The sequence below is a fragment of the Winogradskyella sp. 266wxhm genome (assembly GCF_058964685.1).
The window spans coordinates 2,878,530-3,109,215 of record NZ_CM179559.1; the positions used below are offsets into that span (position 1 = coordinate 2,878,530).

Genomic DNA, 230,686 nt, shown 5'->3' on the forward strand with positions numbered 1-230,686 from the left:
TTTGTAGATGGCAACGGTAACCCATTAACGTTTGTAAGCGGCCCATCGTTCGACAGTGCTGACCAAGGCAGTTTAGAAGGTACGTTATTAGTAGGAGAGACGGCCACATATACAGCAACCTATGTCATCGAGCAAGGATCAGTAGATAGTGGATCAATCAGCAACAGCGTATTGGCCAGTGGAGAAAGTCCAGAAGGCACAAATGTTGATGATGTCAGTGACGATGATGATGACACAGACGGTAATACAGAAGACGATGCCACAGAGCTATTCATTTCAGAAGATCCAGTATAGAAGCCGTAAAAGTAGCCGCTATCACTAACGATGTAGCACCAACAGGAGCAAGTTTAGGAGATACGGTAACGTACACGATAACAGTAACGAACAACGGTAACGTCAGTTTAAGTAACGTAGCCATAGTAGATACGTTTGTAGATGGCAACGGTAACCCATTAACGTTTGTAAGCGGCCCATCGTTCGACAGTGCTGACCAAGGCAGTTTAGAAGGTACGTTATTAGTAGGAGAGACGGCCACATATACAGCAACCTATGTCATCGAGCAAGGATCAGTAGATAGTGGATCAATCAGCAACAGCGTATTGGCTAGTGGAGAAAGTCCAGAAGGCACAAATGTTGATGATGTCAGTGACGATGATGATGACACGGACGGTAATACAGAAGACGATGCCACAGAGCTATTCATTTCAGAAGATCCAAGTATAGAAGCCGTAAAAGTAGCCGCTATCACTAACGATGTAGCACCAACAGGAGCAAGTTTAGGAGATACGGTAACGTACACGATAACAGTAACGAACAACGGTAACGTCAGCTTAAGTAACGTAGCCATAGTAGATACGTTTGTAGATGGCAACGGTAACCCATTAACGTTTGTAAGCGGCCCATCGTTCGACAGTGCTGACCAAGGCAGTTTAGAAGGTACGTTATTAGTAGGAGAGACGGCCACATATACAGCAACCTATGTCATCGAGCAAGGATCAGTAGATAGTGGATCAATCAGCAACAGCGTATTGGCCAGTGGAGAAAGTCCAGAAGGCACAAATGTTGATGATGTCAGTGACGATGATGATGACACAGACGGTAATACAGAAGACGATGCCACAGAGCTATTCATTTCAGAAGATCCAAGTATAGAAGCCGTAAAAGTAGCCGCTATCACTAACGATGTAGCACCAACAGGAGCAAGTTTAGGAGATACGGTAACGTACACGATAACAGTAACGAACAACGGTAACGTCAGCTTAAGTAACGTAGCCATAGTAGATACGTTTGTAGATGGCAACGGTAACCCATTAACGTTTGTAAGCGGCCCATCGTTCGACAGTGCTGACCAAGGCAGTTTAGAAGGTACGTTATTAGTAGGAGAGACGGCCACATATACAGCAACCTATGTCATCGAGCAAGGATCAGTAGATAGTGGATCAATCAGCAACAGCGTATTGGCTAGTGGAGAAAGTCCAGAAGGCACAAATGTTGATGATGTCAGTGACGATGATGATGACACAGACGGTAATACAGAAGACGATGCCACAGAGCTATTCATTTCAGAAGATCCAAGTATAGAAGCCGTAAAAGTAGCCGCTATCACTAACGATGTAGCACCAACAGGAGCAAGTTTAGGAGATACGGTAACGTACACGATAACAGTAACGAACAACGGTAACGTCAGCTTAAGTAACGTAGCCATAGTAGATACGTTTGTAGATGGCAACGGTAACCCATTAACGTTTGTAAGCGGCCCATCGTTCGACAGTGCTGACCAAGGCAGTTTAGAAGGTACGTTATTAGTAGGAGAGACGGCCACATATACAGCAACCTATGTCATCGAGCAAGGATCAGTAGATAGTGGATCAATCAGCAACAGCGTATTGGCTAGTGGAGAAAGTCCAGAAGGCACAAATGTTGATGATGTCAGTGACGATGATGATGACACGGACGGTAATACAGAAGACGATGCCACAGAGCTATTCATTTCAGAAGATCCAAGTATAGAAGCCGTAAAAGTAGCCGCTATCACTAACGATGTAGCACCAACAGGAGCAAGTTTAGGAGATACGGTAACGTACACGATAACAGTAACGAACAACGGTAACGTCAGCTTAAGTAACGTAGCCATAGTAGATACGTTTGTAGATGGCAACGGTAACCCATTAACGTTTGTAAGCGGCCCATCGTTCGACAGTGCTGACCAAGGCAGTTTAGAAGGTACGTTATTAGTAGGAGAGACGGCCACATATACAGCAACCTATGTCATCGAGCAAGGATCAGTAGATAGTGGATCAATCAGCAACAGCGTATTGGCCAGTGGAGAAAGTCCAGAAGGCACAAATGTTGATGATGTCAGTGACGATGATGATGACACAGACGGTAATACAGAAGACGATGCCACAGAGCTATTCATTTCAGAAGATCCAAGTATAGAAGCCGTAAAAGTAGCCGCTATCACTAACGATGTAGCACCAACAGGAGCAAGTTTAGGAGATACGGTAACGTACACGATAACAGTAACGAACAACGGTAACGTCAGCTTAAGTAACGTAGCCATAGTAGATACGTTTGTAGATGGCAACGGTAACCCATTAACGTTTGTAAGCGGCCCATCGTTCGACAGTGCCGACCAAGGCAGTTTAGAAGGTACGTTATTAGTAGGAGAGACGGCCACATATACAGCAACCTATGTCATCGAGCAAGGATCAGTAGATAGTGGATCAATCAGCAACAGCGTATTGGCCAGTGGAGAAAGTCCAGAAGGCACAAATGTTGATGATGTCAGTGACGATGATGATGACACAGACGGTAATACAGAAGACGATGCCACAGAGCTATTCATTTCAGAAGATCCAAGTATAGAAGCCGTAAAAGTAGCCGCTATCACTAACGATGTAGCACCAACAGGAGCAAGTTTAGGAGATACGGTAACGTACACGATAACAGTAACGAACAACGGTAACGTCAGCTTAAGTAACGTAGCCATAGTAGATACGTTTGTAGATGGCAACGGTAACCCATTAACGTTTGTAAGCGGCCCATCGTTCGACAGTGCTGACCAAGGCAGTTTAGAAGGTACGTTATTAGTAGGAGAGACGGCCACATATACAGCAACCTATGTCATCGAGCAAGGATCAGTAGATAGTGGATCAATCAGCAACAGCGTATTGGCTAGTGGAGAAAGTCCAGAAGGCACAAATGTTGATGATGTCAGTGACGATGATGATGACACAGACGGTAATACAGAAGACGATGCCACAGAGCTATTCATTTCAGAAGATCCAAGTATAGAAGCCGTAAAAGTAGCCGCTATCACTAACGATGTAGCACCAACAGGAGCAAGTTTAGGAGATACGGTAACGTACACGATAACAGTAACGAACAACGGTAACGTCAGCTTAAGTAACGTAGCCATAGTAGATACGTTTGTAGATGGCAACGGTAACCCATTAACGTTTGTAAGTGGCCCATCGTTCGACAGTGCCGACCAAGGCAGTTTAGAAGGTACGTTATTAGTAGGAGAGACGGCCACATATACAGCAACCTATGTCATCGAGCAAGGATCAGTAGATAGTGGATCAATCAGCAACAGCGTATTGGCCAGTGGAGAAAGTCCAGAAGGCACAAATGTTGATGATGTCAGTGACGATGATGATGACACAGACGGTAATACAGAAGACGATGCCACAGAGCTATTCATTTCAGAAGATCCAAGTATAGAAGCCGTAAAAGTAGCCGCTATCACTAACGATGTAGCACCAACAGGAGCAAGTTTAGGAGATACGGTAACGTACACGATAACAGTAACGAACAACGGTAACGTCAGCTTAAGTAACGTAGCCATAGTAGATACGTTTGTAGATGGCAACGGTAACCCATTAACGTTTGTAAGTGGCCCATCGTTCGACAGTGCCGACCAAGGCAGTTTAGAAGGTACGTTATTAGTAGGAGAGACGGCCACATATACAGCAACCTATGTCATCGAGCAAGGATCAGTAGATAGTGGATCAATCAGCAACAGCGTATTGGCCAGTGGAGAAAGTCCAGAAGGCACAAATGTTGATGATGTCAGTGACGATGATGATGATACGGACGGTAATACTGAAGACGATGCTACAGAAGTAATAATTCTAGAAGATCCTAACATAGAGGTGGTTAAAATAGCTTCTATAACAGATGATATTGCTCCAGCTGGTGCAAGTCTAGGAGACACAGTAACATATACAATTACAGTTATGAATACTGGAAATGTTACTCTAGATAATGTTAGTATTGTTGATACTTTCCAAGATGTATTAGGTAATGCTTTAACATTGTCATCTGGTCCAGTATTTGATAGTGCAGATGCAGGAAGTATTGAAGGCATATTACAAGTAGATGAAACCGCAACTTATATTGCAACATACATTATTGAGCAAGATGCAATTGATGCAGGTGGATTCAGTAATAGTGTATACACTGAAGGAAACAGTCCATCAGATACTACTGTTAGTGATATTAGTGATGATGGTGATGATACAGACGGTAATACTGAAGACGACCCAACTGAGATTATCATCATATCAGATCCAAGTATTAGTTTACTAAAAACTACATTGGAACTTGAAGACACTAATGGAGATGGTATAGCAGGAAGTTTAGGTGATGAAATATCGTATGTCTTTATTGTTGAAAACACAGGAAATGTAACCTTGACTAATATTCAAGTTCAAGATGTATTGCCAGGTTTAATGTTAACGGGTGGTCCAATAGCTCAGTTATTACCGGGCGAAATAGACAGCACAACATTTACAGCAACATACATAATTACTCAAGAAGATTTAGATATAGGTAGTGTTACTAATTCGGCTACAGTGAGTAGTGAAGCACCTCGAGGAGATTTAAATAATCCTTCTGATGATATAGTTGATATCAGTGATGACCCAAATAATCCTAGTGATATAGATAGTAATGGTGATGGTATTCCAGATGATCCAACAGTAACATTGGTTAACTCAATTTATGATTTAGAAGTTAGCAAAGAGGTAAATGAACTTGAACCAGTTGTTGGTGATGAAGTAACGTTTACTGTTGAGATAGCAAATATTGGAAATGTAACAGCAACAGATATTGTAATTAGTGAACAAATACCAAGCGGATATGTTTATGTAAATCATATAGCAACTAATGGTAATATTTCATACTCTGATATCACTGGTGAATGGACTATTGCTCAATTAGATCCAGATCAAGTGGAAATACTACAAGTTACTGTAGAAGTATTAGGGTTTGGTGACTATTTAAATATTGCTTATGTACAAAGTTCTGTAGGTGGTAACGATGTTAACATTGGAAATGATGAAGATAGTGCTGAAGTAGATCCTATCTGTTTAACTATCTACAACGAATTTTCACCAGACGGCGACGGTGTTAATGAAACATTTGTTATAGATTGTTTAGAGCGTTTCCCAGACAATAAACTAGAAGTTTACAACAGATGGGGTAATATGGTTTACAGTACTAGAGGTTATCTAAACGATTGGAGCGGAACTACAAATGGTAGAGCTGTTGTAAAGGATTCTGATAATTTACCTGCTGGTACATACTACTATGTATTAGATCTAGGTGATGGTTCAGATCCTAGAGTAGGATGGTTGTATATAAACAGAAAAAACTAATTAATACTGAAGATAAAATATATTAAAATGATACATAAGTCATCAATAATAAAAGGATTAGTTGTTTTAGTATTCATACTAATTAGCGTTGAAAGTTTTGCACAGCAAGATCCTCAGTATACGCATTATATGTATAACACATTAAGTGTTAACCCAGCTTATGCAGGACAAAGAGAAACATTGAGTGTGGTGGGCCTTCATAGATCGCAATGGGTTGGTATTGATGGAGCACCACAGACACAATCTTTGGGTATCCATTCTCCTTTGCGCAATGAGCGTGTAGGTTTAGGATTAAATATTGTGAGTGATGCTTTAGGGCCAGCCACAGAAACTTTTGTAGACGCTAATTTTTCTTATACTATTCCATTAAATGCTAATGATCTCAAATTATCTTTTGGTGTTAAAGGAGGTGTTCATTTTCTGAATACAGATTGGAGTAAAGGTATATACAGAGATCCAGATGTTGCATTTAATCAAAATTTGAATTTAACCTCTCCGATGATAGGTGCTGGTTTGTACATGCACACACGTAAATGGTATTTTGGTTTGGCAGTTCCTAATTTTATTGAGACAGATCATTACGATGATTTTCAAGAATCAGTAGCCACAGAACGTATGCATTTTTACGCTATAGGTGGTTATGTATTTAATCTTAGTGAAACTACAGAACTTAAACCTGCTTTTCTTGTTAAGGGAGTTTCAGGTGCGCCTTTAATTGCAGATGTTTCTGCTAACCTTTGGATTCAAAAGAAAATAACGCTTGGTTTAGCTTGGAGATGGGATGACTCTGTAAGTGCACTAGCTGGTTTTCAGGTAACACCTGGCATGTTTGTTGGTTATGGTTACGATATGACTACAACAGGATTAAATAATTACAATAGTGGTACTCACGAAATAACTTTAAGATTTGAAGTTAAAAGAATGGGTAGAATTTTATCACCTCGTTTCTTCTAAAAATATGACTATGAAAGCAAATTTAAGATATACATTATTTACTTTTTTCATCGCAATTTCTTCTACTGTTTTCGCTCAGAATGGAAAAATTCAAAGTGTAAAGGACGACTATAGAGATTTTGCATATGTTAAAACTAGCGAAGTCTTGTTAGAAGTAGCAAATAAAGGCTACAAGTCTGTAGACTTATTTCAGAAGTTAGGTAATTCTTATTATTTCAGAAATGAAATGAAAGATGCTGCAAAATGGTATGGTGAGTTAATGGCTATGGGAGAAGTTATTGATCCAGAATATTATTTCAGATATGCTTTAGCTCTAAAAGGTATCCAAAAATATGAGGAGTCAGACGTTTGGATGAAAAAATTCAATGAGCTTAAACCAGAGGATTTAAGAGGAAGAGCCTTTATGTCTAAAGTAGATTATAAAGCCACAATAGAAGATTTAAGTAGAGATGATATTGAAGTTGTAAACCTAGATATCAATACAGAATTTTCAGATTTCGGTACTATAGAATACGAAAATGGAGTTGTTTTCGCATCTGCAAGAGGAGGTGGACGTAAATATAGATGGAACGAAGAACCGTATTTAGATTTGTATTCGGTTGAAAAAACTGAAGATGGTAGTTTTGGTGAAGTCAACGAAATAGAAGGTGATGTTAATACTAAATTTCATGAGTCTAGCGCTGTAATTTCACCGAATGGACAGTATATGTTTTTCACAAGAAATAATTTCTACAGACTAAAATATAAGGAAGACGATACAGGAATTAACAGACTTCAATTATACAGAGCAAAACTTCAAGACGATGGTACTTGGGGAGAAATACATAAAGTACACTTTAATAGCGAAGATTACAGTGTTGCTCATCCAACGTTAAACCTAACAGGAAGCAGATTATATTTTGCTTCAGATATGCCAGGAACTTACGGTCAGTCCGATATTTTTGTAGTCGATGTTAATGATGATGGTACATTAGGCGAACCAGAAAACTTAGGGTCTTCTATAAACACAGAAGGGCAAGAAACGTTTCCTTTTATAAATACAAATGGTGATTTATATTATTCATCTACAGGTTTCCCTGGTTTAGGTGGATTGGATGTTTTCAAATCTGAAGGTTTAGATAAAATAGTAGAAACTAGTAATAGTCGTAATTTCCCAATTGAGAATGTAGGCAAGCCAGTAAATAGTTCAGGAGATGATTTTGGCTATTATGAAAACCTGGTGACTAAACGTGTGTATTTCAGCTCTAACAGAGAAGGAGGTAAAGGAAGTGATGATATTTACACTTTTGAAATTACAGAATGTACACAGCTTATTGCAGGAACTGTTTTAGATAAAAAAACAATGGAACCAATAGCCGATGCTTCAGTTGTTCTATTTGATGCAGAAGGAACAGAAATAGAACGTAAAACTGTTGGTACTGATGGTTCTTTTGAATTAGAAGCGGGTTGTAGAATGGAATATTTAATCAGAGGAGAAAAGGAAACTTATACTGGTGATGAAAAACGTTTTACAACACCAACAAAGAAACAAGATTTAACTATTCAGTTATTGTTAGAAAAGGATGTTCAGGAAATTTCACCTTGTGATGATTTAGCTAAGATATTAGACATTCCAATTATATATTTCGACTTTGATAAGTCAAATATTAGATATGATGCTGAGATAGAACTTCAAAAAGTGTTAGCTGTATTGAACAAATACCCAACTATGAATATCGATATTCGTAGTCATACAGATTGTAGAGGACCAGCTTCTTACAATGAAAAACTTTCAGAAAGAAGAGCGCAGTCTACACGTCAATATTTAATTGATAAAGGTATCGATGCAGAGCGTCTTACAGCAAAAGGTTATGGAGAGTCTAGATTGGTAAACGATTGTGGATGCGAGCCTAGCAGTGAGTCTAGTTGTTCAGAAGAAGAACATCAGTTAAATAGACGTAGTGAATTTATAATTACAGGTATTAATGGAAAAACATGCGACGATAAGCAATAATCCATAAATATAAATAAGAGATTAAATAGCCGTTTAAATTTTAAACGGCTATTTTTATGAAATCCTTTAGCATTTTTAAAGCTATAGATGTTAATTTTGCTGCATGACAGAAGAACAAGTTATTCTAGTAGATGAAAATGATAATCCGATAGGATTAATGCCCAAAATGGAAGCGCACGAAAAAGCCCTTTTGCATCGTGCTTTTTCAGTATTTGTATTCAATGATAATAACGAATTAATGATTCAGCAACGTGCTATGCACAAGTATCATTCACCAGGTTTATGGACTAACACTTGTTGTAGCCATCAACGTGAAGGAGAATCTAATATTGAAGCAGGTATGCGCAGATTACAGGAGGAAATGGGATTTGTAACGGATTTAGAAGAAACCACATCTTTCATTTACAAAGCACCATTTGATAATGGATTAACAGAGCATGAATACGATCATATTTTAATAGGCTATTTTAATGACAAGCCAAATATTAATGAAGATGAAGTAGCAGCTTGGAAGTGGATGTCTTTAGACGATGTGAAAGAAGATATAAAAAATCAACCTGAATTATACACAGCTTGGTTCAAGATTATTTTCGAAAAATTTTATGAATTTATAAACGTGAATAACTCATGAAAGTAACGGTACATAGAAAAGCACATTTTAATGCAGCTCACAGGCTTTATAGAAAAGATTGGAGCTTTGAGAAAAATGATGAAGTGTTTGGTCTGTGTAATAACCCTAACTTTCATGGACATAATTACGAACTTATTGCTAGCGTTACGGGAGACATTGATCCAGAAACCGGATATGTCATAGATGTAAAGATTTTAAAAGACATTATAAAATCTGAAATAGAAGATGCCTTCGATCACAAAAATTTAAATGTTGAAGTTCCTGAATTCAAGGATTTGAATCCAACCGCAGAAAATATAGCCGTTGTTATTTACAATAAAATAAAAGCAAAGTTGGATGAAAAGTTTCATTTAGAAATTACGTTATATGAAACTCCTCGTAATTTTGTAACGTATTCTGGAGAGTAGTTAATATGAAAAGCCAATTATATCCCTTAAAGTTTCAGCCCATATTAAAAGATAAAATTTGGGGAGGAGAGAAGCTTCATCAACATTTCAATAAAAATTCTAAATCGAAAAGTTTAGGAGAAAGTTGGGAGATAAGTGCTGTTCCTGGAGATGTTTCTTTAGTTGCAAATGGGAAGTTACAAGGTAAATCTCTTCAAGAACTTTTAGATACTAATGGTGCTCAAATATTAGGAAGTAAAAACCTTAAACGCTTTGGTAAAAACTTTCCACTCTTAATAAAATTTATCGATGCTAAGCAAGATTTAAGTATTCAATTGCATCCAGATGATGAGCTTGCAAAAGCACGTCATAATTCCTTCGGAAAAACTGAAATGTGGTATGTGATGCAGGCTGATAACGATGCTAATCTTATTGTTGGTTTTAACCAAAAAGTAGATAAAGATATCTACCTCAAACATCTTGAAGAAAAAACACTAACTCAAATATTGAATTTTGATAAAGTAAAAGAAGGAGATACTTATTTTATAGAAGCAGGCAGAGTACATGCAATAGGAGCAGGAGTTTTACTAGCAGAAATTCAACAAACAAGTGACGTTACATACCGCGTTTACGATTGGGATAGAGTAGATGCAGATGGTAATGAAAGAGAACTGCATAACGATATAGCCATTGATGCTTTTAATTTTGATATGAAAGATGACTTTAGAGTATCTTACAAAACCTCTAAAAATAAAGTGAATGAGATGGTAGATTGTCCTTTTTTTACTACTAACTTTTTAGAGTTAGATGCTTCAATGGAAATTAAAAACAAGCAGGATTCTTTCATGATTTATATGTGTGTAGATGGTGAAGTAGAAATATCAAATGATAATTTCAAAGAAACAATATCAAAAGGAGAAACTATTCTTGTTCCTGCTGCCATAGAGACATACAAATTAAGGTCAGGCTATGCTAAATTGTTACAAGTTTATATTTAGAAAACTTCAAAATAAATTAGATTAAATAACTAAAAGGATTTAGTACTTTTGCACAAATAAATTTTACGAATTATGGCGAATAAAAGAGATTTAAAAAAGGATATAAACTACGTTTTAGGTGATATTATAGAAGCAGTTTATGTTTGGGAGTTAGCTAATGCGCAGAAACCTACAAAAGAAAGTGAAGCTATTATTGACGAAGCTATAGCTACTTTTGATGAGCTTATAGCACGTGTAAACGATAGAAGTGTTGAAAATAAACAGGCACACTTTAAGGCTATAAATAATGATCTTGAGTCTAAAGGAAAAGATCTTATTGAAAAAATCAACAAATTAAAATAAATTGATTTGCAAATTTAAATTTCTAGTTTAAATTTGCGCTCTCAATTCGCCGATGTAGCTCAGCTGGCTAGAGCAGCTGATTTGTAATCAGCAGGTCGTGGGTTCGAGTCCCTCCATCGGCTCTAAAAAATAAAAAATCCAATCTGAATAAGATTGGATTTTTTTTATATAGGATTGTTTAGATTCTGAAATAAATTCAGAATGACAAAAGTTATTCTACAGAATTTCGTTTCGAAATCATATCTCCTAACTGCTTTCCATAAAGAGAACTCTTAACAGGCTCAGTTAAACTATTGTAAATGGAATCAATAAACTTAGGATTGGCTGCAGGAATTTCATAAACAGCTAAATATGGTGCTACTTCGCTATCTCTATTATTTAAAGCATATTGAATTGTAAATGAGTATTTGCGTTTTACCAGTTGATCGGCTTTTCGGTTTAATGAATCTATAACCAAACTATCATTATCTCTTTGAGCTAAAAAACTAGCTTCTATCAGGTCTAAATTTTGATTTTTAAAACCATCCATAATATCAAGGTATTCTTCTAAAACCTCTTGTTGTTTTGAACCTGAAATTTCAGCATCAAAATTGAAATTTTTCAAAGATGTATTGATTTCTGTAAGTCCTTTATCTGCAAAAAATGGGATGTAATGTTCTTCACCATCATTTTTAAAAAGCTTTAAATAAAGTAGACGAGGTTCTTCTAAATTAGTATGCAAAGTGAATTCTGATTCGCCAGAAATTTTCATGGAATCTAAATCTATTACAGAAGAATCACCATCTTTTTGAAGGTAAACAACTCCCTTTTTTAAACCTTTCACAGTCCCTTTTAAAGTAAAGTTTTTGTCCGAGTCTTTAGAGCAAGCCATCATTAATAGGGCTAAAATTACAAGGCTTAAATGTTTAGTGTATTTATTCATTTTAAAATTTAAAAATTGGTGCGCAAATATCATATTTTAGATTAAAAATTACTAACCTCCAGCAGCAATTTTCATCAACTCTGCACAAAGAATAGCTCCATAGGTTCCAACAACATAGCCAAAGACAGCTAATAAAGCACCAACAGTTGCTAATGATGGATGGAATGCTGCTGCTACTACAGGAGCTGAGGCTGCACCACCTACGTTAGCCTGACTTCCAACGGCCAAAAAGAAATAAGGAGCTTTTATTAATTTAGCTATTAAGATTAATAATCCGGCGTGGATTGCCATCCAAACTAGACCAATAAGTATTAAACCAGGATTATCAAGAATTTTCCCCAAGTCCATTTTCATACCAATAGTAGCTACAAGAATATAGATAAAAACACTACCAACTTTACTCGCTCCAGCACCTTCATAATTTTTAGCTTTAGTAAAGGATAATAAAACACCTATTAGTGTAGCAATAGAAATTAACCAAAAGAAACTACTTCCGAATGATGATAAAGCGCTTTTAGGATTTCCGACAGCATTAAATGTATCTTTTAAATAAGTGGAAATATGTTCTGAACCAAAATGGGCAATACCAACAGCACCAAAAGCGAATGCTAGAATAATCATTAAGTCTGGTACGCTAGGATTTCTGGTTACTTTTTCACTGAAAGCTTGTACTTTATTTTGAAGGTCATCTATAGCTGAGTTATCAGCTTTTAGCCAATTATCAATTTTTTTGCGTTTACCGATACCTATTAAAATAATAGCCATCCAGATGTTAGCAACGACAATATCTACAAGTACCATTCCACCATAAAGTTCTTGATTGAACTCATAAATTTCTAACATTGCAGCTTGGTTAGCTCCACCACCAATCCAACTACCAGCTAAAGTGGCTAAACCTCTCCAAGTAGCATCAAAACCAACTCCGCCTACTGTTTCTGGTGAAAAAGTAGAAATTAGTAATATGGCTAACGGTCCACCAATAATAATTCCAATAGTTCCTGTAAAAAACATAACTAAAGCTTTCCAACCTAAATTAAAAATGGCTTTTAAGTCGATACTTAAGGTTAATAAAACTAATGAAGCAGGTAATAAATAACGGCTTGCTATAAAATATGTTTGAGATATTTCATCTGATATTAAACCAAAAGAGTTGAATATAGCAGGAATAAGATAGCACATTAGTAATCCTGGTACTATACGGTAGAATTTATACCAAAATCCAGATTTTTTAGATTCTGTAAAAAAGACAAAACCTAAGGCTACCATCAGTAAACCAAATACAATAGCGTCGTTAGAAAATACAGGTTGATTCATATAAGTGTTAGTTTAGACTCTGCAAAATACCAAATTAATAGCGCATAAAAAAAGTGACCATTTCTGATCACTTTTCATCCTTTGGATTATCTTTCTTTTTTGGTTGCCTATTGTGTTCTTTAAGGTATTGCATTAGCATCCATTCTATTTGGCCGTTAGTACTGCGAAATTCGTCAGCAGCCCATTTTTCAACAGCTTTTAGCATATCTTCATTGATTCGTAATGCAAATGCTTTTTTCTTAGACATCGTTAGTTTGTATTATATGTGTTTTATAATATGAAAGAACAGCTTCAGCTTCACTTTGTTTTTGAGTACCTATGAGTAATTTTTTGCCATCTTTTAATTCGAGCTGTATACCAATATCACCTGAAACATTAATGGCTTTGCCTTTCTCTTTTTTCCAGAAAAACCCACCTCTTAAACCCCAACCACCATATTCACCAATTGGATCGTAAGTTCTGATATAGATTTTATGAATGTCTTTCCAAGGTATCGTTTTAAATTTAAGATAAAAAGGGAAAAACTTATAGTGAATCCCAAGGTCATCAATCCTAGTGGTAAGTTTGAAAATAAAGATAAAACAAGGAGCAGCTATCATTAAACTCATAAAAATCATTAACTCACCAACAGAATGTTTTGAAGGATCTTTTAAATATTCATTTAGATATATGCCAATTGGGACTATAGTACTTGAAACGATAAGTACTATAATCCATAATTGGGTAAAGCGTTGCTCTTCTTTAAAAATTCTCATTATCTATTTTTATCACGTTCAAAAACAATGAAGGAAATCATATGCTGATTCGGTGTAATTTCTAACAATCGCCATCCTTCTTTGGCATATTTATTTAACAGTTCCTCCAACTTTTCGGTTTGGCTTCTCCAACCTAATTTTGGTTTTATAACTTTATATTCTTTCATTTTAATGGCTTAAGGTTCCTGTGTTAACAACTGGAGAAGCGTCTTTATCACCACAAAGTACAACCATAAGATTACTTACCATAGCGGCTTTGCGTTCTTCATCTAAAACAACAACGTCTTTTTTATTGAGTTCTTCAATCGCCATCTCTACCATACTTACAGCACCTTCAACAATTTTATGTCTAGCAGCAACAATGGCAGTAGCTTGTTGGCGTTTTAGCATGGCATTTGCAATTTCGTTAGCATAAGCTAAATAACCTATTCTAGCTTCTAGAACTTCAATACCAGCAATGGTAAGCCGTTCATCAATTTCTCTTTCTAAAGCTTCGCTAACCTCATTTACACTAGAGCGTAATGTAATGTCTTCATCTACTCCTTCATCTGCAAAATTATCATAAGGATACATACTTGCCAATTTACGAACCGCAGCATCAGTTTGTACTCTAACAAAGTTTTCGTAGTTATCAACGTCAAAAGCTGCTTTGTAGGTGTTTTGAACACGCCAAACCAAAATGGTGCTTATCATAACTGGGTTGCCAAGTTTGTCGTTTACTTTGAGACGTTCACTATCAAAATTACTGGCTCTAAGCGAAATTTTCTTTTTAGTGTAAAATGGGTTTACCCAATAAAACCCATTCTTTTTTACAGTACCAACGTATTTGCCAAATAGCAATAAAACGCGTGATCCGTTAGGTTGCACCATTAAAAAACCAAAGGCAAGTATTATTGCGCCAACAATACCAAATACAGACCAGCCAGTCATTGTAATTGGAATAAGCGCAATGCTTCCAAAGAATAATATTAAAAATAAAAATAGCATTAAGTAGCCATTAGCCGGAACAATAATTTTCTCTTCTTTCATGAGTTCTAAATTTAATTGGTTAATCATTTAATAATTTATATTGATATTAAAATGATATCATAAAGATATAATTTATATAATTAGTATCCAAATCAAAAATTTTGTTACAGATTTAGAAAAAATAAAGTTTGGCATGGGTATTGTATGTGTAAAAGTGTAATGGTTACAGCGAGAGTTACGATAGTAACAACACTACAAATCGCGACATTACATTTTGGTTGGTTAGTTAATAAAAAAGCATCTCAATTTTGAGATGCTTTTTTTATTTAGTAATGTGTTCTGTAGATTATTCTTTGATAAAATCCGTGATACTTACAATAAGCTCTTCAGAAATTGGTCTAAAAGATTCGTTATAGGATTTAGAGTTTTCTAAATCATCACCTTCTATAATAAATAATACGTGATTCATGTTTTCTACAATTTTTAACTCGGCATTTTCATTCGCTTCTTTTAATAGTTTAGCTTCTTCTTCAGAAACTTGCAGGTCTTTTGTACCATTAATAATAAGTACAGGCATTTTTAAGCTTTCAATAACTTCAGTAGGGTTATATGTCATCCAATTAATCATGAATGGTTGTAAGTCTGGTCCAAATAATGATCCAAGAGCAGGAGGGTAGTCGGTTGTTGTTTTCCCATTTTTTAATGTGTCAACTACGCGTTGTGCTTCCTCTCCAAGTTTAGGTGCCATTTTTGTGACTTGCTCAACTAAAACATCACCAATATTATTTCCAGCACCAGCTAAGGATATAAATCCATCAGTTTTTTCTTTTGCGGCTATCATACCTACTAAACTTCCTTGGCTATGGCCTATAACATAGATTTTTGCAAAATCATTTGATGTTTTAAAATAGTCTATAACATCTGAAGCGTCATTAACAAAATCATTAAACATTATATCTTTATCAACATTGCCTTGTCGAATTTGTTTTACGATTCGCTTATCATATCTAAATGATGCAATACCATTATTAGTAAGACTTTCGGCTAGCTTTTTTAACGAGTTATTTTTAACAAAGTTCTGATTGCCATCTCTGTTTGTAGGACCTGAGCCAGCAATAATAATGGCTAAACTAGGCTTTTCAACTTCTGATGGTACTAGCAAAGTTCCATCTATCCATTTAGAAATTGATATATCTTTTTCAGAATAACTTTTTTCCTGTCCTATAATAATGGATGACCAAATAATACATAAGAAGATTAAGTACTGTTTCATTTTTTATTTTTTAAATCCGAATTAAAATTAAATGATAATGTTTAAACGTAAAACTTTATAGGAAATTTTAAAGAGAATTGAGGTGTACTTATTTAAATTTTAACTTGCATTTTATCGTTGAAATGCATGATTTCATCTAAAAATGTTAAAATTAAATGTATTTCATCGATTAAATGTGTTTTTTAGCGTTGAATTTAAAACCTAATTTTATATTTGACTCGTACTAAAATTTAGTTTTTAGTTCAATGGATTAATTAATTAATATTTGCATTATGTTGTGTTGACTTAGAGACCCTAAATCTACTTACATAATAAAAAGCAAATTAAGAAAAACCGAGATTGAGGGATCTCGGTTTTTTGTTTTTAGACCTTAACCAAACTTCTAAATGTAAGGTTAATTCTAGGTTGTATTTGTCGTTTTGTTTTAGCGATTTGGTGTAGCCAATAATGTTGCATTTTGCCTTTCATAAGCAATAAACTACCGTGTTGTAATAGTAACTTGTGACGCTCAGTTTTAATGGTTCTGTGTTTAAAATGAAAAGGACGTTCTTCACCAAAACTAACCGAAGCAATTACAGGATTTTTACCTAATTCTTTTTCATTATCTGCATGCCAACCATTGCTGTCGTTTCCATTACGATAAAGGTTAATCAGTAATGTGTTGAAATGATAATTTGAAAAACCTTCAACCTTTTGCTTTATATCGTTCAATGTTGCAGTAAAAGGATTGGGATACATTGTGATATTTGAGTAGCTATAAGTTTGATTAGATTCTCCAAAAAGGGCAGTTAACCTTGGTTGTTTATAGGTTTTGCCAAAAACGGTAATATCATCATGTTGCCAATTGGTTTCGGAATTTATGATTTTAAAATAGTTGTCGGCTTTTTCTTTGGTAAAGAAGTTAGGCACATAAATCAATTCAGCATTTGGAAGATTAAAAAATTGTTTCTCATCAGAAAACAGGTCCATAGGATAATTTTTCTCTAAATTAGTACTTCATTATGAAAAATAAAATTCTCTTTTTCCTGATTGCTTCAGCGGTCTTAACTTTAGGTTTTGAGCAGAAGCAAGATTTGCCCGAAGGTTTTGTGTATGCCAAGAACATTATTCCTGATTTAGATGTAGAGCTTCGCTATTTTGGAAGCTATAATTTTGTTGGAGATACAATAGATGGTTATAATGCCAATACGCTTATAATTACTAAAGTAACAGCAGAAAAACTAAAGTTAGTTCAAGATGAATTGCAGACACAAAACTTATGTTTAAAAGTTTATGATGGTTATAGGCCACAACGTGCTGTGAACCATTTTGTACGTTGGGCAAAAGTGCTAGACGATACATTAATGAAGTCGGATTTTTACCCAAAGGTTAAAAAGCAAAATCTATTCAATTCTGGTTATATTGCTTCAAAATCTGGACATAGTAGAGGGAGTACTTTAGATTTAACCATTGCTGATGGCGAAACAGGTGAACCTTTGGATATGGGTAGTCCGTTTGATTTTTTTGGAGAACAATCTTGGGTAGACTATTCAAATATTACTGAAGAGCAAAAGCAAAACCGACAATTATTACAAACCGTAATGCTAAAACATAATTTTAGAAACTATCCTAAAGAATGGTGGCATTTTACGTTACGTTGGGAGCCTTTTCCTAAAACATTTTTTGATTTTGAGGTGGAATAGAATATATGATTAAACATTCATTAAATTTTAGAGAAGCTATTAAGCATATAGAAAGGGAATTAGAACTTGTTGTTCGTATAGATAAATTAAACTCTAAATTATGTAAGTATAATTGGGTTTTCGTACATCCATATAGTCAAGGTTTTGAAATTACTTTTTTTGAAAAATTATTAGAAAATGAAGATGATAATTTTATTGAAGAGAAAATATTTGAAAGATTTGCTAAAAAGTTTCTTGACCTAAAATTGACTATTACTTTTATCGAAGGATTTTATAGGAAAAGACCTTATTTGAATACATTTAAGACTCAGATAGAAGAATCTGTAATACTCTGTATACAAAAAGATTTTTCAGGAGCAATTAGCTTATTACTTCCTGTAATTGAAGGTGTCCTTAGGAGTTATTTGATTTCTAAAAGGGGCGAAAATGCAAAGCGCATAATTAAAATGTCAGAACTTAGCTCAAAAGCATTCATGGAAATGTCAAACGAATATGAAGATAAAATAAAGACTTCATTTTCAGAAACAGACAATGTTTACTTTTACGATAAAAACCAACAGAAACAAGTATTAATAAAGCACAGAGAATATTTTAAACTTTGGATAAAACAATTAAATGATTATTTGAACAATAATTTATATTTTGATACTAGAAATTCCGAAATTTTAGACGATCCATTTAATAGACATAATATGGTGCATGCTTTTGAAAAAATAGATTATAGCTTCAAAAACTACTTGAGGCTTTTTAATTGTGTGAATTATCTTTCATGGGCTTTTGGAGTTATATCAGAAAAGTGTTCAGTATTTCCTGAAATTGATGAAAAAAATATAAATGAAAAATGGGTTGAATATTTTAAAATTCTAATAGTTTCGGAATCTATTACTGAAACTAAGTCTAAAATCCATCAATATGAAATTGAAACTTTCAAAAAGTATATTGATGAACCATATCTTAATCTATTGTTGATTTCAGAAACTTTGCATAAAAAACTTTTGAAAATAAAATGATATGTTTAAAATACGCCTAACCCAAATAAACCCAAGCCCAATACATCAATAAAAACTGAAGTGGAATTCGTAAAATTAAAATCCATTTAGGTATTCCTGCAGCAGCCTTTTTACTGCTAAGCATATAAAAGTGGACCAAAAGAAATACTAAAAGCATAGCGATAATGCCATAAATAGCTATTACCTTAAGTGTAGGAATACACAACGCAACGCCAAGTAATATTTCTGCAATCCCACTCCAAAAAACCAAAGCTTTATGGTTTGGTAAATATCTAGGCATAATACGCATATACATTTTTGGTTTTACAAAATGCATTACACCAGCTAAAACATACATAGCTGCCATGATATATAATCCTATAGGTTCATTCATCCTTGTAGGTTTTGTAAGTGATGCCAATACCATAGTTGAACAAATTCTTGTCTAATAAACTAGATTTAAATCCGTTGCCATTATCAAATCGTAACCAATTATTTCCATTGATAAAAACACGTTTTATGTACGTGTTTTTATTATCCATTTCGTCCGTAAAAGGTAATAATGGCCTAAAGTTGGTCGGTATTTTTACAACGCTTCCATCTCTAGATTTTATCTCTTTATATTTTTTGTTTGGTAATAATTTTCCAGAAGTATCTGTATAGCCTAATACTTGTATCGATACAAAAAAGCCGTTTTCAGGAACGTAGATATTATAATCATCAACATTAAGTTCATAGAAGTCTCCATTTTTTTCGGTAGCTCTAAAAACAATGGTTTCATAGGTAAGGACTTTTCCAGGAACGCCATCAGTGCTGTTGTAAAACTTCACTTTAAATAAGGTTGAAAACTTTTTCTTTTCACTATTAGAACGTTTGCGTTTGTTCCAATCTTTAGATTCTAAAGCAATAGGAAAGGTTACTGTTTTAATTTCTTGGTCTTGTTCTGTAGTTTTTGGAAAATACACTGCAATTTCAGACTCAATTGTAGGTAACCAGCAATTATAATAATCGTCGTCTAAGTACGGTTTTAGCGTTTCTTCTTTAAATTTTCGATCTAGTGTGACTCCCAGTAAAACTTCATCCAATTCATGAGCTTCTGGTTGAAGTAGAAGCGTTTGAGATAGGTTTTCAGTAGCAATATTCAAATCCTTAAAGCCTATGGCTGAAATGAAGAGCGAATCAATATCTGGATATAATTTTTTTGTGAAGTAAAATTTGCCTTCATCATCGGCAAAAATTCCATTACCGTTACCAAAGGAAACTGTAGCATAACTTACAGGAAATTTGCTTATGCTGTCTAAAACTGTGATTTGGGAAAAGCTCAGTTGGGAAAATAAAAGTATGAGTAGGTATTTGTACATTTTATTGTAATTATTCAATTTCTTGTGTCGCTTTTATGGCTTAAAACTATCGAGTTAAAATTTTATCGACTTTAAAATTGAAATTTAATTGAACTAAAGATGCTGAAATTAATTCAGCATGGCAAATTATTCTATAATTACATGAGTTGTAAGCACAAAAAAACGCCTCTTTTTTACAGAGACGTTTTAATGATTTTGATTGATTGAAAGTTCTTTTTTCTTAGTCGTCTAAAGCTTTTTTTGTCTGTGTATAGCCAACATAAAGTCCTAGTCCTGCCATTAAGAAAATCATTGCAGGATAAACCGTACCATCGTTTAAGCTTGTGTAAGTTTCTAAGATATGTGCAATAAATACGCCTAAACCTATACCCATTAATAGAAATGCTAGGTTTAGTACTACAACTTTCCAGGCAGATCCAGATCTTTTGCCAATATTAAAAATACTAGCGTCAGCACCTTTTTCTATTAAGGCTAAACGTTCTTTATTTCTGGTGGAAAAATAAAGATAAACGATTCCGAAAATCGCTAGAAATAAACTGATTGGTATTAGAATCTCTTCCATAATGTTTGTTTTTTAATTGATTAATTTTATTTGTTTTTAATCTATGACGACAGCTTTTTGATTTAGGTTACACTTTTTTGAAAAAAAATTTTTGTGCAAGTGTAACCTTATTAAGATTATAGTCGTCTTAAATACAAAATGACCACCAACAACGAACAAATATTAATCGACGCTATTAAAAATGGCGATACTAAAGCGTATGCAACATTAGTTGATCGCTATAAGGATTTAGTATTTACTTTGGCGTTGCGAATGCTTAAGCATAGAGAAGAGGCAGAGGAAGTAGCTCAAGATACCTTTGTAAAGGTTTTTAGATCTTTAAATAGGTTTAAAGGGGATTCAAAATTTTCAACATGGATTTACAAAGTCACCTACAATACGTGTTTAGATCGTATAAAAAAGAATAAAAAACATCAGAGTGATGTTGCTATAGACGATTACACATTCAATAAATTAGATACTATAGACAACGCCTTAGAGAATTTAATTACAAAAGAAAAGAATACTTTAATAAGACAATGTATAGACAAGCTACCCGAAGATAGTAGTGCGTTATTAACTTTGTTTTATTTTGAAGAGTTATCTTTAGAAGAAATTTCTAAAATTATAAATGTTGAAGCCAACACTGTTAAAGTAAAGCTCTATAGAGCACGAAAAAAGTTGGCGGTTATTTTAGAACAGTATTTTCAACCTAAAACAGTTTGAACGATGGAAAAGGATGATAAAAAAATAGAAGAATTAGTAGATAAGTTAATGTCTGTAGATCGTTTAGAACAACCTTCTATAGATTTTACAACAAATGTAATGTCTAAGGTTGAAGCCATCTCTAACTCTAAAGTTACGGTTTACAAACCATTGATTCCTAAATATGTTTGGTATATGGTGTTTTGTAGCTTAGGTGCTTTGGTTGCTTATGTTTATTTAAAAGATCCTGTGGTAAATAGCGAGTGGTTGAAAAAAATTGAATTCTCAAAATTAGCGTTCAATCCTTTTGAAAATTTATCTGTTAACTCCTCTAAAACGATGATGTATTCTTTGGTTTTATTAGCGATTATGGTTGGAGTGCAAGTTCCTTTGCTAAAGAATTATTTCAATAAAAAAGTACTTTTTTAATCAGGATAATACCAAAAAGGAATATTGGCATCTAGCACAGAAGTTGTGTCCGATTTTTTGATTCGTTTTCTAATAACTTTCATTTGATGTTTACCTTCATTAAGGTTTTTTATTCCAATGTAGGTTTCAAACCCTTTTTGATTTTTAGTGGTTTTTCCAAGAACAAACTCAGAATCAAAATGAGTGGAATCAATTTTTACGGAATAAATTGAGTTAAAAGTCTTTAAATAGTCCTTTTGTAAAGTTTTGTTATCAGAGAGTTTATTGCCATTTATAATGATAAATTTCGACTTTATGCCTCTATCATCAGACTCTGGTTTTAGTTTTGGGTTAAACTTGTAAAGTTCATCTTCTATATAATCATCAAAAACAATAAAGACTTTTACGTAGGGCTCAGAAATAACTTTACTATTTATAGCGATATCTTCAATAAAGTCAGATTCGTCAATAAGTTCACTTTCATAATTGTAAGAATTAGCGACAAAGCTGTTGGAGTTCTCATCAAATTCAAAATAGTTCGAATGATTATAATTCAAAGTTGTAATCATTAACAACGCAAAATAGACAGGAACCAAAAGAAAACTCAATCTTTTGCCAAATTTGTTATCTAGGAAGTTGTAAACTAAAGGTCTGTATAAAAAGGCAAGTGTTATAAAGCTAAACACCCAATAAAATGGGAAATATAGTTTACTAATCCAATTTTTCTTTTTTAATAAACCGAGAGATAAAAAGTCAAAAAAGGTGAGGAACATCCCAATAATCATGAATATTAATAGCGGAATTCCAATCCATAGAAGTACAGAACTTGAGTCATTTCCGTCAATCATTAAACTTATTATTAAGCCAATGATTGTAAAGATTAAAGCAAATGCAAGAACGTAAAAGATTAATAGAAATGAGATCGCAAAAATAACACTACAATAGTTTTCTAATCTGGCAATGTAACGATCAAACGATCCGACTTTCTTTTTTAAGTATCCTGAAAACTTTTTACCGTAATTTAATTTTTCATAATCAATATCACCAGAAACGTAGCGCAAGCCCAATGCACCAATCCATAAACCACGTAAAAGGACATGGAGCAAGAGATTGAAAATTAATATAGAACAGGCAGCTAATGCTATAAATAAGAAAATAGTGAACTGAGTATTATTGTCATTTTGAGCAGCTTTTGAAGCCACTTGTAGCGTTGGATATGCCGAAAACAAACCAAAAATGGCAAAACCAGAAATCAATAATTCTAGTTGCCAGCTTTCTTCCTGTAGTTTTACTAATAATTTTTTAAACGCAGGATTATTGTAATCTTGGCTCATGTGGGTTGGTTATTTTTACCCTAATTTAGGCATAATCAATTAATTTTAATCTTTTTTCAAAAAAAATGAAACCCTTCTAAGTTTTTATCGTTTTTTAAAATAGAAACCACTAACTAATCAAATGCATCACCAACATCAAAGTTTAATAGAACGTTGCAAAACAGGAAATCAAGTTGCCCAAATGCAGATTTATGACCTTTATGCTAAAGCTATGTTTACAGTTGCATGTCGTTATTTGGGTAATGAAGAAGATGCGAAAGACGCGATGCAAGATGGATTTTTAAAGGCGTTTTTAAATATAGAAAGCTATAGGCCAGAAGCGGCTTTTGGCGCTTGGTTAAAGCGGATTATTATCAATCAATGTTTAGATGTTTTAAGAAAAAATCAACTGCAATTTAATGATATAGAAGTTTCAGAATTGAAAATTGTAGATGAAGATGATTGGAATTTTGATAGCAATTTAACCAAAAATGACATCTTAAAGGCTGTTGAACAGCTTAGTGAAAATCACAAAGTAGTAGTAAAATTATATCTCATAGAAGGTTACGATCACTCTGAAATTTCAGAAATATTAGACATACCAGTCAAAACGTCTAGAACACATTTAAGGAGAGGAAAATTGAAGTTACAAGAACTTTTAAAACCGAAGTACAATGCAGCAAGATATTAGAGAATTTTTTAAAGCGGAAGAAGAATTGAAAACACTTCCAAAAAATCATAGAAAAGATTTTTTGGATAAGTTAAATGCGCAAAAAGACACTAAAAAGGTAAGCTATTTATGGTTGAAAATTGCCGCTGTAGCCATCGTTGCATTAACTGTTGGATTCAGTTTGTTTTATAACCAACCAACCGAAGAGATTTCTCCGATGATAGCTCAAGTTGAAGCCGTAGAGGATAAGTATTTAAAGGAAATTAATACAGAATGGGAAAACTTTATAGCCATTGCAGATGATGAGGTTCTTATTACAAGATTTGAAAAACGGCTAAAGGCTTTGGATGACGATTATCAAATAATTTCAGAGCAGTTTAAAAACGATTCCAATAATATTTTAGTCGTAGAGGATTTGGTGGAAAACTTGCAAACACGACTTCAAATTTTAAAAGACATACAAGAACACATCAAAATTTTAAATCAAAAAAACGAGCAGAATGAAAAATCAATTTAAGCTTCTATTGCTGACGCTCATCACATCAGCAATGGGTTTCGGGCAAGTCAAGGAAATTTTTAAGAAAAGTTATGATGCTAAGAATTTAAAGTCTATAAATCTTCAACTCAATGGCACTTACGTAGAATTTTCTGAGTCTGAAGATGATAAAGTGCATTTCGATTACACTTTAGAATTTGAAAACTATTCAAAAAAAGAGTTGGAAAGTAAGTTGAATGAGATTGAAACAGAAGTCCAAATTGTAAATGGAATTTTAGAGTTTAAAACTAGTGGTAGTGAAGCTAAAAGTGATATCTCGTATAGTCTAGAAACACTTTATGGAATAACGTTTGAAGGCGATTTTATAAATTTTAAAGAAGAAACAAATCGAAAATTTAGAAAGTCTAAACAGTATTTTTTAGCTATAAACAGTAGCTCTAGAGGTAAAAGTATTAAGGAGTATTTAAAAAATCTAAGAGAATTAGATGATAAAGGAAATAAGAGAAAAATCAACACCAACAATGTGAAGATTTTAAAGACCAAATTTTCTATAAAATTACCTCCTGAAATTATGCTAAAAATAATGGCAGAAAACTCTAGTTTAACTTTTCAAAATGATTTAAAAAATCAATTGGTTATGAATACCAGACATTCAAGTCTAAAGTTTCAAAACATAGAGAACCCTCTAAATGTACTTGATGTGGTAAACGGAAGTTTTAGAGCAAACGTTTTAGAAGGTGGTAGTTATAAATTTACACATGCAGATGAAGTACAAGTAGCACAATTAAAAAGTGTAAATATTGATACTGAGTTTAGTGATGTAAAAATAGGTGAAATAGCAGGAAATGTAAGAATCGTGGACTTTAATAGTAAGTTCTGGTTTCATAATTTCTCTCAAGATTTTAAGGAATTTAAAATGGAATCAGACTATTCAGAGATTAATTTGTTTTTCCCAGAAAAGTCCAGTTTTTTTATAGAAACTTACGGATATAATACTGTACATTATTGGGGAGATATTATAACAGAAATTCCACCAAGCAGAAAAAAGGAACGTTCTAAAATGATGTTAATAGGAGAGGAGGTAAATCCTAATAAAATAAAGATTAACATCACTAACGGTATTATTAGGTTTGGTGAGGATTTTATTGATGTTAAAAAATGAGCAGGCCATTTATATTACAACATTGATTAATTTTAGGATTAAAAAAAAATCACTAAAAAAACACTCAAATACTATTATTGTAATCAAGTTAAAAAATGATAAAATCACTGACAATATTTACAGTTTTAATTTCTATAGCCAGTTTTGGACAAAGTGAATTAATAATGCCTAATAAAGGAAAAACTCTTGAAAAAATAATTCCTCATAATTGGAAACTACTAGACTCTACTACAGGAGATCTAAACAAAGATGGAATTTCTGACTTGGTTTTTGCTATTCAAAAAACTACTAAAGAAAATATTAAATTAAATGAAGGGCTTGGGACAGATACTATTGACCTTAACCCAAGAATACTAGCTATTTATTTCGGAACAGAATCTGGTGCTTTCAGGAAGAAATTAGTCTCCGAAGATTTTATAATCCTTAGAGACTCACCAACAATGGATGAACCACTTGAAGGCTTCAGTATTAATAAAAAGGGAATCTTGGACATTAATTTTAGATTTTGGTATAGTGCAGGAAGTTGGAGTATGTCAAATCACAAATATAGATTTCGCTTTCAAAATAATGATTTTGCATTAATCGGATATGAATCAAACGAAGCACACAGAGCAAGCGGTGAAACAACAGACTACAGTATTGATTTTCTAACAAAAAAAATGAAAATAACTAAAGGAAATTTTTCTAATAATAATACTGAATCTGTAGAATGGAAAGAATTTGACCTAGAAAAACTTCTGACCGTAAAGTCAATTAAAAAACCTTTTGAATTAGAATTTCATGGAATATATCTGTAAGGGAAAGCTTATAGATAGTGCTATAATTTTATTATTTTAAAATTATAAAGAAAACAATCCTTAAATTTTCAGTAATATATCCTAGCTAAATAGTTTAGTACTTTACTCTTATTACTTAGACTATACATGCTAATTAGTACCAACGTCTTTTCTTCTTTTTAGATGCTTCACTTTTACGACCCTTTTTGTACTTACTGCCTTTCTTTTTGTGAATAATAGGTTTGGCATTTGGGTCTAAAGGGTAAGGATGCTCTTTCTCTACAGGAATTTGAACATTGATATAGTTTTCAATCGTTTTTATATAACTTTTTTCGTCTGCAGAACATAATGAATATGCGGAACCTATATTACCAGCACGACCAGTTCTACCTATTCTATGAACGTAAGTTTCGGCAACGTTTGGCATATCAAAATTAAGTACGTTATCTAGCTCATTAATGTCTATACCTCGTGCAGCCACATCTGTAGCGATTAAAATTTTAGCATAACCATTTTTGAATTTGTTTAAGGCTGTTTGTCGGTCATTCTGATTTTTGTCACCATGAATACTATCGACTCGATAGCCTTTTTCTGCCAAGCGTTCCTCAAGCTTCTTTACACCAAATTTGGTGCGTCTAAAGATGATAACATTTCCTTTTACCGTATTTCGAAGCAAATGCAAACACAATTCTATTTTTCTGCGTTTTGGCACGTAGTACAATACCTGACTTACATCTTGGGCTACAGATTGCGTTGGAGTAACATCAATTCTTTCAGGATCTTTTAAAATTGAATTAGCAAGCTCTTCTATTTTGTATGGAATTGTTGCAGAAAATAATAAGGTTTGTTTTTCCACTGGGCAAAGGCGTTCTATTTTTTTTACATCATCAATAAAACCCATGGCTAACATTAAATCAGCCTCGTCTAATACAAAAGTTTCAACCTTATCTAAGTTGATATAATCTTGTTTGTGTAAGTCTAAAAGACGACCAGGAGTGGCAATAAGAATATCAACACCTTTTTTTAGAACATCAACCTGAGGTTCAATAGCAACACCACCAAAAATAACTAGTGATCTAAGGTTGGAAAACTGCGCATAGTTTTTAAAATTCTGCTGAATCTGTAGCGCCAGTTCTCGTGTAGGACTAATTATTAAAGCCTTTATTTTTTTACCACGTTTTGGTGCGTCTTGTTTATCAAACAACTGCTGTAAAATTGGTAACGCAAAAGCTGCTGTTTTCCCTGTTCCGGTTTGGGCAGAAACAATAACGTCTTTACCTTCTAATATTACAGGAATAGTACGTTCCTGCACCAATGTAGGTTCTGTGTAACCTGAAGCGTCAATGGCTTTTAGAAGAGGTTTAATGAGTTTTAGATCCTTAAATGACATTTGTTTGAATTATGTTTAAAGTGGTTTTGTTATTCTACACTTGATGCAGCATGACAATGGTAAAACAAAGGTAGAATAAAATTTTACCAACGGTTTTTTGCCCACTGTTTTTGTTCGTGTTCCGTCAAAAATGTCCAAGCTATAAAACGACTTCTTTTTTGACCTTGTCCCATTTCTATAGTTTTTACGGCCGTAGCCTCAACATTTTCAAGGATTTTATATGTAGGCTTTAAAGTAGCCTCTTTAGACACTAATGTTGTAAACCATAGACATTGTTTACTAAAGTTTCTACTTTCAAAAATCATATCTTTTATAAAACGAGCTTCACCACCTTTGGTCCACAATTCATTATGTTGCCCGCCAAAATTCAATTTGGTTTTTCCTTTAGTTTTACCTTTCAGGTTTTTAAGCTTTCTTAAGTTAGCTTTTTCAGCCTCTTCTTTTGAGGCATGAAAAGGAGGATTACAAATACTAAAGTCTATTTTTTCATCTTCAGAAAGTATACCATTAAAAAACGCTTTACGTTGTTTCTGAAGTCTAAGGTCTATGTAAGAAGAAAGATTTGAATTTTGATCAACAATTTGTTTAGCAGACTTTATAGCATTTTCACTAACGTCAGAAGCAATAAAGGACCAACCATATTCTTGATGTCCTATAATTGGGTAAATGCAATTAGCACCAACACCAATATCTAAAACTTTTATTTTAGAGCCTTCAGGGATTTTTGTGTACGTCTCTCCAAGTAAATCGGAAATGTAATGTAAATAATCTGCTCTTCCTGGAATTGGTGGACATAGATAATGTTTCGGAATTTCCCAGAAATCAATATCATAATGGTGTTTTAACAAAGCTTTGTTTAGTGTTAAAACCGCATCAGGATTAAAAAAATCAACTGAGTCATCACCATATTTATTTTTAGAAACGTATTGAGATAGCTCAGGTAAACTCTTAATGAGTTTAGAAAAATCATAACGTGTGTTATGCTTATTTCTGGGATGCAGTTGCGTTTCTATATTTGAAAGTTTGTTCTCTGGTTTCAATTTTATATCTATTGTAAGGCAAAGATAAATGAAACAAAATGTAATCTGTAATTTGATTTTTCAACAAAGAAAAAGCGCAAGTTTCATCAACCTGCGCTTTTCAAGCTATTAATCCATTAGTTAGGATAAGAGATCAGTTCTCTTTGTTAGGGGTTACAAATTTAAATTCAAAATATTTTAAAAAAATTGATGTATGATAAGAAATGCAAATTTTACATTTCTTTTCGTATTCTGCTGAGGCTCTCGGTAGTTATGCCCAGATAAGATGCGATATGATAGTTTTTTACAATCTTCTCAATATCAGGATATGTTTTTATAAACAACAAATAACGTTCTTTGGCAGGTTGCGATAAACCGGATAATATTCGTCTTTGAAAAGCGGAAAAAGCACTTTCTAATTTTCGTCTAAAGAAGGTTTCTACTTTAGGTATTTTAGAATAAAGGTCATCTTTCTGCTGCTGAGTGATTTTGTATAAAGTTGAATTTTGAAGCGCTTCAACCGTCATTACTGCTGGTGAAGCTGTAAAAAAAGCAGTGTAATCACTGATCCACCAGTCTTTTGTTCCGAATTGTAATGTGTGTTCTTTTCCTTGATAATCTACATAGAAAGATCTAAGACATCCTTCCAGGATGTAGTATTGAGAGTCGGCAGTATCTCCAGGAACAATTAAGGTGTCTCCCTTTTTTACTGTAACTTTTTGAAAAACAGCACTTATAGTCTCAATTTCTTTTTCGGAAAAAATAAGATTTTTGAAAATATGACTAATATATAGACTACTCTTTTGCAACTTAAATTGATATTAAACTACGATAATTTACAAAAATAATTTTGAAGCCGTAATTTAAAATCGATGTGACAAACGTTTATGTGGTTGATTGATAGGTTTCTATAGTTGAATGGTAATAAAACAAAAACCACCTCGATTTGAAGTGGTTTTAGCTTTTTGAGTTTTAATATTTACTGTTTGTATAACTTGAAAAATAAGGTTGGAAGGAACCCTAGGTTCAAGATTATAAATCCTGTAAACATTAAGATGTTAGCAAATGGCCAATGCATCATTTTGAATAAAAATGAGGTGCTGAGAATAAACGCGGCTATAAAGCCTAAGACATAAACTGATTTTTTCATAATTAATTGGGTTTATGGTTAAAATTTAAGATTGATATTTTACGATACGGTCTTTGTATCTTGAATAGAAATAAATAGGAAGCGTAAGAAATATTAAAAAAGCAAAACCAACGACTAAGAGTATACTGGCAAAAGGCCAGTGCATAAACTTAAAAACAATACCTACAAGAATACAACCTGCGGAAATATAACTCAGTATAAACAAGAGTTTATTTCTGTTTTTAGAAGCATTAAAATACAATTGAAGATTGGTTTGGTGTTCAATATGATTTAGATTGAGATGTCCACCAAATTCATGGATTGCTTTTTTATAAGCCATTTCAAAATCTTGCTCATTAGAATTTTCGATGTGAGTACAAATATGATCTAAGAGATCTTCCTTTAACTCATTGTTTTTTAGGCCATATAAATCCAGATTTTTGGAAATAAAAGCTATGTGTTGGTCTGTAAGAGTCATTTAGCTTGTTTTAGGATTAAAAATTAGTGATAAGGTATCTATAAAATCATTGATTTGTTTGGTCTGCTCTTCTATAACATGTTTGCCGGATTTGGTAACGGAATAGTATTTTCTAACACGTTTACCGATGTACACTTTTTCAGTTTCTAATACCTTTTTGTGTTCTAGTTTGTGTAGAATAGGGTAGAGTGCGCCTTCTGAAATATCAATTTTACCTTTGGTGAGTTCTTTTACCTTTTGGGTAATCTCATAACCATACATTTTATCATGCTCGCTTAAGAGCTTTAAGATGATAGGTTGTAATGTGCCTTTAGTGAGTTCTTTACTATACATGAGGCTAATATACATATTTTTTAAATACATTTTAATAAAATGTATTTATTTTTTTGTTTTGAGCATAAAAAAACCACTTAGAATTTTCTAAGTGGTTTAATGTAATGTTTTATTTTTTAGAACTTTTATGGAATATGAAGCGACTATGTCTGACTTTATTTTAAGGTGTACATCATAAGTTCCTCTATGCTTAAATATGTATTTAAAGGAAACCTTTCCGTTTTCATTCTTTAAATTATAAATTTTAAAGGCTTTTTGTTCTTTTTCTAAAACCTGAACTAAAGAAATATCTTTGTCTTCAATTTTCTCTAAACTTTGAAATGTAAAAACGACTTCCTCATTTTTAGGTATACTAGTGTATAATTTTTTTGGTGTTTTTGGAATAATTTGGTGCTTAAATGTTTCTCCGTAAACTATCGGTTCAGCTTCGAATTTGTTTTTAATAAGGCTATCATTTAAAAACCATTTTTCATGTACTGGAAAATGATTTTTGGCAAATAATATCGGTTCGGTTAAAAAATACCCATCATTATAATCCTTAATGAAAAAATACCCATTTAGCATATAACCACTGGACCAAGTGGCATCGGATAAATACCATTTATTGTTTAACTTAACAACATTCCAAGAATGGTTTACATATTCTAACTTTTCAACGTTTGTCTCAAATGATCTTGCATAACCCTCAATAATTTTACATTCAATATTAGCTATAAAACATAGTTCTTTGATTAAATATGCATAACCAGTACACATTGTTTTTTTATCTTTTAATAATGTTTTAAAAGCCTCTTTTTTAAATTCATCGTTCCATTTGATATAACCTAGGCTATCATTCTTAAGATCAACTAATTTTTTACTAACCTTATTATGTTGCTTATAATCACCACTAATATTTTCGCAGACCCATCTGTATATGGCTCTGAACTTTTCTACATCTGTTTCTAATTTTGAAGTAAGTTCATGAGCTAAGAGCGGTAAGTTATCTAGACTTTTCCCTTTATTTAATTTTACTATATTTTCAGCTTTTGTGAAATCTATATGTTCAAAATCTGAAGCTTGACCACTAGATGTCCAAGAATAAATAAATACAAAAATTATGATGAACACTTTCATAATTGCGTTGTATTAATTCTTTTTTGACTTAAAGATTTCTTTTACTGCTACTTCACCTACAATAACGCAGGAATCATAATCCATGTTGATTTTCAATTCTATTAGTGATGCGGACTTTTTATTCTCAATTACAATTTTTTGTGATTCCATACCTATATAACTAACAATTAAAACATCGCCTTTTTTTAGTTTATTTGGAAATTCAAAATTCCCATCAAAATCGGTTTGTATTCCTTGGGATGTACCTTGTAAAACAACACTAGCTCCAGGTAAAGGTAAACCATCACTTTCTGTTGTTATTGTACCTTTAACAACTATGTTGTTTTTGTTTTTTAATGTATCAACTATGGTTCCTTGCTTTATTTTGTCTTTAGATTTTTTTAATTCTTGAGCTTTTGCGGTTGAAACGGAAAAAAAAGCTAAAATGGAAAGACAAATGCCAGTAAATAGACCTAGTCTTTTTCTTTTGGGTTTAACTTTTAAAGGTGTTTCTAAATGTTCGATTTTTAATCTGCCGCAAGTATTTTGTGTTTGGTTATTTTTAAAAAAAGTAATGATATCATCCGTATTCATTTTTGTAAAGTCAATCACTTCTTTTTGACAAGCGTCGCAAAATCCTCCTTTTTGAGTTGGGCTAAAGGAACTAAAATCTTCATTGCAAGGTCTATTGATACTTAAACTAATTTGATTTTCCATGGTTTAAAGGTTTTATGTTAGTACAGATCAAATCTATCAAAATCACTATTTTTAAAGAATAAGCACTTAGTCTACACGCTATATGGATGAGCGAAATCTGTTTTTCAATGAGTTTGGTGAATAATAAAAAAACCACTTAGGATTTTCTAAGTGGTTTTTATTTACAATTGGTTAATGCTATTCTATTTTTTTAGCAATCGTTTCTTGTCCGCCTTGGTACAAAGTAAAACTTTCTACTTTTCCTGAAGCATTTTTATTAAATACCATTTTAAGAGCTGTAATTTTTGCAAAGAAAGTAGTTTCATTTTCAGCAAAAAGCGGAAACTGTCCTTGTCCTGTAGCTTGAGCATAGATTTCATTACCTTTTACAGTAATAACCACATTAAAGTTTGGTGCTAATTGGTACTTACCAGCATATTGACTCAAAATGGCGTTAGATAGTTTAATTTCTTTTCTTGCTTCTGGCATAGCTTTGTCGATTTGTTTACCGATATTTTCAGAATCAGTAATAAATATGGCTTGTTTTTTACCATCAGCAGACTTAGAAAATTTGTATTCTATATTATTGTCTTTAAAAATAAATCGATTTTCAGAAAGTGGAAAAATATCAAAAACAGTATTTGTGTCAGATTCTCTCATACTCTTTAGAGCACCATCTTTAAAGAAAATATGTCTTACAGATCCATCTTCAAATTGATAAGCTCCTTCCCATCTTTTTAGCTGATCTTCATTTAATTTTATCACATCTTTCATTGAAGGGAAAGGCTTACCAATGGCAGTAGCAGCTAATTGTTTTGTTACAGTACCAATATTATTACAGCTACAATTGCTTAATCCTATAACATAAACATCTTCATCTATTAAGTAAATACCGTCTGTTGAGGTGCCAAAAATACCACCACTATGTGTATAACCTTTAGAACCCTTAAGCATTAGTTCACCTAATCCATAGCCATAATCAATGTGTTCACCATTGTTTAACTTAGAACCATTAATCGCTTTTTGAAATGTAGATGCTTTTATCAATGTATTATTGGTCAAGGCATTTTGCCATTTTAGCATATCATCGATAGTTGAAGTAAGCGCACCAGCAGCATGTGGTAAAGACATACTTAGGTAACTTGCATTAACATAACCATTGTCTGTTTCTTCATAAGGCATAGCTCTATTTTTAATGATTTTACGATGACTACCGTATTGGGAAGCATTCATATCTAAAGGTTGAAAAATATGATTACTAATAAAGTCTGCATAAGTTTCACCAGATACTACTTCTATAATTTTACCAAGTAAAACATAGCCAGAGTTATTATAACGATAATCTTCACCTGGATCAAAATCCATTGGTTCATTTTTAAAGAAATCTATTAGCTCATCTAAGGTTTTGTCTTGTCTGGCGACTTGTCTTAAATCACCTATACTTGTATAGCTTTTGATACCAGAGGTGTGATTAAGAAGGTGGTGAACGGTTATATTTTTTCCATGAGTAGGATAATCTGGAATAAACTTAGTAATAGGATCATCTAAGCGTAGCTTGCCTTGTTCTTCTAGCATTAAAATAGAAACTGCTGTAAACTGTTTTGTGATTGAAGCCAGCATAAATACGTTTTCTGGAATCATATCTACACCTAATTCTAAATTAGATTTACCAACAGCTTTTCTATATATGGTTTTTCCGTTTTTTGCGACTAAAATTGTAGCACCAGGTGCATTAGAATCATTATAGAATTGTGCTACAATATCATCGAATTGTTGAGTTAAATTTTGGTCTTGAGCAGTTGTAAAAAGGAAGCTAAATACAACAACAATTAGTGAAATCTTTGTTTTCATTGTATAATTTGATTGATTGTTACTTTAGTAAGACGACGTCTCAGATTTAAAGTTACAAAAAAACCACTTAGGATTATCTAAGTGGTTTTGTATCAGTGGTTATACTAAAAAAAGTTCAGTATGACATATCATTCAAGGTTACTTTATCATCTCGTAACTACGCTTAATAAAGTTTGTTAACTCTTCACCTTTAAGTAAGCCTTGCGATAAACGTGCTAAATCTAAACTTTGATTAATTAAACGTTCTTTGTCTTCTTTAGCTTCGGTATTTAAAATATCATTGATTAAATCATGGTTTGTGTTCACTATCAAATTATACATTTCTGGCATATGACCCATACCAAACATACCACCGCCAGTTTGTTGCATTTCTTTCATTCTGCGCATAAACTCAGGTTGTGTAATCATAAAAGGTGATGCGCTACTATCCATAGCTTCTAACTGTACCATGAATTTTTCAGAAGGCACAACTTCTTTCAGTAATTCGTCTAATTTTGTTTTTTCGTCTTCAGACAATTTAGAAATTACCGTATCGTCTTTCTTAATTAAGTTATCAATATGATCTGCGTCAACTCTAGCAAACGAAATGTTTTCTTTTGTTGTTTCTAACTTCTGCATTAAATGACTTACAATTGGAGAGTCTAATAATAAAACTTCATATCCCTTAGCTTTTGCAGATTCTATGTAAGCATGTTGCTCATCTTTGTTAGACGCATAAAGAATAACCATTTTACCATCCTTGTCGGTTTGTTTCGCTTTAACTGCGTTAGTTAACTCTTCAAACGTGTAGTATTTACCATCAACCGTTGGGTAAAGTGCAAAACTATCTGCTTTTTCAAAGAATTTTTCTTCTGAAAGCATTCCGTATTCAATAACAATTTTGATGTCATCCCATTTCTTTTCAAAATCTTCACGATTACTATTGAAAAGTGATTTTAATTTATCGGCAACCTTACGTGTAATGTAAGATGAAATCTTTTTAACTGCACCATCAGCTTGTAAGTAACTACGCGAAACGTTTAGCGGAATGTCTGGAGAATCAATAACACCTCTTAACATGGTTAAGAATTCAGGAACGATACCTTCTACATTATCCGTTACAAAAACTTGGTTTTGGTACAGTTGAATCTTATCCTTTTGCATGTTAAGATCATTCGTCATCTTAGGGAAATACAAGATTCCTGTTAAGTTAAAAGGATAATCTACATTAAGATGAATGTGGAAAAGCGGTTCTTCAAACTGCATAGGATACAGTTCTCTGTAGAAACTTTTGTAATCTTCATCCTCTAAATCTGTTGGTTGTTTTGTCCAAGCCGGATTCGGATTATTGATGATGTCATCAACAGTTATTTGTTTGTGAGGCTCAGTAGTTTCTTTACCGTCTTTATCTGTTGTTGTTTTTGGTGTAAAATCTGGATCGTTTACTTCTTTAGTTCCAAACTTAATTGGAATAGGCATAAACTTGTTGTACTTGGTCAAAAGCTCACGGATTCTTCCTTCTTCCAAGAATTCTTCTTCACCTTCAGAAATGTGTAAAATAATTTCTGTTCCTCTTTCTGTTTTGTCAGACGCTTCTAAAGTGAATTCAGGTGAGCCATCGCATGTCCAATGTGCTGCTGGAGCGTCAGTATGAGATTTGGTAATGATTTCTACTTTTTCAGCAACCATAAATGCTGAGTAGAACCCTAAACCAAAATGACCGATAATACCAGAATCTTTAGCAGTATCCTTATACTTATCTAAAAATTCTTCAGCACCAGAAAAAGCAACTTGGTTAATGTACTTTTCAACCTCTTCAGCTGTCATACCTAAACCTTGATCTATAATATGAAGCTTTTTTCCTTCCTTATCAATTTTTATTTCAATCTTAGGATTGCCATATTCAACTTTAGATTCACCAATGCTAGTAAGGTGTTTTAGCTTTAAAGTTGCATCTGTAGCATTACTGATAAGTTCACGTAAAAAGATTTCGTGATCTGAGTACAAGAATTTTTTAATTAATGGAAAGATATTCTCTACCGATACATTAATACTTCCTTTTGCCATTTTTATGTTGTTTTTATTAGTCCTGAATTAACAGGAGTCTGAATTAATATATTATTTATAATCTGCGTAGCTTTAAACAAATAGAATACCAAGGCAGAAAATGTGACAAACTGACACAGGTATTATGCATGCATAACGAATATGAATTTTAAAGAAGTGTAATTCCTTTCGTATAGATTAAATTGCATTACTTAAATAAATACTATGTATAATTCAAAGATAATAGGCTTAGGCAAGTACGTGCCAGATAATGTTGTGACTAATGATGATTTGTCAAAAATCATGGATACAAATGACGAATGGATACAAGAACGTACAGGAATTAAAGAACGTCGTTGGGTAAAGGAAGGTGATGGTGATACTACGGCAACAATGGGTGTAAAAGCAGCTAAAGTGGCTATAGAACGTGCTGGAATCGATAAGAATGATATCGATTTTATCATTTTTGCCACCTTAAGTCCAGATATGTATTTCCCTGGTCCAGGTGTGCAAGTACAACATGCTTTAGATATAAAAACGGTTGGTGCGTTAGATGTACGTAACCAATGTTCTGGTTTTGTATATGCTATTTCTGTAGCCGATAATTTTATAAAAACAGGTATGTATAAAAATGTACTTGTTATTGGTAGTGAGCTACATTCTCATGGATTAGACAAAACCACTCGTGGTAGAGGTGTGTCAGTGATTTTTGGTGATGGAGCAGGAGCGGCAGTTTTAACTAGAGAAGAAGATACAAGCAAAGGCATTTTATCAACACATTTGCATAGCCAAGGTGAACATGCCGAGGAATTAGTGGTAAAAGCACCAGGAATGGGAACACGTTGGGTGACTGATATTATTGCAGATGATAACAAAGATGACGAAAGTTATTTCCCATATATGAACGGCCAATTTGTGTTTAAAAATGCAGTAGTGCGTTTTAGCGAAGTGATTATGGAAGGCTTAATGAAAAACAAATTAAAGCCAGAAGATATTGATATGCTTATTCCTCACCAAGCGAATTTAAGAATAGCTCAATTTATTCAGAAGAAATTTCAGCTAGGAGACGATCAGGTGTTTAATAACATTCAAAAGTATGGTAATACAACAGCGGCTTCAATTCCAATAGCTTTAACCGAAGCTTGGGAAGAAGGCAAAATAAGAGAAGGAGATACCGTTGTTTTAGCTGCGTTTGGTAGTGGTTTCACTTGGGGAAGTGTCATTATGAACTGGTAAAAACCTAAATTATGAAAACTATTATTGCAATACTTTTCAGTCTTTGTTTTCTGATTACTTCAGCTCAAACAAAGTCGATAAAAAATTCTCCACCACTAACAACTGCCAGTCCTGAAAGTGTCGGAATGTCGACAGAGCGTTTGGCACGTATAGATTCAGTTTGTCTTGAGGCTATTGAAAAATCTCAAATTCCAGGAGCAGTGGCTTTGGTGGCAAGAAATGGCAAAATAGTTTACCATAAAGCTTTTGGTTATGCTGATAATGATTCAGGTAGAAAGCTTAAAAAAGATGATATTTTCAGAATAGCGTCACAAACTAAAGCGATTACTTCTACTGCAGTAATGATGTTGTGGGAAGAAGGAAAATTTGGTTTAGATGAGCCAGTTTCAAAATACATTCCTGAGTTTGAAAACGCCCAAGTTTTAGATACACTTTATGAAGATGGCACGTATAAAACTATACCAGCTAAAAGTCCTATAACTATAAAGCATTTATTAACACATACTTCGGGACTTGGTTATGGTGTTATTGATGGTGATAAAAGATTTCAACGCCTATATAAAGATGCAGGTGTTACGGACTTATTTACTACCAAAAAGATAACTATTGAAGAGAGTGTAAAGAAACTCGCAAAGTTGCCTTTACATCATCATCCAGGTGAAAAATTTACCTACAGCGAAGGTTTAGATGTGCTAGGTTATTTTATAGAAGTAGTATCTGGTATGCCTTTAGATCAGTTTTTTAGAGAACGTATTTTTGATCCACTAGGCATGGACGACACGTGGTTTTATTTACCAAAAGAGAAGCATGAACGATTGGTAAGCCTTCAAACTAGAAAGGATGGCAAATGGACTAACTATGCTGAAGATTTTTATGATCCTAATTATCCAATAAAAGGTGCTAAGACATTTTTTTCGGGTGGTGCAGGTTTGTCGAGTACGGCAAAAGATTATGCTACGTTTTTACAGATGTATCTTAATAACGGTGAGTTGAATGGAGTACGTATTTTAAGCAGAACAACAATTCAGAGTATGATGGCTAATCAAATTGGTGATTTATGGGAAGGCGCTGGTGCTTATTACGGATTGGCTTTTGGTGTACTTAATGAAAAAGGACAAGCTAGTGGTGGAAGAGGTAGCGCAGGTACATTTGATTGGGGAGGTTACTTCAACACCCAATATTTTGCAGATCCAAAAGAAAACATCATTGGAATTATAATGAAACAAACCGGAAACACCAACGATGATGAAACCGGTTGGAAATTTAGGCAAGTTGTTGGCCAAGCGGTTGATGATTAAGGTAAGCTACTCAAAAATCATCTTTGAGAAGTAATTAGCTTTGATTTCTTAAAAATGTAAAATAAAATTACAGTTTAGTGTTTGTTAAAAGCAAATATTAAAAAAATGAATATTTTTTATGACAATAAAAGAAGCGATCTTAAAAAGTCTTGATGACATTAATGGATTGACAAACTACATGGAAGTTCATAATCATATTATAGAAAATGGTTATTATGATTTTGGTAAGGCTAAAACACCTCCTGCTACTATTTCTTCATTGTTAGGTGATTTTATTAGAAATGGAGATACTCGTGTTAAAAGAATTAAAGAAGAAAATGGCTCCTATTCTTACTATTTAACCAAAAACGAACAAGATATTGGGATTGAAATTTTATCTGGAACAACTACGACAACTACGACTAAGTTACCTAGAAGTAAAGTAAAATCATATAGTGAAAGAGATTTACATAAACTTTTGAGTAGTTATTTGAAAAACACTAAGATTTATTCTAAGACCATATTTCATGAGCAATCGAAATATGGTAAAGATAGTAATCAGATATGGACACATCCAGATATGGTTGGTGTTAAATTTTTAAATTTACAGACCAAAGTCAGCCAAAACTTTTTGAAATCGATTAATCGAGTTGATACCTTTAAACTAAACTCTTATGAGATAAAGAAAGAAATTAATTCTGATTCGGAATTAAAAAAAGCATACTTTCAAGCAGTTTCAAATTCTAGTTGGGCAAATTTTGGTTATTTAGTCGCGTTTGAATTTAGTGATAGCCTTTTGGATGAAATGGAAAGATTAAATCAGTCTTTTGGGATTGGAGTAATAGAATTAAATTCAAATCCTTATCAAAGCAAAGTTTTATTCCCAGCAATATATAGAGACCTTGATTTTAAGACAATTGATAAACTATGTAAAATTAATAAGGAGTTCGAGCAGTTTATTGAACAAACTGATAGATTATTGACAGCTCAAGAAAGATATTTTAAGTCCACTGAAAAAGAGCTGGACGAGTTTTGTGATGATTATTTCGAAAGTGATACAGAGATTGAAAAATATTGTAAGGAAAAAAATATTCCAAATGAGGATTGAAAAACGGAATAAAATTTAATAAACTAAAAAAAAGCCCTGACAAAATTTGTCAGGGCTTTTTCAGCTATTAACCAACTTTAACTAACACTATGTTATAGAATATGAAAAATTCTAATAACTATTATTACTTAAAACTTATCATCTATATAGACGTAAGAGTTGGGTTTTTATTTCAAACTTTAACACATTTAACGGCTATTTAACAAAAACCCGAAACTTTACGTTTCGGGTTTTCTTTATTTAATAGTCCAAGCATTAACACTAACCATCAACTATTTATGTTGGCTATCAAATATGTTTTATTAGAATAAACCTCCTCCATCTTTTTCATTATCATCTCTTTGTTTACGAGATTTTGCTCTGTATTTTCCTCCGCCAAAACGGTAAGATAATCGTCCTGAAATTTGTTGACTTTCCCAGTTAAATTGTCCTCTTTGCACAAACGGTCTTTGGCCATCAAACTGCGCATACATGGTATCAAAAATATCATTGTAGCTTAGGCTGAAGTTAGCTCTGCCTTCCATAAAAGTATAGCGCATACCTAGGTTAACCATAAGCATGTCATTCATTTCAAACTGAATATTTCTGTTTTTAGCTCTATACATTCCAAATGCTGAAAAACTTAAACTTTTGCTTACTTTAAAATTGTTGAAAGCTCTTAGGTTCCATGCTACGTTATCAACTTCAACAGTGTTTAAAACTATGTTTTGGTCGTCATCAAAAGACTCAGCTACACTTTTTTGAGTTTGAGAAAACAAATCGAAACTAGCATTAAAACTCCATCATTTTGTTGGTCTATAATTAGACGAAACTTCAATACCGTAAGATGAAGAATTGTCAAAGTTAAGATTGGTTAAGATCAATCGGTTGGTATCCGCTCTATCGATTAAAATAGCTTGTTGAATTTCATCTTCAATCATTCTATAAAACACGCCAGCTGTAATACTTCCTTTTTCAAATTGTCTTGTGTAATTTGTTTCAATAGAATTGGTAAATTGCGGACGTAATTCCTGATTTCCAAATTGAGAAATTAAAGGTGTATTAAATTCTGGTAAAGGGTTTACTTGTCCTATTCCTGGTCTATCAACTCTTCGGCTATAACTTAATTGGTATGAGTTTTTATCCGAAGGAGAATAGGTGAAAAATGCTGAAGGATAAAGTTCAATATAATCGTTTTCAAATGGAATAGTTAATTCCTCATTACTAGATAAATCGATTTTATAAGCTTCAGAATCTACATTTACAGACTCCGCTCTTAGACCAACTTGGTAACTCCATTTTTCCATCTTCTTACCATAAGTCGCATAAGCTGAGTAAATATCTCTTGTATAGTCAAAATTAGTTGTAGTAGGTATGTAATCTCCAAACTCGTTTTGCTCGCGAGCATTAGATTCGTAGAAAATATTAGTATCGAACAAACGTGCTTGTAACCCTAATTCTAATTTTGTGGTTTCTGATAATGGATTCACATAATCTAAATTAATCGTGGTATTGTCACGCTCAGTATCTGTGGCTTCAAAGAAATTTGGGCGTTGTGAACTGAAGAATATGTTGTTAGTATCACCAAAGCCTTCAAAAGTATTGTAGTCGACTTCAAGTTCTATATTATGGCCTTCTTCATTGAAATCGTGCTTATAATTGAAGTTGTATTGGTTATTATCATTTTCATTATCTGTCCTTGTATTTTGTGATTCATTCAGGGATGTATCATATAGATATGCAATTCTAGAATTTACATCTCCCCAACCATCAAAAGTGTTTTGATTTGTAAAGACTGAAAAAGTGTTTTTATCATCGAGATAAAAATCCAATCCAACTTTAAAAAGATTCGACTTATTATTATTAAGAATGTTGAAATTTTGCTGAATGTCTTGTTCAAGTCTATCGATTTGACCATAGTTTACATTTTTAGCAACACTATTACTATATGAACCGAATAAATTAAATTTTCCGTTACGGTAGTTCGCATCAATTGAACTGTTAAATTTTGGTTCTATATCATAAGCAAGACCTACATTGATATTACCATTAAATCCAATTTGCGTGTTTTTGTGCAAAACAATATTAATGATACCACTCATACCTTCAGGGTTATACTTTGCTGAAGGGTTAGTAATCAACTCTATACTTTTAATAGAAGTTGAAGGAATTTGCTTCAATAATTGATCGGCAGGAATGTTAGACAGTTTTCCATCGACCATAACGCGAACATTTTGATTACCGCGAAGGCTAATAGATCCTGTTTGTTGGTCAACGCTTACTGAAGGCAAATTGTTCATAATTTCACTAGCCGTTGCACCTGCAGTCTGTAAATCTTTACCAATGGTAATCACTTTTCTATCCACTTTTTGTTGAATAGTTGAGGTTTCAGCAACAATAGTTACTTCATCCAAACCAGTAGCTTCTTCCTCTAATTTTATATCACCAAGGGTCACTTTGTAGTTGCCTTTTGCTATGGTTACAGATTGATTTATGGTTTTGTAACCGATAAACTGAATAGAAACAATAACATTACCTTCAGGAATATTTTCAATAGCAAATGTACCATCGTCATTAGTGATTCCACCTGTTAAAACTTTTTCATTATTGTCTTTAATAACAATATTAACATAAGGTAGAGGCTGGTTAAGAGCAGCGTCAATAACGCGACCTGAAATAGATCCGTTTTTAAGTTCTGAATTCGAATTGGGTTGTGAAAATGCTATTCCAGAACATAGAATAGCCAACATTACAAATAAATGTTTCATTTGATTGATCGTTTTTTGATTGATTGAAAGTTCGTTTAAGGATAGACGACTATATTTACGGAATGTTACTCTATAAATTTAACTTAACATCTTTTTAACATATGAATAAAAAAACATTGGTCATTGGAGCTTCTCTGAAACCAGAGCGTTATTCAAATATTGCCATCAACAGATTGAAAGGGAATAATCACGACGTCAAAGCTTTTGGATTAAAATCGGGAACTGTAGCAGGAATTGAGATAGATACGGAATTAATGCCTTATAAGGGTATAGATACCGTAACTCTTTACTTAAATCCTCAGCGTCAAAAACCATACTATGATTACATAATGGAATTAAAACCCAACCGTGTGATATTTAATCCAGGAACCGAAAATCCAGAATTTTACAATCTTTTGAATCAGAATAATATCAATTATGAAGTGGCTTGCACATTGGTGTTGTTGGGAACGGGTCAGTATTAAGATTTCTTTTTAAGAAGTAATAATCCTATGAACATTAAAAGCCCATTAATTATCAAAATTTCAAAACCAATTTCGTAACCATTGAATAATTCTTTAGAATAAAGGTTTAAAATGTAAGATACTATTGGTGAAACAATGGCTATAACCCAAACAAGTTTATCTTTAATTTGATATTTGGTAAATAACCCGAAAGCAAAAAGTCCTAGTAAAGGCCCATAAGTGTAGCCAGCAGCTTTAAATAATTCCCATATTACGGAAACATCTTTAAAAATTAAATCAAATAAGATTATTACAAAAACTAACACTACACTAAATCCGACATGTGTTTTTTTTCTGATCCCTTTTTTTGACGCTTCAGGTTTGTTTTCAATATCAAGAATGTCATAACAAAACGAAGTGGTAAGGGATGTTAGTGCAGAGTCTGCACTTGAGTAGGCAGCAGCGATAAGCCCAAGCAAGAAGAAAGCTGAGGTTATAATGCCAATTTCAGGTAACATGGCTATGGTAGGGAATAAATCATCCTTAGTCGCTGTGATGCCATTTTGAGCAGCGTATTCTGTAAGCATTAAGCCCAAAACTAGAAATAAGATATTTACAAAAATCAATACGATACTAAAGGAAATCATATTTTTCTGAGCATCTTTCAAGCTTTTACAGGTCAGATTTTTTTGCATCATATCTTGGTCTAAGCCAGTCATAGTAATAGTAATGAAGATTCCAGAAAGAAAACTTTTCCAAAAGTATTGTGGATCTTTGCTGTTTTCAAAGAAGAAAACTTTACTTAAATGACTCTCTTTAGTATAAGAAATAACATCTCCTATACTATTAAAATCTAGTGCAGATGCCAGAAAAATAATGGTGACAACAACCGATATTAACATGAAAAGTGTTTGTAGCGTATCTGTAAAAATGATAGTTTTTATACCTCCTTTAAAGGTGTATAACCAAATTAGGGCTATTGTTATAACCACAGTAATGGCAAAAGGAATATCAAAAAGGTCAAAAACCAATAGTTGTAAAACTTTAGCTACTAGGAACAAACGAAATGCAGCACCGACAGTTCTTGAAATAAGAAAAGCAATAGAACCTGTTTTATAACTTGTACTACCAAAACGGTCTCTCAAGTAGGTGTAAATAGAGGTGAGGTTCAATTTGTAATATAAAGGTAGCAATACATAGGCTATGATTAAATAACCAAAGAAGTAGCCAAAGACTACCTGTAAATAACCAAACTGTTTCGTCTCTATAGCGCCAGGGACAGAAATAAATGTTACACCAGATAACGAAGCTCCAATCATTCCAAAAGCCACTAAATACCATGGTGCAGACTTGTTAGCTTTAAAAAAGGCAGCATTAGAATCTTCTTTTCCGGTGAAGTAAGAAATTAAGATAAGTACGACAAAGTAAGCAGCAATTAAAATAAGTATTGACGTTGGAGTCATAAAGGTGTGTATAATAAATTACTTAAAAATACTATTTTTGGTGAAAATAGCTAAACAATAAATAACAACTATGAAAAAGATTTCTACTCTAGTTTTGAGTTTGCTTTGCATTTCAATTTTGAGTGCTCAAGATTTTAAAGAATTAATAGCAGAAGGTACACATACTGTTCAAAGTGTGGTTCAAGTAGCGGAGACGCATTTTGACTCTGTTGGTCGAGGGAGAGGTACAGGTTATAAACCTTTTAGACGTTGGCAATATTTTGCCGAAAGAGCTATGGATGAAACAGGAAAGTTAAAATCCCCACAGTTTTACTATGACGAATTATTGAACTATAATTTATCTAATAATGATGAAGGTCTTGCAGCAAGAACCGTTGTAGGTACATGGGAAGAAATGGGGCCAACCTATTGGAATGCTACATCAGGCTACAATCCAGGTGTTGGTAGAATAACATCAATGTCGGTAGATCCGAACAACATGGATCATATTATTGCTGGTGGAGAAACTGGTGGTGTTTGGAAGAGTCTAGATGGTGGTGTAACTTGGATTGTTCTTACAGATAACCTTTCCAACATGGATGTATATTCTCTAGCGATAGACCCTCTAAACAGTTCAAGATACTTTTGGGGATCAACGAGTGGAGCAATATTCAGGTCAGAAGATGGTGGATCTACTTGGACGCTTCATGGGAATCTTCCAGGAGGAACGGTGAATAAGATTTTAGTTCATCCAACAGATTCTAATATTTTATATGCCAGTTCACAGGGAAGCGGCTTGTATAAATCAACAAATGGAGGAAGTACATGGACTTCAATTTACTTCGTTTCAACAGGAAATGGTTTTGATTTTGAATTCAAGCCAGGAGATCCCAATACAATATATGCATCAGGAAATAAATTTTATTTATCAACTAATGGAGGAATGAACTTTACAGAGGTTTCTGGAACGGCTTCAAACCAATTTTCTAACGGGCCAAAGATGATAGGAGTTTCTGAAGATAATCCATCAGTTGTTTATGTAGTAGAGGCTTTTAATGGTGCTTTTGGAGGTTTATATAAATCCACAGATAGTGGTTCAACTTTTGTCAAATTAAACCATGTAGGAAAGAATTATTTTGGATATAGTACTGATCCTCAAGATCCGAGTGATGCAGGTGTGGGGCAAGCACCTAGAGATATGGATATTGCTGTTAATCCCAATGATATTAATGATGTCCACATAGCCGGAATAAATACTTGGAGGTCTACAGATGGTGGTTTAAATTTTACAAACTCGTCACAATGGACACCTTACGGTGCTTCAATAAATAATATAGGCTATTGTCATGCGGATGTAGATTTATTACAGTTTGCTGGCTCAGGTGCTAATGCAAAATTGTTCGTTTGTACAGATGGTGGTATTTATAAAGCGGAAAATCCAACTTTAGTTAATAGTAATTATTATACAGATCTAACCCCAGGTATGGGTATTCGACAATTTTATAAAATTGGTGTAAGCCAAACTAATCCAGTGGTTGTTACAGGTGGTTCTCAAGATAACGGTTCTTCTGTCCTTGGATCAGATGGGAATTGGACAGATTGGTGGGGAGCTGATGGTATGGAAGGGTTTGTGGATAAAAATAACACGCAAATTATGTATGGTACTTCCCAGTTTGGATCCTTTATAAAAACATTTAATGGAGGTCTTAGCATAAGTGGTGTTTCTCAACCAGACGGTAAAGGCGGTGATTATAATTGGAATTGGATAGTACCGTTTGAACAAGATCCAATTGTTCAAAATACCATTTATTGTGCTTTTGATGAAGTTTATAAATCTGAAAATGGTGGTAGTACATGGACGTCGATTTCTCAAAATTTTGGTGATGATATTGATCATTTAAAAATAGCTCCATCTAACAATAATTTTATGTATTTAGCTATAAATGGCAGTTTTTGGTATACTGTTAATGGAGGAGGATTTTGGTCTCAATCAAGTTTTAATGGCGGCTGGATAAATTCTATTGCTGTTCATCCAACTGATCCTACAAAAATTGCTATAGCAACTACAAACAACCAAAAAGTTTATGTAAGTACAGATAATGGTGTCTCTTGGACATCAATAAAATGGGATTTGCCATCATTTGCTTCTCAGGCTGTAGTTTGGCAAGACAACGGAAATGATGGCTTGTATGTCGGTATGAATTACGGGATTTATTATACAGATAATGATTTAGGAAATACATGGACAGCTTTCAATAATGGTCTTCCAAATGTTAGAATAAATGAGCTTGAAATCAATACAGCTGATGACAAAATCTATGCAGCGACATACGGTAGAGGTTTGTGGAGATCAAATGTGTATGACGAATCCTTAAGTGTTACGAATTTTGAATTTGAGGATTTTGCGATGTTTCCAAATCCTACTTCAGGTGAAGTAAATTTAAAATGGGATAGTTCGGAAGATGTGAGTGTTAGAATCTTCAACTCTTTAGGAAAGATAGTGTTTTATGCTAAAGGCTTAAATTTACAAAATGGCCAAGAAATAGATGTTTCATCATTTAATTCAGGAGTGTATTTTGTGAAATTGAATAGCTCAAAAGGAGAAATAACCAAGAAGCTTATTTTAAAATAGACTTAAAATTATAATAAAAGCCTAATCATAAATCTTAATTTGGTTGGGCTTTTGTGTATACAAAATTCAGTACCTTCGCAACTATGGAATTTTCATCAAAACTTCTTGAAAATGCGGTTAACGAAATGTCACAATTACCAGGTATAGGTAAGCGTACCGCTTTGCGTTTGGTTCTGCATTTATTAAGGCAGCCACAGCAACAAACGTTACAATTATCAGAGGCATTATCTAAGGTGAGATCTGAGATTAATTTCTGCAAATCCTGTCATAATATTAGTGATAAACCACTTTGTGAAATTTGTGAAAACCCATTGCGAAACGATGAAATAATCTGTGTGGTAGAAGACATAAGAGATGTTATGGCAATTGAAAATACAAGCTCTTTCAAAGGGTTGTATCATGTTTTAGGCGGAAAAATATCACCTATGGATGGTATTGGTCCTCAGGATTTAAACATAGCAACGTTGGTAGAAAAAGTAAAATCGGGTAAGGTTAAAGAGTTGATTTTTGCCATGAGTCCAACGATGGAAGGCGACACAACTAACTTCTATATTTTTAGACAAATTCAAGATTTTAATGTTTCAACATCTACTATTGCTCGTGGTGTTGCTGCTGGAAATGAATTAGAGTATACCGATGAAATTACTTTGGGACGAAGTATTATTGATAGAGTTCCTTTTGAAGCATCCTTAAAATCATAGGGCAAACATGAAGCTCTCAGTTGTTATCCTTAATTATAATGTGCGTTATTTTTTAGAATTGTGTCTAAAAAGTGTTGAAGCTGCCATTGAAGATATTGAAGCGGAAATTATTGTAGTAGATAATGATTCGTCTGATGATAGCTGTACAATGGTGAAGGAACTATTTCCTAATGTAATTCTAATCGAAAATAAGAATAACTATGGGTTTTCGAAAGGAAATAACATTGGTGTCGCAAAAGCAAAAGGTGAGTATATATGCATTTTAAATCCTGATACGGTAGTTGCAGAAGATACCTTTTCTCGAATTTTAAACTTTACCAAAACAGAAGATAATCTAGGAATTGTTGGTTGCCAACTTATAGATGGATCTGGGCATTTTTTACCAGAAAGTAAGCGTAATGTTCCTAAGCCTAAAGTCGCTTTAAAAAAACTCTTAGGTAATTCCAATGGCTACTACGCCAATCATTTCGAAACGAATTCAATAGGTGAAGTTGATATTCTCGTTGGTGCTTTTATGTTGGTGAAAAAGAAAGTATATGATATTGTAGGAGGTTTTGATGAGGATTATTTTATGTATGGTGAGGATATTGATTTATCATATAAAATTTTAAAAGTAGGTTACCAGAATTTTTATTTTGGACAAACAACTGTAATTCATTTTAAAGGTGAAAGCACATTAAAAGATGCAAATTATGCCAAACGTTTTTATGGTGCTATGCAGATATTTTATAAGAAGCATTTTAAACAAAATATTGTTTTTAACGCTATAGTTTGGTTGAGTATTAAGTTGGCACGTGGCTTAAGTAGTGTGCCTAAAACAGCTAAGAAAAATTACCTAAAAACAATTGTTTTTTCAGATAGGTCAGATGAAACTTTAAAACACATATTGCCTCAACCTGTTGAGCTGTTAAAGGAAATTGAGGCTGATTTAGATCCTAATACACTTGTTTTGTATGATTTTAACTTGTTGAAAGCTAAGGTTGTTATTACTGATATGAAGAAAAAATCGCAACAAGAAACTATAGGCTTTAGATTATTACCGAAAAACAGTAACTTTATCCTCGGAAGTGATAGTGCGGTGGATAGAGGTGAAGTTATCCACTTCTAAAAAATGGTTTGTTGAATAAAAATCAATAAAATATCTGTTTTTTTATTAATTTTGCACTCGATTAGCGAATAAAGACCTTCAAATTATATATATGGCAAAGTTTGAACTTAAGTTACCTAAAATGGGAGAAAGTGTTGCGGAAGCAACCATAACATCATGGCTTAAAGAAGTTGGAGATACCATAGAAGCTGATGAAGCCGTTTTAGAGATTGCAACAGATAAAGTAGATAGCGAAGTACCAAGTGAGGTAGATGGTGTTTTGGTAGAAAAACTATTCAATGTAGATGATGTCGTTCAAGTTGGGCAAACTATTGCTATAATAGAAACAGAAGGAGCAGATACGCAACAAGAGTCAGCGCCAGCAGTTGTAGAGCCTGTTTCTGAGCCAGAACAATCTAAAGAAGTAGCAGAGGTTGCTCAAACAGTCGTGGCTGCAAAAGAATCAGTAGAGCCTGTGATATCTTCGGGTGATCGTTTTTACTCACCGTTGGTTAAAAATATTGCGAAACAAGAAGGAATTTCACAAAATGAGCTCGACGCTATTCCTGGTACAGGAAAAGATAATCGTGTTACTAAAAACGATATTAAAGCTTATTTAGAATCTAGAAGTAATGGTGCTGTAGTACAACAGCCAGAAGCACCAAAAGTTGAAACCCCTAAGCAACAACCTGTAGTTGAGAAAAAAGTTGAAACTCCAGTTGCGGCTCCTAAGACAGAAAAGCCTAAGGAAGAAAAACCAAAAGAGCAAGAAATAAAAGTATCTGGAGGTGACGAAATCATTGAGATGACACGTATGGGCAAGCTTATTGCTAAGCATATGGTAGATTCTGTTCAGACTTCGGCTCACGTACAATCATTTATAGAGGCTGATGTTACTCATATATGGAATTGGAGAAAACGTGTAAAAGATGAGTTTAAAAAACGTGAAGGTGAAAACTTAACCTTCACTCCGATTTTTATGGAAGCTGTAGCCAAAGCTTTAAAGGATTTCCCTTTAATGAATATCTCGGTACAAGGCGATAAAATTATAAAGAGAAAATCTATAAATCTTGGTATGGCGGCTGCATTGCCAGATGGAAATTTAATTGTGCCTGTAATTAAAAATGCAGACGAATTGAATTTGTTTGGTATGGCTAAGCGTGTTAATGACTTGGCAAACCGAGCTAGGGAGAACAAACTTACTCCAGATGATATACAAGGTGGTACATACACAGTAACCAATGTAGGAACTTTTGGTAGTATTATGGGAACACCAATAATAAACCAACCGCAAGTGGGAATTTTAGCATTAGGAGCTATAAGAAAAGTGCCTGCGGTAATAGAAGGTCCTGAAGGGGATTATGTAGGTATACGTTACAAAATGTTCTTATCGCATTCATACGATCATAGGGTGGTAAATGGTGCCTTAGGCGGACAGTTTGTAAAAGCTGTTAAAGATTACTTAGAAGCTTGGGACGAAAAACGTGAGATATAAATTAATATGTCATTCTGAGCGATAGCGAAGAATCTTATTATAAAATAGAAAGCACAGTTTTTAAAACTGTGCTTTTTTGTTGAGGTAAACTTAGGTTAAGCAGGTATATAACCTAACTCACTCAATTCGTTTTTATCAATTGTTTTTAGGTAACCTCTATCTAAGTAAACTAAATTATCAGCAAGTTTTATGATATTAGTGTAGTCATGATCTGTAATTATAAATCCTTTAGAAGTTTTATTTTTATTAATGTAATCAATAATATAGTCTCTCATAATAGGACTCAAGCCATTAAAAGGTTCATCTAATAAAATATATTTTGCTTGTGAATGTATTATTAAAAGAATTTCAATTATTCTTTTTTCTCCACCAGAAAGGTGTTGGTTTTTCTTCCTTAATAGTGGTCTTACATATTCATTTTCTAATACAATTTTTCTACTCTTTTTATCAAGAAATAAACTTATAAGTGTTTTAATAGACGTATTATTTGGTAGAAAGTTTTCTTGTGGCAAGTAATTGATTAAATACCTTCTATCTGTCACATTTTTTATAATTTTATTATTTGCTCTTATGAACTTAAAATCGGATTTCTCGGTGCCAAAGATAATCTTTAAAAGTGTAGATTTACCTGAACCATTTCTTCCTATTAAACCTTTAACTTCTCCAGGTTTACAATTTAAATAAACGTCACTTAATACAACTTTTCCGCTGTACGACTTTGTGACGCTGTCTATGTGTAGCTCACTCATACTAATACTAAGATCAAAAAGTTAATTGTTCCCGTAAAAAGAGTTGAGAGCCAGAGCCTATTTCTGCTTATACCTAAATTGTAATAATAATAGTATTCAGATTTATCTTTTATGTCATAGAAAAAATAATGTAATAAAGGTAGGATTGTAAAAAAGCTAATCCCAATAACATTTAATTTAAGTCCGAATATTATACCAATGATAATTGAAATAAAATATGCGAGAAATATTATTTTTTTCTGAAATAAAAATATGGTTTTCAATAGCTTCATACGAGATTATCTAAAATTACAGAAATTAGTTTTGTATCATGCTTATTTTTCTGTAAAACCTTAACTTATATAAATGAATATTACTTATAGTTATCCTTTTGCTTTACATACAACGTCATTTTAGGATTTCTAAGTATCTTTGATTTTCAAAATCAAAATAATGCAACTCAATCTCACTAAGCCCATTTGTTTTTTCGATTTAGAAACTACAGGTGTGAATATATCCAATGATAGAATAGTAGAAATTTCTGTTCTAAAAGTACATCCAGACGGAAAGGAAGAAAGTAAAACCTGGTTAGTAAATCCAGAAATGCCAATACCAGCAGAAGTTACAGCTATACACGGCATTTCTGATGCTGATGTGGCTGATAAACCAACGTTCAAAGAGCTTTCTAAAGAAATCTATAATATGATTAAGGACTCCGATTTAGGTGGCTTTAATTCTAACCGGTTTGATATTCCACTTCTAGCAGAAGAGATGCTACGTGCAGATGTAGATTTTGATATGAAAAACCGTGTAGCAGTAGATGTTCAGACTATTTTTCATAAAATGGAACAACGCACACTAAGTGCTGCATATAAATTTTACTGTGATAAAAATTTAGATGATGCCCATAGTGCAGAAGCAGATACCAGGGCAACTTATGAGGTGTTAAAAGCTCAGTTATCTAGATACGATGAGTTAGAAAATGATACTAAATTTTTGGCAGAATTTAGTTCTAGAAAAAAGTTCGCTGATTTTGCTGGATTTATCATTTTTAATAAAAAAGGTGAAGAATGTTTCTCTTTTGGAAAACATAAAAACAAAAGAGTAGTAGATGTTTTAGAGCAAGAGCCAGGTTATTTTGGTTGGTTGCTTAATGCAGACTTTCCGTTATACACCAAGAAAATATTAACAGCTATAAAATTAAGACAGTTTAATAATAAATTGAGTTAATAATAAAGTGTCACATAGAACTTGTCGAAGTGTAGATTTTTTCTAATTATATCTTGATAATTAACTAAAAAAAGATTCCGTATCAAGTACGGAATGACAAACAAACCATGAATGAAACTCATCTGCATAGGTCGTAATTACACCGACCATATCAAAGAACTAGAAAACGAAAAACCAACAGATCCAGTTGTGTTTTTAAAACCAGATACAGCTATTTTATTAAGTAAGCAACCTTTTTTTATTCCAGACTTTTCAGATGAAGTACATCATGAAGTTGAAGTTTTGGTAAAAATCAAAAAAGTAGGAAAATACATTGACCGAAAGTTTGCTCACAAGTATTATGATGAAATAGGGCTTGGTATAGACTTTACAGCCAGAGATCTTCAAGCACAATTAAAATCTAAAGGATTGCCATGGGAAAAGGCTAAATCTTTTGATGGAGCTGCCGTGATAGGAAAGTGGTTGCCAAAAACTAAATTTAAGGATGTTAATACTATGAACTTCAGTTTAGAACGCAATGGAGAAGCGGTTCAAAAAGGAAATACGGAGTTAATGTTGTGGAAAATAGATGAATTAATAGAATATGTGTCAAAATATTTTACTTTAAAAATTGGAGATGTTATCTTTACGGGCACACCAGCAGGAGTTGGTAAAGTTTTTGCAAACGATGAACTAAAAGGATATCTTGAAGACCAAGAAATGTTTTCAATAAAAATAAAATAAATGCCACAACATTATAAATTAGATAGAGTAAGAGAAATGGCTGATAACGATGAAGATTTCGTTGCAGCTTTAGCAGCAGCTTTTTTAGAAGAAGTACCAGAGGATGCTCAAAGATTAAAAGTTGCAGTGCCTAATAAAGATTATCGTGAGACTTATCAAGCAGCTCATAAGATGAAGCCAACAATTGAGCTTTTTGACCTTGGAGTGTATGACCAACTTATAGAAGTACAAGATTGGGGTAAGTTTGAGCAACAAGATAAAAACGTAGAAAAGCAGTTGCAAGATGTTTTAAACGCTGTTGAAAACGCAACTAACGAAATAAAGTCTGATTTCGGTTTATAATGCAAGCAGAGATAATCACCATTGGAGATGAAATTCTAATTGGTCAGATTGTAGATACAAATTCCGCTTTCCTAGGTAAGGAGTTCAATAAAATTGGAGTTTCAGTTTATCAGATTACTTCTGTACAAGATGACAAAGCTCATATTCTAAAGGCTTTAAAAGAAGCAGAAGATAATGCAGATATCATTATAGTTACAGGAGGTCTGGGTCCTACTAAAGATGATATTACCAAGCATACTATTTGCGAATACTTTAATGATACTCTAGTTGAAGACAAAGCTGTTCTGGCAAATGTTGAACAGATATTCAGCAAATATAAAGCGCCACTTTTAACGGTGAATAAATATCAGGCTTTAGTGCCTTCTAAAGCTAAAGTTCTTATGAATCACTACGGAACGGCTCCAGGAATGTGGTTAGAAAAGAATGGTAAAGTGTTTGTATCATTACCAGGTGTACCATTCGAAATGAAGGCATTGATAAAAGACCAAGTCATTCCGCAACTTAGGGAAAAGTTTCACTTTCCATACATTAAGCACAAAACAATATTAACCTACGGATTAGGTGAAAGTGCTCTCGCAGACCGTATTGAAGCTTGGGAAGATGCTTTGCCAGCTTATATTAAATTGGCCTATTTACCAAATTTAGGACGAGTGAGACTGCGTTTGTCTGCCAAAGGAATGGATAAAAATATTATTGAGTCTGAAGTAGAACATCAGGTTCAGTTGTTATTGCCTCAAATAGAAGATGTCTTTGTTGGATTTGAAGAAGATAAATCCATAGAAGCTGTAATAGGTATGCAATTAACAGCTATGGAAAAAACGTTGGCTGTAGCAGAAAGTTGTACTGGTGGAACCATAGCACAGGCCATTACAGCAAATGCTGGAGCTTCAAAATATTTTAAAGGAAGTGTAGTAAGCTATGCTACAGAATCTAAGGTTGATATTTTAAATGTTCCAGAAGTAGCCATTGAAGACCATTCGGTTGTGAGTAAGGAAGTTGCTGAAGCTATGGCTAAGCAGGTTAGAGTATTGTTTAAAAGTGATTATGGAATTAGTACTACAGGAAATGCTGGTCCTTCAAAAGGAGATTCTGATGCTGAAGTAGGAACTGTTTGGATTGCAATAGCCACTAAAGACCATATTTATTCAGAGGTTTTTAACTTTGGAAACCATAGAGAAAAGGTAATTATGAGGGCTACAAACAAAGCCTTTGAAATGCTTCAAAAAGAAATTTTAAAAAAGTAGAGTTTTATGTTTGTTGAAATGTAAAGTTTTATTAAATTTGCACCCTGTTTTAAAATAACATACCTAAAGAAAGAAAACAATGTCAAGAGTTTGTGAACTTACTGGGAAAAAAGCGATGGTTGGAAACAACGTTTCTCACTCGATGAATAAAACGAAACGCAAGTTTAATGCAAATTTGATTAAAAAGCGTTTCTACATTCCTGAAGAAGATAAGTGGGTAACATTAAAAGTTTCTACATCTGCATTAAAGACTATCAATAAAATTGGTATTTCTGCTGCATTAAAAGAAGCTAGAGAAAAAGGATTTTATAAATAAAAGCATACGCTTAAAGTCAAGATAAAATGGCAAAGAAAGGAAATAGAATACAAGTTATCTTAGAGTGCACAGAGCACAAAGCTTCTGGTATGCCAGGAACTTCTAGATATATTACAACAAAAAACAAAAAGAATACGCCAGACCGTATGGAGATTAAGAAATTTAATCCTATCCTTAAGCGTATGACAGTTCATAAAGAAATTAAATAAGAGGAATCATGGCAAAGAAATCAGTAGCATCTTTACAGACAGGATCAAAGCGTTTGACAAAAGCTATTAAAATGGTGAAATCACCAAAAACTGGAGCTTACATGTTCGTAGAATCAGTAATGGCACCAGAATTTGTCAATGACTTTTTAGACAAAAAATAATACTTCGTATTTATTATAGATTTATAAAACTGCTTTCATTTGAAAGCAGTTTTTTTATATCTATATTTGATGACGTATGACAACTTTACAGCTAGTTAGAATAGGCAAGGTTGTTGCTATTAGCTAACCAAATACAATAGGATGAGTTTTTTTAAAAAAATATTTTCTTCTGAAAAAAAAGAAACATTAGATAAAGGACTTGAGAAGTCCAAAACATCTTTTTTTACCAAATTAAATAAAGCAGTTGCAGGAAAATCTAAAGTAGATGATGATGTTTTAGATAATCTTGAAGAAGTACTAGTAACTAGTGATGTAGGTGTTAATACAACCCTTAAAGTTATTGAGCGTATTGAAGAACGTGTGGCTAAGGATAAATACTTAGGAACGTCTGAATTAAACCAAATTTTAAGAGAGGAAATAGCAGGATTATTATCGGAAACAAATTCTGGTGAAGAAACTGAATACACCATTCCAGAATTACCTAAGCAGGATGATGGTAAAAAGACGCCTTATGTACTTATGGTTGTTGGTGTCAATGGTGTTGGTAAGACAACAACAATTGGTAAACTAGCCTATCAATTCAAGAAAAAAGGATTAAAAGTTGTTCTTGGTGCAGCCGATACTTTTAGAGCTGCGGCGATAGATCAATTACAAGTTTGGGCAGATAGAGTTGAGGTGCCTATGATACGACAAGAAATGGGAAGTGATCCGGCTTCTGTGGCTTTTGATGCCTTACAATCTGGTGTTAACCAAGATGCTGATGTTATTATTATTGATACAGCTGGTCGTTTACATAACAAAGTAAACTTAATGAATGAGCTTTCAAAAGTAAAGCGTGTGATGCAAAAAGTAGTTGGTGAAGCACCACATGATGTACTTTTAGTTTTAGATGGTTCTACAGGGCAAAACGCTTTTGAGCAAGCTAAACAATTTACAGCCGCAACTGAAGTAACCTCTTTGGCAGTAACCAAATTAGATGGTACAGCAAAAGGAGGAGTGGTTATAGGAATCAGTGATCAATTCCAAATTCCTGTAAAATATATAGGAGTTGGTGAAGGTATAGAAGACCTACAGGTATTCAATAAATATGAATTTGTGGATTCCTTTTTTAAATAACAAATTCCTGTGTATACAGGAATCTTATAATGAATTTTTATTCACTTTTTAATATAGAGCATTTATCTAATCTTAATGTTCCTAGTGCTGAAAAAATAGAAAGCATCCTCAATGAATTACTCACGCCAAAACTAAATCAATTAGGTTTAAGTAATTCTGCTAAAAAATACATTTGGCAGAGTGATTATAATTCAAATGGTATAAAAAGTATCGTTCGGTTTTCATATAGAGGAACGCGAGGAAATCTATTTGTAGGTACTAATTGTAAGTTTGTCCCATCCATTACAAAAAACAATGATTTGGTTTATTACAACGATAAGCTACATGTTTTTGAAAATAGTACTTTTTTTGATGAAAGGAGTTCGATTTCTCTCTGGAATGATAGTTTTTTTAGAAAATCATTGAAGAAATATTTAGATAATAATTTAAATAAAATTACTCACTTTATTGAAACCCTTAATTCTTTTGAAGAGAACATAAGTTTGCTTCAAAGGCAATTGAAAAGTGATAAGTTTCAATATAAAATGCAAAACCCTAGTCCAGCATTTGTTTTAATATACTTATATCAAAAAGTTGGTGATAATTGCAGCGCAAAAAAGATAAAAGATGAACTCATTTTGAGTAATCCTGATTATAAAAGTTTTTTTAGTAAAACCGAATAGTAGCTTTTCGTATTTTTATAAAAAATACTAAACATGCGCCATACCTTCTTTCTTTTAATTTTTTTAGTAGTTCTTTCATGTAAGGATTCAAAATCAAGAGAAGCACGCGAACCGATTTCAAAATCAGAAACGGTTGAAAGTATGAAAACTGTAGATTCTGGATTAGATGCAATTTCTACTAAAGATTTTACAGATTTTAAGATTTTAGATTCTAAAAACTTAACTAAAGCAGAAATTTGGGAAACTATTAACCCTCAAATGGAAGACTTTACTGAGAACGACTACAATAGATTAAAGCCTTTTATTTTAGAAAAATCAATCACAGAACTTCAAGAGAATAAATCTGCAGGAAAGTTTAGTTATGAAGAATTAGTTAAGTTTTATCTCTATCGTATTAGAAAATTTGATAGAGAAAACAAACTGTCTTTAAATGCTGTGATTTCTATTAATTCAAAAGTTATTGAACAAGCTAAGATAGCAGACAAAACTAATTTTATTCAAGCTCCGCATCCTATTTTTGGGATGCCAATCCTCTTAAAAGATAATATCAATGCTTCGGATATGGTAACAACAGCAGGAGCTGTCGCATTAAAAAATAATATTACAAACGATGCTTTTATTGTCAATCAATTAAAATCAAAAGGGGCTTTAATTTTAGGTAAAGCTAACCTGAGTGAGTGGGCTTACTTTTTTTGTAATGATTGTCCTAGTGGATATTCTGCAATTGGTGGACAAACTTTAAATCCTTACGGAAGAGGAACTTTTGATACAGGTGGCTCTAGTTCTGGAAGTGGAGTCGCAACTTCAGCTAATTTTGCTGCAGCTACCATTGGTAGTGAAACTGCTGGTTCAATTTTATCTCCAGCAAGTCAGAATTCTGTTGTGGGTTTAAAACCAACAATTGGTTTGGTTAGTCGAAGTGGTATAGTGCCAATTTCTTCAACCTTAGATACAGCAGGTCCAATCACAAGAACAGTTTTGGATAATGCTATCGTTTTAGACGCTATACACGGTTATGATTCCTCAGATTCAAAGTCTTTAAATACAAGTAAAGCATCTTATTTTAACTTTTCAAAGGAGAAGGGACTTCAAGGAAAACGTTTTGGTGCACCTAAGCGTTTATTGGAGGATACATTATATACCAAGGCTCTGAATGTTTTAAAAAATCAAGGGGCAACTATAGTTGAAATAGAGGAGGAAAAACTCGGTTTACCTAATTTTTTAAGATTACTTAATATCGATATGAAGAAAGATTTACCAGAGTATTTTTCTAGAGCAGCGAATAGTAATCTAAAAATGAAATCCGTAGATGATGTTATTGCATTCAATAAACAGGATTCTGTAAATAGAATGCCTTATGGACAAAGTTTGTTTCATGGAATAGCCAATGATAAAGGTGATAGTAATTATTTAGAAGCCATAAAAGACACCTTAAAAACTAACGGTATGGCTTATTTTAATAAACCAATGAACGCTTATAATTTAGATGGTTTCCTCTCTATTAATAACTACCATGCTGCGTTTGCTGCTGTTGCCGAGTTTCCAGCACTAACCGTGCCTATGGGTTATACAAAAGGGGGTGAACCGAAAGGGCTTACATTTATAGCGAGACCTTTACAAGAAAAACAATTGTTAGAATGGGCTTATAATTACGAACAAGCTTCTAAAGCTAGATTAGCACCAAAGAATTATAACTAATTAATTAAAGCATCAATTTTCTCCCATAAATCATTGTCAAAACTAGAAAGTGCAAAATTTTCACCTTCAGCAGATTCTCCCATACGTATCACAACTAGTTTTTTACTTGGTACTACATAAACTTTCTGGTCGTTTTTACCCAATCCAGAAAACATATCGTCTGGTGCATTCGGAATCAATTCGCCAGGAAAAGAAAATTGACTTTGTGGCAAGTGATAAGACGATTTTCCATTAAGCCACCAAAGATAACCGTAAGCTAAATTGATATCTTGAGAAGTATTTGTACCTTCATTAAGGTAAGCTTCATTTATGATTTCTTGATTTTCCCACATCCCATTGGCATAGATCATTAAACCAAATCTTGCCATACTCCTAGTGTTACTCCAATAAACATTCAAATTATCTAGGTTTATCCAATTGCCATTCATCCCTAAAGGTTCTTTTAATTTGGTGTTGAAATAACTGTTCCAAGTTTCATTTGTAGCTTCAGAGACGACATCTTGTATTTTTACATAAACATTATGATAAGCCCAACGTGTTCCTGCATCTGCCACATAATTTAGATTTGAAGGAGAAACATCATCACCTGCTTCATCATCAAGGCCACTGGTCATAGATAATAAGTGTTTACAGGTAATTAAATTTTCTTTTTCTAATGGTGCGCTTGTCCAGCCAGTTCCTAAGTAATCAGAAACTTTATTGTTTATGTTAAGGTAACCTTCCTGTTCGGCAATACCTGTAACAGTTGCAGAAAGCGTTTTACCTGCACTAGCCCAATACCAAATAGAACTGCTACTGTGGCCATTCATATATTCTTCAACAACAATTTTACCATCATGGAGTATTATAAAACCCTTGGTGTTCTTTTCTTCTAAAAAATTCAGTAAAGGTTGCAATTGATCGCTGTTCCAGTTTAATTCAGAAATAGACTTAGTTTCCCATGTGTCAGAATCATTGGGAGGAAAGTAAATGTCTTCATTTTGAGGATCCGGATTACTAGGAGCATCACTATCGTCTGAACATGAGAATAGAATCCAAAAACTAAGTAGTGTTAGGGCTAGTGGTAAAGATTTCATGGTTAAGTTTTTATATAAGACACATAAATATACTAAAAGGTTTAATTTACGTTGTATCTTTGCAAACTGATTTTTACAAAAAAGCATGAGAACTAAAACGCTAAAGAAGAATAGAATTAATGTTGTAACTCTTGGTTGTAGCAAAAATGTGTACGATAGTGAAGTGTTGATGGGGCAACTTAAAGCTAGTGGTAAGGACGTTGTACATGAGCAAGAAGGCAATGTTGTAGTTATAAACACCTGTGGTTTTATTAATAATGCAAAGGAAGAAAGCGTGAATACAATTCTGGAATTCATGCAGAAAAAAGAGGCTGGTGAAGTAGATAAAGTGTTCGTAACAGGATGTTTGAGTGAGCGTTATAAGCCAGATTTAGAAAAGGAAATTCCAAACGTAGATCAGTATTTTGGTACTACGGAATTACCAGGATTGCTTAAGGCATTAGGAGCAGATTATAAACATGAATTGATAGGCGAGCGTCTAACGACGACACCAAAAAACTATGCCTATTTAAAAATTGCGGAAGGTTGTGACAGACCTTGTAGTTTTTGTGCCATTCCGTTAATGCGAGGTAAGCATAAAAGTACACCTATTGAAGATTTGGTTGTTGAAGCTGAAAAATTAGCGGCATCTGGTGTTAAGGAGTTGATTCTTATTGCTCAAGATTTAACCTATTATGGTCTCGATTTATATAAAAAGCGAAACCTTGCAGAATTACTTGAAAACCTAGTAAAAGTTGAAGGTATAGAATGGATTCGTTTGCATTATGCATTTCCAACAGGTTTCCCAATGGATGTGTTAGATATTATGAAACGAGAGCCTAAGATTTGTAATTATTTAGACATTCCTTTGCAACATATATCCGATGCTATTTTAAAAAGTATGCGTCGTGGTACCACACAGGCAAAAACAACAAAACTTTTGGAAGACTTTAGAGTTAAAGTTCCAGAAATGACTATTAGAACTACCTTGATTGTTGGTTATCCTGGGGAAACAGAAGAAGATTTTCAAACCTTGAAACAATGGGTAAAACACATGCGTTTTGAACGTTTAGGTTGTTTTACTTATTCACACGAAGAAAACACACATGCCTACAACCTTGAAGATGATGTGCCAGAAGAGGTAAAACTTGAGCGTGCTAACGAGATTATGGAAATTCAATCTCAGATTTCTTGGGAACTTAATCAAGCTAAAATAGGGCAGGAGTTTAAAGTCGTAATTGACAGAAAAGAAGGTAATTACTTTGTGGGTCGTACAGAATTTGATTCGCCAGACGTTGATAATGAAGTGTTGATTGATGCTTCAAAATATTATTTAAAAACAGGAGAATTCACCACAATAAAAGTCATAGAAGCTGAAGACTTTGACCTTTACGGTGAGGTTGTTAAATAAATTAGCTTTCCTTTTCAATTTTATAAAAGAATCCATCATATTCGGAATTTAAAATACAAATATGGATTGATGCTACACGAATATAGCTTAAAACAAAACGAATATTTATTCTTGCAGTAAAGTTTTATGTAATAACATTAATTTGATTATTTATGCGTATTATTAATCAATCAATTAGCATAAACATCAAGTTGCTACCTTCATGAAAAGGAAATTAGTTGTTATTCTTCTCTGTTTTTCATTGTTACCATTTATTGGTTTATCTCAAAATGCAAAAATCGATAGCCTAGAAAATATCTTAATAACTCACAAGCAAAAAGATACCATAAGAGTAAATGCATTTGATGAGTTATCCTTTTTATATTATCGAAAGGATATAAAAAAGGCCAAGGAATATACTGATAAAGCAGAAGCTCTTTCCGAAGAATTAGGTTTTATAAAAGGCAAAGGTAATGCCTTATATATGCGTGGTGTTTTAGAGTTGACGCAATCTAATTTTGATTTATCAATAGAGTATTTTAAAAATGCAGCACAATTATTTACAGATAATGGATTTAAAAAGAATATAGCAGCTTGTTACAATGGGATAGGTGTGATTTATTTTCGACAAAGTGATTATTCTGATGCCTTGATATATTTTGAAAAAGCACTCAAGGCAGACGAAGATGTTGGTATAAAAAGAAATATACCTAACTATTTGACCAATATTGGAAATATAAATATGAAAATAGGCAAATATCCAGAAGCTATAGCTTATTACAAAAAGGCATTAAAACAATATAAAGAGGCAGATTATACACTAGGTATTTCTGCATGTCTAAAAAATATTGCATCTATTTACAATAAACAGGGCAATTATCCACTAGCATTAGAATATAACAGTGAAGCGCTATCATTAGCAGAGAAGATACAAGATTCATTAGGTATTTCCAATTCTTTAAACAATATGAGTCTCATATATAAAAACCAAAAAAAATATGATAAAGCTCTAGAATTACTAAATAAATCATTGGCAATTCACCAAAGCAGAAAAAATAATTCAGGAATTGCAGGAGTGAAAAATAATATTGCAGCTATTTATATGATAAAAGAAGAGTTTAATATAGCTGTAAAATTTTTAAATGAATCTTTAGAATTAAACAGAAAAACTGAAAGTAAATCCCAAATATCAGAATGTTTAAATAATCTAGGTGATTGTCATACATCTCTTAAAAACTACACAGGAGCTTTAAGATATTTTGAGGAAGCAAAAAAAATTAACATAACCATAGATAACCAAGAAGGATTAAGCTTTTCATATTTAGGATTGGCAGATTGCTATGTGGATCAAAAGAAGTACGACGAAGCCTTTCCGAATATTTTAAAAAGCTTGGAAATTTCAAATAGACTTGAACTTTTAGACTATCAAAGTAATGCCTATCAATTACTTACGGAAGTATATGAAAATAGAGGGGATTATGAAAAAGCACTAGAAAATCACCAAAAATTTAAAGTCCTTAATGATAGTCTTTTTAATAAAGAAAGTACAGAAAAAATTGCCCAATTAGAGTACGAATACAAATACAAACAAGCATTAGATTCTGCAAGTATTAGAGAATTAAAACTTACCAAAACTGTTATAAGTACATCTCAAGATTTACAAAAATCTAAGCGTAATCTGTTTTTAGGTGTTATTGGCTTTTTAATTACAATAATAATCTTGGGAGGAATCATTTTCTCTTTAAAGTTAAGGCACCAAAAAGCCAAAACTCAAAATATTGCCATCGAACAGAAGTTGTTGCGTTCGCAGATGACACCACATTTTATCTTTAATTCGCTTTCTGTTTTGCAAGGGATGATTCTAAATAAAGAAGATAAAAAATCAGTGTTTTATTTGTCCAAATTTTCAAAATTATTGCGATTAACTTTGGAAAACTCAAGGGACAAATTAGTCCCTCTCAACCAAGAATTGGAAGCCGTGAATAGTTATTTAGAACTTCAAAACCTAGAAGAGAGTGAATCTTATGATTATACAATTTTAGTAGATAAAACTATTGATGAAACATTGTATAAAATACCACCAATGCTTATTCAGCCCTTTATAGAAAATGCCATTGAGCATGCTTTTGAGGATAAAAAGGAGAATAGAAAAATTGATATTCAACTTAAATGTATAAATAACGAATTGATTTGTACTATTAAGGATAACGGTATTGGCATTGATGCACAAAACGGACATAAACGAAAAGATAAAAAGTCCTTAGCAACCACTATAACTTCTGAACGATTAAAGATGCTATCAAAAGATTTCAATATTGTGGGATCGGTAAAGATTGAAGATAGAAAGCTATATAACGAAGAAGGTACTTTAGTTACTTTAGTAATTCCTTATAAAAAAGAAGTAGCCTAATGCAATCAATTATAGTAGAAGATAAAGCCTATATAAGAAAAGGTTTGCTCAACCTTTTAAAACTTATAGATACAGATGTAAAAGTAGTTGGTGAATGCGAATCTGTCAGAGATGCGGTTGTCGTTGCAAATGCTTGTAAACCAGAGCTTATTTTTTTGGACATTAATTTAACCGATGGTAACGCCTTTGAGTTTTTAGAACAAACAAAGCACCTTAATTTCAAAGTAATTTTTATTACGGCTTACGAAGAATTTGCTTTAAAAGCTCTGAAAATGGGAGCTGTGGATTATCTACTTAAACCCGTTGATGTTGAAGAATTAAAGATAGCCTTAGATAAGGTTAAACAACTATCGGTAACAGAACAAAAAGAGCAAATCAACGTTGCTAAACAAGTATGGAATAATCAGGAAGATAAATTAATACTTTCGCTACAAGATAGTTTTCAGGTTGTTGACTTAAGTGAACTTATGTATTGTGAATCAGATAAAGGTTATACCACGTTTTATTGCAATGATGGTAAAAAGCACTTGGTTTCAAAAACGTTGAAAGAATTTGAAGAACGGCTTACTAAGGCCAATTTTATAAGACCGCATCAATCCTTTATGGTCAGTTTAAAGTTCATAGATAAATATGATAAGTCGGGTGTTATCCATTTAAAAAATGGAAAAAAGATTCCTGTCTCTTCCCGTAAAAAAGAACAGTTTGTCACAGCTTTTCTAAATCGAGATTCTAATTGAAATAATCGATCTTATTGAATATTTAGTTGAGTTTATAACGTCAGTTCGAGTGATTTTGAGACACGAAAAAATTGTACCGAGAACTTTTAGGTAAGTTAAATTCTCAGTTTTACGAATATTCTTTAAAGCATGACGCTTATTGATTAATAAGTGTTAGAAATAGTTTCGGTATTTCTTTCTTCATAATAGGGACATACATTTATTCTATTAAATCTAAAAATAGAATGAAACACAAAGCCCCAAAATTAAAGACTCTAAGTATAGTGGTCGTCGTGTTATTGCTCGTTTTGCAAATAACATCTTGCAGTAGCTCAACCAATAATCAACCTGCAACAGCAGAAGGTTTCCAGAATATTGAAAAAGCGCTAAAAGATCAATTTGGTAAGGATGCTTATTACACAGACCTTACTGTTACCTATAACAAATCTATTGGTAATATCGTGGGTGTTACTGTTACAGAAAATCCAGAATCTTTAAAAATGGGGCAATGGAATCTTACCCAAGATACTTGGCAACAAAATTCAGATATCACAATAGAAGTTCCTGCAGGAACTAAAGCATCAGATTATATGTTTCAGCTAGGTGAAGCTATAAGTCTTTCAAAATTAGGTGGATTGGTTGAACAATGCCTACAAAAATTAAAAGAGGAAAATAACCTTGAAAATCCAACTTTAAGTATCGCTGGTTTAAACTTCCCTGATAATGGAGATATCTCAAAAGCACAATATGTGATTAATCTTCAGCCAGAAAACGGAGGAACTACCTTTAGCTTTTATTACTCACTTTCTGGTGATTTAATTAAATCAGATTACTAAAACTATAAATCAAATTTACCATAACCTTAAATCTTTAATATTATGAAAAACTTTACACATTTTCACGAACACTTAAGTAATAGATGTTACATGAGTAAAAAACAAGTACTTATTTTTATGACTCTGTGTATATCTACAATAGGGCTTTCTCAAACTGTTGGTGATACGTTTGTCGACAATTTTATAACCTATGAAGTGACTTCTATTTCACCAAATACAGTAAGCGTTACTAATTATGACAATAACAATGCTGGTACTGATGCAGATATACCTGCTACAGTTACAAATAGCAGTTTAACTTATAGTGTTACTAGTATTAGTGATTTAGCTTTTGAATTTAATGGGCCAACAGCCTTACGATTAACAAGTGTTATTATTCCTAATAGCATTACATCCATTGGAAATAATGCTTTTAGTGCTCAAAATTTATCAAATGTTACGATACCAAGTAGTGTGGTAAGTATTGGAAATTCAGCTTTTGTGAACAATGATTTAACCAGCATTACTCTTGAAATGGGTTTGGTAAGTATTGGTGATAATGCTTTTCAAGGTAATCAAATAGTAGATGTTGTTATTCCAAATAGTGTTACTAGTATTGGTCAGTTTGCTTTTTCAGGTAACCAATTAACTAGTGTGACACTTTCAAATAGCTTAACTACTATAGAATGGGGTACCTTTTCAAGTAATCAATTACAAAGTGTCGTAATTCCTAATAGTGTAACAAGTATTGGTAATAGTGTGTTTAATAACAATCAAATTACAAGTCTTACATTATCTAATAGTTTATTAACTATCGGCAATGGTACTTTTAGAGGTAATAATCTAACTCATGTTACGATTCCAAGTAGTGTTACTGATATTGATTTTGCTGCTTTTAGAGACAATCCTTTAGCAACAGTGACATCGCAAGCGATAAATCCACCAACTATATATGTGCCTGGTATTAATGATTCATTTTGGAATCGTAGCGTTATTGACTTAACGATTCCAGCGGGAACTTCAGCTGCTTATGCAGCAGGCGGTTGGACTGGTTTTAACTCTGTGACTGAGGCTACAACACCTTCGGTAGGTGATACCTTTATTGTTGATTTTATAACTTATGAAGTTATGTCTTTAGCTCCTAATAATGTTAGAACTATAGATTATGACATTACTGGTGGTAGTACAGTTGATATACCAGATACTGTTACTCATACCGTAACCACATATAGTGTTACTAGTATTGGTCTTCAGGCATTTACTAATAAGGGTTTAACAAGCGTAACTATTGGTAATAATGTTACGGGAATCGGATTCAATGCATTCTTTCAAAATCAAATTTCTAATACTATTATTATACCAAATAGTGTTACAACTATTGAAGGTCGTGCTTTTGATGATAATTTAATTACGGATGTAATGATTGGTACTAGTGTAACAACAATAGAATTTGGTGCTTTTAGAAATAACCCATTATCTACTGTTACCTCATTAGCAGTTACACCTCCAACAATAATTACTGACCCAGGTGCTGTTGATTCTTTTAGTCATGATCGAAGTAATATTAATTTGGTTGTAACCAATAATACTACAGACGAATATGTTACAGATTCTGGAGCATTATGGACAGGATTTAAAATGGTTTTTGAGGCCACTTCACCAACCACAGTTGAAGTTTCAAATTACGACCCAGCTAATGGTACTAATGTGGTTATACCACCATCTGTTACAGCAGGTTCAAACGTATTTGATGTCGTTAAAATTGATGATTCATCATTTCAAAATATTGGATTAACGAGTGTTACTATTCCTAATAGTGTTACTGAAATTGGAATTTCAGCATTCGAATTAAATAACTTAACAAGTGTAACTATTCCAGATAGTGTTACACTTATTGGGACTACTGCATTTGCAACTAATTCTATATCAAATCTAACATTAGGAGCTAACCTAACTGATATTGGTATTGGAGCTTTTGTAGATAATAATTTATCTGATATTACCATTCCTAGTAATGTTACTTTTATAGGTCTGTTAGCCTTTGGTAATAATCCATTAGCTAGTGTAACCTCTCTTGCTACAACACCACCAACAATTACTACAGGGACTAATGATACATTTGCCTTTAATAGAAATAATATTCACTTACACATTCCAACAGGTACAATGGGAGCTTATGTTACCGATCCTGGTGCTTTATGGACAGGCTTTAATCCAGTAACCGAAGACGCTCTGAGTGTAGATGAATTTGACTTAGCAACTACTGTTAAAGTTATTACCGCTACAAATGCTGTGAGAATTATTTCAAACCAAAGTCTACAACTTCAAGATTATACAATGTATTCAATTTCAGGAATGGAAATAGTTAGAGGAAAAGAAAGTACTATACCTACAAGCAATTTTGCAAGTGGTATTTATATCCTAAGAATCAAATTTGATAGAGGAACTGTGGTTAAAAAATTTATTCTCAAATAATTGAAATTTATATTAAAACATAAGCTAGAATTGTTTCTAATAGTATTTTATTCAATTCTAGCTTTTTTGATTTTTGTTATTACTTAAAAATAAAAGGATTTAGAATAAAAATCTATCTTAAATTAGTAAAATGCTGAAATTCAATTCTAAATTTAGAAAATGTCTTGTAACATTTAATAGATAGACTGCACTTATATTTTATGGTAAAGGATATTTTATATCAAATTAAATTTTCGTTTTCAAAACTAAAATTTAATAGTAAAAAAGAAACAACTAATAAGTTGAAAGCATCATTCGGAAAGCTAAAGGATGATGCTTTTGACTTTGATTACATTCAAAAATATTTCAGGAATAAGGACCATTCAGAGGCTTTTCAAGTTTTATCTGATAAAACCTGTAATGATTTAGACTTTGAGGACTTATTCATTTTACTAGATCGCACGCATTCCAAAGTTGGTCAGCAATATCTTTATAATCAACTTCGTACAATAGTAGTAAATGAAAATAAAACTAGTTTAAACGAAGCGCTGATTAAAAAAATTACTGAGGATTCTGATTTTAGATTATCAGTTCAAAAAAGGCTTGATAAATTAAACCGGAAAGAAGCTTATTACATAAGTACACTTTTTCAAGAGGAACATCTACATCCTCCAAAATGGTTTTTCGTTATAAAATTATTGTCATTTACAAGTTTGATATCTTTGATATTAGCCTTTTTTAATCCCATATTTTTCATGGTATTATTGGCTGTGTTTTGCGTTAATTTTATACTTCATTATTGGAATAAAAAGAATATTGTGGAGTATGTTGGTTCTATTCCAGAACTTTTAAAACTCAATAGTGTAGCCTCTCATTTGTATGTTTATGACCAGTTTAAAAAGCTAAGTACAGATTTACCAAAGTCTATGGCAATTATCAATGAGGTTAAAAGTAGGATGCGATTTTTTCAATTAGAAGCCAAACTTCAAGGTGAATTGGAAATCATTCTATGGTTTGTGTTTGAGATTATTAAAACCATGTTTTTGTTAGAACCACTTTTGTTATTTGGTGTTCTCAAAAGATTAAACACTAAAAGAAATCACATAGATAATGTCTTTCAATTTGTAGGTCATATAGATATGTTGATTTCTATAGCTTCGTTAAGAGAAGGATTGAATGTTTATTGTTTACCAAATATTAATACAGAAAACCAAATAATAGCAAAAGAAATGAGTCATCCTTTGGTTTTTAATTGTGTAACTAATGATGTTCACCTATCTGAAAAATCTGTATTGTTAACAGGCTCTAATATGTCTGGTAAAACAACGTTTATAAGAGCATTAGGACTTAATATTATTACAGGATTAACGATTAATACCTGTTTTGCAAAAGCAATGACATTTCCATTGCTTAAAATATTTTCGGCAATTAGAATTAGTGATGATTTGCTTAATGATAAGAGCTATTATTTTGAGGAAGTTTTGACCATTAAAGAGCTATTGAGCATAAGTCAAGATGGAAACAACTTATTTTTATTAGACGAAATTTTTAAGGGAACGAATACTGTAGAGCGTATTGCAGCAGGTAAGTCTGTACTGTCAGCTTTGGCAAGAAACGGTAATAAGGTATTGGTGTCAACGCACGATATTGAATTGACAGATATGCTTTTAAATCAATATGATTTATATCATTTTAGCGAAACTGTTAATGAAAATACGGTTGGATTTGATTACAAGTTAAAAGAAGGTAAACTAAAAAATAGAAATGCTATTAAAATTCTTGAGATAAATGATTACCCGAAAGAAGTTATAGAGGAAGCTATGGAAATTTCTAAGGAAATGGATAAGATTTACATTATAAATTAACGATCCCTAAATAAGGCCTAATAACTATTTTGAATAAAGTTTAATGATTTAAAGATAATTTATGAGACAATTAATTATTCTTCTAGCAGTAAGTTTAATGATGTTATCAGCTTGCAAAAATTCTGAAAAGACAAATCAGAAAAACGGTAATGTTATCACAACAGACATTACTAACTTTTGGAATGCTTATGACAAAATCATCACAACCCAAGATTCTGTGTTGCAGTACAAATACCTAGATAGTTTGTATTTAGATAAAGGAACAGCTGGTTTAGAAGGGATGATTAATGCTAGAAGTTATACAGCAGCAGAATATATCAATGCGATTAATAATTATCCTGAATTTTGGAATTCAATAAGAGAAAATACATTACAAGCAAATAATGTCAGCTCGCAATTACAAGATGGCATTAGGAAACTCAAATTAATCTATCCAGAACTAAAACCAGCAAAAATCTATTTCTCTATTGGAGCTTTTCGTACACCTGGTACAACTATGGATAGTTTGGTACTTATTGGTTCTGAATTAGCCATGGCAGATGCTAATACTGTAACAAGTGAATTTCCTGAAAATCTAGCACATTTAAAAACTTATTTTTCTACAAATCCCAATGAAAACCTAGTGTTTTTAAATATCCACGAGTTTGTGCATACACAACAAAAGCCTAGGGTTTATAATTTATTATCTTCAGTTATTTACGAAGGCGTTGCCGAATTTGTGTCTGCAAAAACATTACATCAGTTGTCACCTAATCCACAAATTGAATTCGGAAAAAATAATGCAAAACGAATTAGAGAAGTCTTTGAAAACGAAATGTTTTACGTCGCAAATTTTGGCAAATGGTTAAATAGTAATGATACTAATGAGTTTGATATGCGAGATCTAGGTTACTATGTTGGCTATCAAATTTGTGAAAATTATTATAACCAGGCAGAAGATAAAAAAGTAGCTATCAAAACTATGATTGAATTGGATTACGAAAACGAATCAGAAATTGAGGAGTTTATCAAAAAATCTAATTATTTCTCAACGTCTTTAGAAGAGCTAGAACAAAATTTTGAAAGCAACCGTCCAACAGTTACAGGTGTTGAACAATTTGAGAATAAGAGTGACAATGTATCACCTAACCTCAAGGAGATTACCATATTTTTTTCTGAAGCCTTGGACGGTTATCGTACAAGTGTAGATTTGGGTGAATTAGGACGCGATGCATTTCCAAAAGGAACTTTAAATGGTAGAAAATGGGGTGAAGACAACAAATCTTGGACAATTCCCGTTGAATTAGAGCCTAACAAAACGTATCAAATATTTATTACTAATAATTTTAGAACAAGAGACAATAGACCTTTAAAGCCTTATTTAATAGAATTTAAGACAAAAAAACTATGAAACAATATTTGCTTTTAATGCTATTCGTATTGGTAACAAAGTTAAGTGTTGCGCAATGCCATACAGAATTAGAAAATTATACTACAGCATTTGATACCATTCAAGCCAAATCATTTTCCTTTTTAGATGATGCACTCAATGATATAAGAATTGTTGGCTATGGTGAAGATACTCATGGTACAGCTGAATTTACCTTACTTGCCAAAGAGTTAATGCAATACCTTAACGAAAAGCACGACTTTAAGACTCTAATTATAGAAACAGGTTTTGGTGAAGGGCTTTATCTCAACGATTATATACAAGGAAAAAGAGATGATTTAAAGTTTGTTTTGAAAAACATCAATTCAACTTGGCGCTATAAAACAAAAGAGTTTGAAATCTTAATGAATTGGTTAAGAGATTTTAACCATAAAAATGAAGATAAAATTTATATATATGGTTGTGAAATGCAATATGTGCGTTCTGAAATCGACCGAATCAAGGACTATTTAAAATCAGTCGAGTCCAGTTATAAAATCGAAGGGTTTGAAAAGTATGAGTTATGGAATAATTTTGATGAAAATGAAAAAACGGATCACTTCATTGCTTATGCGAAATTGAAAAAATATTTCATTGAGAATTCTGAAGTGTTTAAAAGTAAAACTTCCGAAGAAGAATTTAATATAGCTTATCATTTAGTTGAAATTTTAGGGCAGTTTGTAACTACCATAAATCAAAATAATGGGCAGCGAAAAGCAGATTTTCGGGATATTTATATGGGAGAAAATATCCTTTGGATTATGAATTTTTATGAACACAACAAAAAAGCAATGTATTGGGCTCATAATGCGCACGTAGGCGATTGGGTAGATAATGGTATAGTGGATGTAACAGGTCATCAATTAAGAAAGCTTTATGGTGAGTACTACTTTAATATTGCTACAGATTTTGGAACAGGAAATTTTATAGCATACCCTAATGATGCTAATAAAACAGGTAATTGGCGTTTTAAAACCTTTACAGTTGATAAAGTAGTTGAGAATACATTTACAGAATGTTTAAAAAACTACGGTAAACCAAATACATTTCTAAATTTTAGAGCAACAAGGACCAATGAAAAACTGGCTTACTATATCAATTCAGAACTAACGTCAATGAGTGGAGCAGGAGCACGAACAAGAAGCAGCGAGACAGAAACTAAAGTATTAGGAAGAGCTTTTGATGCGATAATTTATATTGATAAAACAAGCGAAATTACTTGGGCTGATTAATAATTAAATTTAAAGTCATGAAAAATATAGTTGTAATTCTATCTCTTATAATACTTGGTTGTAGCAATGTAGATAAAACTTCTAATGTAGAAAGTAATATAGTTAAAACAGGTTGGAATCAGCAAAAGAGAGAACAGTATCTAAATAATCGAAATGATTCTACAACTTGGGACAACGAAATGCTTAATAACGATAAACAATTAATTGGCATTAGTGAACTCGGTCCTTTTGAGCTTGGTGTTTTTCCGGTCCCTAAATATGAACTTTTAGGAGAAGGAAGTTTTAAAGGTTTAGGTAATACAAATGAAGACTTTAAAGCAGGAAATAAAACTGTTGTAATGAATAGCTTTTTTGTTGCGAAAAACGAAATAAACAAAGAAAGATTAGATGATAAAGGTAATGAAGTGTTTTTTCAACTTTTGGTGTTAACCGATACTTTAGATACTGAAAATTATAATTTAAATAAAAGTATAGCCATATCCAGGAATCATCCAGATTATGTTGGGCAAGGTTTTGTAAAGACGAAAAGTAATACTATAGATTACGTTGCTTTTGATACTGCTGAAGGTGAATCTTATGCTATTATAAATACCAGATTATTCAATCTTAATTTTGGAAAAACGATACTTATCGCACCTCAAAAAGATGGAACATTTCGATCGTTACAAGTTAAAAGTCCAGTTTTAACTTCCGAAACCATCATAGAATACACAGAATCTATTTTAGAAGAAGATACGATGCTTAAGTTCTTTAATGGCAAAGACGTTATTTAATTTATGAAAATCTGCTTAGCTCAAACTCAATCCAAAGCAGGTAATATTCAAGAGAATATTGCTAATCACTTAAAATTTGTTGAGCGAGCGATAGTATACAAAGCAGACCTTATCATATTTCCTGAGTTATCGATCACTAATTACGAACCTCAATTGGCCAAAACATTGGCCACCAAAGTAGAGGATAACATATTCGAACCGTTTCAGATGTTGTCTAACGAACATGGAGTGGTTGTAGGTGTAGGTATGCCAACAACTACAACAAATGGAATTAACATAAGCTTGCTTATTTTTCAACCTAATAAAGAAAGAGACATTTACTCTAAACAATTACTTCATCAAGATGAAGAACCCTATTTTTTAGCAGGTTATAAACAAACCATGCTCACCATAAAAGGAAAGAAAATAGCTTTAGGTATTTGTTATGAAACTCTTCAAGAAGACCATTTTGTAAATACGATTCAGCAGGGAGTAGATGTTTACTTGGCTAGTGTAGCCAAGTCAAATAAAGGCATTGAAGAAGCAAGTGAATTTTTTTTCAAAATGGCAAAGGCTCAAGGTTTGCCAATTATGATGGTTAATTGTATAGGAACTTGTGATGATTTTGTAAGTGCAGGTCAGAGTGCTGCTTGGAATGCAAAAGGCGAATTGGTTTCTCAATTAGATGCAACAAATCAAGGTATTCTTATTTATGATTTTGAAACAGAGCGGTCAGAAAAAGAACAGCTCACTATTGAAAAAGGAAATGCATCAGATTTAGATAGTCTATTCAAAATCTATAAGGCTGCAAAAGAAACCTTAGAAGATAATAATATTTATCAATGGACCGACAATTACCCGACACGCCAAATTATTGGGAATGATATTGAAAGCGATGTTTTATATGTCTTGAAAAGCAATAATGAAATCATTGGAGCTATAAATATTAGTGAAGATCAAGAGGCAGAATATGAGGCTATTGATTGGCAGTTTAATCAAGCCAAAGTTTTAGTAATACATAGATTGGTCATTCATCCAAAGAGTCAAAAAAGAGGCTACGCTAAACTTTTGATGGATTTTGCGGAAAAATATGCAAAGCAAGATAACTTTACATCTATTAGGTTAGATGCTTACAGTAAAAATAAACGTGTTGTAGAGTTTTACAAAAGGCGACACTATTTTATCCGAGGTGAGATTTACTTTCCAGAACGCGAATATCCGTTTTATGGTATGGAAAAGGAAATCACTTAAATATGCTGATCTATCAAAATAGTATTACCATCAGGATCTAAAACCACTAAACTCGCTGGTCCAGTTGTGGATTCATCGGCTTCAGAAGTCAGAGTGATATTATTAGATTTTAGATGTTTTTGAATTGCTCTAACATCATCATAATTTTCTAATGTATTAGCATCTTGATCCCATCCAGGATTAAAGGTTAAAATATTGTTTTCAAACATGCCTTGAAACAAACCAATTAAAGTGGATTCGTTTTTCATGATAAGGTAGTTTTTCTCTAAATCGCCAGCAAAAACTTTAAACCCTAAAGTCTCATAAAATGCTTTTGAGGCTTTAATATCTTTTACGGCTAGGCTAACTGAAAATGCTCCGAGTTTCATAATATTATTGATTTAATTAGTTTTTTCAAATTTTGAGATGAATTTATCTTTTGTGTTTTACTCGATAGGCTTCTAATGACTTTTCGAGAATTTTCATAGCTTCAGTTCTTGATTTAAATCCTTTTGTTGTTACAATGTTTTTGCCTTTGTAATTAGTGAACCAAGTTTCAATAATCTCTGTAACACCATTATAATTTTCCTTCAAATCTTCAATATCATTAACTCTAAATAAGTCAGAATTTACCGAAATACCGATAATTTTATCATCATTTTCGCCACCATCTTCAAGGTTCAGAACACCAATAATTTTACATTTTAAAACATCACCACGATTTACAGGAGGACCAATAACAAGTATGTCCAACGGATCTCCATCACCGCCATCTTCTTTTGATAGTAGTGTTTTGGGTATCATACCATAATTTCCAGGATAACCAATGTATTTTATAGTTCTAGGCTTTCCGTTAATAGAATCTCTTTCTATTTTACCAGTTGTTTTGTTAGTTTCCCATTTTTCTAGAGTACCAGCAGGAATTTCTATTATTGCATTTACAATACTATCGTTTACGATTGGGTCAATAGCATTAAGTAAATTAATGTTTTTATCGATCACTATTTCTTTTGTAGCAATAGCTTTTTTATCCTCTCGTTTGGAATTACAGCCTGTAAGTCCAAACGAAAGGATTAAAACAATGTATAAATGAATTTTGTATGTCATTTACTCAACATCTTCAGTGTTTAATAACACAGGTTTTCCAAAACCTAAAGCTTCCAACTTATCTAATTGTGTTGCAGCATCACCAACTATTAAATAAATCATCTGGTTAGGTTTAATGTATTTTTCAACTAAAGCTTTTATATCTGCTACAGTCATAGCTTTAACCAATTCTTCTTGCTGTTTAGCGTAGTTATCATTGTAATCGTAATTACTAATATTCGTAAGCATATTCAGCTTTGCACCTAAAGTTTCAAAAGCTCTGGCACTACTTTTTATGGTAAAACCTTTGGTAACTTCTAAGTCCTCATCATTATAGTTTTTACCATAATTCTCTAGAATTTCTTTCACTAAAGCTGCCGATTCGTAGGTCACATTACTACGCACACCACTGCTTATTACAAATTCCCCTTTGTTGGCAGTGCCATCAAAACGCGAGCGAATACCATAAGTATAACCTTTACTTTCTCTTAATTCTTGTGTGAGTTGAGAAGCAAAACTTCCTCCACCCAAACGGTAATTCATCACTGAAGCAGGATAATAATCTTTGTGTGTAGCTTTTAGTGCAGGATATCCAAAACGGATGACAGATTGTTTTGCACCAGGTACATCATAAAAGTATACCATTGATTCTTCAGGATATAAAGGCAATGCTAATTCAGGAATAGCGACATCTTTTGGTTCCCATGTGGTGTTAATTTTGTTTAAAGCTTTTACAACTGCGGTTTCTGAAATAGCGCCTACAACATGAATGTTAGTAAGCTTTGGTGTAAGATTAGTATTGTAATAATTTTCTAAATCTACAATAGAAATGCTTTCTACTGAATCTTCTGACCCACTGCTGTTATAAGCTAAAATGTTATCCTCTCCATATAGTAATTTTGCAAATTGACTATATGCAATACTATTTGGAATAGCCTGTTGTCTTTGGATATTACTTATAGTACTTTGTTTTATTAATTCAAATTCGGTTTCATCCCAACGTGGTTCTAAAAGAATTTCGGTTACTAAATCCATCGTTGCATCAAAATGCTTTGATAAAGTAGATCCAGCAATAACAATATTTTCTTCTGTAGCATAGGCATAGATGTTGGCTCCAAGACTTTCAATAGCATTTTCTAAATCTTCAGGTGTTTTGTTTTTGGTACCTTTAGTCATAAGACTAGCCATAAGATTAGATACTCCTATTTTGTTAATGTTTTCTAGCATTAATCCACCATCAATTTGAATTTCGAATTCCACTAAAGGGACTTCATTGTTTTCTATACCGAAAACTTTAATACCAGAATCTAATTCCTTTTTCCAAACCGTTGGAATGTTTAACTCTGGACTTTTACCGTAAGGAGGCTCAACACTTCTGTCAAAACTACTAGGTGTTTTTTCATAAGTAGCAGCAATACTTGGGTCGAAAGATTCTTCGGCACCTTCAATAATTTTTTCTTCTACAATATTTGCAAGTTGCGAATTATCAAGCACCAAGTCTATTTGCCCCTTCGGAACAAAGCTTGTAGCGATATAGTTTTTGTCTTTAATATAAGTATTGTAAACACGCATAATATCCTCAGTAGTTACTGCAAGGATATTCTTAACATCTTGATTAATGAATCCAGGATCACCAGCAAAAATTTCATATTGTGCTAACTGGAAACCTTTTCCAAGAACACTAGATAAGCCTTGGTAGAATTCAGTTTCTTGTCCTGCTTTTATACGTTTTAAATCAGCTTCAGAAATGCCGTTCATTTCAAAATCTCTAAAACCATCTTCTATGGCATTCGCAACAGCGTCAAGGTCAACTTGGTTAAAGGCTGTAACGTTTAGCATAATCTGACCAGCAATTTCGGAATTGTATTGATAGAACGATACATTGTCAGTTAATTTTTGATTGTCAACTAGCACTTTGTTTAGCGGTGCTTTTTTTCCGTTAGATAGATAATCCGTTAAAATACTCAAAGCATAAGAATCTTTATCGTATTCTGGTACTCCAGGCCAAGTCAATGTTAGGCTAGGTAAGCGTGCAAAATTATCTTCATAATATAAACGCTTAGAGTTTTTGAGGCTAACAGGTTGCTTTTCCATTTTAGGAATATCTTCACCTCGTGGAATTTCATCAAAATATTTTTTAACCCAAGCTTTAGTCTGTTCAACATCAATATCACCAGCAATCGTTAAAGTGGTATTGTTTGGAGTGTACCAACGTCTGTAAAATTCTTTGACATCAGCTAATGTGGCATTCTGTAAATCTTCAAGAGAACCAATGACTTCCCAACTATATGGATGACCTTCAGGATATAGATTACTGTTAATAACAGCCGAAGTATGTCCGTACGGTCTGTTGTCTACACTTTGGCGTTTTTCATTTTTAACGACTTGTTTTTCCTTTGCTAAAACAGGTTCGGTAACGGTATTAATAAAGAAACCTAATTTATCTGCTTCAGCCCAAATCATTTTTTCTAAAGCGTCCTTTGGAACCGTTTGAAAATAATTGGTACGATCTCTATTGGTAGAACCATTAGCGCCAGAACCGCCAATTCGTGCACTCATTTGGTCTAAACCTCCTTTACCTAAATTTTCGGATTCTAAAAATAAAAGGTGCTCAAATAAGTGTGCAAAACCAGTTCTGTTTTCTTTTTCTCTTGCAGAGCCAACATGAGCTGTTAAAGCAACAGCTGCAACAGGATCTGAGCGGTCTACATGTAGTATAACTTGTAAACCATTATCTAAAGTGAATTTTTCAAAATCGACTTTAAATTCAGGTGTAGTTTCTTTAGTTTCGTTTTGTTTACATGCTGAAAAAGCTACTAAAACAAAAAAACTTAGAAGTAAGGATTTAATTGGTTTCATAATGTATTTTGATTGATTAAGTATAATTAAAATGTTATATCACATTGAGCCTGTCGAAATGTATTTTTCATACAAACTATCATGGTTTCGACTGCACTCAACCAGACAGAAACAATTTACAGTTCAAAAGTATTGTTGTTCACAAAGAAAACGGAGTTCACAAAAAATAATTTTCCGTTTTCCCAAAAACTTCTAAATAAGGTGTTATCTACAAAATAGATAAAACTACCGCTTCCCATGCGCTCTTCACCAAATACTAGCGTATCTCCTAAATCTGCAAGTGCTTTTTTTCCTGCAAAACCAGAATATACTTTAGCGTCATTGAGGTAAGCTACATTGTAACCACTATCTAAAAGACTGTAAGCTGAACTTCCTAATTTAAGCGTGAAGTATTCACTGTCATAACCAAAAGCCATTGGGTGTGTGTTGTCTACTTTGGTTTTAAAAATTGCACCAGTAATTAGGTTGTTGGTATATTCACGTTCACGATCAGCATAAGAAATTAAGTTATCATCTGTGTCTTCGCTTTCCGAAGGTTTGTAATTAAGACTAAAACCGTCTTTACCAGCAAAATTTCTCAAAGCACCATCAATGGCAATAACTTTTCCGCCGTCGCTAACCCAGTCTTTAATTTGAGACATAGTATCATCATTCAGAACTTTTCCGTAATACCCATTTGGAATGATTAGAACATTGTATTTGCTTAAATTAGTTTCGCTAAGATCATCAGTATGAATCGATGTTAACGGATATTGTAATTGTTGCTCAAAGAAATGCCAAATTTCACCATAACTTAGCGATGATGTGCCTTCATTAGAAAGTACAGCCACTTTTTGTTTGTTCACCAATTTAATGTCAGGCGAACCAATATCTGGTGTCATTTGCGAAAATCCAGAGGTGATTTCAGTTAAAGGCTGTGTAAACTCTTGTGCTACGGTATTTAATTTCGAGACAAAATCTTTAATGTGCTTGTTGTCTCCTTTAGTGATGATTAGAGATCCACGATCAAATTTAGAACCGTTAGAACTGAATGGTTTTTCGGTAAAGCGAACTTTGAAATCTTGTTTTAGTAATTCAGCTAAAAATTTAGCATCGTTCATAGAATTCCATTTGCTAACATAGCCATAAGCATCATTTAGGGTTTGAACTGTTTGGCGTTCCATCAATTTAGAACTTAAAACTTTTGATGTGCTTGCATAAGCGTCCAATCCGTAAGCATAAGGAATAGACCAAGCTGTAATATCATACGTAAGGGAATCTGTAAGTTTAGCGTTCGGTTCAAAAAGTACCTTAACCATTTTTCCTTTAGGTTGATTGGTATGCACAACTAATGAATTCGCATCAGCTGTGAAACTCCCTTGTTGACCAGTTTTGTAATTATAACCAGATACTTTGGTGCTGTTGGCATTTTCAAACTGAATATCATGCTTGTTGAGCAATGTTTTTAAGCTATTGATTTTATCTTCATTTCCTGTTAAAACATAGCTCTTGTATTTTAAATCTGAATTATTAAAGAACTTAGCAAATTCTGTATTTAGTTTTGAAGCATTTTTCGAAGCGATTTCAACAGTTGAAAGTCCTGTTGTAGTATGATGGGTTAAACGCTCAACAAGAGTTAGTTCGTGACTCTCATCATTTAGGATGCCCAAACCTGAGATACCATGACCGCCTTGTTCGTAGGTCATACCAATAGATCCCATATAAGTTGGATAAGTATCTCCATAACTTGGATAAAATAAATCAAAACGCTCTCTAGTAAAGAATAACCAACCCTCAGCGTCAAAATATTTGGCGTGGTTTTGTCCTATTTGTGTCTGAAAATCACTTTGCCAATCACTAATAATTTCATGAAAAGGCTCTGCTGCAGGTGCAAAATAATAGGGTTCATTTGGCCCTTGTTCATGAAAATCGACATGAATATGTGGCATCCATTTATTGTATTTTTCTAAGCGTTGTTGAGTTTCAACCTGTGTAGCCCAAGCCCAGTCTCTATTCAAGTCAAAAAGATAGTGGTTTGGTCGTCCGCCAGGCCAAGGTTCATTATGTTCACTGGCTTGTACGTCTGTATCGTAAGGTTGACTTGCTGTTTTGTTATACCAATTAACGTAACGATCTCTTCCATCAGGATTAAGACAAGGATCAATAATCACTATGGTATTTTCAAGTAGATCTTTTCTCTCGGTAAGTAATTTGTATAGTGTAAGCATCGCAGCTTCACTGCTAGATGCTTCGTTACCATGAACGTTGTAGCTTAACCAAACAATAGCAACATCAATATTTGTAGGCTCTCCATCTAAAAGTCCTGTGTTTTTTAAATTATTCTCACGGATGGTTTCTAAGTTTTTGATATTTTCTTCAGAAGACACATAAGCTAACATGAGCTTCCTGCGCTCATTGGTAGTGCCATATTGTTCTAGTTTTACTTGATTAGGAACAGCGTCGGCAACAGATTTAAAATAATCTACAACTTGGTGGTGTCTGCTAAATTGTGTGCCAATATCATAGCCTAAAAAATCACTTGGTGATTGTAAGTTTTGAGCTGTTAATAAGCTTGGATTACAGATTAGAACAAAAAAGATAAGGAGAAACTTTTGCATGTAATACACTTGTTTTTTGGTTGAAAAGCTAGTAAAGATAGTTAGGGATTCTGAATTAACTAAAAATTAGCAGTTAAAAAATAGAAGTACCTTATCTTTATGCCATAATTATTATTTGTATGCCAACCGACTGTATTCCGTTTAGAGCAACCGGATATTTTTCTGATTTTATTTGTGATTATTTAGATCAAAAAGCTGAGCTTAAACCATTATATAATCGTTTTCCAACTTTGGAAAATTTTAAAGCTCAGATAGAGGAAAAGTATCATTCTGAACATGTTTCAGAATCTAGTCGAAAGGTACTTTCTGAAACTTTGGTAAATCAATATGCTAATATTGAGGCTTCTCAATTAACTTTAAATAATATTGAAAGCTTAAAATCAAAAAATACATTTACCATAACCACAGGTCATCAACTTAACCTGTTTACAGGGCCTTTGTATTTTCTTTATAAGATTATTTCAACTATAAATCTCACTGAAGAATTAAAATCAACGTATCCTGATTACAATTTTGTACCAGTATATTGGATGGCTTCGGAAGATCATGATTTTGAGGAAATCAATTATTTCAATTTTAAAGGCAAAAAAATACAGTGGAATTCTAAGCAAACAGGCGCTGTTGGTCATTTTAATACAAAAGGACTAGAGGATGTTTTTGAAGTTATTTCGGCTGAATTTGGTTCTGGTAAATTTGCTGAACAACTAAAAACTTGGTTTAAAAATGCTTATCTCAATCACGAAAACTTAGCAGATGCTACACGATATTTAGCAAACGAACTTTTTGCAGATCATGGATTGGTTATAATTGATGCTGATGATAGAGAATTAAAGCGTTTGTTTATTCCGCAAATGCAAAAGGAACTGTTTGAGCAACCAGCTTTTAAAGCAGTTTCAGAAACCAATAAAATTTTGGAAGATTTAGGGTTGAAAATTCAAGTAAATCCTAGAGAGATTAATTTATTTTATATTCATGAAGGTTTGCGTGAGCGTATTGTTGAGATAGATGGTGTGTTTTCGGTTTTGGATTCACAATTTCAGTGGACTAAAGAAGAATTGATAGCGCATCTCAATGAATATCCTGAACGTTTTTCGCCAAATGTCATTATGCGTCCGTTATATCAAGAAGTGATTTTGCCAAATTTATGCTACATAGGTGGTGGTGGAGAAATGATTTATTGGTTACAGTTAAAATCTAATTTTGAAGCTCAAAATGTTACTTTTCCAATGCTATTATTACGTAATTCAGCTTTGGTGAAAACAGAAAAACAAGCACAAAAATTAGAAAAACTAAATATTTCTGATGCGGACTTATTTTTAAACAGAAGTTCATTTATCAATAAAAAGGTTAGAAAAATTTCAAACATCGATATTGATTTTTCAGAACAAATACAGCATTTAGAACAGCAGTTTAAGGATTTACATCAATTAGCAGAACAAACCGATAAATCTTTTTTAGGTGCCGTAAAAGCACAAGAGGTAAAACAAATAAAAGGCTTAAAACATCTTGAAAAACGTTTGCTTAAAGCTCAAAAGAAAAAATTAGCTGATGAAATAGAGCGTTGTACAGAATTGCAAGAAGAGTTATTTCCTGGGCAAAGCCTACAAGAACGTAACACTAATTTCTCGGAATTATACTTAGAATTTGGCGATGAATTAATTCCTGAGTTGATGAAAGCCTTGCAACCACTTCAAAATGAATTTACAATAATTACCTTGTAAATAAGTCGTTAAAAAAAATATTCAAAAAATAGCAATTGGTAAATCTTCAATCTGAAAGCAATTGTTATTTTTGCACATGCAACACAACAAAGTCCTTATTTTAGATTTCGGATCGCAGTACACACAGCTTATTGCACGCCGAGTTAGAGAGTTGAATATCTATTGTGAAATTCATCCATTCAATAAAATTCCAACCGATTTAGAGAGCTACAAATCAGTAATTCTTTCAGGAAGTCCTAATTCTGTAAGAGGTGAAGATGTTTTACATCCAGATCTTTCAGAAATAAGAGGGAAAAAGCCTATGCTTGCAGTTTGTTACGGAGCACAATATTTGGCACATTTTTCAGGAGGTGAAGTCGCAGAATCTAATACACGAGAGTATGGTAGAGCTAATTTAGCTTATGTAAAACCTGAAGAAGATTTCTTTGAAAATATTCATGAAGGTAGCCAAGTTTGGATGAGCCATAGCGATACAATAAAGAAACTACCAGAAGGTGGCGTTTTATTGGCAAGTACATCAGATGTGGAGAATGCCGCTTATAAAATTGAAGGTGAAGATACCTATGCGATTCAATTTCATCCAGAAGTGTACCATTCAACAGATGGTCATCAATTATTACAAAACTTCTTAATTAAAATAGCCAAAGTAGAGCAAGATTGGACTCCACAGTCTTTCGTGGAGGAAACTGTTGATGAATTAAAAGAAAAACTTGGAAATGATAAAGTGGTTCTTGGTTTGTCTGGTGGAGTAGACTCGTCTGTAGCTGCAATGTTATTGCATAAAGCTATTGGAGAAAACCTTTACTGTATCTTCGTTAACAACGGTTTACTTAGAAAAAATGAGTTCGAAGATGTATTGCATCAATACGAAGGCATGGGATTAAACGTTAAAGGTGTAGATGCTTCGGCACGCTTTTTGGATGCTTTAGCAGGAAAGAGCGACCCAGAGGAGAAAAGAAAAACTATAGGTCGTGTGTTTATTGAGGTTTTTGATGATGAAGCGCATCTTATTAAGGATGTAAAATGGTTGGCACAAGGTACAATCTATCCAGATGTTATTGAAAGTGTTTCAGCAACAGGAGGTCCAAGTGCAACGATAAAAAGTCACCATAACGTAGGAGGTTTACCAGACTTTATGAAACTAAAAGTGGTAGAACCATTAAAAACGTTATTTAAAGATGAGGTAAGACGTGTAGGTGCTTCCATGAATATGGATAAACTATTATTAGGTCGTCATCCATTTCCTGGTCCAGGTTTGGCCATTAGGATTCTTGGAGATCTAACACCAGAGAAAGTACGTATATTACAAGAAGTAGATGCTATTTTTATCAATAACCTACGTTCTTGGAATTTGTACGACAAAGTATGGCAAGCAGGAGCAATGCTACTACCAGTTAATAGTGTTGGTGTAATGGGTGATGAACGTACTTACGAAAAATGTGTAGCTTTAAGAGCGGTAGAAAGTACGGATGGAATGACAGCAGACTGGGTAAATTTACCATATGAGTTTTTACAAAAAACCTCAAATGAAATTATAAATAAGGTGAAAGGTGTTAATAGAGTAGTGTACGACATTAGTTCTAAACCACCAGCAACTATAGAATGGGAATAGTAAGTGACTGATACAGATTTTCGGTTTCTTAAATTTATATAAGCAACATAGATATATGAAGAATATTATAACTGTTATTTTAATTGCATTTTCAATTTATGCAAGTGCACAAAATTACAAAGAGCATAAGGTTAAAGAAGGTGAAACTATAGAAAGTATTGCTAAACAATACTTGGTAACTCCTTTTGATATTTACGCATTAAACCCTGATGCTAAAACAAATTTTAAGCCTAATACAGTTTTAATAATTCCTACGTCAAAGGTAAAGAATGATCCTATTGAAGCAGAAACTAAAGAGCTTATCGGTTACAAAACTCATAAAGTAAAGCGTAAAGAAACGCTTTATGGTTTGTCTAAAGAATATAATGTTAGTGAAGACGACATAAAGAAAGCAAACAGATTTTTGTATTCTGAAAATTTAAAGAAAGGAGATAAAATCAAAATTCCTAGATATAGAACGATTGTATCTAAACAGACTTTAAACAATACAGTTAAGAAATACAAAGTTCAGCCTTCTGAAGGTAAATGGAGAATAGCATACAAATTTGGTATTACGGTAGAAGAGTTAGAAGCTTTAAACCCAAATATGAATGAAGTCATTCAACCTGGTGATGAGCTTAATGTTCCAAATATTAAGAATGAAGAGGAAAAAGCTATAGAGCCAACTTTTGGTTATTATGAAGTTTTACCAAAAGAAGGATTTTACAGATTAAAAATTAAGTTAGGTCTTACACAAGAAGAATTAGAAAAACTCAATCCTGAATTAAAGGAATCTGGTTTAAAGGCTGGAATGATTTTGAAAGTACCTGCAGATGCTGATGTTTCTGTTGATGTTAAAGATGTAAATATTACTAACCTTAAGTCTAATTTAACGAATTTTAAAACTAAAAAATTAGCGTTAATGATGCCCTATCGTTTAGATAGAATAGATACAGATTCTATCGAAGAGGCAAAGGAAATGATTAGGACAAGTAAGTTGCTTTCAATTGTTTTAGATTTTCATGAAGGAGTTACAATGGCATTAGATTCTGCGAAACAATTAGGTATTTCTACGGAGTTAAAAGTATTTGATACACAATACCAACCTTCAAAAACTAGAGAACTTTTACAAGACAATGACTTTTCGGATTACGATGCTATCATTGGACCTATGGAAGAAAATAGTTTCGATAGAGTAGCTTCAACTTTAAAAACTGATAGAGTTCCTGTTGTTGCTGCTATGAATAAACCAAAGAATCTGTATAATAATGTTTTTCAATCTGTTCCGGAAGACAAATTGTTACGTCAAGCAATGATAGATTTTGTTAAGGCAGATAGTTCTAAAACAAAGGTGGTTATTATTTCAGATCAGGCACATAGAAGTTCTAGTGAAGCACTGAAAAATGATTTTCCGACAGCAAAAATTATTTATTCGAGAATGGATAAAAAGGATGCAACGAAAGATGCTTATTTCATTTATCCAACAGAGTTACAAAATGTTTTCCCTGTAGGTAAAACAGTAGTATTTCTACAAACTACAAGTAACTCTTTTGCATCAAGTGTTATTAGTATGCTAAATGGGCAAACTAATAATAAGTCAGAAATAGTTTTAGTAACTTTAGATAGAAACAAGGCTTTTGAAGGAAAGAATATTGATAACTATCATTTGTCAAACCTAAAATTCCATTATCCATCTGTTAAGAAAGATTTTGATGAGTCTAAATCAAATGGTTTTGTTTCTAAATATCGTGAGGCCTATGGTGTATCGCCAAGCAAATATGTAGCGAGAGGATTTGATATTACTCTAGATTTATTATTGCGTTTGGCATCAGCAGAAAATTTGTATGAAGCTTCTAATGATACGATAGAAACAGAGTATGTAGAAAACAAGTTTAGATATAATAGATCTATGTTTGGCGGTTATGTTAATGAAGCAGTTTATATCGTAAAATATGATGATCTTAGAATAGTAAAGGCTAATTAGGATAAAATATTAGCTATTCATTTTACGTTAAACCCATATGCAGATTAAATACCTTTTCATCATAATGTTGTTGTTTATTGGGAACAATCCTGATGAAGAGGTAATCTCTTGGAGTGAAACTAAAAAATTAACATGGAAAGATTTTAAAGCAGAACCAAATCAAAAGTCTGATGCTGTAGCTTTAACAGCTTCAGGAATAACTTTTGGATTTTCAATTAAAACTTCAGATAAAAGAGTTGTAGATTTTTCAACTACGGTTGAGTCACATTTCTATCCGAATAAATCTTGGTATTTTAAAGAAAAGTGTAGTGATCTTATTTTAAGACACGAGCAATTACATTTTGATATTACTGAGTTGTACGCTCGAAAGTTTCGAGAGAAAATAAGCAATCTACAAGCAAACCGAAATATCAAAAAACAACTTAACGGACTTCACACCTCAATAAACAATGAGTTGAACAAAACTCAAAAACGCTATGATGAGGAGACGGACCATTCTATAAATGAAGCAGTTCAGAACCATTGGGAGAATTTTATAGCCGAAGAGTTAATGAAGTTAGAACAATTTAAGTCTAAATAACATTGGAAGGAAGTAAAGAAGCGTTAATTGAACTCGCCCATTACAAAATGCCTTTCGGTAAATACAAGGGTGAATACTTAGTGGCAATACCAGAATATTATTACACTTGGTTTAAACAAAAGGGATTCCCAGAAGGAAAACTTGGACGAATGATGCTACAAATGCATGATATTAAAATCAATGGTTTAGAAGAATTGATTTATAATATTCAAAGAGAATTTAAACGCTAAGACTTTAAGCGCTACGCATTATTTTATCGAGTTTTCTTCCTTTAGCCAACTCATCTACTATTTTATCTAAATATCTAGTTTTTCTGGTAAGTGGATTTTCAATATCCTCAATTCGGTAACCACAAATTACACCTTTTATTAGTTCTGCTTTTGGGTTTAGTTCAGCTCTTTCAAAAAAAGTTTCAAAAGTTACCTTCTCTTCAATGAGTGCTGCTATCGCTTTAGCATCAAAACCCGTTAACCATTCAATTACAGTGTGGAGTTCTTCAACAGTTCTATTTTTCTTCTCTATTTTATTGACATAATGTGGGTATACAGAAGAAAAAGTCATTTTTGCAATACGTGCATTATGTTCAGGTGTTGTTTTCATGGTGTAAAAGATATAAAAGTTTTGAAAAATTTTTAGAAGTTTTTACGAATGAAATTTCATGTTTTTAAAAAGGATAAGTTTGTTGTAATGATTTTATTATCAATAAAATAAAAAAATGCAACACCTTTCTTTAAGATTGCTATTGTTATACTTGTACTTAAGCGATTTTTTATTGTAAATTTGCCTGCGTTTAACAGCGCAACAATGACCACAGACCCTAAGTATATTTTTGTAACTGGCGGAGTTTCTTCTTCTCTAGGAAAAGGAATCATAGCAGCCTCTTTAGCTAAACTCTTGCAGGCTCAAGGTTACAGAACTACTATTCAGAAATTAGACCCATATATTAATATCGATCCAGGAACTCTAAATCCTTACGAACATGGCGAATGTTATGTTACGGATGATGGAGCAGAAACCGATTTAGATTTAGGGCATTATGAACGTTTTTTAAATGTACCGACTTCTCAGGCTAATAACGTAACAACTGGTAGAATTTATCAAAGTGTTATCGATAAAGAACGAAGAGGTGAGTTTCTGGGTAAAACGGTTCAGGTTATTCCTCACATTACAGACGAAATAAAACATAGAATCCAAATTTTAGGTAATTCGGGAGATTATGATATCGTCATTACAGAAATAGGAGGTACTGTTGGTGATATTGAATCCTTACCATATATTGAAGCTGTACGTCAACTACAGTGGGATTTGGGTGAAAATAATGCTTTGGTAATTCACTTAACGTTGATTCCATTTTTATCAGCAGCAGGTGAATTAAAAACCAAACCAACACAGCACAGTGTAAAAACGTTGATGGAAAGTGGTGTACATGCAGATATCTTGGTATGTAGAACAGAGCACGAATTGCATGATGGATTAAAAATAAAGCTAGCGCGTTTTTGTAACGTAAAAAAGGAAGCTGTAATTCAGTCTATTGATGCTTCAACGATATATGATGTGCCTAACTTAATGCTTGAAGAAGGCTTAGATAAGGTCGTTTTAGAAAAATTAGCTTTAAAAAGTGATGTGCCAGATTTAAAACGCTGGAACGAATTTTTAGACAGACATAAAAACCCTAAGAGTGAAGTTACTATTGGTTTAATTGGTAAATATGTAGAGCTTCAAGATTCTTACAAATCTATACTAGAAGCTTTTATTCACGCAGGTGCCGAAAATGAAGTAAAGGTTAATGTAGAGCCAATTCATTCAGAATATCTTAATGAAGACAATATAGAATTCAAACTTGGTCATCTTGATGGTGTTTTAGTCGCACCAGGATTTGGTGAACGTGGTATTGAGGGTAAAATCGATGCTGTAAGATACGTACGTGAAAACAATATTCCATTTTTAGGCATTTGTTTGGGTATGCAAATGGCAGTGATTGAATATTCTAGAAACGTATTAGGTCTTAAGGATGCCAACTCTATTGAGATGGATGAAGCGACATCAAACCCAGTGATAAACTTAATGGAGTCTCAAAAAGATGTTGTAGATAAAGGAGGTACAATGCGTTTGGGAGCATGGGATTGTAACATTGTAAAGGACAGTATTGCCTATAAGGTTTATGGTACTGAGTCCATAAAAGAAAGACATAGACATCGTTTTGAGTTTAATGAAGCTTATAAATCTCAAATCGAAGCTGCAGGAATGAAAGCTACAGGTTTTAATCCTGAAACTGGATTGGTGGAAATTATCGAAATTCCAAGCCATAATTGGTTTGTTGGTGTGCAATACCATCCAGAATATAAAAGTACGGTAGCAAATCCGCATCCATTGTTTGTTGCTTTTGTAAAAGCTGCATTAAAGTTTAAGAATAAAAAATAATATGCCACTTTGGCGTAAAATATAGTTTTGGATACACATTTGAATATCCAACAAAAATACTACAAAGACCTGTTAGATTTAAAAATCTGGCAGGTCTAAAACTGAGAAATAGATGGAAGAAAAGAAATTAGACATCAACTCCATAATAGGTTTTATCCTCATTTTTGGAATAATGATTTGGTATTTATACCAAAACCAACCAACCGAAGAAGAGATTGCAGAGCAGAAAAAAGCAGAGCAAGTTGAAGCTGAGAAAAAACAAAGCAAGCAAAATGAAACGCTCGTAACCACAGCTGCAGATTATTCTAACGCGAAACAATTAGACTCAACACAACTTGTAGATCTTAAAAATAAAGTTGGAGATTTTGCTTATGCATTAACTTTGCCTTCTGCTTCCGAAGATCAAACTACGGTAGAAACTGAAGTTTTTGAATTAAAGTTCAATAATAAAGGTGGACAATTATCTCAGGTGAAACTTAAGAAGTTTGTAGATTATGATTCGGTGCCCATCTATTTGGTAAAAGACGACAACAGTCTTTTCAATATTACTTTTGGTACTTCAGATAATAGAACATTAAATACACAAGACTTTCCTTTTCAACCTTCGGTAACAAAAAGTGGCGAAAACACGGTTGTTTCTATGAAGTTGAAAGTTTCGGAAACAGCTTTCTTAGAATATCGTTATGAGTTAAAACCTAACGATTATATGATAGATTTCTCTATTAAATCTCAAGGCTTAAATGGTGTTTTCAATACATCACAACCAATAGATTTAGATTGGAAACAGAAAGGAATTCGTCATGCAAAAAGCATCACTTACGAAAATCGTTATACGCGTCTAACGTACATGTATGATGGTGATAGAGTAGATAAACTGTCTCAAGCTAGTGATGATGAAGAAACTATTGAAGATGTAGAATGGTTATCTTACAGACAGCATTTCTTTAGCTCTATTATGGTTACAGATAATGGACCATTCAAAAAAGTATCGATCACCTCTAAAGATTTAGTTGAGGATGAAGAAGTTGATACAATGTATACGAAGCTTTACACCTCTAAAATTCCATTAGCGTACAATGGAGGTGAAATCAATAGAAATTTAGGCTTGTATTACGGACCAACAGAAAGTAAAACGCTTAAGGCTTATGATAAGGACTTAGAAAAAAGTATTCCTTTTGGTTGGGGGATTTTTGGATGGATAAACAAGGCTTTGTTTATTCCTTTATTTAATTTCTTGAGTGGTTTCTTACCTTACGGTATTGCAATTATTGTAATGACTGTATTGGTGAAAATTATGCTATCATTTGTGCAATATAAGCAGTTCTTATCTCAAGCGAAGATGAAAATTCTTAAGCCAGAGTTAGAGGCGATCAGAGAAAAGTATAAAGACAACAAATTAAAAGCACAACAAGAAACTATGGCATTGCAAAGTAAAGCTGGTGCAAGTCCTCTTAGTGGATGTTTGCCTGGTTTAATGCAAATTCCTGTATTCTATGCTTTGTTTATGTTCTTCCCTACGGCTTTCGCATTACGTCAAAAAAGCTTCTTGTGGGCAGATGATTTAAGTTCATATGATTCGGTAATAGATTTACCTTTCAACATTCCATTTTATGGTGATCACGTAAGTTTGTTCCCAATTTTAGCAGCTATAGCTATTTTCTTCTACATGAAGATGACAACAGGACAACAAACTGCTATGCAAGCTGCGCCACAAGAAGGTATGCCAGATATGAGCAAGATGATGAAGTACATGATTTACTTCTCACCATTATTAATGCTCATTTTCTTTAACAACTATGCTTCTGGTTTAAGTTTGTATTATTTTATTTCTAACTTAATTAGTATTGGAATTATGTTAGTCATCAAAAACTACATCATTGACGAAGAGAAAGTTCTAGCTAAAATAGAGGTGAAAAAGAGTAAGCCTAAGAAAGAGAATCGTTTCCAAAGAAAGATGAAGGAAATGATGGAGCAAGCTGAGCAACAACAACGTCAAAATCAAAGTCGTAAAAAGAAATAAATTGATATTTTAACTGAACTAGATTCAGAATATAAATAGATTACAAATCAAAAACCCAAGCATATCGCTTGGGTTTTTTACTAACTTAATCAATCAATATAAAAATGAGGTTTGACCTCTTACTTTTAGTTTGAAGTTGGTAATATTACAGTATCAATTACATGTACAACACCATTAATACCTTGGATATCTACAAGAGTTGTTACAATATTACTTTCTCTTCCATTACCATCAGTTAATGTAAAATCACTTGTGTCTGCACTAATGTCTCCACCAAGAGTACTTACTGTTCCTGTACTTAATTCATTAGATTGAACATTAGCACTTACTATATGGTGTAATAGTACGGAGTCTACAGTATCAGTATCTAAATCAGTAAGTGCAGAAATTTCCAATTCCGTTAACAAATTAGCAAATGCGGTGTTAGTTGGTGCAAAAACAGTAAATGGTCCTGCTTCAGAATCTGTAACAGTTGCCAGATATGGAACTGTTGGAGTTCCAGAATCAGCATACATAATTGCATCAACTAGTATTGATAATGCGTCATTAGAAGTTGCAAAAGTACCAATAGTTGGTAAATCAATAACAGTATCTACGATATGAACAGTTCCATTTGTTGCGGTATTATCAGCATCTGATACTGTAGATATACCATTAACCATCACACCATTTGTCGTATTGAAATAAAGACTTAGATTTTCTAAATTTGGACCTACTGCAGCTGTATTAGTGTATCCTGAGCCAGCATTGACTAAATCTGTTGAGCTTAAGCTTTCACCAATAATGACATGATTTAATAATACATTTCTAACTAAGGCTTCTTCATCGGTAGTAAGATTATTTAAATCGATATTGGCAGAAGTTAAAAATGTAGAAAAAGCGTCATTAGTTGGAGCAAATACTGTAAATGGTCCTGAACCCTGTAAGGTTGTTACTAAATCCGTAGCTTCTAAAGCTGCAGCTAAGGATGTGAGATTATTAGCCAATGCGACGTCAACAACAGTAGTGGATTGTACAGGATTACCATTATTATCATCATCATCGCTACAAGAAGTTAAACCTAAAACCAGCAGAAATACTGGTAATAATTTGAGAGTTTTTGAAATAATTTTCATTTTTTTGAGTTTTTAAAATTAATTGTTCATCATTGCAAACTTTAAGTTTGTTTAACTAAATTACAAAATGATTAAACAAAAAGGGTTTTGTACCCTCCTTTTTACAATAATTTTAACAACTGTTTTTGCTCAAAAACCAGTAAATCAATTCGATAAAAACGGAAAACGTCACGGTATATGGACAAAGAACTACTATCAGACAGATCAAAAACGTTACGAAGGCCAGTTTGTTCATGGAAAAGAAGTAGACACCTTTAAATACTACACCTTATCAGAAGGTAAAAGTGTGTTGAGCGCTATTAGAGTATTCAACAAAAAAGATAGTCTAGCTGATGTTACCTTTTATGCATCTACAAAGAAAATCATTAGTAAAGGGAAGATGAATGGCAAAAGGTTTATTGGGCAATGGGTGTATTACCATAAAGATGCTGATGCCAAAATGATTGTTGAAAATTTCAATGATGAAGGAAAATTGGAAGGTGAGAGAAACGTGTTTTATAAAAATGGACAAATGGCAGAGAAAGCTTTTTATAAAAACGGACTGCTTCATGGTGAAGCTAAATGGTTTTCTGAAGATAGTACCTTAATAAAAGTATCTCATTATAAAGATGACAAACTAGAAGGGAAAACTATTAATTATGATGGTTCTGGAAAAGTTGCTTCAGAAGGAGAATACGTCAAGAATAAAAAACATGGTATTTGGAAGTATTATGAAGACGGAGAACTCATCAAGGAAATAGACCATACAAATGAAACGGTTCGGCGTATTAAACAATAGTTTTAGGCTATGAATTAAATAGCATTTAGGTATAGCAATCTTTCTGAGATTGCTTTTTTTATTTTGTAATTTTGCCGAAGTTTTTCAGACAAAGGTATTGCTCATCTTTTAACTAGTTCAATTTAGATGAGTATATAAGCGTAAAAATAATCAGGTCAATTAATATGAAACGAGTTATAGTAGGACTTTCAGGTGGTGTAGATTCTAGCGTTGCAGCTTACTTATTAAAAGAGCAAGGCTATGAAGTTATTGGCTTGTTTATGAAAAACTGGCATGATGATTCTGTGACTATTTCAGATGAATGTCCTTGGTTAGAAGATAGTAATGATGCCATGTTGGTAGCCGACAAATTAGGTATTCCATTTCAAACCGTAGATTTAAGTGTTCAATATAAAGAACGTATTGTAGATTATATGTTCAATGAATACGAAAAAGGACGCACACCAAATCCTGATGTATTGTGTAATCGTGAAATAAAATTCGATGTCTTTATGGACATTGCCATGGAACTTGGGGCCGATTATGTCGCTACAGGTCACTATTGTCGTAAAGCTACTATTGAAAAAGACGGAAAAGAAATCCATCAGCTTTTGTCAGGTGTAGATAACAATAAAGATCAGTCCTATTTTTTATGTCAATTATCTCAAGAACAATTAGCAAAAGCTTTGTTCCCTATAGGAGAATTAACGAAACCTGAAGTTAGAGAAATTGCAAAAGCACAAGATTTAATTACAGCTGAAAAGAAAGATTCTCAAGGCTTATGTTTTATAGGTAAGGTGCGTCTTCCAGAATTCTTACAACAACAATTAAAGCCTAAAGAAGGTGTTATTGTTGAGGTTGAAGAATCTTTAGATGTCTACAATAAAAGCGTTCCTAATTTTGAGACTAAAGAAAACGAATTGCAATTCTTGGCTCAAAAACCGGTCTATAGCTTAACTGACGGAAAAGTTGTAGGTAAACATCAAGGAGCACATTATTTTACTAAAGGTCAGCGTAAAGGTTTGGCAGTTGGTGGTACAAAAGAACCTCTGTTTGTCATAGAAACAGATGTAGAAGATAATATAATCTACACAGGTCAAGGGAAAAATCATCCAGGTTTACTACGAAATGTACTTTTTGTCAGTAATGATGAATTGCATTGGATTCGTGAAGATCTAGCTCTCAATGAAGGAGAAATAATGAATGTTATGGCAAGAATTCGTTACCGTCAACCTTTAGAAAAGGCTATACTTCATAAAGTGCCATCAGGCTTGTATGTGGAATTTGAAAACAAACAGTCTGCTATTACCGAAGGTCAGTTTGTTGCTTGGTATAATAATGATGAATTATTGGGTTCAGGGGTAATATCTTAATGTCCTTTGTGATAAGGAAGGAATCATTATTTTATGATTTTTAAGTATATTATCACAAATCCGTAAATTGCAATAAAAGAAAAGCTATGGTTAAAAATTTACTTCTATTTTGTGTGTTTCTTTTTACCATAAATATGCAAGCACAAGAAGATGCTTGGGTATATTTTACGGATAAACCAAATGAGTCTGCAGCTTTAGCAAATCCATTATCAATATTAACTCAAAAGGCAATAGACCGAAAACAAAATCATGGTGTGGTCATTGACTCACGAGATGTACCAGTTCACGAACCCTACATAACCGATTTAAAAACACAGCCAGGTATTTTGGTTTTAGCGAAGTCAAAATGGTTTAATGCGGTTTATGTAAGAGGAAACGATGTGCAAAGCATTAGCGACTTACTTAATCTCCCTTATGTAGATAGTATAGATTTTGCAGATAATAGTTTAGACACAGCGTCCCGTCCCTTTACGGTCCAAGATAAAACTAATATTGAAGACGAAACCGTAGTTTTTAATTATGGTGATACTCAAAATCAGGTAGAGATGATCAATGCTGACGATTTGCACTTGGATAATTATACAGGTGAAGGTATTACTATTGCTGTAATGGACGCAGGTTTTCCGAATGTGAATACTATGTCAGGTTTTCAACGTTTAAGAGATAACAACGATTTATTGGATGGATACGACTTCATAAATCGTAATCCTGATGTGTATGCTAATACATCGAGTTCCCATGGAACAAAAGTTTTGAGTACCATGGCAGGATTCGTTCAAGATCAATATGTTGGGACGGCACCAGATGCTTCTTATTATTTATTCATCACAGAAGATGTTACAAGTGAAATGCCAGTTGAAGAAATGTATTGGGTAGAAGCTGCCGAACGCGCTGATAGTTTGGGAGTAGATATGATAAATACTTCTTTAGGATATACGGTTTTTGATAATTCAAATTACGATTATACACCTTCTGAAATGGACGGAAATACAGCTTTTATCACACGTGGAGCATCAATCGCTGTGGAAAAAGGTATTTTAGTCGTAGTGAGTGCTGGTAATTCAGGTGCGACATCTTGGCAAACGGTAGGAGCTCCAGCAGATTCACCAGATGTTTTATCAATAGGTGCTGTAGATGCTGCTGAAAATTATGTAGCCTTCAGTTCACAAGGTAGCAGTGCACAAGTTGGCTATCAAAAACCAGATGTAGTAGCTCGTGGAGGAGCTGCATACGTCATTAGTGAGAATGATAATATTGTTCAAAATAATGGTACATCCTTTAGTGGGCCAATTGCTTGTGGTGGTATTGCCTCGTTATGGCAAGCTATACCTGAGGCATCACCAACTGAAGTAATGGAATATGTAAGGCAATCGGCATCGCAATATACCTCTCCAGATAACTTTTTAGGTTATGGTATTCCTGATTTAGCATTAGCAAGAACGTTGAGTTTGGAAGAATCTGTATTGGAAGATTTTCGCTTTTATCCTAATCCAGTGCAAACAAACTTACATGTTGAAATATCAACACAATTTACAGAAGTAGAGCTCAAAATCTATAATCAATTAGGTCAAAAAGTATTGCAAACAGACTTAACTTCAGAATCCAACACCATTGATGTTTCTAGTTTGTCATCAGGAATTTATCTTTTGAAAATTTCTACAGGAAATCACTCAAAAACTTATAAGTTTATTCATTCTTAAATAAAACTTTTAGCGTCGAATTGAGCTTATCGAAGAACTTGTCCTTAGATAGTGGAGTTTGATATATTATACCTTAAATAAGGTGCACTTATTTAAGAATATTAATATCTTCATACTCTAAATAAAACTAAAGATGACAAACAGAATCACAGAACTCTTCAATATAAAATATCCAATTGTACAAGCAGGAATGATATGGAACAGCGGTTGGAGACTCGCCTCAGCTGCAAGTAACTCAGGTATATTAGGGCTTATCGGAGCAGGTTCCATGTATCCAGATGTGCTACGCGAACATATTCAAAAATGTAAAGCCGCAACAGATCACCCTTTTGGTGTAAATGTGCCAATGTTATATCCAAACATTGAAGAAATCATGAACATTATTGTTGAAGAAGATGTGAAAATAGTTTTTACTTCTGCCGGAAACCCAAAAACTTGGACCAAATGGTTACAAGACAAAGGAATTACAGTAGTGCATGTAGTAAGTAGTTTGAAATTCGCTCTTAAAGCACAAGAGGCAGGCGTTGATGCAGTAGTTGCTGAAGGTTTTGAAGCAGGTGGCCACAATGGACGAGATGAAACCACAACACTAACGCTTATTCCTATGGTAAAGGAGTACTTGCAAATTCCATTGATTGCGGCTGGTGGAATTGCTACAGGTAAGGCCATGTTAGCATGTATGGTTTTGGGTGCAGATGGAGTACAAGTTGGTAGCCGATTTGTAGCGAGTGAAGAATCTTCAGCACATCAAGCTTTTAAACAAGTCGTGGTTGATGCTAAAGAAGGAGATACACAACTTACACTAAAAGAACTAGCACCTGTAAGACTTATAAAAAATAAGTTTTTTAATGAGGTACAAGAGCTATATAAAACCGCTCCCACACCTGAGCAACTCAAGGAACTTTTAGGCAGAGCGAGAGCCAAGCGTGGTATGTTTGAAGGAGATTTAGAAGATGGTGAACTCGAAATCGGACAAATAGCTGGCTTAATTCATGATATAAAACCTGTTGCTGAAATTGTAGAGAATATGATGACAGAATTTGAAGAGGCAAAAAGTCAAGTGTTACAGTTTTAGTAGGCTAATTAATGAAAAGAGCATCAATAATATTTGTCCTAATTCTTTGCACGTTTATTTCCTGTAGACAAAGTGAAGAAAAAAAAGAACCAGTAATTTCTGATAATTCAGAGTTTACCAAAATCATAAAGGAAGATTACGAACTTTATATACCACAGGAGGAAATTAAAGCTGTTTTAATTTTATTTGGTGGTTACCCTGAAGTCGCAGAAGATATTAAGAGAGAATTTAAAATATTAGATACTACAAGACAAAACGGTATTGCTGTAATACTATCTAATTTTAATCAAAAGTTGTGGCTTGAGGAAAGTGAAAAGTACCAACTAGCAAAAAGTTTACAAAACATAATTGTACAAAATCAATTACCAACCGATAATATCTATATTGGTGGCTTCTCAAGCGGAGGAGTTGTAAGCCTTTTAATAAGTGACTTTATAGTCAGTAGGAAACAGTTCTACATCGACCCCAAAGGAGTCTTTATAGTAGATTCACCAATAGATTTAGTTGCCTTATATCAGTCTTCAGAAAAAAATATAAAACGAAATTTTTCACAAACATCAGTTGAAGAAAGCAAATGGTTAATAGCAACTTTGGGAGATAGTTTAGGAAACCCTAAGGGTGATATTAAAAATTATGAAGACAAATCTGTATTTACATTAAAAACTGATAACACCTCCAATTTAAGAAAATTAAAATCAACAAAAATCAGACTTTATACAGAACCAGATACGCTTTGGTGGAAAGAAAACCGCATGGCAGATTATGATCAAACAAATGCATTTTACATCAAAGAATTATCCAAAAGTTTGAATGATAAAGGCTACAAGAATGTTGAGTATATTGCTACAAAAAACAAAGGATATAGGGCAAGTGGAGAACGACATCCTCATAGTTGGTCTATTGTAGATAAAAAAGACTTGATAAATTGGATGATGAGTAAATGAACACTCTATAAGTAAATTAAAAGTTTTATGGAAAACACATTTAGTGGCTTAACTAGTTTAGTAATTGTTATACTAATAATAACCTTCCTTTGGATTATCCCAATTTGGTTTGGCTTAAAATGGGCAAGGATTAAAAAAGTTTCTAAACTTTGGATGCTTTTTGGCATACACCCAATGACAGGTTGGATTGCATACTTAATTTTGAGATACGGAATTGACCCAAGAAAACAATGTAACAAATGTAAAGAATCAATTAAACTTGAAGCTGAAATTTGTCGTTATTGCGGTAATCAGATGAGTCCAGAGGAAATAAGAATGACAGTAAGAGATTATGAAGAAAGAAAATAAAAAGGTTATAAGCTAATCTTATTAAGAATCAAGTGTTTTTATAAAAATTAATAGCTAAACATCAGCTATTAAAATATTATTAAAATGAAAAAGAAAATAAAAACACTATTGATAATTTTAATTTCAATAGTTATATCAAGTTGTAGTTCTCATAAAAATAATGAGCTCACATCTAAAACAATTTATGAATCCGAAAATTTGATTATTGTTCAAGTTTCTGAAAATGTTTTTCTTCACACATCTTTTTTGAGATCTAAAAATTATGGTAAAGTTCCATGTAATGGCTTAGTAATAGGTAATAAAAAAGAAACAATAATCTTTGATACTCCAATAGATAATGATAGTTCAGAAGAACTAATAAAATGGATTGACCAAACACTTCACTCAAAAATTACAGCGATCATTCCTACACATTTTCATGACGATTGTTTGGGAGGATTGAAGATTTTTCATAAGTATCAAATTCCTTCATATTCATATTATAAGACTATAAAATTTGCTAAAGAAAAAAATTATGAGGTTCCTCAAAATGGGTTTAAAGATACTCTTGTTTTCAAAATTGGTGATAAAGAAGTTATTGTAAAATATTTTGGAGAAGGGCATACAAAGGATAATATAGTTGGCTATTATCCATATAAGAGTATTCTGTTTGGTGGATGTTTGATGAAAGGAATTAATGCCAAAAAAGGATATTTAGGTGATGCAAATCTCAGCGAATGGTCTAATACTGTAGAAAAAGTTAGCTTAGAATATCCTAACGTAAAAATTATTGTTCCGGGACATGGAAAGTATGGTGGTAAAGAACTCTTAGATTATACAATTAACTTATTTCAAAATGAATAAATTAGTACGTGATATAGAAATCTATAATTTCTCTTTTGTAACAGATAATCAAAACCATCAATCATAAAATGCCTAACATCCAAAACAGTCAAGCAAACTACATAGACGGCTTTGTTTTTCCAATACCAAAACAGTATATAGAAGACTATAAAGTCATTGCACAGCAAGTCGCAGAGATTTGGAAAGCGCATGGTGCCTTAGCTTATTTTGAATATATTGGAGATGAATTAACTTTAGAAGGTGTAAAATCTTTTACCGAAACTCTACAAACAAAAGACGATGAGGTTGTAATATTTGGTTGGGTAGTGTTTCCATCAAAAGATGTACGAGATTTGGCAAATAAAAATGTACCAGAAGACCCTAGGATGGCAGATTTAGTAGCACCATTAATTAATCCAAAACGATTAATTTTTGATGCTAGTAGAATGGTTTATGGAGGTTTTAAGCCATTGATATAGTAAAAAGGAAAAAAAATCAATAAATGGGAATAGTTGATGAAATAATACCTTTAAAGGATATAGATAATGACAAAGAGTTTTACAAAGGAACAAGGTTTCGTCAATACGAAATAGGACTAAATTTTACTAAGAAAGAGGATAATTTCTATGAGTATATGTTAGCTGAGGTGCCTGGTAATAATGATTATATGTTATTAACGTGTGTGGTAGGGCATAAGTCTGGAAGTGCCTTAGCTTGGGTTAAAACTATAAGTGACAAATCAAGGTTTGTGGTTAATGCAAAAGCGTTAAAATATTCAATGGGAACTGAAAATACATATTTATCAAAACCCAATAATATTTAGGTTACTAAACTTTTGAATAAATTGAAGAATATACTCGTAATATTATTTATTGCAATTTTTGTAGTCTCGTGTAAAAAGCAGAATATAAAACCGTTAAATCAAAGAATTGAAAACTTCAAAGTTTCTGAATGTAGAACGAATTGCGGAATAGACTCAATTGGTGTTTCAACAACTAAAAGTAAAAGTGACTTATTTGTTAAATTCGGTTATATAGTAAATTGTTGTTGGGATCAAGCTGTTTTTAAAGATATAGAAGAAGTTAATGACACTTTAATAGTTGAGTTTGATAGACCAAATCAAAACGGAGAGTACCCAATATGTGAATGCGATTGCTTTTTTTATTTTACATTCACCATTAATAATTATACTAAAAAGCCTAAAGCAATTAGGGTGAAAGATATTTTTACGGAACATAAGTTCTGGGATGAAAGGAGTTTTGAACATATGGTTATAGAAGAAACCATTATTGATACGACTAATATTTATTTTAATTAATGAAAAATATAACCTTATTAGCTTTAGCTATTTTAATTCCTTTTTTAAGTTTTAGTCAAAATTTTGAAGGAACACTTACTTACCTAAACGATGTTGAGATAGCAGAGAAGTTTTCTGAACAATTTGGTATGACAAAAGAGAAATTAATAGAAACCGGACAGTTTTTTGAAGAAATGGAGATAACTTATAAGGATAATAACTATTTAGTGAGTCAGTCTAATAGTAAAACTAAAGTTGTATATAACCCAGAAAGAAATGAAATTTTAACAATAGATAGAAAATCTGATTTGGTTACAGCTATAAAAGCAGGTATAGATTTGCAAACTGAGACGAGAGGAATAAGTCCAAAAATAACGGTTGAGGATACTGAAGACATGGTTATGAATATAAAATGTTCTAAAGTAGTTGTGGAATGGGAAATGGGTACATATGAATATTATTTTAATTCAGAATATTTGAAAATGGATCCAGAATTATATAGTAATCATAAATACGACATGTGGTCTGAATTTTTGAAATTATCTAATGCATTACCTTTAAAAATTGTAAAAATCATACCTAATATGATGACAATTACAATGACGCTAAATAAAATAGATGAACACTCAGTAAATGATAAAGTTTTTAAATTGCCTAAACTAAAACTTAGTGAAGAGTTTACAATTGATAAAGGAAACCAAGTCTATTATGAAAAACAATAGCTTTTAATATTAGTAATCCATGAAAAAAAACTTACCAGTAATTCTAATTATAGTCAGTGTTATTCTAATTCTTATCAATATTATTACTTTAGAAAAGTTAGACAAAACCTTTTGGACATCCATAACATCTAGTGTGCTTATTATCATCGCTATGATTTTAACTATAAAAGATAGAAAAGGGTAAAATAACAGCTAAGAACTTTACTTTAAATACAGTATTATATTTTATAATTCTTTTAAGGTATCAACACATTGCAACAATTGTAAATGCACTACATTTGTCTTGTCTTAAACGAGATAAAGACTTATGAACTTAACCACCGAAAATATACTTTTAGTAGGCTCAATATTACTTTTTATAAGTATTGTGGTGGGTAAGACATCCTATAGGTTTGGAGTGCCAACCTTACTCTTATTCCTAACAATTGGTATGTTGGCTGGGTCAGATGGTATTGGTGGTATTCAGTTCGATGATCCTAAATTGGCACAGCTCATAGGTATTGTATCACTCAATTTTATATTGTTTTCGGGTGGATTAGATACCAATTGGGATGCGGTAAAACCAGTGCTTAAACAAGGTTTTGCATTATCCACGCTTGGTGTGTTTTTAACAGCAATTACCTTAGGTACTTTTGTATTTTACATCACAGATTTCACCATTTACGAGAGTATGCTCTTAGGATCTATTGTCTCTTCAACTGATGCGGCTGCGGTATTTTCAATCTTACGATCAAAAAATATTGCACTAAAGAACAATCTAAGACCAACTCTAGAGCTCGAAAGTGGTAGTAACGATCCCATGGCTTATGTACTAACTTTAGCATTTTTAACCTTGGTAATCAATCAAGATCAAAGCTTGGTGTCTATAGTACCAATGTTTTTTCAGCAAATGATTTTAGGTGCTATTGCAGGTTTTGGTTTTGGTAAACTAAGTAAGATTGTCATTAACAATATACAATTAGGTTTTGAAGGACTCTATCCTGTTTTGGTAATAGCCTTAATGTTTATCACATTTTCAGCAACGGATTTTGTAGGTGGTAACGGATTTTTGGCTATCTATATTTGTGCAGTGTATTTAGGAAATCAGGATTTAATCCATAAAGGAACCATTCTAAAAATGTTTGATGGTATTGCATGGCTCATGCAAATAGTATTGTTCCTTACGTTAGGTTTATTGGTATTTCCATCTCAAATGATTCCATATATGGGCATCGGATTGCTCATTTCAATATTTTTAATTCTAGTTGCTAGACCTGTAAGTGTATTTGTAAGTCTATTGTTTTTTAAGATGAAACTTAGAAGACGTTTTTATATTTCTTGGGTAGGCTTGCGTGGTGCAGTACCAATTGTATTTGCTACTTATCCTTTGTTGGCAGGAATTGATAAAGCCAATGTAATTTTCAACATTGTATTCTTTATTTCGGTAACCTCTGTTTTAATTCAAGGAACAACATTGTCATTATTTTCAAAATGGTTACATGTAGCTTTACCAGAAGAGATAAAGAAAGTTACAGAGAGCGACCGCTATATATTAAACCTTCCAAAATCCGCAATGGAAGAAATGACGATTTCAGAACATAGCGATGCTGTAAATAAACGAATTGTAGACTTACATTTCCCGAGTACAGCGTTCATCGTTATGATAAAACGAAACAATAAGTATGTGAGACCAGGCGGCGCAACAATCATTGAAGCCAATGATACTTTAGTTATTCTTCTGGATGATAAAGAGAGCTTACTTGAAGTAAGAAGAATACTTTACGGTTAAGCAAGTTTAGTGCTTTAACGGATTTGATCCGTGATACTTTAAGTGACATACAAGGCTTTCGTTGTAAGATAAATAAGAACAACCACAAATTTCATTATTTTGAAATTATTTCTAAAAACTAAATCCAATCCGCTATTTTTGTAATAATGGACTTTAAACCCGTTAGACTATGAAAAAGATTTTCGTTTTGGTATGGTTAGTTTTGGTATGTGTGTCTTGTGAAAATGAAAACAAGCAAGACGAACTCAAAAAAGTCAACTGGAAAAACCGAGTCGCTAAAGTATCTCCAACAGATTCATTAGAAACAGGTGAGTCTTATTTATCCATCTACTCGCAGATCTATAGTTTGTCCCAGCACAAACGTTATAATCTAACAGCTATGGTAAGCCTTAGAAATACGAGTAAAAAAGATACCATTTATTTACTAAAAGCCGATTACTACGATACACATGGCGAACTTATAAAAACCTATTTCGATCAGCCAGTGTACGTATCGCCAATGGAAACCTTGGAAATTGTAATTGATGAAGGTGATATTTCAGGAGGAACAGGTTCTAACTTCCTTTTCGATTGGCAAATACCACAAAACTGTCCAGAACCGCTTTTTGAAGCTGTAATGTCCTCAACAGTAGGCTCACAAGGTTTATCATTTACCACACAAGCCAAACGTATCCAATAAATCTAAGGACGAATTAATATAATTTGATGGTCGCACTGAGCTTAGTGAGAGGAGAAAGCTACTCATAACTTTCATTGAGCATAACTACATTAATCCCGAAAACATATCAAAACATATTAAAAATTAACCATATTTAAATAGTAAGCTCCTTCGGGTCTTATCCGTATCTAAGTCGGGTCTAAAGCGGGTCATATTCGGGTAAGCTATGGATTTTTCTTACACCTTTATTTTTTGAACCAAATTATTGATAAGTTTTATTGAAAATGACATTCAGTTCTAAAGCCTAAAGAACTACTTTTGCAAAATGGTATTGAGCAACTACACAAAAGAATTCAGATACAACCTTAGACTAGCGTCACCAGTGATTTTAGGTATGCTTGGGCATACTTTTGTCAGTTTTATAGACAATGTTATGGTTGGGCAATTAGGTGCAGCAGAGTTGGCTGCAGTGTCTCTAGGTAATAGCTTTATCTTTATAGCTATGTCGCTAGGTATTGGGTTTTCAACGGCCATAACTCCATTAGTTGCAGAAGCCGACACAGAAAAGAACTTTAAAAAAGGAAAACTAGTCTTTAAACACGGTTTATTTCTGTGCACGGTTTTAGGTTTGTTGTTGTTCATAATGTTATTATTTGCTAAGCCTTTAATGCACATCATGGACCAACCTGAAGAAGTAGTAGAGTTAGCTTTACCATATTTAGACTTGGTGGCTTTTTCGTTGGTGCCACTTATCATATTTCAAGCGTTTAAACAGTTTAGTGATGGACTGTCGTTAACCAAATACCCAATGTATGCTACTATTTTAGCCAACGTTATCAATGTCGCCATAAACTATGTACTCATCTTCGGGAAGTTTGGTTTTCCTCAAATGGGTATTGTTGGTGCAGCAGTTGGGACTTTAGTCTCACGTATTGCTATGGTCGCTTTCTTATGGTGGTTACTGGCAAAACGCGACAAGTCGAGTGCCTATGTAACCAATATAAAAATCTTTCAACTTAGTAAGCAACCTATTAGAAAGCTAATCAATTTAGGTTTGCCAAGTGCCATGCAGATGTTTTTTGAGGTTGCAGTGTTTACTGCTGCCATATGGCTAAGCGGTACACTTGGAAAGAATGCTCAAGCGGCTAATCAAATTGCGTTAAACTTAGCATCCATGACTTTTATGGTGGCTATGGGACTTAGTGTAGCGGCAATGATTAGAGTTGGTAACCAAAAAGGCTTAAAAGATTACGTGAATTTAAAACGCATTGCCGAATCTATATTTTTGGTAGGTACCATTTTTGCCATTGTTTTTGCCTTGTTTTTTGTGGTATTTCACGAGTTTTTACCAAAACTGTATGTCGATTTAGATGATCCTACAAACGCAGTAGATACCGCTGAAGTAGTGAAAATTGCAGCCACTTTATTATTGGCTGCGGCAGTATTTCAAATTACGGATAGCTTACAGGTTATAGTTTTAGGTGCACTTCGTGGACTTCAAGACGTTAAAGTGCCAACTATAATCACTTTTATAGCCTATTGGGTGATTGGTTTTCCTATTAGTTATTTCTTAGGAAAAGAAGAAGCGTATGGCAGTTTAGGTATATGGATTGGTTTGTTAGCAGGATTGAGTTCCGCAGCAGTACTATTATTCATAAGATTTCATGTTTTGACCAAAAAGTTAATTGTAAAATCTTAGGTTTTACGATTGTGTTCGTCAGGTCTAAGCAAATTTGTATTTTTGTAATCTTAATAAAAACTTCAAGCGTCTTGCTTCGAACTTCAAATTAAACGAATGGAACTACCAAAATTCATACTTGGCGATAACACCGATTATCCTGATGCTATTTTCATCATTCATACTGAATTCCCTCGATTTATCATTAATTTAGAAAATGATGAGGTAGAGTGGTTTGAAGAATTTGATCAGCATGATCAAAAAGAGCTTGAAACCGAAATGGAAAATTATATTCAACAGGCAACGGATTTCTACGATAGAGAAATTGCCAGATATGATGAATAGTTAAACAAACTTACATGATTGAAAGATTGATAGAGCTCGATCAAGAGCTATTTTTATACCTAAATGGACTTGGAAATGTGTATTGGGATGCTTTTTGGATGGCTTATACAGCCAAGCTACATTGGATTCCACTTTATGCTATCCTTCTGTATTTATTGTACAGACGTTTAGGAACTAAAATGGTGCTTTTAACTATTTTAACAACGGTTTTGATGGTGTCTTTTACAGATCAAATTACCAATCTTTTCAAACATGGTTTTGAACGTTTTAGACCATGTCATCAAGAAGGCATCAAAGAAGTGATGCGTGTTGTTAAAGATGGTTGTGGTGGACGTTTTGGTTTCTTTTCAGGACATTCAAGTAATTCAATGGCACTTGCTATATTAATAGGAATGACACTGCGTGATAAGTACAAATGGATGGTTTATGCGTTAGTCATTTGGGCACTTCTTATGGGCTACAGCCGAATCTACATTGGAGTGCATTATCCTTTAGATGTACTTTGTGGCTGGACTTTCGGAGCGATTTCTGGTTACGGATTCTACAGATTAGATAAATACTTACAATCTAGATTTACGCTTAAAGAAAAAGATAAAGGCATTTAAACCTACTTTCTACTTAATTTATAAAGTTGATTGACTAAACGTTTTTTATAACCTTTTCCTCCTTCTTCAGGAGTGTTGAGGTCGTAAGTTTCAACAAATTCAATAGTATAATAATCTGAAAGTTCTTCAAAAGCTTCAGGTTTTGGCTCGTCAGTTAGTAGAAAAAAGGTGTTTTCAAAAGGTAAGGTGAATCCTTCTTCTGTTCTAATATCAGGAATTTTATCTCCATAATCGTAAATGACCTCAGGAGCAACATAACCTAATCCGTATAAAGGTGTATCATTTGATTTCAAATCTGAAACGGATTTGTAATTAGCTTGTGTGTGGACTTTAGCAATAGGAAGCGCAACAAAACCGACTGTTAGCATGAAAGCTATGGAAAGGTAGAACAGAGACTTTACATTTTTAGACCTTAGATTTTTAAATAGCAATAAGCCAATGCCAAATAGCAATATACCTGTAATAATGAATCTCACTAAGGCTATACCATGAAGTACATCAGAAGAAAAGAAACCTATAATCCAAAATACGCTCGCTACTGTAGCAATAAGTCCAAATTGAAAATACACAGGAAAGGTTTCCTTTTTGTCTTTTAAATTTTTAAACTCACGAATTAAATAGTCAATATAAAAACCAATATTAATCGCCAGAGGAATTAAAACTGGCATTAAATACCTTGATTTTTTTTCTGGGATGATAGACAATAAAATAACAGCCAAAATCGTCCAGAAGAAACTAAATTTATAAGCCTTTAAATCAGAAACTCTAGATTTCAAATACGGATACAATAAACTTATAAAAGCAGGAATGGTCCACAAACCACTTTGTACAAAAAAGCTCCAGTAATAATAAAACGGTCTTACATTATAGCTTCCCCAATTTGAAGTTTCTCTAGTTGCAATTCTAGCAAAAGTTTCAGGATCGGCAACCCGTACATGAAAATACCACCAACCACCTAAAACAATTCCAAAAACAAGAAGGCTAAACAGCTTTAAAAAGTGAAGCACATTGCCTTTAAATCTAAATGCAATACCATAGGAAATAACAAATGGTAAAAACAAAACATAAAGTGATACAGGTCCTTTCGACAATACAGAACCAGCCAAAAATAGAACAAAAAGTAAGCTTCTAACGATGGAAGTTTTTTGTTCTTTGAATAGTATGAATAATTGGTACAAGGCCATAATCATAAAGCCATGGGTGTAAATATCCCAAGGAGCTTCAATGGTAATACCAATAGCATAAAATGAAGTTAAAGCAATAAAACCATTAATTAGGCTGTGTGTTTTAGAAAGTTCAAGTTTTTTAGACAATAGATACACAGAAACACCAATACTCGCAAGAAAGAGTAGAGCAGGCCAACGTAAAGCGAGAACTGAGGTTATGCCAAAAATATATCCAAAAAAAGCTGTGATCCAAGTTGGTAAAGGTGGTTTTTCATATCTAGCTTCGCCATTCATAGTAGTTAAAATCCAGTTATCGTCAGTAAGCATTTCTCTTGCTGAAATAAAATTTCGAGCTTCCATAATACTCACAGGAATGGCATCAATTGTAAAACCAAGCATGATAATTACAAAGAAGATCAAACTAGGTATTGGATATTTTTCTATGTATTTAATCATTGGTTTTTCGAATTAAATAAGCATTTCTAGCATAAATAATCATTCCGAAGAAATGACCAAAAAACAGAACGGGATCTCTTCTAATAATAGCATAGGTTAAAATTAAAGACGCACCAACCAAACTCAAAACCCAAAAACCCAAGGGGAGCGATGATTCTTTTTGTCGTTCGGAGTGAACCCATTGATAAATAAAACGTAAAGTAAAAATCACTTGTGCAAAAACACCAAGAACTAATAACCATGTCGGAATCTCTTCATTTTTGAAGAGCAATTCCATATCTATCTGATTGTTGTTGTAATAAAAAATAACAATAAGAATTGGGACGAAGAATAATAAATATTGAATCAACTTCGGAAATTTCTGCCATTGACCTTGCAACTGTAGATTCCTTATGTAAATAAAATATGTTAAACTCTGACCGAGCATAATGGAAAAATCTAAGCGTAGATAGCCATAAATAAATAATAAAAATGAGGCTATTAGGCTAAGAATCCAAAAGGTAGTTGGTGTAATAACTTTGCGTTGGCGCTCTGAAGTAATCCATTGAATAATCAGCCGAGACGAAAATAAAATCTGAGCTAAAAATCCGATGCTGTAAATAATCCAATCTTTCAAATTACAATAGTTATTTACTAGATTTCTCTACTTCGTAATTGATATACTTTTTCTTCATCCATAGGTAAGCAAAACAATCCATAAGAGGTCCTAAAAGTCTATTCCAAACTCCAAAATTCGCAGTACCAGCAATTCTTGGAAAGTGTCTTACAGGAATTTGGGTAATACGTCCATTTTGTAATAAAATCATTGCAGGAAGAAAACGATGCAAACCTCTAAACATAGGAATACGTTTCGCATAATCCGCTTTGATAACTTTTAAAGGACAACCTGTGTCGTCCATACCATCATGCGTAAAAGCACGTCGTATGCCATTGGCAATTTTAGACGACATATTTTTTACAAAAGAATCTTTTCTGTCAGCTCTAACTCCCGTAACTAATTCATGGGAGTCAATATGCTTTAAGAGCAGATTAAAATCTTCTGGTGAGGTTTGTAAATCAGAATCAATGTAACCGACTAGTTCGCTATCAACATGATCAAAACCAGCTTTTATAGCTGCGCTTAAACCTCTATTTTCTTTAAATGAAATATATTCAAAAGCATCATTACGATTACAAATAGCTTCAATCAATGTCTGACTTTTGTCTTTAGAGCCATCATTTACAAATAAAATTGAAGTAGGAACAATAGCAATATTTAGATAGTTAGAAAGTTCCTTTTCTACACGTTCTAGATTGTCTTCTTCATTGTAAACAGGAACAACTATTGTAAACTTATAGGTCATGCGATAATTAGCTTAGTCAGCACAAAAGTATTGTTTTTTTATTTCACAGCGAAAGACTTCATATCTAAAGCGAATCAGTCTCAATTTGAAAGTCCAAGCAAATAATCCGCTGCTGCAAAAGGAGTAGTTTTTCCTGCTTCAATCAATTCTATTTGAGCCTTTAATTCAGACTTGATTTTAGGAGAATTATAAAAATCAGATTTTAAACGTTCTTCAATGGTTTGTAGTAACCAAAACTTATTCTGGTCATTACGTCTGTGTTCAAAATAACTATTAGAGGTTGTAGTTTCGATATAGCTTTCAACAATATCCCAAACATCAGAAATACCTTCTTTTTTTAAAGCACTACAAAGTGATACTTTAGGCGACCAACCCGATTCTTTTTCAGGATACAAATGCAAAGCTCTATTAAATTCTACTTTTGCAGATTTAGCTGCTTTAAGGTTATCTCCATCTGCTTTATTGATAACAATAGCATCAGCCATTTCTATAATACCGCGTTTTATACCTTGTAATTCATCGCCAGCACCAGCTAACTTCAACAGTAAGAAGAAATCAACCATACTGTGTACGGCAGTTTCACTTTGGCCAACACCAACGGTTTCAATAATTATAGTGTCAAAACCAGCAGCTTCACAAAGAATTATGGTTTCTCTAGTTTTTCTAGCAACACCTCCAAGTGAGTTTCCAGAAGGAGAAGGACGAATAAAAGCATTTTTGTCTTTTACCAAATCTTCCATTCGGGTTTTATCTCCAAGAATACTTCCTCTGCTTAAAGTACTACTTGGGTCAACTGCTAAAACAGCGACTTTTTTTCCTTTACCTGTAAGGTAACTTCCTAAAGCTTCAATAAAAGTACTTTTACCCACGCCAGGCACACCTGTAATGCCAATCCTTATAGAGTTATTGGCAAAAGGCAGGCAAGCCGTTATAATATTGTGTGCTTTTTTAGTGTGTTCTAGATTGGTACTTTCTACAAGTGTAATGGCTCTGCTAAGATCCGTAATATTTCCTTTGGTAATACCTTTAACTAACTCATCAGCCGAAGGCTGTTTTCGTCTTTTAGCCTTGATGTTTTTTGCTGAGTTACTGTTGAGGATATCGGGAGATTCCACACCATCCTGTTCGTGCAAAGCAGATTTATATGTGTCTTCTTTTTTAGCCACCTTGCAAAGGTTTTCTTAGGATTTAGTTGCTTCGTAAATAGAAATTGGAATTTCAATTAATGTATCGTCCCAAGCCATGGTGAGTTTTAAATTGCCTGTAGTATTATCGAAAGCAATAGTGAATTTTTCAACTACGGTATCTAAGTCTTCAGAAGGAACTTCAATTTCCATAGCATCATAATTAGGATCCCACATTGGCTCCATTTTCTCGTTAACTCCCCATTCGTATTGTTTAGAGTTAAACATTACCTTCCAAGCGTCTTCCATAGGAACCGTCCAAAGTGTATACTTCCCTTTTCTAAGAACCATGCCTTCAATCATCAGATCTTTATTGGTTTCAAACGTGGTGGCCTCATTAGCACCTGTTCGCCAAACCTCATTATATGGTACTAAAGCACCAAATATGTCACGCTCACGTTTAGACGGTCGGTTGTATTCTACTTTAATATCCAAATCGTTCAAGGATATTTTAGCCGAATCTTTAGGACTCAGACGCTGAGAAAAAATATTCTCTACAAATACAGAATAAACTAATAATCCTAAGGCTACTATAGCCAAGATAATTAAAAGACGTTTTAAGAAGGTGTTCATGTAATGTTATAACAGTTTAGTTCGTTAATTTGATGAAAGTTTAAATATAAATCAAATAGCTAAATTTATAGAATGTAACGCTGATTTTTAAGTAAATCTTATAAAATTGAAAAATTTTGAAATTTTTTGCAACACTCAAAATTTTGTGTCGTCTTTAAGGTGAAATGATTTTAAAATAAGATATGGGAATTCCAAAAAAGCAATATCTTAAATCAATGATCAGGTTCAATAATTTAAATCTCGATTTATCGAGTACAACCAATCAAAAATCGAAACCAAAATTAGTTCATTTCAAATTCATATTGTAGAGAAGTGCAAGCAAAATGATAGGCAAGCACAAATGCAATTGTACAATCAGTATTGTAACGGTATGCTTGTCGTTGCTTTTAGGTTTGTAAAAGATACCATGGAAGCTGAAGATATTGTACAAGAAGCATTTATAAGGGCATTTTCAAAATTAGATCAGTATGAGGCTCAAGTTAGTTTTGGTGCTTGGTTAAAACGTATTGTTGTTAACCGATGTATTGATGTTTTAAAATCGAAACGTAAGAGATTGATAGAGCTCGAAGAGCATCATCTCAGTGTCATAGATACAGATTATGAAAGTGATTGGACAATTGATGATGGTATAAGTATAGAAAATGTAAAACAAGAAATAGAGCAATTACCAGAAAAATACAGATATGTTGTGATGTTGTATTTAATAGAAGGCTATGATCACAAAGAAATCTCTGAAATATTAAACATTTCGGAAGTAGCCTCTAGAACACAACTATCTCGAGGAAAACAAAAATTGCTAAACAAATTAAAATTGCAGAAAAATGGCACAAGATCTTAGGAAATTATTTAATGAAGAGGCAAAGGATCAGAACGTGAAAATGTCTGAAGGACATGAAGCACGCTTTTTACAAAAGCTAGATAAAGCTTTGCCAGAGGATAAAAAATCATCCAACCGTTTTGGGTTTTTCAATATTGCGGCAAGTGTTGTGGTGCTGTTAGGGCTGAGTTTTGGAGCTTACAAATATTTTCAAAAGCCAACTACAGTAATTCCTAAAACACCAGAAAAAGTTGTGACTAATGAGATAAAGAGTCTAGGAGATGTCTCTCCAGATCTTAAGAAAGTAGAAGATTACTACCTCGCAAGTATCAATTTAGAGTTGTCTAAAGTAAAATTAACTCCAGCAAATAAAGAATTGTTTGATGGTTATGTACTTCGTCTCAAAGAATTGAATGACGAGTATGACAGGCTAACCGTAGAGTTAACAGAAAATGGACCAAATGAAGAAACTTTAGATGCTTTAATAGATAATCTTAAATTCCGATTAAACCTTGTGATGCGATTAAAAGAAAAACTTCAAGAGTTTAATGATGAAAGTTATAATCAAGTAAACGCATAAATTCAATCATAAATCAAAAAACGAACAGTTAAATCAAAAATCATGAACAAAATTAGAATTTTAGTATTGTGTCTTATAACCACATTTGGTTATGCACAGAAAAAGTTGAACAAAACATCACAATCCGTTAAGGTTAATAAAGATGTTGTTGTAGACTTAAATACAAGTTATGTAGAAATAGAAATCGACACTTGGAATAAAGATGTTGTTGAGGTAGAAGCGTATTTGGAGAGTTCAAAATTATCTGAGGAAGAGTTAAAAAAAGCATTAGCAGCTTGGAATTTAACCATAGATGGCTCTAGTGATAAAGTGGTAATTTCCTCATCAGGAGGTCGAAGTTTTGGCCTGCATAATGAAGGAGATTACTCTGTGCTTTTGAAGGATTTAGAATTTGAATTGGCAAATATTCCTGATATTCCAGAAATACCTGAGTTGCCAGATTTACCAGAAATGGCCGAATTTCCAGCAATGCCAAAAATGCCAAAGTTACCAGAATTGCCAAGTGGTATAAAAGCTGTTCATTTTGATTACGAAAGATATCAAGAAGAAGGCGAAAAGTACTTAGCAGAGTGGAGCAAAAAGTATGAAGAAAAAGGAGGTAAAGAACTTCAAAAACGTATGGAAGCGTGGGCTAAAAAATTTAGTGAATCGGGTTACCAAGAAAAAATGGAAAAATGGGGAGAAGAATTCGCAAAAAGTTTTGAAGGGGAATGGGCTAAGGATATGGAAAAATGGGGAGAAAAGTTTGGTGAAAAGTATGGTAAAGACATGGAGAAATGGGGAGAGGAATTCGGTGAGAAATTTGGTGAAGAATGGGCTGAAAAGATGGAAGCTTGGGGAGAGCGTTTTGGAAAACAAATGGAAGAGCATGCTAAAGCTATGGAAAAGAGAACTGAAGCTATGGCAAAACGCCAAGAAGAGCAAGCAAAGCGACATGAAGAACGTGCAAAGCGCCAAGAAGAAATGGCTCACAGAAGAGCAACTACGTTAAGAAGTAGAGCAGATTTTGGTAGCAATAGTAATGTTAAAAAAGTCATCAAGATTAAGATTCCAAAAAAGGCTAAACTTAAGACCAACATAAGACATGGTGAGTTAAAACTGTCTTCTGTAATATATAATATGAAAGGGGAATTATCTCATTCGTATTTGGTAGCAGAACACATTGATGGAGGAGATACCTCCATCAATGTATCTTATTCTCCTGTGGTTATAAATAATTGGAATTTAGGAACACTAAATCTCAATTTTGTAGACAAGGCACAGATAACAAAAGCAACACATTTGGTATTGAATTCAAAATCGTCTAATGTTAATATAGTTCAGTTATCAGATACGGGAATTATTGATGGGAGTTTTGGTGATTTGACGATTTCTGATCTTACATCTACATTCAAAAATTTAAATTTAGTTCTGGAGAATAGTGATGCTTTGGTAAACTTGCCAAAAAACATCAATTATAGTCTGTACTTTAAAGGTAACAGATCTAAGTATAATAATCAGTCGACAACACAGAAGACAGTTCGTAATTATCCTGATGGACAATCTTCAGGTGGAAATATCATTGTAAATGCTAAGTTTAGTAATGTAATTATGAATTAAACTTGGATTCAGTTCCATAAATGGTACTGATCAAAATTTTATTTCCTTTGTTGTTTCCATAAAGTAGATTTGTAATTTTATGGAAATTTTATTTTTATGTCCTTTTCTTCTTTTGAAACCTTTTTAAAGTCTTTAAATCCCTTTCCTGTTCTAGGAAAACATATTTCAAAAGAATCCTACATTCCTTTAGACTTATCCATTCATAATACCGAATTACAAACGGTTGATTTATCGTCTTCTTCAGATTTAGAAACCTATATCTGGCATTTTATGAAAGCTCAAAATGCTAAAGTGGCTTATGGAGGCTATTTAGAGCAAAGGGGAATTTATCAGCGTAGTGATTATTTTAATGCAAGTCAGACTGAGCAAAGTCAACAAGAAGAACGAAATATCCATTTGGGAATCGATCTTTGGATTGAAGCTGGTTCACCAATTTATGCACCTCTCAGAGGAGAAATACATAGTTTTAAAAATAATACCAACTATGGCGATTATGGCCCAACTATAATTTTAAAACACCATATAGAAGGCAAAACGTTCTACACACTTTATGGACATTTAAGCTTGGATTCTATTGAACATTTAAAGGTAGGAGTAGAAGTGAAGCAAGGCGAACAAATTGCGACTTTAGGTAAGGCTGAAGTTAATGGAGATTATCCACCACATTTACATTTTCAGATCATTAAAGATATTCAGGATTATATAGGTGATTATCCAGGTGTCAGTAGTGCAAAGGATTTAGAGTTCTACAAAACGAATTGCCCAGATGCTAATTGGCTTCTGCGACTTTGATTCTTAATTGTTTTTCTTCTTTTCTGAAGTTTTGAAAATCCATTCTACAACAAAGCAAAGTTCTATAATTCCTATAGAAACTAAAACTCCTGTTAGATTAGATTGGTATTGTTGGTGAATAAGAATAACTAATGCTGCAAGACACAGAATAAAGCCTAAAAACGGAATCATTTTATGACTTTTCGTGTCCTTGGCGCATTTATAGCCGACTAAATTCACGATACCAAAAATCAAAATAAACCCGACACTTCCAGCGGTAGAAATACTTTCTAGGTCTAAAATATTCACCAATACTAAAGTCGCAATGGCAGTGATGAGTAAACCAATGGGTTGATTCCAAAATTTAGATAAGAAGTGGTTTGGTAATTCATCATCTTCAGCAATTTCGAAGTTGACACGACTTCCTCCATATAAAGAAGCATTAATAGCGGAAAATGTAGATATCAAAGCAGCAATGGTAATAATGGTAAATCCAATTTGCCCTAACATAGGTTTAGCAGCTTCAGCTAAAACATAGTCTTCAGCTTTTGCAATTTTATCAAAAGGAAGTGAGCCAACCGTTACAATGGCAATTATGATATAAAGTACAATGACAAATAATACCGAGTAATAATAAGCTCTAGGAATATTCTTCTCAGGATTAACAATATCTGGAGCAGCATTAGCAATAAGTTCAAAACCCTCATAGGCTACAAAAATTACCATGCCAGCGGCAAACAATTGTACTGGATTTTCCCAATTGGATATGGCTAACTGGGAAAGACTTTCATTGCCTATAAGACCATAAGCACCAATACCTATAAAGCCAAGAAGTATGACTAATTTTATGATTACGGCATAAGATTCAATTTTACCAACTATAGCAATACTGTAGTAATTAATGATGGTTGCAAATACAATAATTGCACTAGCATAAATATGAAAATCAATAGTCTTGTTACTAGTAATTTCTAATAAATTTGGTGCATAAGATCCAAATGCTGAAGCGTATAAAGACAGCATAATAATGTAGCTTATCCAAAGCAGATTATTAATGGCTCCACTAAAAATAGAAATGCCAAACCCTTGATTAATAAACTTAACGGTTCCTCCTCTGTCAGGATATTTTTGAGAGAGTTTTACATAACTGTAGGATGTAATTAAAGCCAAAGCTCCTGCAAAAAGAAAGGCAACAGGTGTACCACCTTGAGCTATAGAAACAGCCAGACCCAAAACGGCAAAAATTCCACCACCAACCATACCACCAATACCAATGGAAATAGCTTCTTTTAAATTTATTTTGTCAGACATTGAGCTGCTCGTTTAGTTCTTTAGAAATTCATCAAAATCGTCAATTGCAAAAGCTTTATTATAATCTGCTTCTCCGATAGTTCCATTTTCAGAAGAATCGTAGTCTAAAGTGATTTTCCAATGATCATCTCTTTTCTTCATGATAACATGAAATTGTCCATAGTAGGACTCTTCATTCTTAGTTCCTTTATTGCGTGTTAGCTTATATATGCCGCGTTCACTAGCAGTAGTATTAGTATTGAGACGTTCAAAAAAGCGCAATGAAATCTCACTAATTTGATGACTTTCTTTATCACGTTGAAAACCAATTTTATAATTATTGATGTAGGTGTCATAATCTAAAATTCGTTGACCACCCGAAATACGCACTAAGTCTTTGGCATGAATATCTGCCATCAGAGTATAATCTAACGTTTCAAAAGCCTTATAGAATTTTTGCCAAGTCTCATTGATAGCCTTAAGATTTTCTAGGCTTTGAGCTTCAATAGATGTATTGCTAAAGAACAATAATATCAATATGAAAATGGGTTTTTTATACATTTTTAGTAGTGATTCGTTTTTGAGCTAAGGTTTTTCCAATAAAGAATCCGGCTATAGTAAGAATACCATCATTTAATGTAAACCACAGTTCCTTAGGAAGCAAAATGATATTAAAAACTGTTGCGGCAAGCATAAATACTCCAACAATATAACTTGGTATCATGCTCTTTTTTGAAATTAAAGCAGCAACCAACATTCCCACAACTATTCCTGCAAAATGGGCAATAACAACAAAGACTTTAGAACCTACAGGAATTTTATCCATATTGTTTTTTATCCATTCCATATCCATAGCTTGAGCACCTTCCGGAAGCGGAAATAGGTTATGACCTATAAGCGTTTCGAAAATATAAACCGTTACTGAAGCAGCTATTAAGCCAACGATTGTTGCTAATACATTTTTCATAATTTTAGTTGTTTAGTTAGTGTTATCAAGGTAATAAAAAAATCCTGATGGTTTAGCATCAGGATTTTTTAGATTCTGAAACAAATCCAGTGTGATAGTTAAGAATGACAAGCCTTTTATTTCGCCAGTTTGAGTGAATTTTATGATAGGAATGAATAAAATAAGTATTTCGATAAGCTCGGCAGAACTATCGAGAATTTTTAAAAAGCACATCATTCACACTCAGCCTGCGTAACTTTATTTTTCCATTGTATCCAATATTCTTGTAAGCCTTCTTTTGTAGTTTTTAAGTCGCTGATGTCTAATTCTTGGCCATTCATTAAAGCTCCTTTTAGTTGTTCTTTTCTTTGGGAAAGAGCAGGAGTGTGGTTCCAACCACCAACATGATCAAAAGAGGTAAACGCATCACAATTTTTATCTACTTTTTTAAAAGGAATAGACAGATAGTAAGTTACCATACCAGAACCCATACCTTCTGTAGTCATTACAATTTTAGAGAAATCTACTTTACTATAGTTACCAGCTTTGTATAAGGCTTTTAGTTGATCCCCAACTTTAGCGGACATGCTATTTGAGAATTGATGCGCTACATCATTACCATTTATAAATTCTTTGCCTATATATGTGCCTTGGCAGTTATTGTCTGTACAGGTGATTGTGTTTTTTTGAGTTTGATTAGTTGTTTGGTTTTTCTTTGGGTTGTGTAAAGAAACAGTGATAGTAATTAGTGCGATAAGATGGATCGATAAAAATTTTAAGTATTTCATAACTCTAAAATAAAAAATCCTGATGGTTTGCATCAGGAATTTAGATCCTGAAATAAATTCAGGATGACAATATTTGTTTAAGGTTTAGTCGTTAACCAAAACCCATTCGCCTTTGTCGATTAAAGGAATAGCTTGTTTGTATTTTACTTCTTTACTTTCGCCACTCATTACATGCTTAATGGTAACTTTATCATTACGACCAATTTTTGGTTGCTCTCTAACAATAGTTTCAACGACTTGTTGCTGTTGACGTGAAGCTCCTTGTCCTGCAGCTCTGCTTTGAGCAGCGCGTTCGTCCATATTAGGGATTTCCTCTTTCTGAGTTTCAAGCTTCTCTTGCTTACGTTTTTTAGCTTCTTGAATCGTATCAGCCGTTTCTTGAGGAATTTCACCTTTAAATAAGAATGAAATTACATCTTTATTCACTTGGTCAATCATACTTTTGAAAAGCTCAAAAGCTTCAAACTTATAGATTAACAACGGATCTTTTTGCTCATGTACCGCTAACTGAACAGATTGTTTTAACTCATCCATTTTACGTAAATGTGTTTTCCAAGCGTCATCTACAATGGCTAACGTAATGTTCTTTTCAAAATCATTGATAAGCTGCGTTCCTTTGGTTTCGTAGGCTTTTTCTAAATCAGTAACCACCTGAAGGTTTTTAACCCCATCCGTAAAAGGTACAACGATACGCTTAAATCTATCACGTTGTGTATTGTAAACATTCTCAATAACTGGGAATGCTAAATCAGCAGCACGCTGCATCTTTTCACGATAGTGTTTAAAGGCTTCTTTATAAATCTTACCAGCAATTTCTTGAGCTCCCATTTTTGCAAATTCGGCTTCAGAAATTGGTGATGGCATTGAGAAATAACGAATCAATTCAAATTCAAAGTTCTTGAAATCGTTAGCATCTTTATTACTGATAGCAATACCTTCAGACGTATCAAAAATCATGTTTGCTAAATCCACACGAAGACGTTCTCCATGTAAGGCATGACGACGACGTTTATAAACCACCTCACGTTGTGCATTCATAACATCATCATATTCTAACAAACGCTTACGAACTCCAAAGTTGTTTTCTTCTACTTTTTTCTGAGCACGCTCAATAGACTTAGAAATCATGGAATGTTGAATTACTTCACCTTCCTTAAGTCCCATTCTATCCATCATTTTAGCAATACGCTCAGAACCGAATAAACGCATTAAGTTATCTTCTAGAGATACGTAGAATTGCGAACTTCCTGGATCTCCTTGACGACCAGAACGACCACGTAGCTGTCTATCTACACGACGAGAGTCATGACGCTCCGTACCAATGATGGCTAATCCTCCAGCTTCTTTTACTTCTTTACTCAATTTAATGTCGGTACCACGACCAGCCATGTTGGTAGCAATGGTAACTTGACCAGCATTACCTGCTAAAGCTACAATTTCAGCTTCTCGTTTGTGCTGTTTCGCGTTAAGTACGTTGTGAGGGATCTTACGAATACTCAACATTTTACCTAATAGCTCAGAAATTTCAACATTTGTTGTACCAATAAGTACTGGTCTTCCTGCATTAGAAAGGCTTACTACCTCGTCAATTACAGCATTATATTTTTCACGTTTTGTTTTATAAACTAAATCGTCTTTATCGTCTCTGGCAATTGGTCTGTTAGTTGGAATTTCAACCACATCCAATTTGTAGATTTCCCAAAACTCACCAGCTTCAGTAACCGCAGTACCTGTCATACCAGACAGTTTACGGTACATTCTAAAGTAATTTTGAAGGGTAACAGTTGCAAAAGTTTGCGTAGCTGCTTCAATCTTTACGTTTTCTTTAGCTTCAATAGCTTGGTGAAGACCGTCAGAATAACGACGACCGTCCATAATACGACCAGTTTGCTCATCTACAATCATTACTTTGTTGTCCATAACAACATATTGTACGTCTTTTTCAAAAAGAGCATACGCTTTAAGTAATTGATTTAAAGTATGAATACGTTCCGATTTTACACCGAAATCTCTAAATAAGTCTTCCTTAAGATTTGCTTCATCTTCAGAAGATAAACCTTGACTTTCAATTTTAGCAATTTCAGTTCCCATTTCTGGCATCACGAAGAAATTAGGATCATCTTCACCTGAAAGGAAATCAACACCTTTATCAGTTAATTCAACTTGATTGTTTTTTTCATCGATAACATAATAAAGCTCTGCATCAATTTTGTGCATTTCTCTGTTGTTATCTTGCATGTAGAAGTTTTCAGTTTTTTGAAGTAATTGTTTGATACCTTCTTCACTCAAAAACTTAATTAAAGCTTTATTTTTAGGAATACCTCTGTAAACACGCAACAGTTGGAAACCACCTTCTTTAGTATCTCCTTCTGCGATTAATTTTTTAGCTTCTGCTAATACACCAACTAAATACTTGCGTTGTACTTCTTCAATTTGCTGAACTTTTGGCTTCAGTGCATCAAATTCATGTTCATCACCTTTTGGAACAGGACCAGAAATAATTAATGGTGTACGTGCATCATCAACCAAAACAGAATCCACCTCATCCACAATAGCATAATGGTGTGGGCGTTGTACTAAATCTTCTGGTGAATGTGCCATGTTATCACGTAAGTAATCGAAACCAAATTCGTTGTTAGTTCCGTAAGTGATATCTGCATTGTAAGCTTTGCGACGTGCATCAGAGTTTGGTCTGTGGTAATCGATACAATCTACACTCAATCCATGGAATTGGAAGATTGGTGCCATCCAAGCGCTATCACGTTTTGCTAAGTAATCGTTTACTGTTACAAGGTGAACACCTTTACCAGCAAGAGCATTAAGATATACAGGAAGTGTAGCCACTAATGTTTTACCTTCACCAGTTTGCATCTCGGCAATTTTACCTTGGTGCATTGCAATACCACCAATAAGCTGAACATCATAGTGAATCATGTCCCAAGTGATTGGCTTACCTGCAGCATCCCAAGAATTGGCCCAAACAGCTTTGTCGCCATCTAGCGTTACATAATCGTTTTCACCAGAAACCTCACGGTCAAAAGCGTTTGCAGTAACTTCGATTTCTGTATTATGTACAAAACGTTTAGCTGTTTCTTTAACCACAGCAAAAGCCTCAGGAAGTATGTCGTTTAAGACGTCTTCTGTAACTTCATAAATCTCATCTTCGATTTTATCTGCTTCAAGGTAGATGTCCTCGCGTTCATCAATATCTTCGGTGTTTTCAGCTTTAGCTAAAAGTTCGTTTTGCTTTTCTAAAAGTGGTTTGCGAGCTTCGGCAATCTTTTCTTTAAACTCAATAGTTTTTGCTCTTAGTTCGTCGTGAGATAAGGCTTCCAGTGCACTTTCAAACGTTTTTATTTTATCTACGATTGGTGTTATAGCACTAACGTCTTGTTTGGATTTGTCCCCAACAAAAACCTTTAGCACTTTGTCTAATATACCCATGTTATATGTGTTGTAACGGTTTGATTGATGTCAAAACCGTGTATTAATTTCATTAAAATTTGGCTAGCAATAATGTGCTAGAAGTTGTATCGAATTACAAGAATTCGAAAATAAAAAAAAGTCTCTTAGTTAAGATAACGCAAGAGACTTTTTTATACTATTTTTATATGTTAATATTCGTCCTCGTTCCAGAGGTAATCTTCGTCAGTTGGATAGTCTGGCCAAATCTCTTCAATAGAGTCATACGAATCTCCTTCATCTTCTATTGATTGTAAATTTTCTACAACTTCTAAAGGTGCTCCAGTTCTAATTGCATAGTCTATAAGCTCATCTTTTGTTGCTGGCCAAGGTGCATCACTTAAATAAGATGCTAATTCTAATGTCCAATACATTTGCGTTGTGGTTTTAAATTTTTGCAAAAATAATTTTTTAGTTGAATTATTCAAGAAAAAATTAAATTAATTATTCATTAATAAAAAGAACGTACAATGTTTTCAGTTTTTAGGTCTAAAAATTGAAATATTCTTAATCTGTTAGCTAAAAGTTTTAAGAATCCTTTTTTGGAATCCATTTTATTTCTTCAGCTTGCAAGTCATGTGACAACTTCCGTGCCAATACAAAAAGATAGTCAGATAGTCTATTAATATACATTAATGTTTCGGGTTGGAAAGGCTCTAGGTCATTGAGATGCGAAGCTAAACGCTCAGCTCTACGGCAAACTGTACGTGCTATGTGACAGAATGACACAGTTTGATGACCACCAGGTAAAACGAAATGTGTCATAGGAGGTAATTCAGCCTCCATAGCGTCCATTCCTTTTTCTAGACGCTCAATATCTTCTGATGATATTTTTGGAATCTTTAGGCGTTGTTCACCATTTTTTAAGGTTGCTTTTTCTGGATCGGTTGCTAAAATAGCTCCGATAGTAAACAAGCGATCTTGAATTTCCATTAACGTGTTTTTGTATAATGGATTAATCTCTTGATCTCTAATTAAACCAATGTGAGAGTTAAGTTCGTCAATAGTACCGTAACTTTCTATTCTGATATGATGCTTAGGTACTCTTGTCCCACCAAATAGGGCAGTAGTACCTTTGTCACCTGTTTTAGTGTATACTTTCATAGAAACAAAGTTACAAGTTAAAAGTTGTAAAGTGAAAAGTTGGTTGAATTGTTTATTTGTTTAAATGTTTAAATGTTTAAATGTTTAAATGTTGAAATGTGTATGCGGTTAATTGTTTATTCGTTGAGTTGTTAAAAAAAATTATAGGTTACTGTTTTTATGAATTTATAGGATAGCTTGTTTTACTAACAACTAACAACTAACAACTAACAACTAACAACTAACAACTAACAACTAACAACTAACAACTAACAACTAACAACTAACAACTAACAACTAACAACTAACAACTAACAACTAACAACTAACAACTAATTATAAGTATCGCTCTCAATAAGCCCATCACGTAAACGGATGACACGTTTGGCATGTTCTGCGATATCTTCTTCGTGTGTTACTAGGATTACTGTGTTTCCACTGGCATGGATTTCATCAAATAAAGCCATAATCTCAGTTCCAGTTTTAGAATCTAAATTTCCAGTTGGCTCATCTGCTAAAATTATAGAAGGTTTGTTAACAAGAGCTCTACCAACAGCAACACGCTGACGTTGTCCACCAGAAAGTTGGTTAGGTTTATGATCCATACGATCTGCTAAACCAACATCAGTCAAAACTTCTGCTGCACGTTCTTCACGTTCTTTTTTAGATTTCCCAGCATATACCATTGGTAATGCCACATTATCTAAAGCCGTGGTTCTTGGTAACAAATTGAACGTTTGAAAAACGAAACCTATTTCCGTATTTCGGATATCAGCTAATTCGTCATCGGTCATTTGGCTTACATCTTTGCCGTTTAGAATATAACTCCCGGCAGTTGGTGTATCTAAACAACCCAATAAATTCATAAGTGTAGATTTTCCTGAACCAGAAGGTCCCATTATGGCAACATATTCGCCACGTTTAATGTCTAAATCTATACCTTTTAAAACATGAACGGTTTCTTGTCCTAATTTAAAATCTCTTATGATATTTCTAATTTCGATGACATTGTCACTCATACTAATTTGTAATTTAAAAGAGGTTTCGACTGCGCTCAACCTGACATGAAAAAGATGATTTAAATCCTTTGCAAGATAAAGAATTTAAAAATCTGTTTGTGAGTTAGACGTTAAAGTTATGGAGTTGTTACAGTCTAATTTTAAAATGTTCTTCAGCTTGTTCTCTTCTAAAAAACACAAAACCTAAGTGAAAGCAATCTACAGTTACACTAACAGAATCGTGATTTTTTATATATTCCCATACCTCGCTCATCCCTTTAGACCAATAGATATCATCAAAAATAAAAACCGAATCATTATGCGCTTTGGGTAAAAGGGATTCAAAATATGTGATGGTGGCTTCTTTATTATGGTGACCATCAAAATAAATGCAGTCAAAATCATCTTGGTCTAAGTTTTTAATTTCAGATGAAAAAGATTCTGACTTAAAATTTATGTTCTTAACCTGTGATTTATTCAGTTTTGATTCGGTATAAGATAAAGTGTTTTTGCAACCCTCAACTGTTATGATTTTAGAGTTTTCATTGCCAAGTGCAAATGCATAAGTTCCCACGCCTAAAGATGTGCCTAGTTCTAAAACATTTTTGAAATTGAAGTATTTTGAAATTCTAAAAAGTAACTCGGCTTCCTTTTTTGAGCTACTTGAGGTTTTTACCATAGCACTGACTTTTCGCTTTTTGGAATCTAAAACTTTTGAGCCTTCCCCTAAATCTGTGATGTCTAATTCAACTTTTGAGGTTTTTAGAATGTTTCTGTAGTACTTTAATTTTGAATAGGCTTCATATTTCTTTTTATCGTATAGACATTTGGTAACAAATTCATATACAAAAGGTGAATGTACACCATGTTGGTTGGTAGCGGTAAATAGAAACTTTATGTAGGAAATGAGTTGGTACATTTACCCTTCTAACTTTTCAGAAAGTTCAAACCAACGCAATTCTTTTTCTTCAATAGTATCTAATATCGCTTGAAGTTCTTGTGAGAGTTTATTGATATCATCTTGAGATAAATCAGGATTGTTGAATTTAGCTTCTAAAGCCACTTTATCTAATTCTAACGAACGAATTTTAGATTCTAGATTTTTGTATTCCTTTTGTTCGTTATATGAAAGTTTGTTGGCTTCATTTTGTTTAATAGCTTCGGTATTTACTGTCTTCTCTACGGTTTCAACTTGTTTTGGTTGACTGCTGTCGTAAGCTCTAAAATCTGAGTAATTCCCAGGGAAATCTTCAATAACACCTTCACCTCTGAATACAAATAGATGATCTACAATCTTATCCATAAAATAGCGGTCGTGGGATACCACTAAAAGCACTCCAGGGAAATCCATTAGAAAATCTTCGAGGACATTTAAAGTCACAATATCCAAATCATTTGTTGGCTCATCGAGAATTAAGACGTTCGGATTCTGAATTAAAACCGTACATAAATATAGGCGCTTTTGTTCGCCGCCGCTTAGTTTTTCAACGAAGTCGTATTGCTTTTTACGATCGAACAAAAATCGTTCTAGTAACTGCTGAGCACTTATTTGGCGACCTTTTGCCAGAGGAATGTAGTCTCCAAACTGACGGATAACATCGATAACCTTTTGTTCTGGTTTTACGGTAATACCACCTTGAGTATAATACCCGATTTTTACGGTTTCACCAATAACTATTTTACCACCATCAGCGTTTAAACTGCCGGTAAGAAGATTTAAAAATGTAGATTTTCCTGTACCGTTTTTGCCAATAATACCAATACGTTCTCCTTTTTTAAAAGTATAATCAAAGCCGTCTAAAATGGTTTTTTCTTTGAAGGATTTAAAAACATTATGAAACTCTATAATTTTGCTGCCAAGACGTTCCATATTGATTTCTAATTGAACTTGGTGATCTTTTCTGCGTTGATGGGCTTTTTTCTTTATTTCAAAAAAATCATCAATTCTACTTTTAGATTTAGTGGTACGCGCTTTTGGTTGGCGACGCATCCAGTCGAGTTCTTTTTTATAAAGTTGTTTGGCTTTACCGACTTCAGAAGTTTCGCTCTCTATTCTAGCTTCTTTCTTTTCTAAATAATAGGAATAATTGCCTTTATAGGTGTATAATTCACCATGATCTAATTCAATGATTTCATTACAAACACGCTCAAGAAAATAACGGTCGTGAGTGACCATAAAAAGGGTTTGCTGATTTTTTGCAAAATAGTCCTCTAGCCATTCAATCATTTCAAGATCGAGATGGTTGGTAGGCTCATCTAATATTAATATGTCAGGTTTGCTTAGTAACGCTTGAGCAAGCGCTAAACGTTTTTTTTGTCCACCAGAGAGTGTAGAGACTTTCTTAGATAAATCATCTAGCTTTAATTGTGATAATGCTTGTTGGTATTGTGTTTCAAACTCCCAAGCATTGTTGCGGTCCATAGCTTCAAAAGCTTTTTGATAAGCTTCTGTGTCTTCAGGATTTTTTAGAGCTTTTTCGTAAGCTTCAATCGTTTTTAGAATGGGTATATCTGAAGCAAAAATGGTTTCTTCAATAGTGAGTTTAGGATCTAAATCTGGTTCTTGATCTAAAAAAGCAAGTCGAAGCCCTTTTCTAATCACAATTTGACCATCATCAGGAGTATCCTTTCCAGATAAAATATTGAGAATAGAAGTCTTACCACTTCCGTTTTTGGCAACGAACGCAATCTTTTGGTCTTTATGAATGCTGAATGACAAATCTTTAAAGAGTACAAGCTCTCCGTAAGATTTTGATATGTTTTCTACGTTAAGATAATTCAAACTGTATTTTTTGCAAAGAACGTAAATAAACCAAAAAGAATATCAATAGTTTTGTTATTGATGTTGATACATTATATTTGTCTGTAAACATCTATTATAAGCATGAAGCGTCTAAAGCTTTTAATTATTCTTTTGAGTTGTATTGTTATTAGTTCTTGTATTCCTCACAAAGATACAATCTACCTTCAAAATAAGGAAAATGCAACAAATGATACTATCCAAAATAATCTTAGTGAAGTTCAGAAACCGTATAGGGTTCAGGTGAATGACATACTCAATGTAAGGGTAAAAGCGTTAGATCAGGAAACGGTTGAGATTTTAAATCCAATAGGGGAAGGTAATTTAAATGCAAGTGGTGAAGAGCGTGCTTATTTTGATGGTTTTACTGTAGATAATCATGGTAATATTAGAGTGCCTACTTTGGGATATATTAATGTTTTGGGCTTTACTACTGAAGAGATTGAAAAAATGATTGAGAAAAAACTTTTAGATGAGCAATTTAAAAGTACAGCTAGCATTTTTGTCACTGTGAAGTTGGCAGGCTTAAGATTCACAGCCAATGGAGAAATAGGAAGACCTGGAACAGTTGTTATTTTTAAGGATCGTGTAAATATTTTTGAGGCTATTGCGAATGCAGGTGAGATTCCTATAACTGGAAATAAAAAGGATGTTTTGATTATAAGACAATATCCACAAGGACAAAAAATTCATCATTTAGATCTTACTAATATAGATGTGATGAAGTCACCTTATTATTATATTCAACCTAATGATATTATCTATGTTAAACCCTTGAAGCAGAAATCTCTGGGAACAGGGGAAACTGCAGTTTCAAGTTTAGCTACACTTGCTACTATAGCTTCTTTGATGACATCTGCGATTCTAATTTTTACAAGACTTTAATATGGGGAATAGGGATTTTGAAGATTTAGATATACAAGATTCTCAACGTATAAATTTCGACTTTAAGGGTTATTTGTTTAAAGCGTTGAGTCTTTGGAAATTAGTCCTCTTTTCTGTTGGTTTAGCTTTACTTATAGCATACTTTATAAATGTAAGACAAGAAAATATCTATAGACTAGATTCTTTAATAACTGTAGATAATGATCAAAATCCATTCTTTACAGCAAATACTAGTATATCCTTCAATTGGGGTGGAGTTTCTGGAAAAGTAGGGAGTATATTAACAGAAATAAAAACAAGAACTCATAATGAGTTTGTGATAGACTCCCTTGAATACTATAAGCAATATCTCAAGCAAGGTAAGTACCATTTGATAGATGTTTATAAAAATACACCTTTCAATGTTCAGTTAGATAAGACTAAACCTCAAATATTAGGCAAGGCTTTAGGCATAAGAATTTTAGATAGTAATAAGTACGAACTTTATTATGAATTTGAAAATGTAAGGGCATTAGGTCAAATTTATGAGTCAAAAGAAACCGTAAATATTGTATTAACACCAGGTGTGTTCTCTAAGATATATGCTTCAGGGGAAACTGTAAATACTCCTTTTTTTAATGGTAAAATTAATATTGAGGCCAATGCTTCAATAAATAAAGAAGAGGCTTTCTTTGTTAAATTTTTAGATTTCGACAGGGTAGTAGAGCAATATAGAAATGCTATCCAAATAGGGCCATATTCTAGAGAATCTTCTTCAGTTTTAAAACTATCACTTATTGGAAAAAATAAGTTAAAAATCGTTGATTTTCTAAATACAACTTCAGCAATTCTCAGTAGAACAGAATTAGAAAGAAAAAACCTTTACGCTACAAATACCATTAAGTTTATTGATAGTAGCTTAGGAACCGTAAATGATAATTTGAAAAGTGTTACGGACGAAATGAATGACTTTAGAAAACTAAATAAAGTCTTTAATGTAGAGGAGGAAATAACGCAAATATCTGAGCAATTAAAAGGATATGACCAAGAAAAACTAGTTGAGGAATCAAAACTGAATTATTTAAATAGTTTAGAAAGCTATTTAAAAAATAAAACGGATTATACTAAAATAGCTGCTCCAACTTCTGTTGGGATTGAAGAAGCAAATATATTGTCTGGGGTAAGTAGGATAATTGCATTATCTGCTCAAAGACGTAATTTAGAATATTCAACTAAGGAAGGTTCTATTTTATTTGAAGATTTGGATCGTCAAATAGATACAGAAAAGGATGTCTTGTTGGAAGCAATAGATGTTACCAAAAATACTATAGGCATTCAGCTAAATACGATTAATAGAAAAATAGCTAATCTTGAAGCTAAACTTATAGATCTTCCTGAAGATCAGCAAGAATACCTTAAAATTCAGCGCAAACTTGATTTAAGTCGTGAGGCATACGATATTTATCAAGCCAAAAGAGGAGAAGCTGCAATTGTTAAGGCTGCTAATGTATCTGATATCACTGTTATTGATGAGGCAAAAGATATAGGTAACGCTCCAATCGGACCTAATAAGTCATTGAATTATATGATGGCTTTGATGATTGGCTTTTTCTCTCCAATGTTTCTGATTTTTGTGGTTTATCTTCTAGATAATACTATTCACGGTTCTGATGAAGTAGAAAAAATGTCTAGTATTCCAATTTTAGGATTGATAGGTAAATACAGGTATAAAAACAACTTAGTGGCTTATGAAAAGCCAAAATCTGCAGTTGCAGAGTCATTCAGAGCTATACGTTCTAGCTTACAATTTATCTTTAAAAATAAAAATCAAGATGAAGATAAAGCTAAGACTTTGATGATTACATCTTCAGTAAGTGGTGAGGGAAAAACGTTTACTTCAATTAATGTCGCAACTGTTTATGCTTTATCTGGAAAGAAGACAATTCTTTTAGGGCTAGATTTGAGAAAACCTAAGATTTTTGATGATTTTAATATCACTAACGAAAAAGGTGTTGTCAATTACCTAATTGAAGAAAGTAGTATTGAAGAGATTACGGTAAATACTCATGTGGAAAATTTAGATTTAATCACTTCGGGACCAATACCACCCAACCCATCCGAACTATTGATGGGAGATAAACTAAAAGAGTTAATAAATGAGCTTAAGTCTAATTATGACATTATCATATTAGATACACCTCCATTAGGCTTAGTAACAGATGCTTTGGAGTTGGTTCAGTATGCAGATGCAACATTGTTTATGGTGAGATTAGATTACACTAAAAAAGGTATGCTGCAATTGGTTAATACAAAGTACAAAACAGGAGAACTCAAAAACGTGAGTTTTGTATTGAATTTTTATAAACATAAAAATAATCACAACTATGGTTACGGCTATGGTTACGGCTATGGTTACGGTTATGGTGTGTATGGAAATGCTTATCATGAAAAGGATAACGTTTCTATATTAGAGAAAATCAAAATCTTCTTTAGAAGGTTTTAATACTTCCTTATTTTGATTACAAAAACACAGTTAAGACAAAAGCGGATATTTGACTTAGTTTTGGTCTTATTGCTTTTGCCATTTCTGCTTGTGCCTATTATTATTTTAGTTCTCATTTCTACTATAGATACAGGAATGTATGGTATCTTTTCTCAATTACGTGTTGGACAACATGGCAAACTTTTCAAAATTTATAAAATTAGAACACTTAAGGAAGGGATTCATCAATTGGGGCATCTAGAAAAAAGCGCCACAACTTTTGGAAAATATCTAAGAAAAACCAAATTAGATGAATTACCTCAATTGTTTAATGTTTTAATTGGAGATATGAGCTTTGTTGGGCCACGCCCAGATTTACAGGGTTTTGCAGATAAGTTAGAAGGTGAAGATAGAACTGTCTTGATAGTAAAACCAGGTATTACAGGTGAAGCAACTTTAAAATATAAAGATGAAGAACGTGTATTAGAACGACAAAAAGATCCAGAACATTACAACAGAACGATTATTTGGGTAGATAAAGTGAAAATCAATAAAAACTACGTAATGAATTATAGTTTTTATTTAGATTTGAAACTCATTCTAAAATCTATTTTTAACAGATGACACATTCTGAAGATAAAATTGCAATCATAGGCTTAGGTTATGTTGGTTTACCATTGGCTGTAGAATTTGCAAAACAATTTTTTGTTGTTGGTTTTGATATTAATAAACAAAGAATCAGTGAGTTAAATTCTGGTGTAGATAAAACATTAGAAGTTGATAACGATAATCTCAAATCTGTTTTAACTTCAGATCTAAGTGCCAATCAAGGTTTATTTATAACAGATGATTTAGAAGCCTTAGCAGTAGCTAATTATTATATCATTACTGTACCAACACCTACAGACGAGTTAAAGCGTCCTGTATTTACACCACTTATAAAAGCAAGTGAAACCGTAGGTAAGGTTTTAAAGAATGATGATATTGTTGTTTACGAATCTACAGTATATCCTGGAGCAACAGAAGATATATGTATTCCGGTTTTAGAAAAAGTATCAGGTCTTAAGTTTAATAAAGATTTTTATGCAGGATATTCTCCAGAACGAATTAATCCTGGAGACAAAAAGCATACGGTAACTAAGATATTAAAAGTAACCTCTGGTTCAACCCCTGAGATTGCTGAAAGAGTAGATCAACTTTATAAAAAGGTAATCACTGCAGGAACGCATCTAGCTCCTTCAATAAAAGTTGCTGAAGCGGCCAAGGTTATTGAAAACTCTCAGCGTGATATTAATATTGCTTTTGTTAATGAGTTGTCAAAAATCTTCAGGCTTTTAGATATAGATACCAAAGCAGTTTTAGAAGCCGCTGGTACAAAATGGAACTTCTTGAAGTTTTCGCCTGGATTAGTAGGTGGACACTGCATAGGTGTTGATCCTTATTATTTAGCACAGAAAGCTATCGAAACAGGATATAATCCTGAAATTATTTTAGCGGGTAGGAAAATGAATGACAGTATGGGAAGCTATGTTGCCACCGAAACTGTTAAGATGATGATTAATAAAGGAGCAACTATTAAAGGCTCTAACGCATTGGTCTTAGGTATTACTTTTAAAGAAAATTGTCCAGATATTAGAAACTCTAGAGTTATTGATATTATTGAAGAATTGCAATCCTATCATGTTAATGTTGATGTTTACGATCCTTGGGCTTCAACAGAAGAAGTAAAGCACGAATACAATCTAGATTTAAAATCCTCTATGGATAATTTACAATCTAATTATGATGCTATTATTTTGGCAGTATCTCATAATGAATTTTTAGAATTATCTATTGATAATCTTAAATCTGATAACTGTGTAGTATTTGATGTTAAATCGTTATTGCCAATCAATTCAGTAGATGCTCGTCTATAAATCTTAAACACCAACCTTATCATGTACTCAAATCAATATCATAACCAAGATTTATCACAATTAAGTTTTTTAGTTACAGGTGGAGCAGGCTTTATAGGCTCTAATATTGTAGAGTATTTGTTAAAGTACGGTGCTAAAAAAGTTAGAGTACTAGATGATTTTTCTAACGGTTATCGCGAAAATTTAACTGAGTTTATGGATAATCCTTCTTTTGAATTATTGGAAGGAGATATTAGAGATTTGGAAACCTGCAAAGAAGCAATGGAAAGTATAGATTATGTGACGCATCAGGCAGCTTTGGGTTCTGTGCCTCGTTCTATTAACGATCCTGCAACTTCAAATGAGGTAAATATTTCAGGATTTTTAAATATGCTAATTGCTTTAAAGGAAAGTAAGACTGTAAAGCGTATGATGTATGCTGCATCAAGTTCGACGTATGGCGATAGTAAATCCTTACCAAAAGTTGAAGATACTATCGGAAGGCCTTTATCTCCATATGCAGTGACAAAATATGTCAATGAGCTTTATGCTGATGTTTTTGGAAAAACTTATGGTACAGATGTTATAGGATTACGCTATTTTAATGTTTTTGGACCAAAGCAGAGCCCAAATGGCGCTTATGCTGCGGTAATTCCACTATTTATGCAAGCGTTGAAAGACAATAAGCCATCTAAAATAAATGGTGATGGAGAGCAAACTAGAGATTTTACATTTGTGGATAATGCTGTACAGGCTAATATTAGAGGATTCTTTGCACCAAAAGAAGCTGCAAATGAAGTATTTAATGTTGCGTGTGGGGAACGTATTACAGTAAATTACCTTTGGGACTCACTTAAAGTTGCGGCAGGTTCTGAGTTAGATGCAGTCTATGGGCCGCCAAGGCAAGGGGATGTAAGAGACTCATTGGCAGATATTTCTAAAGGAGAAAAGCTATTAGGTTACAAACCTCAATATACGGTTAGGGAAGGTTTAAAAATTACTTGGGATTACTTTAATTAGTACAGCAAATACTCCTGTCTTTATTATAAAAATTCTGAATAAATAGTATATTAGCAAGACTAATTAAAACGCGCTAAATTGTTGAGCAATAAGGAAGATGAATGGCTATATACCATCTCTGCAAAGAGAAAACTCATCGACTTCAATTTTAAAGAAATTTGGCGTTATAGAGACTTATTGTTTCTGTTTGTAAAACGCGATATTGTTACGCTTTACAAACAAACTATTTTAGGACCGCTTTGGTATCTCATTCAGCCTTTATTTACTTCTGTAATTTTTACATTAATATTTAATAATTTAGGACAAATACAAACAGGTAATGTGCCTCCTTTTTTATTCAATTTGGCAGGTATTACGGCTTGGAATTATTTTAGGGACTGTCTTAACAATACGTCGAGCACCTTTACAAAAAACCAGAACATCTTTGGTAAGGTTTATTTTCCAAGAGTAATATTACCAATGTCTATTACGATTTCCAATCTTTTAAAGTTTGGTATTCAGTTGCTGATTTTTATTGGATTTTTTATATACTATTATGCAACAGGTTATAAATTAAGTATAAATTCTAATATTATTCTGTTTCCAGTTTATGTGGTTATTATGGCAATGTTAGGTCTTGGTTTAGGTATGATTTTTTCATCCCTTACCACTAAATATCGAGACTTAACGGTGTTATTAACTTTTGCAGTACAGCTACTCATGTATGTGTCTGCCGTGCCATACCCAATGTCTGAAGCTAAATCAAAATTTCCGCCATTGGTAGCAAGTATTGTGGAATATAATCCTTTAACGCAAATTATGGAAGGATTTAGATATATGCTACTTGATATTGGTGAATTTAACTTCGTTAGATTTTTATATACATTAGGTATAAGCCTGTTTATATTTTTAATGGGATTAGTTATTTTTAATCGTACCGAAAAATCCTTTATTGATACCGTGTAGAAGATGTCTGAAGTAATCCTAAAAGTAGAACATATAAGTAAGCAATACCGGTTAGGTCTCGTAGGTACAGGCACACTTAGTCATGATCTAAAACGTTGGTTTTATAAACTTAGAGGAAAAGAAGATCCTTATCTAAAAATTGGTGACACCAACGACAGAAGTAAAACCGCAGAGAGTGATTACGTTTGGGCAATTAAGGATATTAATTTTGAAGTTAAGCGAGGAGAAGTTTTAGGTATAATAGGAAAAAATGGGGCAGGAAAATCCACACTACTAAAGATACTCTCAAGAGTTACTAGTCCAACGACTGGTGTGATAAAAACCAAAGGTCGTATCGCGTCGCTGTTAGAAGTAGGTACAGGCTTCCATCCAGAGCTTACAGGAAAAGAAAACATTTATCTCAATGGCGCTATATTGGGAATGACCAAAACTGAAATTAAGGCCAAAGAACAAGAGATTGTGGAATTTTCAGGATGTCAACGTTACATAGACACACCAGTAAAGCGTTATAGCTCTGGTATGCGTGTGCGTTTAGCCTTTGCAGTAGCAGCATTTTTAGAACCTGATATTTTAGTGGTAGATGAGGTCTTGGCAGTTGGTGATGCTGAGTTTCAGAAAAAGGCCATCGGTAAAATGCAAGATATCTCTAAAGGAGATGGTAGAACGGTGTTATTTGTGAGTCATAATATGGCTGCTGTACAAGATTTATGTTCTCGAGTAATAGTGTTAGAGCATGGAAGGACAGTTTATGATGGTGAGACACAAGGTGGTATAGACTATTATTTGAATAATGATGAGGTTTCTAGAGGTTTTATCGAATTTGCTAAAAACCAAAATGTATTTAAAGCAAATTTTAGTCGTTTTGAAATTCTAAATATTTCCCGAGTAATATCATCAAAATTTAATTCAGGCGAACGAATGATATTTAGGAGTATTATTCTAGTAAAAGAAGAATTAAGAAATCCGATTTTTAGTCTTCGAATAAGTGATGCTAATAATATAAATGTTCTAGTATGGAGAAGTAATGATTATATTAATGGGCCTATAAGAAAAAATCTTAATGATAATTTTATAGTTGAGATTGAAACCAAGGATTTATTTCTTCTTGATAACATTTATAAAATATCTATAAGTTTGTTAGATGGTAAAGAATTACTAGACTACGCTGATAAATTTATATCTTTTGAAGTATTACCAGATAAACCAAATGAAGACTTTATTTCTATTACAAGAAAAACAGGGTATAATGGTTTGATATTCTCAGAAGGAAAGTGGAATATAATTACTCAAAATACATAGGTTAAATAATAAAAATGAATGTTTGTATATTATCTGGAAGGTATCCAGAGACTAAATTTAAATCTTATATAAATCATAGAATATATGCAGATTACTATGGTTATTCTTATGTTCATTGTAATTGGCCAACAAAAAACACAAATAATTACTACAACAAGATAGTCTATGTTTTAAGTTATCTAAATAACTTTGAGTATATAATATGGATAGATGATGATGCTTTCTTTTTTGATTTTAATAAGGATATAATGGATTATGCGCCAAAGGGGGATAGTTTTATATCTTTCTGTAAAAGCCCTACTTTCAAAAACATTAAGACTATTTTGAGTTCGGGTCAATTTATTGTTAAAAGTAATTCTGATTCTAAAGAATTCTTCGAAGAGATTTTAAAAACAGATCTTAAAATCGTAAAAGAATGGTGGCGTCCTGAATTAGGTTACTTTTCAAATGGAGACCAAGATGCAATGATATATCATCTTAAAGAGAATATTAAATATAAAAATAAAATGGATTTATATGACTATCAATGTTTTAATAGTAGATATGAAAATTTATTCGGTATTGATAAACACAATCCATTAATATTACATTTTACAGGAACAAAAAAAATAAAGGAAGAGAATTATTTAAAAACACAGAATGAATTAAACTTGCATCCTTCTTTAGTAGCTAATTCTTGGTTAAAAGAATATAATGTAACTATAAAAGAGAATTATAAGATAAACATAAATAAAATAAAGTTAAAATCTAAAATTTTGAAATTAGGGAAAAATCTATTTAATGATTAAAACTTTAAAGAAATATCAAGCAAATTTTTTTCCAGCAAAACTAAAAAAAATACTTGCATCCTATACTTACACTTTCAATCCTAGTTATTGTTTTTGTAATAATACTCACTATTTAGCAATAAGAACATATCGTGCTAATGAAAAGGAAATAAAAGGAGTAGTTTTTATTTGGAATAACAATGTTGATATATGTACCCTTGATTTATCAAATTTTTTTAAAGATAAATTAGGAATAAATAAAGTTGCTGACCCTAAACTCTTTTTGATGAATAATAAAGTTTTCGGAACTTTTAATACAGGAAGAGAACTTTATAAGTTCAATAGTTTATTTTTATTTTCTTTTGAAAAAAGGAGTATAGATGAATATTTTACTTGCGAGTTTGATGAACGAACTGATATTGAAAAAAATTGGGCATTTTATTATTATAAGAATGACCTTTATGCTCTTTATAGCCTAGATCCTTTGACAATTATAAAAGCTTGTAAAATAGGGGATGATTTCATTAGATTTGAAAAGTATTATCAAGATAAGAATCAACGCTTAGCAAAACATTCAATTGGAACTCAACTCTTGAACTTTAATAATGAAATTTTGGGCATATCTCATAAAAAAATAACATTTAACGGAAGGAGAATGTATTTTGGAAGACCAATAAGATTATTATTATCTAGTGAACCAAAAATTGAATTAGCGAAAAGGGGTTTTCTTACCCATTCGATTAAATCTTTACTAGGAAATACTCATAAATTTAATAAGCAATTGATTTCATGTACTTATTTTTCAGGTTTATCAAAATTAAAAGATAAAATTGTAGTTAGTTACGGTATAAATGATGTGGAATATAATATAGCTAAAGTAGATAAGCACTCGTTATGGCAATAAGAACTTATTATTGGGATCAGCGTAATGTTTCTAATTATACTTATTTTAAAAATAAGTTGTTAAATAAGAAAAAGCATATTTTTAAGTATGGGAATGCTGGTGATATGTTTAATGTGGATTTAATAAAGAAATTTTATAAAGAAGATATCGAGAATGTCAAAGGTGAAGGCAATAGGGTACTTTTTGTTGGTTCTGTAATGAATAGGGTTAAAGAAGGTGATATTATAAATGGAATAGGTTGGAAAGGAAATGATCTAAGTTCTAAAAAGGAATTACTATGTAATCTTGAAGTAAATGGCGTCAGAGGACCTTTAACAAGAGAGTTATTTGAAAAATTTAATGCAAATTTATCTAATTTAAAGTTTGAATATGATCCTGGTTTGTTAATAAAGGAAGTTTATGACATAGATACATCTAGGAGTTCTAATAAACAAATTATATTCATTCCTCATTTTAGAGATGAAGCAGTTTACAAGAAAAAATTTCCTAAAAGTATTAAGCATGTGACTGTTGATTCTAGTCCTTTAAAATTAGCAGATGAAATCTTAAAATCTGAGGTTGTATATGCATCTTCTCTACATGGTATAATTTTTAGTCATGCCTTAGGAAAACCATCTGTATTTGTCAGACCTCAATCTAATGAACCTATTTTTAAATTTAGAGATTATTATCTTTCGGTAGGCTTAAATATGCCAGACCCCTTGAGTGATATTAGCAAAATTAATTTTTTAAGAGATAAACCATCAATTCTGAGTCGTTCAATAGGTTTGAAAGATTTTTATTTTCCTGATATAAAAGAACTAAAATCAAAGAAAGTTGCTTATTAAATATTGATAACTAAAAAGATTAAATTTTTTCATGGAAATAGAAAGTCAGAAATCATTTTATGATGAATATTGGAAAGAATACAAATTACTTAATAGTTTACAATTAAGGAGGTGCATTAAAATTCTTGAATATTTCACTGTAGTGAAGCGTAAGAAAAAACAACCTTTGATTATAGATTTAGGTTCTGGAGATGGAAGGTTAAGTGCATTTTTAGGACAATTTGGACCAACTGATGCTATTGAATTATCACAATATGCGGTTGATAAGGCAAACAGGTTATATTCAAACGTTAATTACCAACAAGGAGATGTGTTGACGTTTGATTTTAAGAATAAAAAGTATGATGTAATTGTATCTCAGGAAGTAATTGAACATATAGAAAATAAACAGAAGTATATTGATGTTTGTAATAAAATATTAAAGCCTGATGGATATTTAATACTTACCACACCAAATAAGACTACTTTAGATCATATGACAGATGGTAAAACATGGTCTAATCAACCAATAGAGCTTCCTTTGTCTAAAATGGAATTAATTAATTTATTAAGAAGGAATAGGTTCAAAATTATTAAGTACGAAAGTATAGTGTATAATTTTGGTGATAAGAGCTACTATAAGATAATCAATAATCGATGGTTGGTTGGTGCTTTTAATAAAATAGGTTTGAAAAATTTTAGAGAGACTTTTTTATCTAAATTCGGATTTGGGTTGCATCATTGTATTTTTGCTCAAAAAATATAAAAAGTCAGTCACTCTCATGAGAATAGGTCTTGTAATTACCGTTAAGAATGAAGAGCGTATTCTTCGGGAAAATTTGCTGTATCATAAAGAAATTGGCATTAACAAAGCATTTGTATATTTTGATGGAACAACGGATGCGAGTTGCGAATCAATTCAAGACCTCGAATTTGTTAAAATGTCAAATTCTATTGAAAAAAGTAAATACGAATCATTAAGTTACTTAAAGAATTTTATAACAAATTATGATGAACATCATACAGCTAGACAATGTTTAAACACCTACGATGCTCTTCAAAAATGTAAAAAAGAAAATATTGATTGGTTAATATCTTTAGACGCTGATGAATTAATAATAACTCACAAGATTGAGTGCAGTAATCTGAAAATCTTTTTTAGTAAAATACCGAAACCTTATGATGTGGTAAACTTTAAACCTTTTGAGATTTTACAGACCCAACTACATTTCAACAATGTATTTAAAGAAGCCATCCTGTTTAAGTCTTCACCTCAATTAAAAAATAAAATCGATAGGATTTACAAAAAATTACTTAATCCTTTTGAGAATAAGTTTCATAAATTTCCATATTGGTATGGACAGCATTTGGGAAAAACCGCAATTAGGGTTAGCTCCTCCAAAGAAATTGTTCCAAAAAATGTTCATAGAGTCGTTTATAACGATGGTGGTTTTACAAATCAAATTGAAAAAGTAGGAATGCTTCATTACCACATGTACGATTCAGATGATTTTATAAAGAAGTTTAAAAACTTCGAAAAGCACCCAAATACTTTTCTTTCTGGTAACAACATCGAAGGTATAAAAATGTTGTGCCGTGATATTGTCAACTCAGGTTTGTATAGTTCAAAACAATTAGAAGATTATTTTAAAAAATATATTCTATTTGATGAAAAGGAAGTGGATAAGCTTAAAAAGAATAGAAATATGCTTCTTCAAAAAAGAGAGCATGATACAATTACCGTAATAACCAGTGTAAATAAAGTGTTTTCTAAAATTAATAGCTAAATAAAAATTGAAACCTAAGCTTAAAATAGTAATATTTGATGGTAGTTTTAAAACCAGACCATTCATTAATACTGTCATAAAAAGTCTAGGTAAAAAACATCAGATATATGTACTAGGATTTGATAGTAATGTAGAAAAAAAAATACAAGGAGTTAGGTATATGGATTTAGGTACTCAAAGAAATAAATTGAATTTATTGAGGCGAAGTCTAGGGTTTGTTTTTAAAAATCTATTTAAAAAGGATGGAATCACAGATTTTCAAAAATTCATAAAATTAATAGTACGTTTTGATTCCTCAGGTTTAAAACACTTTAATTTTAATAAGGCTTTAGCACAAATTAAACCAGATATAGTGCACATTCAATGGATATCGTTACTACCTTACTGTCAAACTATTCTAAATAGTAATAGTTATAAAGTAGTTTTAAGTCAGCTTGGATACCAATTAAATGTAAGGCCATTTGTAGATGAAGAAAATGAAGTATATCTAAAGTACTTGTATCCAAAAATCAGAGGTTTTCATTCAGTTAGCAAAGCCATAAAAGAAAAAAGTAATCTTATATATGCGTCACCTTCAAAAATAGATAAGGTTATTTATTCAGGTTTTAATTTTAGTAGTTTTCCAGATATTTGCTTTTACGAGAAACAAGAAACATTACAACTATTATCTGTAGGGCGACCACATTGGATTAAAGGCTACGACTACATGATAAAAGCTTGTGTGGATTTAAAAAATCACAATATTGATTTTCATTATACCATTGTAGGCGCTAAAGGTAACGAAGAGTTGATATATATGATTAATGATTTAAACCTTCATGAATATATTACTATTACAGATTCACTACCTCAAAAAAAAATTTATCAATTAATGGCTAATTCAAGTTTGCTGGTGTTACCGAGTTTGGCAGAAGGAATAGCAAACGTGGTCATAGAAGCTATGGCAATTGGGCTTCCTGTTTTAAGTACGCGTTGTGGAGGGGTAATAGAATTGATTACAGATAACCAAACAGGACTTTTAGTTCCTATAAGAGATGCAAATGCGTTAAGCAAAAAGATTCAAGATTTTAACATACTACCTTTAGATAAAATTAATACGCTTAGAGTTAGTGCTAGAGAAAAAGTTGCGAAAAATCACAATATAGAGAAAATGACAACTGACTTTGAAGATTTATATTATCAATGTCTGCAAAACGATTAGTTAGATTTTATTAATGAAAACTATAAAGACAAATATAATTCCGAGCCGTCAGACTTTCGTAAAAGTCAAAGGAGAACATGTTTTAAATTACGAAGCTATATGCGTGTTTACGGCAATTGGTTTTTTTCTAGATAAGGATACATATTATAAAGATGAAGTTTGTCTAAAGCCAGGTACAATTAATACTATTGATGAATTTGGTTATTTGGTAAAAAGTGAATCTTGGTTTAACTGGGATTACTCACCAAGAGATATTAGTTTCGAAGATGCTATTAATGAGTTTTCTGAACTTTTTGAATCTATTATAGACCAACAAGTAGGAGACAAGAAAGTTGTATTGCCATTATCTGGAGGGTTAGACTCTAGAACACAAGCGGTAGCTTTAAACTATCTCAACAAAGATGTTGAATCTTATAGTTATTCATTTGAGAATGGATATAACGAAGCTAAGCTGTCAATGCAAATTGCTAAGGTTTGTAAATTTCCATTTGAATCTTTTAAAATCTCAAGAGGATATCTTTGGAATTGCATTGAAGAATTATCTAAAATAAATCAATGCTACGCAGAGTTTACACATGCTAGGCAAATGGCAGTAGTGGATGCTTTAAAGTTGAAAGGCGAAGTATTTTCCCTTGGACATTGGGGAGATGTCCTTTTTGATTCTACAACAGATAAACAACTTTCTGGTAAAGAAGAGGTAAACTTAATCCTTAAAAAAATAATTAAACCAGGTGGATTACAATTAGCTAAAGCACTTTGGGAGTCTTGGCGTCTAGAAGGTGATTTTGAGTTGTATTTAAGAGCTCGAGTTAAAAGTTTGCTTTCACAAATAAATATCGAAAATTCAAGCGCAAAGATTAGAGCATTCAAATCTATGTATTGGGCTCCAAGATGGACAACAGCTAATTTATCTATTTTTGAAAGTATACATCCCATCACATTGCCATTTTATGATAATGAGATGTGTAAGTTTATATGTACTATTCCAGAAGATTATTTGGCAGATAGAAAACTCCAGATAGCTTATATAAAAAAGAGAAATAAAAAACTTTCAAAAATTGTTTGGCAAGAGCAAAAACCTTTTAACCTAAACAACTTCCACTTCAACAAGTCACCTTATAATTTACCATATAGAATTAGTAATAAATTATATAGAACACTTAAAAGTATTGTGGGTAAAACTTATGTTCAACGTAATTGGGAATTGCAGTTTTTGGGTAAAGAAAATGCTAAAAATCTAGAGGAGTATATCTTTAGTGAAGATTTCTATGAACTAGTTTCAAAACAAATTGTTGAAAATATTTATGATAGTTTTAAAGAGGTTGACAATGTTAAGTTTTCACATCCCTTAAGTATGTTATTAACCTTATCTTTATGGCAAAAGAATAATAGTTGAGTTTGAAACCAATTAGAATATTATATACTATTCCTAATTTTAAAACAGCCGGAAGTCAAAATGTTTTGCTTTCAATACTAAGAGGGCTAGATTCTGAAAAATTTAAGGTGTTTATTGCTGTAGAAAATTTTCCTGAACTTATTCCAAATGATATCTCAGTTTCTAACCAAATACATATTCAATACATAGGTAGGCTTTTAAAGGATGTTAAAATGTTTTCAAAAGTATTAAAAGAACATCGGATAGATGTGTGTCATTCTTGGGATTATAAATCTAATTTTATTGAGGTGATAGCATGTCGATTAACCGGAGTTAAATACTTATATACAAAAAAAAATAATGCATGGTCAAGGCGATGGTTGCTAAAAAGTATATTAGCCAATTACATCGCTTATGATAATCCTGAGATGAAATCTCGTTTTTTCCACGCTTTTTATTTAAGATCAAAAATTACGTTCATTCCTCATGGTGTTGATTTGAATAAGTTTAGTGTCAAAGAAAACCAGACAAGTGATGTTTTTAACCTCTGCTGTATTGGAAATATTGTCGCAAACAAAAACCAAAAGCAAATCATTGAAGCTTTGCTAAACTTGCCTAATGATGTTCATTTAAATTTATACGGAAAAGAAGACGAAGCCTATAAAGATCAACTTGTTCATTTTATAGAGGAAAATCATCTCCAAAAACGTGTATCATTCAAAGGTTTTGTAAAAAATGATGATATACCACAGGTGCTTTCTCAACAACATATTTTTGTCTTATCCTCAATTCAAGAAGGATTGCCAGTGAGTATTCTTGAAGCTCTGGCTTGTGGAGTTCCTGTTTTGAGTTCAAATTCAGGTGGAGGCGCTAAATATATTTTAAAAGACGAAAAAGGAGGCTTTATATTTAATTCAACAAATGAGCTAGTAGAAAAAATTGAAATACTATCAAACAATAAAGAATTGTACAGTAAATTAAAACAAGAAGCTGTAGAAAATGTGAAGTCTCGTTTTTCATTAATAAAAGAGATAAATGCATACAAAAATTTATATTTGAAACTTATCGGAAAATAGAATTTTGAAATCATATAATAAACATATTATCATAGCAGGTTCTGCTCGAAGTGGTACTAGTTGGTTGGCCGAAATTATAGCTTTACAATTTCGCTACAGACTTTTGTTTGAGCCAGAGCATGAGTATCAAACCCAAGAAGGTCATCTCATTTGTGACAAATTTATTACTGAAGGAATTTTACAAAAAGAACAAGAAGAATATTTCAAAAAGATTTTTAAAAACAAAATAGATAGCGATTGGATTGCACAGATAAGCAACAGAAAATTGAAGATGCATTTATGGCCTGTTGTTCCTAAAAAGTATGTGATAAAATTTGTACGTTGTAATTTAAGTGCTCATTTTATGAGTTCGTATTTTGAAATCCCATTGTTGTTTATAACTAGAAATCCTTATGATGTCATACTATCTCAAAATAGAGTAAAATTTAATTGGCTATATAACCTCAATCATTTCAAGCGTCAAAAACCAATTACAGAGGTTTTAGAATCTAAATATAACTTTAGCTGGGATGAAGCTGATGATTATTCTGAAATCGAAACCTTATCGCTAAGATGGTGTATAGAAAATAAAGTAGTTTTTGATTTACATGAGGAGGATAATTCTAATTTGAAAATTGTAAAGTATGAGGATTTGAAGTCAGATATTAATTTGTTTTATTATTTGTGCAAAGCCTATGACTTAAAACCACTATCGAATTTAGAAGAACTCTACAGTAGACCTTCCTCTAAAACGCATCCAGAAAGTAATATAAAATCGGGTTCTGAAAATGTCCAAAATGTAGATGCATATAGCTTTGAAAGCATTAAAAAAATATTAGATAGGTTTAATGTGGATAATTATCAGATACCTTAATTCCAAATGAGAATAGGACTTGTTATACCATCTACACCAGGTTATTCAGAAACCTTTTTTAATAGTAAAATTAAAGGGCTATTAAACAATGGGTTTGAAGTTTTAATTTTTACACAGACAATAGAACCAACTTTTAATCTGTGTAAAGCCTATAAACATCCAAAAGTTAAAGGAAACAAGCTTTTGGTTTTGTTGAGTACGGTTAAAGTCTTTTTAAGATTAGTATTTCATTTAAAAAAGGTAATTAAATATTATAAATTATTGAAAAACTCGGGTTTATCTTTTAAAGAAATTTTAAAGCGTGTTTACTTAAATAGTCATATTTTAAGCAACAATGTAGATTGGTTACATTTCGGTTTCACAACACAAGCTATAGGAAGTGAATATGTGGCAAAAGCGATTGGCGCAAAAATGGCTGTAAGTTTTAGAGGGTTTGATATTAATGTTTATCCTTTAAAACATGAGAATTGTTATTTAGATGTTTGGAAAAATGTGGATAAAATCCATTCTATCTCCCAATATTTAGTTGATGAAGCTTATACTTTGGGATTACAAAAATCGGTCCCAGTTTCTATTATCACACCTGCTGTCAATGAGAAAAATATAAATGAATCTAAAGGCAGTCAATATTTCATAGATTTCAAATCACTTACAATATGCACTGTGGCAAGATTAAATTGGATAAAGGATTTAACAACAGCTATAGAAACTATAAAGATTTTAAAAGAAACTTATGAGCATATTAATTACCATATTATAGGAGATGGAGATCTTAAGGAAAGAGAACGTTATCTATTTATGGTAAACCAACTTGGTCTAGAGAAAAATGTTATTTTCCATTGGAAGTTAAATCATAATGACACACTAGAACTTGTTAGTAGGTCAGATATTTATTTGCAGACCAGTTTAAATGAAGGGTTCTGTAATGCCGTTTTAGAAGCTCAGGCTTTAGGGAGGTTATGTGTTGCTTCAAATGTTGGTGGCCTTAAGGAAAATATAGTTGATGGAGAAACTGGATGGTTAGTTAAGCCACAACAGCCAGAATTATTTGCAAAAAAAATTGTTGATGTTATTCAACTCTCTGATAAGGAGAAAATAGCTGTTTCTCAAAATGCGATAAGTCGAGTTCAAGAGAATTTTCTATTGAGTGACCAAAATATAAAATTTGTTGAGTTTTATAAAGCTAAAGAATAAGAACTGAATAGACTGGATACTACTAATTAATGATTAGTTTTACGCAAAAGCATAGCATTATTTCCTTATGAAATTGTTTTTTCCTAAAAATTATTATGATAGTAATTATAGAAGGCATTTGTTTGCTTTGCTCAAGCCTTTTATAAAGGAAGAAGGGTTTAATGATAAAGATCGAATCTCAAATTATGGTATTTCAGAGAAGGATGTTGATTTTACAAGTAAACTTGAAGAAGCAGATTTTGTGATATTAACAATGTCTTGGATGTATTACAAAATGACTGATCAACTTGATAAGGCTATAACGTTTATTCAAAAAGCAAATCAATTGGGAAAAAAGGTCATTATATCATTACCAAGTGATTTTGGTATAAATATTCAGGAAGATTTGGATGTTATTGTGATTAGAGAGCAAGGTTATAGGTCTAAGTTAGATGAGTGTCATTACTGTGTGCCAGTATTTGTTGAAGATCCGTTAAAAAAGTACTATAATAAATCAACAATTTTCAAAAGGCAATTTAGTTCTCAGCCAACTGTAGGTTTTTGTGGACAAACAGATGATAGTATAACTGAAGCACTAAAAGAGCTGGCTAAAATCATGGCTAGAAATCTGCTCTATTATTTAGGTTTGCGATACCAAACACCTCATCAGTTTATTACAACCAAATATTTAAGGTCAAGGATGTTGAGTTTATTTCAAAATAGCTCTAGCATAAAACCTAACTTTATATTGAGAAAACAGCACAGAGCTGGTGTTGAGAGATTAAAAAATAGAGACACACATAAAACAACCTTAGAGTTTTTTGATAATATAAAGAATTCAGATTATGTTTTGTGTGTTAGAGGTGTAGGCAATTTTTCAGTAAGATTTTATGAAACTTTAGCAATGGGAAGAATACCAATTTTTGTAAATACAGATTGTATTTTACCGCACGATACTTTTTTGAATTGGAAAGATCATGTAGTTTGGGTAGAGTATAAAGATAGGCATCGAATAGTAGAAAAAGTGATGGATTTCCATAGTAAACTAGATGATAAAAAGTTGAATGACTTATTTGAGGCAAACAGAAAACTATGGGAAGATAAATTAAAGTTAAAGACTTACTTTCAAAATTTATTTCAAAATCTATAATGTTGTAGTTTTGAAAACAAAGTAGACTGAATATTGAAACAGTTAAAATATTTCATAGCAGATGTCAAGAGGGCAATCGGTAGAAAAAAGCTTCGGATTTTCACTGTCTTTTTTACACGATCATTTTGGGGGCTTTTTAATTATCGTTTGGAACGTTGTGGTTATGATTTATTCGGTGGTTTGTACCCTGTGATAAGAATACTCTATCTTCCTTTTTCTTTTGTATTTCAAATAATATCTAATATAGACATACATTATAAAGCTGATATTAGAGGAGGGGTGTTGATTCATCATCCTGCATTAGGAATTGTAGTTAATGGCGTCTGTATAATTGGGTCTAACATAACGTTGACAGGAGGAAATGTGTTAGGAATAAATAAATCATGTGAAAAAGGCGATTTTACAATTGGTAATGATTGTAATCTTGGAGCTAATGCAACCATAATAGGTCCTTTAAAATTAGGAGATAAAATTAAAGTTGGTGCAAATGCATGTGTTGTAAATTCGTATACAGATTCAGAACTCGTACTTGTTGGAGTTCCTGCAAAACCTTTAGAAAATGTTTAATTTTCTAAAGTACATACAGCCCACACATTACTTTGCATTGCCATCAAAAACAGCATATATTTTTCCTATATATGAGAAGTTGCCAGTTGAAATGAAAAATCAGTTACAACCTGATGAAAACTTCACTTCGGAAAACGCAAAGTTATACGATTTGTCCTGGCAAGCTATACAGTTGGGTTACATAGGTAAAACTGAAACCTACAGTAGCTTTATTAGTATTTCTGTAAAGGATAATTATTATTTTTTAAGGAAGTATTTCAGTGCATTTTGGAGTATTTATGTTTTGATGATTAGAATATTGAGTTTTAAAAACCCAATAAAGGAGTTTAAAGGATTTTATAAAAGTAAACACATAAAACGTTCTCAATATCTCAAGAAACCTATAGCTTATGATAATTGGGATACTTTTAAGTCTTCTTTAATTGAGAAAAATCCCAAGTTAAGTGTTATAATCCCAACGCTAAATAGATACAAGTATTTACATGATGTTTTAAAGGATTTAGAGCAGCAGGATTACTCTAATTTCGAAGTTATAATCATAGACCAATCAGAGCCTTTTAATGCATCATTTTACGAGTCTTATAATTTAGATATTACAGTTGAATATCAACAAGAAAAAGCACTTTGGTTAGCACGAAATAGGGCTATTAAATTAAGTAAAGGGGAATTGATATTGTTGTTTGATGATGACAGTAGAGTAGAGTCAAATTGGATTTCAAATCATTTGAAATGTATCGATTTTTTTAATGCAGATATATCGTCAGGAGTATCTTTGTCAGTTCTTGGTGATAAAATTCCTGATAATTATTCGTTTTTTAGATGCTCAGATCAATTAGATACAGGCAATGTTCTTATAAAAAAGGAAGTTTTTAAGGACATAGGACTCTTTGATAGGCAATTTGAAAAACAGCGAATGGGTGATGGTGAATTTGGTTTAAGAGCTCATAAAAAAGGTTTTATTAATGTTTCTAATCCATACGCTAAAAGAGTACACTTAAAAGTTGGTTCAGGTGGTTTAAGAGATATGGGAAGTTGGGACGCCTTTAGACCAAAAAATGTTTTTGCGCCAAGGCCAATTCCTAGTGTTTTGTACTTGTATCGCAAATACTATGGTAATCATAGAGCAAGGCTAGAGTTGATAAGAACTGTACCTTCATCTGTAATGCCTTATAAATTTAAAGGAAATAAAGCGCTTAAGATTGTAGGTGTATTTTTTTCAATCTTAATTTTTCCACTTATCTTATTTCAGGTGTTGAAATCTTGGAGGCTAGCTTCTGTTAAGCTTAAAGAAGGTTCAAAAATAGAGCAGTTGTAGTTATGAAAATTGTTCAGGTGATAGATAGGTTAGAAGTTGGTGGAGCAGAGCGTGTTCTAGTAGATCTCACAAATTTATTACACGAAAGTCAGCATGATGTTAGTGTAATTTGTCTTTTGCAAGAGGGGCAACTAGATGCTCAGTTAGATTCTGAAATACCTATAACTTATATACATAGAAAGAATAAATTTAATCCTATCTACCTCTTTAAACTTTATAAAGAGTTAAGTAAATATGATGTTATTCATATTCATCTGCGGCAAGTCCTTAGATATGTGTCTTTACTTTTTTATCTGCCTAGATTACATAAAAAAAGTGTTGTTTTTTTCCATGATCACTTTGGGAAAATTTCAGAAAATAAATCTATCAATAAGAGTATAAAAGTAGCAATAAAAAAATGTTCTGCTTACATAGGTGTGAGCGAAGAATTAGTATTGTGGGCAAGAGAAAATAGTTTGAATACTAATATCTATAAATTAGCTAATATTATAAGGAAAAGTGAAATTAGCATAAAAGATAAAAGAACTTATAACAACAAAGTAGAAATAGTTTCGGTTGGTAATTTTAGACCTCAAAAAAACTATGAGTATCTGTTGGATGTGATAAAAAGTAGCCCAGATAATTATCATTTTACAATTTACGGTCAACCTGTTGATAAGTCCTATTTTGAGAAGATTAAAGCACAGATTGAAAATTTCAATATCGCTAATAAAATAACTGTCATCACTGATTGTAAAGATATTAAGAATGAATTACACAAATATGATATAGGGATGCATACCGCAAAATCTGAAACAGGCCCTTTAGTTGCGATAGAGTATCTAAGTGAAAACCTACCTTTTGTGGCATATAATACAGGTGAAGTGGCTGATAAGGTAAAATTAGAATTTCAAGAATTTATTCAAAACGATTTTGAGGTAAACAATTGGTTAAAGCATATAGATGTGCTTTTGAAAAGTAAAAATGAACTAGAAGCTAAAATAGAGTTGTTTTACAATCAAAATTTCTCAGAAGAAACTTACCTTAAATCCTGTGTTTCTATTTATGAAGAATTATTAAATTCAGCCAAAAAATAAATTAATTGAAACTTGCTATAATATCACATACAGAGCACTATAAATTAGCAGATGGAACTATAGTAGGTTGGGGACCAACCATAACCGAAATCAACTTTTTAGCTCAAATTTTTGATGAAATCTATCATATTGCAATGTTTCATGATGTTGAGGCGCCAGATAGTTCGTTACCTTATATAAGTGATAAAATTAAATTTGTACCCATTAAACCCTCAGGAGGCCATTCAGTATTAGATAAAATTAAAGTAGCCTTATCTGCACCAAAAGTTGTAAAGACGGTAAACTCGGTGCTAAAAAAAACAGATTGTTTTCAATTAAGAGCACCAACAGGAATAGGTGTTTTTTTAATTCCATATTTAACACTTTTTTCTAAGAAGAAAGGTTGGTATAAGTATGCTGGTAATTGGAATCAAGAATCTCCACCCTTGGGTTATGCTTTACAACGGTTTATGCTAAAACATCAAAGTCGTAAGGTAACCATAAATGGAAGTTGGCCAAATCAAAAAACACATTGTTTGAGTTTTGAGAACCCATGTCTTACGGAAAGCGATTTGAAAAATGGATCAAAAGTACGAAGCGCTAAAAGTAATAATGTTCCAATTAATTTTTGTTATGCCGGAAGATTAGAACGAGAAAAAGGGGTTGAGCGTATCATTAAAGCTTTTAATTGTTTAGATGAAGAAATGTCTAATAAAGTCGGGACTGTACATTTGGTTGGTAATGGTTCTGAGATAGAGTATTTTAAAAGCTTAAGTACGAATAGTAAAATTGATTTTATTTTTCATGGCTTTTTGCCGACAGATAAACTATTTAAAGTTTATGAAAAGTCACACTTTTTTATAATGCCAACCACAGCTTCTGAAGGTTTTCCTAAAGTTATCGCGGAGGCTATGAATTTTGGCTGTCTTCCAATTGTTTCAAATATATCTTCCATTGGTCAATATGTCAAAGACGGTGAAAATGGATTTTTAATTACCCCTATTAATGAGGGTAATGTTTTGAAAGTCATTACTAAGACCCTTTTAATGTCATTTGATTCTTATACGCAAATGGTAGAAAGTAATACTGAAAATGTAAGAAAATTCTCTTATTTATATTATATTGAGCGAATAAAAATGTTATTAGGCGAATAAAAGGCCGTTTAATTCAATTGAGAATTTATTCATTGACAGACAATGTTATATTTGTGTAAAATTAATGGGCCCTACCTCGTAATTTATAATATTATAACTAATTAGCTAAATATTAATAAATTCAACTTCATGGTTTTTGGACTTAACAAAATCTCATGGGCTCTGCGTAGACATCCACTATTGTATATTACAAGATTTAGGTTGCTTTCAAAAAATTCAACTATAAAAAAGCTTGATGACGATTATTATAATATCGAAAACAAAAAAGCTACAATTCCAAGTTTGTTTTATGAAGTAAATGAAATAATTTTTAAGGAAGGAAAACCTAATTCTGACTTAGATAAAGCTATTTCTATAGCACTCTGGCTTAAAAAAAACATTAAAGGAGGTAAAGGACTGAGTCTAGCATCTGAAGAAGCTTTAAAAGCTATGATTAATGGTAATGGAGGTGTTTGCAGTGATATGTCTCAAATTTTTAACAATTTTTGTGTAATTAATGATATTAAGGTTCGTGAATGGGGGATTACTATGATTCCATTTGATAAAAAGTATGGTGGACATTCTACCAATGAAATTTTCTCTAAAGAGCTAAATAAGTGGGTGCTGATAGATGTTTCTAAGTCTATACTTTTTTACTATGAAAAGAAACGAGAGCCATTATCTTTATTTGAAGTTTATACATCAAATTTCTCTCATAACTATTATACTTTTCTAGAGAAAAATATTGATGATGTTCAAATACAAAATTATTACTACAATAAAAAGGCATCTCCTTTTTTAATAAGTAAGTATAATAACTCTATTTATGATAAATATTTAAAAAGTTTGGATACTAAATTCCCAGTTTTTGTAATACACTTTTTTATTTATTTATCAGGAAAAAGTTACAGTTATAAATTTCCATTAAATGATTATAAGAATATGTTTCGTTAATTTTGTGCGAAACCTATTAAAGATTCTTATTGAGATCTGATAATAAATATATTTTTCTAGTACTTTTTCATGTGCTGATAGGTATTTTAGTATACCTAGTCAAACCATTATCAAATGTGTACTTTTTTACGGCTCTTATTTATTTCTTAGGAGGGTTGATTTTGACCGGAAATAAGAACAAACTTTCTTTTGTATTAAATGGTTGTGCATATTTTGTAGGCGCCGAGGTTTTATTCAGGATGACAAAAGGAGGCTTAGCATACGAAAGCTCAAAATATCTTGTTATCTTATTTGTTTTGATGGGAATGTTCTTCAAAGGTATTTCAGGCAAAGGTTTTCCATATTTTGTATATTTAATTCTTTTGGTTCCAAGTGTATTAGTTGCATCTGTAAACCTAGATGTAGATGCAAATTTTAGAACAAATATTGCATTTGCATTGAGCGGTCCAGTGTGCTTAGGGTTAGCCTCTTTATTTTTTTATAACAAAAAAGTAAGTAATGGTGATATTATTGATATGTTGGCTTACGCTTCTTTACCAATAGTTAGCATGACAACATATCTTTTTTTATATAATCCAAGTATAAAAGAAACAATCCATAATACAGCTTCAAATTTTCGTACTTCAGGTGGTTTTGGTCCTAATCAGGTAGCTACTATATTAGGGTTGGGAATGTTTACATTTACAGTTAGGATACTTCTGAAATCTCCTAATTTATTTTTAAAAATATTCAATATGGTATTTTTAGGTTTGTTATCTTACAGGGCTGTTATAACCTTTAGTAGAGGTGGTGTGTTTGCTGCTGTAATAACAATTGCTGCATTTTTATTTTTTATATTCATTAGAGCTAAGCCAAGATTAAAAAATAAGATACTTAGTTCATTTTTTTTATTAATTGTTTGTTTAGGATTAACTTGGTTTATAAGTTCTTTAAATACAGGTGGATTGATTGATAAGAGATATGCTAATCAAGATGCGTTGGGTAGAGATAAGGGAGATGTTAGTACAGGAAGAGTCGAATTGTTTTACAATGAATTACAAGGCTTTGTAGAAAACCCTTTTTTAGGTATAGGCGCGAGTAATACAAAATATAATAGAGAAGAGGGAGTATCAGTGGTTACTCATAATGAAATTAGTAGGCTTCTTTCAGAACATGGGATAATGGGTATTTTGATTATTATTATATTAATTTTCACTCCTTTATCTTACAGATCGATTAATAGAAAGAATTTATTTTTTTATGCGTTTCTCTCATTTTGGTTTGCAACCATAAATCATTCTGCAATTCGGCTAGCAGCACCTGCATTTTTTTATAGCTTAGCCCTCCTAAATATTAAAAATGAAAAACGTCCTATACATAGGAAACGCCTTATCAAAAACAGGTAAGACAAAATCTACCATAGATACCTTAGGTGTACATCTAGGCGAAAACTATTCAGTAAAAATAGCTTCCGATAAGTCTAATAAAGCCCTTCGTATTTTAGATATGGTTTGGTTGGTTATTACTAATTCAGCTAAAGCAGATATTGTGCTTATTGATACATATAGTACAGTAAATTTTTATTATGCTTTAATAATAAGCCAATTGTGTAGAGTTTTTAATATTAAATATATAAATATACTTCATGGTGGTAATTTAGAATCAAGGTTAAAAAACAATCCTAAATTGAGTGCTATGATTTTTAAAAATGCGTATAAACTTGTAGCACCATCAAATTTTTTGAAATCTGTATTTGAACATTATGGATATAAGAGTGTTGATTACATCCCAAATACTATTGAAATTGAAAAATATGATTACAATGAAAGAAAAATAGATAGTATAAATTTACTTTGGGTAAGATCATTTTCTGAAATCTATAATCCAGAATTAGCAGTTTTAGTTTTGGAAGAGTTACTGAAAAAAGGCTATGCAGCAAAATTGACTATGGTAGGGCCTGAGGTTGATGGTTCACTAAACGAAACAAAGAAACTAGCAACAAACAAAGACCTAGCTGTAAATTTTACAGGAAAATTGACAAAAGAAGAGTGGATTAAATTATCCCAAAAATCTAATGTTTTCATTAATACAACGAACTTTGATAATACGCCTGTTAGTGTTATAGAAGCTATGGCTTTAGGCTTACCTATTGTGTCAACAAATGTCGGAGGAATCTCTTTTTTGATTAATAATGAGGAAGAAGGGCTTTTAGTTTCTCTAAATAATGTAGAGGAACTGGTTCAAGCAATCCTAAAATTTAAAAATAATGATGTGTTTAGATTAAAGACAACTAAAAGCGCTCGTCTTAAAGTTGAAAATTTTGATTGGAATAAGATAAAACCCTTATGGAAAAAGCTTTTAGCTTAACATAATGCTATAAATCAATTGTAGTTGTTATCTTTACCCTATAGTTGTCCCTTAAATGGCTAAGAAAAAAGGAATTCATTTCGAAGTTTCAGAACGTAAGATTCTACTTAGAATAGTAGATCTTATCATGGTATTCTTAGGTCTTTACATCATTAGCCTTTCTTCTGAGATTGAATATTTAGAAGTAAGTTCTAATAATTCTACAGCTCTCATTTTACTTGGATTTTATATAACAGTTTTTGGAACTGTTTTTGAAATCTACGACCTTCAAAAAGCTAGTCAATTAGATTCTACTTTTAGAAATGTAGTTATAACCACATCCACGGTTGTTTTATTTTATCTGTTAACACCAGTGTTGTCACCTTATCTACCGGAAGAACGTATTCAAATAGCCTATTTTTACTTAACTATAATTGCCTCAATTTTACTTTGGCGTTTTCTATACATTTATTTGATTGAATCTCCTCGTTTTTATAAGAGAGTTTTAGTTGTAGGTGAAGTGTCTAATATAGATAGTCTGGTTAAATCCTTACGTAATTCAGATCCTAATTACAAAATAGTTGGTTTTATAAATAGTGAGGAAACGACTTCGGAATCTGTAAAATTCAAAGGTTTAAAGGAGTTTGAGTCAGCTGACTTTCTAGACATCATAGAAAAAGAAAAAATCTCAGAGATTTTAGTTGCTAGCTTTAATACAGAAGCAATAACGGCTGAGGTTTATCATGATTTAATGCTTTTACTAGAACGTGGATTTAAAATTCGTGATTATACTCAGGTTTATGAAGAAATGCTTCTTAGAGTTCCAATTCAATTTGTAGGAAAGGATTTTTATAAGTATTTCCCATTTAGTAGAAGCAATGAGAATCAACTATACATTTTCTTTCACCGTTTGTTTGATATTTTGTTCTCAATCGTAGGTGTCTTATTTGGTATTATTTTACTACCATTAATTTACATAGGTAATTTGTTAGGTAATAAAGGACCTTTGTTTTATTCTCAAGAACGTGTTGGTAGAAATGGGAAACCATTCAATATTCTGAAGTTGAGAACCATGATAGTGAATGCTGAGGCTGATGGTGTAAAATGGGCAAAAAAAGATGATAAGCGAATTACAGCTTTTGGGAAATTTCTTAGACGTTCTAGGTTAGATGAAATACCACAATTCTACAATGTTTTAAAAGGAGACATGAGTATTATTGGACCAAGGCCAGAACGACCATTTTTTGTAAATGAATTATCGCGTATAATTCCATTTTACGAAACACGCCACATTATAAAACCAGGTCTTACAGGTTGGGCTCAAGTTAAGACCAGGTATGGGGCTTCTGTTGATGATAGTCTTTTAAAATTACAATATGATTTGTTCTACATTAAACACAGAAGTGTCTTTCTCGACTTCAATATTGCTATTAAAACCTTAAGCACTATACTTTATTACAGAGGTCAGTAATTATCAAGAATTTAAGCACTTTAAAAGGTAAACGTATCTTACCAATAAAGCAATTATTAGAGGAATAAGACCAATCGTGAAGGCTTGGATTCCTATAATCCAATGTAAAGTCATTAGGCAAAGCATAATAATTAAAAACTTAATGTAACTCTTAACCCAATTTTTTTGTTTGTTTTTAACGATGGCTCCAATTACAAAAAGATTAAGCGGAAATGCCCATAGTAGATTATAATTTTGAGCAGTAGCTGTATGGTCGGTAGCAAACCACAACAGTAAAAGAATAATACCAATTATTCCGGTGATACTAAATAGAATAATATCTAGCCATCTACTTCTTTTCTCTGTTTTAAAATCTTTATAGGTGATGTATAGAATTACAATAGAAATAATACCTACAATCATTAGTGGACTCAACAAAAAGTTAGAACTAGAATTACTTGGTTTCTTTTGTAAAACGACAGATGAATATTTAACCAAATCATCTGAATTATTGATTTTTGCATTTTCAAAAAACTCATGAATATACTTTGGTAAGAACATAAACTCTCTAGGTGTCGCCTCCTTATCAACAACGGAACCAAGCGCGATATCAATACCAAAACTTCCCCAAGAATTAAGCTTTACGTGTTCATGAATAAGTTCTCGAAATGTCTTAGATTCAAAATTCTTAGGAGTATCAAATTGTATAGAACTGTTGGTTGCAATTTCACTAACATCTCTTATTCGTGTTGCACAGTTATCATAGAAAAAATCGTAGAGATACCTTCTGTTTTCAGGTTTGTAGTTGTTTTCTAAGTAATCAAATAACCTTTGTTTTTGTTCAGGAGAAAGGTTTAAAACTTGTTCTTCTATGGTTCTATTATAATACAGGTAATGATTATAAAAATCTCTAAAACTGTCTCTACTTATGAGGTAGTTTAATTTTCCACGTGCAAACTTTAAATAAAAATTTGGTGCACCGAAGTCATATTCACCGTAGCCATAAACAATATCAACACCTAAGGTTCTATCTTTAATTCTGAAAGCATTATGTCCAAAAGCATCATTCAAAGATTCACCAGATCCAACTGTGAGTACGGATACTTCTGCGCTTGGTGATAGTTTGAATTGTTGTGCGGAAAGCGAAACAATAGAAAAAGTTAGAAGAAGAAATAAAGCGTTTAGTCTCATCACTTGTTTATCTGAAAATGCTAAAGTCTATTTTTAGTGAAAACACATTAGAATATAAGGCTGCACTTTGGTCGCCAATATCTGTAAAGGCATAATCTATGTGAATACCTTTGTATTTAAAACCGACTCCAAAATTAGGCTGAAAAGTAACTTTTTCAGAATCGTCAATCTGAAGTTCATTCTGAAAATTACCAACACCACCTCTCAAAAATACTAAATTTGTATAACCGAATTCAAAACCTAAGGCAGGATTTATACTTGCAAATGATGTTGAAATAATATCATTGTTTTCAGCAAAACGAATATTTAAGTTAGCAGCAGCAAGTAAGGAATAGTCATAATGAAAAATCCATTTTTTAGATAGTCCAAATTGTAATTTAGGTATGGTGATTTCTGTCGTTTCAGGAAGTTCTTGGTTTTGACCATCAATAGCGCCACTAATTTGTTCAAACTTTTCTTCATCTATAGACCAAGCATTATAAGTTGTGGTTATGTCACGTGCCATCAATCCAAATTTCCAGCCATTATTTCCTTCAAATTGAATGCCAGCATCAAGACCAAAACCCCAAGCTGAGGCAAAGTCACCGATGATACGTCTTATTATTTTAGCGTTTACTCCAAAGTTCAAACCATCTAAAGGTAATTTTCTAGCATAAGAAAAAGTTAACCCATAATCTGCGGTTGAAAATGTACTTATCCTATCGTAATTAATATTGCCTTGGTCGTCAATTAATTGTGTAGTATCCAAAATGTCATCTACACCAAACCTTATTAAAGATATTCCAACAGCGCTTCTGTCATCTAAAGACATTCCGTAGGCGATGTAATTATAATTGGCAATATTGGCAAAATAACTAGAATGCATTAGAGCAAGCTGGTTGTCTTCTAAATGTACTAATCCTGCAGGATTCCAGTAGCCAGAATTGACATCGGAAGTTAGTGAAACCACGGCATTGCTCATACCCAAAGCAGCAGCATCTACACCAATATTCATAAATTCATTAGAATATTTTCTAGTAGTTTGAGCTGAAACAAGAAATGTAGCGAGAGTTAAGAGAATTACATAGTAATTTTTCAACAGCAAAATTTTTTACAAAGATGCACAATATTTTTCTATCTATTTAACTGTAAAATAGCCTTCTTATTGTTTTATTTTGGGTCAAAATAGAAAATAATAAGATTAGACTGAAATACTTTTTTATTTTTACATAAACTATTTCGATGAGCCTAAAACATCATATTCCCAATTTAGTAACCTTACTAAATTTATTTTCAGGTTGTATTGCCGTAATTTTTGCAGTCCATGGTAATTTTGTTAGTGCTGCTTTTTTTGTTTTTCTAGGTATATTTTTTGATTTTTTTGATGGACTTTTAGCACGCAAATTAAAAGTGCAAAGTCCACTAGGAATTCAGTTAGATTCTTTAGCGGATTTGGTAACGAGTGGAGTTGTACCTGGAATAGTGATGTTTAAATTAATTTCATTAACTGTAGATGCTCCAGATTACGCAATGTATAATGATAGTTGGAATTCAGTTTTTCACTGGCAAGGTTTTAAAATGTCAGTTTTGCCATTAATAGGGTTATTGATTCCTTTAGCATCAGCATTTCGTTTGGCAAGATTTAACTTAGATGAAGATCAGCAAACATTTTTTAAAGGTCTTCCTACTCCAGCAAACACTTTATTGATATTTTCCCTACCATTAATTCTAGAGTTTCAGAACAATGATATTATGAACAATATCATTATTAATAAATGGTTTTTGATTTTTATAACCTTATTAAGTTGTTATCTACTAAACTCAAGTATAAAGTTATTTGCCTTAAAATTTAAAAACTGGAGTTTTAAAAATAATGCAATAAGATATATCTTTCTAATACTTAGTGTGGTATTATTAATTATATTGCAATTCGCTGCAATACCCATAGTGATAATTATGTATATACTATTATCATTATTGGATGCGAAAAACATAAACTAAACCTTATATAACTAACCAAAAAAAACCGTCTTGCTAAACTATGGCTCAAGTTATTTTTACACTATTAATGCTTGTGATGTTACAAGCAGTCTTAGGGTTCGATAATCTACTTTACATATCTCTAGAATCTAAAAAAGCTCCAGAAGCCGATCAAAAAAGAGTAAGAAAAACAGGAATTTTGATAGCAATTGTACTTAGAATAGTACTGTTATTTATTCTTGTACGTGTTATAGGTTTTTTTCAAGAACCATTTTCATTTCTAACTGGTGAAATTGAAAACGTATTAGATTTTGCTTTTAATGGCCATAGTATTATTGTACTTGTCGGAGGAGGATTTATCATTTATACAGCGATTAAAGAAATTTGGCACATGATTTCATTACCTAACTTAGATCATGATGTAGAAGATGATAAAAAGACAAAAAAGTCAGCAAATGCAACCATTACTAGTATAGTTATTATGAATTTGGTGTTTTCTTTTGATTCTATATTGGCAGCAATAGGTCTAACAAGTGAAATTGAAAACTCAACAACAGCATTTATTGTTATAGCTATAGCTATTGTTGCTAGTGGCTTATTGATGCTTTTCTTAGCAGATAGAATCTCAGCGTTCTTAGCAAAAAACAGAATGTATGAGGTTTTAGGTTTATTTATATTGTTTATTGTTGGTATAATGCTAGTGACTGAAGGAGGTCATTTAGCACATTTAAAGATTTTTGGAAACGAAATAGTACCGATGAGTAAAACAACTTTCTATTTTGTAATAGCAGTGCTTGTGATTGTAGATATTGTTCAAGGACGATACCAAAAGAAATTATTGAGTGAAGTTGAAGCTAATAAGTCGAACATTAAATAATATTAAAAATGAAAAAGTTTAAATTAAAATCTTTCCTCATTGTCTTTTTTGTTTTAATGGTGATTGAGTTTCTTGTTGGTTTAGCAGATGTGTTTTTGCACCGCTCCAAAAATGAATTGTTTACGGTAACTTCAATTATAATGTCAGTTTTTAGCTTACCTATAAGTTTAATTAATAGAAATTTACCTTTTTATGTGGCTGAAGATTTATATATGCGAGTTGTTTTTTGGACTATCAATACATTAATACAAGCCATGTTTGTATATGGCTTTATAGTATTCGTAACCAGACTTAAAAACAGGGAAAAAATTTAAAACTCAAGCTTCTTTTTACGTAGCTCAAAGTTTTGGCCTAAATAAACTTTACGAACCATTTCATCACTGGCTAACTCTTCAGGTTTACCAGCTTTAAGGATGCCACCTTCAAACATAAGGTAAGTTCTGTCTGTAATAGCCAATGTCTCTTGGACGTTGTGGTCAGTAATTAGAATACCAATATTCTTCTTGGTAAGTTTAGCAACAATACGCTGAATATCTTCAACGGCAACAGGATCTACACCAGCAAAAGGTTCATCTAAAAGAATAAAATTAGGATCTGTTGCTAATGCACGAGCAATTTCAGTACGTCTACGCTCGCCACCAGACAGTAAATCGCCACGGTTGGTTCTAATATGTCCTAAACCAAACTCTTCAATAAGTGACTCCATTTTTTCGTGTTGCTCTTTCTTACTCAATTTGGTCAATTGTAGTACACTAAGAATGTTATCTTCAATACTCAGTTTTCTAAATACAGAAGCTTCTTGAGCCAAATACCCTATACCGTTTTGAGCTCTTTTGTACATTGGAAACTTAGTAATATTGGTGTTGTCTAAAAAGATATTGCCACCATTAGGTTTAATAATACCAACAATCATGTAAAAAGACGTTGTTTTACCAGCACCATTTGGTCCTAATAATCCAACAATCTCCCCTTGGTTAACTTCCAAAGAAACATCCTTTACTACTTTTCGTCCACTGTAGGACTTCATTAAATGTTCAGCTCGTAATTTCATAGGTAATCAAAGAACGCTAAAAATAACAAAATCATATAGATTATGCTTTTCTAAGCAATCATTTATAAAAAGTTTAACCTTGATTTTCTATGGCTTCCCAGTATTCGTGGGCTCTTCTCAAATGAGGAATAACTATAGTTCCTCCAATCAAGGTAGCTATACCCAAAGCTTCACTAACTTCAGCTTTAGTGACACCTTCATTATACGAAGATTCAAGGTGATATTTTACACAATCATCACAGCGTAATACAGTTGATGCAACCAAACCAAGAAGTTCTTTCGTTTTTTTATCTAAAGCACCTTCAGAAAAAGCATTAGTGTCTAGGTTAAAAATGCGCTTAACAATCTTATTGTTATCAGCTAGAATTTTATCGTTCATTTTAGAACGGTATTCGTTGAATTCTTTTACGATATCAGACATAATTTAGGGTTAATTTTTGTTAGCTCTCGAGGATTTTCGAGATTGATTTTTCACTACAATAGCAGAGATATAAATACTAATTTGATATAATATCAAAATAGGAATCGCTACAATGACTTGGCTGGCAATATCTGGTGGAGTAATAATAGCAGAAACTATTAAAACAATGACTAATGCGAATTTTCGATATTGTTTCAAAATTTTAGGAGTTACCAATCCTACCTTAGTTAGGAAATAAATAATTATAGGTAATTCAAATACAAAACCAGAAGCAATAGCAGAAGATCTTACAATTGCAATGACAGAACTAACATCAAACTCGTTCTGTATTTGCTCACTGATTTGGTAGTTAGCCAAAAAGTTTAGGGATAGAGGTGTAATAATATAGTAGCCAAAGAGTACTCCTATAAAAAATAGAAGAGAGGCAACTACTAAAAAACCTCTTGAGTTTTTACGTTCATTAGGTCTTAAACCTGGACTTATAAAGCTCCATAATTGGTAAAGAACGTATGGAAATGAAATAATAAAACCAGCATAGATAGAAGTCCATATATGTGCGGAAAACTGACCAGCAACAGTTCTGTTCTGTATGATGAAAGGTAACTTTTCAGCACAAAAGGTTGTATCGGTCATACCCAAAAATTCAGAAGCTTGACAAAGCCACTGATATGTTGGGAATGTCATTACAGTTGGTCCAAAAATGATAACATCAAAAATGAACTTTTTAAATATAAAGGCCAATGTTGCAGCAACAACAACTCCTAGTGTAGCCCTAATTAAATGCCATCTTAAGTCTTCAAGATGGTCTAGAAATGACATTTCGTCAACCGTCTTCTTTGCCATTATATTATACCTTCTTTAATTAAGTCGTGTAGATGTACAACTCCAGCATATTCACCATCTTGTTCTACTAAAAGCTGAGAGATACCAAATTCTTCCATGAGCTCTTTGGCATCCACAGCCATAGCATTCTCATCGATTCTTCTAGGGTTGCTACTCATAATGTCTTTTGCTTTTAGACTCGCAATATCATCACTTTTACTTAGCATACGTCTAAGGTCACCATCAGTGATAATACCTGCGATTTTGTTATTGTCGATTACAGCAGTTACACCTAACATTTTTTCGGTAATTTCTACAATAACTTCTTTTAAGCTTGTTTCTAAACCGACTTGCGGTTTTTGGTTTTGAGAAGATAAATCGTTAACTCTTAGATATAAACGTTTGCCGAGTGCTCCACCAGGATGGTATTTGGCAAAGTCTTTACTTGAAAAGCCTCGTAATTCTAACAAACAAATAGCAAGTGCATCACCCATTACCAATTGAGCGGTAGTACTAGTGGTAGGAGCTAAGTTATTTGGGCAAGCCTCTTGTTCCACATAAGTATTAAGAATATAATCGGCTTGTTGACCTAAAAATGAATCTTTATTACCTGTAAGCGCAATCATTTTATTCTTTGCGTTCTTAATAAGTGGTACTAGAACCTTAATTTCTGGAGTATTTCCACTTTTTGAAATACAGATAACAACATCATCTTTTAAGATTAATCCAAGATCTCCATGAATTGCATCTGCAGCATGCATAAAAACGGCAGGTGTTCCAGTAGAGTTTAATGTTGCTACAATTTTATTAGCAATAATGGCACTCTTACCAACGCCAGTTATAATAACGCGTCCTTTAGAGTTGTAAATAAGCTCAACGGATTTAGCAAAATCATCGGTCAATAATTCAGCTATATGGTCTATGGCTTTGCTCTCTAATTTTATGGTGTTTTTTGCAGTATTTAGTATCGATTGTGTAGTGTTCAAAACTTATTCTTTATTGAATTTTTTAAGTTTAAAGAAATTGTTATCTTTAAACTTGTTGCAAATGTATATAAAATACTAATAGGGATTAATGAGTATTGCAGAAATTGACTTACACTCCGCGCTAAAAAAATACTTTGGTTTTTCAGAATTCAAAGGTCTTCAAGAGGAAGTTATAAGAAACGTTGTGGCAGGAAATAACACTTTTGTTATTATGCCTACAGGAGGCGGAAAATCATTGTGTTACCAGCTACCAGCTTTAATAAAAGGAGGTACTGCTATAGTGGTTTCTCCACTTATTGCTTTAATGAAAAATCAAGTGGATGCTATAAGAGCTGTGTCTGAACATGAAGGTGTAGCACACGTATTAAATTCATCTTTGAATAAAACTGAAGTAAAACGTGTTAAGGACGATATTGTAAACGGAATTACAAAATTACTTTATGTAGCGCCAGAATCTTTAACGAAGGAGGAATATGTAGATTTCTTAAAATCGGTTAAGATTTCTTTTATGGCAGTTGATGAAGCCCATTGTATTAGTGAATGGGGACACGATTTTAGGCCAGAATACCGAAATTTAAGACAGATTATAAAACGAATTGGTGAAGATATTCCGATTGTTGGACTAACTGCAACAGCGACTCCGAAAGTTCAGGAAGATATTCTAAAAAGTTTGGGAATGACGGATGCGGTGACTTTTAAAGCCTCCTTCAACAGACCAAACTTATTTTACGAAGTACGACCAAAAACCAAGAATGTCGATGCCGATATCATTCGTTTTATAAAACAAAATGAAGGCAAGTCTGGTATTGTATACTGTTTAAGTCGAAAACGTGTTGAAGAATTAGCACAAGTCCTTCAAGTCAATGGTATTAAAGCTGTGCCATATCACGCAGGTTTAGATGCTAAAACTAGAGTAAAACATCAAGATATGTTCTTGATGGAAGACACTGATGTGGTGGTCGCTACGATTGCATTCGGAATGGGTATCGATAAGCCAGATGTGCGTTTTGTAATTCATCATGATATTCCAAAGAGTATAGAAAGTTATTATCAAGAAACCGGAAGAGCAGGTAGAGATGGTGGAGAAGGTCATTGTTTAGCCTATTATGCTTATAAGGATATAGAAAAGCTAGAGAAATTTATGTCTGGTAAACCAGTAGCAGAACAAGAAATTGGTCATGCACTATTGCAGGAAGTAGTGGCTTTTGCTGAAACTTCAGTTTCTAGAAGAAAATTCATTCTTCATTATTTTGGTGAAGAGTTTGATACTGAAACAGGTGAAGGAGGAGATATGGACGATAACGTTCGTAACCCTAAAAAGCAAGTGGAAGCTAAAGATCAGGTTAAGATACTTCTCGATACAGTAGAAAAAACAAACGAAAAATATAAAGCTAAAGATTTAGTACAAGTAATAGTTGGTAAATCCAATGCTTTAATTGCATCTCACAAAACCGATACACAGCCATTTTTTGGAATAGGCAAAGATAATGATGCTAGATATTGGATGGCCTTAATTCGTCAAGTGTTAGTCGCTGGTTATCTAAAAAAAGATATTGAGACTTATGGAGTTTTAAGACTAAGTGAATCTGGTAGTGCTTTCCTAAAGGATCCAAAATCATTTATGATGGCTGAAGATCATGTTTATGATGAGGAAGCAAATGATGGTATTGTAACCAACGCTAAAGGAGGTAATGCTGTAGCAGACGATAAGTTAATGACAATGCTTAAGGATTTAAGAAAGCGAAATGCTAAAAAGCTAGGTGTACCACCATTTGTTATTTTTCAAGATCCCTCTTTAGAGGATATGGCTTTAAAATATCCAATTAATATAGATGAGCTTACAAATGTACATGGAGTAGGAGAGAGTAAGGCCAAAAAATATGGAAAAGATTTTGTGGCTTTAATTGCAGACTATGTTGAAGAAAACGACATTGTTAGACCCGACGATATGGTGGTAAAGTCTACAGGAAGTAACTCAGCTATTAAGCTATACATCATTCAGAATGTAGATAGAAAATTACCACTCAGCGATATAGCTTCGTCTAAAGGCATGGAAATGCCAGAATTCATCAAGGAAATGGAATCCATTGTATTTTCTGGTACAAAATTGAACATAGATTATTGGATAGACGAAATTTTAGATGAAGACCAACAAGAAGAAATCCACGACTACTTCATGGAATCTGAAAGCGATAAAATTTCTGATGCTATAGATGAATTTGATGGAGACTACGACGATGAAGAACTGCGTCTATACCGCATTAAATTTATGAGTGAGGTCGCAAACTAATAAAAAATAGACATACTAAAAGTCCCTAATATCCAAATTAAAGGAATGGATATTAGGGACTTTTTTACTATGTAAGATTTTGTAACCTATTTACGAATTAACAATTAAAGAAATATTAAATAGAACAGAGCACTGACTTTGTAAGCTTCCAATTGAAAAATGAAATTTTTATCAAGAATGGAATGATGCAATATTTATTCATTATATGAAGTTGATTCAAGTCGGATAAAAAAATGTTGATGCCTAAAGTTCTCTATTTAAGTGTGGAACTTAGCGTTAATGAATTTAGCATATAATAATATTACCTTATTTTTTGCAATGATGTAATTTTCAATGCTAAAAAGAAATTTAGCTTACTGAATCAGCAATATATTTAGAAAAATTAATATCCTGCTTTTTGGAAGTTAGTCGAATTTCAGTAAGCTTTTTGTCTTTCAGTGTTTCTATATCAGACTTTTCTATTTCAAAATCAATCTTGGTAATATAGCGTTTAGATACATTAGAATAATCAGATTCTAGCTCAGACATGTCAGAATTCAAATTTAGATCTATACCATCACCTTTTAGACGCAGTTTAGCACCATTAAAAGTCTTTACCTTAAAAGAACCAACTACAACGGTTTGTAAAAAATAATAACCGCCAAGCTCATTAAATCCAGCATAGAGTATATTACTTTCTGATACAGCAAACGGTTCATTTTCAATATCGTTTATTATCGCTTCGGTATGGTCATCAACATGGAGTTTCTCCATAGCTCTTATATTTCCAAATGCTGCGAGTAGTTTTGTTAATGAGAATGCCATATCTATTTTGGTTTCTGGCAAAACTAGCCAAAAAAGTTTGCATTTATGTAAAGTGATGTTTATGTCTTCTATGAAATGTTATTTCCAAACCCCAAACTTAGACTTCATACTTCAAGCTTCCTACTTAAAACAGAACTTCGTATCTTTGCAGCCTGAAACAAAAGAAAATAAAATGCAAGACGGTTTATACGCAAAATTCAACACCTCTAAAGGTGAGATAATAGTAAATTTAGAGTTCGAAAAAACACCTGGTACAGTAGGTAACTTCGTGGCTTTAGCAGAAGGAAATTTAGAAAATTCAGCGAAGCCTCAAGGTACACCGTACTACGATGGATTAAACTTCCATAGAGTTATACCAGACTTTATGATTCAAGGTGGTTGTCCTCAAGGTACAGGTACAGGAAATCCTGGTTACAAATTCGATGATGAGATTCACCCAGATTTAAAGCACGATGCTCCTGGTAAATTATCTATGGCAAATGCTGGTCCTGGTACTAACGGTAGCCAATTCTTTATTACGCACGTAGAAACACCTTGGTTAGACGGAAAACATACGGTTTTTGGTAGTGTTGTTGAAGGCCAAGATATCGTTGATGCTGTTGCGCAAGGAGATAAAATAGAGAGTTTAGAGATTATTAGAGAAGGTGAGGCGGCAAAGAACTTTAATGCAGTTGAAGCATTTAGAACCTTTGAAGGTGCTCGCGAAAAGCGTTTAGCGGCAGAAAAAGAAGCTGCAAAAGCTGAGTTAGATAAATTAGCAGCAGGTTTTGAGGAAACAGCTTCAGGTTTGCGTTACCAAATCATTCAAAAAGGTAATGGTAAAAAAGCTGAAAAAGGAAATATGGTTTCTGTACACTACAAAGGTCAGTTAGCTGATGGTACAGTATTCGATTCATCATACAAAAGAAACTCTCCAATAGATTTTCAGGTTGGAGTAGGACAAGTAATTCCAGGTTGGGATGAAGGTATTTGCTTATTAAACGTAGGCGACAAAGCACGTTTGGTAATTCCAAGTAACCTAGGTTATGGAGCTGCTGGTGCAGGAGGTGTAATTCCACCAAATGCAACTTTAGTTTTTGATGTAGAGCTAATGAACATAAAATAAGCCGAATTCAACACAGAATACGGTAACAAAATTGAATAAAAATCGTCTCACTTTATAGTGGGACTTTTTTTATGCCTATATTATAAACAATCCACATTTTTCTAAAATGAAAACCAATACATTACTCTTTACGCTATTACTATTTGCTGTTTTCAGTTGTTCTAAAAATGTTGAATATAGTGAAGCTTTCAAAAAGGAAACTTCAGGTAAATATTTATACACCCAAGATGATCTTCTAGAAGTTTATTATGAGGACAATGATCTTTATTTAAAATGGCGTGGTGCAGAAAAGATTAAGCCTGTAGTATTGAGTAGAGATGAATTTTTTGTAGCAGATATGTATAAAAAATTACGTTTCACAAAACATCCTGATACTAAAGAACACTACATATCCATTGTGCCTGAAGAAGAAGGAAAAGCTATAACTTATGACTATCTCAAAGTTTCAGACAATTATAAAACTCCAAGTCAATATTTGCAAGATGGCAATTATGAAAAAGCATTACAAGGTTTTCTAAAAATAAAACAAGCGGATTCTACGAGTATTGCAATAAGAGAACGTAGTTTTAATCAAATAGGTTATGATTTTTTAAGAGATAAAAAGTATGAGGAGGCCATAGAAGTTTTTATAATCAATAAGGAATTATATCCTAATAGTTCTAATGTCTACGATAGTTTAGCTGATGCCTATTTACGAAATGGTGATAGCCTGAAAGCTTATGAAAATTATAGCAAGTCTTTAGAGTTAGGAAACCCTAATATGAAAGCTATTAATTTTGTAGATATATATCGTAAGAAACTAGAAGAGTAAGAAATTTTCTAAACAAAATTACACTTAAGCGAAATAATTTTTATTTAAGTCTTAAATAGGCTTTATTTGAGCCTATGCAAAGTATTAAAGATACGGACTTCTACGATGATGTCCTTAAGGAGTTGAATTATAGTTTTGGTAATGTCTTTATTTTATCAGGAATTATAGTATCAGAAATGAATGAAGGAGTTGTTTTCTCATGGGAGGAACATGCTAATCAAATAGTTAAGGATGTTATCAATTTTACAGGTTCTGATGGAAGTGATATAGTTTATATTTCTCATAGAATTAATTCCTATTCGGTAGTACCGACAGATTGGTTAAAGTTTTTTAAGAATTTTAGCTTAAAGGGATATGGGATAGTTTGCTATAAGAATGTGGGTTTTTTTAATGTCGTGATAGAGAATCTTTTCTTCACCAAAAAAATCAGGAGATTTGGTAATTTAGAAGAGGCTTTATTATGGGTGAAATTTTTGGATACCGTTGAAACATAAAAAAAGTGGATGATATCATCCACTTTTAATTTGTCTATAGTTTAAAGGCTTACGCCATCTGCATTTCATGCTTACCTTCGTTAACTTCTTCAATTAATTTAGAATTGAAAATAGGCAAATCATTAGGGTTTCTGCTTGTTACTAAACCTTCGTCTACAACAACTTCACTATCTTCCCATTTAGCGCCAGCATTAACCATATCTCTTTTAATTGAACTGAAAGATGTAATTTTACGACCTCTTAAAACGTCTGCTTCAGCTAAAATTTGTGGTGCGTGACAAATTGCTCCGACAGGTTTTTTAGCATCAAAAAATGATTTTACAAAACGTATTGCTTTTTCATTTCTTCGTAATTGATCTGGATTAATGACACCTCCAGGTAACATTAAAGCATTGTAATTTTCTTGTGAAACTTCATCTATAGTCTTGTCAACTTTGTATTCGTTACTCCAGTTTCCATTTGCCCATCCTTTAATGTTTCCAAGCTCTTCTGAAACAATATGGACTTCAGCACCTGCTTTTGTTAAGGCTTCCATAGGTTCTTTAAGTTCGCTTTCTTCAAATCCGTTTGTGGCTAATATAGCAACTGTCTTTTTATTTAAATTTTCCATGATATTATTGGTTTTATAGTTATTAATTCGATTCATTATAAAGTTACTAACATCATAACTTAAATACGAATTTATAAGGAGGCTTAACGTGGATTTAGTATGGTTTGTTAAAGCTTATATATAATGTGTTAAATTATCAAGTAAGTGTTAAACAAATTAACTTATTGAAGTCGATAGTTTTTCGATGGTATATTGAATATTCAGAAAATTCCTATAAAAAATTGCTTTTTTAACAGTTCTTCTAAGCATGATTCTATAACTTTAGAAAAAACTTAAAAATTATTTAATATGAAAAAAATTCTACTCAGTTTATTTGTAAGTATTTGTTTTGGTAGTGTCTTGATTGCTCAGGGCTACACAACTCCAGGCACAGGTTTGGTGTATAGCTTAGATGACCTTGTGACGGACAGCCCATCAACTATTTCGGTGTCAGGCACAACTTACACATTAGTTGACGACCTTACCATTTCCGCAGGTGATACATTACTAATAGATTCAGATATTACCTTAGAAATAGGAGAAGATATAAGAATCACTGTTTTTGGTGTTTTTAATGTTGATTCGAATAGTGTAGTGTTCACTGCAATAGATCCAACCTTACCTTATGATGGTTTTAGGTTTGAAGAGTTTTCGGATATCAATATTCAAAATGCTACAATACAATATGGTGGTGGACTACGTGTACTTACGGAAACGTTTACGATAAATAACTCTACACTGACTAACAATGTTTCTGGTGTATCTACAGGTAGTGTTATTTCACTTTCAAGGGGAATGCCACAAATTACTAATAACACTATTACTTTTAATGAAACACCAGCTATAAGTTCTGGTGCAACTAATCAGGTGTCTCCTTATATTTTTAACAACTATATAGAAGGCAATAATCAGGCTAATAGTAATCGTCCGCAAATAAATATGGGAACAACTTTACCAGGCGACCCTATTCAAATTATTCAAAATACAATTAAAGGTGATCCTAATATAGATCAAGCTGGAGGTATAGCAGTATCTAATTTTGTAGGAGGTGCTATTAATGCTATTATAGATGATAATATAATTTATGATAATCGTTATGGTATTGCTATTATGGGTAATAACTCTTTTGCATATATAAGAAATAACATTATTGAGGATAATAACACTCAAGGTAGTCCTAATTTAGGTGGTAGTGGAATTTCATTAAACACGTCTTCTGCAGGAATGGATGTTATTGCCAGTGGTAATCAGATTAGAGGCAATCTTTGGGGAATCACATTGCAAGGAGAAGCTTCTATTAATTTAGGAGATGGTTCTAGTAATGTTGGTGAAAATGTGTTTTCTGATAATGGTAATGGTGGTGTTATATATGCGCTTTATAACAACACTTCCAATTCTATTATGGCAATGGGTAACTGTTGGGATGAAGACAATGCGCCAAACACATTGGCAGACGCTGAAGCTGTAATTGTGCATCAAAATGATATTTCATCATTAGGCTTGGTAACTTTTGATCCTGTAAACTGTGCATTCTTATCTGTTGATGAAGTTAGTGTAAATGATATCAAGATATTTCCAAATCCGACTTCAGGTCAAGTAACGCTTTCAAATAATATTGATTATAACCAAGTGAATGTATATAGTATCGAAGGTAAATTGATTCTTAATAAATCATTAGTTGTTGGAGATAATAATTTAAGCCTTAACTTAAATTCAGGTTTGTACTTATTAGAATTTGAAGGTTCAAATACAAAATCAACCCAAAAGTTGATAGTTCAATAATTACCCGTTAAATTCAGTCAAATAAAATAGAGCTCTACTTTTATAGTAGAGCTTTTTTATTTTTTGTTGAAAATCATTTGTACTTGCTTTCCTAAAATAGCAGATATACCAGCAGCTAATCCACCAACTATTCCGCTAACTAGCATCAGTAAATAAGGGTTACCACCTAGAGGTAATAACACAGCAATTTTCTTAGCAAGAAGAAAATCATTTGCACTACTTAATATAAAACTGTAGCAAAACCAAAACAGCAGAATTGCTAAAAACGGAGTGAAAAACACACTAAACCTTTTCAGTGGAATTAACAAAGCGGTTACAAAAGAAGCAACCATTACAGACCACCATGGCAAAACCAATGCTAATAAATAAGCAAGTACAATAGTGAGTATAAAGTTTAAAATATTCTTATTCATGAGGTACTAGTATTTGAGTGCCTATAATAGCATCTGTTTTCTGATTGTTTTGTAAAAAGTTTAGGCTGTGGTATTCTCCCTTTGCCCAATCATCAATAAAATTATCATAGTATTTACTGCCTGGGTTTCCAGATTGTCCACCAGGATAAATGCCTAAAGCTGTTGGTGGTGATGTCATTTCAACAATCATTCGCCATGATGGGCCCCAATTTTCAGAAGTTGCATTTACGATATTTTTTCCACCACCAATAGGAATGTCAAATCTAGAAAATGCAGGAAGTGCTTGTAGCAAATGACCAACAAAAGTACCTTTATAATTCACCCATTTTAAATTCCCGTGCTCTTTCTTCCGAGCAGTAAGTTCCTCTACAGCTTTAGAAAAACTAATTCTGAACAAATCTTCGGCATTTTCTTTTTTAGGTGTGTCAACAATATCCATAAACGCATCATCACCTTTATGTTTTAAAAGATAAATAGATTGGTAAGTGTAAGGTGACATTAGTGCAGTGCTATCAACTTCAAATTCATCCCAAAGTGTGGTGTAAAGCTCTTTCCACCAAGTACTCCAGATACTTGGACCAACTTCATCCATATCATTATTATACTGCCATTTTTTTGCCATATCATAGATCTTCTTTTCTTCTTTTGAAAAATTAGACGTATCCATATGCTCTAGCATATATGGCATAAGTTCAGCAGCTTTTAGATTGTAATTATTGTTGTGTAAATCCTTGAAATCTTGAATAGAGAAAGTTTCCTTTGAATTAAAAAAATCATTAATAACACGATTTCTATAGGTTTCATAACCGTCATTGTAAACAAAATAAGGATAGGCTTCATCAACAGGATGTTGATTGGCAGAACTAACAAAACCGCGCTCAGGATTTTTAGTATGAGCATTGAATTGCTGAGGAATAAAACTTTGCCAGTCATTTTCAGATTTGCTTCCATCCATAACAAATTTACCCTGACCTTCCCATTTGTTAGGAAACAAGCCTTGAATCCAAAGTGCTATGTCTCCTTCTGTGGAGGCAAAAACAAAATTTTGAGCTGGTGCAACCCAATGGCTTAAGGCATCAACATAATCATCATAATTTTTTGCCTTGTTAAGTTTCAAAAAGGTTTTTTGTCCATTTCCAGGAATGTAGCCTGTCCATTGCATAGCATAACCGGCTAATTCTTCTTCAGATTTAAAGTTTTTGTCAAAGACCACAGGTCCGTGATGTGTGTATAAAACCGAATCCTTAAAAGAAGGTTTCCCTTTAATTTTTATGTCTTCAACTCTTACGGTTACATCTTTCCATTCGTCATCAAATTTATATTTTGTTCGGTCCTCGTTAAATTCAATTTTATACCAATCAATAACATCTCTTGTTGCATTTGTTTCTCCCCAAGCTATATGCTGATTAAAACCTGATATTACAGCTAAAGCTCCCGGAATTGTAGCGCCAAAAGCATTGTGATTAGGTGTGCTCAATTGCATAACATACCAAATAGAAGGGAGGTTTAAACCTAAATGAGGGTCATTGGCTAAAATTGGATGACCAGAATAGGATTTTTCACCCGAAACAGCCCAGTTATTACTACCGTAGTTTGGATCAGGTCGGTCAATATTTTCGGAAATGGAATCTATAAGAATTTCTGAATCAGGATGTGGTGTTTGAGGTGCATCAATAAAGCTCCAGTCCGTTTCCTTTGGAATGATAGGATCCGTAACATCAAAAAAATCAGGGAATAATAAATCGAAGCGTTCTTTTCCGAATAATCTTAAAGCATTTGTGTTTTCTATATCTTCATCACCACCAGCAAGCATTTTTGTCATGTACATTAGCAATAATGCTGTTTTTTTAGGTGTCCAAGCTTCGGGTTTGTAATCTAGTAATTTGTATTCTACAGGATAATCTTTCGGGTCTAATTGATTGATATAGCTATTAACACCAGCAGCATAAGCCTCTACAATGGCCATTGTTTCTTGGTCTTGAGACATCTTTTTAACGGTTTGCTCAGCACCATAACCCATACCTCGTCGTCGTTCTTGTCTGTCGTAGTTTAAGGCGGCTTCACCTATAATTTCAGATAAGCGACCTGCAGATGCATAAGTTTGAAATTCCATCTGCCAAAGTCTATGTTTAGCAGTGAGGTAGCCTTGAGCTCGGTATAAGTCCAAATCATTTTTTGCAAACACATGCGGAATCAATTGCTCATCATAATGTACGGTAACTTCCTCTTTTAAATCAGGAATTTGAATTTTTCCACTGGTGGTTTCGTCAGTTTCATTTTGCCACACACCAGAATAAGGGTTTAAAAACTTGCCAATTGGCGGAATTGATCCCAGCTTGGTGTTCAGTGCATAAAAAATGCCTATAGTTAAAACTAAAGACACTATAAGTTTAAAGTACTTCATATGTTGAAATGAATAAGTATCTAAAAATACAAATATTATGGATAAATGTAATAGCTCTTATTCTAAGCTGATGGAATCAATAAGTAACTTAAAATTTTCAGCTTTTTTATTACTAATTAGAAATGAGACTTCTTCTATTTGTTGACCTTCAAAATTTGGAAGGTCCAGTGATTTACCTCGGTAAGTGGCCGACATTTTAGAAAAAGGAATTTCAATAGTTTGCCATTTTTCGTTGGTAGAAAACTTGTACTTATAGGAGTGATTATTGCTTTGTTTGTCCTTTACTCTTAATTGATAATCCTTGCCATCACCTTTAATTTTTATGATGAATTTTGAAAAAGAAGACGTATTTAAGGTATTGAACTTGTAGTGTAAAGAAGAAAAACCACCATTGTTTTCAAGAGAAACTTTGCCTGAGAATTTACCATGCCCATTCTTGCTCAGAGAAAATGTTCCGTTGGATTCTCCTCCCATTACAACATCATCAATAATAGTCCAATCGTTTATATCAGTAAAGGTGTTGAAGTTGAAGAGGGTCATTTAAAAATGTAGTTTTTTTGAAATTTAATCTATCTCAAAACAAGCTTTTTAACCACATCTTTGCCAATAGATTCATTAAGCATTTTTACAATCTTTTCGTTGCCATAGCTCAACTCTTCACGTAAAACACTACTACTTAATTGTACGTATAGTGTTTCGTGTTTTAATTCAATAGCTGTAGTGTAGTTGTTAACACCGTTGCCCATAAGATTGGCCCAAGCTTCACGAACGTTGACTTTATCCAAGCCTTGTTCCAAATTATTAGTCTGGACAAATTCTTTAAGAATATCTTCAATCGATTGGTTGTCGTTGTTACGTTTAGACATAGCTTTTTTTTATTCCTCTACATCCAATTGTATTGGATTGTAGCGTTTATATAAATATACGATTTTGTTTTTGTTTATCACTTTTAGGGTTTCAGAAGAGGCATCCAAAACGGTTTCTTTCCAATTATCGTAAGGTGTACTGTAATATAAGTTTAAACTATCGTTTTCAATTTTTAGGATTAATTTTTCGGCATCATCAGAAGTGAAATACGTATCATTAATACCTGGTTTTAACTTTTTTCTGTAACCTTTAAGACTGTCTTGATCAAGATGAATATAATCAACAGTATCACTGAATTTATATTCCTTTTTGTCGCCTGTAGGCATAGTCACCGATTCAATTTCCCAATAGCCTTCAAGGAGAGGAACAAATTCTTCAGGATTTTTTGAACAGCTTAAAATTACTAAGCATAATAGCCATAAGTAATGTCTCATAACTTGAAAATTTTATAGGATTGGTGCGTTTGTTTTATCACGTCTTCGGTACGCTCGGCATGTGTGTCGCTAATAAATATTTGTCCAAAATGATCATCGTCCACAAGGTTAATAATTTGAGCCACTCGGTTTTCATCGAGTTTATCAAAAATATCATCAAGCAATAGAATGGGTGAAACACCACTTTGTTGTTTTATAAAATCGAACTGAGCCAATTTTAAGGCAATAAGAAATGATTTTTGTTGTCCTTGACTTCCAAACTTTTTAATAGGGAAATCATCAATAGTAAACACTAAATCATCCTTGTGAGTACCGACACTAGTGTATTGTAAAGCTTTGTCTTTGTTGAGATTTTGAGCTAGTAATGTGCTTAGTTCATTATCAAATAAATCACTTTTATACTTCAGGTCAATAGCTTCCTTACTTTGACTAATGGCTTCATAACGTTCCTTAAAGATAGGAATGAATGTGTTTAGAAAAGCATCTCTTTTTTTGAAAATTTCAGTACCATAAGTATGCAATTGTTCATTGTAAATAGAAAGCGTATCTGCATTAAACGTATTGTTTAAAGCAAAATATTTCAATAAGGCATTACGTTGCGAAAGTACCTTGTTATAATTGATTAATTCCGATAGATAAGTCTTATCACTTTGAGAAATTACACTGTCTATAAACTTACGTCTGGTGTCACTGCCTTCAATGATTAAGTCTCGATCGGCAGGAGAGATAATTACTAAAGGAATAAACCCAATATGCTCACTAAACTTTTCGTAAGGTTTACCGTTTCTTTTTATAACTTTTTTCTGTCCGCGTTTTAGGGATACGATTATTTTTTCCTCACGCTCATTCTTCGTGAAATTACCATCTACTACAAAAAAATCAGTGTCGTGCTTTATATTTTGAACCGCAATAGGATTAAAATAACTTTTACCAAAAGCGAGGTGATAAATAGCATCTAAAGCATTGGTTTTTCCTATTCCGTTGGCACCAACAAAACAATTTATTTTGGTGTCAAAATCAAAAACCTGACTTTCAAAATTCTTATAATTAACTAAAGATAACGTGTTTAGATTCATAAAAGAGGAACGATTTTCCTATTTTTAGAGGTGTAGCAAAGCGTTTTTTTCTCTCAAAAATTATTCAAAAATAACAAATAAATAGGCTTTTAAATCCCAATAAAAATTTTATTTTTGCGCACGCATTAAACGACAAGATATGGCAACGTATAAGAAAAGAGGCTATAAACCAAAAACTCAAAAGGAGAAGGAAGAAGTTGTAGAGGAAGCTTCAACAACAGCAGAGGTATTTAATACTTTAGATGAAGGTGCTTCTAAAACCGAAGAGTGGGTTGTTAAGAATCAAAACTACATAATTGGTGTTATTGGAGCGATTGCTGTAATCGTTTTAGGTTATTTAGGTTACGAAAAATTTGTAGCAGAGCCAAACCAAAAAGAAGCTATGAACGAAATGTACACAGCTAAAAAGTATTTTGATGATGCAGCAAGTGGTATTTCTTCAGATTCACTTTACCGTATGGCCATTGAAGGTGGAGAAGGTAAGTTTGGTATGACGGATATCGCAAGCGAATATAGTGGTACACCAGCTGGAAATCTTGCAAACTATTATGCAGGTATGGCTTATTTAAATCTTAAAGATTACCAACAAGCTATTGAATATTTAGATGCATTTTCTAGTGATGATAAAATGTTAGGACCAATTGCTAAAGGTGGTATTGGTGACGCGTTTGTTCAATTAGATCAATTAGATAAAGGTTTAGAGTATTACGAAAAAGCCTTTAAAGCAAATACTAACGACTTTACAACTCCGCTTTATTTATTAAAAGCAGCTAGAGTAGCGCTTGATTTAGGTGAAAATCAAAAAGCATTAGATTATCTAAAACGTATAGAATCTGAGTTTTCTGAGTCTACTGAAGCAGGTCAAGTTGAGGTTTTAATAGGAAAAGCAGAAGCAAGCTTATAAAATATGGCTACGGCAAATCATAATTTATCGAACTACGATAAAGCAACAATCCCAAACGCGAAAGACTTTCGGTTTGGGATTGTTGTTTCAGAATGGAATGACAATATAACCGAAGGACTTTGGCAAGGTGCTTTTGATGCCCTTATAGATTGTGGTGCGGTAAAAGAAAATATTGTCCGTTGGAATGTTCCTGGAACTTTTGAATTAACCTACGGAGCTGCCAGAATGTCTAAAAGCATTTATGCCGATTCTGGAATGTTAGACGCTATTATTGTAATAGGTTGCGTTATTCAAGGTGAAACCAAACATTTCGATTTTGTTTGTGAAGGTGTTACCCAAGGTATTAAAGATCTTAACTTAACAGGGGATATTCCTGTTATTTTCTGTGTGCTAACAGATAATAATATGCAGCAGTCTATTGATCGTTCTGGTGGAAAACACGGTAATAAAGGCACCGAGGCAGCTATTGCAGCTATAAAAATGGCAGAGCTAAGAAAGCAGACGAAGTAGTTTCCAGTTTTTGGTGTTTAGTTCCTGGTATTCTGTGTAAAACATAGGCTTAATAATTAGCCTTTTAATAAACAACTTTACACTTTAAACTCTACACTTAAGACTTTGTTACTATAATACTTTTCAACCTTCCAACTTCATAATGGCATCCTTTTTGTTAATAATTTTAAGGAATCCTTAAGTGAATTTTCCTTGTATTTTAAGTACTTTTGAGGATATTTCAGGTTTAAATAATAGGTGTTTGTTCAATCAAAGAAAAAATAAACGTTTTACTTATAAACCTCGCTTTCAGGATTCTGATGAAAAAGAGTCGAAAGACGACTTCGAGACTAAATGGAATAAAGCTAAAGAAAATAATAAACGACGCGGTAATATCTTTACCTCATTACCAGCTTTAATTATCATGTTAGTATCGCTTTTTGTTTTAATGTATATTCTTGAAGGATATATAAAATAAGGATATTATGGGATTAATGAAATTGAAAAAAAATAAGAAGTTTAATTATAAGCCTCGTTATTATAAAGGAGATGGAAATCCTTATGAGCTAAAACATAAGTTTGATGATTACAGAACTACTGTAAATCCAGCAAAAGGTCTTAAGGGGAAATTTAACGCAGCCATAGATGATTATAATCATAATAGAGATGAAAACGTTAACAGACGTGTTCTTATTATTGTCGGCATTTTAGTGTTGTTATTCTTGCTTATCATTGGTTTCGACCTTTCTATTTTCTTGCCCAATAGCTAATGACAGATATTATTCAACTTTTACCAGATCATGTTGCTAACCAAATTGCGGCAGGTGAGGTGGTACAACGACCAGCTTCTGTTGTTAAGGAACTTTTGGAAAACGCGATTGATGCTGAAGCTTCTGAAATTAAATTAATTATAAAAGATGCTGGAAAAACGCTTGTTCAAGTCATTGATAACGGCAAAGGCATGAGCGTTACTGATGCGCGACTGTGTTTTGAGCGTCATGCAACTTCAAAAATTAAATCTGCTGAGGATTTATTCCAATTGAATACAAAAGGGTTTCGTGGTGAAGCATTAGCTAGTATTGCTGCTATTGCGCATGTGGAATTGAAAACCAAACGACCAGATGATGAGTTGGGTACAGCTATAGAAATCGAAGGAAGCAAAGTGACTTCTCAAGAGGTTACGGTAACTCCAACCGGAACTTCAGTCGCCGTAAAAAACCTTTTTTTTAATATACCTGCTCGTCGTAATTTCTTAAAATCAGATACTGTAGAATTGCGTCATATCACAGATGAATTTCATCGTGTAGCATTGGCGCATCCCTCTATTGCATTTGCTTTTTATCATAACGGTAGTGAATTATTCAACGTGCCACAAGAGAATTACAGACAACGTGTGGTTCATATTTTTGGTGCTAAAACCAATGAAAAATTAGTGCCTGTTGAAGAAGAAACCGAAGTCCTAAAAATTTCAGGATTTGTTGGTAAACCTGAGTATTCCAAAAAGACCAAGTCAGAGCAATTCTTTTTTGTGAATCAGCGCTTTATAAAAAGTCCGTATCTCAACCACGCCCTTAGTTCAGCTTTTGAAGGTCTATTGAAAGATGGTTATCACCCAAGCTATTTTTTGAATCTTACGGTAGATCCAAAATCTATAGATATTAATATCCATCCAACAAAAACAGAAATAAAATTTGATGATGAGCATACACTTTATGCCATATTAAGATCGGCTGTAAAGCATAGTTTAGGCCAATTTAATATTGCACCTGTGTTGGATTTTGAACAACAAAGTAGTTTCGACACTCCATATAATTATAAAGATAAAGTAGCTACTGCACCAAAAATAGAAGTCGATAGAAGTTTTAATCCGTTTGCAGATGACAAGCCTATAGAGCGTAAGCAATCATCTTTTCAAAGAACTGCTTTTAAACAAGCGCCTACAGCATCTTGGGAAAGTTTGTATGTTGGTTTAGAATCAAAAGGTAACGGGTCAGATGACGATTTTAGTCAAGTTACTTTTGAAAGCGATTCTAAAACAGCTTCTGTTTTTGATGAGAATTCTGTAGAAACAACAAAGACAACCTTTCAGTTACAGCAAAAGTATATTGTAAGCACGCTTAAATCGGGAATGCTTGTTATAGATCAAAATAGAGCGCATCAGCGTATTTTATATGAAAATTTTCTAAAGCACATAACTATTAAAGAAGCAACAAGTCAGCAGTTATTGTTTCCGCTTCAGTTGCACTTTACACCGAATGAGACTAAAATTATAGAAGAATTAAAAGAAGATTTAGAGCATACGGGTTTTGTGTTTTCAGAATTAAATAACAAAGAAGTTACCATAACAGGTGTGCCAATTGGTGTACCCGAAAGTGAAGTGTCTATCATTTTAGAACAACTTATTAGCGATGTGGAAAATGATGTGCCAGACGCTAGTTTTAGTGCTGCAGATTTATTGGCAAAATCTATGGCAAAAAGTTTAGCCATTAAAAATGGACAAACGCTTAACGGAACTGAACAGGAGCATATGGTAAACAGTTTGTTTGCTTGTAAGGAACCTAATGTATCACCAACTAACCGACCAACATTTATCACAATGGCAGTTGAGGATATTGAAAAGAAATTTATGTAATATATGAGATTTAATATAACAGATGCGGTTAAGCATCTTATCATAATTAATGTTGTGATGTTCATTGGAACAATCACATTAGGTAATGGTCATTTATTTGATACATTATTTACAATGTATTTTCCTACCAATGATTTATTTAAGCCTTGGCAGGTTATAACTCACATGTTTATGCATGGCGGACCAGCTCATATTTTTTTCAACATGTTTGCCCTTTGGATGTTTGGTACACCTGTGGAGCAAAGATTAGGGACTAAAAAATTTTTATTTATATATTTTTCAGCAGGTTTTGGAGCACTTCTTTTTCAATTAGGTTACTATTACTATGATTACTTTTCTGCAATGCAGGTAGTATCAGAGCTAGGAATGAATAGTGAGTTATTGCATAAGATTATGAATATAGATGCATTAGATGGAGAATATATAAGAGGAGAAATATTACATCAAAAAATGATACCTTTTCTGAACGAGTATAACTTTACTAATAATATTAATGATAATCAATTTAAAGCATTATTTGACTTAAACATTGTTAATAGAAGCGCCATGGTTGGTGCATCTGGTTGTATTATGGGAATATTAGCAGCCTTTGGTATGATGAATCCTAATGCAAAGTTGATGCTTATATTCCTACCTATTCCTATTAAGGCTAAGTATTTTATACCTGGATTAATTCTTCTAGATATAATATCAGCACTTACAGGTCAATCTTTCTTTAGTCCAAGTAATACAGCTTATATGGCGCACGTAGGTGGAGCTGTAATTGGATTTATAATCATGTACTTCTGGAAAAAGAATGATATGAATAAATACCGTTGGAATTAATGAGTAGTTTAGATAATATAAAAATTAAACTAACTAATTTTTCAATTAGTGAAAAGTATATCATTATAAACTGTGCTGTATTTGCAATTATTGCTATTGTAAATGCATTGTACTTTCTTTTTGCGGATAATCATTTGAGATTTTTTCAAGATTTTTTTGCATTACCAGCAGATATTGGAGTTTTAATAACTAGGCCTTGGACACTATTTACATATTTTTTTACTCATTTTAGCTTTAGACATCTATTTTCGAATATTATAGCTCTGTTCTTTTTCGGAAGGATATTTTTGATTTTTTACAATAGTAAACAGTTTTTAAAGCATTATATATTTGGTGGGCTTTTTGCAGGTTTAATATTTATAATTTCGTACAATTTATTTCCAGCACTAATAGAAAAAAAAGCAATACTTGTAGGTGCTTCAGCTTCCATTTTTTCAGTTCTTTTTGGTGCTACAGCTACTAGCCCATATTATAATTTTAACTTATTGGGGATATTCAAGATACCACTTTGGGTAATTTCATCCTTATACACTTTGTTATTTATATCTTCTTTACCCTATGCCAATTCTGGCGGAGAATTAGCACATTTAGGAGGTGCATTTTTTGGATATTTTTATGCTTTAGAATTAAAAAAAGGAAAAGATATTGGCTCAGGTTTTGAGCGTATGATGGATACTATCGCTAGTTGGTTTAAACCAAAATCTAATCTAAAAACTGTTCATAGAAGGCAAGGTAGGTCTAAAACCAAAATGGCTGGTAAAACTAAGCAAGAGTTTGATACGTATAATAAGCAAAAGAAGATCGATTTAATTCTTGATAAAATAAGCAAAAGTGGCTACGAAAGTTTAACAGCTGAGGAAAAAGAGTTTTTGTTTCGAGCAGGAAAGTAACAGTATTTTTGTTTAAAAAACTAATATGAAAAAGCTGAAATTTGTAAATAAAATAATTTTTGTGGTCAATTCATTGGCAGCATTTTTATTGCTTATTTCATATATTTTACCGTACATACCTCCAAAAAGTTTTGCAACATTATCCGTTTTAAGTCTTAGTGTCCCCTTGCTTATAATACTCAATCTTTTATTTTTCTTGTATTGGTTGCTTAAGGTGAAAAAACAGTTGCTTCTTTCACTCATTGTACTACTTCTTGGTTGGAGTCATATTACTTCTATGTATAAGTTTTCTAGTTCTAAAAATGTTAAAGACTCGGATGATTTTTCTGTGATGACATTTAATGTTAGGTTGTTCAATAGATTCGGTTGGTTGCCTAATATACATGTAAAAGAGGATATTGTAAAGCTTATTAAAACAGATAAACCAGATATTGTTTGCCTTCAAGAATATAGTAGAGGAAAAAACCCGATAAAAAATCTTGATGGCTATTATAATTTTAATGCAACTTATACAAAAGATGCGAAAGGTGGTCAGACTATATTTTCGAAATTTCCTATTATAAATTCAGGTTCATTAGAATTTCAAAACACATATAATAATGCCATTTTTGTAGATGTAGTTAAAGGGAAAGATACACTTAGGGTTTATACTTTACATTTACAATCTGCTGGTATTAGGACAGATGTAGATAATCTAAAACGAGAAACTTCTAGTCATTTATTTAAGCAAGTTGGAGCAACTTTTAAAGCTCAACAAGAACAGGTGGAATTGTTTTTAGATCATAAATCTAAATGTAAATACAAGACCATAATAACAGGTGACTTTAATAATACGGCATATTCTTACATCTATAAAGAAATAAAAGGTGAAGACTATGTAGATACGTTCGAAGAAGCTGGTAATGGTTTTGGTAGAACTTTCGATTTCAAATTCTTTCCCTTACGTATCGATTTTATTTTAGCGGATGAAGATTTTACAGTTAATGGTTTTAAAACCTATGATGTAAAACTCTCTGATCACTACCCAATTAAAGCAACGCTCAAACTTTAATTCACATTAATAGGCAATCTGTTGTGTCAGCTAATATGTGAATGGTTAGCCCAATGCCTATTAATCTAGTTTTTTTAGGAATGAGTAATAAGCAATAGATAATGATGGCGTAATACGAATGTAACGGATGAAAATTGATACTACATCTGTTGGAATTAAAAATAGGATTTGCAAGAAGGTGATCTAAATCAATTAGCATTCCTAAAAGCATTATGCCATAAGCTTTCAACCAAAAACTTCTGAAAAATAATACCGCTATCAAAAGCGGTAATCCAAAATGGATACCATAATGAATTGTAGATTGAACCATTATTAAGGCTTTTGTTTTTGTAGATACAATTCTGTATTGGGGCCTTTATTAAATAACAAATCTAGTATGCTCAAGTTAGTTATAAACCCATGCTTATCAGTGAAGACTTGAGTGTATGGTGAAAGTGTCTCTGCTTTATAGTTTCTATTGACTAAGTTTCTGAAATCAGTTACTTGATCTGGATCTTTTTCAAAAACTTTAGTTTTGGTTACGTTGATTTCTAATTGAAGGCAATCCTTTAATATTTCAATACAATTCAAATTTAGGTCTAATATGAAGTCGAATTGATTCTCAAACAAAGGCATTAAATCATCAATATAGTATTCATAAAAAGGCGACATACTATAAGCCGATTGTAATGATTTAAGATGCTGTTGTTGCCATAATCCGTCGTTAGCTATGGCAACATCTTTGTAGAGCTGCCTATTCTTTTGAGTGTAACTCACAGGAACAGTTAATGCCAGTTTACCGTTAGCTGAATATATTTCAGCTCTATTTCTAAAGCTTTGTTTTTGATAATTATCGCAGACTTCAAAAATAACTCCATCAGAATTAACCATAGCCACAAAATGAGCAACATTAGGAAAATATGTAGGATGTAGAAGACAACTCATCTTGTCTTTTTAGTTTAGAAATGAGATTTAGGCTTTGGCCTTCTTTTTCTTTCTCCATTTGTTGAAAAAGGTAAGTCCTAAAACAACAACTATAAAAGGAATGAAATAAGAGGTGCGTTCACCATTTCCGCTTACAGTTGTAAAGATTCTGTCCCATCTGAAACTCCAGTTTTTTATACCGTCGTTTATACCATCAATGCTCATCCAAATGAATACAGGTTTACCAAAAATATGATTGTAAGGTACAAATCCCCAAAATCTACTGTCAATAGAATTGTGTCTATTATCTCCCATCATCCAGTAGTAATCTTGCTTAAAGGTGTAAGAAGTTGCAGGCTGGTCGTTTATAAAAATCTGATTTCCTCTAGTAACTACAGTATTACCTTCATATTCTGATATGGCACGTTTATAAAGCGGTAGATTTTTAGAAGTTAAGTTAACCGTTTTACCTTTTTTAGGAATCCAAATGGATCCAAAGTTGTCAATATTCCAATTGTAACTTTGGTCTTGAGGAAAGATATTTTCTCTTTCTCCAGAGGCTCTTCTAACAGGTTTTGTACTTGCAACGTTTGGTTGGACTTTTAACTGATTTATAGCCTCTTCTGTTGCTGCAAAAATTCTATAGGTACCATCATTATTTAATCCAGCTCCATCAGTAATACCTAATTTCTTTAATAATTCAAAAAATCTAATTTGTTCGCCTTGACTTCTAATAGGTTGTTTCAATGTAATATCATAAGAAAATTGAAGCTTAGCTCTATTTGGAAGTACATTCTGTTTTCCATTTATAAAAACATAACCATTTTTTATTTCGAGAGAATCACCAGGTAAACCAACACATCGTTTTACTAAATTAGTTTTCTTGTCTATTGGCTTGTAGTAATTACGATCTGGATTAAAAACATTCATATCCAGAAGCGTATCTGCAGGCTGATTGAACACTACAATATCGTTGCGTTCTACATCTTCAAAACCTGGTAGTCTGAAATATGGTAACTGTAGCTTATTCATCCATGATGTATTACGTTTTCCGTATTCATCATTGAATAAATAAGATTTGATACCTAACTTAGGAATAGTATCGTGTACCATTGGTGCAGCGACAGTGGTCATAGGTGTTCTTGCACCATAATGAATTTTACTTACTATTAAAAAGTCGCCAACCAAGAGTGATTTTTCCAAAGACGAAGATGGAATAACAAACGGTTGAAAAAAGTAAGTATGTACTATTGTAGCAGCAACTATAGCAAATAGGATAGAGGTGATCCATTCGCCAGTAGAGGTCTTAGGTTTTAGCTTTCTGTCTTTGATAAATTGAACATCAGTTGCATAATTCAAATAGTATAAATAAAAGCCTAGAGTTACAATACACAAAAGTGCATCAACTTTAGAATCTTTACCAAAAGCTCTTGCAGTTTCTACCCAAGCAGCTGGAATCATGATAAGATTTACAATTGGTAAAAACATTAAAATAACCCACCACCAAGGACGCGTTATAATTTTCATTAGAACGACTGCATTATACACAGGAACAAATGCTTCCCATGCTTGTCTTCCTGCTTTTATGTAGAGTTTCCATGTGCCTAAACCATGGATGATTTGTAATACTATTAGAAAAATAAACCACTGCGTCCAGCTCATAATTTTATAAATGATAATTGTCTAATGACAAATGATTAATTGTTAAGGTTCAAATTTGCAGTTTTTCTTGATGATATAAAAATCCTTGTAAGTTCATCTGCTTCATTTAACAAAGATTTACAATTGCTCGAAGGTAAGAGTTTTTCGTCAATAATGAATTCTAGCCAGAAATGACTTTCATCAATTTCTTCTATAACAATACTTATTTTAGAAATAAAACTACGCTTAGACTGAGCAATACAAGTAGCTCTGTAATTGGCAGCTACAGATGTAGAGCATCTAATAAGTTGCTTTTTTATATGGTTGGATAAATAATTATCTGGTAATATTGAGGCTAACTTTACAACATTGTGCGCAAAGATTTTTGTTCTATGCTTTAAGTCATTCTTCATTAAACATTAGTCATTAACCATTAATATTTAACACATCTTTCATATTAAAGATGCCTTTTTTTCCTTGTATCCATTCTGCTGCAATAACAGCTCCCATAGCAAAACCTTGTCTGCTGTGCGCTGTGTGCTTTATGCTTATGGAATCTATTTCAGAATTATAAGTGATTTCATGAGTACCAGGAACACCTTCAATACGTTTGGCTTCAATGTGTATTTCGTTAGATTTAGGAAGGTCTAATGTCCAATTCGTATATTCAGTTTGCTTTATAATATCTTCAGCTAAAGTTATAGCTGTTCCACTAGGAGCATCTAGTTTTTGTGTATGATGAATTTCTTCCATTTCAGTAGAGTACTCTGTGAAATTAGACATCATCTCTGCTAATTTTTTATTAATCTCGAAAAAGATATTGACTCCCAAACTGAAATTTGAAGCATATAGAAAAGCTCCATTTTTTGAATTGCAATACGCAACAATTTCATCATACTTATCTAGCCAACCTGTTGTACCCGAAATAACAGGAACATTAGCATCTAGAGCGCGTTTAATATTGTCAATGGCAGTTGAAGGTAAACTAAAGTCGATAGCAACATCTGTTGTAGAAAAATCAAAGTCGTTTGTGCTGCTAGTAGCTTTTAAAGAAATGTTATGATTACGATCTATGGCAATAGCTTCAATGCTTTTACCCATTTTACCGTAGCCTAATAATGCTATATTCATTTTAAAATTTAAAATTCATAGTTAAACCCAAATCAGATGTGTTTTCCATCTGATTATATTGGTAATGTGGTCTGAAGCTTAAGTTTTCGTCAACATTAAACTGAAGTAAATGCGCATCAACATTGGCATCGATGATGTTTAGTGCGTATAGACCAAAAGTAACCAATAAGGAAACCTCCTTGTTTCTTCGGAATTGTTCTTGTGCTCTAATGAGACCTTCGTCGGAAACAACATTTTGAAATTCATCGTCTGTAAAACCAGCTAAACGTCTTTTATAAGCATCTCTATAGCGGTCGAACTGTTTGTCATTTCTAACATAGAAATAAATACCAGTACCAATAGCACCCCAAACAAGTGGGATTTTCCAATATCTTTTATTGTAGGCTTGTCCTAAACCAGGTAAGATAGCAGAATAAAAAGCCGCTTTAGAAGGTCTTAAAGGATCAATTTCTTTTTTGGTAACAAGATCTTCCTCAAGAACAACAACCTCATTAGTTAAACCAAGACTATCTTTTACTTTTTCCTGTTGTGAAAAAGCATAGAATACTGAAAAAAGACACAGTAAAACAGTGAAAACATGTTTATTTGGCACTTTGTACTAATTTTTTAATACGATTAAAATCTTCCTCAGAATGGAATGGAATAGAGATTTTACCACTACCATTCTTAGACATTTTAACGTCTATTTTATGTCCAAAGTATTCAGAGAATTCTTTTATTCCTTTTTTAATATGTTTAGGAACTTCTGTAGGTGTAGATTCTGTTTTTTCAGGACTTTCAGAATTTAAGTTTTTAACTAATTGCTCTGTTGCTCTAACAGATAGTTTATTACTAATAATTTTTTCATAAACTTCTAACTGATCCACTTGGCTTTCAATATTTACCATGGCTCTACCATGTCCCATACTTATAAAACCATCACGCATTCCTGTTTGAATGATTGGATCTAATTTTAATAAGCGTAAGTAGTTGGCTATTGTAGAACGTTTTTTACCAACACGATCACTCATTTGTTCTTGTGTTAGATTAATCTCATCAATAAGTCTTTGATAAGATAAAGCAATTTCTATTGGGTCTAAATCTTGACGTTGAATGTTTTCAACCAATGCCATCTCAAGAGACTCTTGGTCGTTAGCAATACGTATGTAAGCAGGAATAGCTTCTAGACCAATTAATTTAGAAGCTCTAAAACGACGTTCACCAGATACTAGTTGGTATTTGTTAAACGCTAATTTTCTAACCGTTATTGGTTGTATAACACCAAGTTCTCTAATTGACGACGCTAATTCGCGTAGTGTTTCTTCATTAAAATTTGTTCTAGGTTGAAAAGGGTTAACCTCAATACTGTCAATTTCTAGTTCAACAATATTACCTACAACTTTATCTGCGTTAATATCTTCAGCAGAATTTATATCATTTTCTGGATCTTTCAATAAAGCAGAAAGTCCTCGTCCTAGTGCTTGCTTTTTCGTTGCCTTCGCCATTTACTTTTCATTTTTGTTTATCAACTCCTTGGCTAAATTCAAATAATTTACTGCTCCTTTACTGCTTACATCATAGTTGATTATACTTTCTCCATAACTTGGTGCTTCACCCAAACGTACATTACGTTGAATGATAGTATCAAAAACCATATCACTAAAATGCTTTTGTACTTCTTCAACAACTTGGTTAGATAAGCGCAAGCGCGAATCGTACATGGTCAGTAGCATACCTTCAATGTCTAACGATTGATTATGGATTTTCTGTACACTTTTAATAGTATTTAACAGTTTGCCTAAACCTTCAAGTGCAAAATATTCACATTGAATAGGAATAATCACTGAGTCAGATGCTGTTAAAGCATTAAGTGTTAATAAACCTAAAGAAGGCGCACAATCAATCAGAATATAATCATATTCCGATTTTAAGTCAACAATAGCCTTCTTAAGCATATACTCACGTTCGTCCTTGTCTACCAATTCAATTTCAATAGCAACAAGATCAATATGTGCAGGTATGACATCAACGTTTGGAGCGTTAGAAGCTACAATAGCTTCTTTAGCAGTTAGTGTGTGTTCTAATACCTGATACGAGCCAATCTCTACCGTGTCTACATCTAGACCAAGACCAGAACTGGCATTGGCTTGAGGATCAGCATCTATAAGTAGGACTTTTTTCTCTAGAGCTCCCAAGGAAGCAGCTAAATTTACTGAGGTTGTTGTTTTACCAACACCACCTTTTTGATTAGCAATTGCAATGATTTTACCCATTAAATGATTTGGTTTATTAAGGGTTTAAAAATACGATTATTTATCATTTTAGGAAATCGAAGTTGTTAACAGTTGGTTTTATTATTAATAAAAAATGGTTTTTAGCCTAAATCTTTTTTAAAGAAGTGAGAATGATACTTACTAAAACTTGTAAAAGTTTTGTTAAATGCTCTAATAGTCAATTTTTTAACATCATTTTAAATCTGAATTTTTAACTTTATAACAATTCTAAAAATTATCAATCATGAAATTAAACATTCGTACTACACTAGTACTGGTTGTGTTATTTTTAATGTCATTTGGCATAAATGCACAACCAAAACAAACAGCTTCCGTAGAGGGAATTACCGAGTATGTCTTGGATAACGGACTTAAGGTCTTATTGTTTCCAGACAACTCATCTCAGACCATAACCGTTAATATTACCTACAAAGTCGGCTCTAGACATGAAGGTTATGGTGAAAAAGGTATGGCTCACCTCTTGGAGCATATGGTTTTTAAAGGCACCCCAAATCATCCTGATATTCCAAAGGAATTAACCTCTCATGGTGCGAGACCTAATGGTACTACTTGGTACGATCGTACAAACTATTTTGAAACCTTTAATGCTACTGACGAAAATTTAGATTGGGCATTAGACTTGGAGGCCGACCGAATGGTGAATTCTTACATCGCAAAAAAGGATTTAGAATCTGAATTTTCCGTTGTGAGAAATGAGTTTGAATCAGGTGAAAACTCTCCAACAGGTGTTTTGATGGAGAAGGTTATAAGTTCTGCTTTTCTATGGCATAATTACGGACAGTCTACTATTGGAAATAAATCCGATATTGAACGTGTGCCAATAGAAAACCTTCAGAATTTTTATAAAAAGTATTACCGTCCGGATAATGCTGTATTAATGGTAACGGGAAAGTTTGAAAAGGATAAAACCTTGGCTTTAATTCAAAAGAAATTCGGTAGTATTAAAAATCCTGAAACACCTTTAAAAGATGTGCCAACAGTAGAGCCACCACAAGATGGTGAAAAACGAGTTGAGCTAAGTAGAGTAGGAGATTTACAATTGGTTTCAGCTTTATATCACACTGCAGCAGGTTCACATGAAGATTATGCCTATTTAGCGCTTATAGAAGATGTGTTAACCGATCAGCCTTCGGGCCGTTTGTATAAAGCTTTGATAGAAAGTAAAAAAGCCTCTTCAATATGGAGTTTTTCACCTTTTACCAAAGAACCAGGATTTATGTACTTTAATGTTGATGTGCCTTCCGATAAGTCATTAGCCGAAGCAGAATCTACTTTACTAAACATTTTTGATGGTCTAAGAGATAATCCTATTACTGAAGAAGAATTAAAGCGAGCTAAGTCTAATTTAGGTAAGCAAATGGACCAAATACTAAGAAATTCGTCTTATCTAGGCACTTATACAAGTGAGTTTATTGGTGCCGGAGATTGGAGGTTGATGTTCATTTTTAGAGATCGTGTAGAGAATGCGACTTTAGAAGAGGTTAACAATGCGCTTAGCCGTTATTTTATTAAAACCAACAGAACTGTTGGGAATTTTATTCCGACCAAAAAGCCAATGCGAATTGATATTCCGCATACTGAAGGTTTAGAAGATTTAGTATCTAATTACAAAGGTAAAGAAGCGTTGAGTGCAGGTGAAGCTTTTGATGTGTCTTATGCTAATATTCAAGATCGTTTAGAGACTGGTGAAATAGGAGGAACAGGTATTGAGTATGGGTTCATCAAAAAAGATAATAGAGGAGAAACGGTAAATGTCACCTTTACTTTTAGAAACGGAAGTGTTGATGACTTAATGAATAAGGGAGATGTGGCAAGCTATACGGCTAGAATGCTTAACAAAGGGACTAAGTCTAAATCGAGACAAGAAATTGAAGATAAACTGAGTGAATTGAAATCGAGTGTTTATTTCAGTGGTAATAATGGTAGAACCTATGCTTCCGTAAGTTCCACTAAAGAAAATTTAATGGAAACAATTAAGTTAATGACAGAAATGCTGAAAACACCAGCATTTGACCAAGAAGAACTCGATAAATTAAAGACTCAGGATATAGCTAATATTGAACGTAACAAAACCGAACCTCAATATTTGGTTCAAAAGAAATTAGGTCAGATTAATCAGAATTATGAAAAAGGACATCCTTTGTATAATATGACAATGGAAGAGGAGCTTCAGGCAATAAATGATGTTACTGTAGAAGCTATTCAAGATTATTATAATGATTTTTATGGTATCTCTAATAATGCCACATTAGTAGCTATAGGTAATATTGATGAAAAAGAATTAAAGGATTATTTTGAAAAAGAGTACGCTGATTTTAAATCAGATTTACCATATTCTGAAATTAAGGATCCATTTAAGGTTAATAATCCAGCTAATGAAAGCATTAAAACACCAGACAAGAAAAATGCTTTTACTCTAGGTTTCTTAAATTTTGAATTAAGTCAGTACGACGATGATTATGCAGCTTTACAAATTGCAGGAACTGTGTTTGGTGGTGGTTTCTTAAACTCTCGTATTGCTACAAGATTGCGTCAACAAGATGGAGTGAGTTATGGCGCAGGTGGTGGCGTTAATGTGGATAGCAATAAAGATGATAAAAACTCAGGTATGTTTATCTATGCTATCTACGCACCAGAAAATGAGGCTAAAGTACAGCAAGGCTTTAGAGAAGAAATAGCACGTTTTATAGAAGGTGGTATTACACAACAAGAATTAGATGATGCTGTTGCCGGTTGGGTGCAAGCACAGAGTGTTTCTAGAGCAAAAGATGGTGAATTGGCAAGTACAATTAATAACAATTTGTACTATGATAGAGATATGATGTTCCAAAAAGAAATTGAAGAAAAAGTAAAAAAACTTACGGTCGAAGATGTAAACAAAGCCATTAAGACCTATTTTAAAGAAATGGATAAATGGTCGGTAGTAAATGGTGGAGATTTTAAGGAATATGATATTAAAAATGAAGATAAAGACGTTGAAGACTAGACATAATTAATATTCATGAAAAGTAAAGCCCTTCAACAGAAGGGCTTTTTGTTTTAATATTCTTAAATGAAATTATTCAATGGTTTTGATTATCTAAAAATTGAATAACTTCATTGAAGTAATTATCGCCTCCAATTTTCCATACGTTAAGGTGATTTGCGGACGCTATTTCTTTGAAAATTTTATCGCTACTTTTTATTTTAGAGAAGTTTTGTTTGCCGTATTTAATGTTAATTCTATCATCTTTATTCCCATGAACAATAAGTGTTGGTTGTGTAATATTACTGCTGTATTTTATTGGTTTGGCATCGTTGGGGTCAAATCCTGCAATAGAGGCTGCTCTGTTGGCTAAGTAATTAGAAAAAGGTGCAAAGCTAAAACCTGCATTTAAATGAAAATAATCATTAACGATAGTTTTGTAATCTGTAAATGTACTTTCAATTATTCCAAACTTAATCCGATTGTCATATCCAAGAGCTTGAAGTGCAACAGCGCCACCTAAAGATTGTCCCCAAATTCCAATATCTTCAATGTCTTCATTTTTGATTAAATAATCCATTAAAGCTTTTACATCTTTTTTCTCTTTTACACCAAAAGTACAAAACTGACCTTCGCTTTCTCCATGAGCTCTTAAATCTAGTGCAACAGAGTTATAGCTATTTTCCGCAAGGAAAGTACTTAATTCCAAAAAATGATCTTTACTAGAGCGAATACCGTGAAGTAATATAAGTGTTCCTTTTGCAGTGTCTTTAGAAGAATATGTCAAACGTGCAGATAATTTTATGTTATCGAAAGATATAATGTCTAAATCTTTGCGGATAATTTCAGAATGATTATCAGTTAATAATTCAACTTTAACAGGTTTATTTCTTTTAATTAAGCCAACAATAGGATTTCTTATCTCCGTGATAAGTCTAGGAACAAAAAAGTGTAAAATCAAGAAGCCGAAAACTAAAACCGTTAGAGCAAGTCTTTTTATTGTTTTAGTTTTCGGCTTTTTTATCATTAAAAATGAGTTATTAATTTTTTAATCTATCAAAATCTCTAAAATTTTGATAGCAGCATCACTGATTTTAGTTCCAGGTCCAAAAACCGCAACGGCACCAGAATCAAAAAGATATTGGTAATCTTGTTTTGGAATCACTCCACCAACAATGACCATAATATCATCTCTACCGTAAGCTTTTAGTTCTTCAATAACCTGAGGAACTAACGTTTTGTGTCCTGCAGCTAAAGAGGATACGCCCAAGATGTGAACATCGTTTTCAACGGCTTGCTTAGCAGCTTCTTTTGGCGTTTGAAATAGTGGGCCAATATCTACATCAAAACCAACATCAGCATAACCAGTGGCAACAACTTTAGCACCTCTGTCGTGCCCATCTTGTCCCATTTTCGCAATCATAATACGAGGTCTTCTACCTTCTTGTTCCGCAAACGTGTCGGCTAGTTCTCTTGCTTTCTTAAAACTTTTATCGTCTTTCACTTCTTTGCTGTACACTCCACTAAATGATTTTATTTGTGCTTTATGCCTTCCGAATTCCACTTCTAGAGCATCACTAATTTCACCTAAAGTAGCACGTTTTCTGGCGGCATCTACAGCTAAAGCTAGTAAATTTTCGTCACCTGTTTTAGCGGCTGAGGTCAATTTGTCTAAAGCAGCTTTAACTTCGTTAGTGTTTCTGGTAGATTTTATACTATTTAAACGCTCTATTTGCTGGTTGCGAACGGTTTGGTTATCCACTTCCAAAATTTGAAGAGGATCTTCTTGTTCAAGTTGATATTTGTTCACACCAACAATAATATCCTTGCCAGAGTCTATTCGTGCTTGTTTACGTGCAGCAGCTTCCTCAATTCTAAGTTTTGGAATTCCAGCTTCAATAGCTTTGGTCATGCCACCTAACTCTTCAACTTCTTGGATTAATTCCCATGCCTTATGAGCAATATCATGGGTTAGTTTTTCAACATAATAACTACCAGCCCAAGGGTCAACCGTTTTGGTGATATGTGTTTCTTCTTGAAGATAAATCTGTGTATTTCTTGCGATACGTGCCGAAAAGTCTGTTGGTAATGCAATAGCTTCATCTAAAGCATTGGTATGTAAACTTTGCGTGCCACCAAAAGCAGCAGCAGAAGCTTCAATACAGGTTCTCGCTACATTGTTGAATGGGTCTTGTTCTGTTAAACTCCAACCTGAAGTTTGACAGTGTGTTCGCAATGCTAAGGATTTTGAGTTCTTTGGGTTGAATTGCTTCACTAATTTTGCCCAAAGCATTCGCGCAGCACGCATTTTAGCAATTTCCATAAAGTGATTCATTCCAATAGCCCAGAAAAAGGATAGGCGAGGAGCAAAGGTGTCGATGTCCATTCCTGCGGCTAAACCTGTTTTAATATATTCTAAACCGTCGGCAAGTGTGTAAGCTAGCTCAATATCACAGGTTGCTCCTGCTTCTTGCATATGGTAGCCAGAAATACTGATGCTATTGAATTTCGGCATATTTTGACTTGTATATTCAAAAATGTCCGAAATAATTTTCATAGATGGAGTCGGTGGGTAAATGTAAGTGTTACGCACCATAAACTCTTTTAAAATATCGTTTTGAATGGTTCCTGCAAGTAGCTCGGGTTTTACACCTTGTTCTTCAGCAGCAACAATATAAAAAGCCATAATTGGTAACACAGCGCCATTCATGGTCATAGAAACCGACATTTTATCTAAAGGAATTTGATCGAAAAGAATTTTCATATCTTCAACCGAATCAATGGCAACTCCAGCTTTACCAACGTCGCCAACAACACGCTCGTGGTCTGAGTCGTAACCTCTGTGTGTTGCTAAATCAAACGCAACGGAAAGTCCTTTTTGTCCAGCCGCTAAATTGCGTCTGTAAAACGCGTTACTTTCCTCTGCGGTAGAAAAACCAGCATATTGTCTTATGGTCCAAGGTCGACGAACATACATTGTTGAATATGGACCGCGCAGATTGGGAGCGATACCAGCCACAAAATTGAGGTGTTCAACATTCTTTAAATCATCTTTTGAATATGTAGATTTTACCTTGATATCTTCTGCGGTAAGAAAATCATTATTGTCTTTTTTTGTATTGCTCTTTTTTTCTAGAGTAATATTTTGAATGTTTTTTCTCATCTTAGATATTATTTCTTTTATCACCGTACTCAATCGCCTTGATGTATGGTCGTAAATCCAAATTAGTATTGGATTTTGTCATTATTGTAAAAGTCTGAAGAAATTTTGAGGCTATATAGAATTCCCAAAAGACAGAATCATTTTCGCTCTGAGTTCTACCTCTTGTTGTCATTAATTGAAAGTTACTGGTGTTAGTGAATTTATCATCTGTAACATCAATCGTTGCTAAGGAATCTGTCATGTATGCACGTAATAAAGAATTTCTATATCCTTTATAATCATTCATCAGTTTGTCATTAAGTCTCATATGTTCTACTTCATTTATAATAAGAAAAGCATAATCGGTAGAGTCCTCGTTATAAAAATATTGAGCATTAAAAGCTTCTGGAAGAGCATATCTGTTTTTATAAAACAGGTCTATACTTTCTTTTAATTTTGGATGATGAATGGTTTTTATTAGTGAATCAAATTCTAAATCATTAGTAATATAAGAACCTTTGAAATTAGTTGGGATATAATAGCTTAAATTAGAATTTTCTGAAAAAAAATATTTGCCGTCCAAATTAAGTGTGTAATCTTTTTTTTGATTATGACAACTTAGCATGATTAATGAAAGTATTTGTAGAGCAAACACTTTATAAAAAACAACTATAGATTTTCTCAATACCATATTTTATTCTTCTTTTAATCTTTTGATTTCCAATTTCTCAGACAACCTTTTTTGTAGTATTGGTTCAATAATAGTTTTACGCTTTTCGATTTTTAAAAACGGACTGATTTCTAGATCGTTTTTCATTTTGTCATTAGGATTTGGATGTTTATTTGTTCCTAATAACACTATTTTTTCAGCATCAAAATCAGCTTCTTCTTTAGCAGCACTTTCTTTAATTTTTCTTTGAATTGTACCTTCTTTTAACTGATGTAAAAAACCACCATTAGCTTCAACGTCTTTAAAAAGAGCTAAGGCTTTTTCTGCTAATTGCTCAGTAAGGTTTTCAATGTAATAAGCTCCATCGGCAGGATTATTAACCTTATCAAAATAACTTTCATTTTTTAATACTAAAAGTTGATTTCTAGAAATGCGCTCACCAAATTCATTCGACTTATGATATAGCGCATCATAGGGTGAATTACAAACTACATTAGCTCCTCCTAAAACTGCACTCATACATTCTGTGGTAGTACGTAAGAGATTTACGTTATAATCGTATATGGTTTTGTTTCTTTTGCTTGGTGTGGTTATAATTTTGCAATCGGTATTTATGCCATATTCATTTGCTAATGCAGACCACAGCTGTCTTAAGGCCCTTAATTTTGCAATTTCAAAAAAGTAGTTAGAACCTACAGAGACATTGAAGGTTATATGAAGAGTCGATTTTGCTTCACTTGAGATGATACTGTCTAAATGATTTAGATACTCGTTTGCATGAGCCATTCCGTATGCCAACTGCTGAATTATTGATGCACCAGCATTTTGATACAAGCTTAAATCAACTGAAAATTGATTTGTGGTTTTTACAATAGCGTCAAATTTTTCGTGATCGTCTTTAAGGTTACTGTACCAATTGCCAGTTTTAGCAAGGTTGCCAATAATATCTGTATGTAAAGTAAGTTCACTATTGATTGCCTTAAGGTTTGTCGAAAAACTTTCAGAAAGAAATTCGCATTTTAATTCTACAAGGCAAGTAATGTTTTTCAATAAATCTTCAACAGAAACATCCTTAGAAGTAACAATAAATAAAATACTTTCTGCGCCACGTTCTATGGCATTGACAGCTGTTTTATTAGCTTCTTTGGCATCTTCTACAGTAATAGATTGGCAGATTTTCCATTCCGTGGCTTTTGAATTTGAAACTTCTGGTAAACTATCAAATTCATCAGGATGATAAAAAGGTTTTACATCTATGCCTTCGTTGGTTTTCCATATAAGCGTGTCATTGTAATCGGCACCTTTGAGGTCTACTTGTATTTTTTGTTTCCAGGCTTTTGAGGAAACTCCTTCAAAATCATTAAATAAAGATTTACTCATCTTCTTGTTGTTTAGCTATACTGTCTTCGTATTCTATTATAAAAATATCTTCGTCAGGCTTTTTCATGTAATAGTTTTCGCGTGCTGTACGCTCAATACCTTCCTCAGTACTTAGTTCTTTTATGGCTTTATCGTCTTTAGCCATTTCATTTTTATAATGTTCTTTTTGATATTCTAACTCCTCAATATCAGAATTTAATTCATGATGAAAAAGAAGCGAATGCGCATCAAAAAACAACATCCAAATTACAAAAACTATTAAAACTAATAGATAAATGTTCTTAAATGGTTTTAGATATTTTGAATCGAAAAAAGCCATTATAAACGTTCGTTAATTATTGTTTTAACGATATCTACCGCAACTGTGTTGTATTTGTTATTAGGAATAATGATGTCTGCATATTCTTTCATTGGTTCTATGAATTGCTGATGCATAGGTTTTAGAGTTGTTTGATAGCGGTTTAAAACTTCATCAATATCTCTGCCACGTTCAGAAATATCACGTTTTAATCTTCGGATTAAGCGCTCATCAGAATCGGCATGAACAAATATTTTAATGTCGAATAAGTCTCTAATTTCAGGGTGTGAAAGTATTAAAATACCTTCTACAATCATTACTTTTCTAGGTTTGGTAACTATAACATCTCCTGTACGATTGTGCTTTACAAATGAGTACACAGGTTGATTTATGGAGTTTCCTTTTTTGAGTTCTTTAAGGTGTTCTTCCAATAACTCAAAGTCAATTGAGCGTGGATGATCAAAATTGATTTTTACACGTTCTTGAAAACTCAGGTGAGACGTATCTTTATAGTAAGAATCTTGTGAGATTACGCCAACTTCACCCTCAGGCAATTCACTCAATAGCGTATTTACAACTGTTGTTTTTCCACAACCGGTACCTCCAGCAATTCCGATTATTAGCATTATAAATTTTAGATTAAGTTAGTTGCACAAAGTTAGTTAATTAAGGCTGTTTTTTAATGACTTTTGTTACTTCTTCTGGCGATATAAATTCACCATAATCATTTCCCCAGCTATTATTGATGTAATTCATCACATCAGCTACTTCTTCGTCAGATAATCCTAAGGGTGACATTACACTATTGTATGTAGTACCGTTGACAACAATTTTGCCATTCATGCCTTTTTTTATAGCAGTAATACTTTTGTCTTGGTTTTCTTTTAAAAAATCTGAACCAGCTAATGGAGGAAATGCTTTAGGAACTCCTTTGCCATTGTCTAAGTGACAAGTGGTGCACATGCCTTGATACACAACTTTACCACGTTTAATGCTAGCTCCTATATTGCTAGGTTCTTGGCTATATGCAACTTCCTGATTGTTCTTTTTGTTTGAATCACAAGAGGTCAATAAAAAGACCACTAGAATGAGTTTTATTGATAATTTCATTTTTTAAAAGTCGTAAAATAAATAAATTTTAAAGTTAGGAAAATGTTATTGGTTTCTAAAGAAATATTCTATATTTGCAGTCCGAAAAATGATAACCAAAACTCGGGGTGTAGCGTAGCCCGGTTATCGCGCCGCGTTTGGGACGCGGAGGTCGCAGGTTCGAATCCTGCCACCCCGACAAAAATTAATACCAACAGAAACTAAAACCTTGTAAATTGTATGATTTACAAGGTTTTATGGTTTTTAGGCTATCATAAGAATTGAATTAATATGGTTTAATTCGGTTAACAATTCGGTTAACAGTTAGCAAAGTAAAAAAGTGTTAACCGAATAGACTCTTAAACACTGTAATTGAAATAGTTGATTTGACTTTCGTCTCGATGAATGTTTAACAAAAAGACGACAACTATGCAATCACAAACCACCTTTAGATTATCATTTTGGGTAAGCGCTTCACGTAAGATTAATAATGAAGTTTCTGTTTATGCTCGAATAACTGTAAACGGTAAACGAGCAAATATCAGTTTACAACGAAAAGTAATTGTGTCTGAATGGGATTCCAGTAAAGGAAGAGCAAGAGGAAACAAACAAGAATCTCGATTACTCAATAGATATTTAGACCAGGTTAAAAATAGAATCTATGAAGCTCACGATGAACTTGTAAAAGAAAAAGCTTTTATCTGTGCTCAATCAATTAAAGCTCGTTTTCTTGGTGAGGATAACGAAGAGTATTCTTTACTAACTTTAGTTGATTACCATAATACCCAAATGAGCGAATCTTTAAGTTATGGAACTTTAAAGAACTATTTCACTACTCAAAAATATATCAAACTATTTCTAACCAAAAAGAAAATCCAAGACATCTACTTGACCCAACTAACGTTTCGCTTTTTAGTTGACTTTGAAAAGTTCTTACGTTCCTATGTTCCGGAGGACCACCAAAAGAAAATGGAAAATAATACAGTTATGAAGCATATTCAACGACTTCGCAAAATGGTTACATTAGCTTACAAGATGGAATGGATAGACAGAGATCCTTTTATAAAATTTAAACCAACCTATATCAAAAATGAGCGTGAGTTTTTAAGTGAAGATGAGCTACAGACTATTATTAAAAAAGAATTTGAAATTGAAAGACTGGAGCTCGTTAAGGATTTATTTGTATTTAGCTGCTATACGGGCTTGTCATATATTGATGTAATGAACCTCAACAAAGATAATATCACATTCGGTATTGATGGTGGCAAATGGATAATCACAAATAGACAAAAAACACATAACAAAGTGAAAATCCCGTTACTTCCAATTGCTGAAGAATTGATAGAAAAATATAAAAGCCACATCAAAACCAGAAAAATAGAAACCTTATTTCCTAATATTTCAAATCAAAAGCTCAATTCTTATTTAAAAGAAATTGCAGATTTATGCAAAATCAAAAAGAACTTGACCTTTCACATGGCTAGACATACATTCGCTACCACTATAACTTTAAGTAATGGTGTACCAATAGAAACTGTTTCTAAGCTACTCGGTCATACCAAGATTGCTACTACTCAAATTTATGCCAGAGTGATTGAAAGAAAAGTAAGTGAAGATATTAATACTTTAAAGATTAAGATGATTAATAAAAACAATCAAAAGATTCATTCTAAATCAAAATAAAATAATACAGTATATTTGAGTACAAAATCTACTCAAAATGTATCCACAATCTTCAATAAAAAGTCTTACAATAGATGATTTGGTGGAAATTATTGGAGATATACCACAAGAAGAAAATGGATTACATGTTCATTTATCAAAAAATAAGTTTAAAGAAATTCCTATAGGTTATCCTTTTAGAGGTAATTCTTATGCTTTTTTACTAGTAGTTAAGGGAAGTTTAAAAATCCAATTAAATCTACTGAGATATACTATAAAAAATTCAGAGATAATAGTTATAAATCCACAAACGGTTACTCATATTCAAGAAATGAGCAAAAATCTTGAAATAGCAACTATTAGCTTTAATGTTGATTTTATATTGAGAAACTCAATTAACAAAAATGATATTGATATTTTAGACTTTTTTACGGCAAATACTATTCCCAAGTTAAAATTATCTAAGGAGGATTTAAAAACGTTTATTTCTGTTTCAAAAATTTTAGAAAAAAATAATCGACTTGGAAAAAACAACCCGTATAATAATGAGATAATAACTCATAGTTTTAACTTATTAATGTATCATTACGCTTCATTATTAAAGATACAGTTTCCTAATCTAGAAGCAAATTTAACAAGACAGGAAAAATTAGCACTTCGTTTTTTGAAATTGTTAAATGAAAATTTTAAGCAAGAGCGAACGGTTCAATTTTATGCAGATATTTTATGTTTAACACCTAATTATCTGTCTAAGGTTTTAAAAATTGTTTCAAAAAAAACAGCAAGTCAGTTAATTGATGAAGCAGTAATAATGGAGGCAAAACTACTGTTAAAAAATCAAACCCTATCCATCTCGGAAGTTGCAAACGAGCTTCAGTTTAGCAACCAATCTTTTTTTGGTAAATATTTCAAAAAGCACACAGGTTACTCACCTTCAAAGTACAGAGAGCTTAACTTTAAAAATTGATTTTTGACTAATAAACGTTCTTAATGGAACATATTTTTTCTTTTTTAATATTAAAATAACTTATTTTGACCAATTTCATCCTTTTTTATGCCTTTTGTTGGACTAATTAAATATTTTAATTTGTATTCATTTATAGATTGTTATTTCAAATGAATTTAAGATTAATACAAATAAACCTAAAAAAAATAGTCCTACTTTTTTTATTAATTACCACTATAAGCGTTTTGGCCCAAGAGAAAAAACCTAAAGTAGCTTTAGTTTTAAGTGGCGGTGGTGCAAAAGGTTTGGCACATATCCCTTTACTCCAAAAACTCGATTCTTTAGGCATTGTTCCCGATTTGTTAGTAGGTAACAGTATGGGAAGTATTGTGGGCGGTTTATATGCTATGGGCTATTCTGGTGATAGTATAGCAAGTATAGCTAAAAATGCAAACTGGGATAAACTTATTGGTGGAAGTGTTTCATTGAGAAATGTAAGTGTTGAAGAAAAAAGTGAATTCAATAGGTATCTAGTTGGGATGGATATAGTTGAAGGTAAAATTAAACCTACTTCCTTCATTTTGAATGATCAAAATCTTAGAGCTTTTCTCTCTAACTTAACTTATGCTGCTTATAATATACCTGATTTTGACAACCTTTCTATTCCTTTTCGTGCCATAGCAACTGATATTGTAAATGGTACAGAGGTTATTTTAGATCATGGAAACTTGGCTTTTGCCATGAGAGCCAGTATGTCTATACCCGGTGCTTTTTCACCTGTTTCTTATGAAAAAACGCTTTTAATAGATGGTGGTGTTCTTAATAATTTCCCCGTTGATGTAGCCAAAAATTTAGGAGCAGATATTATTATTGGCAGTGATGTTGGTGGTGGTATGGAACCCAAAGAAAAATTGGACAATATTGGTACTCTACTTTTTCAAACAGGAATGTTGCATAGCAATCTTAAAAACCCTGAAAATAAAGCTTTATGCAATATATTGATTGATCATACACCGCATCTAACCTACTCTACCGGCGATTTTGATAATGGTGTAGCTATTTACGAAGAAGGAAAAATAGCAACTGCTGAAAACATAAGTGCATTAATAGATTTATCGGAGAAACTCAAAGAATTTAAGCAACATACGCATAAACTTCCTGATGCAAATGATGAAATTATTTTAGACACCATTGTATATAATAATATCAGTAAAAGTAATTTGGCAATGGTAAAGGCAAGAACAAATATTCAGCCTCGTAAAAAGTATACTAGAGAAGATTTATTTGAAGGTATTAACAGAGCAATGGGAACCACCATTTTTAGCCATATTACTTTTAACCCGTATACAAATGGCGATAAAAAGGGGTTGCAGTTGAATGGATTTGAAAAATCAAAACACCAAGTAAATGGATCAATGCACTATGATAATTACCATGGTGTAGGGTTGATTGTAAATTATGTAGGTAGAAATGTTATAGGAAGAGCTTCCCGAGCTCTTGTAACTTTAGATATTGCTGAAGAACCTAGATTGAGAATTCAATATCAGAAAAATTTTGGTTCAGACAGAAATTGGTGGTGGCGGTCAGAAATATATGGACATCAATTAGAACAAGATATTTTTATACAAGGAGAAAATGTTGATAACATGAAGTATAGATACTTTGACTTCAACAATCAAATAAATAGAAATTTAAATTCTTTAAAAAGCTATGTGGGTATTGGATTACAATATCAAAATACTCATTTAAAACCAAAAGTAAATCCTAAATATAATAACAATGTATTTGAACTTAATAAATACGATTTAAATACGATTGAAATAAATGCACAATACATTCATAACAGTTTTAATAAAGTGTTTTTTGCTACCAATGGAACTTTTTTAAAGGGCTATTTAAGTAGATCAATTAAAAGTGATGTTGATGTGGAATTTTATAATTCTACCATTCCTAATATAAGCGGCTCTACTAATAATTACAGTAAATTAAGTTTGGATTATGAAAAAAGGTTTCAATTAAAAAATAAAATTACAGCTATTATTGGTGCTACAAGTAGTTTTATATTTCAAGATAATATTAAAGACAATGATATTTCTTTTGAAGATTATGGAATTGGAGCAAAATATTTTTTAGGTGGCGTTTCACCAATGCCAAGAAATGATAACTATATATTTCCGGGATTGAATGAAGGTGAATTGTTTACCAGTCAATTTATGAAATTGAATTTGGGTTTACAATTTAATCCTTCAAGTAAAATATATGTTACACCACATTTTCATTTAGCTTCTGTTGGTTTTGGTGATTTTGACGATTATATTGAAGATGCTTTTACAGCAGACGGGAAATGGGAAGATGCTGTTGAAGCTAGTTTGCTTTTATCTTCTGGTGCAACATTTTCATACAATTCTATATTAGGACCGGTTAATTTTGATGTATCTTGGGTTAATAGTACTAATAAAATCCGATTTTTTATTGGTATAGGATTCAATCTAAACAAATCAGAATAAAACACTAAAAAATCAACCGTTAATCGTTTTTTAGACCAATTGTTAAAAATTAACTTATCAATATCTATGGTTTCTAATATTGTTGAAATCATAAAAAAACCAATTTAGACCAAAAACAGCTATTTTTAGACCTTTCGGAATTTTGCGATTTGATGCAATTTTGTGGAGTAAAATTTTAATTAAATAACTCTTACATCATTGAATTTATGAAGCAAATTATCACCTTAACAACTTTAGCTTTCTTATTAGTAGGTTGTTCAGAAAAAAAGGAAACTGTAAAAGAAGTTGTGATTCCCAAGGTCACTGTTAAAAATATTCAGTCAAAAGAAGAAAAAGAATCCCTAACATATAGTGGAACCATTGAAGCAGACAATACAGTATCTTTAGGTTTCTCAGTTCCTGGCAGAATTTCAAAAGTTTATGTGCAAGAGGGTCAAAAAGTAAAAAAAGGGCAGTTACTAGCCTCAATAGACCAAACTACTTATAAAAATGCATTTGATATAGCAAATGCTGGTTTAGAACAAGCAAATGATAACTTCAAAAGATTAAATAGTTTATATCAAAAAGGTAGTTTGCCAGAACGCGATTTTATTGCAGTTAAAGTGGCTGTAGCCCAAGCAAACGCAAACAAAAATTTAGCAGCAAAAAATTTAGCAGACACTAAACTTTATGCCCCTTTTTCTGGAATGATTACAGCTAAAATGACAGAAATAGGTGCTACAGCAGCACCTGGTGTTCCTGCTTTTACTGTAATGAAAATAGATAAAGTATATGCTAAGGCTTCTATTACTGAATCTGAAATATCTAAACTCAAAATAGGTACAGACGCTAAAGTTGAAATCTCTTCATTAAATGAAACTTTTAATGGTAAAGTAGCTATTGTAAATCCAAGTGCAGATGCTGTAACCAGAACTTTTAATGTAAAAGTTCGCCTTGACAATAAGGAAGATAAACTATTACCAGGAATGATTAGTAATATAAAAATCAATACAGGTAATACTGTAGATGTTATTACAGTTCCTTCAGAAAGTATTATAAGAGATGCTAACAATATACTATATGTATTTGTCATAAAGGAAAATAAAGCCATTAAAAAAAGGGTGTCTCTTGGTGGTTTTAAAGGAAATGAAGTAATAGTTACCAAGGGCTTGTCAATAGGTGATTCGGTTGTAATCGCAGGAAACAAAAATTTAAAAGACGGGCAAACAGTGTCTCTATAAAAGAACTGAATAAGATGATGAAAAAAGTAAAAATAAACTTTATAGAGGCTGCAATGAAATACCGTCAGGTAACCATTGTACTTACGATATTGTTAATGATTTTGGGAATATATGCTTTAGCGACTATGGCTCGAAGTGAAGATCCACAAATTACGGTTCGTAAAGGTTTGGTAATAGCAGCATTTCCTGGCGCAGACGAGTTGCAGGTAGAACAACAATTAACCAATCAGATTGAACAGTTTTTATTTGGTTTTGAGGAGGTTAGAAAGGAAAAAACAATTTCTGAAACAAAAGAAGGACAAGTAATTGTAACAGTTGAGTTAAATGAAAATGTAAAAGATACTGATGGTTTTTGGGCGACTTTACAACATGGTTTAAATACCACATTTAGGCAAAATTACACACTTCCTCAAGGAATGATTGGCCCAATAGTAAATAGTGACTTTGGAGACGTAGTTGCACAAATGATAACAGTTTCCGCACCAGGACGTAGTTATGCGGAAATTGAAACGTATTTAGATGAGTTAGAAGATGGTTTAAAAACCATTAACGAAACATCAAAAATAAAACGTTATGGAGGACAAAAACAGCAGATTTACGTAACGGTACAGGACGAAAAAATGAAACAGTATGGTTTCGATTTTTCAACTATTGCTCAAGTTATTCAAATGCAAAATAATACTGGATATTCTGGTGGTATTACTTTAGAAGATTCTGAGGTCTCTGTTTTTGCCAAAAATCAATATAAAAATGAAGCTGATTTAGGTAATCAAATTGTGTATAGTAGTCCAGATGGTAAAGTGGTTCGCTTAAAAGATGTGGCATCTATTGAACGTCGTTACGAAGAAGTGTCAAGCTTTATTAAAGTTGATGATCAAAAAGTAATGATGTTAACTGTAGAGATGCAACCAGGTAATAACATCGTCCAATTTGGAGAGAAAATAACAGAAAAAATCAATGAAGTAAAAAAACAATTACCTCAAGATGTTCAAGTTACTACTATTGTAGATCAGCCTTCAGTTGTAAAAGGAAGTATTAGCCACTTTATGCTAGAATTTGTTATTGCAATTGTAGCAGTAATTATTGTGGTAATTCTGTTATTACCATTCAGGGTGGCAATAGTTTCGGCAGTGGCATGTCCTATAGCTATTGTTATAACATTTGGAGTTTTAAATGTTATTGGTATAGAGATTCATCAGGTAACATTAGCAGCCTTAATTATAGTATTGGGTATGGTAGTGGATAATGCCATTGTAGTTGTAGATAATTACATCGAAAAATTAGATGAAGGAGAAGATAGATGGACAGCTGCTTGGCAAAGTGCTACTCAATTAATGGTGCCAATTTTTACAGCAACCATGGCAATTATTTTTGCTTTCTTACCATTAGCTTTTTTCTTAAATGGCTTAGCTAAGGAATTTATACAAGCTTTACCTATTGCTGTTGCTGTTGCACTATTTGCTTCGTTGTTAGTAGCATTATTGTTAACACCATATATGTGCTATGTCTTTATAAAAAAAGGATTAAAACACAAGGTAAGTGATGGAGATAAAAAAAGTATGTTAGATAGGTTGCAGCATGTATTTAACAATGCACTAGATTATAGCTTTAGATGGCCAAAAGCAACATTATTTATTGGTTTTTTATCTGTTGTATTAGCAGTTTTAGTAGCAATGGGATTAGAGCAGGAATTGTTTCCAACTGCAGAAAGAAATCAGTTTAACATAGAAGTTTGGTTACCTAATGGAGGAAATTTAAAACAAACGGAAGATGTAGTAACACGTGTTGAGAATGAAATAAAAAAAGATGAGAGAGTTTTAGGTGTTGCAAGTTTTGTTGGAACTAGTTCCCCAAGATTTCATTCTACGTATGCACCAGAATTTCCTCGTAAAAACTTTGCCCAAATATTTATAACTACAACAGGTAAAGAAGCCACACAAGAATTGGCAGATGAGTACATTAAAAAATTCGAAGGTTTTGTTCCAGATGGTTATATACGTATAAGACAACTTTCAATGAAAGAAACACCGGCACCTGTTGAAGTAAGAATTGTAGGTGAGGATTTAATTAAACAAAAACAAGTAGCTGAGCAAGTAAAAACAATTTTAGAAGAAGCAAAAGGTACAAACTGGGTAAGAACATCGTATCAAGATGATTATTATGGAGTAAAAGTAAATTTAAATGACGATAAGGCAAATCGTTTAGGAGTAACAAATGCAATGGTTTCGCAAACTTTGGGAGCAGGCTTAAAAGGGTATCCAGTTTCTACGCTATATGAAGGAGATAAAGCTATTGATATTCTTTTGCGTTTTGATGCTGAAAACCGTGAAAACTTTAACGATTTAGGAGCTTTAAACATACCTACAATATTTGGTACAAAAGTGCCTTTAAGAGAAGTGGCAGACATTACACCTGAATGGCATACAGGAGCTATTACACATAGAAATGGTTTAAGAACATTAACGGTTAGAGCTGAAGCGCAATTGGGCATAAAAGCTGCCACAATACAGAATGGCATTATGCCTAAAATTAATGCATTACAATTACCAGAAGGCATATCAATCAACTATGGAGGTGAGTACGAAAGCACTAATGAAACTGCACCACACATGATGGCTTCTTTAGGTATAAGTTTAATACTCATCTTTTTAGTGCTTTTATTTCAATTTAAGGATTTTACAAAAGTATTAATTGTTTTAGCAACATTTCCGTTGAGTTTATTAGGAGCATTCTTGGGGCTGTTACTTACAGGGAATCCAATTGGTTTTACGGCCTTTATGGGAATTATTAGTCTAATTGGTATCGTAGTAAGAAACGGAATTATTTTGGTGGATTATGCAGATGAATTGGTATTAGAACACGGTTATACCGTAAAAGCAGCAGCTAAAGCTTCAGGTAAAAGACGAATGCGTCCAATCTTTTTAACATCTGCAGCAGCAGCTATTGGTGTGGTTCCAATGATAGTGGGTAAATCACCGCTATGGGCACCTTTAGGAAGTGTATTAGCAGTTGGTTTAATAGTTTCTATGGTATTAACCTTATTTATAGTACCTATACTCTATTACAAATTTGTTAATCCTCAACCAGATGAAGTACATCCTCATCCTAATGCAGAAGTATTTGAAACCATCTTGTATAAACCTAAAAAGAAGAGTAGAACACTTCGCAAATTAGAAGTGATGAAGCATAAATTAAAAAAACGAATCAAGAAATAAATAAGAATACTATAGTACTACTGTTTTAAAAGATTAATAGCAATAATCCCTCTTTTTATATAAAGCAGTAGTTTCTATAGTTCTTTTAGAAAAACTTAAAACAAATTATGAGTACATATAAATATACGCTATCAATAGTTTTTTTGTTGGTTTTCACCACTTTTCACCAGGCTATAGCCCAAGATAGGTTGTTGAGTTTAGAAGAAGCAAAATCATTGGCCTTATCTAATAATAAAAAAATTAAAAAAGCAGATAAGACCATTGAAGCAGCCAAAGCTGCGAAGGCATCGGTTTATGCATCAGACAAACCCTTCGTAGAAGCAAGTGGTATGGGAGTTCATGTTGGAGACCCATTAAATACATTACTGCCAGAGTTTTTCGCAAACGCCTCTTTAGGAGTTACTCAAGTAATTTATGCGGGTGGTAAAATAAACACGGCTAAACAAATGAGTTCTACAGCAGTGGATTTGTATACCTCTCAAAAAGAACTAACAGATAGCGAAGTGCTTTTAGATGTTGAAACAACGTATTGGCAAATAATAAATGTAAAAAGCAAAGTAGAGCTAGCTAATAAGTATAAAGCGTTATTAACCGAATTATTAAAAGATTTAACTAACTCATACAATGCCGGTATTATATATAAAAACGATGTTTTACGTGTACAGGTTCAGTTAAACCAAGCAGAACTAGATTTAACAAAGGCAAATGATGGGCTTAAACTGCTAAAACTGAAGATGGCACAATTAACAGGTATGCCCAACATAGATTTTTTAGTAAAGGATACTATTAGTAATGATGTTATTATATTAGATGAAGTTTCACAATCAACAGCAATTGATAATAGACCAGAAATAAAAATGCTTAAAAAAGCTGTTGAAATTGAAGAGTTACAATCTAAAATTTTAGAAGCTGACAGAAAGCCAACAATTGGACTTAATGTAAGCGGAATCTATGCTAATGGCAAACAAATTAATTTCACAGATGGAAGTAATGATTTAACCTCTTACTACGGTTTGTTAAATGTCAATATACCCATATTTGATTGGGGAAGCAGAAAGAAAAAAGTGAAGGAACAAGAATTCAAAGTCGAAGCACAAAAATTAGAATTGGAAGAAACCGAAGAATTATTGTCACTTCAAATTCAAAATGCCTATTTAGAGCTTCAACAGGCAATACAAAAAGTTGAAATTACAGAGAAATCATTGCAACAAGCCGACGAAAATTTAAGATTAAATCAAGATCGCTTTGATGCAGGAACAGTAACAGGAAAAGATGTTTTAGAAGCTCAAGTGCTCTGGCAGCAAGCATATTCAGACGTTATTGATGCTAAGGCTAGTTACAGAATTAATGAAGCCAAGTATAAAAAAGCAATTGGGGATTTTAAATAAAGAGAGATTAACAACCTAAAAAATAAATAAGATGGAAACAAAAGACAAAAAGCCAATTAGAGTAAGAATAGCTGAAAAGCTAATAAAAGATCAACAAGAATTAGACCGTTTAGCGGTTCAAGTTTCTCTTGGTAAAGCAGAAATGAATGATGAATTTAAAAAGGCAAAAGCAGATTTAAAGAAAAATATTCATGAAGTTAAAATTGAACTAGCTCACGAACTTAAAGAAACAGAGGTGTTTATAAAAAACAATTTAGAAAAAATTGAAGAACACTTAGATGAAGATGCTACTTATTCAAAAGAAGCTTTTGAAACGCAAAAGAAAAATATTGTTAATGCTATTAATGATGCGAAGAAAAGTATTAAAAATAGCCCTCAAACTAAAAGAACAAATCAATTATTTAATGCTATTTCTCAAAAATCCAAGTTACAACTAGAACTTTTGGAAAAAAACATATCAGGAAAAAAAGTTGAACTAACACAAGAATATAAGAATAGTATGGAAGCAGCTACCGAAAAATTCAAAGAATTTGCTTCAAAACTTGATGAGGAAAAAGAACAGGCTACAGAAAAGTTGGACAACTTTAAAAAAGAAGTATCACAATCTTACAAACATTTAAAAAAAGCGTTTAAGTCTCTATAATAAAAAACAATCCTTGTCATTAAAACGTCAAGGGTTGTTTTAAAATAATAAAATGAGTAAACTAGGTTTAGCACTTTCTGGAGGCGGTATTCGTGGTATGGCACATCTTGGCGTGTTACAGTATTTAACAGAGTTAGGCATAAAACCTTCTGTTATTTCTGGTACAAGCGCAGGTGCTTTAGTTGGAGCATTTTATGCAGCAGGCTTTGAGCCTAAACAAATTTTTAAAATAGGAAAATCTGAAAAATTCTTTAATTATTCAAGCCTATTTAAACGACAAGGTGTAGGATTATTTTCAACAGATATATTCGAGAATATAATTAAAAAACATATTGCTCAGGAAACGTTGGAGTCATTAGAAATTCCATTATTTATCACAGCAACAGATTTGAATAACGGAAAATTAAAAATTTTTAATGAAGGTTCATTAGCCACAGCTGTAAAAGCTTCTTGTTGTGTACCATTGGTTTTTCAACCTGTTTTATTTGAAGGAATCTACCTTAGTGATGGTGGTATTTTAAATAATTTTCCTGTAAATATTTTAGAAGGTAAAGTCGATAAAATTATTGGCGTCAATGTAAATCGCATAAACACCATAGAAGGTAAAATAGGTTATAAACAAATTATTGAAAGAACAGTTCAAATAGCAATTGGCAACTCTGTAGAAACTCAAAAATATAAATGCGATGTATATATAGAACCACCAAGTATTAGAGACTATGGAATTTTCGATTTCAAAAAAGCAGATGAAATATACCAGACTGGGTATGTTTATGCTAAAGAAAAAAAGAATGAATTGTTACGTTTCCTTGATTAATTTATTTTCTATTGAAAACAAACAAATAGAATTTTGTATGAAAACTTTTTTTTCTTTTTTCTTTTGCTTTTTTATTAATTCCATCCTCTTTTCACAGGAAAATTACCCGGTACCTGAAAAAACAGCATCAAGACTTTTTTATATACAACATAGTAATAACTATAATACTTATGTATATGATGCAAATATGGAAGGAGATTTTATTAGCACTGAGAATCCAATTAATGAGTATAGAATAGTCTATACAGAAGACGGTGCTAAAAAACCATTGAATAAAATTCAAAAGCAATTTGCTTACGGAATGATTACGAAATTAATTGCGCCAAATCTTATAGAAATGCATTTGGCAGCATCATCAAAGTTAAAATTCTATCTCACTTTTAGTGATAAAGAAAAACCTAGAGTTTATGTAACTATAAACAAGTGTAAACTATACTTAGATAGCATGTTTGTTCAACTTAAAGAAGGTTCAACTTCCCTAAAAACAAAAGCTAAATATGTTTTGTTCTCAGGAAAAGATTTTATTACCGGCGAAAATGTAGTAGAAAAATTAATAGTAAAATAACTTCAAAATTCTATGAAGTTATCTAAGACATAATAACAAAACCATATGATAGAATTTTACAACAACTATAAGCAGTCCATTTTTTATATGTTTATCGTAATTGCTGTGGTGGTGTTTTTACGTTTTTTAACAAAATTATTGCACAATAAACTTGAAAAGCTAGCGCTTAAAAAATACCCTAATGAAGACCCAAAAACAATCCATTTAACCAAACGTATTTTAAATGCACTTTGGATCGTCTTAGGGATTATGGCTCTTGCTTTTATTTTTATCGATGAAGAACATTATAAGACGGCCACAACCAATTTTTTCCTTGTCTTGTATTTGGGTGTTATTGCAGTGCTAACCCTAGTAATAGCCTCTTTTGTGCAATTATGGTTTTCTAAAAAAATAAAAGAAAAGACAGCACAACAACAAGATGCTACAAGTTATAAGTTTTTAAGGTATGTAGCAATTGTTTGTGTTTACTTTCTTGGAACATTATTAGCAATACTAGCTTTTCCATCATTAAGAGATATAGCTCAAACCGTTTTAAGTGGAGCAGGTATTATTGCTATTATAGCTGGAGTTGCTTCTCAAGAAGCACTAGCAAACCTTATAGGCGGTTTTTTTATTGTTTCGTTTAAGCCTTTTAAGATAGGAGATATTATTAAGGTAGATCAAACTATGATAGGTACCGTTACCGACATTACATTGCGCCATACTGTAATTAGAGATTATGAAAATAAGATGATAGTAATTCCTAATGCCATTATAAACAAAGAAAAATTAGTCAATTATGATTTAGGGGAACGCAAGTGTTGTCAATGGATTGAAATAGGTATTTCTTATGACAGCGACATCGATTTGGCAAAACATATCATAAGAGAAGAATGTGAAAGCCATCCATATTTGATAGACAATAGAAGTAAATTAGATAAATATAATAATGAAAAAAAAGTAAAGGTACGTGTTATTGGTTTAAATGATTCTGAGGTTACTTTAAGAGCTTGGGCTTGGGCAAACAATTTTGAAGAAGCATTTGCAATGAAATGTGACCTCTACGAAAGTGTTAAGAAACGTTTTGATAAAGAAGGTATAGAAATACCGTTTCCACATCGCACTTTGGTTTTTAAAGATAAGGTCTCACAAACAACACAAAGCTCAAGTTAAATCTATAATAGGCAAAACAAAACATATAAATCATAATGGGAAATAATACTAATAAAATAACTAGAACTATTAAAATAGCTTCGGTACTCTCAAAATATGGGTTCGAAGATATTATTTCACATAGTAGTATTGACAAGATAATACCTAAGAAATTTATTCATGCAAATGAAAAAATAGATAGAATAAAATCACTTTCTGTTTATGCACGTATTAGAATGGCTATTTCAGATTTGGGACCAACTTATATAAAATTAGGGCAATTATTTAGTGATAGAGATGATTTATTACCCTCAGAACTTACCGCAGAATTAAAAAAACTTCAAAATAATGCTGGCGAAGATTTTATAAATGTAAGAGAAAAAATAGGTAAAGAATTACAAATTAACCCAGATGATTTTTTTGAATCTATAGATGAAAAACCTTTTGCAACAGCTTCAATATCCCAGGTTTTTAAAGCGCAATTAAAAACAGGAGAAAAAGTAGTCTTAAAAATAAAAAGAGAAAAAATTCAAGAAATAATAGAAGCAGATCTTTTAATAATGAAAGACCTTGCCAAAATACTCGAAAACTATAATGCAGAAAGTAAGAAGATAAATTTATATAAAATTGTTCATACGTTTGAAAAATCAATCCATACAGAACTTTCATTCTTGCAAGAATTCGATAATATTGAACGTTTCAGAAAAGATTTTCAAGAAGATGAAAACTTGTATGTGCATAAAACATTTAAGCATTTGTCTAATAATAATATTCTGTGTTTAGAATTTATAGAAGGCATTAAGATTACGGACATATCTTCACTAGAAAATCAAGGGTTTGATACTAATCAAGTAGCTATGGTAGGCTTTGATATGTATATGCAACAAGTATTAAAGAATGGTTATTTTCATGCAGACCCACATCCAGGAAACATTTTTGTAACATACAAAGGAGAGATTTCTTTTATAGATTTTGGTATTATGGGAAGGTTAATGCCTTCAGATATCGAGCATATCGAAGATTTCTTACAATATCTTATAAATAAGGATGCTAAAAAATTAATATCTACGCTAAAAAAAATAGCGGTATCATATTCTGTAAAAAATCAAAAACAATTAGAACGAGATGTTTATCAAATTTTTGAAATTGTGGATGAGTCTTCATTAAATAAAATTGATTTAACCTTAATTATAAAAAAATTAAAAGAAATATTTAAACAAAATGAAGTAGAGTTTCCTGATTACGTTTATCTTTTAATGAAAGGGATTGCATTAATTGAAGGTATAGGTAGAAAATTAAACCCAAATATTAATGTTTATCAAATAATAGAACCATATGCTATTGAAGTTATCCAAAAAAAACTTTCCCCAAAATATAACTTTTTTAAAGGTATAAAAAGACTACAAAATGTTTCAGAACTTCTAGGGGATTTACCTAATGAAATACAATCTATAGTTCACAAAATTAAAGAGAACGATATAGAAGTATCGCACAAGATAAAAGGTATTGAGTTAGTTGCAAGTACAGTAGATCGTCTAGTAATAGCAATAATTTTAGCAGCACTTTCAATTGGTTCTGCAATACTAGTATTAGCAGACATGCCCCCTAAAATTTACAACATACCTGTTCTAGGTTTTTTAGGTTTTACAATTTCATTACTTCTAGGGATATACATAGTTATTTCAATGTTGAAAAAGGATAAATCATAGGTGTAATATTACATATAACTTATGAAAGAAAATACCAACATATCTCAAATAGTAAATAACATTAAGGATTATACTTTTGAAATTATAGATAAAGAATCTGATAAAAATTTATACACTACAATTAGTAGAGTGTATAGAATTGAAAAAAATATTAACACAATAATTAAAGAGGATAGAATTGAGAATATTGATATAGATTGTTTATACCTAGCTAATTATGTGTTAAACATAGAACAAGCCACTACAAAAGCTAATACATTAAATTTTAAGGACAGCGAAACATCAATAAATGAAATATTAGATAGTCTTAGATTAAAATTCAAATTAAATAGTGAAACTGTAAATAGAGTAAAGACAATTATTATAGAATCATTTCCTTTTAACGAAACAAAATTATTAGAGTTTAAAATCATTTCAGATGCTAACATCATGGATTTTGCTGGCAGTCAAGGAAGAGATAGGTTAAAAAAAATGTATGAGCAGATGATTTTAAAAGATTTTAAACTATCTAAAAGTAATTGGTACGATACACTTATTGGTATTTTAGATAATTATAAGACAACTACCCATTTTGGTCAAACCCATGTACAGCCATCAATAGATAAGCTTTACAAATCTTTAAGAAAAGAAAGAAAGGATCACAAAAATCATACAAATTTAATTTTACAAAAAGAGTTAAAAATTAGTGATCAAGAAATTAAAAAGTTAAAAAAAGATATAGGTAAAATTAAGGGTAGAGATGATAGAGGCATTCAAACTTTATTCAGAAATACCTCAAGAAACCATTACACCTTAAATAAGATGGTTGACGGAAAAGCACGTATAATGATTACGATAAACTCAATTATACTATCTCTAATATTAGGAGGTATTATAGGTAAATCTTCTAATGAAGTAGTTTTAAATATTCCTTCAATCATTTTTGCGGTAACTAATTTAATATCCATAGCATTTGCTATTATTTCTATAACACCTAATAAAACACAAGGAAACTTTACCGAAGAAGATATAAGAAGTAAAAAAGGAAACTTACTCTATTTCGGAAACTTTCATAACATGCATTATCGTGATTTCGAATGGGCTTTCTTACAATTATTACAAGACAAAGATTATCTGTACACATCAATGATCAAAGATTTCTACTATCAAGGTCAAATCTTGCAGGTAAAAAACAAACTTATTAGAATATCGCTCTATACATTCTTATTAGGTTTGGTAGTAGCAATAGTTTCTCATTTTGTTATTTACTGGTTATGATTTATATACAAGCAAAACAAATTCTTTTTTAAATTTTTAATATGAAGAGAAATAGTAAAAATATCATTTTAGAATATTCTAAGAACAAGTGTTTTAGTCATAAAATATACTTCATAAATGTAATACACCTTTAAATTAAACTCTAACGTATGCTTTACAAAATATCATATGCGTTTTCACTTCTACCGTTAAGACTGTTGTATCTGATATCAGATGTCTGTTATTATTTGTTGTATTATGTTGTAAAATATCGTAGAAAAACGGTATCAGAAAACATTAAGAATTCATTTACCAGTCTAAACAAAAAAGAAAGGCTAATTATTGAGAAAAAATTTTACAGAAATTTCTGCGATAATTTTATTGAGACATTAAAACTTTTGTCGATATCAAAAGAAGAATTGCATAGCAGGATCTCTGTAGATTATTCTGAATTAATAAACATAATATCTCAAAAGAAAAATTGTCATGTTTATTTGGGGCATCAGTTTAATTGGGAATGGGCGAATTTACATATTTCAAGTGTATTAGAAGATAATGTTATAGTTGCTTACAAACCCATAAAAAATAAAAAGTTTAATAGCTTAATGAAGCAAATGAGGAGTCGATTTGGTTCAAAATTGGTTTCATCAAAAAAATTAAAACGAGAGATTGAAAAATTCAAGGACAATCCACATGTATTAGTTTTAGTTGCAGACCAAACCCCAAAAATTTCAATAAAAAGTTTTTGGACAAATTTTTTAAACCAAAAAACAGCCTTTTTAAGTGGAGCTGAACTTTATACGGCATCAAATAAAACCACTTCCTTTTTTGCAAACATTATTCGTTTAGATAGAGGTTATTACAAATTTGTTATAACACCTCTTTTTGATTTTTCAGAACAATATCAAGTTGGATTAATCACACAATTTTATGCCAAAAAATTAGAAGAGTCAATATATAAAAACCCCGAAAACTACCTCTGGAGTCATAGACGTTGGAAACGAAAATATAAAGATGAATATAAAAGGAGATGGATTGGAAATTTATCATAACAAAAAAATAGAGTATGGCTTTTAATAGAAAAAAAATGATTTTAGAACAAGCAGTCAATATGTTTTTTAATTATGGAATCCAGCATATCACAATGGATGATATTGCAAAAAAATGCGGTGTGTCTAAAAAAACAATTTATAAATATTTTGAAAATAAGGATGATTTGTTGCGTCAAGTTATAGAATTACAAATAAAAGAACTAAAAAAAGAAATTTTTGAAAACAAACAAATAAGCAAAAATGCATTACAAGAATTAATACTTTTTTTTGATTATATAAATGAGCTTTCTTTTAACATATCTGCTTCATTTGGCAAAGAATTAAAAAAATACTATCCAACAATTTTCTTAGAAGTTGTTAAACACAAAAATATTATAGTAATACCTTTTCTTAGAGAAAATATCATTAAGGGTAAACAAGAAGGGTATTATAAAATGGATATAAACACAGAAGAAATTTGTGAATCTTTTAATGATATTTCTAAAATCATTTTTTTGGATGGTTTTTTCTACAATCCAGGAACAAACCAAAATACGCTTAAGTTTTTAAATTCATTGTTTTTGCATAGGTTAGTGTCGGTAAAAGGATTAGAAACGTTAAATGAGTTTAATGAAAAACCTTCAAAAAAGCGTATAAAGAATCATTAATACGATATTATTATGGTAGAACTTATACAAAGTAAATTAGATTTCGTAACTCAATATAGTTCAATAGAATTTTTACTCTTAGCTCATGAAAAACATAAAACGAGAAATGATTGACATTAATAACGATATTAAAAAATAGAGATTAATCATTATCATAAAAATATACCAATCTCTAATATAAACCTTAAAAATAAATACATGAAAACTTAACTAAAATTTTATATTAAAAATCGTTCATTAACTAACTTTATATAAGTTAACTAAACACACAAACCTATGAAAACAAAAACGCTACACCTTTGGTCTACACTACTCTTAATTTTAACATTAAATTCTTGTGGTGACGATGATAATAACGACAATAACAATAATTCTGGTGGAGACACCGAAATTGTTGGAGAAGCTGGCATTATGCAAAACATAAATACAACCAATTTGAGTACTTATGCTTTCCCTTGGTATTTTCAAGATGATGTTAACGATACAGGATGTGGATATGCCGAATTAACCGATGGCATACTAAAAAGATGGGATAAAGATCATGATGGATTAATACCTGTAAAATTTGACAATGTACCTTTTGAGGTTGAAGCCTTAGATGCTATTGAAGATAAATTGGGTTTTATCCTATTTGACAGAACAAGCATAGCCTTTACACCTAACGACCAAATTTCCAGAGGAATAATTTTTAGCGAAGGTACAGCTTCAGGACCAAATCCAGCAACAGATTGTGGTCATGTATCAGAAGGTGTTGGTACATTTAGTTATCCTTATTACGGAGAAAACACAGAATCCTCTTCTGAAAATATTTATTTAGAATATGACAATGATGGAAATATTATTGGTTATGATTATCCGTTTATAGAATCTGCTTACGATGAGGAAGGCAATACAGTAGGTAAAGTATTAGACGGTACACCTTATATTTTTGATGACAATAACCTGGTAATTGGTCTTGTAGCCCAAGAAGATGAGTTAATCTATGATATTATTGGTAATGCCATTTGTACCACACTTTACAATAGCAGTTTGTATGATGCTAATGGAATAGTTATTGGTGCTTATGTTTATATTGTGGGAAACCAAGAAGACATGGATGATGGTGCTTATGTAATTAAATACCGTGTAGTTGAAGATCCTTTCTATGAAACTACTGGTCGCATTAATACCGTTCTTTACGTGCACATTGGCTCATCAGAATGCCAAAATGAAATCACGCTAAATTTAGTGATACATGAGGTTGGGCATGCATTAGGTTTGGGACCTCATTTTGAAGGGTTTGGTTATGGTCCAGCCGTAGATGGCAATTTTTGGAACGTACTTTATACCCTTTACCACAATCCAGTAGCTAGTGATGAAGATAGTATTGAAATTATGCAAATAGAGTTTTAAAAGTTAAGCATTGCTTTTTGATACATACATACTTCTTGAATTTTACAATTATTAATTGAAGCAATACCAAATGCCTTATTTTGGGTAGGTTAAATAATCACTTGTAATTAAAATGAAGATTTTCACCCTAGTATGCTTTAATGTCATATAGAGGTAAAAGTAGTAGTGCTTTTACTTATTTTTTAATATGACCAGATATGTCAATCTTTTAATGATATTTCAAAATTATTTTAGTTCTCTATTTACAGAACTAAAAAAACTTTATATATTTGCACTTTAATAATATACAATATGGATAATTTAAAACAACGTGTTGAAGATATTGGAGTTGTTTATGAGCAATTCGGAAAAACACCCATGGCAAGCAGAGTATTTAGTTTTTTGTTATTGGCCGAACCTTCTTATAAAACATTTGATGAAATTAGAGAATTTTTAAACGCAAGTAAAAGTGCTGTTAGCAATGCAATAAACAGTCATATACAAGATGGTACAATTAACTATAAAACATTTAGTGGTGATAGAAAAAGATACTTCTATCTAGATTTAGAGAATTGGAGAAAAAGAGTTGAGGAATATGCTAAAAAACTTTATGATTTTAACAATGTAATGGAAGATGTTTTAAAACATCGAAGCAATAGCGACGTAGAATTTAACAACAAGCTAAAAGAGGTCATTGATTTTCAGAACTTTTTAAATCAAAAAATAGATGAAGCAATTATAAAGTGGAAAGAAAACTAAAAAAAAATTATCCAATAAGTTCTTTTTGTTAAGAACTAAAATAACTAAAAATATCTATGCATTATATAAAACAAACAGTAAGCCTATTACTAATATTTGTTTATGGCTTTGGCTTTTCACAAGAAGCTGTTCCTAAACAATATACGATAGACCAAATTGTACAATTGGCTTTGGAAAACAATCAAAAGCTAAAAGTGTCAAAAAAATCGGTGGAAATTGCCAAACAACAGACCGACGTTTATAAACAACTTCAACTGCCCAATATTTCTTTAGGGGCAAGTGCTATGTATTTGGGCGATATAAACATTTTAGATACCGATTTCTCAAAATTAATGACTGTTGATATGCCCCATTTTGGCAATAACTTTTCATTGCAGACACAACAATTGATTTACAAGGGCAAAACCATAAACAATACTATTAAGGTTGGTACCCTACAGGAGCAGTTGGCAAGTTTAAATGTGGAAAACGATGAATTGTCAATTAAGTTTTTGGTGATTTCCAATTATTTAAACTTGTACAAATTATACAATCAAAAACAAGTTTTTTTAGATAATATAGAATTGGCGAAAAAACGTATCGATAATGTTACAAGTTTTTATAACCAAGGAATGGTTACGCGTAATGAAGTCATTCGTGGTGATTTGCTTTTGGCGTCATTAAACCAAGCCGTTGTTACCATTAATAATAATATAGACATTTTAAACAATCAACTTACTGTAGCTTTAGGATTGCCAGAAAACGAGCAAATTATCCCTGTGGATGACACCTTGCAATTAGATACCACATTACAGGATTATGGTGTTTATAAAGAGGAAGCAACAACAAACCATCCCTTAATAAAATCCATAGATATACAGAAAGACCTTGCAGAAACTAGCTTGGACATCACCAAAGCTGAAAAATTGCCAACATTGGCTGGTTTTGCAGGTTACAATATGCAACGCCCATTAACAAATTCTTTTCCTATTAACGATGTCTATTTCAACAACTGGCAAGTAGGTGTCTCTTTAACATACAACATAGAATCATTGTATAAAAACAAAAGCAAACAGTCTTTGGACAAGCTAAAAGTGGAACAAGTAGAAGAAGCTAAAACCTTAACGCAGCAAAACCTACAGGTGGCTACCAAAGCAGCGTACTTAAAATACAACGAAGCCATTTCGCAAAGAGAAACTTACCTTGAGAGCAAACATTTAGCTGAAGAAAATTATCGAATTACCGAGAAAAAATATTTTAACCAGTTGGCGCTCATAACCGAAATGTTGGATGCCAGCAACTCAAAGTTAGATGCGGAGCTGCAATATGTTAATTCAGAAATAAATATCCTTTACGCCTACTATAATATATTAAAAACCGTAGGACAACTATAACCATTATAAAACGATTAAAATGTCAGATAACAATACACAGATAGAAAAAAAAGCGGGCAAGAACAAAAAGCTGGCTTTAGTAACCAATATACTTGTTTTTATAGCGGCACTTGTTGCCTTACTTTTTGTTGTTAAGCACTACTTTCATATAGGGGATAAAAATTTTACCAATGATGCCCAGGTAGAAGCTTATATCAATCCCATAAACACAAGGGTTTCAGCCTACATAAAAGAAATTAGGTTTGAAGAAAACCAAAAAGTAAAAAAAGGCGATACCTTGGTTATTTTGGATGATAGTGAAATAAAAGCTAAATTATTGCAGGCAGAAGCTGCATATCTCAATGCCTTGGCAGGAGATAAAACAACCAAATCTTCCGTAAACACTATTGCCAACAACACCTCTATTATCGAAGCTAATATGGCTGGGGCAAAATCCAATTATGAAAATGCGGCTAAAGACTTGGAGCGTTTTAAAAACTTGTTAAAAGAAGAGGCGGTTACCCAACAACAATATGATGGTATAAAAACCAAGTACGATGCTGCCAAAGCACAATACGATGCCTTGTTAGGACAGCGAAAATCTGTTAATTACTCGCTTCGTGAAATGGGCGGTAGGATAGAAATGAGTCAAGCTGGTATAAAACAGGCAGAAGCTGCATTAGAATTGGCAAAACTGAATTTATCTTACACTATAATTACTGCACCTTACGATGGTTTTATGGGAAGACGCAAGGTAAACGAAGGACAATTACTAAATCCAAGTCAGCAAGTAGCCAGTATTGTAACAGACGATAAAAAATGGGTCATAGCCAACTATCGCGAAACACAAATGGAAGACATTGCGGTGGGTAAAGAATTGACTATCGAAGTAGATGCATTGGGAGGAAAGGAATTTAAAGGTGTTGTTACTTCAATTTCAGCAGCAACAGGATCAAAACTATCAACCATTCCAGTAGATAATTCAACCGGGAATTTTGTTAAGGTACAGCAGCGTATTCCTGTTCGCATTGATTTTTCAGAAGAAAATAATGCAGAAGATTTAAAACTATTACGTGTAGGAATGAATGTAAATGTTACCGTAGATTAATTATATGTACAACCAAGGACTTTTTAAAGATTGGGTGCCAAAACCCGTAATGTTATTGCTTATCCTGGCATATCTATTCCCTATTTTAATAGTTGGCGGAATCTATACTGCCAATTTTAGTGAAATGATGAGCGATTTGGCAATCTATTCCGAGTACTTATCTTTTGCCAACTACGCCTCTTTTATAGGTATGGGTACTGCCTTGCCCCTTTTATTACGTTTTAAAATGCGTTTTAGAAGCAAGGAGTTAATGATTACCAGTTTATCAATCATTGCGTTGTGTTCTGTGGTTATTGCAACTACGGATAGCCCGTATGTTATTATATTTTCAAACTTCGTAATTGGTTTTTTTAAGATTATTGCCATTATTGAATTTGTGCTACCGCTGCTGTTTATTTTGAGTCCAGATGGAGACCGTACAAAATTCTACACCATTTTTTATCCTTTGAGCATTACTACCGCTCAATTAAGTTCTTATCTATTTGCAAAAATCGCCTATAATTTAGAATGGGAGTCGGTATATCTAGTAATGGCCATTATTATGTTGGTTTTGGTGTTAATATCGGTCATTTTTATGCACGATTTGCGCTTTTCGAGAAAGTTGCCATTATATCAAATCGACTTGTTAAGTATGCTTTTGTTTGTGGTTTCTTTCTTTTTATTAACCTATGTGTTCGTTTTTGCAAAGCAACAAGATTGGTTTGCTTCACCATACATACAAGGAGCTACCATTGGGTTTATTGTCACCTTCGCTGTTTTTCTATGGACGCAAAAAGGTGTGAAACGACCATTTATGCCACTAACCATATTTAAAAAGAAAAACTTTATTCAAGGACTTATATTGATGATGGGTTTAGGAATGTTTTTGGCCTCGGCAACTATTCAAAATACCTTTACCGTTGGAATTTTAAGGTATAATTCACTTACAAATAACTTATTGAATTATGCGATGGTTCCCGGTATAATTTTAGGTGCTATCTATGCTCGCAAATGGTATGCAAAACGATTACCTACCAAATTTTTGATTATTTCTGGTATGCTGTTCTATACCTCACATTTTATAATGATGTACTTTTTAATCAGTCCAGAAGTAGATATCTATTATTTAATGGTTCCTTCTATCTTAAGAGGAATGGGTATGGTGATTCTCTTTATAAGCATTTGGTTTTACACATTGGATGGTTTTGATATGGCGGAAACATTGGCGGTGGCATCTTTGGCAATTGTAGTGCGTTCTATGGTAAGTGTAGCCTTTGCTGGAGCCATTTACTCTTGGCTCTTTTATAAGTTACAAGTACAAGGTTTGGTTAACATTGCAGACAAATTGGATGCAGTAAGTCTATCGCCTTATAGAGGTGGAGGATTGGCGGTATATGGGCGTTCTAGAATACAAGCTGTGTTAACGGCATCCAAAACATTATATGGCTACTCTATAATTGCGAGTATTATGCTAATGATTTACACTTTGGCATTGCGGTTTGAAAAAACACATTACCGCAGATTGATTTTAGTTCGTAAACTACTGAAAGGAGAATCTGTAAAAGGATATAACGCAAGAGTAAAAGAAAATACCGTTGAATCCATCTCTTCAGGAACAGGTGCAGTAGCAGTATAAATAACAGATATTAACAATTAAATATAATACAAATGAACAGATTGGAAAACAAAGTCGCTCTTATTACAGGAGCTGCAAGAGGAATGGGAGAAGCCCATGCCAGAGAATTTATCAAGCAAGGAGCTAAAGTTATCCTGGCAGATATTAGAGAAGAAATGGGACAAGCTTTAGCCGAAGAACTAGGCGAAAATGCCCTTTTTGTTAAATTGGATATTACCAAAGTAGAAGATTGGGAAAATGCTGTAAAATTAGGTGAAAATAAATTTGGAAATATCAATGTATTGGTTAATAATGCAGGGATTTTAGGTCCAGTAGCAGGAGTAATGGAAATAAAATATGAAGACTACCTTAAAGTCATTGATATTAACCAACACAGCATTCTGTTGGGGATGCAAGCTGTCATCCCTTCAATGTTGAAAGCTGGAGTAGGCTCAATAATCAATGTATCATCTATAGCAGGAATTGTTGCCTGTTTTGGATTCCCAAATATTGCCTATATGGCCAGTAAATTTGCTATTAGAGGTATGACCAAAGCTGTTGCATTTGAGTATGGACCAAAAAACATCCGAGTAAACTCAATGCATCCTGGATTTGTTCTTACACCAATGATGATAGAAGCTACAGATGAAGATGCGTCTAAAGAAGGAAGAAGTGCTTTGGATGAAATACCGTTGGGCAGAATTTCTGAAACTAAAGAATTAACAGGTATTGTAGTCTTTTTGGCATCAGATGAAGCCTCATTTATTACAGGGCAAGAACATATTGTTGATGGTGGAATGACCATACATTAAAATAGTAAATAAGCTGTATTACTATGACCTTTTATGATTTAGAAGCAAAACTATTGCAAGGAGAATCTATTTCTATGAAACAGTATCAAGGAAAAACGATTGTTGTTGTAAATACAGCCAGTAAATGTGGTCTTACACCACAATATGAAGGTTTAGAAGCACTTTATACGAAGTACAAAGATCAAGGACTTGTAATTCTCGGTTTTCCTTGTAATCAATTTGGAAAACAAGAACCAGGACAAGCAGATGATATTAAAGAGTTTTGTGAAATAAATTATGGTGTAAGTTTTCCAATGTTTGCAAAAATAGATGTTAATGGTGATACAACACATCCTATATTTAAATTCCTTAAATCCAAATTAGGTGGTTTTTTAGGTAAAAAAATCAAATGGAATTTTACAAAATTTGTAATTGATAAGAATGGTAAACCAGTAAAACGGTTTGCACCAATTTCAAAACCTGAAAGTATGGAAACGTATATAAAATCTATTTTGTAACATTAAAAAATAAAGTCATAATCTTACAATTTAGTAAATTTAGTGCTTGAAAAAAATGCCATAAAATAAAATAGGAAATGAGCAAAAAATCTATTGGATTAGCACTTTCTGGAGGAGGCATTCGAGGAATGGCACATCTTGGTGTACTTCAATACTTATATGAAATAGGAATACAACCAACAGTAATTTCGGGCACAAGTGCTGGCTCACTAGCAGGTGTGTTTTTAGCTGCAGGATTTGAACCTAAAGAAATTTTAGAAATTGGAAAAAAAGAAAAGTTTTTTAGCCGTTCCAGTTTAAAATTAAAATCAGGTGGATTATTTAGCACATATGTTTTTGAACGTATTTTAAATAAATACATTCCACATGACGATTTCGATCAATTAAATATTCCTACTTATGTTACTGCAACTAATTTAGTTAATGCAGAATTGGTTGTTTTTGATAAAGGTTCTATTGCTACAGCTGTAAAGGCTTCTTGTGCAGTACCTTTAGTTTTTGAACCAGTACATCTTAAAGATGCCTATTTATGTGATGGTGGACTATTAAATAATTTCCCTACAAATTTAATCAAAGATAAATGTGACAAAGTTATTGGTATAAATGTATCCAATATTCCAAAATCATCTATTGTAAAATGGAGTTATAAAACTATTATTGAGCGTATTGTAAAAGTTTCAATTAATTATAATGTTGAAGACAAAAAACAACTTTGTGATTTGTATATAGAGCCACCAAAAATTGAAACATATGGAACATTTGATTTTTCAAAAATCGATGAAATTTACAAGGCTGGATATGACTATGCTAAAGAAAGAAATGATGAGCTTTTAAGTTTTCTTAACTAATTTAATAGCTTCATAAAATTAAACACAAGTATTATTTATGAATCCCATTTATTCTTTTTTCTTTAGCATAGTTATTTGTACTACAGTATTTGCTCAAAAAAAGTATCCTGTGCCAGAAAAAACATCAACAAGATTATTTTATATTCAGCATAGTAAAAACCACAACACTTATGTATATGATGTAAAAATGGAAGGTGACTCTATTAATTTGGAGAGCTCTATTGATGAATATCGCATTGTCTATACAGAAGGAGGTGTTAAAAAACCATTAAGTAAAGTGCAAAAAGATTTTGCATACGGAATGAACACAAAAATAATTGCACCGAACCTTATAGAAATGCATTTGGCAGCATCATCAAAATTAAAATTTTATCTAATTCATTATCCTAACCAAAAATCTAAAGTTTATGTAACCATAAATAATCGTAAATTATACTTGGAAAACATTTTTGTTGAACTTGAAGATAGTTCTACTTCCATAAAAACAAAAGCAAAATATGTTCTGTTTTCAGGAAAAGATTTTACTTCTAATGAAAATGCAATAGAGAAATTGATAGTTGAATAACATTTCTGCAATCTTTGATAAATAATTTAAAAATACCCTTGAATTTATTGTTTCACATGAGTTGGTAGCAGTAAAAGAGGGTAGAAACATTAAATAAGTTTAATGAAAATAAAACTATTTGAGTTCAAAAATAAACAGCCTACTAACTAATCTTAACGATCAATTAAGCTTTATAAATTTAGAAATAGACAATGAATCCACACGTTGTGAACGTGCAATTGAAGTCATTTTAAAAACCATCAAAGCATTAAAGATTGTAGTACAAAAAACAAAGTTCAAGACAGATGCTGAAGAAATTAAGTTCTTTAAAGAAATAAAGCCACAATTTACCTCTAAACTCATTTACTATAACACGATTTTTAAAATCGAAATGAAGAAACCAAATGGAGGTAATAGAATAGTAAAAAAATATTACAATAATGAATTAGTTAAGCTAAAAGCATTTTTTGATAATGAGCTAGAGTTTTATAGATATTACCGTTCAAGAAGCACCTATTTAGACCATAAATATTTCCTGCGTAGTAGGTTTGATATTAAGATGTCTTTAGATAGTTACTATTTCGAAGCAGATACAAGTTTCTCAACATCGCACGATTATAAAGTGGCCAAAATATTGGCAAACGATTTAATTCAATTGTATTTAGAAAATAATTTAGTATTAATTGGTAGTAAAGACAATGGCGAAAAATCACAACGCAAACCGAACTTGAAAATGATTTGGACAAGCCCAAAAGTAGCCTTAATTGAGCTGGTTTATGCATTACACACAGAAGGTGTCTTTAATAATGGTGCTGCTGATTTAAAAGATATTGCAGAATATTTTGAACATATTTTTGAAATAGATTTAGGGCAATACCGTCGTACATTCCTTGAAATTAGGACTCGGAAAGCCGATAGAGCAAAATTCCTTACCACATTAAATAAAGGATTACTAAAACGAATGGAAGATACCGATGAAGGGATTTAGGTAAAATCGTTCACAACACAATCCCCGTTGTGAATAAAGCTTACCAATTCACTTCATATTTGCCAAACGAAAGTCAAATCACATTAATAGCTGCTGCCGAGAATGAGAGTTCGAGGCGGTAGCTATTTAACTTAAAACTTTACTATGGCAGCAACAATTATTACTACCGAAGACCTACGAGAATTTAAAAAAGAATTACTGGAAGACATCAAAGCAATCATTAACCATCAATCAGGTTTTGCACCTAAAAAATGGTTGAAATCACCAGAAGTAAGAGACCTTTTAAGCATCTCACCAGGAACATTACAAAATCTTCGTATTAATGGTACATTGCCATATACTAAAGTCGGTGGCGTTATCTATTACGATTACGAAGAAATTCTAAAAGTAATGGAAGAAAACCGAATCCATAATAAGTTTTAACACTCGTGTCATACTGAACTTGTTTCAGTATCTCATCAAAATTAATAACAACGTCACTTCGAGTGATTTTGTACCACAAAATTGTATCGAGAAGTTAACATATGCAAGAGGTAAATTATATTAAACATCTCAATGAGGTATTTATCCAATTCTCAAAAGACAACCGTTTAAACCCAACTCACATAAGCCTATACATAGCCTTATTTCAGTTGTGGAATTTAAACCGATTTTTAGAAGAGTTTTTTATAAACCGTGATGAGGTTATGCAACTATCTAAAATAGGCTCTAAATCTACCTATCATAGATGCATCAAGGAATTAAATCATTGGAAATATATCGTGTATTTCCCATCCCACAATCCGTATAGAGGGAGTAAAATTAAGATGCTCAAATTTGGGACAAGTTCTGGACAAGTAGTAGGACACAACTCTACTCAAATCGAGACAAGCAGTGGACAAGCACTGGTACCTATATATAAACATATACAAACTATAGAAAACAAAAACAGTAATAAACAGAAAAATTTTAAAAATTCAGGTTTTAATGATTCTGAAATTGATTTAAAACAAAATAGCAGTGTCCCAAATTCGGACAACCTTAGGACAACTAAAAATAAAAATTATAACGAACCACTTTAAATTTTTTGTCATTCTGAACTTGATTCAGAATCTCATTGTCACTTCGAGCGCAGTCGAGAAGTCTTAATTCAGCATAACAATGAATAATCAACCTCACATAATCATCGAAAAAGGAGTCCAATACAAACTTGGCGAGTTAAAAGACAATTGTATTCAGTATGATTTCAAAAGCATACTCATTTACCTCGATGCTAAAGGAGAGTTGCTATTTGGCAAAAACTTCAAGATTTATGAAGAAGATGAGGTGGTGCTTTATAAACTATGCATTTATTTCATTCGTGATTTTGAAGCCTGTGCAAAACTAAATATAGATCCAAACAAGGGGATTTTATTATCGGGTCCTGTTGGTTGTGGTAAAACCAGTTTAATGAAATTATTAAGGAACATCGTACCACACCAAAAATCTTACGAATTAATCCCAGCAAGAAACATCACGTTTGCTTTCAATAATATTGGTTACAAAACCATTCAAGAATACGGCAACAGTAATTTTTATTGTTTTGACGATTTAGGAGTAGAAACCATCGGAAGACATTTTGGAAAGGACTGTAATGTTGTGGGAGAAATTCTCTTATCACGTTATGATTTATTTCTTCAGCGAAAAATCAGAACTCACGCAACTACAAATCTCAATGCACAGGAATTAGAAGAAAGATATGGCAATCGTGTACGTTCCAGAATGCGACAGCTCTTCAATTTGATAGCTTTTGATAAAGAAAGTGTAGACAAGAGAAAATAATGCACAACACCGACACAACACCACTTCAAATCTGCCAAATCTATACGAAAACACCAAATTAAACTTTGGCAAATTTCACATTTTTTGCCAAAGTTTAATGCTATTGTATTTATGTTTAATATAAATACTTTATACCCAAAAGGGTGTAAAATTATATGTTTAATATAAATTATACCCAAAAAGGTATAATGTTAATATAAATTCATTATATTGTACCCATAAAGGTATAACTATGCAAGAGTGGAATAGGCATAATGCAATAGCAAATTTTGTACGTAACAGGCGTAAAAAATCTAGCCTCACCCAAATAGAATTAGCAGATATGGCAGGTGTAGGAGTTCGTTTTGTACGCGAGTTAGAACAAGGAAAACCCAATTTAATGACAGATAAGATTAATCAAATATTACTGTTTTTTGGACATACATTAACGCCAACACCTATAAGTGATGAGACAAGGAGAAATTTGGGTGAATAATCAACTGGCAGGAGTATTGACTGAAGATGATAACGGTTATCACTTTAATTACCAACAAGAGTATTTAGAACAAGAAAAAGCGTCACCCGTGTCGTTGACCTTGCCATTACAAAAAGATCCATTTCATTCAGAAAATTTATTCCCGTTTTTTGACGGTCTAATACCAGAAGGGTGGTTGCTGGATATAGCACACAAGAACTGGAAAATAAACCCACGGGATCGTATGGGGCTGTTACTAACAACCTGTCGGGATTGTATAGGTAATATAAGTGTAAGAAGTACATGAACTATTGTTTAGCCTGTAATAAAGAGTTAGAAGGTGATTTAAAGTACCATGAAAGTTGCTTAAAGTCATTTTGGCAAGAAGATACACCTGTTCTGGAGTTAAACTATGAGCTTTCCAGAATAGAAGAATTGGCCAAAGAAAATGTAACACAACGTGTTATAGTTACAGGAGTGCAACCAAAACTATCATTAGGGTTTACTGGAGAGGAAGAGAAAAATAGATTAACCATTGTAGGAGCATTAAATGGTAGATACATTCTAAAACCACCTTTTCAATTATATCCGCAAATGCCAGAGATAGAAGCGTTATCAATGCTGCTAACGCAGGCATGTGGTATTGATACAGTACCTTTTTTATTAATTCCAATGAAAAGTGGAGAGTTAGCATATATAACAAGGCGCATAGACCGTACAGCTAAAGATGAAAAATACCCAATGGAAGATGCGTGTCAATTTACCGAGCGCTTAACAGAGCATAAATACCGTGGCTCGTATGAGCAGATAGCAAAGGGGATAATAACCTATGCACAAAATCCACTATTGGAAGTAGTAAAGTTTTACCAGCAAGTAATCGTGTCCTTTCTTATCGGGAATAACGATATGCATTTAAAAAACTTTTCGTTAATAGCATTTAAAGACAACCAGTACCAATTAGCCCCAGCTTATGATATGGTGGCAGTAAAATTAGTAATTCCTGAAGACCCGGAAGAATTGGCTTTAAATCTTAACGGTAAAAAAAGAAAGCTAAAGCGAAACGATTTTAATGAGGCTATGGCAAAAGCACATATCCCGGAAAAAGCAATAGAAAATCTTTGGAACAGGGTTGAAAAAGGTATGCAAAATTGGCCTCAATTAATAAATGATAGCTTTTTAAGTGATGAGTTAAAAGAAACAATTTTAGAGCTTATCAATACAAGAGCAAAACAAATTGATTTTAAATTTTAAGAATGAAATTAATCACTAATATTTTATGACATCTATATTACATAGATTATTTAATGAACTAGGATATAATAAAGAAAATGGACTTTTCATTTTGGAAGAAGATGAAGATAAAATTTTAAATGTATTTCCAAGTAGAGTTAGTAGGATAATTACAGAAGTTATAAAACCTTACGCTATTTTTTGTGCTGATATTCATTATGAAAGTAAAGAGCATATAAAACCATTTAATAATCCATTAATCTTATTTTATGATAACCCTACAGAATCAGAATATAGTTTAATTCCAAAACACTCATTTAATTTAAGTAGGTCGCCTTTAGTTATAATAAATAAAGAAAGTAATATTGAAATCTATAATGGTTTTGATTTTTCAGATAGTTCAAACCAGTGGCTAGAGTCGATAAATGTTAACAGAAACCTTCTGTTCATTGAGAATCTACGAAATGGTGAAGGCTGGAGGAAGATTTATAATGAATATTTCACTAAAAGTAAAACTGTTGATAGATTTCTGTTAAGTAATATTACTGATGCTAGAAGAATATTAATAGCAAAAGAAATTAATTTTCCTGAAGGTAATTTAACACCTGAAGTTGCTAACCGGTTAATCGGTAGGCTTATTTTTATTAGATATTTAATTGACAGAAATGTAGTTTTTAATGATCAAAATATTTTAATTGGGTCTACAAAAAAAGAAAGGCAAGAGGCACTCAATCAAATCTTGCTAAATCATAAACAGACTTATGATTTTTTTGAATACATAAGTAATAAATTTGGGGGAGATTTATTTCCACTTGAGTTTGAAAATCAAGGGTTACCTTTTTTTGAAAGAGATTATGTTAGGCAAGAAAATTTAAATATTCTTTATCATTTATTGACCTGTTCTAAAATGTTTATGGGTGATAAAGTTAAGGGCTACAGTGTTCAGCCATCAATGTTTAATGTTTACGATTTTGAAATTATACCAGTTGAATTAATTAGTAATATTTATGAGAGCTTTTTAGGGAATACTGCATTTTCTAATGGTAAAATGATCACTGAACTTTCTAAACAAAAAGAAGTTAAAGCGTATTATACACCGCCATTTTTAGTAGATTATGTATTAAGCCAAACCATTCAACCTTTTTTAGAAGAACAGCAAAGAAGCAGTTGTAAAGTTTTAGATCCATCATGTGGTTCAGGTATTTTTTTGGTAGAGTCTTTAAGAAGAGTTATTGATAAAGAAATTCTCGTCAGTAGTAAAGAAAATAATTACAAGAAAACGATCTCTAATGAAAAACTATGGAGCTTATTAGAAGACAATATTTACGGTATAGATATCGATAAAAATGCTATTGAGATAACTATTTTTTC

At 32.6% G+C, this 230,686-nt stretch carries 220 protein-coding genes, 2 tRNA genes and 2 pseudogenes (2 of these 224 only partly in view); 149 read left to right on the forward strand and 75 right to left on the reverse strand.

The annotated features are described in order from the left end of the window. The 10 genes and pseudogenes from AC2H4K_RS12920 to AC2H4K_RS12965 form a co-directional block, all read left to right on the forward strand. Nucleotides 1-294, forward strand: the 3' end of a protein-coding gene (locus AC2H4K_RS12920) for a CLIPPER-2 domain-containing protein (protein ID WP_493743071.1). It extends 543 nt beyond the left edge of the window; the window shows 294 of its 837 coding nt (coding positions 544-837); its start codon lies off the left edge, out of view; the stop codon is at nt 292-294. Nucleotides 295-314: 20 nt separating this feature from the next. Further along, nucleotides 315-581 (forward strand): annotated as a pseudogene (locus AC2H4K_RS12925) (DUF7507 domain-containing protein); the annotation flags it as partial. Nucleotides 582-599: 18 nt separating this feature from the next. After that, the gene (locus AC2H4K_RS12930; protein ID WP_493742464.1) at nt 600-5,663 is read left to right on the forward strand and encodes a CLIPPER-2 domain-containing protein; all 5,064 of its coding nucleotides are present in this window, start codon (nt 600-602) and stop codon (nt 5,661-5,663) included. 27 nt (nt 5,664-5,690) lie between these two features. Continuing rightward, nucleotides 5,691-6,617, forward strand: coding sequence for a PorP/SprF family type IX secretion system membrane protein (locus AC2H4K_RS12935; RefSeq protein ID WP_281140135.1), 927 nt, complete (start codon nt 5,691-5,693; stop codon nt 6,615-6,617). Between the two features lie 10 nt (nt 6,618-6,627). After that, nucleotides 6,628-8,610, forward strand: a complete 1,983-nt coding sequence (locus AC2H4K_RS12940) for an OmpA family protein (protein WP_281140134.1) — start codon at nt 6,628-6,630, stop codon at nt 8,608-8,610. Nucleotides 8,611-8,713: 103 nt separating this feature from the next. Then, on the forward strand, nt 8,714-9,241 hold the full coding sequence (gene idi / locus AC2H4K_RS12945; protein ID WP_281140133.1) for an isopentenyl-diphosphate Delta-isomerase: 528 nt from the start codon (nt 8,714-8,716) through the stop codon (nt 9,239-9,241). After that, nucleotides 9,238-9,648, forward strand: a complete 411-nt coding sequence (locus tag AC2H4K_RS12950; protein WP_281140132.1) for a 6-pyruvoyl trahydropterin synthase family protein — start codon at nt 9,238-9,240, stop codon at nt 9,646-9,648. Before idi ends, AC2H4K_RS12950 begins: the two co-directional genes overlap by 4 nt. Before the next feature lie 5 nt (nt 9,649-9,653). Continuing rightward, on the forward strand, nt 9,654-10,625 hold the full coding sequence (locus tag AC2H4K_RS12955; RefSeq protein WP_281140131.1) for a type I phosphomannose isomerase catalytic subunit: 972 nt from the start codon (nt 9,654-9,656) through the stop codon (nt 10,623-10,625). Nucleotides 10,626-10,697: 72 nt separating this feature from the next. Continuing rightward, nucleotides 10,698-10,967 carry a hypothetical protein gene (locus tag AC2H4K_RS12960; RefSeq protein ID WP_281140130.1) on the forward strand — a complete coding sequence of 90 codons (270 nt, stop codon included), beginning with the start codon at nt 10,698-10,700 and terminating at the stop codon, nt 10,965-10,967. A 48-nt stretch (nt 10,968-11,015) separates the two neighbouring features. Further along, nucleotides 11,016-11,089, forward strand: a tRNA-Thr gene (locus AC2H4K_RS12965). A gap of 89 nt (nt 11,090-11,178) precedes the next feature. On the opposite strand, the gene AC2H4K_RS12970 is transcribed toward AC2H4K_RS12965, so the two are convergent. The 8 genes from AC2H4K_RS12970 to AC2H4K_RS13005 all read right to left on the reverse strand — a co-directional run bounded on the left by AC2H4K_RS12970 (nt 11,179) and on the right by AC2H4K_RS13005 (nt 17,169). Further along, entirely contained in the window at nt 11,179-11,889 is a 711-nt protein-coding gene (locus AC2H4K_RS12970; protein WP_281140129.1) for a DUF4369 domain-containing protein, read from the reverse strand. Between the two features lie 51 nt (nt 11,890-11,940). Beyond that, a complete protein-coding gene (locus AC2H4K_RS12975; RefSeq protein ID WP_493742465.1) occupies nt 11,941-13,203 on the reverse strand; it encodes a DUF819 family protein in 1,263 nt (420 codons plus the stop codon). A 67-nt stretch (nt 13,204-13,270) separates the two neighbouring features. Then, on the reverse strand, nt 13,271-13,450 hold the full coding sequence (locus AC2H4K_RS12980) for a type II toxin-antitoxin system antitoxin (RefSeq protein WP_493742466.1): 180 nt from the start codon (nt 13,448-13,450) through the stop codon (nt 13,271-13,273). Then, nucleotides 13,443-13,958: a hypothetical protein gene (locus tag AC2H4K_RS12985; RefSeq protein ID WP_493742467.1), complete on the reverse strand. Its 516-nt coding sequence runs from the start codon at nt 13,956-13,958 to the stop codon at nt 13,443-13,445. The genes AC2H4K_RS12980 and AC2H4K_RS12985 overlap by 8 nt, the downstream gene beginning before the upstream one ends. Next, nucleotides 13,958-14,125: a DUF4177 domain-containing protein gene (locus tag AC2H4K_RS12990; RefSeq protein ID WP_281140125.1), complete on the reverse strand. Its 168-nt coding sequence runs from the start codon at nt 14,123-14,125 to the stop codon at nt 13,958-13,960. Before AC2H4K_RS12990 ends, AC2H4K_RS12985 begins: the two co-directional genes overlap by 1 nt. Nucleotide 14,126: 1 nt before the next feature. Next, entirely contained in the window at nt 14,127-14,987 is an 861-nt protein-coding gene (locus AC2H4K_RS12995) for an SPFH domain-containing protein (protein WP_281140124.1), read from the reverse strand. Between the two features lie 286 nt (nt 14,988-15,273). Next, nucleotides 15,274-16,200: an alpha/beta hydrolase family protein gene (locus tag AC2H4K_RS13000; RefSeq protein ID WP_281140123.1), complete on the reverse strand. Its 927-nt coding sequence runs from the start codon at nt 16,198-16,200 to the stop codon at nt 15,274-15,276. Nucleotides 16,201-16,563: 363 nt separating this feature from the next. Continuing rightward, nucleotides 16,564-17,169, reverse strand: a complete 606-nt coding sequence (locus AC2H4K_RS13005; protein WP_281140122.1) for an alpha-ketoglutarate-dependent dioxygenase AlkB family protein — start codon at nt 17,167-17,169, stop codon at nt 16,564-16,566. Nucleotides 17,170-17,201: 32 nt separating this feature from the next. On the opposite strand from AC2H4K_RS13005, the gene AC2H4K_RS13010 reads away from it, so the two are divergent. Both AC2H4K_RS13010 and AC2H4K_RS13015 read left to right on the forward strand, forming a co-directional pair. After that, nucleotides 17,202-17,882, forward strand: a complete 681-nt coding sequence (locus AC2H4K_RS13010; protein ID WP_281140121.1) for a M15 family metallopeptidase — start codon at nt 17,202-17,204, stop codon at nt 17,880-17,882. 5 nt (nt 17,883-17,887) lie between these two features. Beyond that, a complete protein-coding gene (locus AC2H4K_RS13015) occupies nt 17,888-18,892 on the forward strand; it encodes a hypothetical protein (protein WP_493742468.1) in 1,005 nt (334 codons plus the stop codon). Between the two features lie 16 nt (nt 18,893-18,908). Here the strand turns inward: AC2H4K_RS13015 and AC2H4K_RS13020 are convergent, their stop codons facing one another. From AC2H4K_RS13020 to AC2H4K_RS13030, 3 genes are all read right to left on the reverse strand, one after another. After that, nucleotides 18,909-19,265, reverse strand: coding sequence for a DoxX family protein (locus tag AC2H4K_RS13020; protein WP_281140119.1), 357 nt, complete (start codon nt 19,263-19,265; stop codon nt 18,909-18,911). Next, nucleotides 19,258-20,232 carry a peptidase associated/transthyretin-like domain-containing protein gene (locus AC2H4K_RS13025; RefSeq protein ID WP_281140118.1) on the reverse strand — a complete coding sequence of 325 codons (975 nt, stop codon included), beginning with the start codon at nt 20,230-20,232 and terminating at the stop codon, nt 19,258-19,260. Before AC2H4K_RS13025 ends, AC2H4K_RS13020 begins: the two co-directional genes overlap by 8 nt. Nucleotides 20,233-20,452: 220 nt before the next feature. Then, nucleotides 20,453-20,794: a DUF6249 domain-containing protein gene (locus AC2H4K_RS13030; protein ID WP_281140117.1), complete on the reverse strand. Its 342-nt coding sequence runs from the start codon at nt 20,792-20,794 to the stop codon at nt 20,453-20,455. Nucleotides 20,795-20,932: 138 nt separating this feature from the next. Between AC2H4K_RS13030 and AC2H4K_RS13035 the strand changes: the two genes are divergently transcribed. Together AC2H4K_RS13035 and AC2H4K_RS13040 are read left to right on the forward strand one after the other, a co-directional pair. Then, nucleotides 20,933-21,499, forward strand: coding sequence for an RNA polymerase sigma factor (locus tag AC2H4K_RS13035; protein WP_281140116.1), 567 nt, complete (start codon nt 20,933-20,935; stop codon nt 21,497-21,499). A gap of 3 nt (nt 21,500-21,502) precedes the next feature. After that, entirely contained in the window at nt 21,503-21,907 is a 405-nt protein-coding gene (locus tag AC2H4K_RS13040; RefSeq protein ID WP_281140115.1) for a hypothetical protein, read from the forward strand. On the opposite strand, the gene AC2H4K_RS13045 is transcribed toward AC2H4K_RS13040, so the two are convergent. Beyond that, nucleotides 21,904-23,220 (reverse strand): voltage-gated chloride channel family protein, encoded by a 1,317-nt coding sequence (locus tag AC2H4K_RS13045; RefSeq protein ID WP_281140114.1) that lies wholly within the window; start codon nt 23,218-23,220, stop codon nt 21,904-21,906. The two genes, AC2H4K_RS13040 and AC2H4K_RS13045, sit on opposite strands and share 4 nt — an antisense overlap. Nucleotides 23,221-23,341: 121 nt before the next feature. Between AC2H4K_RS13045 and AC2H4K_RS13050 the strand changes: the two genes are divergently transcribed. The 4 genes from AC2H4K_RS13050 to AC2H4K_RS13065 all read left to right on the forward strand — a co-directional run bounded on the left by AC2H4K_RS13050 (nt 23,342) and on the right by AC2H4K_RS13065 (nt 26,324). Further along, the gene (locus tag AC2H4K_RS13050; RefSeq protein WP_281140113.1) at nt 23,342-23,890 is read left to right on the forward strand and encodes an RNA polymerase sigma factor; all 549 of its coding nucleotides are present in this window, start codon (nt 23,342-23,344) and stop codon (nt 23,888-23,890) included. Next, complete coding sequence (locus AC2H4K_RS13055; RefSeq protein ID WP_281140112.1) at nt 23,874-24,386, forward strand: hypothetical protein; 513 nt, start codon at nt 23,874-23,876, stop codon at nt 24,384-24,386. The genes AC2H4K_RS13050 and AC2H4K_RS13055 overlap by 17 nt, the downstream gene beginning before the upstream one ends. Next, nucleotides 24,370-25,527, forward strand: coding sequence for a hypothetical protein (locus AC2H4K_RS13060; protein ID WP_281140111.1), 1,158 nt, complete (start codon nt 24,370-24,372; stop codon nt 25,525-25,527). The genes AC2H4K_RS13055 and AC2H4K_RS13060 overlap by 17 nt, the downstream gene beginning before the upstream one ends. Before the next feature lie 95 nt (nt 25,528-25,622). Beyond that, complete coding sequence (locus AC2H4K_RS13065) at nt 25,623-26,324, forward strand: hypothetical protein (protein WP_281140110.1); 702 nt, start codon at nt 25,623-25,625, stop codon at nt 26,322-26,324. 133 nt (nt 26,325-26,457) lie between these two features. Here AC2H4K_RS13065 and AC2H4K_RS13070 read toward each other — a convergent pair whose 3' ends face one another. From AC2H4K_RS13070 to htpG, 9 genes are all read right to left on the reverse strand, one after another. Further along, on the reverse strand, nt 26,458-27,693 hold the full coding sequence (locus AC2H4K_RS13070) for a DEAD/DEAH box helicase (RefSeq protein ID WP_281140109.1): 1,236 nt from the start codon (nt 27,691-27,693) through the stop codon (nt 26,458-26,460). A gap of 83 nt (nt 27,694-27,776) precedes the next feature. Beyond that, nucleotides 27,777-28,733 carry a 23S rRNA (adenine(1618)-N(6))-methyltransferase RlmF gene (gene rlmF, locus AC2H4K_RS13075; protein WP_281140108.1) on the reverse strand — a complete coding sequence of 319 codons (957 nt, stop codon included), beginning with the start codon at nt 28,731-28,733 and terminating at the stop codon, nt 27,777-27,779. Between the two features lie 212 nt (nt 28,734-28,945). Beyond that, a complete protein-coding gene (locus tag AC2H4K_RS13080; protein WP_281140107.1) occupies nt 28,946-29,521 on the reverse strand; it encodes a Crp/Fnr family transcriptional regulator in 576 nt (191 codons plus the stop codon). A 366-nt stretch (nt 29,522-29,887) separates the two neighbouring features. After that, nucleotides 29,888-30,319 (reverse strand): GldL-related protein, encoded by a 432-nt coding sequence (locus tag AC2H4K_RS13085; protein ID WP_281140106.1) that lies wholly within the window; start codon nt 30,317-30,319, stop codon nt 29,888-29,890. Continuing rightward, the gene (locus AC2H4K_RS13090; RefSeq protein WP_281140283.1) at nt 30,320-30,652 is read right to left on the reverse strand and encodes a PadR family transcriptional regulator; all 333 of its coding nucleotides are present in this window, start codon (nt 30,650-30,652) and stop codon (nt 30,320-30,322) included. A gap of 96 nt (nt 30,653-30,748) precedes the next feature. Continuing rightward, nucleotides 30,749-31,768, reverse strand: coding sequence for a transglutaminase domain-containing protein (locus AC2H4K_RS13095; RefSeq protein WP_281140105.1), 1,020 nt, complete (start codon nt 31,766-31,768; stop codon nt 30,749-30,751). Between the two features lie 12 nt (nt 31,769-31,780). Continuing rightward, the gene (locus AC2H4K_RS13100) at nt 31,781-32,464 is read right to left on the reverse strand and encodes a carboxypeptidase-like regulatory domain-containing protein (RefSeq protein ID WP_281140104.1); all 684 of its coding nucleotides are present in this window, start codon (nt 32,462-32,464) and stop codon (nt 31,781-31,783) included. A 177-nt stretch (nt 32,465-32,641) separates the two neighbouring features. Then, nucleotides 32,642-34,294: a serine hydrolase gene (locus AC2H4K_RS13105; RefSeq protein ID WP_281140103.1), complete on the reverse strand. Its 1,653-nt coding sequence runs from the start codon at nt 34,292-34,294 to the stop codon at nt 32,642-32,644. A gap of 138 nt (nt 34,295-34,432) precedes the next feature. Further along, on the reverse strand, nt 34,433-36,340 hold the full coding sequence (gene htpG / locus AC2H4K_RS13110) for a molecular chaperone HtpG (RefSeq protein WP_281140102.1): 1,908 nt from the start codon (nt 36,338-36,340) through the stop codon (nt 34,433-34,435). A gap of 204 nt (nt 36,341-36,544) precedes the next feature. On the opposite strand from htpG, the gene AC2H4K_RS13115 reads away from it, so the two are divergent. The 3 genes from AC2H4K_RS13115 to AC2H4K_RS13125 all read left to right on the forward strand — a co-directional run bounded on the left by AC2H4K_RS13115 (nt 36,545) and on the right by AC2H4K_RS13125 (nt 39,940). Then, nucleotides 36,545-37,555: a 3-oxoacyl-ACP synthase III family protein gene (locus tag AC2H4K_RS13115; protein ID WP_493742469.1), complete on the forward strand. Its 1,011-nt coding sequence runs from the start codon at nt 36,545-36,547 to the stop codon at nt 37,553-37,555. Between the two features lie 11 nt (nt 37,556-37,566). Next, entirely contained in the window at nt 37,567-38,853 is a 1,287-nt protein-coding gene (locus tag AC2H4K_RS13120; protein WP_493742470.1) for a serine hydrolase domain-containing protein, read from the forward strand. Between the two features lie 118 nt (nt 38,854-38,971). Continuing rightward, nucleotides 38,972-39,940 carry a hypothetical protein gene (locus AC2H4K_RS13125; protein WP_493742471.1) on the forward strand — a complete coding sequence of 323 codons (969 nt, stop codon included), beginning with the start codon at nt 38,972-38,974 and terminating at the stop codon, nt 39,938-39,940. A gap of 302 nt (nt 39,941-40,242) precedes the next feature. Here the strand turns inward: AC2H4K_RS13125 and AC2H4K_RS13130 are convergent. Beyond that, nucleotides 40,243-42,687, reverse strand: a pseudogene (locus AC2H4K_RS13130) (TonB-dependent receptor). 101 nt (nt 42,688-42,788) lie between these two features. Between AC2H4K_RS13130 and AC2H4K_RS13135 the strand changes: the two are divergent. After that, complete coding sequence (locus AC2H4K_RS13135; protein ID WP_281140097.1) at nt 42,789-43,151, forward strand: CoA-binding protein; 363 nt, start codon at nt 42,789-42,791, stop codon at nt 43,149-43,151. On the opposite strand, the gene AC2H4K_RS13140 is transcribed toward AC2H4K_RS13135, so the two are convergent. Next, entirely contained in the window at nt 43,148-44,593 is a 1,446-nt protein-coding gene (locus AC2H4K_RS13140) for a sodium:solute symporter (RefSeq protein ID WP_281140096.1), read from the reverse strand. The genes AC2H4K_RS13135 and AC2H4K_RS13140 overlap by 4 nt on opposite strands. Before the next feature lie 70 nt (nt 44,594-44,663). Between AC2H4K_RS13140 and AC2H4K_RS13145 the strand changes: the two genes are divergently transcribed. From AC2H4K_RS13145 to AC2H4K_RS13160, 4 genes are all read left to right on the forward strand, one after another. Next, on the forward strand, nt 44,664-47,204 hold the full coding sequence (locus AC2H4K_RS13145) for a T9SS type A sorting domain-containing protein (RefSeq protein WP_281140095.1): 2,541 nt from the start codon (nt 44,664-44,666) through the stop codon (nt 47,202-47,204). 83 nt (nt 47,205-47,287) lie between these two features. Further along, the gene (gene recR, locus AC2H4K_RS13150; RefSeq protein WP_281140094.1) at nt 47,288-47,905 is read left to right on the forward strand and encodes a recombination mediator RecR; all 618 of its coding nucleotides are present in this window, start codon (nt 47,288-47,290) and stop codon (nt 47,903-47,905) included. Nucleotides 47,906-47,912: 7 nt separating this feature from the next. Next, entirely contained in the window at nt 47,913-49,013 is a 1,101-nt protein-coding gene (locus AC2H4K_RS13155; protein WP_281140093.1) for a glycosyltransferase family 2 protein, read from the forward strand. 91 nt (nt 49,014-49,104) lie between these two features. Continuing rightward, a complete protein-coding gene (locus AC2H4K_RS13160; protein WP_281140092.1) occupies nt 49,105-50,487 on the forward strand; it encodes a dihydrolipoamide acetyltransferase family protein in 1,383 nt (460 codons plus the stop codon). Nucleotides 50,488-50,582: 95 nt separating this feature from the next. Here AC2H4K_RS13160 and AC2H4K_RS13165 read toward each other — a convergent pair whose 3' ends face one another. After that, a complete protein-coding gene (locus tag AC2H4K_RS13165) occupies nt 50,583-51,236 on the reverse strand; it encodes an ATP-binding cassette domain-containing protein (protein WP_281140091.1) in 654 nt (217 codons plus the stop codon). A gap of 432 nt (nt 51,237-51,668) precedes the next feature. Here AC2H4K_RS13165 and AC2H4K_RS13170 point away from each other — a divergent pair, with 432 nt between their 5' ends. The 10 genes from AC2H4K_RS13170 (at nt 51,669) to AC2H4K_RS13215 (ending at nt 58,916) form a co-directional block, all read left to right on the forward strand. After that, complete coding sequence (locus tag AC2H4K_RS13170; protein ID WP_281140090.1) at nt 51,669-52,445, forward strand: 3'-5' exonuclease; 777 nt, start codon at nt 51,669-51,671, stop codon at nt 52,443-52,445. 111 nt (nt 52,446-52,556) lie between these two features. After that, on the forward strand, nt 52,557-53,168 hold the full coding sequence (locus tag AC2H4K_RS13175; protein WP_281140089.1) for a fumarylacetoacetate hydrolase family protein: 612 nt from the start codon (nt 52,557-52,559) through the stop codon (nt 53,166-53,168). Continuing rightward, complete coding sequence (locus AC2H4K_RS13180; RefSeq protein ID WP_281140088.1) at nt 53,169-53,510, forward strand: Hpt domain-containing protein; 342 nt, start codon at nt 53,169-53,171, stop codon at nt 53,508-53,510. It begins immediately after the preceding gene. Beyond that, a complete protein-coding gene (locus tag AC2H4K_RS13185; RefSeq protein WP_281140087.1) occupies nt 53,510-54,754 on the forward strand; it encodes a competence/damage-inducible protein A in 1,245 nt (414 codons plus the stop codon). The genes AC2H4K_RS13180 and AC2H4K_RS13185 overlap by 1 nt, the downstream gene beginning before the upstream one ends. Nucleotides 54,755-54,833: 79 nt before the next feature. Further along, on the forward strand, nt 54,834-55,070 hold the full coding sequence (gene rpmB / locus AC2H4K_RS13190) for a 50S ribosomal protein L28 (protein WP_281140086.1): 237 nt from the start codon (nt 54,834-54,836) through the stop codon (nt 55,068-55,070). 26 nt (nt 55,071-55,096) lie between these two features. Further along, a complete protein-coding gene (rpmG, locus tag AC2H4K_RS13195; protein WP_076616981.1) occupies nt 55,097-55,279 on the forward strand; it encodes a 50S ribosomal protein L33 in 183 nt (60 codons plus the stop codon). A gap of 8 nt (nt 55,280-55,287) precedes the next feature. After that, nucleotides 55,288-55,440 carry a DUF4295 domain-containing protein gene (locus AC2H4K_RS13200; RefSeq protein ID WP_076616978.1) on the forward strand — a complete coding sequence of 51 codons (153 nt, stop codon included), beginning with the start codon at nt 55,288-55,290 and terminating at the stop codon, nt 55,438-55,440. Between the two features lie 141 nt (nt 55,441-55,581). Continuing rightward, nucleotides 55,582-56,556: a signal recognition particle-docking protein FtsY gene (ftsY, locus tag AC2H4K_RS13205; protein ID WP_281140085.1), complete on the forward strand. Its 975-nt coding sequence runs from the start codon at nt 55,582-55,584 to the stop codon at nt 56,554-56,556. A gap of 29 nt (nt 56,557-56,585) precedes the next feature. Then, nucleotides 56,586-57,218: a hypothetical protein gene (locus AC2H4K_RS13210; protein WP_281140084.1), complete on the forward strand. Its 633-nt coding sequence runs from the start codon at nt 56,586-56,588 to the stop codon at nt 57,216-57,218. Nucleotides 57,219-57,251: 33 nt separating this feature from the next. After that, nucleotides 57,252-58,916, forward strand: a complete 1,665-nt coding sequence (locus AC2H4K_RS13215; protein WP_281140083.1) for an amidase family protein — start codon at nt 57,252-57,254, stop codon at nt 58,914-58,916. Here AC2H4K_RS13215 and AC2H4K_RS13220 read toward each other — a convergent pair. After that, a complete protein-coding gene (locus AC2H4K_RS13220; protein ID WP_281140082.1) occupies nt 58,913-59,992 on the reverse strand; it encodes a serine hydrolase domain-containing protein in 1,080 nt (359 codons plus the stop codon). The two genes, AC2H4K_RS13215 and AC2H4K_RS13220, sit on opposite strands and share 4 nt — an antisense overlap. Nucleotides 59,993-60,077: 85 nt before the next feature. On the opposite strand from AC2H4K_RS13220, the gene rimO reads away from it, so the two are divergent. The 10 genes from rimO (at nt 60,078) to AC2H4K_RS13270 (ending at nt 74,264) form a co-directional block, all read left to right on the forward strand. Further along, nucleotides 60,078-61,382: a 30S ribosomal protein S12 methylthiotransferase RimO gene (gene rimO, locus AC2H4K_RS13225; protein WP_281140081.1), complete on the forward strand. Its 1,305-nt coding sequence runs from the start codon at nt 60,078-60,080 to the stop codon at nt 61,380-61,382. A 202-nt stretch (nt 61,383-61,584) separates the two neighbouring features. Next, nucleotides 61,585-63,771 (forward strand): tetratricopeptide repeat protein, encoded by a 2,187-nt coding sequence (locus tag AC2H4K_RS13230; protein WP_281140080.1) that lies wholly within the window; start codon nt 61,585-61,587, stop codon nt 63,769-63,771. Then, nucleotides 63,771-64,508, forward strand: a complete 738-nt coding sequence (locus AC2H4K_RS13235; RefSeq protein ID WP_281140079.1) for a LytR/AlgR family response regulator transcription factor — start codon at nt 63,771-63,773, stop codon at nt 64,506-64,508. The genes AC2H4K_RS13230 and AC2H4K_RS13235 overlap by 1 nt, the downstream gene beginning before the upstream one ends. A 224-nt stretch (nt 64,509-64,732) precedes the next feature. After that, nucleotides 64,733-65,323, forward strand: a complete 591-nt coding sequence (locus AC2H4K_RS13240; RefSeq protein ID WP_281140078.1) for a hypothetical protein — start codon at nt 64,733-64,735, stop codon at nt 65,321-65,323. 90 nt (nt 65,324-65,413) lie between these two features. After that, complete coding sequence (locus AC2H4K_RS13245) at nt 65,414-67,777, forward strand: leucine-rich repeat domain-containing protein (RefSeq protein WP_281140077.1); 2,364 nt, start codon at nt 65,414-65,416, stop codon at nt 67,775-67,777. 281 nt (nt 67,778-68,058) lie between these two features. Beyond that, nucleotides 68,059-69,621 (forward strand): MutS-related protein, encoded by a 1,563-nt coding sequence (locus tag AC2H4K_RS13250; RefSeq protein ID WP_281140076.1) that lies wholly within the window; start codon nt 68,059-68,061, stop codon nt 69,619-69,621. Nucleotides 69,622-69,682: 61 nt separating this feature from the next. Continuing rightward, nucleotides 69,683-71,011: a gliding motility protein GldB-related protein gene (locus AC2H4K_RS13255; protein ID WP_281140075.1), complete on the forward strand. Its 1,329-nt coding sequence runs from the start codon at nt 69,683-69,685 to the stop codon at nt 71,009-71,011. Continuing rightward, on the forward strand, nt 71,008-72,261 hold the full coding sequence (locus AC2H4K_RS13260) for an erythromycin esterase family protein (RefSeq protein ID WP_281140074.1): 1,254 nt from the start codon (nt 71,008-71,010) through the stop codon (nt 72,259-72,261). The genes AC2H4K_RS13255 and AC2H4K_RS13260 overlap by 4 nt, the downstream gene beginning before the upstream one ends. A 17-nt stretch (nt 72,262-72,278) precedes the next feature. Continuing rightward, nucleotides 72,279-73,034, forward strand: coding sequence for a hypothetical protein (locus AC2H4K_RS13265; protein ID WP_281140073.1), 756 nt, complete (start codon nt 72,279-72,281; stop codon nt 73,032-73,034). Nucleotides 73,035-73,037: 3 nt separating this feature from the next. Further along, nucleotides 73,038-74,264, forward strand: a complete 1,227-nt coding sequence (locus AC2H4K_RS13270) for a GNAT family N-acetyltransferase (protein WP_493742472.1) — start codon at nt 73,038-73,040, stop codon at nt 74,262-74,264. Here the strand turns inward: AC2H4K_RS13270 and AC2H4K_RS13275 are convergent. The 4 genes from AC2H4K_RS13275 to AC2H4K_RS13290 form a co-directional block, all read right to left on the reverse strand. Further along, the gene (locus AC2H4K_RS13275; protein ID WP_281140071.1) at nt 74,261-74,632 is read right to left on the reverse strand and encodes a VOC family protein; all 372 of its coding nucleotides are present in this window, start codon (nt 74,630-74,632) and stop codon (nt 74,261-74,263) included. The genes AC2H4K_RS13270 and AC2H4K_RS13275 overlap by 4 nt on opposite strands. A gap of 43 nt (nt 74,633-74,675) precedes the next feature. Further along, entirely contained in the window at nt 74,676-75,350 is a 675-nt protein-coding gene (locus AC2H4K_RS13280) for an inorganic diphosphatase (RefSeq protein WP_281140070.1), read from the reverse strand. Continuing rightward, the gene (locus tag AC2H4K_RS13285; RefSeq protein ID WP_281140069.1) at nt 75,351-78,188 is read right to left on the reverse strand and encodes a M16 family metallopeptidase; all 2,838 of its coding nucleotides are present in this window, start codon (nt 78,186-78,188) and stop codon (nt 75,351-75,353) included. Nucleotides 78,189-78,304: 116 nt separating this feature from the next. Then, nucleotides 78,305-80,785 (reverse strand): M14 family metallopeptidase, encoded by a 2,481-nt coding sequence (locus AC2H4K_RS13290; RefSeq protein WP_281140068.1) that lies wholly within the window; start codon nt 80,783-80,785, stop codon nt 78,305-78,307. 119 nt (nt 80,786-80,904) lie between these two features. Here AC2H4K_RS13290 and bshC point away from each other — a divergent pair, with 119 nt between their 5' ends. The 5 genes from bshC (at nt 80,905) to AC2H4K_RS13315 (ending at nt 86,891) form a co-directional block, all read left to right on the forward strand. Then, on the forward strand, nt 80,905-82,506 hold the full coding sequence (bshC, locus tag AC2H4K_RS13295) for a bacillithiol biosynthesis cysteine-adding enzyme BshC (protein ID WP_281140067.1): 1,602 nt from the start codon (nt 80,905-80,907) through the stop codon (nt 82,504-82,506). A gap of 76 nt (nt 82,507-82,582) precedes the next feature. Continuing rightward, on the forward strand, nt 82,583-84,118 hold the full coding sequence (gene guaA / locus AC2H4K_RS13300) for a glutamine-hydrolyzing GMP synthase (protein ID WP_281140066.1): 1,536 nt from the start codon (nt 82,583-82,585) through the stop codon (nt 84,116-84,118). Between the two features lie 55 nt (nt 84,119-84,173). After that, nucleotides 84,174-86,081, forward strand: a complete 1,908-nt coding sequence (locus tag AC2H4K_RS13305; RefSeq protein ID WP_281140065.1) for a LysM peptidoglycan-binding domain-containing protein — start codon at nt 84,174-84,176, stop codon at nt 86,079-86,081. A 37-nt stretch (nt 86,082-86,118) separates the two neighbouring features. Then, nucleotides 86,119-86,661, forward strand: a complete 543-nt coding sequence (locus AC2H4K_RS13310; protein ID WP_281140064.1) for a DUF922 domain-containing protein — start codon at nt 86,119-86,121, stop codon at nt 86,659-86,661. Between the two features lie 2 nt (nt 86,662-86,663). Next, entirely contained in the window at nt 86,664-86,891 is a 228-nt protein-coding gene (locus AC2H4K_RS13315) for a DUF3820 family protein (RefSeq protein WP_281140063.1), read from the forward strand. Nucleotides 86,892-86,895: 4 nt separating this feature from the next. Here AC2H4K_RS13315 and AC2H4K_RS13320 read toward each other — a convergent pair whose 3' ends face one another. Further along, complete coding sequence (locus tag AC2H4K_RS13320) at nt 86,896-87,261, reverse strand: DUF2200 domain-containing protein (RefSeq protein WP_281140062.1); 366 nt, start codon at nt 87,259-87,261, stop codon at nt 86,896-86,898. 204 nt (nt 87,262-87,465) lie between these two features. On the opposite strand from AC2H4K_RS13320, the gene pyrG reads away from it, so the two are divergent. Continuing rightward, nucleotides 87,466-89,082, forward strand: coding sequence for a CTP synthase (gene pyrG, locus AC2H4K_RS13325; protein ID WP_281140061.1), 1,617 nt, complete (start codon nt 87,466-87,468; stop codon nt 89,080-89,082). 112 nt (nt 89,083-89,194) lie between these two features. Continuing rightward, nucleotides 89,195-91,102: a membrane protein insertase YidC gene (gene yidC, locus AC2H4K_RS13330; protein ID WP_281140060.1), complete on the forward strand. Its 1,908-nt coding sequence runs from the start codon at nt 89,195-89,197 to the stop codon at nt 91,100-91,102. Between the two features lie 125 nt (nt 91,103-91,227). Here the strand turns inward: yidC and AC2H4K_RS13335 are convergent, their stop codons facing one another. Continuing rightward, the gene (locus AC2H4K_RS13335) at nt 91,228-92,217 is read right to left on the reverse strand and encodes a fasciclin domain-containing protein (protein ID WP_493742473.1); all 990 of its coding nucleotides are present in this window, start codon (nt 92,215-92,217) and stop codon (nt 91,228-91,230) included. Between the two features lie 67 nt (nt 92,218-92,284). On the opposite strand from AC2H4K_RS13335, the gene AC2H4K_RS13340 reads away from it, so the two are divergent. The 17 genes from AC2H4K_RS13340 to AC2H4K_RS13420 all read left to right on the forward strand — a co-directional run bounded on the left by AC2H4K_RS13340 (nt 92,285) and on the right by AC2H4K_RS13420 (nt 106,309). Further along, entirely contained in the window at nt 92,285-92,995 is a 711-nt protein-coding gene (locus AC2H4K_RS13340) for a toxin-antitoxin system YwqK family antitoxin (protein ID WP_281140058.1), read from the forward strand. A 164-nt stretch (nt 92,996-93,159) separates the two neighbouring features. Then, nucleotides 93,160-94,347 (forward strand): tRNA 2-thiouridine(34) synthase MnmA, encoded by a 1,188-nt coding sequence (mnmA, locus tag AC2H4K_RS13345; protein WP_493742474.1) that lies wholly within the window; start codon nt 93,160-93,162, stop codon nt 94,345-94,347. A gap of 86 nt (nt 94,348-94,433) precedes the next feature. After that, entirely contained in the window at nt 94,434-96,047 is a 1,614-nt protein-coding gene (locus tag AC2H4K_RS13350; RefSeq protein WP_493742475.1) for a S8 family serine peptidase, read from the forward strand. Nucleotides 96,048-96,180: 133 nt separating this feature from the next. Further along, on the forward strand, nt 96,181-97,122 hold the full coding sequence (locus tag AC2H4K_RS13355) for an NAD(P)H-dependent flavin oxidoreductase (protein ID WP_281140056.1): 942 nt from the start codon (nt 96,181-96,183) through the stop codon (nt 97,120-97,122). An 11-nt stretch (nt 97,123-97,133) separates the two neighbouring features. Beyond that, nucleotides 97,134-98,066, forward strand: a complete 933-nt coding sequence (locus tag AC2H4K_RS13360; protein WP_281140055.1) for a hypothetical protein — start codon at nt 97,134-97,136, stop codon at nt 98,064-98,066. Nucleotides 98,067-98,093: 27 nt separating this feature from the next. Further along, nucleotides 98,094-98,414, forward strand: a complete 321-nt coding sequence (locus AC2H4K_RS13365; RefSeq protein WP_281140054.1) for a hypothetical protein — start codon at nt 98,094-98,096, stop codon at nt 98,412-98,414. Between the two features lie 84 nt (nt 98,415-98,498). Then, a complete protein-coding gene (gene bla, locus AC2H4K_RS13370) occupies nt 98,499-99,257 on the forward strand; it encodes a subclass B1 metallo-beta-lactamase (RefSeq protein ID WP_281140053.1) in 759 nt (252 codons plus the stop codon). Nucleotides 99,258-99,325: 68 nt separating this feature from the next. After that, nucleotides 99,326-99,715, forward strand: coding sequence for a DUF1428 domain-containing protein (locus AC2H4K_RS13375; RefSeq protein ID WP_281140052.1), 390 nt, complete (start codon nt 99,326-99,328; stop codon nt 99,713-99,715). A 23-nt stretch (nt 99,716-99,738) separates the two neighbouring features. Beyond that, nucleotides 99,739-100,059: a hypothetical protein gene (locus AC2H4K_RS13380; RefSeq protein ID WP_281140051.1), complete on the forward strand. Its 321-nt coding sequence runs from the start codon at nt 99,739-99,741 to the stop codon at nt 100,057-100,059. Between the two features lie 21 nt (nt 100,060-100,080). Further along, nucleotides 100,081-100,554: a hypothetical protein gene (locus tag AC2H4K_RS13385; protein WP_281140050.1), complete on the forward strand. Its 474-nt coding sequence runs from the start codon at nt 100,081-100,083 to the stop codon at nt 100,552-100,554. Beyond that, nucleotides 100,554-101,255 (forward strand): hypothetical protein, encoded by a 702-nt coding sequence (locus AC2H4K_RS13390; RefSeq protein WP_281140049.1) that lies wholly within the window; start codon nt 100,554-100,556, stop codon nt 101,253-101,255. The genes AC2H4K_RS13385 and AC2H4K_RS13390 overlap by 1 nt, the downstream gene beginning before the upstream one ends. A 19-nt stretch (nt 101,256-101,274) precedes the next feature. After that, a complete protein-coding gene (locus tag AC2H4K_RS13395) occupies nt 101,275-101,439 on the forward strand; it encodes a hypothetical protein (RefSeq protein WP_281140048.1) in 165 nt (54 codons plus the stop codon). A gap of 123 nt (nt 101,440-101,562) precedes the next feature. After that, nucleotides 101,563-103,023, forward strand: a complete 1,461-nt coding sequence (locus AC2H4K_RS13400) for a potassium/proton antiporter (RefSeq protein WP_281140047.1) — start codon at nt 101,563-101,565, stop codon at nt 103,021-103,023. A 169-nt stretch (nt 103,024-103,192) separates the two neighbouring features. Further along, nucleotides 103,193-103,702 (forward strand): DUF3124 domain-containing protein, encoded by a 510-nt coding sequence (locus AC2H4K_RS13405; RefSeq protein WP_281140046.1) that lies wholly within the window; start codon nt 103,193-103,195, stop codon nt 103,700-103,702. Between the two features lie 304 nt (nt 103,703-104,006). Continuing rightward, on the forward strand, nt 104,007-105,380 hold the full coding sequence (locus tag AC2H4K_RS13410; protein ID WP_281140045.1) for an MATE family efflux transporter: 1,374 nt from the start codon (nt 104,007-104,009) through the stop codon (nt 105,378-105,380). A gap of 96 nt (nt 105,381-105,476) precedes the next feature. Next, nucleotides 105,477-105,704 (forward strand): DUF8828 family protein, encoded by a 228-nt coding sequence (locus tag AC2H4K_RS13415; RefSeq protein ID WP_281140044.1) that lies wholly within the window; start codon nt 105,477-105,479, stop codon nt 105,702-105,704. Nucleotides 105,705-105,718: 14 nt separating this feature from the next. Beyond that, a complete protein-coding gene (locus tag AC2H4K_RS13420) occupies nt 105,719-106,309 on the forward strand; it encodes a phosphatase PAP2 family protein (RefSeq protein ID WP_281140043.1) in 591 nt (196 codons plus the stop codon). 2 nt (nt 106,310-106,311) lie between these two features. Here the strand turns inward: AC2H4K_RS13420 and AC2H4K_RS13425 are convergent, their stop codons facing one another. The 5 genes from AC2H4K_RS13425 to AC2H4K_RS13445 all read right to left on the reverse strand — a co-directional run bounded on the left by AC2H4K_RS13425 (nt 106,312) and on the right by AC2H4K_RS13445 (nt 111,031). Beyond that, nucleotides 106,312-107,931 carry an ArnT family glycosyltransferase gene (locus AC2H4K_RS13425; protein ID WP_281140042.1) on the reverse strand — a complete coding sequence of 540 codons (1,620 nt, stop codon included), beginning with the start codon at nt 107,929-107,931 and terminating at the stop codon, nt 106,312-106,314. After that, a complete protein-coding gene (locus AC2H4K_RS13430; RefSeq protein ID WP_281140041.1) occupies nt 107,924-108,547 on the reverse strand; it encodes a lipid-A-disaccharide synthase N-terminal domain-containing protein in 624 nt (207 codons plus the stop codon). Before AC2H4K_RS13430 ends, AC2H4K_RS13425 begins: the two co-directional genes overlap by 8 nt. Before the next feature lie 10 nt (nt 108,548-108,557). Beyond that, nucleotides 108,558-109,274, reverse strand: a complete 717-nt coding sequence (locus AC2H4K_RS13435; RefSeq protein WP_281140040.1) for a glycosyltransferase — start codon at nt 109,272-109,274, stop codon at nt 108,558-108,560. An 80-nt stretch (nt 109,275-109,354) separates the two neighbouring features. After that, the gene (gene meaB, locus AC2H4K_RS13440) at nt 109,355-110,440 is read right to left on the reverse strand and encodes a methylmalonyl Co-A mutase-associated GTPase MeaB (protein WP_281140039.1); all 1,086 of its coding nucleotides are present in this window, start codon (nt 110,438-110,440) and stop codon (nt 109,355-109,357) included. A gap of 15 nt (nt 110,441-110,455) precedes the next feature. Continuing rightward, nucleotides 110,456-111,031, reverse strand: a complete 576-nt coding sequence (locus AC2H4K_RS13445; protein ID WP_281140038.1) for a DUF2911 domain-containing protein — start codon at nt 111,029-111,031, stop codon at nt 110,456-110,458. Nucleotides 111,032-111,311: 280 nt separating this feature from the next. Between AC2H4K_RS13445 and AC2H4K_RS13450 the strand changes: the two genes are divergently transcribed. From AC2H4K_RS13450 to AC2H4K_RS13465, 4 genes are all read left to right on the forward strand, one after another. Continuing rightward, nucleotides 111,312-111,869 carry an RNA polymerase sigma factor gene (locus tag AC2H4K_RS13450; protein WP_281140281.1) on the forward strand — a complete coding sequence of 186 codons (558 nt, stop codon included), beginning with the start codon at nt 111,312-111,314 and terminating at the stop codon, nt 111,867-111,869. After that, entirely contained in the window at nt 111,853-112,428 is a 576-nt protein-coding gene (locus AC2H4K_RS13455) for a hypothetical protein (protein WP_281140037.1), read from the forward strand. Before AC2H4K_RS13450 ends, AC2H4K_RS13455 begins: the two co-directional genes overlap by 17 nt. Before the next feature lie 42 nt (nt 112,429-112,470). Beyond that, nucleotides 112,471-114,027 (forward strand): hypothetical protein, encoded by a 1,557-nt coding sequence (locus tag AC2H4K_RS13460; RefSeq protein ID WP_281140036.1) that lies wholly within the window; start codon nt 112,471-112,473, stop codon nt 114,025-114,027. 96 nt (nt 114,028-114,123) lie between these two features. After that, nucleotides 114,124-114,819 (forward strand): peptidoglycan DD-metalloendopeptidase family protein, encoded by a 696-nt coding sequence (locus tag AC2H4K_RS13465; RefSeq protein ID WP_281140035.1) that lies wholly within the window; start codon nt 114,124-114,126, stop codon nt 114,817-114,819. A gap of 3 nt (nt 114,820-114,822) precedes the next feature. Here the strand turns inward: AC2H4K_RS13465 and AC2H4K_RS13470 are convergent, their stop codons facing one another. The 10 genes from AC2H4K_RS13470 to AC2H4K_RS13515 form a co-directional block, all read right to left on the reverse strand. After that, the gene (locus AC2H4K_RS13470; RefSeq protein WP_281140034.1) at nt 114,823-116,109 is read right to left on the reverse strand and encodes an APC family permease; all 1,287 of its coding nucleotides are present in this window, start codon (nt 116,107-116,109) and stop codon (nt 114,823-114,825) included. A gap of 12 nt (nt 116,110-116,121) precedes the next feature. Then, on the reverse strand, nt 116,122-116,649 hold the full coding sequence (locus tag AC2H4K_RS13475) for a YybH family protein (protein WP_281140033.1): 528 nt from the start codon (nt 116,647-116,649) through the stop codon (nt 116,122-116,124). Then, nucleotides 116,642-117,055 carry a hypothetical protein gene (locus tag AC2H4K_RS13480; protein ID WP_281140032.1) on the reverse strand — a complete coding sequence of 138 codons (414 nt, stop codon included), beginning with the start codon at nt 117,053-117,055 and terminating at the stop codon, nt 116,642-116,644. The genes AC2H4K_RS13475 and AC2H4K_RS13480 overlap by 8 nt, the downstream gene beginning before the upstream one ends. 212 nt (nt 117,056-117,267) lie before the next feature. Continuing rightward, nucleotides 117,268-117,822, reverse strand: a complete 555-nt coding sequence (locus AC2H4K_RS13485; RefSeq protein WP_281140031.1) for a hypothetical protein — start codon at nt 117,820-117,822, stop codon at nt 117,268-117,270. Nucleotides 117,823-117,906: 84 nt separating this feature from the next. After that, nucleotides 117,907-121,266: a preprotein translocase subunit SecA gene (secA, locus tag AC2H4K_RS13490; protein WP_281140030.1), complete on the reverse strand. Its 3,360-nt coding sequence runs from the start codon at nt 121,264-121,266 to the stop codon at nt 117,907-117,909. Between the two features lie 170 nt (nt 121,267-121,436). After that, nucleotides 121,437-121,658, reverse strand: a complete 222-nt coding sequence (locus AC2H4K_RS13495; RefSeq protein ID WP_006989959.1) for a DUF2795 domain-containing protein — start codon at nt 121,656-121,658, stop codon at nt 121,437-121,439. 154 nt (nt 121,659-121,812) lie between these two features. Beyond that, the gene (locus AC2H4K_RS13500; RefSeq protein ID WP_493742476.1) at nt 121,813-122,388 is read right to left on the reverse strand and encodes a cob(I)yrinic acid a,c-diamide adenosyltransferase; all 576 of its coding nucleotides are present in this window, start codon (nt 122,386-122,388) and stop codon (nt 121,813-121,815) included. 311 nt (nt 122,389-122,699) lie between these two features. Next, nucleotides 122,700-123,386, reverse strand: a complete 687-nt coding sequence (locus AC2H4K_RS13505) for an ABC transporter ATP-binding protein (protein ID WP_493742477.1) — start codon at nt 123,384-123,386, stop codon at nt 122,700-122,702. A gap of 127 nt (nt 123,387-123,513) precedes the next feature. Continuing rightward, a complete protein-coding gene (locus tag AC2H4K_RS13510; protein WP_493742478.1) occupies nt 123,514-124,284 on the reverse strand; it encodes an O-methyltransferase in 771 nt (256 codons plus the stop codon). Beyond that, on the reverse strand, nt 124,285-126,147 hold the full coding sequence (locus tag AC2H4K_RS13515) for an ABC-F family ATP-binding cassette domain-containing protein (protein WP_493742479.1): 1,863 nt from the start codon (nt 126,145-126,147) through the stop codon (nt 124,285-124,287). Nucleotides 126,148-126,249: 102 nt separating this feature from the next. On the opposite strand from AC2H4K_RS13515, the gene AC2H4K_RS13520 reads away from it, so the two are divergent. From AC2H4K_RS13520 to AC2H4K_RS13645, 26 genes are all read left to right on the forward strand, one after another. Then, complete coding sequence (locus tag AC2H4K_RS13520; RefSeq protein ID WP_281140025.1) at nt 126,250-127,050, forward strand: polysaccharide biosynthesis/export family protein; 801 nt, start codon at nt 126,250-126,252, stop codon at nt 127,048-127,050. Between the two features lies 1 nt (nt 127,051). Beyond that, the gene (locus AC2H4K_RS13525) at nt 127,052-129,532 is read left to right on the forward strand and encodes a polysaccharide biosynthesis tyrosine autokinase (protein ID WP_281140024.1); all 2,481 of its coding nucleotides are present in this window, start codon (nt 127,052-127,054) and stop codon (nt 129,530-129,532) included. 12 nt (nt 129,533-129,544) lie between these two features. After that, nucleotides 129,545-130,135 carry a sugar transferase gene (locus AC2H4K_RS13530; RefSeq protein ID WP_281140023.1) on the forward strand — a complete coding sequence of 197 codons (591 nt, stop codon included), beginning with the start codon at nt 129,545-129,547 and terminating at the stop codon, nt 130,133-130,135. Next, nucleotides 130,132-131,427 (forward strand): nucleotide sugar dehydrogenase, encoded by a 1,296-nt coding sequence (locus tag AC2H4K_RS13535; protein WP_493742480.1) that lies wholly within the window; start codon nt 130,132-130,134, stop codon nt 131,425-131,427. Before AC2H4K_RS13530 ends, AC2H4K_RS13535 begins: the two co-directional genes overlap by 4 nt. Nucleotides 131,428-131,448: 21 nt before the next feature. Continuing rightward, nucleotides 131,449-132,426: an SDR family oxidoreductase gene (locus AC2H4K_RS13540; RefSeq protein WP_493742481.1), complete on the forward strand. Its 978-nt coding sequence runs from the start codon at nt 131,449-131,451 to the stop codon at nt 132,424-132,426. Nucleotides 132,427-132,504: 78 nt separating this feature from the next. Continuing rightward, entirely contained in the window at nt 132,505-133,371 is an 867-nt protein-coding gene (locus AC2H4K_RS13545; protein ID WP_493742482.1) for an ABC transporter permease, read from the forward strand. Between the two features lie 3 nt (nt 133,372-133,374). Continuing rightward, nucleotides 133,375-134,670, forward strand: coding sequence for an ABC transporter ATP-binding protein (locus AC2H4K_RS13550; RefSeq protein WP_493742483.1), 1,296 nt, complete (start codon nt 133,375-133,377; stop codon nt 134,668-134,670). A 14-nt stretch (nt 134,671-134,684) separates the two neighbouring features. Beyond that, a complete protein-coding gene (locus AC2H4K_RS13555; protein WP_493742484.1) occupies nt 134,685-135,458 on the forward strand; it encodes a putative nucleotide-diphospho-sugar transferase in 774 nt (257 codons plus the stop codon). Beyond that, nucleotides 135,451-136,341 carry a hypothetical protein gene (locus AC2H4K_RS13560; RefSeq protein ID WP_493742485.1) on the forward strand — a complete coding sequence of 297 codons (891 nt, stop codon included), beginning with the start codon at nt 135,451-135,453 and terminating at the stop codon, nt 136,339-136,341. Before AC2H4K_RS13555 ends, AC2H4K_RS13560 begins: the two co-directional genes overlap by 8 nt. Continuing rightward, nucleotides 136,332-137,168 carry a polysaccharide pyruvyl transferase family protein gene (locus AC2H4K_RS13565; RefSeq protein WP_493742486.1) on the forward strand — a complete coding sequence of 279 codons (837 nt, stop codon included), beginning with the start codon at nt 136,332-136,334 and terminating at the stop codon, nt 137,166-137,168. The genes AC2H4K_RS13560 and AC2H4K_RS13565 overlap by 10 nt, the downstream gene beginning before the upstream one ends. Nucleotides 137,169-137,199: 31 nt before the next feature. Continuing rightward, a complete protein-coding gene (locus AC2H4K_RS13570; RefSeq protein ID WP_493742487.1) occupies nt 137,200-137,913 on the forward strand; it encodes a class I SAM-dependent methyltransferase in 714 nt (237 codons plus the stop codon). Between the two features lie 16 nt (nt 137,914-137,929). Further along, nucleotides 137,930-138,934: a glycosyltransferase family protein gene (locus AC2H4K_RS13575; protein ID WP_493742488.1), complete on the forward strand. Its 1,005-nt coding sequence runs from the start codon at nt 137,930-137,932 to the stop codon at nt 138,932-138,934. 7 nt (nt 138,935-138,941) lie between these two features. Beyond that, nucleotides 138,942-140,135: a glycosyltransferase family 4 protein gene (locus tag AC2H4K_RS13580; RefSeq protein ID WP_493742489.1), complete on the forward strand. Its 1,194-nt coding sequence runs from the start codon at nt 138,942-138,944 to the stop codon at nt 140,133-140,135. 13 nt (nt 140,136-140,148) lie between these two features. Beyond that, the gene (locus tag AC2H4K_RS13585; RefSeq protein ID WP_493742490.1) at nt 140,149-141,531 is read left to right on the forward strand and encodes an asparagine synthase-related protein; all 1,383 of its coding nucleotides are present in this window, start codon (nt 140,149-140,151) and stop codon (nt 141,529-141,531) included. A 2-nt stretch (nt 141,532-141,533) separates the two neighbouring features. Then, the gene (locus AC2H4K_RS13590) at nt 141,534-142,586 is read left to right on the forward strand and encodes a glycosyltransferase family 4 protein (protein WP_493742491.1); all 1,053 of its coding nucleotides are present in this window, start codon (nt 141,534-141,536) and stop codon (nt 142,584-142,586) included. Between the two features lie 4 nt (nt 142,587-142,590). After that, nucleotides 142,591-143,439 (forward strand): sulfotransferase domain-containing protein, encoded by an 849-nt coding sequence (locus AC2H4K_RS13595; RefSeq protein ID WP_281140004.1) that lies wholly within the window; start codon nt 142,591-142,593, stop codon nt 143,437-143,439. 6 nt (nt 143,440-143,445) lie between these two features. Then, nucleotides 143,446-144,633 carry a glycosyltransferase family 4 protein gene (locus AC2H4K_RS13600; protein ID WP_281140003.1) on the forward strand — a complete coding sequence of 396 codons (1,188 nt, stop codon included), beginning with the start codon at nt 143,446-143,448 and terminating at the stop codon, nt 144,631-144,633. A gap of 67 nt (nt 144,634-144,700) precedes the next feature. Then, a complete protein-coding gene (locus tag AC2H4K_RS13605) occupies nt 144,701-145,762 on the forward strand; it encodes an exostosin domain-containing protein (protein ID WP_281140002.1) in 1,062 nt (353 codons plus the stop codon). Between the two features lie 189 nt (nt 145,763-145,951). Then, nucleotides 145,952-146,329, forward strand: coding sequence for a DapH/DapD/GlmU-related protein (locus tag AC2H4K_RS13610; protein WP_493742492.1), 378 nt, complete (start codon nt 145,952-145,954; stop codon nt 146,327-146,329). Further along, nucleotides 146,322-147,644 (forward strand): glycosyltransferase family 2 protein, encoded by a 1,323-nt coding sequence (locus AC2H4K_RS13615; protein ID WP_281140000.1) that lies wholly within the window; start codon nt 146,322-146,324, stop codon nt 147,642-147,644. Before AC2H4K_RS13610 ends, AC2H4K_RS13615 begins: the two co-directional genes overlap by 8 nt. Before the next feature lie 2 nt (nt 147,645-147,646). Further along, on the forward strand, nt 147,647-148,720 hold the full coding sequence (locus tag AC2H4K_RS13620) for a glycosyltransferase (RefSeq protein WP_281139999.1): 1,074 nt from the start codon (nt 147,647-147,649) through the stop codon (nt 148,718-148,720). A gap of 5 nt (nt 148,721-148,725) precedes the next feature. Next, the gene (locus tag AC2H4K_RS13625; protein WP_281139998.1) at nt 148,726-149,853 is read left to right on the forward strand and encodes a glycosyltransferase; all 1,128 of its coding nucleotides are present in this window, start codon (nt 148,726-148,728) and stop codon (nt 149,851-149,853) included. Nucleotides 149,854-149,982: 129 nt separating this feature from the next. Next, a complete protein-coding gene (locus AC2H4K_RS13630; RefSeq protein WP_493742493.1) occupies nt 149,983-150,786 on the forward strand; it encodes a transglutaminase-like domain-containing protein in 804 nt (267 codons plus the stop codon). 29 nt (nt 150,787-150,815) lie between these two features. Then, nucleotides 150,816-152,171 carry an O-antigen ligase family protein gene (locus AC2H4K_RS13635; RefSeq protein ID WP_493742494.1) on the forward strand — a complete coding sequence of 452 codons (1,356 nt, stop codon included), beginning with the start codon at nt 150,816-150,818 and terminating at the stop codon, nt 152,169-152,171. Continuing rightward, entirely contained in the window at nt 152,125-153,132 is a 1,008-nt protein-coding gene (locus AC2H4K_RS13640; protein ID WP_281139995.1) for a glycosyltransferase family 4 protein, read from the forward strand. The genes AC2H4K_RS13635 and AC2H4K_RS13640 overlap by 47 nt, the downstream gene beginning before the upstream one ends. 55 nt (nt 153,133-153,187) lie before the next feature. Next, entirely contained in the window at nt 153,188-154,582 is a 1,395-nt protein-coding gene (locus tag AC2H4K_RS13645) for a sugar transferase (protein WP_281139994.1), read from the forward strand. Between the two features lie 3 nt (nt 154,583-154,585). Here the strand turns inward: AC2H4K_RS13645 and AC2H4K_RS13650 are convergent, their stop codons facing one another. Beyond that, nucleotides 154,586-155,752, reverse strand: coding sequence for an Lnb N-terminal periplasmic domain-containing protein (locus AC2H4K_RS13650; RefSeq protein WP_281139993.1), 1,167 nt, complete (start codon nt 155,750-155,752; stop codon nt 154,586-154,588). A gap of 7 nt (nt 155,753-155,759) precedes the next feature. Beyond that, nucleotides 155,760-156,830 (reverse strand): putative type IX sorting system protein PorV2, encoded by a 1,071-nt coding sequence (locus AC2H4K_RS13655; protein ID WP_281139992.1) that lies wholly within the window; start codon nt 156,828-156,830, stop codon nt 155,760-155,762. A gap of 143 nt (nt 156,831-156,973) precedes the next feature. Here AC2H4K_RS13655 and AC2H4K_RS13660 point away from each other — a divergent pair, with 143 nt between their 5' ends. The 3 genes from AC2H4K_RS13660 to AC2H4K_RS13670 are packed head-to-tail and all read left to right on the forward strand — an operon-like array spanning nt 156,974 to nt 158,902. After that, nucleotides 156,974-157,732: a CDP-alcohol phosphatidyltransferase family protein gene (locus tag AC2H4K_RS13660; RefSeq protein WP_281139991.1), complete on the forward strand. Its 759-nt coding sequence runs from the start codon at nt 156,974-156,976 to the stop codon at nt 157,730-157,732. 40 nt (nt 157,733-157,772) lie between these two features. Beyond that, complete coding sequence (locus AC2H4K_RS13665; protein ID WP_281139990.1) at nt 157,773-158,588, forward strand: TerC family protein; 816 nt, start codon at nt 157,773-157,775, stop codon at nt 158,586-158,588. An 8-nt stretch (nt 158,589-158,596) separates the two neighbouring features. Next, entirely contained in the window at nt 158,597-158,902 is a 306-nt protein-coding gene (locus AC2H4K_RS13670; protein ID WP_281139989.1) for a hypothetical protein, read from the forward strand. Here AC2H4K_RS13670 and lptB read toward each other — a convergent pair. From lptB to AC2H4K_RS13690, 4 genes are all read right to left on the reverse strand, one after another. Then, complete coding sequence (gene lptB / locus AC2H4K_RS13675) at nt 158,899-159,639, reverse strand: LPS export ABC transporter ATP-binding protein (RefSeq protein ID WP_281139988.1); 741 nt, start codon at nt 159,637-159,639, stop codon at nt 158,899-158,901. The genes AC2H4K_RS13670 and lptB overlap by 4 nt on opposite strands. A gap of 73 nt (nt 159,640-159,712) precedes the next feature. Further along, complete coding sequence (locus AC2H4K_RS13680) at nt 159,713-160,060, reverse strand: carboxymuconolactone decarboxylase family protein (RefSeq protein ID WP_281139987.1); 348 nt, start codon at nt 160,058-160,060, stop codon at nt 159,713-159,715. A gap of 9 nt (nt 160,061-160,069) precedes the next feature. Then, complete coding sequence (gene tatC / locus AC2H4K_RS13685) at nt 160,070-160,903, reverse strand: twin-arginine translocase subunit TatC (protein ID WP_493742495.1); 834 nt, start codon at nt 160,901-160,903, stop codon at nt 160,070-160,072. Beyond that, nucleotides 160,903-161,868 (reverse strand): KpsF/GutQ family sugar-phosphate isomerase, encoded by a 966-nt coding sequence (locus tag AC2H4K_RS13690; RefSeq protein WP_281139985.1) that lies wholly within the window; start codon nt 161,866-161,868, stop codon nt 160,903-160,905. Before AC2H4K_RS13690 ends, tatC begins: the two co-directional genes overlap by 1 nt. A gap of 88 nt (nt 161,869-161,956) precedes the next feature. Here AC2H4K_RS13690 and recQ point away from each other — a divergent pair, with 88 nt between their 5' ends. Then, complete coding sequence (recQ, locus tag AC2H4K_RS13695; RefSeq protein ID WP_281139984.1) at nt 161,957-164,158, forward strand: DNA helicase RecQ; 2,202 nt, start codon at nt 161,957-161,959, stop codon at nt 164,156-164,158. 348 nt (nt 164,159-164,506) lie between these two features. On the opposite strand, the gene AC2H4K_RS13700 is transcribed toward recQ, so the two are convergent. Next, complete coding sequence (locus tag AC2H4K_RS13700; RefSeq protein WP_281139983.1) at nt 164,507-164,962, reverse strand: hypothetical protein; 456 nt, start codon at nt 164,960-164,962, stop codon at nt 164,507-164,509. 172 nt (nt 164,963-165,134) lie between these two features. On the opposite strand from AC2H4K_RS13700, the gene AC2H4K_RS13705 reads away from it, so the two are divergent. The 3 genes from AC2H4K_RS13705 to AC2H4K_RS13715 all read left to right on the forward strand — a co-directional run bounded on the left by AC2H4K_RS13705 (nt 165,135) and on the right by AC2H4K_RS13715 (nt 167,372). Then, the gene (locus AC2H4K_RS13705) at nt 165,135-166,067 is read left to right on the forward strand and encodes a peptidylprolyl isomerase (protein ID WP_281139982.1); all 933 of its coding nucleotides are present in this window, start codon (nt 165,135-165,137) and stop codon (nt 166,065-166,067) included. 106 nt (nt 166,068-166,173) lie between these two features. Beyond that, nucleotides 166,174-166,878: a tetratricopeptide repeat protein gene (locus AC2H4K_RS13710; protein ID WP_281139981.1), complete on the forward strand. Its 705-nt coding sequence runs from the start codon at nt 166,174-166,176 to the stop codon at nt 166,876-166,878. A gap of 74 nt (nt 166,879-166,952) precedes the next feature. After that, nucleotides 166,953-167,372, forward strand: a complete 420-nt coding sequence (locus AC2H4K_RS13715) for a hypothetical protein (protein ID WP_281139980.1) — start codon at nt 166,953-166,955, stop codon at nt 167,370-167,372. A 49-nt stretch (nt 167,373-167,421) separates the two neighbouring features. On the opposite strand, the gene AC2H4K_RS13720 is transcribed toward AC2H4K_RS13715, so the two are convergent. Continuing rightward, nucleotides 167,422-167,982, reverse strand: coding sequence for a type 1 glutamine amidotransferase domain-containing protein (locus AC2H4K_RS13720; protein WP_281139979.1), 561 nt, complete (start codon nt 167,980-167,982; stop codon nt 167,422-167,424). Nucleotides 167,983-168,270: 288 nt separating this feature from the next. Between AC2H4K_RS13720 and AC2H4K_RS13725 the strand changes: the two genes are divergently transcribed. Continuing rightward, nucleotides 168,271-169,743, forward strand: coding sequence for a T9SS type A sorting domain-containing protein (locus AC2H4K_RS13725; protein WP_493742496.1), 1,473 nt, complete (start codon nt 168,271-168,273; stop codon nt 169,741-169,743). Between the two features lie 56 nt (nt 169,744-169,799). Here the strand turns inward: AC2H4K_RS13725 and AC2H4K_RS13730 are convergent, their stop codons facing one another. The 6 genes from AC2H4K_RS13730 to recF are packed head-to-tail and all read right to left on the reverse strand — an operon-like array spanning nt 169,800 to nt 174,937. Then, nucleotides 169,800-170,156, reverse strand: a complete 357-nt coding sequence (locus tag AC2H4K_RS13730; protein WP_493742497.1) for a hypothetical protein — start codon at nt 170,154-170,156, stop codon at nt 169,800-169,802. Continuing rightward, complete coding sequence (locus tag AC2H4K_RS13735) at nt 170,149-172,560, reverse strand: penicillin acylase family protein (RefSeq protein ID WP_281139976.1); 2,412 nt, start codon at nt 172,558-172,560, stop codon at nt 170,149-170,151. The genes AC2H4K_RS13730 and AC2H4K_RS13735 overlap by 8 nt, the downstream gene beginning before the upstream one ends. 57 nt (nt 172,561-172,617) lie before the next feature. Then, nucleotides 172,618-173,100 (reverse strand): CIA30 family protein, encoded by a 483-nt coding sequence (locus AC2H4K_RS13740; protein WP_281139975.1) that lies wholly within the window; start codon nt 173,098-173,100, stop codon nt 172,618-172,620. Between the two features lie 29 nt (nt 173,101-173,129). After that, on the reverse strand, nt 173,130-173,426 hold the full coding sequence (locus AC2H4K_RS13745) for a DciA family protein (protein ID WP_281139974.1): 297 nt from the start codon (nt 173,424-173,426) through the stop codon (nt 173,130-173,132). 9 nt (nt 173,427-173,435) lie between these two features. Further along, the gene (locus tag AC2H4K_RS13750; RefSeq protein WP_281139973.1) at nt 173,436-173,861 is read right to left on the reverse strand and encodes a lipocalin family protein; all 426 of its coding nucleotides are present in this window, start codon (nt 173,859-173,861) and stop codon (nt 173,436-173,438) included. Then, nucleotides 173,858-174,937, reverse strand: a complete 1,080-nt coding sequence (recF, locus tag AC2H4K_RS13755; protein WP_281139972.1) for a DNA replication/repair protein RecF — start codon at nt 174,935-174,937, stop codon at nt 173,858-173,860. Before recF ends, AC2H4K_RS13750 begins: the two co-directional genes overlap by 4 nt. Before the next feature lie 139 nt (nt 174,938-175,076). On the opposite strand from recF, the gene AC2H4K_RS13760 reads away from it, so the two are divergent. The 8 genes from AC2H4K_RS13760 to AC2H4K_RS13795 all read left to right on the forward strand — a co-directional run bounded on the left by AC2H4K_RS13760 (nt 175,077) and on the right by AC2H4K_RS13795 (nt 181,728). Beyond that, the gene (locus AC2H4K_RS13760) at nt 175,077-175,841 is read left to right on the forward strand and encodes a tetratricopeptide repeat protein (RefSeq protein ID WP_281139971.1); all 765 of its coding nucleotides are present in this window, start codon (nt 175,077-175,079) and stop codon (nt 175,839-175,841) included. Between the two features lie 3 nt (nt 175,842-175,844). Then, nucleotides 175,845-176,351, forward strand: coding sequence for a 6,7-dimethyl-8-ribityllumazine synthase (gene ribH / locus AC2H4K_RS13765; protein ID WP_281139970.1), 507 nt, complete (start codon nt 175,845-175,847; stop codon nt 176,349-176,351). Nucleotides 176,352-176,592: 241 nt separating this feature from the next. After that, nucleotides 176,593-176,808: a hypothetical protein gene (locus AC2H4K_RS13770; protein ID WP_281139969.1), complete on the forward strand. Its 216-nt coding sequence runs from the start codon at nt 176,593-176,595 to the stop codon at nt 176,806-176,808. Between the two features lie 7 nt (nt 176,809-176,815). Further along, complete coding sequence (locus tag AC2H4K_RS13775) at nt 176,816-177,100, forward strand: riboflavin synthase subunit beta (protein ID WP_281139968.1); 285 nt, start codon at nt 176,816-176,818, stop codon at nt 177,098-177,100. Continuing rightward, nucleotides 177,100-178,962, forward strand: coding sequence for a DNA mismatch repair endonuclease MutL (mutL, locus tag AC2H4K_RS13780; protein WP_281139967.1), 1,863 nt, complete (start codon nt 177,100-177,102; stop codon nt 178,960-178,962). Before AC2H4K_RS13775 ends, mutL begins: the two co-directional genes overlap by 1 nt. A gap of 3 nt (nt 178,963-178,965) precedes the next feature. Continuing rightward, on the forward strand, nt 178,966-179,787 hold the full coding sequence (locus AC2H4K_RS13785) for a rhomboid family intramembrane serine protease (protein ID WP_281139966.1): 822 nt from the start codon (nt 178,966-178,968) through the stop codon (nt 179,785-179,787). Next, nucleotides 179,787-180,677 carry a rhomboid family intramembrane serine protease gene (locus AC2H4K_RS13790; protein WP_281139965.1) on the forward strand — a complete coding sequence of 297 codons (891 nt, stop codon included), beginning with the start codon at nt 179,787-179,789 and terminating at the stop codon, nt 180,675-180,677. The genes AC2H4K_RS13785 and AC2H4K_RS13790 overlap by 1 nt, the downstream gene beginning before the upstream one ends. A 25-nt stretch (nt 180,678-180,702) precedes the next feature. Beyond that, on the forward strand, nt 180,703-181,728 hold the full coding sequence (locus AC2H4K_RS13795) for an endonuclease/exonuclease/phosphatase family protein (RefSeq protein WP_281139964.1): 1,026 nt from the start codon (nt 180,703-180,705) through the stop codon (nt 181,726-181,728). A 1-nt stretch (nt 181,729) separates the two neighbouring features. Here the strand turns inward: AC2H4K_RS13795 and AC2H4K_RS13800 are convergent, their stop codons facing one another. The 8 genes from AC2H4K_RS13800 to AC2H4K_RS13835 are packed head-to-tail and all read right to left on the reverse strand — an operon-like array spanning nt 181,730 to nt 187,655. Then, a complete protein-coding gene (locus tag AC2H4K_RS13800; RefSeq protein ID WP_281139963.1) occupies nt 181,730-182,038 on the reverse strand; it encodes a DUF6122 family protein in 309 nt (102 codons plus the stop codon). A gap of 2 nt (nt 182,039-182,040) precedes the next feature. Further along, nucleotides 182,041-182,652, reverse strand: a complete 612-nt coding sequence (locus AC2H4K_RS13805) for a WbqC family protein (RefSeq protein WP_281139962.1) — start codon at nt 182,650-182,652, stop codon at nt 182,041-182,043. 27 nt (nt 182,653-182,679) lie between these two features. Beyond that, entirely contained in the window at nt 182,680-184,293 is a 1,614-nt protein-coding gene (lepB, locus tag AC2H4K_RS13810) for a signal peptidase I (protein ID WP_281139961.1), read from the reverse strand. 35 nt (nt 184,294-184,328) lie between these two features. Further along, complete coding sequence (locus AC2H4K_RS13815) at nt 184,329-184,685, reverse strand: four helix bundle protein (RefSeq protein WP_281139960.1); 357 nt, start codon at nt 184,683-184,685, stop codon at nt 184,329-184,331. Between the two features lie 13 nt (nt 184,686-184,698). Beyond that, nucleotides 184,699-185,403 carry a 4-hydroxy-tetrahydrodipicolinate reductase gene (gene dapB / locus AC2H4K_RS13820; protein ID WP_281139959.1) on the reverse strand — a complete coding sequence of 235 codons (705 nt, stop codon included), beginning with the start codon at nt 185,401-185,403 and terminating at the stop codon, nt 184,699-184,701. Between the two features lies 1 nt (nt 185,404). Continuing rightward, nucleotides 185,405-185,995 (reverse strand): DUF5683 domain-containing protein, encoded by a 591-nt coding sequence (locus AC2H4K_RS13825; RefSeq protein WP_281139958.1) that lies wholly within the window; start codon nt 185,993-185,995, stop codon nt 185,405-185,407. Then, nucleotides 185,985-186,887: a ParB/RepB/Spo0J family partition protein gene (locus AC2H4K_RS13830; RefSeq protein WP_281139957.1), complete on the reverse strand. Its 903-nt coding sequence runs from the start codon at nt 186,885-186,887 to the stop codon at nt 185,985-185,987. Before AC2H4K_RS13830 ends, AC2H4K_RS13825 begins: the two co-directional genes overlap by 11 nt. Further along, nucleotides 186,888-187,655 (reverse strand): ParA family protein, encoded by a 768-nt coding sequence (locus tag AC2H4K_RS13835; protein ID WP_281139956.1) that lies wholly within the window; start codon nt 187,653-187,655, stop codon nt 186,888-186,890. A 244-nt stretch (nt 187,656-187,899) separates the two neighbouring features. Here AC2H4K_RS13835 and AC2H4K_RS13840 point away from each other — a divergent pair, with 244 nt between their 5' ends. Beyond that, a complete protein-coding gene (locus AC2H4K_RS13840; RefSeq protein WP_281139955.1) occupies nt 187,900-190,662 on the forward strand; it encodes a M16 family metallopeptidase in 2,763 nt (920 codons plus the stop codon). Between the two features lie 76 nt (nt 190,663-190,738). On the opposite strand, the gene AC2H4K_RS13845 is transcribed toward AC2H4K_RS13840, so the two are convergent. The 7 genes from AC2H4K_RS13845 to AC2H4K_RS13875 all read right to left on the reverse strand — a co-directional run bounded on the left by AC2H4K_RS13845 (nt 190,739) and on the right by AC2H4K_RS13875 (nt 197,241). Beyond that, nucleotides 190,739-191,668, reverse strand: coding sequence for an alpha/beta hydrolase (locus tag AC2H4K_RS13845; RefSeq protein ID WP_493742498.1), 930 nt, complete (start codon nt 191,666-191,668; stop codon nt 190,739-190,741). Nucleotides 191,669-191,689: 21 nt separating this feature from the next. Continuing rightward, nucleotides 191,690-193,804, reverse strand: a complete 2,115-nt coding sequence (gene scpA / locus AC2H4K_RS13850) for a methylmalonyl-CoA mutase (protein ID WP_493742499.1) — start codon at nt 193,802-193,804, stop codon at nt 191,690-191,692. Between the two features lies 1 nt (nt 193,805). Further along, nucleotides 193,806-194,408 (reverse strand): hypothetical protein, encoded by a 603-nt coding sequence (locus tag AC2H4K_RS13855; RefSeq protein WP_493742500.1) that lies wholly within the window; start codon nt 194,406-194,408, stop codon nt 193,806-193,808. A gap of 69 nt (nt 194,409-194,477) precedes the next feature. After that, entirely contained in the window at nt 194,478-195,833 is a 1,356-nt protein-coding gene (locus AC2H4K_RS13860; protein ID WP_493742501.1) for a methylmalonyl-CoA mutase subunit beta, read from the reverse strand. Further along, the gene (locus tag AC2H4K_RS13865; RefSeq protein ID WP_281139950.1) at nt 195,826-196,152 is read right to left on the reverse strand and encodes an FtsB family cell division protein; all 327 of its coding nucleotides are present in this window, start codon (nt 196,150-196,152) and stop codon (nt 195,826-195,828) included. Before AC2H4K_RS13865 ends, AC2H4K_RS13860 begins: the two co-directional genes overlap by 8 nt. Continuing rightward, a complete protein-coding gene (udk, locus tag AC2H4K_RS13870; protein ID WP_281139949.1) occupies nt 196,152-196,757 on the reverse strand; it encodes a uridine kinase in 606 nt (201 codons plus the stop codon). The genes AC2H4K_RS13865 and udk overlap by 1 nt, the downstream gene beginning before the upstream one ends. Nucleotides 196,758-196,797: 40 nt before the next feature. After that, nucleotides 196,798-197,241, reverse strand: a complete 444-nt coding sequence (locus AC2H4K_RS13875; protein WP_493742502.1) for a c-type cytochrome — start codon at nt 197,239-197,241, stop codon at nt 196,798-196,800. 103 nt (nt 197,242-197,344) lie between these two features. On the opposite strand from AC2H4K_RS13875, the gene AC2H4K_RS13880 reads away from it, so the two are divergent. From AC2H4K_RS13880 to AC2H4K_RS14035, 32 genes are all read left to right on the forward strand, one after another. Further along, a tRNA-Pro gene (locus AC2H4K_RS13880) sits at nt 197,345-197,419 on the forward strand. Between the two features lie 230 nt (nt 197,420-197,649). Continuing rightward, entirely contained in the window at nt 197,650-198,903 is a 1,254-nt protein-coding gene (locus AC2H4K_RS13885) for a site-specific integrase (RefSeq protein ID WP_493742503.1), read from the forward strand. A gap of 82 nt (nt 198,904-198,985) precedes the next feature. Beyond that, nucleotides 198,986-199,849, forward strand: a complete 864-nt coding sequence (locus AC2H4K_RS13890; RefSeq protein WP_493742504.1) for a helix-turn-helix domain-containing protein — start codon at nt 198,986-198,988, stop codon at nt 199,847-199,849. A gap of 224 nt (nt 199,850-200,073) precedes the next feature. Beyond that, a complete protein-coding gene (locus tag AC2H4K_RS13895) occupies nt 200,074-202,335 on the forward strand; it encodes a patatin-like phospholipase family protein (RefSeq protein ID WP_493742505.1) in 2,262 nt (753 codons plus the stop codon). A gap of 206 nt (nt 202,336-202,541) precedes the next feature. After that, complete coding sequence (locus AC2H4K_RS13900; protein WP_493742506.1) at nt 202,542-203,555, forward strand: efflux RND transporter periplasmic adaptor subunit; 1,014 nt, start codon at nt 202,542-202,544, stop codon at nt 203,553-203,555. Between the two features lie 14 nt (nt 203,556-203,569). Then, the gene (locus AC2H4K_RS13905; protein ID WP_493742507.1) at nt 203,570-206,770 is read left to right on the forward strand and encodes an efflux RND transporter permease subunit; all 3,201 of its coding nucleotides are present in this window, start codon (nt 203,570-203,572) and stop codon (nt 206,768-206,770) included. A gap of 107 nt (nt 206,771-206,877) precedes the next feature. Continuing rightward, entirely contained in the window at nt 206,878-208,158 is a 1,281-nt protein-coding gene (locus AC2H4K_RS13910; protein WP_493742508.1) for a TolC family protein, read from the forward strand. Nucleotides 208,159-208,189: 31 nt separating this feature from the next. After that, nucleotides 208,190-208,801, forward strand: coding sequence for a hypothetical protein (locus AC2H4K_RS13915; protein ID WP_493742509.1), 612 nt, complete (start codon nt 208,190-208,192; stop codon nt 208,799-208,801). Nucleotides 208,802-208,853: 52 nt separating this feature from the next. Further along, nucleotides 208,854-209,618, forward strand: coding sequence for a patatin-like phospholipase family protein (locus AC2H4K_RS13920; RefSeq protein ID WP_036124035.1), 765 nt, complete (start codon nt 208,854-208,856; stop codon nt 209,616-209,618). A 37-nt stretch (nt 209,619-209,655) separates the two neighbouring features. Next, nucleotides 209,656-210,183 (forward strand): DUF4833 domain-containing protein, encoded by a 528-nt coding sequence (locus AC2H4K_RS13925; RefSeq protein WP_036124034.1) that lies wholly within the window; start codon nt 209,656-209,658, stop codon nt 210,181-210,183. A 45-nt stretch (nt 210,184-210,228) separates the two neighbouring features. Beyond that, on the forward strand, nt 210,229-211,335 hold the full coding sequence (locus tag AC2H4K_RS13930) for a mechanosensitive ion channel family protein (RefSeq protein ID WP_493742510.1): 1,107 nt from the start codon (nt 210,229-210,231) through the stop codon (nt 211,333-211,335). A 35-nt stretch (nt 211,336-211,370) separates the two neighbouring features. Next, a complete protein-coding gene (locus AC2H4K_RS13935; RefSeq protein ID WP_431134918.1) occupies nt 211,371-213,023 on the forward strand; it encodes an ABC1 kinase family protein in 1,653 nt (550 codons plus the stop codon). A 21-nt stretch (nt 213,024-213,044) separates the two neighbouring features. After that, nucleotides 213,045-214,280: a Pycsar system effector family protein gene (locus AC2H4K_RS13940; RefSeq protein WP_493742511.1), complete on the forward strand. Its 1,236-nt coding sequence runs from the start codon at nt 213,045-213,047 to the stop codon at nt 214,278-214,280. 149 nt (nt 214,281-214,429) lie between these two features. Continuing rightward, on the forward strand, nt 214,430-215,311 hold the full coding sequence (locus AC2H4K_RS13945; protein WP_431134914.1) for a lysophospholipid acyltransferase family protein: 882 nt from the start codon (nt 214,430-214,432) through the stop codon (nt 215,309-215,311). 14 nt (nt 215,312-215,325) lie between these two features. Continuing rightward, on the forward strand, nt 215,326-215,958 hold the full coding sequence (locus tag AC2H4K_RS13950; protein WP_493742512.1) for a TetR/AcrR family transcriptional regulator: 633 nt from the start codon (nt 215,326-215,328) through the stop codon (nt 215,956-215,958). A 276-nt stretch (nt 215,959-216,234) separates the two neighbouring features. Then, the gene (locus AC2H4K_RS13955; protein WP_281139938.1) at nt 216,235-217,350 is read left to right on the forward strand and encodes a hypothetical protein; all 1,116 of its coding nucleotides are present in this window, start codon (nt 216,235-216,237) and stop codon (nt 217,348-217,350) included. Nucleotides 217,351-217,641: 291 nt separating this feature from the next. Then, a complete protein-coding gene (locus tag AC2H4K_RS13960) occupies nt 217,642-218,088 on the forward strand; it encodes a GbsR/MarR family transcriptional regulator (protein ID WP_281139937.1) in 447 nt (148 codons plus the stop codon). Nucleotides 218,089-218,144: 56 nt separating this feature from the next. Next, complete coding sequence (locus AC2H4K_RS13965) at nt 218,145-219,461, forward strand: TolC family protein (RefSeq protein WP_281139936.1); 1,317 nt, start codon at nt 218,145-218,147, stop codon at nt 219,459-219,461. Nucleotides 219,462-219,480: 19 nt separating this feature from the next. Beyond that, a complete protein-coding gene (locus AC2H4K_RS13970; protein ID WP_281139935.1) occupies nt 219,481-220,548 on the forward strand; it encodes an HlyD family secretion protein in 1,068 nt (355 codons plus the stop codon). Nucleotides 220,549-220,552: 4 nt separating this feature from the next. Then, nucleotides 220,553-222,163, forward strand: a complete 1,611-nt coding sequence (locus AC2H4K_RS13975; RefSeq protein ID WP_281139934.1) for an MFS transporter — start codon at nt 220,553-220,555, stop codon at nt 222,161-222,163. Nucleotides 222,164-222,195: 32 nt separating this feature from the next. After that, entirely contained in the window at nt 222,196-222,954 is a 759-nt protein-coding gene (locus AC2H4K_RS13980) for an SDR family NAD(P)-dependent oxidoreductase (protein WP_281139933.1), read from the forward strand. A gap of 23 nt (nt 222,955-222,977) precedes the next feature. Next, nucleotides 222,978-223,451, forward strand: a complete 474-nt coding sequence (locus AC2H4K_RS13985; RefSeq protein ID WP_281139932.1) for a glutathione peroxidase — start codon at nt 222,978-222,980, stop codon at nt 223,449-223,451. A 77-nt stretch (nt 223,452-223,528) separates the two neighbouring features. Then, nucleotides 223,529-224,299: a patatin-like phospholipase family protein gene (locus AC2H4K_RS13990; protein WP_281139931.1), complete on the forward strand. Its 771-nt coding sequence runs from the start codon at nt 223,529-223,531 to the stop codon at nt 224,297-224,299. Between the two features lie 37 nt (nt 224,300-224,336). Beyond that, a complete protein-coding gene (locus AC2H4K_RS13995) occupies nt 224,337-224,864 on the forward strand; it encodes a DUF4833 domain-containing protein (RefSeq protein WP_493742513.1) in 528 nt (175 codons plus the stop codon). Nucleotides 224,865-224,982: 118 nt separating this feature from the next. Continuing rightward, on the forward strand, nt 224,983-225,831 hold the full coding sequence (locus AC2H4K_RS14000; RefSeq protein ID WP_431134895.1) for an RteC domain-containing protein: 849 nt from the start codon (nt 224,983-224,985) through the stop codon (nt 225,829-225,831). 144 nt (nt 225,832-225,975) lie between these two features. Beyond that, the gene (locus tag AC2H4K_RS14005; RefSeq protein ID WP_493742514.1) at nt 225,976-226,254 is read left to right on the forward strand and encodes a helix-turn-helix domain-containing protein; all 279 of its coding nucleotides are present in this window, start codon (nt 225,976-225,978) and stop codon (nt 226,252-226,254) included. 101 nt (nt 226,255-226,355) lie between these two features. Continuing rightward, on the forward strand, nt 226,356-226,892 hold the full coding sequence (locus AC2H4K_RS14010) for a hypothetical protein (protein WP_493742515.1): 537 nt from the start codon (nt 226,356-226,358) through the stop codon (nt 226,890-226,892). A gap of 79 nt (nt 226,893-226,971) precedes the next feature. Continuing rightward, complete coding sequence (locus tag AC2H4K_RS14015; protein WP_493742516.1) at nt 226,972-227,631, forward strand: P-loop NTPase family protein; 660 nt, start codon at nt 226,972-226,974, stop codon at nt 227,629-227,631. A gap of 232 nt (nt 227,632-227,863) precedes the next feature. Continuing rightward, the gene (locus AC2H4K_RS14020; RefSeq protein ID WP_493742517.1) at nt 227,864-228,106 is read left to right on the forward strand and encodes a helix-turn-helix transcriptional regulator; all 243 of its coding nucleotides are present in this window, start codon (nt 227,864-227,866) and stop codon (nt 228,104-228,106) included. Continuing rightward, nucleotides 228,078-228,392, forward strand: coding sequence for a HipA N-terminal domain-containing protein (locus tag AC2H4K_RS14025; protein ID WP_493742518.1), 315 nt, complete (start codon nt 228,078-228,080; stop codon nt 228,390-228,392). The genes AC2H4K_RS14020 and AC2H4K_RS14025 overlap by 29 nt, the downstream gene beginning before the upstream one ends. Further along, a complete protein-coding gene (locus AC2H4K_RS14030) occupies nt 228,389-229,336 on the forward strand; it encodes a HipA domain-containing protein (RefSeq protein WP_493742519.1) in 948 nt (315 codons plus the stop codon). Before AC2H4K_RS14025 ends, AC2H4K_RS14030 begins: the two co-directional genes overlap by 4 nt. Nucleotides 229,337-229,361: 25 nt before the next feature. After that, on the forward strand, nt 229,362-230,686 hold the 5' portion of the coding sequence (locus tag AC2H4K_RS14035) for an Eco57I restriction-modification methylase domain-containing protein (RefSeq protein ID WP_493742520.1). 1,948 nt of this gene lie beyond the right edge of the window; only the first 1,325 of its 3,273 coding nucleotides appear in the window; its start codon is at nt 229,362-229,364; the stop codon falls past the right edge of the window.

What these genes read in the sequence shown, in the direction of transcription:
- AC2H4K_RS12935 (WP_281140135.1), top strand. Translation starts at nt 5,691, where the DNA reads ATGATACATAAGTCATCAATAATAAAAGGATTAGTTGTTTTAGTATTC.
- AC2H4K_RS12940 (WP_281140134.1), top strand. Translation starts at nt 6,628, where the DNA reads ATGAAAGCAAATTTAAGATATACATTATTTACTTTTTTCATCGCAATT.
- idi (WP_281140133.1), top strand. Translation starts at nt 8,714, where the DNA reads ATGACAGAAGAACAAGTTATTCTAGTAGATGAAAATGATAATCCGATA.
- AC2H4K_RS12950 (WP_281140132.1), top strand. Translation starts at nt 9,238, where the DNA reads ATGAAAGTAACGGTACATAGAAAAGCACATTTTAATGCAGCTCACAGG.
- AC2H4K_RS12955 (WP_281140131.1), top strand. Translation starts at nt 9,654, where the DNA reads ATGAAAAGCCAATTATATCCCTTAAAGTTTCAGCCCATATTAAAAGAT.
- AC2H4K_RS12960 (WP_281140130.1), top strand. Translation starts at nt 10,698, where the DNA reads ATGGCGAATAAAAGAGATTTAAAAAAGGATATAAACTACGTTTTAGGT.
- AC2H4K_RS12970 (WP_281140129.1), bottom strand. Translation starts at nt 11,889, where the DNA reads ATGAATAAATACACTAAACATTTAAGCCTTGTAATTTTAGCCCTATTA.
- AC2H4K_RS12975 (WP_493742465.1), bottom strand. Translation starts at nt 13,203, where the DNA reads ATGAATCAACCTGTATTTTCTAACGACGCTATTGTATTTGGTTTACTG.
- AC2H4K_RS12980 (WP_493742466.1), bottom strand. Translation starts at nt 13,450, where the DNA reads ATGTCTAAGAAAAAAGCATTTGCATTACGAATCAATGAAGATATGCTA.
- AC2H4K_RS12985 (WP_493742467.1), bottom strand. Translation starts at nt 13,958, where the DNA reads ATGAGAATTTTTAAAGAAGAGCAACGCTTTACCCAATTATGGATTATA.
- AC2H4K_RS12990 (WP_281140125.1), bottom strand. Translation starts at nt 14,125, where the DNA reads ATGAAAGAATATAAAGTTATAAAACCAAAATTAGGTTGGAGAAGCCAA.
- AC2H4K_RS12995 (WP_281140124.1), bottom strand. Translation starts at nt 14,987, where the DNA reads ATGAAAGAAGAGAAAATTATTGTTCCGGCTAATGGCTACTTAATGCTA.
- AC2H4K_RS13000 (WP_281140123.1), bottom strand. Translation starts at nt 16,200, where the DNA reads ATGAAACAGTACTTAATCTTCTTATGTATTATTTGGTCATCCATTATT.
- AC2H4K_RS13005 (WP_281140122.1), bottom strand. Translation starts at nt 17,169, where the DNA reads ATGGACCTGTTTTCTGATGAGAAACAATTTTTTAATCTTCCAAATGCT.
- AC2H4K_RS13010 (WP_281140121.1), top strand. Translation starts at nt 17,202, where the DNA reads ATGAAAAATAAAATTCTCTTTTTCCTGATTGCTTCAGCGGTCTTAACT.
- AC2H4K_RS13015 (WP_493742468.1), top strand. Translation starts at nt 17,888, where the DNA reads ATGATTAAACATTCATTAAATTTTAGAGAAGCTATTAAGCATATAGAA.
- AC2H4K_RS13020 (WP_281140119.1), bottom strand. Translation starts at nt 19,265, where the DNA reads ATGAATGAACCTATAGGATTATATATCATGGCAGCTATGTATGTTTTA.
- AC2H4K_RS13025 (WP_281140118.1), bottom strand. Translation starts at nt 20,232, where the DNA reads ATGTACAAATACCTACTCATACTTTTATTTTCCCAACTGAGCTTTTCC.
- AC2H4K_RS13030 (WP_281140117.1), bottom strand. Translation starts at nt 20,794, where the DNA reads ATGGAAGAGATTCTAATACCAATCAGTTTATTTCTAGCGATTTTCGGA.
- AC2H4K_RS13035 (WP_281140116.1), top strand. Translation starts at nt 20,933, where the DNA reads ATGACCACCAACAACGAACAAATATTAATCGACGCTATTAAAAATGGC.
- AC2H4K_RS13040 (WP_281140115.1), top strand. Translation starts at nt 21,503, where the DNA reads ATGGAAAAGGATGATAAAAAAATAGAAGAATTAGTAGATAAGTTAATG.
- AC2H4K_RS13045 (WP_281140114.1), bottom strand. Translation starts at nt 23,220, where the DNA reads ATGAGCCAAGATTACAATAATCCTGCGTTTAAAAAATTATTAGTAAAA.
- AC2H4K_RS13050 (WP_281140113.1), top strand. Translation starts at nt 23,342, where the DNA reads ATGCATCACCAACATCAAAGTTTAATAGAACGTTGCAAAACAGGAAAT.
- AC2H4K_RS13055 (WP_281140112.1), top strand. Translation starts at nt 23,874, where the DNA reads ATGCAGCAAGATATTAGAGAATTTTTTAAAGCGGAAGAAGAATTGAAA.
- AC2H4K_RS13060 (WP_281140111.1), top strand. Translation starts at nt 24,370, where the DNA reads ATGAAAAATCAATTTAAGCTTCTATTGCTGACGCTCATCACATCAGCA.
- AC2H4K_RS13065 (WP_281140110.1), top strand. Translation starts at nt 25,623, where the DNA reads ATGATAAAATCACTGACAATATTTACAGTTTTAATTTCTATAGCCAGT.
- AC2H4K_RS13070 (WP_281140109.1), bottom strand. Translation starts at nt 27,693, where the DNA reads ATGTCATTTAAGGATCTAAAACTCATTAAACCTCTTCTAAAAGCCATT.
- AC2H4K_RS13085 (WP_281140106.1), bottom strand. Translation starts at nt 30,319, where the DNA reads ATGACTCTTACAGACCAACACATAGCTTTTATTTCCAAAAATCTGGAT.
- AC2H4K_RS13090 (WP_281140283.1), bottom strand. Translation starts at nt 30,652, where the DNA reads ATGTATAGTAAAGAACTCACTAAAGGCACATTACAACCTATCATCTTA.
- AC2H4K_RS13095 (WP_281140105.1), bottom strand. Translation starts at nt 31,768, where the DNA reads ATGAAAGTGTTCATCATAATTTTTGTATTTATTTATTCTTGGACATCT.
- AC2H4K_RS13100 (WP_281140104.1), bottom strand. Translation starts at nt 32,464, where the DNA reads ATGGAAAATCAAATTAGTTTAAGTATCAATAGACCTTGCAATGAAGAT.
- AC2H4K_RS13105 (WP_281140103.1), bottom strand. Translation starts at nt 34,294, where the DNA reads ATGAAAACAAAGATTTCACTAATTGTTGTTGTATTTAGCTTCCTTTTT.
- htpG (WP_281140102.1), bottom strand. Translation starts at nt 36,340, where the DNA reads ATGGCAAAAGGAAGTATTAATGTATCGGTAGAGAATATCTTTCCATTA.
- AC2H4K_RS13115 (WP_493742469.1), top strand. Translation starts at nt 36,545, where the DNA reads ATGTATAATTCAAAGATAATAGGCTTAGGCAAGTACGTGCCAGATAAT.
- AC2H4K_RS13120 (WP_493742470.1), top strand. Translation starts at nt 37,567, where the DNA reads ATGAAAACTATTATTGCAATACTTTTCAGTCTTTGTTTTCTGATTACT.
- AC2H4K_RS13125 (WP_493742471.1), top strand. Translation starts at nt 38,972, where the DNA reads ATGACAATAAAAGAAGCGATCTTAAAAAGTCTTGATGACATTAATGGA.
- AC2H4K_RS13135 (WP_281140097.1), top strand. Translation starts at nt 42,789, where the DNA reads ATGAATAAAAAAACATTGGTCATTGGAGCTTCTCTGAAACCAGAGCGT.
- AC2H4K_RS13140 (WP_281140096.1), bottom strand. Translation starts at nt 44,593, where the DNA reads ATGACTCCAACGTCAATACTTATTTTAATTGCTGCTTACTTTGTCGTA.
- AC2H4K_RS13145 (WP_281140095.1), top strand. Translation starts at nt 44,664, where the DNA reads ATGAAAAAGATTTCTACTCTAGTTTTGAGTTTGCTTTGCATTTCAATT.
- recR (WP_281140094.1), top strand. Translation starts at nt 47,288, where the DNA reads ATGGAATTTTCATCAAAACTTCTTGAAAATGCGGTTAACGAAATGTCA.
- AC2H4K_RS13155 (WP_281140093.1), top strand. Translation starts at nt 47,913, where the DNA reads ATGAAGCTCTCAGTTGTTATCCTTAATTATAATGTGCGTTATTTTTTA.
- AC2H4K_RS13160 (WP_281140092.1), top strand. Translation starts at nt 49,105, where the DNA reads ATGGCAAAGTTTGAACTTAAGTTACCTAAAATGGGAGAAAGTGTTGCG.
- AC2H4K_RS13165 (WP_281140091.1), bottom strand. Translation starts at nt 51,236, where the DNA reads ATGAGTGAGCTACACATAGACAGCGTCACAAAGTCGTACAGCGGAAAA.
- AC2H4K_RS13170 (WP_281140090.1), top strand. Translation starts at nt 51,669, where the DNA reads ATGCAACTCAATCTCACTAAGCCCATTTGTTTTTTCGATTTAGAAACT.
- AC2H4K_RS13175 (WP_281140089.1), top strand. Translation starts at nt 52,557, where the DNA reads ATGAAACTCATCTGCATAGGTCGTAATTACACCGACCATATCAAAGAA.
- AC2H4K_RS13180 (WP_281140088.1), top strand. Translation starts at nt 53,169, where the DNA reads ATGCCACAACATTATAAATTAGATAGAGTAAGAGAAATGGCTGATAAC.
- AC2H4K_RS13185 (WP_281140087.1), top strand. Translation starts at nt 53,510, where the DNA reads ATGCAAGCAGAGATAATCACCATTGGAGATGAAATTCTAATTGGTCAG.
- rpmB (WP_281140086.1), top strand. Translation starts at nt 54,834, where the DNA reads ATGTCAAGAGTTTGTGAACTTACTGGGAAAAAAGCGATGGTTGGAAAC.
- rpmG (WP_076616981.1), top strand. Translation starts at nt 55,097, where the DNA reads ATGGCAAAGAAAGGAAATAGAATACAAGTTATCTTAGAGTGCACAGAG.
- AC2H4K_RS13200 (WP_076616978.1), top strand. Translation starts at nt 55,288, where the DNA reads ATGGCAAAGAAATCAGTAGCATCTTTACAGACAGGATCAAAGCGTTTG.
- ftsY (WP_281140085.1), top strand. Translation starts at nt 55,582, where the DNA reads ATGAGTTTTTTTAAAAAAATATTTTCTTCTGAAAAAAAAGAAACATTA.
- AC2H4K_RS13210 (WP_281140084.1), top strand. Translation starts at nt 56,586, where the DNA reads ATGAATTTTTATTCACTTTTTAATATAGAGCATTTATCTAATCTTAAT.
- AC2H4K_RS13215 (WP_281140083.1), top strand. Translation starts at nt 57,252, where the DNA reads ATGCGCCATACCTTCTTTCTTTTAATTTTTTTAGTAGTTCTTTCATGT.
- AC2H4K_RS13220 (WP_281140082.1), bottom strand. Translation starts at nt 59,992, where the DNA reads ATGAAATCTTTACCACTAGCCCTAACACTACTTAGTTTTTGGATTCTA.
- rimO (WP_281140081.1), top strand. Translation starts at nt 60,078, where the DNA reads ATGAGAACTAAAACGCTAAAGAAGAATAGAATTAATGTTGTAACTCTT.
- AC2H4K_RS13230 (WP_281140080.1), top strand. Translation starts at nt 61,585, where the DNA reads ATGAAAAGGAAATTAGTTGTTATTCTTCTCTGTTTTTCATTGTTACCA.
- AC2H4K_RS13235 (WP_281140079.1), top strand. Translation starts at nt 63,771, where the DNA reads ATGCAATCAATTATAGTAGAAGATAAAGCCTATATAAGAAAAGGTTTG.
- AC2H4K_RS13240 (WP_281140078.1), top strand. Translation starts at nt 64,733, where the DNA reads ATGAAACACAAAGCCCCAAAATTAAAGACTCTAAGTATAGTGGTCGTC.
- AC2H4K_RS13245 (WP_281140077.1), top strand. Translation starts at nt 65,414, where the DNA reads ATGAGTAAAAAACAAGTACTTATTTTTATGACTCTGTGTATATCTACA.
- AC2H4K_RS13255 (WP_281140075.1), top strand. Translation starts at nt 69,683, where the DNA reads ATGAGACAATTAATTATTCTTCTAGCAGTAAGTTTAATGATGTTATCA.
- AC2H4K_RS13260 (WP_281140074.1), top strand. Translation starts at nt 71,008, where the DNA reads ATGAAACAATATTTGCTTTTAATGCTATTCGTATTGGTAACAAAGTTA.
- AC2H4K_RS13265 (WP_281140073.1), top strand. Translation starts at nt 72,279, where the DNA reads ATGAAAAATATAGTTGTAATTCTATCTCTTATAATACTTGGTTGTAGC.
- AC2H4K_RS13270 (WP_493742472.1), top strand. Translation starts at nt 73,038, where the DNA reads ATGAAAATCTGCTTAGCTCAAACTCAATCCAAAGCAGGTAATATTCAA.
- AC2H4K_RS13275 (WP_281140071.1), bottom strand. Translation starts at nt 74,632, where the DNA reads ATGAAACTCGGAGCATTTTCAGTTAGCCTAGCCGTAAAAGATATTAAA.
- AC2H4K_RS13280 (WP_281140070.1), bottom strand. Translation starts at nt 75,350, where the DNA reads ATGACATACAAAATTCATTTATACATTGTTTTAATCCTTTCGTTTGGA.
- AC2H4K_RS13285 (WP_281140069.1), bottom strand. Translation starts at nt 78,188, where the DNA reads ATGAAACCAATTAAATCCTTACTTCTAAGTTTTTTTGTTTTAGTAGCT.
- AC2H4K_RS13290 (WP_281140068.1), bottom strand. Translation starts at nt 80,785, where the DNA reads ATGCAAAAGTTTCTCCTTATCTTTTTTGTTCTAATCTGTAATCCAAGC.
- bshC (WP_281140067.1), top strand. Translation starts at nt 80,905, where the DNA reads ATGCCAACCGACTGTATTCCGTTTAGAGCAACCGGATATTTTTCTGAT.
- guaA (WP_281140066.1), top strand. Translation starts at nt 82,583, where the DNA reads ATGCAACACAACAAAGTCCTTATTTTAGATTTCGGATCGCAGTACACA.
- AC2H4K_RS13305 (WP_281140065.1), top strand. Translation starts at nt 84,174, where the DNA reads ATGAAGAATATTATAACTGTTATTTTAATTGCATTTTCAATTTATGCA.
- AC2H4K_RS13310 (WP_281140064.1), top strand. Translation starts at nt 86,119, where the DNA reads ATGCAGATTAAATACCTTTTCATCATAATGTTGTTGTTTATTGGGAAC.
- AC2H4K_RS13320 (WP_281140062.1), bottom strand. Translation starts at nt 87,261, where the DNA reads ATGAAAACAACACCTGAACATAATGCACGTATTGCAAAAATGACTTTT.
- pyrG (WP_281140061.1), top strand. Translation starts at nt 87,466, where the DNA reads ATGACCACAGACCCTAAGTATATTTTTGTAACTGGCGGAGTTTCTTCT.
- yidC (WP_281140060.1), top strand. Translation starts at nt 89,195, where the DNA reads ATGGAAGAAAAGAAATTAGACATCAACTCCATAATAGGTTTTATCCTC.
- AC2H4K_RS13335 (WP_493742473.1), bottom strand. Translation starts at nt 92,217, where the DNA reads ATGAAAATTATTTCAAAAACTCTCAAATTATTACCAGTATTTCTGCTG.
- AC2H4K_RS13340 (WP_281140058.1), top strand. Translation starts at nt 92,285, where the DNA reads ATGATTAAACAAAAAGGGTTTTGTACCCTCCTTTTTACAATAATTTTA.
- mnmA (WP_493742474.1), top strand. Translation starts at nt 93,160, where the DNA reads ATGAAACGAGTTATAGTAGGACTTTCAGGTGGTGTAGATTCTAGCGTT.
- AC2H4K_RS13350 (WP_493742475.1), top strand. Translation starts at nt 94,434, where the DNA reads ATGGTTAAAAATTTACTTCTATTTTGTGTGTTTCTTTTTACCATAAAT.
- AC2H4K_RS13355 (WP_281140056.1), top strand. Translation starts at nt 96,181, where the DNA reads ATGACAAACAGAATCACAGAACTCTTCAATATAAAATATCCAATTGTA.
- AC2H4K_RS13360 (WP_281140055.1), top strand. Translation starts at nt 97,134, where the DNA reads ATGAAAAGAGCATCAATAATATTTGTCCTAATTCTTTGCACGTTTATT.
- AC2H4K_RS13365 (WP_281140054.1), top strand. Translation starts at nt 98,094, where the DNA reads ATGGAAAACACATTTAGTGGCTTAACTAGTTTAGTAATTGTTATACTA.
- bla (WP_281140053.1), top strand. Translation starts at nt 98,499, where the DNA reads ATGAAAAAGAAAATAAAAACACTATTGATAATTTTAATTTCAATAGTT.
- AC2H4K_RS13375 (WP_281140052.1), top strand. Translation starts at nt 99,326, where the DNA reads ATGCCTAACATCCAAAACAGTCAAGCAAACTACATAGACGGCTTTGTT.
- AC2H4K_RS13380 (WP_281140051.1), top strand. Translation starts at nt 99,739, where the DNA reads ATGGGAATAGTTGATGAAATAATACCTTTAAAGGATATAGATAATGAC.
- AC2H4K_RS13390 (WP_281140049.1), top strand. Translation starts at nt 100,554, where the DNA reads ATGAAAAATATAACCTTATTAGCTTTAGCTATTTTAATTCCTTTTTTA.
- AC2H4K_RS13395 (WP_281140048.1), top strand. Translation starts at nt 101,275, where the DNA reads ATGAAAAAAAACTTACCAGTAATTCTAATTATAGTCAGTGTTATTCTA.
- AC2H4K_RS13400 (WP_281140047.1), top strand. Translation starts at nt 101,563, where the DNA reads ATGAACTTAACCACCGAAAATATACTTTTAGTAGGCTCAATATTACTT.
- AC2H4K_RS13405 (WP_281140046.1), top strand. Translation starts at nt 103,193, where the DNA reads ATGAAAAAGATTTTCGTTTTGGTATGGTTAGTTTTGGTATGTGTGTCT.
- AC2H4K_RS13410 (WP_281140045.1), top strand. Translation starts at nt 104,007, where the DNA reads ATGGTATTGAGCAACTACACAAAAGAATTCAGATACAACCTTAGACTA.
- AC2H4K_RS13415 (WP_281140044.1), top strand. Translation starts at nt 105,477, where the DNA reads ATGGAACTACCAAAATTCATACTTGGCGATAACACCGATTATCCTGAT.
- AC2H4K_RS13420 (WP_281140043.1), top strand. Translation starts at nt 105,719, where the DNA reads ATGATTGAAAGATTGATAGAGCTCGATCAAGAGCTATTTTTATACCTA.
- AC2H4K_RS13425 (WP_281140042.1), bottom strand. Translation starts at nt 107,931, where the DNA reads ATGATTAAATACATAGAAAAATATCCAATACCTAGTTTGATCTTCTTT.
- AC2H4K_RS13435 (WP_281140040.1), bottom strand. Translation starts at nt 109,274, where the DNA reads ATGACCTATAAGTTTACAATAGTTGTTCCTGTTTACAATGAAGAAGAC.
- AC2H4K_RS13445 (WP_281140038.1), bottom strand. Translation starts at nt 111,031, where the DNA reads ATGAACACCTTCTTAAAACGTCTTTTAATTATCTTGGCTATAGTAGCC.
- AC2H4K_RS13455 (WP_281140037.1), top strand. Translation starts at nt 111,853, where the DNA reads ATGGCACAAGATCTTAGGAAATTATTTAATGAAGAGGCAAAGGATCAG.
- AC2H4K_RS13460 (WP_281140036.1), top strand. Translation starts at nt 112,471, where the DNA reads ATGAACAAAATTAGAATTTTAGTATTGTGTCTTATAACCACATTTGGT.
- AC2H4K_RS13465 (WP_281140035.1), top strand. Translation starts at nt 114,124, where the DNA reads ATGTCCTTTTCTTCTTTTGAAACCTTTTTAAAGTCTTTAAATCCCTTT.
- AC2H4K_RS13470 (WP_281140034.1), bottom strand. Translation starts at nt 116,109, where the DNA reads ATGTCTGACAAAATAAATTTAAAAGAAGCTATTTCCATTGGTATTGGT.
- AC2H4K_RS13475 (WP_281140033.1), bottom strand. Translation starts at nt 116,649, where the DNA reads ATGTATAAAAAACCCATTTTCATATTGATATTATTGTTCTTTAGCAAT.
- AC2H4K_RS13480 (WP_281140032.1), bottom strand. Translation starts at nt 117,055, where the DNA reads ATGAAAAATGTATTAGCAACAATCGTTGGCTTAATAGCTGCTTCAGTA.
- AC2H4K_RS13485 (WP_281140031.1), bottom strand. Translation starts at nt 117,822, where the DNA reads ATGAAATACTTAAAATTTTTATCGATCCATCTTATCGCACTAATTACT.
- secA (WP_281140030.1), bottom strand. Translation starts at nt 121,266, where the DNA reads ATGGGTATATTAGACAAAGTGCTAAAGGTTTTTGTTGGGGACAAATCC.
- AC2H4K_RS13495 (WP_006989959.1), bottom strand. Translation starts at nt 121,658, where the DNA reads ATGTATTGGACATTAGAATTAGCATCTTATTTAAGTGATGCACCTTGG.
- AC2H4K_RS13500 (WP_493742476.1), bottom strand. Translation starts at nt 122,388, where the DNA reads ATGAAAGTATACACTAAAACAGGTGACAAAGGTACTACTGCCCTATTT.
- AC2H4K_RS13505 (WP_493742477.1), bottom strand. Translation starts at nt 123,386, where the DNA reads ATGAGTGACAATGTCATCGAAATTAGAAATATCATAAGAGATTTTAAA.
- AC2H4K_RS13510 (WP_493742478.1), bottom strand. Translation starts at nt 124,284, where the DNA reads ATGTACCAACTCATTTCCTACATAAAGTTTCTATTTACCGCTACCAAC.
- AC2H4K_RS13520 (WP_281140025.1), top strand. Translation starts at nt 126,250, where the DNA reads ATGAAGCGTCTAAAGCTTTTAATTATTCTTTTGAGTTGTATTGTTATT.
- AC2H4K_RS13525 (WP_281140024.1), top strand. Translation starts at nt 127,052, where the DNA reads ATGGGGAATAGGGATTTTGAAGATTTAGATATACAAGATTCTCAACGT.
- AC2H4K_RS13535 (WP_493742480.1), top strand. Translation starts at nt 130,132, where the DNA reads ATGACACATTCTGAAGATAAAATTGCAATCATAGGCTTAGGTTATGTT.
- AC2H4K_RS13540 (WP_493742481.1), top strand. Translation starts at nt 131,449, where the DNA reads ATGTACTCAAATCAATATCATAACCAAGATTTATCACAATTAAGTTTT.
- AC2H4K_RS13550 (WP_493742483.1), top strand. Translation starts at nt 133,375, where the DNA reads ATGTCTGAAGTAATCCTAAAAGTAGAACATATAAGTAAGCAATACCGG.
- AC2H4K_RS13555 (WP_493742484.1), top strand. Translation starts at nt 134,685, where the DNA reads ATGAATGTTTGTATATTATCTGGAAGGTATCCAGAGACTAAATTTAAA.
- AC2H4K_RS13560 (WP_493742485.1), top strand. Translation starts at nt 135,451, where the DNA reads ATGATTAAAACTTTAAAGAAATATCAAGCAAATTTTTTTCCAGCAAAA.
- AC2H4K_RS13565 (WP_493742486.1), top strand. Translation starts at nt 136,332, where the DNA reads ATGGCAATAAGAACTTATTATTGGGATCAGCGTAATGTTTCTAATTAT.
- AC2H4K_RS13570 (WP_493742487.1), top strand. Translation starts at nt 137,200, where the DNA reads ATGGAAATAGAAAGTCAGAAATCATTTTATGATGAATATTGGAAAGAA.
- AC2H4K_RS13575 (WP_493742488.1), top strand. Translation starts at nt 137,930, where the DNA reads ATGAGAATAGGTCTTGTAATTACCGTTAAGAATGAAGAGCGTATTCTT.
- AC2H4K_RS13585 (WP_493742490.1), top strand. Translation starts at nt 140,149, where the DNA reads ATGAAAACTATAAAGACAAATATAATTCCGAGCCGTCAGACTTTCGTA.
- AC2H4K_RS13600 (WP_281140003.1), top strand. Translation starts at nt 143,446, where the DNA reads ATGAGAATAGGACTTGTTATACCATCTACACCAGGTTATTCAGAAACC.
- AC2H4K_RS13605 (WP_281140002.1), top strand. Translation starts at nt 144,701, where the DNA reads ATGAAATTGTTTTTTCCTAAAAATTATTATGATAGTAATTATAGAAGG.
- AC2H4K_RS13615 (WP_281140000.1), top strand. Translation starts at nt 146,322, where the DNA reads ATGTTTAATTTTCTAAAGTACATACAGCCCACACATTACTTTGCATTG.
- AC2H4K_RS13620 (WP_281139999.1), top strand. Translation starts at nt 147,647, where the DNA reads ATGAAAATTGTTCAGGTGATAGATAGGTTAGAAGTTGGTGGAGCAGAG.
- AC2H4K_RS13630 (WP_493742493.1), top strand. Translation starts at nt 149,983, where the DNA reads ATGGTTTTTGGACTTAACAAAATCTCATGGGCTCTGCGTAGACATCCA.
- AC2H4K_RS13640 (WP_281139995.1), top strand. Translation starts at nt 152,125, where the DNA reads ATGAAAAACGTCCTATACATAGGAAACGCCTTATCAAAAACAGGTAAG.
- AC2H4K_RS13645 (WP_281139994.1), top strand. Translation starts at nt 153,188, where the DNA reads ATGGCTAAGAAAAAAGGAATTCATTTCGAAGTTTCAGAACGTAAGATT.
- AC2H4K_RS13650 (WP_281139993.1), bottom strand. Translation starts at nt 155,752, where the DNA reads ATGAGACTAAACGCTTTATTTCTTCTTCTAACTTTTTCTATTGTTTCG.
- AC2H4K_RS13660 (WP_281139991.1), top strand. Translation starts at nt 156,974, where the DNA reads ATGAGCCTAAAACATCATATTCCCAATTTAGTAACCTTACTAAATTTA.
- AC2H4K_RS13665 (WP_281139990.1), top strand. Translation starts at nt 157,773, where the DNA reads ATGGCTCAAGTTATTTTTACACTATTAATGCTTGTGATGTTACAAGCA.
- AC2H4K_RS13670 (WP_281139989.1), top strand. Translation starts at nt 158,597, where the DNA reads ATGAAAAAGTTTAAATTAAAATCTTTCCTCATTGTCTTTTTTGTTTTA.
- lptB (WP_281139988.1), bottom strand. Translation starts at nt 159,639, where the DNA reads ATGAAATTACGAGCTGAACATTTAATGAAGTCCTACAGTGGACGAAAA.
- AC2H4K_RS13680 (WP_281139987.1), bottom strand. Translation starts at nt 160,060, where the DNA reads ATGTCTGATATCGTAAAAGAATTCAACGAATACCGTTCTAAAATGAAC.
- tatC (WP_493742495.1), bottom strand. Translation starts at nt 160,903, where the DNA reads ATGGCAAAGAAGACGGTTGACGAAATGTCATTTCTAGACCATCTTGAA.
- recQ (WP_281139984.1), top strand. Translation starts at nt 161,957, where the DNA reads ATGAGTATTGCAGAAATTGACTTACACTCCGCGCTAAAAAAATACTTT.
- AC2H4K_RS13700 (WP_281139983.1), bottom strand. Translation starts at nt 164,962, where the DNA reads ATGGCATTCTCATTAACAAAACTACTCGCAGCATTTGGAAATATAAGA.
- AC2H4K_RS13705 (WP_281139982.1), top strand. Translation starts at nt 165,135, where the DNA reads ATGCAAGACGGTTTATACGCAAAATTCAACACCTCTAAAGGTGAGATA.
- AC2H4K_RS13710 (WP_281139981.1), top strand. Translation starts at nt 166,174, where the DNA reads ATGAAAACCAATACATTACTCTTTACGCTATTACTATTTGCTGTTTTC.
- AC2H4K_RS13715 (WP_281139980.1), top strand. Translation starts at nt 166,953, where the DNA reads ATGCAAAGTATTAAAGATACGGACTTCTACGATGATGTCCTTAAGGAG.
- AC2H4K_RS13720 (WP_281139979.1), bottom strand. Translation starts at nt 167,982, where the DNA reads ATGGAAAATTTAAATAAAAAGACAGTTGCTATATTAGCCACAAACGGA.
- AC2H4K_RS13725 (WP_493742496.1), top strand. Translation starts at nt 168,271, where the DNA reads ATGAAAAAAATTCTACTCAGTTTATTTGTAAGTATTTGTTTTGGTAGT.
- AC2H4K_RS13730 (WP_493742497.1), bottom strand. Translation starts at nt 170,156, where the DNA reads ATGAATAAGAATATTTTAAACTTTATACTCACTATTGTACTTGCTTAT.
- AC2H4K_RS13735 (WP_281139976.1), bottom strand. Translation starts at nt 172,560, where the DNA reads ATGAAGTACTTTAAACTTATAGTGTCTTTAGTTTTAACTATAGGCATT.
- AC2H4K_RS13740 (WP_281139975.1), bottom strand. Translation starts at nt 173,100, where the DNA reads ATGACCCTCTTCAACTTCAACACCTTTACTGATATAAACGATTGGACT.
- AC2H4K_RS13745 (WP_281139974.1), bottom strand. Translation starts at nt 173,426, where the DNA reads ATGTCTAAACGTAACAACGACAACCAATCGATTGAAGATATTCTTAAA.
- AC2H4K_RS13750 (WP_281139973.1), bottom strand. Translation starts at nt 173,861, where the DNA reads ATGAGACATTACTTATGGCTATTATGCTTAGTAATTTTAAGCTGTTCA.
- recF (WP_281139972.1), bottom strand. Translation starts at nt 174,937, where the DNA reads ATGAATCTAAACACGTTATCTTTAGTTAATTATAAGAATTTTGAAAGT.
- AC2H4K_RS13760 (WP_281139971.1), top strand. Translation starts at nt 175,077, where the DNA reads ATGGCAACGTATAAGAAAAGAGGCTATAAACCAAAAACTCAAAAGGAG.
- ribH (WP_281139970.1), top strand. Translation starts at nt 175,845, where the DNA reads ATGGCTACGGCAAATCATAATTTATCGAACTACGATAAAGCAACAATC.
- AC2H4K_RS13775 (WP_281139968.1), top strand. Translation starts at nt 176,816, where the DNA reads ATGGGATTAATGAAATTGAAAAAAAATAAGAAGTTTAATTATAAGCCT.
- mutL (WP_281139967.1), top strand. Translation starts at nt 177,100, where the DNA reads ATGACAGATATTATTCAACTTTTACCAGATCATGTTGCTAACCAAATT.
- AC2H4K_RS13785 (WP_281139966.1), top strand. Translation starts at nt 178,966, where the DNA reads ATGAGATTTAATATAACAGATGCGGTTAAGCATCTTATCATAATTAAT.
- AC2H4K_RS13790 (WP_281139965.1), top strand. Translation starts at nt 179,787, where the DNA reads ATGAGTAGTTTAGATAATATAAAAATTAAACTAACTAATTTTTCAATT.
- AC2H4K_RS13795 (WP_281139964.1), top strand. Translation starts at nt 180,703, where the DNA reads ATGAAAAAGCTGAAATTTGTAAATAAAATAATTTTTGTGGTCAATTCA.
- AC2H4K_RS13800 (WP_281139963.1), bottom strand. Translation starts at nt 182,038, where the DNA reads ATGGTTCAATCTACAATTCATTATGGTATCCATTTTGGATTACCGCTT.
- AC2H4K_RS13805 (WP_281139962.1), bottom strand. Translation starts at nt 182,652, where the DNA reads ATGAGTTGTCTTCTACATCCTACATATTTTCCTAATGTTGCTCATTTT.
- lepB (WP_281139961.1), bottom strand. Translation starts at nt 184,293, where the DNA reads ATGAGCTGGACGCAGTGGTTTATTTTTCTAATAGTATTACAAATCATC.
- AC2H4K_RS13815 (WP_281139960.1), bottom strand. Translation starts at nt 184,685, where the DNA reads ATGAAGAATGACTTAAAGCATAGAACAAAAATCTTTGCGCACAATGTT.
- dapB (WP_281139959.1), bottom strand. Translation starts at nt 185,403, where the DNA reads ATGAATATAGCATTATTAGGCTACGGTAAAATGGGTAAAAGCATTGAA.
- AC2H4K_RS13830 (WP_281139957.1), bottom strand. Translation starts at nt 186,887, where the DNA reads ATGGCGAAGGCAACGAAAAAGCAAGCACTAGGACGAGGACTTTCTGCT.
- AC2H4K_RS13835 (WP_281139956.1), bottom strand. Translation starts at nt 187,655, where the DNA reads ATGGGTAAAATCATTGCAATTGCTAATCAAAAAGGTGGTGTTGGTAAA.
- AC2H4K_RS13840 (WP_281139955.1), top strand. Translation starts at nt 187,900, where the DNA reads ATGAAATTAAACATTCGTACTACACTAGTACTGGTTGTGTTATTTTTA.
- AC2H4K_RS13845 (WP_493742498.1), bottom strand. Translation starts at nt 191,668, where the DNA reads ATGATAAAAAAGCCGAAAACTAAAACAATAAAAAGACTTGCTCTAACG.
- scpA (WP_493742499.1), bottom strand. Translation starts at nt 193,804, where the DNA reads ATGAGAAAAAACATTCAAAATATTACTCTAGAAAAAAAGAGCAATACA.
- AC2H4K_RS13855 (WP_493742500.1), bottom strand. Translation starts at nt 194,408, where the DNA reads ATGCTAAGTTGTCATAATCAAAAAAAAGATTACACACTTAATTTGGAC.
- AC2H4K_RS13860 (WP_493742501.1), bottom strand. Translation starts at nt 195,833, where the DNA reads ATGAGTAAATCTTTATTTAATGATTTTGAAGGAGTTTCCTCAAAAGCC.
- AC2H4K_RS13865 (WP_281139950.1), bottom strand. Translation starts at nt 196,152, where the DNA reads ATGGCTTTTTTCGATTCAAAATATCTAAAACCATTTAAGAACATTTAT.
- udk (WP_281139949.1), bottom strand. Translation starts at nt 196,757, where the DNA reads ATGCTAATAATCGGAATTGCTGGAGGTACCGGTTGTGGAAAAACAACA.
- AC2H4K_RS13875 (WP_493742502.1), bottom strand. Translation starts at nt 197,241, where the DNA reads ATGAAATTATCAATAAAACTCATTCTAGTGGTCTTTTTATTGACCTCT.
- AC2H4K_RS13885 (WP_493742503.1), top strand. Translation starts at nt 197,650, where the DNA reads ATGCAATCACAAACCACCTTTAGATTATCATTTTGGGTAAGCGCTTCA.
- AC2H4K_RS13900 (WP_493742506.1), top strand. Translation starts at nt 202,542, where the DNA reads ATGAAGCAAATTATCACCTTAACAACTTTAGCTTTCTTATTAGTAGGT.
- AC2H4K_RS13905 (WP_493742507.1), top strand. Translation starts at nt 203,570, where the DNA reads ATGATGAAAAAAGTAAAAATAAACTTTATAGAGGCTGCAATGAAATAC.
- AC2H4K_RS13910 (WP_493742508.1), top strand. Translation starts at nt 206,878, where the DNA reads ATGAGTACATATAAATATACGCTATCAATAGTTTTTTTGTTGGTTTTC.
- AC2H4K_RS13915 (WP_493742509.1), top strand. Translation starts at nt 208,190, where the DNA reads ATGGAAACAAAAGACAAAAAGCCAATTAGAGTAAGAATAGCTGAAAAG.
- AC2H4K_RS13920 (WP_036124035.1), top strand. Translation starts at nt 208,854, where the DNA reads ATGAGTAAACTAGGTTTAGCACTTTCTGGAGGCGGTATTCGTGGTATG.
- AC2H4K_RS13925 (WP_036124034.1), top strand. Translation starts at nt 209,656, where the DNA reads ATGAAAACTTTTTTTTCTTTTTTCTTTTGCTTTTTTATTAATTCCATC.
- AC2H4K_RS13930 (WP_493742510.1), top strand. Translation starts at nt 210,229, where the DNA reads ATGATAGAATTTTACAACAACTATAAGCAGTCCATTTTTTATATGTTT.
- AC2H4K_RS13935 (WP_431134918.1), top strand. Translation starts at nt 211,371, where the DNA reads ATGGGAAATAATACTAATAAAATAACTAGAACTATTAAAATAGCTTCG.
- AC2H4K_RS13940 (WP_493742511.1), top strand. Translation starts at nt 213,045, where the DNA reads ATGAAAGAAAATACCAACATATCTCAAATAGTAAATAACATTAAGGAT.
- AC2H4K_RS13945 (WP_431134914.1), top strand. Translation starts at nt 214,430, where the DNA reads ATGCTTTACAAAATATCATATGCGTTTTCACTTCTACCGTTAAGACTG.
- AC2H4K_RS13950 (WP_493742512.1), top strand. Translation starts at nt 215,326, where the DNA reads ATGGCTTTTAATAGAAAAAAAATGATTTTAGAACAAGCAGTCAATATG.
- AC2H4K_RS13955 (WP_281139938.1), top strand. Translation starts at nt 216,235, where the DNA reads ATGAAAACAAAAACGCTACACCTTTGGTCTACACTACTCTTAATTTTA.
- AC2H4K_RS13960 (WP_281139937.1), top strand. Translation starts at nt 217,642, where the DNA reads ATGGATAATTTAAAACAACGTGTTGAAGATATTGGAGTTGTTTATGAG.
- AC2H4K_RS13965 (WP_281139936.1), top strand. Translation starts at nt 218,145, where the DNA reads ATGCATTATATAAAACAAACAGTAAGCCTATTACTAATATTTGTTTAT.
- AC2H4K_RS13970 (WP_281139935.1), top strand. Translation starts at nt 219,481, where the DNA reads ATGTCAGATAACAATACACAGATAGAAAAAAAAGCGGGCAAGAACAAA.
- AC2H4K_RS13975 (WP_281139934.1), top strand. Translation starts at nt 220,553, where the DNA reads ATGTACAACCAAGGACTTTTTAAAGATTGGGTGCCAAAACCCGTAATG.
- AC2H4K_RS13980 (WP_281139933.1), top strand. Translation starts at nt 222,196, where the DNA reads ATGAACAGATTGGAAAACAAAGTCGCTCTTATTACAGGAGCTGCAAGA.
- AC2H4K_RS13985 (WP_281139932.1), top strand. Translation starts at nt 222,978, where the DNA reads ATGACCTTTTATGATTTAGAAGCAAAACTATTGCAAGGAGAATCTATT.
- AC2H4K_RS13990 (WP_281139931.1), top strand. Translation starts at nt 223,529, where the DNA reads ATGAGCAAAAAATCTATTGGATTAGCACTTTCTGGAGGAGGCATTCGA.
- AC2H4K_RS13995 (WP_493742513.1), top strand. Translation starts at nt 224,337, where the DNA reads ATGAATCCCATTTATTCTTTTTTCTTTAGCATAGTTATTTGTACTACA.
- AC2H4K_RS14005 (WP_493742514.1), top strand. Translation starts at nt 225,976, where the DNA reads ATGGCAGCAACAATTATTACTACCGAAGACCTACGAGAATTTAAAAAA.
- AC2H4K_RS14010 (WP_493742515.1), top strand. Translation starts at nt 226,356, where the DNA reads ATGCAAGAGGTAAATTATATTAAACATCTCAATGAGGTATTTATCCAA.
- AC2H4K_RS14015 (WP_493742516.1), top strand. Translation starts at nt 226,972, where the DNA reads ATGAATAATCAACCTCACATAATCATCGAAAAAGGAGTCCAATACAAA.
- AC2H4K_RS14020 (WP_493742517.1), top strand. Translation starts at nt 227,864, where the DNA reads ATGCAAGAGTGGAATAGGCATAATGCAATAGCAAATTTTGTACGTAAC.
- AC2H4K_RS14025 (WP_493742518.1), top strand. Translation starts at nt 228,078, where the DNA reads ATGAGACAAGGAGAAATTTGGGTGAATAATCAACTGGCAGGAGTATTG.
- AC2H4K_RS14030 (WP_493742519.1), top strand. Translation starts at nt 228,389, where the DNA reads ATGAACTATTGTTTAGCCTGTAATAAAGAGTTAGAAGGTGATTTAAAG.